This window comes from Rudaea cellulosilytica DSM 22992 (assembly GCF_000378125.1).
Taxonomy (GTDB): Bacteria; Pseudomonadota; Gammaproteobacteria; order Xanthomonadales; family Rhodanobacteraceae; genus Rudaea; species Rudaea cellulosilytica.
On record NZ_KB899242.1, the window covers coordinates 173015 to 403700 of the forward strand.

Here is a 230686-nt window from a genome sequence, read left to right on the forward strand (position 1 = left end):
CGGCATCGTGCTCAAGGCGATCGAGAACCTGAAGAAGCTTTCGCCCTCGCCGCTCGCGGACAAGTCACGCGCCGGCGCGATCGTGCCCGCCAACTACGGCAGTGATCTCGAACTGCTGCGCGGCTGCGACTTGATCATCGAGGCGATCGCCGAAAAGCTCGACTGGAAGCGCGATCTCTACGCGAAAATCGTGCCGTACGTCGGCGAGAATACGGTGCTTGCCAGCAATACTTCCGGTTTGAGTATCAATAGCTTAGCGGATGTTCTTAGTGAACACCTGCATGAACGTTTCTGCGGCGTGCACTTCTTCAATCCGCCACGCTACATGCATCTGGCGGAACTGATTCCTTCCGCCAAGACCACGCCCGAGGTGCTAAGCGGATTAGAAACGTTTCTGACCACCACGCTGGGCAAAGGCGTCGTTTACGCCAAGGACACGCCGAACTTCATCGGCAATCGCATCGGCGTGTTCTCGATCCTGTCGACGATCCACCATACCGACCAGTTCAAGCTCGGCTACGACGTGGTCGATGCGCTGACCGGCCCCGCGATCGGCCATCCGAAGAGCGCCACCTACCGCACCGCCGACGTGGTCGGCCTCGACACGATGGGCCACGTCATCGGCACGATGGACGGCACCCTGCCGAACGATCCGTGGCGCGACTACTTCAAGACACCGCCCGTGCTCGCCGCCCTCGTCGCCAAGGGCGCGCTCGGGCAGAAGAGCGGCGCGGGTTTTTTCCGCAAAGTCGGCAAGGATATTCTCGTGCTCGATCCGGCCAAGGCCGACTACGTGGCGCAGACCGGCAAGGTCAGCGACGAAGTCGCGGCGATCCTCAAACTCAAGAATCCGGCCGAGAAATTCGCCAAGCTGCGTGCATCGAGCGACCCACAGGCGCAGTTCCTCTGGGCTACGCATCGCGATCTGTTCCACTACTCCGCCTATCACCTCGCCGAGATCGCCGACACGGCGCGCGACATCGACTTCGCCATGCGCTGGGGCTACGGCTGGCAGCTCGGTCCGTTCGAGACCTGGCAGGCCGCTGGCTGGACGCAGGTCGCGCAGTGGATCGCCGAGGACATCGCCGCCGGCAAGACGATGAGCAGCGCACCGCTGCCGGCTTGGGTGCTCGATCCCCAACGCAAAGGCGTGCATCAGCCCGACGGCAGCTCCTACAGCGCCGTGCAGGACAAGTACCTGCCGCGTTCGACCGAACCGGTCTACGCGCGTCAACTGTTCCCGCAGACGACGATCGGCACCCAGGTCGATCGCGGCACGACCGTGTTCGAAACCGACGATGCGCGCCTGTGGACCCTCGGCGACGACGGCATCGCCGTCCTTTCGTTCAAGACCAAGATGCACACGCTCGGCGCCGGCGTGGTCGACGCGGTCAACCGCGCGATCGACGAAGCCGAGAAGAACTTCAAGGGCCTCGTGATCTGGCAGGATTCCGAGCCGTTCAGCGCCGGCGCCGATCTCGCCGGTGCGGTCGCGCTGCTGCAGTCGGGCCAGGTCGCCGAGTTCGAGGCGTTCGTCAACCGCTTCCAGCAGACAAGCATGCGCATCAGGCATTCGCTCGTGCCCGTGGTCGCGGCGATCCGCGGGCTCGCGCTCGGCGGCGGCTGCGAATTCCAGATGCACTGCGCGCGCACCGTGGCCGCGCTGGAAAGCTACATCGGACTCGTCGAAGCCGGCGTCGGCCTGCTGCCGGCCGGCGGTGGCCTCAAGGAACTCGCGCTGCGTGCGTCCGCGCGCGCGATCGAGGGCGACGTGTTCACGCAGTTGAAGAACGCGTTCCAGACCGTGGCGATGGCCAAGGTCTCGACCAGCGCGCTCGAAGCGAAGGAACTCGGCCTGCTGCGCCCGAGCGACGTCGTCGTCTTCCATGCCGACGAACTGCTCTATGTCGCCAAGAACGAAGCGTGCGCGCTGTACGAGTCGGGTTGGCGCCCGCCGCTCTACGATCGTCAGATCACCGCCGCCGGCGATGTCGGCAGCGCAACGTTCAAGGCCTCGCTGGTCAACATGCTCGAAGGCCGCTTTATCTCCGAGCACGACTTCGATGTCGCCAGCCGCATCGCGGATACCTTGTGCGGCGGCCAGATCGAGCGCGGCTCGCAGGTCGACGAACAATGGCTGCTCGACCTCGAGCGCAAACACTTCGTCGCGCTCGCGCAGACGCCGAAAACGCAGGAGCGCATCGTGCACACGCTCAAGACCGGCAAACCTTTGAGAAATTGAAAAGCATTTGAACGCGGATCAAAGCGGATCTAAAGAGCGATAAACGCGGATAGAGCAAAATCCCCAATCGAATTTTCGATCTGCTTGATCCGCTCTTATCCGCGTAAATCCGTGTTTATCCGCGTCAAAAAATTCTTTCGCTCTTCCTTGGAGAACCCGATGAGCAAGCAAATCCAGGACGCCTACATCGTCGCCGCGCAACGCACTCCGGTCGGCAAGGCCCCGCGCGGCGTGTTCCGCAACACGCGCCCGGACGACATGCTCGCCTTCGCGATCAACGCGACGCTGAGCAAATTCCCGCAGATCGACAAATCACGCATCGACGACGCGATCATCGGCTGCGCCATGCCCGAGGCCGAGCAAGGCATGAATGTCGCGCGCATCGCCGTGCTGCTCGCCGGGTTGCCGAACATCGTCTCCGCGGTCACCGTCAACCGCTTCTGCTCGTCCGGCCTGCAAGCGGTGGCGATGGCCGCCGACCGCATCCGTCTTGGCGAGGCTGACCTCATGCTCGCCGGCGGCACCGAGTCGATGAGCATGGTGCCGATGATGGGCTATCACCCCGTGTTCAATCCGGGCATTTTCTCCAATGAGCACATCGGCATCGCCTACGGCATGGGCATCACCGCCGAGAAAGTCGCCGAGCAGTGGAAGGTCACGCGCGAGGAGCAGGACACGTTCGCCGCCGCGAGCCACGCCAAAGCGCTCGCCGCGCAGGCCGCGGGCGAATTCAACGACGAGATCGTGCCGTACCTGCTCGCCGACCATTATCCGAATCTCGCCACGCGCGGCACGATCGACGATGCGCGCACGATCAAGCTCGATGAAGGCCCGCGCGCCGGCACGACCGTCGACGTGCTCGCCAAGCTCAAGACTGTGTTCCGCGCCAATGGCAGCGTGACCGCGGGCAACTCGTCGCAGATGTCCGACGGTGCCGGCGCCGTGCTGCTCGCCAGCGAGCAGGCGATCAAGGACTATGGGCTCACGCCGCTGGCCAAGTTCGTCGGTTTCTCCGTCGCCGGTGTACCCCCTGAAGTGATGGGGATCGGCCCGAAGGCCGCGATCCCGAAAGTGCTCAAGCAGGCCGGTATCAAGCAGGACGATCTCGACTGGATCGAACTCAACGAAGCGTTCGCCGCTCAAGCGCTTGCGGTCACGAAGGACCTCGGCCTCAACCCCGACAAGACCAACCCGCTCGGCGGCGCGATTGCGCTCGGCCATCCGCTCGGCGCCACCGGCGCGGTCCGCGTCGCCACCCTGCTCCACGGCCTCAAGCGGCGCAAGCAGAAATACGGCATGGTGACGATGTGCATCGGCACGGGCATGGGCGCTGCGGGGATATTTGAAGCAGTTTGAGTGTAGGTTTTTCAATTCAAGAAGCTGCGTGGAGTCCAGATGCCTGTTGATTCTCTCGAACCGGGCTTGCCTTTGCGCCGGCGCTTGCGCGAGAAGCTGCCCGAAATTCTGATCGAGGCGGCTTCGGTCGTTCTGGCGTTGCTTCTGGCCCTGGGCGCCAGCGCCTGGCATGAACGCAACCAGGATATCGAGCGTGCGCAAACGGCACGCGCGGCGATACTCGCCGAACTGCGCAACAATCGCACGGAACTGGGTAAGAACCGGGAAGCGACGACGCGCAATCTCGCCATCCTGAATGAAATGGCGAAAGACGAATCGTCTGCAAAAGGACAGAGCGCCCGTTTCGATGTACCGCTCGCCCTACTTTCCGAAGCGGCTTGGCGAACGGCACAGTCCTCACAGGCGCTGCGCAATGCGGATTACGCATGGACGATCGAAATCTCGAAGTGCTATGAGCTACAGGGGCTTTTCATGCAGATGCAATGGCTCGCCCTGGAACAGCTCGCCGATGTAGAGAAAGTCAAAATCGACACCAAAGCCGATATTGCGAAACAGCTGCAGGGGCGTTTCAACATCCTGAGCAATTTGAGCGCGAACCTCGAACAGGCTTACGTCGAACTGCTCGACACACCGAAGCCTCGCGGCGGCAAGTAGATGCCACTGAAGGTGGCCGAACAGCCGACTCTGTAGTTCGCCTGTGTCGAAAGCGCGCAGAGCTTCGCGAACAAAGTCGAATACCGCAGGCTACAATTCGCATCAAACGTGGCCCAGGAGAAGGAGATTCGCATGTCGCGCTATCGTGACCCGCTTGGCCACCGGATGATCGAAAACCTGATTCGCGATCAGGCCATCCTAGCCTTGCGCATGCAGAACGAGGCGCTGCCGAAGGACAAGGAAGGGCTCGAACTGCGCCGCATCGAAGTCGAACGCACCAAAGCAGAAAAGTGGAATGGGCAGTTGCCTGTGAACGTCTACGCCGGCGCAGCGATTCCGTTCTTCAATCCGCAGAAGGGCGCATGAATGCGGCTGACTGTCGCAGTGCTCACTGCTTGCCTGCTCACCGCGTGCTCGGCCACGACACCGCGTTCGGTGCAGAAGTTCGTCGCGACTGAATCTGATTTCGCCGACATCGCGGCGATGTCGCTCAAGTTCGTCGAACGTACGGCGCCGGTATCGACGATCGTGCTGCCGGCGAACGCCGATCCGCGCGTCCGCGCCGCGCTGAAACGTCTGCGGCCATTGACCTCGCCCGACAAGGTGCCGTCATCCGACGTCTATCAACTGCCGGCTGGATATTTCGTGTTGCAGACCTTCGAGATCGACGCCGACGGCATCGCCAGCTTCGAAGGCCAGCTCGGTCCGGTGCGCAAGGTGCCCGAGCCCCCGGCCACTGACGACTGCGGAATCCGTTTCTCGATTCCGTTCGCACTCGAAGGCAACGACTGGGCCAGCCACACACTGAAGAAATCCGTCTGCTGGCCGAAGCGCGAATGGTGGCCGGTCGACGAAGCCGCGCCGACGCCGTCTCGGTAGCGTCGCCCGCAATGAATTTGCAGCAATCGTCGGCGAAACTTGCCTGACGAGCGGCGATAGAAAAATCACGTGACGGTTGCCAGTGCTTCAATTCCCGAGCGGACGAATCGCGTGCTTGCGGGCGCTTTGCTCGCGATGCACTTCGCGGCGTTGATCGTCGTGCCCTTGTCGGGAATGCCGCCGATCCTAGCGGCTGCGTGTCTTACGGTGCTTGCGCTGGCTGGCCCGACCCAATGGGCGCTGATCCATGAAGCGATCCACGGCATGCTGCTGCCGCAACGCGGAGCGAACCATGTTCTCGGGCGTGTACTCGCTGACTGCTTCGGCGCGCCATTCCGCGCGCTGCGCTTCGCCCACCTGCGCCATCATCGCTACAACCGCACGCCGCAAGGGCGCGAGGAAATCTACGATCCCGAGACCTGCTCGCGCGGCGCGGCATTTATGCAGCACTATCTGCGCATCGGCATCGGGCTCTATGCCGGCGAGCTTGCGCTGAATTTTCTCTGCTGGTTGCCGCCGCGCTTGCTGCGCCCGCATTTGCGCAGACTCTGCCCGGATTTCGCCGACGGAACACCCGGCATGGCGCGTTTCGCAGAACGCGAACTGCTCGATCACGCCGCGCTGCGCGAAATGCGAGTCGACGCATTCCTCGTGCTCGGGCTCTACGCGATCGCTTTCGCGCTGTATGCGGAGCACTGGCCGCAGCTCCTCGCCTTTCTCGCGCTACGCGGCTTTCTCGCTTCGCAGTTCGACCATGCGCCGCACCACGCCACGCCGCTCGATCTGCGCGACTACGCGCTGAACATGCGCGCGCCACGTTGGCTCGGCGCTTGGCTGCTCAATTTCAACCTGCACCGCGCGCACCATCTGCATCCGAATCTGCCGTGGAACGGATTGCCACGGGTGGCTACCTTCGAATCCGGCGACATCGGCTTCGTGCGCGCCGTCCTGCGCCAATGGCGTGGACCGATCGCCGTTGGAAAAAATAGCGCAACGGTGCGATGAACCGCACCGGTTCCCATACGCGCGCCAAGCAAGAAGACGCGCCAGTGTCCGCATTGCGGAACTATCCGGCCCGCGCCGAGTCTGTCGGTCGACCTTCCGCGGAAAACCGCCCATGAAACTGCTCCGCCGCCTGCTCGACGAAGTCGTCGCGAACAAGTCGCTGCTCCTGTTCCTCGGGTTGATGCTGATGTTCCGCTCGGCAGTCGCGGACTGGATGCAGGTGCCAACCGGTTCGATGAACCCGACCATCGTCGAGGGCGACCGCATCCTCGTCGACAAGGCGGCCTATGGCTTGCGCGTCCCATTCACAAATGTGCGCCTCACCCATGGCGGCGACCCGCAACGCGGCGATATCGTCATTTTCCCCTCGCCGAAGGACGGCACGACCCTGGTCAAACGCGTCGTCGGCCTGCCGGGCGACACAATCACGCTGCGCGGCGAACGGCTCTACATCAACGGCGCGGCGCTCGACTACGCCTCGACCCAGAGCAGCGCCGACGCGCAGTTGCCGATCGCCACGCGCGGCGAACAGCGCGAATATTTCACCGAGACGCTCGGCGACGCCGCGCATGCCATCATGGTGCTACCGCGGCGCAACGCGATGCGCTCGTTCGCTCCGGTCACCGTGCCAGCGGGCCAATACTTCATGATGGGCGACAGCCGGGACAACAGCGAGGACTCGCGCTACTTCGGCTTCGTACCGCGCGAGACCATCGTCGGCCGCGCCTACCGGGTCGCGTATTCGCTCGATGCAGACCGATGGTACCGGCCGCGCACGGACCGTTTCTTCAGCCCGCTGAACTGATCGACCTGCCGCGCCGCGGCGGTACCGAAGCCATCCCATCGCGCACGGCCGCCGTGCGCAAACGGGAGTATGATCCGGGCACCCTCTCCATCTTCCTTCCAACGTGAGGAGGTGGCGCATGAAACGAATATTGTTGATTGCAGTTGCATCGGGCCTGTCGATCGCGGCGATCTCGCGTACCGCTGCTGCGGACGAGCCGGCCCATGTCATGTTCAACCCAGCCGACATCAAGTGGGGCGATGCACCGCCGGCGCTGCCGCCCGGAGCGAAGGCGGCCGTGCTGTACGGTGACCCGGGCAAACCGGGGCTCTTCGTCATCCGGCTGAAAATGCCGGCCGGTTACGTCGTCCCGGCGCATTGGCATTCGAACGATGAAATCGTCAGCGTCGTGAGCGGCTCGGCAGCGTTCGGTCTCGGCGACAAGTTCGATGCGAAGCTGCTACATCCGCTGAGCGCCGGTTCGCTGGTCGTTGCGCCCGCCAAGCACAATCACTTCGCGACGACCAAGACCGGTGCGATCCTGCAAATCTCGGCCACCGGCCCGTTCGATATGACCTACGTGAATCCGGCCGACGATCCGCGCAACAAGACGGGCGACAAGAAATAGGCCGACGATGATGGCTGCCGCGGCTCAAACCGACCGCGGCAGTCTTCCGCGCACACTCTCGACATCGAACGGCCCCGGCGCGGCAATCAGGTCGCGCGCCGGCTCGACCTGGCCCCAGACGTTCCACAGCAACACGCCGCGTACGCGGCCGCCATCGAGGTAATAGACCACGCCTTCGCGATATGGCTGCACCCACTGCTCGACGACATCGAGACGATCATCGAGCAGGCCGACCGCCTCGTAACCGAGATCGAACAGGTCGGAGTAGAAGAACGGCAGCGTCGTGTACGCGTCTGTGGCGCCGGCCATGTTGCGGCCCGCGTGGTGGCCCATTCCGATCGCCGCGTTCTCGTGCTCGACGCGCATGCGCGTGCCTAGCGGCGCACACGGGAAATTCGCGACATCGCCAGCGGCAAAGATGTCGACATCGTTCGTGCGCAGTTGCGCATCGACGATGATACCGTTATCGACCGCGAGACCCGCTGCCGAAGCAAGCTCGGTATTGGGTGTGACGCCGAGACCGGCGACGACCGCATCGAAGCGCGCGCTCGTACCGTCGGACAGCGCCAGCTCGACGCCATCGCCGAGATCGCGCCCGTCGACCACGCGCACGCCCGCGCGCAAGATCACGCCACGTTCGCGATAATAACCATCGAGAAAATTTGACAGGCTGCGCGGATAACGCCCCGCACCGATGCCGTCACCCGGAAACAGCATCGTCACCTTGCAGCCCTTGCCGGCGAGCGATGCGGCGATCTCGCTGCCGATAAAGCCCGCACCGACCACGGCGATCCGCGCATTCGGCAGCGCATAGCGACGCAGCGCGCGATAGTCGTCGAGCGTGCGGAACGCGATCACGCGTTCGCTGCCGAACGATAGCTTGCGTGGAGACGCACCTGTCGCGAGCAGCAGTTTTCGATAGCGATATGTGTCGCCACGATCGTCGGTCGCGATATGCGCCACACGGCCGACTGCGGCGATGTGTTTGCCGAGATGCAGAACGGCGCCGGCTCTCGCGGTACCGAGGTCGATCGATTCGACCGGTTTATCGTCCTTCCACAACGCCTTGGACAATGGCGGCCGCTCGTACGGCGCGTGTGTCTCGATGCCGACGATGCCGATGCGCGCCGGCGCATCGGACTCGCGTATCGCCTTGGCCGCGGCGTCCGCGGTCATGCCCGCGCCGACGATCAGGTAATCGTATTCGTATTGCATGCCACGCCTCTCGATTTGATTGGCGGGAAACGGGCCGCGTCACCTGACGCAGCCCGCCTGGGATCAGGCAATCGTGATCTTGACGTCGACGTTGCCACGCGTCGCATTCGAGTACGGGCAAACCTCGTTGTGCGCGCGTTCGACCAGCTTCTGCGCGACCGCGCGATCGACGCCCGGCATGGAAATCTTCAATTCGACCGCAATGCCGAAGCCCTTCGGGATCGGGCCGATGCTGACCGCGCTTTCGATCGTCGTGTCGGCCGGCACCTGCACCTTTTCCTGACCGGCGACGAACTTGACTGCGCCGATGAAGCACGCGGCATAGCCGACCGCAAACAACTGCTCCGGGTTGACGCCCTCGCCTGTGCCGCCCATCTCCTTCGGTGGCTTGAGCACGACATCGATGCGTCCGTCGGACGAACGGCCGCGGCCATCGCGTCCGCCGGTGGCGGTGGCGTGGGCGGTGTAGACGACTTTTTCGAGTTGCGTAGTCATGGGCATGGCTCCGTGGTTGTCGAGGGGTTGCCTATACGAGATGGCGGCAAGGCGGCGAGGTTCAAGCGAAGATGAAGCGAGCGTCGGGCTGCATCGATTCACTGCACCACATCGATGCGCAGTCGCCGCAAATCGGCACGGCCGCGATCGTCGACCGCACGCAGAGTGTACTCGCCCGCCGCGATCGGCTGCCAGAATAGGGACTCGCCCGGTTTCGCCGTGCCGACGAAATCCTCGTCGACGAACCAGTACAACTCGCGCGCGTTGGCGTCGACAGTCGCGTTGAACGCGACACGTTCCTCACCTTCGCGGCTCGCGCGTCGCGTGTAGGTGGCGCCACGCACGGGCGAGGTGATCTGCGGCGCCTGGCCGTCGTCGGCCGCGGCCGTGCAGTCGGGAATCGTCGGCGGCACGCGCCGCGGCACACCGGCCTGGCGGAACACCTTGGCCAGATCGGTCGGCCAGAACTCGAATACTTCGGCGCGTGTCGTTGCCGGATCGTAGGGCGGGCACGCCGCCTGCCCCGTTGCCGCGTCGATGACCACGGGCCGATGCACCGTGCTGACCCGGATCGGCGACTTGCCCGGGATGAACCAGGTCATGCCGCGCTGCGGGCACCAAGCGTTCGGCAGGTCGCCGCTGGCGAGACAAATTTCCACGCGCTTGAGATTCTTCGGCATCGCATGCGGCGGCTCGTGCATCTGTGCATCGCGCGCACGCAAGGCGTCGACGATGTGGAAGAACAACGGCGCCGCAGTCTCGACGCCGACGAAGGCCGGATTGCCGCTGCCGTCGAAATTGCCGACCCAGACGACAAGCACGTACGGCCCGACGATGCCCGCGGTCCACGCATCGCGGAAACCCCACGAGGTGCCGGTCTTCCAGTACACCGGCAGTCCACCGGGCTGCGAGATCAGCGTGTCGTCCGGGCGCGGATTCTGGCGCAGCATGTCGAGCACCATGAAGCTCGCCTCCTCGCTGAGCATGCGCACGCCTTGTGCGCGCGGTTCTTCGACGCGGCGACGCAGCGGCTGCAGCGAGCCGCGGTTGGCGAGCATCGCGTAGAGCCGCGCGAGCTCCTCCATCGTCACCTCGCCGCCGCCGAGCACCAGCGCGAGGCCGTAGAAATCCTCGTCGGCCATGCGACTGACGCCGGCATCCTTGAGGAACTGGTAGAAGTCGGGATTCTTCAGCTTCGATGCCACGTAGACTGCGGGGATATTGCGGCTGCGTACCAGCGCCTCGGTCGCGGTGACGGGGCCGAGGAAGCGCCCGTCGAAATTCTCCGGCGCGAACGGACCGAACGCGGTCGGCACGTCGCGTAGTACGGTCTGCGGGTGCAGCACGCCCTGGTCGAAACCGAGGCCGTAGATGAAGGGTTTGAGTGCCGAACCCGGCGAACGCTTGGCCAGCGCGCCATTGACCTGTCCCGCAATCGCCTTGTCGAAATAGTCGGCCGAGCCGACCAGGGCCTTGATGCCGAGATCGCGCGTGTCGACCAGCAGCGCGACCGCATTGCGCACGCCACGATCACCGAGATGCTCGACGTGATTCTTCAGTTGGCGTTCGAGCACGTGCTGCAAATCCAGATCGAGGGTCGTGTTCAATACCGGCGCGGTCGTGCCCGTGAGACGTGCATCGGCGAGTGCTTCCTCGACGAAATGCGGCGCGGCGAACGGCAGGTTTTCGGGCGAACGTAGGCGCAACGGCATTTGCATCAACGCCGCCGCGACCTTGTCTTGCGGATGCGCAGCCAGCCATCGCGCAAACAGACGTGCGCGCGCGGCGGCAAGGCGGGAGTTGATGAGGTCGTTGTCCGCGCCCCCGCCCGTCTCGGGCACCGTCGCGCGCCGGCTCGGATCCTGCGGTATCACCGCGAGGGTCAGCGCCTCAGGCAGTGACACCGTCGCCACCGGCTTGTCGAAATAGATCAGGCTCGCCGCGCCGGCACCTTCGATATTGCGTCCGTACGGCGCGTAATTGAGATAGGCCTCGAGGATCGAGTCCTTCGAATAGCACAGCTCCAGCTCGACTGCGCGCAGCACCTGGCGCAGCTTGCCGCCCGGCGTGCGCGTGTTGAGCCGGTAGACTAGGCGCGCGAGCTGCATCGTCAGCGTCGAACCGCCTTGGCGATTGCCGCCGCGCACATAGGTCGTCCATGCGCCGCGCATCAAGCTGACCGGATTGAAACCGGGATGCCAGCGGAACCAAGCGTCCTCGTGCAGCATCACGCCCTGCACGAGCGCCGGCGGCATCTGCGCGAGCGGCACCCACTGCCGATAGCGATCGTCGCTGGCCAGGGTCAGGCGCAGCAGGCGGCCGTGGTCGTCGTACACCGCCGTGGAACTCGGCGCGAGCTGCGACAATGGCGCGTGCGGCCAGAGGCGGACGCCGACCAGCACGAGCACGAGCAGCAGAGCGGCCATCAGCCAGTTCTGCCAACGCTTGATAAATGCGATCACGATGTTCACTGCTCGCAATTCCGGCAACGATTGCCGGAATGACGGCTTACTTTTTCTTCACTTCGATCTTCGTCCCCAGCGACCGCGCCTGCACCGTACGATCGTACATCGACTCGCCATACGCGGGCGGGACGACAAAGCTGCCGGCGTTGGTGGCGCGGATGCGGTAGATGAATTCGGAGACGCTGCGCGTGGCGGTACCGTAGATCACGACGCGATCGTCGCGCACGTCGGCATAGCTGAGGTTCCAGCTCGATCCGGGCAGGCCGATCGGCGAACGCCATGGCGGCGGCGGCCTGGGCGCATTGTTGGCGTTGTCTGCATTCGCGTCGTCAGCCGGCGCCGGCGGCGGTTGCTGCACGGCTTCGAAGCCGCCCGGCATCAAGTCGACGATGGCGACACTGCCGATGCTGTCGGCTTCGGTCGCGCGAATCTTGAGATGCACGTCGATTTCTTGGCCGAGCGTCGCAGAGCTGATCGCCTTGCCGTCGGTGTCGGTGAATTCGCGCACGATCTCGAGCCCGTTCTTCAATTCGCTGGTCGGTGGGGCGCGATCGAAGCCGGCCTGGGTCACCGCGTACCAGGCATGCAGATCGACGGCGTTGTCGACGCGCAGTGCGGTCGCGGCGGCGTCGAACGCGCCGCGCACGAGCACGCCGGCGCTCGCGTCGAGCGGCTTGGCCGTGCCGTCCTTAAGCACCTCGCTCAGGCTGAGCTTGCCGTCGCCAGTGCGCGCACCATAGGCGTCGAGCGCGAGAATGGTCTGCGCCGACGACAGCGTGTTGAACCAGCCACGCTGAATCGGCCGGACGAGGTTCGCCAGCGCCGACTGCGGCAACGCGCGCGCGCGCTCGGGGAAGTGTTTCGCCAGCAGGTACAGCGTGCTCGCGTCGCGGAACAGCGTGTCGTACCAGCGCTCGAAGCGGTAGGCGTTCTCGATCGTCGCGCGCGTCAGCCCGGTCTGCAGCGGCGCGATCAGGCGATCGGCTTCCTTGTCCTGCTTGAGCAACTTGAGCGAGGCGGCGAGATAGCCAGCGACCAGATTCTGATGCCAGTCGTTGCCCTCGAAGAACGCGTCCTTCGGCGTGTTGCGCGCGGCGCCGGCGGCTTGCGTGCCGTAGTTGTCGTCGAGGCGCTTGGTCACCGCGGCGATATAGTTCGTCGTCACCGTGCCCTGGCGCGTGAGCAGATAGATCGCGAAGGCGCGCTCGCGCAGGCCAGCGAGCGAGCCGTCGCTCTCGTCGGCGGCGAGCTGGGACAGATAGCGATTGCCGGCATCGATCAGATCGCCCGGCACGCGCTGGCCGCGTTCTTTCGCCTCGATCAGGAACTGCATCGCGTAGACCGAGACGAAGCGTTCGGACACCGGCGTCGATGCCCACAGGCCGAAGCCGCCTTCGCTGTTCTGGCGCGTGTGCAGCACGGCGTAGAGGCCCTGCAGCTTGTCCGCTCCCGCCTTGTCGTCGAGTTTCCTGCCCTTGTCCGCCTTGAGCGCACCGTATTCGGGATGCGCGGCGAACACCAGCGCCGGCACGCCCTGGCTGACGAGTTGCTCCGTGCAGCGGTGCTGGAAATCGTCCAGATACGCCGACAGGCCCTGGGCGAGCACAAGCGGTGTATACGATGCGGCAATTTCCCTTTTGGCAAAATTGTCGTAGATGTTGCGCAGCGGCTTGACCTCGGCCGTGCCCTTATCCATGTCGCCGACAGCCACGTCGGTGCGGTAAGCCGCCGCCGGGCGCACGGAAACCTCGCTGCCGATCTTGGCCGACTTGTCGGCGTAGCTCGCGCGGAAGTCGAGCTTGGCCGGGCCGAGCGCATCCTTCGCGCGCAGCTTGTAGACGACCACGCCTTCTTTCGTTTCGCCGAGGTTGATCGTTTGCTCCGCCGCACCGACGACTTCGATGCCTGCCGATGGCGCGAAGGCGAGCTTGACCGGAACTTCCTTGCCGCCGAGGCCGGTCAGATTGTTGGCGACACCGACGCTGACCTCGAACTCGTCGCCCGGCGCGACCATGTTCGGCAGGTTCGGCGACAGGACGAAGTCGCCGCGCACGGTCGTTGTGTTCTGCACGATGCCGATCTTGTCCGCGCGCACGGCCACCGCCATCACGCGCAGCTTGCCGTTGAAATCCTCGGGCACGGTCCAGGTGAATTCGCGGTTGTCCTTGATGTCGACGATGCCCGACCACCAGGCGACCGGCTCCTGGCGCTTCTTCTTGAACGGATTCAGATGGCGCGCGAGCAATTCGTCCGCGTCGCCGCCCGGTGCCGCCATGCCAACGAGCTTGGAAAACTCGGGCAATATCAAATCCAGGATCTGGCTGGTCTTCACGTCGAGCATGCGCTTGCGGAAGAAGAAATCGAGCGGATCGCCGAGCTTGTAGCGCGCGACCTGGAGAATGCCTTCGTCGACGGCGAACACGGCGATGCGCGCCGACTGCGCGACGCTGGCCTTCATGCGCAACGTGTCGCCCGGCTTGACCAGGCTCGGCACGTCGATCTTCGTTACATCGCGTCGCGCGTCGCGATTCACCGAAAACGGCACGACGCCATAGCTCAGCGGCGACATGAAGATCTCATCCGAAGACGGATCGCGCACGAACTGCACGTTGACGTAGCCGTTGCCTTCGAAATCCTTGGGCACGGTGATCTTCTGCACCGAACCCGAGGTCGCCGCCTTGAACCACTGGTGCGCGTAGACCTTGTCGCGCTCGATCGTGATCAAGCCGTTGCCCGCATACGGAGCACGGATCGCGATCTCGACTTCCTCGCCCGGCGCGTAGTCGTGCTTGCTCAGCGCGAGTTGCAGTTCGGCGTTGCGCTCGAGCGAACGCGTCAGGTTCGCCTCGCCGGCGACACTGTAGTCGACGCGGTTGAGTTCCTCGCCGCGCGCGTTGCGCACGACGAGAGCGAAGCTGCCCGGCTTGTCCGTCGGCAGGGCGAAATCGTTGCCGGTCGCTGCGATCGCGAGCGGCACTTCGGACACCGTGGTGTCCTTGGCCTTGGACTCGTATTTGTAGACGCCCGAATCCTGCTTGGTCAGGATCGAGACGTAGCGGCGCTCGATGATCGCGGCTTTGAGATCGCCGACGGCGATCTTCTTCGCGCTGGGGTCGATTGCAATCAGGTTGACGCTGCGCTTGGCATCGCGCGTGACGAAATCGAGCGCGCCATCGGTCTTGGCGCCGACCAGGTAGTCGAGCGCCGACACGAGCTGGCTGGCCTGCGCGGCGACGTTGCGCCCACCCTCGGCCTCGTAGCCCTTGGCGAAGAAACGCAGCATGTAGGTCGCATTCGCGTACTTGGAAAGATCGAGCGGGAACTCGGCCTCGCCCTTGTCGTCGGTGGTACGTTCGCCGAGCGGATCGGAATAGCCGTCCTTGGCGCGCTGCGGATCGAAGAAGCGGTGGTCGGGATAGGCGCGGAAGCTCGGGATCGACGGCGTCAGCGTCAGTGTCGCCTCGACGCGGCGGTTCTGCGCCGGCGTGCCGAACAGGTTCTGCAGCGAGAACAGCGCTTTCAGGCCGTCCGGCTTCACCCAGCCGTCGGGTGAGCTCGCCGACAAATGCGCCTCGGCCTTCATGCGGTCGGGCAGGAATTCCTTGATCTGCACGCCGACCGAGCCGATCTGCTTGTCGGCCTCGCCGTCCTTGGCGATGTAGACGTTCACGTTCCATGTGCCGGTAGGCGCGCTTTCCTGGGTCGTGTAGTCGACGCCGAGGAAACCGGCCGTCTCGACGCGCAGTTTGCGCGTGTCGACCACCGCGCCGCGCGCGTCCGTAATCTCGGCGATCAGCGGAATGCCGTCGAGCGGCTTGCTCCAATCGGCCGCGCGCACGATCACACCGACGTGGAACGTGTCGCCCGGGCGATAGATGCCGCGGTCGGAGAAAAGATAAGCGCTCAGCCGTCCTGCATTCTTCGCATTGCGTTCGCCGCCGATGTCGAAGCGCGAGAAATCGAGTGAGCGATCGCGCTCGCCGAGCGGCAGGAAAGAAAGATCGTCGCCCTTGCGCACGACGAACATCGCCGGCGTCTTCTCGCGCTTCATCGCGTCGAGCGGATCGAAGTGCACATGGCCGCCGGCATCGGTCGTATGCGTGACCAGCGTCTGCCCATTCTTGCCGACCACGTCGACGTTCGCGGCGGCCACCGCGGCTCCGTTCGCGATCGACTGCACGTAGACGTCGTAGCTGCCGTCGAGCGATTTCTTCGTGATCATGCCGAGGTCGGTGACCACGATCAGACGCGAGTCCTCCGGCATGTCGCCCTCGACCCGATCGGTGCCGGCAGCCTCGCCTTCCGCATAGCTCGCCTCGCCCTCGCCTTCCTGATCGGCACCCGCTTCGGGCTCGTCCGCATTCGCATCCGGCTCGGCCTTCTTCTCGTCCGGCTTCAGCACGCCGAGCTTGAGCAGGAACACGCCGTGCTTCGCGTTGGCGCCGCTGCCGAAATACTTGCCCAGATCGACGCCTTCGAAATGCGCCTTGGCCGGATCGCCTTCGCCGAACGGCAGCTTCTGCACGAAGCGCTCGGTGATCTGATCGGCATTGAGCGAATAGAGCTGCGGCTTGGCGTAGCTGCCCTGATTGAAACTCACCAGATGCTGCAGCTGATCCGGCAGAACGCGCCCCACCTCCAACTGCATTCCGGGCATATTGCGCGCGACCACGGCTACGCGCTTTTCCCCCGACAGGCTCAGCAGCGCGCCGTCGGCCATGAAGCGCAGCATGCGCGGATATTCGGGCACCGGCACGATGTTCGTCACCAGATTACCAAGCACGTAGCCGCCGAACGACTTCAGCCCTTTGTCCACTTTTACATAAATATACCGCCCCGGGTCGGCGCGATACTTGAAGCTTGCGAGCTCCGCGTAGTCGTGCTCGGTCGGAATCGGCGCCAGGTCCAGTTTCTGTGCGGCCTTGAGTACCTCTCCGCCGACTTCGTCCTGGCTCCACGCATATGCCGCCTCGCCGCGCTCGACCTCGGGCGTTTTCGGGTTGTACTTCGGCAACAGCCAGGCGTGGACCGCCTTGGCAACGTCGCGTTCGCTCACCGCCTGCGAGGCATTGACCACGAGTACTTGCTCGGGCTCGAACTTGGCGTTGTCGACCAGGGTCGCCTCGACCCCGTCGATCTGCAGGCTATACAAGCCAGGGACCGCGACCGTACCGCTCAGCGCCTTGTCCGTCGCCGGCCCGCCACGCGCGGCACGTACGCCGGCAGCGACCGTCCACGCCAGCGAGGCGTCATCGGTTGGAATCGTCAGCGGTTCGGAGTGGATGAAGGCGTTGACCTTGCGTTCGTCGTAGGTCACGCTGAATTTCTTCGGGGTCGATGACAGCTTCGCGCCGGACAGGGCCAACGCAACCGCCTTTTCGAAGCTCGCCGGATCGACCGGATGGCTGAAGCGCGCATGGATGACGGCCTTCTTCGCCGTTGCGTCCTGCGGATCCTGATAGAACTCGCCCTGGACGATGCTGGCCTTGAACGCTGCGCTGGAAAAATCCAGGCGGTCCTTGTCGACCTTGACGTGCTCGGCAAATGCGGTCCTGGGATCGAAGCTGACATCGAACTTCTGCCCGACCGGCCAGTCGTCCTTCGGCAGGAAATTGAGCTCGCGGTCGTTCAGCCAGGTCCATGCGCCGGGCAGTTCCGGCTGCATCGCGATGCCGGACGTCGGCGACTTGCCGACCAGGGCCAGCGGCGCGACCGACTTGTTGAAGACAACGTGCAACGGATGCACGATCAGCTTGCGCGCCTCGTCGTCATACCCGGTCAGTACCGGCGCCTGCACGCTGAACGTCGCCGGCACCTCGGCCACGGGCCGCGGCCGATCGCGCCAAGCGCGGTAGCCGAACAGTCCCCCCAGACCGAGCGCAACCAGCGCAACGAGAATGCCTGCCGACCGCGCTGGCCGCGTCCGCACGACGCCGCCGAGGCGGTCCCATCCCGACGCGATCGCGCGCGCCCATGGCGGTGCATCCCAGCCGATGTTGCCGAAGAAGAACGACAGCACTGCGCCAACCAGCCGCAGCAGCATCAGCGGCAAGTTCCAGATGAAATTCAACAGCCCCATGATCCCTTCGTCCTTTCGTGTCTCGTGCGCAAGCGCGCGGGATGCGTAGCGTCAAAATGGACGCAATTCCATCACAAAACAGATCAACCCAGACATGATTCTACGAGCTACTCCACCGCATCCATAGCATCGCCTGGGCGCATGGCAAATTGGTGGCGGCTTGTGGCCGCAATCGAACCTTTCCGCGACGATGCGATTGCAGTCACACGGTCGCCAGAGCCTGGCGCAAATCGGCGATCAGCACGGCGGGCTCTTCGAGTCCGATCGACAGGCGCACGTAGTTGAGCCCGGCGCCGCCGCCCGGTGGCGTCAGCGGCGCGTCGGCCGGATAGACCGCACAGACCGGAAATTGCAATGACTCGTAGCCGCCCCACGACACGGTCATCAAGAAATACTGTAACGCGTTGCAGAAACGTTCGACCCCGGCGACGTCCGCCGCGCGCAGCACGACGGTCAGCAACCCGCTCGCACCGCGCATCTGCGTCGTGGTCAGGGCGAACTGCGGATTCGTCGCAGCGTGCGGGTAGTACACTTTTTCAACCTTTTCGTGCGCCTGCAGGAACGCGAGCACTTCGCGCGTCGTCCGCGCAATGCGTTCCATGCGCACCGACAGCGTGCGCAGGCCGCGGATCATCAGCCAGGCGTCGTGCGGCGACATCACCGCGCCGCAAACCATGTAAGTCTTCTTGAACACCTCGCGGATGATCGCCTCGCTCGCGCACAGCGCGCCGGCGACGACGTCGCTGTGGCCGTTCAAGTACTTCGTCGCCGAATGCGCGACCATGTCGATGCCGAGCGCGAGTGGTGACTGGTTGAGCGGCGTCGCATAACTGTTGTCGCACAGCGTGCGGATGCCATGTGCCTTCGCGAGCTTCGCGACCGCGGCCAGGTCTTGCTGCTCGTAGGTCATCGAGTTCGGGCTTTCGAGTACGATCAGCTTCGTCTGCGGCGTGATCGCGGCGGCGAAATTCGCCGTATCGGTACCGTCGACGAAGCTCGTCGTCACGTCGAAACGGCCGAGCAGGTCGCGCAGCACGGCGCGCGTCCAAGAATACGGCCGCGCGACGCAGATCACATGATCGCCTGCGTTCACGCTCGCGATCGCGGCTGCCGAGATCGCACCCGCGCCGCTGGAAAACATCAGGCAATCCTCGGCGCCCTCGAGTGCGGCGACTTTCTTGCGCAGCACTTCGACCGTCGGGTTGTTGCCGCGCGTGTAGGTCGTGCGCCGGAACTCGTCGCGGAAACCCTCGCGGAATGCATCCACGGTCGGAAACGCGAAGATCGAACTCTGGTAGATCGGCGGCGACACGGCGCCGCGATGTGCCGCGCGGTCCTCACCGAGGTGGTTGAGGATATAGCTCAGGTCCATGGCTTCAAGCTTGCCTGCAAGGAAAGTTGCCGAAGCATAAGGCAAACTCCCGCAGCCGCGCGCCCACAGAGCGAGCGTGGCGACGATCACCGTCGCCACGCCGCCGGCCTGCACTCGACGATTCTGCGCCGGGCGACACGATGACGTCGCTGGACGCCACCGTACCGCCCGACGCAGCCCCTGCGTCGAGAACCGCGAGTGGACCCGGCACCGCGTCCCCTGTTCCACACGCCGTGCCGTGCCCGAAGCGGACCTTCAAATCCCCCTATCGCGCAAATGCCGTCCGCCACCGCATTCGCCGCGCCCCATACAGCAGACGAAATTCAGGCCACCGTTAGGCCATATAAGCCCGCTTTCCCCGCCGGATCGCCATGAAATTCCCCTGTTCACTTATAACAAGCGCAAAACTGCGGAGTCACCTATCACGCCGGAGAAAATATTTTTATGGGCCCGCCGAAGCCCGGGCGACAGCTGCCGGGGCGGTCTTTTTGCAATGCCCGTACGCTTCCCGCATCATCTCGGCAACAGAAATCAGGATCCGGCGCTTTGAATTCCGACATCACCGTGCGCCTCGCCGCCTGGCGCGGGGGCGACCTTGCCGCGCTGGAACCCGTCATGCCCGAACTGTACGACCTGCTGCGGCAGATCGCCGTGCAACGCCTGCGCGGCGAAGCAAGTTCGGTCACGCTCGATCCCACCGATCTCGTCCACGAGGCGATGACGCGCCTGCTCGGCGCGGGCAAGACGTTCGCCAACCGCGCCCATTTCCTCGCGGTCAGCGCGCTGTACATGCGCTCCATACTCGTCGATCGCGCGCGCGCGATCCTCGCCGGGCGGCGGCCCGAGGCGCACGCGACGATCACGCTAGGCAGCGCGGTCGAGGTCCCCGACGATCTCGGCGCCATGGATGTGGTCGTGCTCGACGAGGCGCTGCGCAAGCTCGAAGCGCTGGAACCGCGTGCAGCCGCGGCGATGGAGTTCGCCGCGTTCGCCGGCATGGAACGCGAGGAGATCGCGCAGACCCTCGGCGTCTCGGTGCCGACGATCGACCGCGATCTGCGCTTCGCCCGCGCCTTCGTCAACCGCGCGTTGGCATAGCCACCAGCCGACCCGGTAATGAGCGAACTGCGCCGTCTGTTCGACCTCGTCTGCGATCTGCCGGCTCCGCAGCGGCGTGATGCGCTGCACGCCGCGGGCGCCAATGCCGCGACGATCGCCGAAGTGCTCGCTTTGCTCGATGCCGACGCGGCCACGCGCACGCGCGGGCGCACCGGCGTGAGCGCGATGATCGCGCAATTCGGCACGACCGAACTGCATGCCGGCGACGTGCTCGGCGCCTGGCGCCTCGTACGCGAGATCGGCCACGGCGGCATGGGCGCGGTCTATCTCGCCGACCGCGCCGACGGACATTTCAACCAGCAGGCCGCGGTCAAGCTGATCCGCGGCTTAGGCGACGCCGACGCGGCCGCGCGTTTCGCGCGCGAGCGGCAATTGCTCGCCAGCCTGCAGCATCCGCAGATCGCGCGCCTGCTCGACGGTGGCGCCACGCCCGGAGGCGCGCCCTACCTGGTCATGGAGTATGTCGAGGGCCGTGCGCTTGACCAGTGGTGCGCCGAGGCGAAGCCGGGCCTCGATGCGCGCCTGCGCGTGTTCGTGTCGATCTGTCGAACGTTGCAATTCGCCCACCAGCGTCTGATCGTGCATTGCGATTTGAAGCCGTCGAACGTGCTCGTGCGCGAGGACGGCGTGCCGGTGTTGCTCGACTTCGGTATTGCTCGAGCGCTCGATCGCAGCGAGGAGAGCGCGGGCGCGCGCCAATTTCTCACCCCGCGTTATGCCAGCCCGGAACAAGTACGCGGCGAGGCGCCGACGATCGAGTCCGACGTGTACGCACTCGGTGCGTTACTGTACGAGCTGGCCAGCGGACAGGCGCCGCCGCGCCGTGAAGACGGCACGAACGCGACGACGCTGCCCGCGCCAAGTACGACAGCGGCACAGGACCTGCCGTGGCGCCGACGTCTCGGCGGCGACATCGACGCGATCGTCGCACGCGCATGCGCATTCGATTCGGCGCGGCGCTACGCCTCGGCGCTCGCGCTCGCCGAAGACGTCGAGCGCATCGCCACACATCGTCCGGTGCTGGCGCGCAAGCCGACCTTTGCCTATGTCGGCGCACGCTTCGCGCGACGGCACTGGCCGGCGTTCGCAGCAGGCGCACTCGTGCTCGCACTCGCCGCAGGCTTCACCTGGCGCACCGTCGTCGCGGAAAAGGAAGCACGCCGGCAGGCGACGATCGCGGAGCGCACGGCCGACTTCCTCGTTTCAGTCTTTGCAGCCTCGGATACCGGCCACAACGATTCCGCACGCCACGACCTGACCGCACGCGAGGTGCTGGACACGGGTGCCGAGCGCATCCGCGAGGAACTCGCGGACGATCCGGCCACGCGCGCACGCCTGCTTGAAGCGATCGGCAACGCCTATCGGCACATGAACCTCTACGACAAGGCCGCGCCGTTGCTGCGCGAAGCCGCCGGTATCAATCTCGACCCGACTGTGAACCAGCCGCTCGAAGCGGCGCGCAATCTCGAAGAGTTGACCAACACACTGACCAACGGCAATTTCCCGGCCGAGGATGCGCTGCGCACGGCGCGCGAATCGCTGCAACTGCGCCAGAAAACGTTCGCGCCGGAGTCGGAGGAAATCGCCAATTCGCTCATGGTGCTGTCGCTCGCACTCGACAAGGCGGGCCGCTTCGACGAAGCGATGGAGGTTGGCAAGGCGACGCTGGCGATCAACGAAAAACTCGATGCGCCGACCGCCAAAGTGAAGGAGGCGGTCTTCAATCTCGGCATGATCGCGAAGAACCGCGGCGACTACGCGCAAGCGTGGCAGTATTTCGAACGCAGGCTGGACATCGACAAGAAGCAGGGCCGCACGCATACCGCAGGCCATGCCAACCTGCTCAACAACTATGCCCAGGCCCTCGACCGCGGCGGCAAACCGGAGCCAGCGATCGAAATGATTAAGCAGGCGATCGCGGTCGACAGCGAAATCTTTTCGGCCGAAAGCAGTTCCGTCGCCAACGACCAGCGCGAACTTGCGCGCATGCTGATCGGCATGGGTCGCTACCCCGAAGCCATGGCACCGCTCGACAGTTCATTGGCGACGAACGCCAAGGTGCACGGCGCGAAGAGCACCGAATACGCCAGCATTCTGTTCCAGGTGAGCAATCTCAACAGCAGCATCGGACGCTATGCGGCCGCGATCGATGCAATGCGCACGGTCTACGATCTGCGCCGCGAGCGCATGGGCGCGGACGACCTGCGCACGACGCGGGCCGGCGACACATTGGGCGCGCTGATCGTCGAGAACGGAAACGCGAGCGAGGAAGCCCGCTCGCTGCTCGATGCCGCGATCGCGACTTACACGAAATCCAGCCCCGACAGCGTCGATTTGCCGTACCCGCGACTGGCGCTGGCGCACTGGCATTTTCTGCGCGGCGATACCGGCACGGCATCCGCCTTGCTCGATCAGGTCGAAGCGCCCAGCGCCAAGAGCAACTATTCGGTTCGCGCACACGCCGCGGAGCTGCGTGCGCAGATCGCGGCGAAGCAAGGCAAGATCGACGCAGCGGTACGCGAATACGAGCGCGCCTTTCACCTCATGCGCGACAAACTCGGCGCGAACAACCCCCAGTCCGCGCGCTACGGCCTGCTCTACGCGCGCAGCCTGCGTTCGCTCGGACGCAACGACGAGGCCGCTGCGCTCGAAAAGGAACTGCAACCGATCTTTGAGACCGCGTTTCCGGCCGACTCGGTGTTCCGCCGCGAAGCCCTTTCCGCGGATTCGCTCAACCGGCCAAGCCCGACTCGCGGATGAACTCCTTGGTCGCCGCGGCGAGCTTGGGATCCTGCATCGCCATGTGCAATGTCGCCTGCACAAGGCCAAGCTTGTTGCCGCAGTCGAAGCGCGTGCCTTCGAAGCGGTAGGCGAGCACGGAGCGCTCGCGGAGCAGCGCATCGATCGCATCGGTGAGCTGGATTTCGCCGCCAGCACCCGGCTCGGTTTTTTCAAGCAATTCGAAAATGCGCGGCGGCAGCACGTAGCGGCCGACGATGGCGAGGTTCGATGGCGCGACGTCGGGCTTTGGTTTCTCGACGACGAGATTGATTTTGGCGGCGCGCTCGTTGATCGCGGTCGCATCGACGATGCCGTACTTGTCGGTCTGGTCGCGCGGCACTTCCTCCACGGCGATCACGCCGGCGCCGTTCTCGCGCATCGACAGCTCGGACATCTGGCGCAGGCAACTCTTGCCGGCCGATCCATTTGAATACGTTGAGATCAGGTCGTCGGCGAGGATCACGCCGAACGGTTCATCGCCGACTACCTGCTTGGCGCAGAGCACCGCGTGGCCGAGGCCGAGCGCTTCGGGCTGAGTCACGAAAATGCAGCGTACGTTTTTCGGCAGCGTGCCCTGGACGAGCGCGAGCAGCTCCTTCTTGCCGGATTGGCTGAGCTTGGACTCGAGCTCGTAAGCCTTGTCGAAGTAGTCGGCAATCGCATGCTTGTAGCGGTTGGTGACGAAGATCAGCGTGTCCGCGCCGGCGTCGACCGCCTCGTCGACCGCATACTGGATCAGTGGCCGGTCGAGCACGGGCAGCATTTCCTTGGCGACCGTCTTCGTCGCGGGCAGGAAACGCGTGCCGAGGCCGGCCACGGGGAACACCACTTTGCGCATCGTTTTCGCCATTGTCACTCCTCAAGCAAAAGCATTGGCCACGGATCGCACGGATAAACACCTATCCGCGTCTCGATCAGATTTTATCCGCGTCCTCCGCGGTAAAGAAATTCTTCACGCTTGCCCGCGTGCGATCGGTACGACCTCAGCCTCGCCCACTTCGCGCCAGGCGAACTCGGGCAGCAGGCTGGTCAGGCAGCGGCGCAGGGTTTCCTCGTCATAGTCGCGCACGGCCTGCGCGGCACGCGCGAGCTGCGCATTGAGCAGGTCCCAGGACATGCTGCGCGGCTGGGCGAGGAAGATCTTCGCATGGCTCGTATCGACGTAGTTTTCCTGCGAATGGAACAATTCCTCGAACAGTTTCTCGCCGGGACGCAGGCCGGTGTAGACGATGTGCACGTCGCGACCGGGCATCTTGTTGGCGAGGCGAATCATCTGTTCGGCGAGATAGCTGATCTTGACCGGCTCGCCCATGTCGAGTGCGAAGATCTCGCCGCCCTGCCCGAGCACCGAGGCCTGCAGGATGAGCTGGCAGGCCTCGGGAATCGTCATGAAGTAGCGCGTGATTTCCGGATGCGTCACCGTGACCGGTCCACCGCCACGGATCTGTTCGCGGAACAACGGCACGACGCTGCCGGCCGAATCGAGCACATTGCCGAACCGTACCGTGATGAAACGCGTGCGCGAGCGCGCGGCCAGGTTCTGGCAGAAGATTTCCGCGGCGCGCTTGCACGCACCCATGACGCTGGTCGGATTGACTGCCTTGTCGGTCGAGATCAGCACGAAGCTGCCGACCCCGTACTTGTCTGCCGCCTGCGCGACGGTCTGCGTGCCGAGCACATTGTTGCGGAACGCCTCGCGCACCTGCGTCTGCAGCAGCGGCACATGCTTGAATGCGGCGGCATGGAACACGATCTGCGGCCGCACCTGTGCGAACACGCGCTCGCACACGATCGTATCGCCGCAGTCGCCGAGCACGGCATTGAAGACGAGATCGGGAAATTCCTGCTTGAGCTCCTGCTCGATGCGGTACAGGTTGAATTCGGACAGCTCGAGCACGGTCAGCGATTCGACGCCGAGGCGCGCGACCTGGCGGCACAACTCCGAGCCGATCGAGCCGCCGCCGCCGGTGACGAGCACGCGCGCGCCGGACAGGCCGGTGCGGATCGCGGTCCAGTCGAGCTGCACTGGATCGCGGCCGAGCAGATCTTCGATCGCGACTTCCTTCAATTCGTTGAACGCCATGCGCCCGGCGACCACATCCTGCAGGCGCGGCACGGTGCGGAACGCGATGCCGGTCGCCTCGCACAACTCGACGATGCGCTGCATCTGCACGTTGCTCGCCGAGGGCATCGCAATCAGCAGCATCTGCGCGGCGACTTCGCTCGCGATATCGGGCAGCTGCTCGATCATGCCGAGCACGGGCACGCCGTGCACCTTGGCACCGCGCAATTGCGTGTTGTCATCGAGGATGCCCACCGGGCGGTAGCGCCGCTCCTGCGACAACTCGCGAATCAAGGTCTCGCCGGCGCGCCCGGCGCCAAGCACGAGCACGCGCTTGGCCGGCACGCCGCGGGTGAAGTCCAGCCGACTGTCCTTCCAGTATCGATACGCGAGCCGCGGCAAGCCGAGAAATACCGCGAGCACGACCGGATAGACGACCAGCACCGCACGCGGGACGGTATCCAGGCGGTTGTAAAGAAACAAGGCGATAGCGATTCCCAGCGCGCCGAGCGCGCTGGCGCGCAGGATGTTCCACAGGTCGGGCAGGCTGGCAAAGCGCCACAGCCCCTTGTACAGCCCGGTCCACCAGAGCACGCCGCCCTGCACGGCGAGCACGATCGCGGTTTCGGGCGCCCACCACATGGACTGCAACGGCGCGTTCGGGGCCACGCTGTAGCGCAGGCCATGCGTCACCGTCCATGCGAGCCAGACCATCGCCAGGTCGTGCAGAACGACGGCAAGACGTGGATGGATCGCGGCGATCAGGTTGCGTGGTTTCATGCGACTGCGGATATCTCTCTAATGTCCTGATCCTGCTCCATGTCGGCGCCGAGCATGACGCAGGCACCAACGCTTGCCGCCGACCCATGCTACTGCGGCGAGCGCATACGCGGCGCCGAGTCCAATCCAGCCGTCCGTCGCTGTCGCGCCTGAGCGGTTAGCCAGATACAAGACCGGCACGACCACGGCGAAGTTCCAGCACAGATAGAGCACGACGACCGCAGCGTGGCTGAAGCCGCTGCGCACAAGCCACTGGTAGAGGTGCTCGCGATGCGCACTATACCAGCGCCGTCCGGCAAGCATGCGCGAGAGCAAGGTACAGGTGGCATCGGCGACGAAAACCGAGCCGGCGATCAGTCCGCTGGCCGGCGCCGTGTGCGTCGCCGTCATTTGCCAGAACATGCCGATGCCGATCATCAGGCCGAGCGTGCCGCTACCGACGTCGCCCATGAAAATGCGCGCGCGTGGAAAATTGAACGGCAGGAAGCCGAGCGCGGCAGCGGCCCAGGCAAACAGCAAGAGCGCGTGTGGCGCGCTCGCTGTCAGGCTCAGCATGCCAAGCGCAGCACAGACGAAGACGGCCTGCGTCGCGAGCAGGCCGTTGATGCCGTCCATGAAGTTGTGCAGGTTGATCGACCAAACCAGGAACGCGGACAGCAGCGCAAAAAACGCAGCCAGCCAAAGAACAGAATGGGGCGTCGCGGAGACTTGCGCTGATTGTCCAGGGTGAAACAAGTCCGAAAACATCGGCAGAAGCAGGATCAGTACGGCGACGATATGCCCGAGCAATCGCCACAGCGCGGCGAGTCCACGGTGATCGTCGATCCAGCCGACCGCCGCAACCGACGTCAAAGCGACAACGAGTCGCAAAGGGTCTTCGCCCACTTCGAGACGGAAATACACAAACAGGCAACTGGCGAGGGCCGCGCCCACGATGCCGATGCCACCGCCGCGCGGCGTCGGTACCGAATGCGAGCGACGCTGCCCGGGCAGGTCGAGCAGCGCACGCCGCCGCGCATAGTGAATCGAGAGCCATGAGAGCAGAGCCGAGAGAGCTGCGGTCGCCAGGACCAAGGAAATCGCGGTCGGCCACGGAATCATCGAGGCGGGCTCTTCTTCGTCCCGCGACTGCGGGAATCGTCGGCTGCCCTATTCACCCGCCACGCCGTGCAGCGGCCGCACCGAACCCCAGGTCTTGCAGCTCGGGCATTGCCAATGATGCGACTTGGCGCCGAAGCCGCAGCGCGTGCAGCGATACGCGGCCTGGCCTTCGAGCAGGCGCCGGGTCAGATCCTGCAGCACGAGCAGGTTGTCGCGTGCCGGACCTTCGGAACGATGCAGGTCGGTGACGATCAGCGTCATCAGGCCGCGGACCGAGGGACGCTGGCGCAATTGGCGAGTGAGAAATTCGATCGCGATCGCCTCGCCGCGCGTGCTCGCGAACAGCTTGGCCAGCGCGATCACCGGGGCGACGCCGTGCGAACGGTCGATGTTGTCGAGCAAGAATTTTTCCGCACGCTGCATCTGACCGAGGCGCGCGTAGCAATCGAGCAGTTGCGGAAGAATTTCCGGCACGAAGTCGACATCGAGCGTGGCAACGCGTTCGAACGCGGCAACCGCGGCCTTGACGTTGCCCTCTTGCAGCTCGAGGTGGCCGAGCACGATCTGTGCACGCACGCTTTCGGGCTGGCTGCGCAGCGCTTCGTCCAGCCATTTGCGTGCTTCGTCGAATTGCTTCGCGGCGCGCGCCTGTTCGGCGAGTTCGCAGTAGAACTGCGCAATCGTCGCACCCTGCGATTCGCCGGTGATCTTTTCCATGCGCCGCGCGTGCTCGATCGCCTTCTCCCAGTCCTTCTCGTGCTGGTAGATGCCGATCAGATGCTTGAGCGCGGACGGCGCCTGCGCGTCCATGGCAACGAGATCGGTGAACAGCGTCTCGGCGCGATCCAGAAGACCCGCGCGCATATAGTCTTCGCCGAGCTCGAGCAGAGCGATCGTCTTTTCTTCCTCCGACAGGTTCGGTCGCGCGATCAGATGCTGGTGCACGCGGATTGCCCGATCGACTTCGCCACGACGGCGGAACAGGTTACCGAGGGCGAGATGCGTCTCGACCGTATCGCGGTTGTACTCGGCGAGCTGGAGGAACACTTCGATCGCCTTGTCCGGTTGCTCGTTGAGCAGGTAATTCAGGCCGCGGAAGTAGCTCGAAGAAAGCTCGGATACACGCGCGTGGCGACGGCGTTCGCTGCTGCGCTTGCCGAAATACCAGCCGGAGACTGCAGCGACCGGCAGCAGCGCGGCGCAGACGAGGGCAAGGATTTGTACGCTCTGCATCAGTGGCGCCCGGGATCCATTGGCAGCTGTGCGGCCGCAATATCGGTCGCGACGGCGGTTTGTTCACTCATCGTCGGCTTGCGCATCTGCGCGCGCAGGCGACGGCGCAAGCGCAACACGAGCCCAAAGTAGACGACGGCTCCGCCGAGCAACCAACCGAGCAGGATCGCCGCGATCAGCATCGCTCCCTTGGGCGCCTTCAACGTGGCGAAATAAAAATCGTAGGCGACAGCTTCGCCGTTGAGCGCACCGAAGAGTGCGCCCACCGCGGCGAAAACGAATATCAACAGAATCCAGATCAAACGCATGCGTGAGCCGAAAGTCGCTACGCGGAGATTATCGCAGATCGAATGGACTCAGGGCTTATCGGCTGGAATGCCGTTCACGCGCTCGCGCAGTTCCTTGCCGGGTTTGAAATGCGGCACGTGCTTGCCGGGCAGCGCGACCGGTGTGCCGGTCTTCGGATTGCGGCCCATGCGCGGCGGGCGGAAATGCAGGGAGAAACTGCCGAAGCCGCGGATCTCGATGCGCTCGCCGTGGGCCAATGCCTGGCTCGCTTGGTCGAGGACGTTTCTTACCGCGAGTTCGACGTCGTTGAAGGCAAGATGATTTTGCCGCGAGGCCAAAGCCTCAATCAGCTCCGACTTGGTCATGATTTCTTTTTCCCCCGAAAAAGCAATTTAGCCACGGATTGCACGGATACACACGGATGAAGCAGAAATTCCCTGATCCGCGTCCATCCGTGCAATCCGGGGCCAATATTTCTTGTCGTCTACCCGGCGGCGAGGCCGGGTAGACCATTGGGCAAACTCAGCCCTTGTTGCCGAGCTGTTCCTTGAGCAGCGCACCGAGCTTGGTCGTGCCGCCGGCGGCCGACTGGTACTCCTCGAGCGCCGAGGCCAGTTCCGCCTCGTCCTTCGCCCGGATCGAAAGCTGCAGCATGCGGCCCTTGCGATCCATGCCGGTGTACTTGGCTTCGACCTTGTCGCCGACCTTGAGGTGCTGGGTCGCGTCGTCGATGCGCTCCTTGGCGATGTCGTTCGCGCGCAGGTAGCCCTCGACGCCGTCGCCGAGATCGATCGTCGCGCCCTTGGCGTCGACGGCGGTCACGGTGCCGTTGACGATGCTGCCGCGCGGATTCGCCGCCATGAACTGGCCGAACGGATCCTGCTCGAGCTGCTTGATGCCGAGCGAGATGCGCTCGCGCTCCGGATCGACCGCGAGCACGACTGCCTCGACCGTGTCGCCCTTCTTGAACTGGCGCACGAGGTCTTCGCCGGTGGCCTGCCAGGAAATGTCGGACAGGTGCACGAGACCGTCGATACCGCCATCCAGACCGATGAAGATGCCGAAGTCGGTGATCGACTTGATCTGACCGGAGACCTTGTCGTTCTTCTTGTGGATCGCGGCGAACGCTTCCCACGGATTCGACTGGGTCTGCTTCATGCCGAGCGAGATGCGGCGACGCTCCTCGTCGACGTCGAGCACCATGACTTCGACTTCGTCGCCGACCTGGACCAGCTTGGCCGGGTTGACGTTCTTGTTGGTCCAGTCCATTTCCGAAACGTGCACGAGACCTTCGACGCCCGGCTCCAGCTCCACGAAGCAGCCGTAGTCGGTGACGTTGGAGACCTTGCCGAACAGGCGCGTGCCAGTCGGATAACGACGGCTGATCGCGACCCACGGATCTTCGCCGAGCTGTTTGAGGCCGAGCGAGACGCGGTTGCGCTCGCGGTCGAAGCGCAGCACGCGCACTTCGAGCTCATCGCCGACGTTGACGACTTCGGACGGATGACGCACGCGCTTCCACGCCATGTCGGTGATGTGCAGCAGGCCGTCGATGCCGCCGAGGTCGACGAACGCACCGTAATCGGTGAGGTTCTTGACGACGCCCTTGACGACCGCGTTCTCCTGCAGGCGCTCGAGCATCTGCTCGCGCTCCTCGGAATGCTCGCTCTCGACGACCGCGCGACGCGACACGACCACGTTGTTGCGCTTGCGGTCGAGCTTGATGATCTTGAATTCCAGATCCTTGCCTTCGATGAAGACCGGATCGCGCACCGGACGCACGTCGACGAGCGAACCCGGCAGGAACGCGCGCACGTCCTTGATATCCACGGTGAAGCCGCCCTTGACCTTGCCCGACACGCGGCCGGTCACGGTGGCATTCGCCTTTTGCGCTTCTTCCAACTCGTCCCACACCATGGAACGCTTGGCTTTTTCGCGCGACAGGCGGGTTTCGCCGAAGCCGTCTTCGATCGCGTCGAGGGCTACCTTCACCTCGTCGCCGACGTGTACTTCCAGTTCACCCTGTTCGTTGTAGAACTGCTCGATCGGCACGATGCCTTCGGATTTCAGTCCCGCGTTGACGACGACAACGTCGTTGCGGATTTCTACCACGATGCCGGAAACGATGGTTCCGGGTTTCAATTTGGCCAGGGTCTGGCTCTGTTCAAACAGTTCGGCAAAACTTTCGGTCATGTTGATTCTCTAGTTGAAAAACAGATCGCCTGGGGTTGGCTATTCAGCGCGATCCACCTGTTGTGGCACGACGGCTCGAGGCATTCGTACCGTTGCAATTCCCCGCCGACACGACGAGGGCCCAAAGCAGACGCGGCCCGTCGGGCCGCATCCATTTGTTTTCTGGTCTTCCAAACGCTGCTGAAAGGACAGCGTCGATTCTCAATCAAGGTCGCACGAGCGCCAGAACTTTTGCGACCACCGCATCGATCGACATTCCGGTCGAATCGATCAGGATCGCATCCGTCGCCGGCTTGAGCGGCGCCACTGCGCGCTCGGCGTCGCGTACGTCGCGAGCTTCGATTTCGCGCAAAAGGGTTGTAAGTGTAACCCCCAAACCCTTTTCTTTCAACTGTTTATAGCGTCTTTTCGCCCGCTCCTCGGCGCTGGCGGTCAAAAACACCTTGTGCTGGGCGTCGGCGAAGATCACCGTGCCCATGTCGCGCCCGTCCGCGACCAGGCCCGGTGCCTTGCGGAATGAGCGCTGCTTGTCGAACAGCGCCGCACGCACCGAGGGAATCCCCGCAATCGCCGAAGCCGCCGCACCACAGGTTTCCGTGCGGATTTCGGCCGTGGCGTCGAGGCCGTTGACGATGACGCGCGTCTCGCCGCCGTCCTTGGGATCGCGGAAGGTAATCTTCGTCGTCTCCGCACAACGCGTGACCGCCTCGGCGTCGGACAGGTCGAGCCCGGCCAAGCTCGCGGCAAAGCCGACCGCGCGGTACAGCGCACCCGAATCGAGCAGACGCCAGCCGAGCGCATTGGCCACGCGCGCGCTGATCGTACCCTTGCCCGAGCCCGAGGGACCGTCGATCGTCAATACCGGCACGAGCTTTTCGGTTTGCGCTGCGGACATGGAATTCGACGGGAGCGAGGACGCGGCATTCTAGCCGAGCCGGATCGCGATGCCGAAGTGGATTGGCAAAAATTGCGCGTATGTTCCCGCACGTGCCGTTGCCGCAGGAGTTGTAAGGAAAATCACGCTGATCGGTCGAATACTGTGCACGCGCGGATCTCCGTTCCGCGCTTCCAGCGAAGGAAAAGCCGCCATGCATCCACGTCAACGCAATGATGTCCGCCCCAGCGAGATCACGCCGGAACGGGTCTATCGGCAGCGGCGCGAGTTGCTCAAGATGCTCGGCATCGGCAGCGTTGGGCTCGTCGCCGGTTGCGGATCGGAAAACGCGCCCAGCGCGGCAATCGCCGAGGATTCCAGCGCAACCGAAAAGCCGCTGACCATCGCGAAGAAAGGCGAATACACCCTGCCCGACCCGCAGACCAGCTTCAAGGACGCGACGCACTACAACAACTACTACGAATTCGGCACCGACAAGAGCGACCCGGCGCGCACCTCGGGCCGGTTCAAACCTACGCCATGGAGCGTGGAAATCGCCGGCCACGCCGAACTCACGGGCAAGTTCACCCTCGAGGACATCCTCAAGCCGCATGCGCTCGAGGAGCGCGTCTATCGCCATCGCTGCGTCGAAGGCTGGTCGATGGTGATTCCCTGGGACGGCATTTCGCTCGCCGATCTGCTCAAGCGCTTCAAGCCGACTGCACAGGCAAAATACGTCGCCTTCACCACGGTCAACCGGCCGTCCGAAATGTCGGGCATGCGATCGGCCGTGCTCGACTGGCCATACCGCGAGGGCCTGCGCATCGACGAAGCCATGCACCCGCTCGCCTTCCTCTCCACCGGACTGTACGGGCGCGAGCTGCCGAACCAGAACGGTGCGCCGCTGCGCCTGATCGTGCCGTGGAAGTACGGCTTCAAGGGCATCAAGTCGATCGTGAAGATCGAATTCACCGATTCGAGGCCGCGGACGACCTGGAATCTTGCCGGGCCCGGCGAATACGGCTTCTATTCCAACGTCAATCCGGACGTCGATCATCCGCGCTGGAGCCAGCGCACCGAGCGGCGCATCGCCGGCGATGGCTTCAACCTGTTCGGCAACCGCATCGAGACCAAGCCGTTCAACGGCTATGCCGACCAGGTCGCGAGCCTCTACGCGGGCATGGACCTGCGCAAAAATTTCTGACCATGCCGATGTTTAGAGACCGCATCGCCGCAAGCAAACCGCTGGTTTTCCTGCTCTGCCTAGTGCCACTCGCCGCGTTGGTGTGGGACACGATCCAGAACGAACTCGGCACTGACCCGGTCGCCCAGCTCGAACACCGCACCGGCCTGTGGGCATTGCGTCTGCTGCTCGCCACGCTCGCGATCACGCCGCTGCGTCGCGTCACTGACTGGAACAAGGCAGTGCGCTACCGGCGCATGCTCGGCCTGTTTGCGTTCTTCTACGTGAACGTGCATTTCGCCGTCTATCTGTTCATCGATCTCGGCGGCTATTCCGCTGACATCGTCGAGCAGATTGCGAAGAAACCGTACATCACCGTCGGCTTCACCGCGTGGCTGCTGCTGCTTCCACTCGCGTTCTCTTCGACGCAAAAGGCAATGCGTCGCCTCGGCCGACGCTGGGGGCAATTGCACAAGCTCGTCTACGCGATTGCCTTGCTCGCGCTTCTGCATTTCCTTTGGCTCGTGAAAGCCGACAAGCGCGAGCCGCTCGCCTACATCGCGGTGTTCGCGTTGCTCATGCTGTGGCGGCTGCCCTGGAAGAAGCTCAGTTCGCCGGACAGGCGCCCTTCCCCGCCGCCGCGTACCCACGCGCCGCAGACGCAATCCGACTAGCGATCGCGCTCAGCGCGCGGCGGTGGCCTTGCACGAGTTCGTCGTAGCCCGGGCCCACGCTTTCGCGCGCCTCGCTCGCGCACACCAGCACCTTGGCGTTCGGGTCGTTCGTGCTCAGGCTCCACACAGCATCGATCGCGGCGTAGGCCCCGGCTACCGAGTCGAAGCGGCGCAGGTCGACTTTGATCGTCACCACCTTCGCACCTCTGGGACGCGGCTGACCGGCGGCATCGGTCGTCGCCAACTCGCGCGAGAGCTCGGTCGACAGCGCCGTGCGCGCCTCGTCGGCAAGTGGCGCGATCCAGCGTTCCTGTTCGAGCGGAGTCATGCCGCCGCCGTCGCGCACGACGAGTTGCGGCCGGTCGACTTGCGCGGGAATGCCGACCGGTTGTACGTCGATCAGAAACGATGCCGGTGCCGACGAGGTCGCCCCTTCCGCGGCTGTGCCGAGCAGCGTGTGGTAGTGCGTCGGCAGCGTGCTCGCGCAGCCACCGAGCATCAGGAATCCGAGCGCGACCGAGGCGCGCAAAGCAATCGCAAAGCGGGGCTTCATGGCTTGTTTCCTTTCGCGTCCTGCTCGGTCGGATTGCGCAGCGCCGGATCGGCCGGCTTGCCGCGCAATAGCGTCTCCGGATGCACGCCGAGATAATCGGTCAACACGCGCACCGAACGCGCCGCGCGCTGCATTTCCGCCAGCGTCTGCGCCAGGTTCTGCTGCAACGGCGAATCGGCGTCGACCGCGCGCTGTGCGCTGCCGAGAGTGCCCTGCGCGCCCGTGAGCGTGGCGCTGAATTGCGGCAACGTCGATTCGTTGACCTGGCGTAGGGTTTTATCGAGCCGGGCGATCGTGCTGTCGAGATTCTTGCCGATCGATTCGAACGGAATCCTGTCGAGCTTCTCGACGATGCCGGTCATCTCTTCCTGCAGGCGGTCGAAGCTGCCCGGCACGGTCGGCAATTCCACCGAACGCGCGCTCGCATCGAACTCGACCTTGGGTGCTTTCGGCACGAAGTCGAGCGCGATATACAGCTGTCCGGTCAGCAAGTTGCCGACGCGCGCCTGCGCGCGCAGGCCGCGGGCGATCTGCGGCTTGATGAAATTCGCCAGACGGGTGTTCGTGTCGTTGTTGTCTTGTGCCAGTTGCGCGAATTTCTCCGCAGCGCGGCCAAAACGGTTGGGATAGATCACCACGCCGACGATCTGCAAGAAACTCTGCTTGTCGATGTCGTAGTCGAGATTGATCGAGACCACCCGGCCGACGATGATGCCGCGGAAATCGACCTGCGAGCCGACGCCCAACCCGCGCAGTGACTGCGGAAAGCGCATCTGCAGGTAATCCGGCTCTCCGTCGGGCGGTGCGAACGCCGTCTGCATGTCGTCGTACAGGGTGAACTGGGCACCTTCGGCGGCCAACGTCGCATCGCGCGGACCCGGCGGCGTCTGGAATGCGATGCCACCGGCAATCACGGTCGCCAGCGATTGCGTGTTGAGCTTGAGTCCGCTCGCGTCGAGGTTGAGGTCGACCCCGCTCGCGTTCCAGAAGCGCGAGGAAACGGTGACGAAGCCGTCGTAAGGTGCATCGACGAAGATGTCCACGCGCATCTGCCGGCCGTCCTTGTCGAGCTCGTAGGACGCGAGGCGACCGACCTGGATGCGCCGGTAGTACACGGGCGAACCGATGTCGAGCGAGCCGATGTCGTTCGCCGCCAGGGTGAAGCGCTTGCCCGGCGAACCGTGAATCACCGCGGGCGGACGTTCTAGGCCGACAAAACTCTTCTTCGCCTCGTGCGATTCGCCGTTGTCCGCACCGATGTAGGCGCCCGACAACAAAGTGCCGATGCCCGACACGCCACTCGTGCCGAAACGCGGGCGTACGACCCAATAGCGTGCATCGGCGGTGGCGAAACCGGCGGCGTCCTTGCTTAGGTTCACGCGCGCGACGACGTGCGTGTTGTCACGGGCGAGGCGGATCGAATCGACCAGGCCGATGACGACATCCTTGTATTTGACCTGGGTCTTGCCTGCTTCCAACCCCTCGGCGGTGATGAACGAAATCTCGATCACGGGCCCTTCGGATGCCCAGTTGTGAATCACCATGCCGATGCCGATCAGTGCAGCGATCGCCGGCACGATCCAGATCAGGCCGGCGCTCCAGCGTCGGCGCCGGGTCACGCTCACGCGCGGCAACGACGGTGGCGACGGCGCAGCGGAAACGTCCTCTTCACTCATCCTGATCTACTCTTCATCGCCATCCCAGATTAGGCGCGGATCGAAACTCATTGCAGCAAACATGGTCAGCACGACGACAAGGCCGAAGAACACGATGCCGGCGCGCGGCTCGGCCGTACCGAGCAGGTGGAACTGGACCAACGCGCAAACCAGCGCAACCACGACCACATCGAGCATCGACCAGTAGCCTATCAGCTCGATGAATCGGTACAAGCGTGCGCGCTGCAGCCGCGCCCACGAGCTTTGCCGGCGCGCACTCACCAGCAGCGTGGCCAATACAAGGAATTTTGTCGACGGCACGGCCACGCTGGCGATGAAGATCAGCAATGCGATGTCCCACGCCCCTGACTTCCAGAATTCGACCACACCGTGCACGATCGTACTCGTCTCGCCGCGGCCGAGCATGCTCGTGTACATGACCGGCAAAACGTTTGACGGGATGTAGAGGATCAGCGCAGCGACGAGGAAGGCCCAGCTGCGTGCGAGCGAATCGGGCTTGCGCGGGTGCAGCCGCGCGCCGCAGCGCGGGCACTGCGCCTGCCCGACCGCGCTGACCAGGCCGCAGGTATGGCAGCCGACCAAGCCCAATTGGGCTGCGCGCGGTGCGCTGGTCATTCGCCAAACTCCACGGTTTCGTCGGCCGGTAGCCGGTCCCACAGCGTGCGCACATCGCGCTTGGCGATCAGCGTGATCAGCCCGGTCAGGATCAGTGTCGCGTAGGTGCCTGGGCCGGCGATCACGCTGAGCATGCCGGACAGTTTCACGATCGCGACGAGCACGCCGAGCAGAAACACTTCGGTCATGCTCCACGGCCGGATCCGATGCAGCCAGCGCATGGCGAAGGCGAAGCCCGGCGCACGCCGGCGCGCGCGCGCGAACACCAGCACCCAGCCGAGCAGGACGATTTGCAGCAGCGGCACGACGAACAGCGTCGCCGCGGCGACCAAGCCGACAACCAAGCCCGAACCGTGCGACAACGCGGCGATCGACTGCAGCAGGTTCGCTTCGTTGTGCATGCCGGACACCGCTATGCGGATCACCGGCGCCACGTTGGCGATGACGAACACGATCGCCGCGGCAAGGGTCAGCGCCAGCAGATGATCGAGATCGAGCCGGCTGGCGCGATAGAGCACGGCGCGACAGCGTCCGCAGCGGGCGATCTCGTCATCACCCAATGCACTGCGGCGATATACCGAGTCGCAGTATTCACAGATGACGAGGCCTGGATGCGTCATCGTTCGGCGGGCACCATGCGCGTGAACCGGATCAAATGACCCCGAGGAATAGCAGGGCAAGGCCTCCGGCAATCACCGCTGCCGCGGAAATCAGCCACCAGATGTCGTTCTTGCCGCCATTGTCGCGTTCGGTCGCCGCGGAATCGGTGTTCGCCGCCGGCGCCTCGTCAGGCAACGAAATCGCCCGCATCGTCTGGGTGATTGTCGGGTCGGTGCTGGCAAGCCACGCCGGGCCGGCGCCGTACGCGGCGCGCTGCGGCAGGCCCGGCGCCTCGACGAGAAAACGAGCGCGGCCGAAGCAGATCTGGTCGCCCGCACACAGGATCGCGTCGCGCACGTCGACGCCGTTGACGCAGCTGGTGCCGCCCGCGCCGAGATCGCGCAGCACGATGGTTTCTTGCGCAAATTCGACCGCGGCGTGCCGAGCGGCGAAGCCGGGTTCGTCGAGATCAAGATCGGCCTGTGCGCCCTTGCCGGCGACGAGGCGGCCACGCACCGGAACAATCTTGCCGAAATACATCCCCGAGAGGCCGCGCAGCAACACGCGCGACGGGAGGCCGTCGACCGCAGCGGATGTCGCTGGCGGCGGAATGTCGTTGCGAATGTCGGCGTCGCGGTCGGGCTTGAGCACGATCGACACGCTGCCGAGACTGATGACATCGCCGAGCCGCAAAATCGCCTTCTCGCGCACCGGCCGCGTGTTCACGTGAGTGCGCGCCTGTGCGTCGAGCACGGCCAATTCGATGCCGCGCTCACTGAGCTTCAAGCGCAGGTGATGGGGGGCGACGCCACTGCCGCCGATAACGATGTTATTGTCGGCTGCCGCGCCGATTCGGGTCTCGCCGGTGCCGACCAAGGTGTCGTCCTGCTCCTTGCCCGGGAAGGAAATACGCATGCTCAATTGTGTCCGGCTCGTTTGTACACAATGTAGCATATGGCTCCGCGTATCGGCCCTGAATGAACGAGGATGAAACACCATGGCGAGCATCGACATCCGCCGCAGGCACCACCATTCGCTGAAGGAGGCGAAGGCGGCAGTGAAGAAGACCGCGGCGGCGATCGGCAAGAAATTCGGCATCGAGAGCGAATGGGACGGCGATACGCTGCTTTTCGAACGACCCGGCGCCCACGGCAGGATCCATGTGACCGAAAAGGAAGTGCGCGTCACCGCCGAACTCGGTTTCCTTCTCGGCGCATTGAAGCCGATGATCGAGAAAGAGATCGAGGGCCAACTCGACAAAGGGCTGGCGCGATGAAACGCGGGCTTCCGCGCGGCAGCGATAGTGTGAATATTCTAGGCTGCGTACCTAGATTGGCCCCATGACGACGCATCCGCGTCCTCGAATCGAACGGGAGGAAAACGATGGCTGGCAAACCGAAACTCAAATCCAAGACCAAGGCGGCGGCGAGCGATAGCGCGGCGAACAAGTCGATCATGGAATCTGCGCAGCAGATCTGGCTCGCTGGCCTCGGCGCGCTGACCAAGGCGCGCGAGGATGGCACCAAGCTGTTCGAAAACCTGGTCAAGGAAGGACTGAGCCTCGAAGCCGCCACGCGCAAGATCGCGACCGGCAAGGTCGACGACGTGCGCGGCGCGGTCGAATCAGGCGTCAGCCAAGTGCGCGAGCGCACCCAGGAAACCTGGGACCGCCTCGAGCAGGTCTTCGAATCGCGTGTGTCGCGCGCGCTGGGCAAGCTCGGCGTGCCCGGGCGCAAGGATCTCGACGAGTTGCTCAAGCGCATCGACGAGTTGAACAGCCAGGTCATCAAGCTCAATCCGGCGGCGAAAAAGGCTGGTCTCGCCGAGGCGTTGACGAACAAGGTCAAGCGTGCGCGCGACGACTTCGGCGACCTGGTCAAGGACATCGAGGACGCGCAACTCGCGGCGAAGCAGACCGTGCAGCGCCAAGTCGCGCGTCTGGCCGATGCGGTGACCCTGGCGGCCAAGCCGGCGCCGAAGGCCGCGGTGAAGAAAGCCGTGAAAAAAGTGGCGAAGAAGGTCACCAAGAAGAAATAAGCCCCTCGCCTCATCCGCGCTGATGAAGAACCCCCGGTCATGCCGGGGGTTCTTTTTTTGCGCGGCGGAAAACGCGTCCCGCCGCAACACGTCTGTCATATTAAATATACTTAATAGTATGTAATTGCCTTGACAATCATTGTCTAGGCAATATTATTGACGCATGCAAAAGACACCTCCCCTCTGCGGCATACGCGACGACTCCAGCTTCCCGATGCTGATCCGCCAGATTCGCGACGGCCTGCTGTATCAAATCGAACGCCAGCTCGTCGACAGCGGCTTGGCGATCAACTACAGCCAACACCTGGTCGTGAAGATCATCGCCAAGAACGGCCCGCAGATGCCGGGCGACCTCGCTCGCTACCTCGACCACAACGCCGGCGCGATGACGCGCCTGCTCGATCAGCTCGAAGACAAGGGCTATGTCCGGCGCAAGCCGCATGCGCAGGATCGCCGCGCGCTGACGATCGAGCTCACCCCGGCCGGCAACGAGCTGTGGCGCAAGATGAGCCAGTTCATCGAGCACGCCCAGGAGCTTGCCTTGCACGACCTTAAATCCACCGACCGCGCCAAGCTGTTCGACCTGCTCAAGCGCGTGCGCGACACCCTCGACAAAACCCCATGAAGTCCACCAGCGAAAAGGATCGCGCTATGCGTACCCTCGCCCTTTCTCCTCTTCTGCTCGCCGCGGCGATCACGTTGGCCGGCTGCGCCAGCACGGGCGGGCTGCACACCGATGGCACGCCGACCGACACCGCCGCGCTGCACGGCGAGCGCAGCTTCGCCAAGATCCAGACCACGCCGGCTGCGTGGCCCGCATCCGACTGGTGGACCAAACTCGGCGACGTGCAATTGGACGCGCTGATCACCGAAGCGCTCAAGAACAACCCCGACCTCGCCAGCGCCGACGCGCGCGCGAAAGAAGCGCAGAGTCAGGTCGCCGCGCAGAACGCCAAACGCTTGCCGACGGTCAACGCCGCGGGCAGTGTCGCGGGCGTGTATCTGCCGACGACGGCGGTGCCGGCGCCGATCGGCGGCTCGTTCGGCACGTATCCGGCGGTCTACGCAAGTTTCAGCTGGAGCCTCGACCTCTGGGGCGGCAAGCGCGCCGCGTGGGAAGCCGCGCTCGGCCAGGCGCGCGCCGCCGAGGTCGATGCGCACGCTGCACGCCTGACGCTGTCGGTCAATGTCGCGCGCGCTTACGTGCAGCTCGGCTATGCGTTCGCCGAGAAGGACGTCACCGACGCGCAGCTGAAACGCGCGAATGCTTCGCATGCGCTGGTCAAGCAGCGCGTCGCCGCCGGCATCGACAACCGCTTGCAGATCAAGCAGGCCGAAACCGAGGTCGCGAGTGCTGAACAGCAAGCCGCTGTTGCCGACGAAGCGATCGATGCCGCGCGCATCGCGCTCGCCGTGCTGCTCGGCAAGGGCCCGGACCGCGGCCTCGACATCGCGCGCCCGCAAGCGTTACAAGCAGCTGCCCTTGCACTGCCGCCGAATTTGACGGCCGATCTGATCGGCCGCCGCGCGGACCTGGTCGCCGCACGCTGGCGGGTCGAAGCGGCGACGAAGAGCATCGCTGCGGTGAAGACCGAATTCTTGCCGAACATCGGCTTGTCCGCGTTCGCCGGCCTGACCTCGTCTTCGTTCGACAACCTGCTTTCGCTGCCGGCGCGCTTCGCCCTGGTGCAGCCCGCGATCAGCCTGCCGATTTTCGACGGCGGCCGCCGCCGCTCCGACCTGAACAACGCCGACGCGGGCTACGACCTCGCCGTCGCCCACTACAACTCGACCCTCGTGGGCGCGATCAACGATGTCGCCGACAAGCTCGCCAACCTCGGCTCGCTGCAAACGCAGATCGCTGCGCAACAGCGCGCCGTCGATGCCGCACGCGGCGCCTACGAACTTTCACAGCAGCGCTACAAAGCCGGCATCGGCAGCTATCTCGACACGCTGAGCGTGCAACAGCAACTGCTCACTGCCGAACAGCGCGCGGCCGCACTTGCTGCGCAGCAGGTCGATACCTCGGTGCGCCTCGTACAGGCGCTCGGCGGCGGCTTCGATGCGGGCGGTGACGTGCCGCCGGTTGCCGCAGCCACGCCGTAATCCAACGAACAAACATCCCTATTCCCGAGACTCACCCATGAGCACCCCGAACCCCACCACCGAAACCGCAGCGCCGGCCAACGGCAAACGCAAACTCCTGCTGCGCCTCGTCCTCCTGATCGTGGTCGTCGCTGCGATCGGCTTCGGCATCTGGTACTACACGATCGGCCGCTGGTACGAAGGCACCGACGACGCCTACGTCAACGGCAATGTCGTGCAGATCACGCCGCAGGTCGCCGGCACCGTAATCAGGATCAATGCCGACGACGGCAACCTCGTGCACAAGGGCGACGTGCTCGTCGAGATCGACGGTTCCGATGCGCGCATCGCCCTGCAGCAAACCGAAGCCCAACTCGCGCGCAGCGTGCGCCAGGTGCGTGGTTTGTACAGTAATGTCGAAAGCGGCCAGGCCGTGGTCGCCGCGCAGAAGGTCTCGCTCGACCGCGCGCGCCAGGACTACGCACGGCGCCAGGGTCTCGTCGCCACAGGCGCGATCTCGGCCGAAGAGCTCGCTCATGCGCGCGACACGCTCGCCGCCGCCGAAAGCCAGCTCGCCTCGACCCAGCAGCAGTTGAGTACGACCAGAGCGCTCGTCGACGAGACCGTGATCGCCAAACATCCCGACGTGCTCGCCGCCGCCGCTGCGCTGCGCGTCGCCTATCTCAACGACGCGCGCTCGAAGATCTACGCGCCGGTCGACGGCTACGTGGCCAAGCGCACCGTGCAGGTCGGCCAGCGCCTGCAGCCCGGAGCGCCGCTGATGGCCGTAATCCCGCTCAATCAGGTCTGGGTAGATGCGAATTTCAAGGAAACCCAGCTTGCGCACATGCGCATCGGCCAGCAAGTGACGCTCAAATCCGATTTGTACGGTTCGAAGGTCGAGTTCAAGGGCAAGGTGCAGAGCCTCGGCGTCGGCACCGGCAGCGCGTTCTCATTGCTGCCTGCGCAGAACGCCACCGGCAACTGGATCAAGATCGTCCAGCGTGTGCCCGTGCGCATCGAACTCGATGCCAAGGAGCTAGACAAGAATCCGCTGCGCATCGGCCTGTCGATGGCCGTGGACGTGAATCTTCACGATCAGAGCGGTCCGGCGCTTGCCCAGCAGTCACCCAAGGAACCGGCATTCACAACCGACGTCTACCAAGGCCAGATGCAGGGTGCGCAGGCGGACATCGATCGCATCATCCACGAAAACGCCGCGCGCACCGGCAGCGACGTCGCGGCGAAATAAGAACACGGGACTTCTGCCACGGATGGCATGGGCCGCCTGAGCGAAAGCATCGGCGGGTCCGTACCCAGCCGCGCAGTCCGCGTCTAACTCAACTCATTTCAAGATGGCCACCCCGAATCCCATCCCTTTCCGCCCCGCGAATCCCGGCCTGACCACGCTCGGCCTGTCGCTCGCCGTGTTCATGCAGGTGCTCGACACGACGATCGCCAACGTCTCGCTGCCGACGATCGCCGGCAACCTCGGCGCGAGCGCGGACCAGGCGACCTGGGTCATCACCTCGTTCGCAGTCAGCAACGCGATCGCGCTGCCGCTGACCGGCTGGCTCACGCGCCGCTACGGTGAAGTGAAGCTGTTCATGGCCGCGACGCTGCTGTTCTGCCTCGCCTCCTTCCTCTGCGGCATCGCGCCGAGCATGACGATGCTGATCGTGTTCCGCGCGTTGCAAGGCGCAGTCGCCGGGCCGATGTATCCGGTCACCCAAAGCCTGCTGCTGTCGATCTATCCGCCCGAGAAACGCCCGCAGGCATTGGCGCTGCTGGTCATGGTCACGATCGTCGCGCCGATCGCCGGCCCCATCCTCGGCGGCTGGATCACCGACAGCTACTCCTGGCCGTGGATCTTCTTCGTCAACGTGCCGGTCGGCATCTTCGCTGCGCTGGTCGTCTACGCGCAGATGCGCGGACGCAGCGAGCAGACCTTCCGGCCGAAGATGGACTATGTCGGCCTCGCCGCGCTCATCGTCGGTGTCGGCGCGCTGCAGATCGTGCTCGACAAGGGCAACGACGAGGACTGGTTCCAGTCGAATTTCATCATCGTCACGGCGATCGTTTCGGCCATCTCGCTCGCGATCTTCCTGATCTGGGAGCTGACCGACCGCGAACCCATCGTCAACCTGCGCCTGTTTCGCCACCGCAACTTCGCCGCCGGCACGCTTGCGGTCACGCTCGGCTACGCCGCGTTCTTTTCGATCAACGTGCTCGTGCCGCAATGGCTGCAGCGCTATCTCGGCTACACCGCGACCTGGGCGGGCTTCGCCGCCGCACCGATCGGCCTCCTGCCGATCCTGCTGACCCCGTTCATCGGTCGCTACGTCAATCGCTTCGACCTGCGCTTCGTCGCCTCGCTCGCCTTCCTCATCATGGGCATGACGAGCTTCATCCGCTCCGGCTTCTATCTCGAAGTCGATTTCCACAACGTCGCGATGGCACAGTTCATCCAGGGCCTCGGCGTCGCGTTCTTCTTCATGCCGCTGACCCAGATCATGCTCTCCGACCTGAAGCCTAACGAGATCGCCGCCGGCACGGGCCTGGCCACGTTCGTGCGCACGCTAGGCGCAAGCTTCTCCGCCTCGATCACCAATTTCATGTGGCAGCACCGCGCGATCGTGCACCATGCCCAGCTCGCCGAGCACCTGACGCCGTTCGACAGCGACACGCAGCAGGCCGTCGCCACGCTCGGTCGCGGCAACGATCCGGTCGCGTACCGCATCCTCGAACGCATGCTCGACTCGCAGTCGTACCAGATCTCGTTCAACGAGCTGTTCCATCTGCTCGGCTTCCTGTTCCTCTCGCTGATCGTCGTGATCTGGCTGGCGCGGCCACCGTTTTCGGCCAAGAGCGGCGGCGCAGGTGCGCACTGAGGAATTCCGCTCGGTGGGAACGCTCCGACGCCCGCGCTAGACTTGCCTGATGAGAGCGCATGGCACGCTGGCCAAATGGAATGAAGAGAGGGGTTTTGGCTTCATTGCCTCGGGCGGAGCCGAGATATTCGTGCACATCTCCGCTTTTCCACGGGACGGAGTTCGCCCGCGCATCAGCGAGCTGATTTCCTTCGAGATCGAAACCCGCGCCGACGGGAAAAAACGTGCCGTACGGATCATGCGCCCGGCGGTTCGGGCCCTGCGGCCGACATCGCATGCCTCTTCGCGTTCGAAGACACCTCTCGTGGCGGCCATGGGACTCGTCGTGTTCGGAGCGCTGAGCATTTATGCATTCGTTTCGCTCAAGCATCAGCAGCGACCGAATGAACCCGTCGATCCGCCCGCGGCCGCCCGTGCTCTCATCCAGACGCCGGTTGAATCATTTTCCTGCGACGGGCGTACGCGTTGCTCACAAATGAGATCGTGCGAGGAAGCTCAATTCTTCCTTAAGAACTGTCCGAACACCCAGATGGATGGCGATCACGACGGCGTGCCGTGCGAGCAGCAGTGGTGCAGTTGAACGATAGCTTTCCCCGCGAACGCGATCAGTCTCCGGCAGCGTAAAGCAGTGTCTCCTGATCTTCCTTCGGCGGCAGGCGCAGCGACTTCTCGAAACGAAAGCTGAGCTTCTCGAGCAGCGCGATCGAACTTGCGTTGCCCGGTGAGACGATCGCCAAAACGCGCTGCATGTTGAGCGTCTCGCGCGCGTAGGTCATCACCGCCGATGCGGCCTCGAAGGCGTAACCGCCACCGCGTGCCTGCGGCAGGAAGGCATAGCCGAGATCGACATCAGGCAGCATGTCGCGCTTGATCAAACCGCACATGCCGATAGGTTCGCCGCTCGCCTTGGCTTCGACGCAATACAGGCCGTGGCCGTGCTGCGCGTACATGGCCATCGGCCCGTTGTGCAGGTAGGCGCGAGCATCGTCGAGCGTACGCACGCCCTTGTCGCCGATGAATTGCAACCACGCGGGGTCGTTGACCAGGGTGAAAACGAATTCGGCATCGCGCTCTTCGAGGCGACGCAGAACGAGGCGCGGGGTTTCAACGACGATCACCATGCAGGCTCCGCTATGGGGCGAAGCCACACTTTATCGGCTTCGCCCCTTGAGCGACAGCCCACATGCGATTGTCCACAGCGGGAATGCGTCAGCCGTTGAGCGCGCTCATCATCGCCGGCACGTAGCGCGCGCCCGTTGCGGCGTTCGGTGGGAAGATCGCTTCGATCTCGGCGAGTTCCGCCGCACTCAGGGTGACGTCGAGCGCGCCGATGTTTTCCTCGAGCGCCGCCATACGGCGCGTACCCGGGATCGGCACGACATGCGCGCCGCGCGTCAGCACCCAGGCCAGCGCGAGTTGCGCCGCGGTGCAGTGCTTGTCCTTCGCGAGGCCTTCTACCTTCGCCACGAGCGCGAGATTCTTGGCGAAGTTCTCGCCCTGGAAGCGCGGACTCGTGCGCCGGTAGTCGTCGGCATCGAAATCATCCGGGCTCTTGATCGCGCCGGTGAGGAAGCCGCGGCCGAGCGGGCTGTACGGCACGAAGCCGATGCCGAGCCGCCGGGTCACTTCGAGCGTACCCTGCTCTTCCGGATCGCGCGTCCACAACGAATATTCGGACTGCAGCGCGGTGATCGGATGGACTTTGCACGCACGCTCGACCGTCTGTGCCGACGCTTCCGACAATCCGAGATAGCGCACCTTGCCGGCATTGACCAGATCGGCCATCGCGCCGACGGTTTCCTCGATCGCCACATTCTTGTCCACGCGATGCAGGTAGTAGAGGTCGATATGGTCGACGCCGAGGCGCATCAGGCTCGCCTCGCAACTCTTGTGCACGTACTCGGGACGGCCGTTGAAGCCGCGCACGCTCGGATCAGCCGGGTCGCGCATGATGCCGAACTTGGTCGCGAGGAACACCTCGTTGCGACGTCCGGCAATCGCCTTGCCGACCAGCACCTCGTTCGTGTGCGGGCCATAGGCATCGGCCGTGTCGAGGAAGTTGAGGCCGAGATCGAGTGCGCGGTGGATCGTCGCGATCGACTGCGCGTCATCATGCGCGCCGTAGAAATCGCTCATGCCCATGCAGCCAAGGCCGAGCGCGGAAACTTGAGGGCCGTTCGGGCCCAATCGACGGTATTTCATCATCTTCTCCAGATAGTGATGCGGATGCGGATCGCCGCGCCTCAACGTTCCTGGTCGGTCGGTCGCATCAACACTTCGTTGATCGATACGTGCGGCGGACGCGTCACGCAGAACAGAATCGTTTCGGCGACGTCCTCGGCCTGCAATTGGCGCATGCCCTCGGCCCAGGCATTGATCGCCTTCTGCACTTGCGCATGGCCGATGTGTTCGCGCAATTCGGTGGCGACGGCACCAGGTTCGATCACGCTCACGCGCACGCCATCGGCATAGATCTCGCGGCGCAGCGCCTCGGAAAAAGCGACGACGCCGAACTTGGTCGCAGAATAGGCCGCGGCATTCGGATTGGCCACGCGGCCCGCAGTCGACGCGATGTTGACGATGTGCCCGTCCTTGCGCGCGCGCATGCCGGCGAGCGCCGCCTGAGTGGAGGCGATCAGGCTGAGCACGTTGAGTTCGAGCATGCGCCGCCAGCGGCCGAGATCGGCTTCGGCGACCGGCTCGAGATACATGACGCCGGCGTTGTTGACGAGGATGTCGAGCCGGCCGAAATGCTTTTCGGTGTCGGCAACGATGCGCTGCGCCGCATGCTCGTCGAGCAGGTCGGCTTCGAGCACCAATGGCTCGGCGCCGAGCGCGGCCAGCGATTTGGCCAGCTCGTCAAGGCGATCGCGCCGGCGTGCGGCGATCGCCACCTTCGCCCCGGCCTCGGCGAAGGCGAGTGCCGTCGCCGCACCGATGCCCGACGAGGCACCGGTAACCAAGGCGATACGGTCCTGCAAACGCTTTCCCATCTTCGCTTCCTCGCGGATTCTGTTCGTTTACGCCACCTTCTTGAGCGAGGCCATGTCGATCACGAAGCGGTACTTCACGTCGTTCTTGAGCAGCCGTTCGTAGGCCTCGTTGACCGACTGGATATCGATGACCTCGATGTCGCTGACGATGCCGTGCTCGGCGCAGAAGTCGAGCATCTCTTGCGTTTCGGCCATGCCGCCGATCGCGGAGCCGGCGATGCTCTTGCGCCCGCCGACCAGGCTGCCGCCGAACAGCGGTGGGGTCAGCTCCATCAGCGCGCCGACGAGGACCAGATGGCCGTCACGCTTGAGCAGCGCGGCATACGGGTTGAGATCGTGGCCGTTCGGAATCGTGTCGAGCAGGAAATCGAAACTCCTCGCGTGCTGTTTCATCTGTGCCTTGTCGGTCGACAGCAGCACCTCGTCGGCGCCGAGACGCATCGCGTCCCTCGCCTTGTTCGGCGATGTCGTGATCATGACCACGTGTGCACCGAGCGCCTTGGCGAACTTTATGCCCATGTGGCCGAGGCCGCCCAATCCGATCACGCCAACCTTCTGGCCTTTTGCGACATTCCAATGCCGCAGCGGCGACCAAGTCGTGATGCCGGCGCAGAGCAGCGGCGCGACCGCCTTCAAATCGAGCTTCGGCGATACCTTGACGACGAAATGCTCGTCGACGACGATCAGGTCGGAGTAGCCGCCGAACGCAAGTTCCTCGCTGTTGCGCAACTTGGAGTTGTAGGTCCAGGTCGCCACGTTCTCGCAGTACTGCTCCAATCCGTCCGCACAGGAGGAACACGTGCGGCACGAATCGACCATGCAGCCGACGCCGGCAAGGTCGCCGACCTTGAACTTGGTGACATCCGCGCCGACCGCGGTGACGCGGCCGACGATTTCGTGCCCGGGCACCATCGGATACAGCGAGTTGTGCCAGTCGTTGCGCGCCTGATGCAGGTCGGAGTGGCAGATGCCGCTGTAGAGGATCTCGATCTGCACGTCGCGCGGACCGGGCGAGCGGCGCTCGAACGTGAACGGCACGAGTGCGGAGTGGGCATCATGGGCGGCGTAACCTTGAGCTTTAGGCATGGGATTTCCTTGCGGACGGAGAATGGGATGCGGTGCAGTATGCGCGTTTGCCATTGCGCAGAAAAAGGCCGATTCTACGCATGCCCTTTTTAGCCACTCTAATCAATGCGCAACGACCATACTGTCGCATTGCGCGCATTCCGCGCGATCGCCACGCACGGCAGCTTCACCCAGGCCGCGCGCGAACTCGACGTGAGCGCTTCGGCCCTGAGCCAGACCCTGCGCGCGCTCGAAACCCGCCTCGGCGTGCGCCTGTTGCAGCGGACTACGCGCCGCGTCGGCCTGACCGAGGCCGGCAGCGAATTCCTCGCCCGCATCGCCCCAGCACTCGGCGCGATCGACGGCGCAATCGAGGAAATGCAGCAGCGCAGCGGTCGCCCGGCCGGATTGCTGCGCATCACCGTGCCGCCGGTCGCGGTGCCCGTGCTGATCGCGCCGAATCTGGCCGATTTCCTGCGCACCTACCCGGACATCCGCGTCGACGTGCGCACCGATTCCTCGCTCGCCGACCTCGTCGCCGAAGGGCTCGACGCCGGCATCCGCCTGTCCGAGAAACTGCAGCCGGGCATGGTCGCACTGCCGTTGGGCGGGCCACAGCGATCGCTCGTCGTCGGCTCGCCCGCTTACCTGAAGAAGCACGGCACGCCCAAACATCCGAACGAGCTCGACGGACACAACTGCATCCAGTTCCGCTTCGACTCGAACGGTCCGATCTATCGCTGGGAATTCGCCCATCCGAGCGGCCCGCAGCGCGGACGCTGGTTCGAGACCGACGTCTGCGGCAACCTGATCTGCAACGACGCCGGACTGATGATGCAGGCCCTGCTCGACGGTGTCGGGCTTTCGCACGTGATGCAATACACGGTGCGCGAACAGCTCGAGCGCGGCCGCCTCGTCAGCGTGCTGGACAAGTGGCTGCCGCCGTACGACGGTTTTTTCCTCTACTACCCGAGTCGCTACCAGGTACCGCCCAAGCTGCGCGTGTTCGCCGAATTCCTGCGCGCGCGACTGGCCAAGGCAGACTTATCAAGAAAGGAACTCGTCCTCAAAACGTAGCGGGTTCCCGTCTTCGTCCAGTCAAAAATCGCCTGTAACGTCGGCGTCATGAACATCCTGATGCTGTCCGACGTTTACTTTCCGCGCGTCAACGGCGTGTCGACCTCGATCCGCACGTTCGCCCGCGAACTTCGCCGGCTCGGCCACGGTGTGGCCATCGTCGCCCCGCACTATGACGATGCCGAAGAAATGGACGACGACATCGAAGTCCTGCGCCTGCCCGCGCGCAGGATCTTCTTCGATCCGGAGGATCGCCTGATCCGGCGCACGACATTACGCGCAGCCGCTGTGCAACTCGCACGCCGACATTGGGACGTGATCCACGTACACACGCCGTTCCGCGCACACCAGCTCGGCGTGATGCTGCGCAAGCTTGCGAGGCGCCCACTCGTCGAGACCTACCACACTTATTTCGAGCCCTACGCGAAGCACTATTTCCCGTGGCTGCCCGCGGCGCCGCTGCGCTATGTCGCGCGCCGCATTTCGCGCAAGCTCTGCGCCGAGGTCGATCATCTGATCGTGCCGACGCAGCAGATGGACGACGTGCTCAAGCAGTACGGCATCGCCACGCCGGCCACGATCATCCCGACCGGCATCGATCTCGACGAATTCCGCGGCGGCGACGGCGCGCTCTTCCGTCGCGCGCACGGCATCGGCGCGGAGCAACCGGTTCTGGTCACGGTCAGCCGCCTCGCGGCGGAGAAGAACATCGGCTTTCTGCTCGAAGTCACAACAATTTTGCTAGCCGAATTCCCCGATCTTGTCTTCATCGTCGCCGGCGAAGGTCCCGACGCGGAACCTCTGCGTGCGAAAGCACGCGCACTGGGCATCGACAAGCACCTGCGCTTTCCGGGCAATCTCGACCGGCGCGGTGCCCTGCTCGACTGCTATCGGGCCGGCGACATCTTCGTGTTCGCCTCACCGACGGAAACGCAGGGACTCGTGCTGATCGAGGCGATGGCGCTCGGAGTACCAGTCGTTTCGACCGCGGTGATGGGCACGGCGGCCGTGCTCGCCGGCGCGCGTGGCGCGCGCATCAGCAGCGAGGACGCAGACGTCTTCGCCGCGCAGGTCGCCGCGCTGCTGCGTTCGCCCGAACTGCGCACCCAGCTCGCCGCCGCCGGCCGTGACGACGCGCGTGCCTGGAGTGCCCCTGTTCTGATGGGCAAAACCGTGGCGTTGTACGAACATCTGGCGGGCGAATGCCAATCGCTTTCCCACTCTATGCAAGCGGGAAAAACATGACCTTCGCCACGTACGGCTTGCGTCGGCGCACCGCATAATCCGCGTTCGCTTCCATCCGGGAAATTCGATGAAACGCTTGCTCGCAATCATACCGATCGCGCTGTCGCTGCTCGCCGTCGATGAGCTCGCCGCCGAAACCACGAAATACACTGCCCTCGTCAACGGCGGCACGACCAAGGCCGGACACCAGACCGTCACGCGAGACGGCGACGGCACCACCAAGGTCGAGTTCCTGTTCAAGGACAACGGCCGGGGGCCGGAGCTCAAGGAGGAATACAAGCTCGACAAGGACGGCAACTACGCGAGCTATCACGTCGCCGGCACCTCGACCTTCGGCGCGATCATCGACGAGACTTTCGCCCGCCAAGGCGACAAGGCACAGTGGAAATCGACCTCCGACAAAGGCGAGCAGGAAGTTTTCGGCGGCGCACTGTATACGCCGCTCGGTGGCACACCGGACGCCTTCTCGGTCGCGATCGCCGCGCTGGCCAAGCGCAGCGACGGCAAGCTGCCGCTGATCCCGAGCGGCACGCTGACGATGCAGAAGCTCATCGATTCCGAAGTGACCCGCGGCTCCGAGAAGAAGAAGGTGCAACTGCTCGCGCTGACCGGGATAGGTTTTACTCCGAACTTCGTCTGGGCGACCACCGACGCGACCCCGCACATGTTCGCCTTCATCTTCCCGGGCTTCATCCAGCTCGTCGAAGACGGCTGGGAAAGCAACGGCGCCGAACTCGAAAAGCAGCAGAAAGCCGCCGAGAAGGACCTGCTGGTCAAGATGCAGCAGCGCCTCGCCCATCCGCTCGCCGGATCGACGCTGATCCGCAACGCGCGCGTGTTCGACAGCGAGCGCGCCACGCTCGGGCTGGCCAGCGACGTGCTCATCGAGAACGGTCGCGTCATCGATATCGCCGACACGGGCAAAGAAAAGCGCAAAGCCGATCGCACTATCGATGCAAACGGCCGCGTGCTCCTGCCCGGTCTATTCGACATGCACGCGCATACGAGCGCGTTCGAAGGCGGCCTGCACCTCGCCGCCGGCGTGACCAGCGTGCGCGACATGGGCAACGACAATGCCACGCTGCAGGACCTGATCGCGCGCGAACGCGACGGGACTCTGCTCGCGCCCCACATCGTTCCCGCCGGTTTCATCGAAGGCGAAAGCCCGATGTCGGCGCGCAACGGCTTCGTGATCAAGAACCTCGACGAAGCGAAGAAGGCGATCGACTGGTACGCCGAGCACGGCTATCCGCAGATCAAGGTGTACAACTCGTTCCCGAAGGCGATCTTGCCCGAGACGACGGCCTATGCGCACAGCAAGGGCCTGCGCGTCAGCGGCCACGTGCCGGTGTGGCTGCGCGCCCAAGAGGTGGTCGAGCAGGGCTACGACGAGATCCAGCACATCAATCAGGTGCTGCTCAACTTCCTCGTCACCGACAAGACCGACACGCGCACGCTCGACCGCTTCCAGCTGCCAGCGGACAAGGTCGCCGGACTCGATTTTGATTCGAAGCCGGTGCAGGACTTCATCGCCTTCCTCGTCAAGCACCACACCGCGATCGATCCGACCCTGACCACGTTCGACTTCATCCGCCAGAAGGACGGCGACATGTCGCAGGCGTACGCGATGGTTGCCGACCACATGCCGCCCGACGTCAAGCGCGGTTTCCTGCAGGGGCAGATGAAGATTCCCGACGAAAAAACCGCGCAGCTGCACGAGAAGTCTTACGCGAAGATGATCGAATTCGTCGGCCGCATGTACAAGGCCGGCGTGCCGATCGTCGCCGGCACCGACGCACTCGCCGGCTTCACCCTGCAGCGCGAACTGGAACTCTACGTGCAGGCCGGTATGACGCCCGCGCAGGCGCTGCAGGTCGCAACCTTGAACGGCGCGAAGTACTCGCGCGTGGAAGAAGACCGCGGCGTGATCAAACCCGGCTGGCGCGCCGACCTCATCCTCGTCGACGGCGACCCGACGAAGAACATCTCCGACATCCGCCAGGTCGCGCTCGTGGTCAAGGGCGACAAGGCCTATTACCCGAGCGAGGTCTACGAGGCCTTGGGCATCAAACCGTTCGCGAAAGCGGTGACTGTGCAGTAGGCCCCCGAGCGACGATCACCGCGCAGAGCGGCGATCGTCGCCTGCGGATCAGGCGCGGGTCGGGAACGGCTCGCGCCAGGCAGGTAGCTCATTCAGACGCGCGTACCAGCGCGCGATGTTTTCGTGGCCGTCGAGCGGAAGGCGCGCGGCTTCGTAACCGAGAAACATCGCCGCGTGGAAATCGGCAACGCTCAACCGATTCCCGGCGAGAAAGTCCCGCCGCGCGAGATGTGTATCGAGCACCGATGCGAACTGCACGAAAAATTTCGTCGCGCTGTCGATCGCCTGCTCATCGGGCTCGCCGAGACCGAGCGGGCGCTTGAGCGTGCGCTCGAACCAGATCGTCCCGGCATGGCGGTTGAAATGCGCCGTGCTCCAGTTGAACCAGCGCAGGATGTCGAGGCGCATGCGCTCGTCGGCCGGCCACAGGTCCGAGCCCGTCTTCGCGGCGATATGGCATATCACGGCCGGCACCTCCCACAACGTGACATCGCCATCGACCAATGCCGGTACCTTGCCGTTCGGGTCGATTGCGAGATAGTCGGCTTTACGGTGCTCACCGCGCGAAAGATCGACTCGAACATGTTCCACGTCGGCCCTGGTGTACTTCGCCACCGCGCAAGCCACGCGCGGATGCGGTGATTCGAAATAGTAGAGTTTCATGTGCATCGTCCGTCGTTGTCGCATCAAAGCGTGGTGAAGTAGGCAGCGAGATCGTCGAAGGATTCGCTCCAGCCCTGCTGATGACCATTGCGACTCGCAACCGATTCAAAGCCGGTCTGGCGGAAGATCATGCGCGTCTTGCCCGGGCCCGCGTCCTCGAACTCGACGCGCACCAACGTTTCCGGACCGCGGTTGCCGTCGTCGTCTTCCCAGGCGTGGGTAAACACGAGCCGCTCGTTCGGCACGATTTCGCGATAGGCGCCGCTCACCCAGTGTTCCGCGCCAGTCACGTGGCGCATGCCGACACGAATCTTGCCGCCGGGACGCGGTTCCGCCTCGGCACGGATGATTTTCATGCCATGCGGCGCCCATTTGGTGGCGTGCACGGGATCGGTCCAGGCGGCATAGACAAGACGACGCGGCGCGTTGAACACACGCACGATCTCAAGTGCGAGTTCTTCGCTTGCTGCGCTCGGTGTATTTTGCAGTCTTGCGGACATTTGCTTTCTCCTGTTGCAGTTCATCGAGATAGCGCTCGAGTCGGTCGAAGCGCTGCTCCCAGTAGAGGCGGTATTGCTCGACCCATTCCGCGACGTCGCGCAGCGGCTGCGCGGCGAGCCGGCACGGTCGCCACTGCGCCTCGCGTCCGCGCGTGATCAGGCCCGCCCGCTCCAGCACCTTCAAATGCTTGGTCACCGCCGGCAACGTCATCTCGAACGGCGCGGCGAGATCATTCACCGTCGTCTCGCCTGAAGCGAGGCGCGCGAGAATGGCGCGCCTCGTCGGATCGGCGAGGGCGGAAAACGTGGTGCTGAGACGGTCGGCGGACATGTATTATACCGAATGGTTAATTTACCATATAGTAAAATACAGACCCAATCGAGTCAACCCTTGCCGAATCGTCGCTTCTTGTCGTTATTCCGCCTGCGTTGCTTCGACCTGGATGCGCAGGTTCACTTCCATCTTGAAATTGTACTTCTTGCCGGCTTCCATGCCGAAATCAGCGCGGTTGAAACTCGCAAGCGCATCGGCACCACAGCGTTCGCGCGCTTTGTGCATCGCATCGGGAATGCACTTGAACGACGCGATCTTCAAAGTCAGCGGGCGGGTCACGCCGTGCAGGGTGAACTCGCCGATGACTTCGGTCGGTGCGCCATTGCGAAAACCGGCGAGCTTGCCCTTGTAGGTCGCCGTCGGGTACTTGGCGACGTCGAACAATTCCTCGCCTTTCGCCTTCTCGTTCATCTTGTCCAGGCCGTAGTCGACGCTAGCCGTATCGACCGTGACTTCGACCGTGCCGCTCTTCGCCGCTTTGTCGAGCACGATCTTGCCCGAGGTCTTGTCGAACTTTCCGCGCCAGACGGACAGTCCGCCCATATGGTCAGCTTCGAAGCTCGGATAGGTGTGCGCCGGATCGATTTCGTAGGTCACCGGTGCCGCGTTTGCGGCAGAGGCGAGACCGAGCAGCATGAATGGCAAGATAACGCGCTTGTACATGGAATTCCTCGTGGATGAGTTGCCGGATTGCACGACTACGACGATCCGATTGCAGTGAAATCGACAAAGCCGCAATCACTATCGCACGAGGCCATTCCGCACCGGTTAAATTTTCGCATGCGCAGTATTCCTATATTGTCCCGTCCTCGACACGGCGACAATCTCGCGTGGCGTATGTCGATTTCCTTCCGATCCATTCGTCGCACGGGTAACAAACCACATAGAGTGCTCACGATGACCGAAACGAATCCCGCTCCGACACACCACGCCGACAACCACAAATGGCTCGCACTGACCGTGCTCTGCCTCGGCGTGCTGATGGACGTGCTCGACACGACCATCGTCACCGTCGCCCTGCCCTCGATCAAGAACGACCTGCACTTCGACGACACGTCGCTGGCCTGGGTGATCAACGCCTATATGCTGACCTTCGGCGGCTTCCTGCTGCTCGGCGGCCGCCTCGGCGATCTCTACGGGCATCGCAAATGGTTTCTGATCGGCATCGCCGGCTTTGCCCTGACCTCGCTCGCCTGCGGGCTCGCGCAGTCGCAGGAAATGCTGATCGTCGCGCGCGCGGCGCAGGGCATCGCCGGCGCGGTGATTGCCGCGGTCGCGCTGTCGTTGATCATGGATCTGTTTCCCGAGCCGGTCGAACGAGCCAAGGCGATGGGTGTGTACAGCTTCGTCGCCTCGGCTGGCGGCAGCATCGGCACCATGCTCGGCGGTGTGCTGACGCACGCGCTGAACTGGCACTGGATCTTTCTCGTCAACCTGCCGGTCGGCGCCGCGGTGATCGCGTTCTCGCTCAAGCTGCTGCCCGACACGCACAACGAGAAGGCCGATCCGCGCCTGGATGTGTCCGGTGCAATCACCGTCACCGCGGGCATGCTGCTCGCTGTCTACGCGGTCATCAACGGCAACAGCGCGGGCTGGGCTTCGGCGCAGACGCTGGGCCTGCTCGGCGCCGCAGTCGTGCTGCTCGCGATCTTCCTCGCGATCGAAGCGCGCGTCGCCCATCCGCTGATGCCGCTCGGCATGTTCCGCCTGCGCAACGTCTCGACCGCGAACGCGATCGGCGTGCTCTGGGCCGCAGCGATGTTCGCCTGGTTCTTCCTCTCCGCGCTGTACATGCAGCAAGTGCTCGGCTACGACCCGCTGCAGGTCGGCCTCGCTTTCCTGCCGGCGAACCTGATCATGGCCGCATTCTCGCTCGGCCTGTCGGCGAAGGTCGTGCTGCGCTTCGGCATCCGCTGGCCGATCGTGGCCGGACTCGCGCTCGCCGCGCTCGGCCTGGCGCTGTTCGCGCGCGCGCCGGTCAACGGCGGATTCGCGCTCGACATCCTGCCGGGCATGCTCCTGCTCGGCCTCGGCGCGGGCTTGGCGTTCAACCCGGTGCTACTCGCGGCGATGAGCGATGTGAACCCGAGCGAATCGGGCGTCGCCTCGGGTCTGGTCAACACGAGCTTCATGATGGGCGGCGCGCTCGGCCTGGCCGTGCTCGCGAGTCTCGCCGCCGCGCAAACCGGCAACGCGCTTGCAGCGAACGTGGACAAAATCGTCGCGATCAACAGCGGCTACCACGCGGCGTTCTTCGTCGGCGCGGTCTTTGCGTTGCTCGCCGCGGCACTCGCCGCGGTGTTCATCCGCGCCGGCGCACCCGCGGGCGATGCGATGTCCGCGCATTGATACGTGCATCGGCATTGCGCCTGCAGCGCGCCACGCGTGTAAACTGACCGCGCCCATCCCGCAACCGGCCATCACGATGAGCGAAGAAGACAACTACGAAGAACAATGGTGGATCGCCTCGCTCGGCGATGCGCTGGTCTGGGCACGCATGCGCGTGCTCGAATCCGGGGTCGCCGAAGTGTTCAATGCCGAAGGCGAGACGCTGCGCTACGACGACGAGGATGCCGCGAACATGGCGTTGCTCGACGCCGAGTTCCGTGCCTTCGACGGCCTCGACGACGACGACGCGATGACGATGGGCTTCGAGCTCGATTCGATCGAACCGCCCAATGGCGAAAACGACGAGGAACTGCTGCCGCTGATGACCGAGAAGCTGTCAATGCGGCATTGACGGTCGCATCGACGCGATTTCGCGTCGGTGCGCGAACGCGGAGATGAAACCTCCGCAGCAAACGGACTAGCCATGGATCTCGATCTTTCCGGCAAACACGCGCTCGTCTGCGGCGGCTCGCAGGGCATCGGCCGCGCCGCGGCGATCGAGCTCGCGCGCCTCGGCGCCGACGTCACCTTGCTCGCGCGTTCGCGCGAAGGGCTCGAAGCCGCGCTCGCGGCAATGCCCGTCGTGCACGCAAATCAGCGCCACGCGAGCATCGCCGTCGACATGGGCGACCACGCGGCGCTGCGCAGCAAGGTCGAGGCGATGGTCGCCGCGCCGAATCCCGTACAGATTCTAGTCAACAACAGCGGCGGCCCGCCGGGCGGCCAGGCGCAGGGAGCGGGTGTCGAGGAATATCTCGCCGCGTTCCAGCAACACCTGATCGCGAACCAGGTCTTGCTGCAGGCGGTGCTGCCCGGCATGAAGGCCTCGGGCTGGGGACGCATCGTCAACGTGATCTCGACCTCGGTGAAGGAACCGATCCGCAACCTCGGCGTCTCCAACACGATCCGCGGCGCGGTGGCGAGCTGGGCGAAGACGCTCGCGGCCGAGCTCGGCCAATACGGCATCACGGTCAACAATGTGCTGCCCGGCTACACGAAGACGCAGCGGCTGGACCAGATCCTCGGCGAGCGCACCCGGACGACCGGCAAGAGCGAAGAGGAAATCGCCAAGACCATGCTCGCGAGCGTGCCGCTGGGCCGTTTCGCGGAGGCGTCGGAAATCGCCAACGTGATCGCGTTCCTCGCCTCGCCCGCCGCGGGCTACGTCAACGGCGTCAACGTCCCGGTCGACGGCGGGCGCACGCTGTCGCTGTGATGCGCACCGTCATCGCAGCGACGGGATTCGTCCTCGCTGCGGCGTCCTTGGCTGCCTGCACGCAGGTGGCGAAACCGCAGGTCTCCGCAGAAACGGGCAACGTGCCAGCCGAGCATGTCGGTCCCGGCACGTTCGCGCGGCTCAATGCGCTGCAGCGCGAAGCGAATTCGCTCAGCTCGCCGCTCGCCGTGCACGAGTTCTACCGCAGGCGCTACGACGAAAGCGAAGGCGGCCTGCGCAACCTGATCGCTCAGGTGCGCGCCGCGAACGACTCCGAACTCGGCGACTACGAAACTGCGGTGCGCCGCTTCCCGTTCGGCACTCCCGGCCTGCGCGGCACGCCCGCCGCGCTGCCCGAGCGCGAACGCTATCGCGCCGTCGACGCCGCCGACGGCATCGCCGAACGGGCGCTCGGACGCCGCATCGTCGTCGTCAACGAGGCGCACCACGTCGCGCAGACCCGCCTGCTGACGCTGCAATTGCTGCCGAAGCTGCGCGCGTCCGGCTACACCCATCTCGCTGTCGAAGGACTCGACGAGCGCGAACGCGAACTCGACGCGCGCGGCTATCCGATCCAGGCCAGCGGCACGTACGTGCGCGAACCACTGTACGGCGAGATCGTGCGCCAGGCACTCGCCCTGGGCTACGTCGTCGTACCCTACGAGTCCTCCCGCCCCGAGGCGGACGCGGAAACGCGTGAGGAAGACCAGGCACAGCACATTGTCGAGCGCGTGTTCCGCGCCGCGCCCGAGGCGAGGCTGCTCGTGCATGCCGGTTATGCGCATGCACATGAACGCGCCGGTTATCTCGACGCCGAGCCGATGGCGCTGCGCCTGAAGCGCAAGACCGGTTTCGATCCGCTCACGGTAGACCAGACCCTGCTACGCCCGGTCGACGCTGCGCGTGAGTATCCGGACTACCGCGAGCTGCTGCGCCGTTTCGCGATCAACGTACCGAGCATTCTCGTCGCCAGCCGCGACGGCGCAGCATGGAGTCTGGAGCCTGGCTACTACGACGTTAGCGTCGTCCTGCCGCCACCGGCAACGCTCATCATCGGCCGCCCCGACTGGCTCGCGCTCGGCGGCACGCGCACGCCCATCGCAATCGACATCGATCTGGGTACCGCACACCTGCCCTGCGTGATCGAAGCGCACTACAAAGCCGAGAGCGACAAGGCCGTACCCGCCGATCGCACCCTCGTCGAGCGCAGCGGCATGCAAGCGCTGCTGTTCCTGCGCCCGGGCCACTACCGTTTGTCCGCGGTCGACGCCTCGGGCAATACGTTCGAGCGGCGCACGCTGCGCGTCGATTGAGGCAAGCTGCTGCGGAGTCCTGCTAAGCTTCGCGCATGACGACATCGCAGCCGACGAAATCCCGCCTCGCCCATCTGCTTGAACGCAACCGTACCTGGTCGCTCGACCTGCGCCAGCGAGATCCGGACTTCTTCCGCCGTCTCGCCGACCAGCAGGCGCCGAAGTATCTGTGGATCGGCTGCTCGGATTCGCGCGTACCGGCAAACCAGATCATCGACATGGCCCCGGGCGAGGTGTTCGTGCATCGCAACGTCGCCAATGTGGTCGTGCATACCGACTTGAATTGTCTTTCGACCGTGCAATTCGCGGTCGACGTGCTCAAGGTCGAACATATCCTCGTCGTCGGTCACTATGGTTGCGGCGGCGTCCGCGCCGCGCTCGAGGGCGCGCGCCTCGGCCTGGTCGACAATTGGCTGCGCCACGTCGGCGACGTCGCGCAGAAGCACGCGGCGGCGCTGGACAGGATCGATCTCCTTGCGCCGCGGCATGCGCGCCTGTGCGAACTCAATGTGATCGAGCAGGTCGTCAACGTTGCGCAGACGACCGTGGTGATGGACGCCTGGGAGCGCGGCCAGAACCTGACCGTGCATGGCTGGTGTTACAGCCTCGAAAACGGCCTGGTCAACGACCTCGGCCTTGAAATCGCGCAACATTCGCAACTGCTCGATCGGTATCATCGCGCGCTGGCGCGGCTGCACGAAAATCTGCTGCGCACCGCCTGAGGGGTCGTCTAGATGAGGCTGCAAATCCTGCTGCTATGTCTGTCGCTTGCTGCGCCAGTAATCGCGTCCGCGCAAGGCGATCCGGTCACCGAAGCCGGCCGCCGTGGCCTGTTGCGCCGCGGCCAGGAGTCGCCGACGGAACATGAGATGACCCCGGCGGAATGGCGGCGTCTGCAACTCGCCGCCGCGGACAAATCCGAGGAAATCATGCGCCGCGCGCAGAAACAGCCCGGTCTGCTCGCGCAATATGTGACCATGCAACTCGCGTACGACGAGAACAACGAGCGCGCGTTCCGCTTGATTTTCGGCCAGTACCTGTCGTGGTTCCAGACCTGGATCGGCGACTACGACGGCGCCGCGCGTTCATTCTCGATCGCCCAACCGGCACAGGCCAACGATGCGCCCTCGCCGCTCACGGGCCCCTGGCACACGCGACCCGCGGACGAGGTGATCCTCGAACTGGCGAAGGATCGCAAAGCGGTGTTTTTCAACGAAGCGCATAGCGCGCCGCTCACGCGCACGCTCACGGTGCAGCTGCTCGCGCGCTTGCGCGCACAGGGCTACACGCATTTTGCCGCGGAAACGCTGTACCTCAAGGAAGCGGAGGGACTGCGCAAGCGCGGCTATCCCACATCCAAGGTCGGCTTCTACACCGAAGAGCCAATCTACGGCGAGATGGTGCGCACCGCGCTGCGGCTCGGTTTTACCGTCATCGCCTACGACGCCGAGGATGCCGGCACCGGCGACGCACGCGAGCGCGCCGGAGCACAATCGCTGTACGACCAGGTGTTCAAGCGCGATCCGAATGCGCGCCTCGTCGTCAACGCCGGCTTCGGTCACATCCAGAAATCCGGCGACTACCTGCGCGGTTCGAGCATGGCGAAGTTCTTCAAGAAGATTTCGAACATCGACCCGCTCTGCGTGGAACAGACCATGATGATCCCGCATGCGCGCACCGATCAGGACCATCCCTGGTACGCCGCGGTGATGCAGGCCGCGCACCCGGCGCAGCCGTTCGTCTACGTCGACGCCGGCAACAAACCGTGGACGCTGAAGCCCGAGCTGTACGACGTCAGCGTGTTCTTCCCGCACACGGCGCAAAACGAAAACCGTCCGAGCTGGGTCAGCCTCGGCGGTACGCGCCTGCCCTACCCGGTCGGCAGCGACCTCTGCCGCGACCAGTTCCCGTGCATGCTCGAGGCGCGCTACACGAATGAGGGCGACGATGCCGTCGCCGCTGATCGCGCCGTGCTCAACGTGATCGACCCGAACGCACCGATGTCGCAGCGCGTGCTTTCCAACCACGGCTCGGCGCAAAGCCGGCTGTACCTGTATCCCGGCAACTACCGGGTGAACGCGCTCGACGGTCGCGGACGGATCGTATCGTCACAACCGGTCACGATCGCGCCTGGCACAACGAAACCTTGAACTGAGAACGATACAGCCGCGATCGACTGTTGATCGATCGTGGCATGTTCTTCAACCGGCAGATGGCCGCGCAGTGCGGACGTCTTGAAGTGGCGCCTATTTCGCGTTGCCGGGCGTCACTGCGTAGCGCAGCAGGCCGGCTTTCGTATCTTTCGCACCGCCGACCGCCAGATACAGCTGGCCCACTTCCGGGACCAGATACGAGGTCTTCGCGCCTTTCTCCGAAGGCACGCGTGCGATCTCCTTGTAGTGATCCGCGTCTTCTTGCGCGAACACGCCGATATAGTCGTCGCCACTGGCGTAGATGCGGCGGTTGACCGCATCGAAGACCAGGCCGTTGGTGCGGCCGGGTGCATCGAAACTGGCGACCGATTGTCCGTCGTCGGTGTTAACGACAACGAACTTGAACGGTTTGCGCGTGATGATGAACAGGCGCTTGTTCTTCTCGTCGAGATCGATCGCCGAGTTGTTCTGTCCTTCCTTCACCGGCCAAGTAGCCAAGACCTTACCCGTCTTCTTGTCGAGCACCGCGATCTCGCTGCGACCGGCGACGTTGACGAACACGCGCGAGCCGTGCTGCTCGGCGACGATGCCCTCGGTGAAATCGGTATCGAACTGGGTTTCGCTGAGCGTCTTGCCGGTGTCGGCATCGACCTGGGCGACGGTGACCTTTGGCAGCTTCTTCGGCGCATTCTTGCCGCCGACGACGAACCAGAGGCGGTTGGCAGACGCGTCGTAACTCATGACGTCGGCGCCCGGAATCAGCTTGACCGTGCTGACGACGGCGTAGGTCTTGCCGTCGAGGATCTTGCTCAGGCTTTCGTCGGCGCTGCTGACGAAGATGCGGTCCTTCTTCGCGTCGTAATAGATCGCGTGCGGCTCGCCTATATTCTTGACGGTTTTCAGATGCGCACCGTTGTGCAGGTCGAAGACCTCGAGTGAACCGCCTTCCTCGCCGGCGAGGAACAAACGATTGCCCTTGACGTCGGCACCGAAATGGTCGAAGTCGCCCTCGTAGCCAGGCAGGTCGGTGCGGCCAAGCGGCTTGAGCGGCGCTGCGCCATCGGCGAGCGCGATCGTCGGCAGCGTGAATGCGAGTGCGGCGACGAGCGCACGGATTTGGATTTTCATGCCCTTCTTCTTCCTGATCATGTTCGTGACACCCGGTGGCGAGTCCGGCCTGCGCCACGGCAGCCGCCCGCGGCGCCATGCATCGCCGCGAACGGCCCCCTGGAAACGGGGATCGCCGTCGTCGTTTCTTACTTGGCTTCGTCGAACAGCGCGTTGTAGCTCGGGATCTTCTTCGCCAGCGCGTCGCGCAGATCGTTCGCCTTCTTCAGGTAGGCCAGTTCGTCGGCGCTGTTGTTCGCATTCGCGGGCGGGTTCTTCCATGCGTACACGACGAGGCCGATGTTGTCGCCCTTGACGTCGCGCATCGGCATGAGGATCACGAATTTCTTCGGATTGTCCTTGGTTCGGTTCCAGCGTGGATCGACGATGGTGATGCCCTTCTTGGAAACATCGATGTCATCGGGATCGTCCGGATTGCCTATGCGGTCCGGATAGGAACCGGCGAACATCGTGTAGGCATCCGTCTTGCCGGGCGGCACGCCGTGCAAGGTGATGCTGAGCAGTTCCGGATGCGCGGCCATTGTTTCGTCGGACAGCTTCTGGCCCAAGATCTTGTGCGCCGGCGGCGTCCAGTTCTTCTCGGCGGCCAGAGCGGAGGCACTGCCGAATACCGCCACACTCACCAAGGCTGCGGCAAGAGCCGATTTGAATCGCTTGTTCACGAAAACCTCCCTCTCTTTGATGGATTTGTCGCATCCGGACACTGGAAGCGTGGACGCAATGTAAGCGGTGACTCTGTACGCTTCCTGTCGCGATCCTAAAAAATTTTTCAGCCGGCGCGATGCATCCGTTCCGGCCCTGGCACGCGGGCCTGAAAGCGCATTAAGGGAGCTTTCACCTTGTCGACAGGTTGGCCGGCTAGCGTTTCGCGGCCGGCTTGGGCTTGTCGCGCAAGCGAGCTACGACGGACATCCACTGGCCTGCGACATCGCGCACGGAGAAGGAACATGACGAACTGCAGCAAACCGCGAGCGTTGCCGCGGCCGGTTTTCTTCGCGGCATTGCTTGTCGCATTCGCCGCAGAACCAGCGCAGGCGCAGGCGCCTATTCCAGTCAAGGTCTATGCGCAGGAGCTCGTCGAACGCGCACTCGCTGAGCATCCCGATCTGCGCGCGCTGACGATCTATGCGACGCCGCCGAAAGCATCCGCGAGTATCGTCGTCGCCTCGACGCTCGGCCGTATCGGCAAGGCCGCCGAGGCCGCCGATATCGAGGTCGTCTCCACGGGCAAGCCGCGCTTCATCGAACGTGCCGCGAACCAGCGTGCCGAAATCGAACTGCCATTGCACGATGTCGGCGGGCAGACGATAGGCGCGCTCGACTTGGTCTTCGCGACGCCGGCCGGAACCCATCGCGCCGCGCTTGAGAAGAATGCCGGAGCGCTCCGCGATGCGCTCGCACGACGCCTGCTCAACCTCGCCAATCTGACCGAGCCGTTCCCCTATGTCGCTTCGGCGACGACGCGCTCGCGCGCACAGACGCTGATCGAGGAAGCGTTGCGGCGCCATCCCGAGGTGACCGTGCTCGCGCTGCGCGCGAAAGGTCCGCCGCAGAATGAATTGATCCTGCTCGGCTCGACCTTCGGCCGCCACGGCAAAGCCGCCGACGACGACGACATGAAGGTGCTCGATGCACGCGCGCCGATCACCGGCCTGTATTCCAACGGCAAGCGTTTCGGCGCGGATCTGGCGCTGCGCGACCGCAGCGGCAGCGCAATCGGCACGATGAATGTCGGCTATGCCTACAGCGACGGCGATGACAAGAAAGTGTTGGAAACAAAGGCCGTCGCTTTGCGCGACGAGATCCAGGCGCGCATCAGCGATGCCTCCACGCTTGGGGAAATCGACCCGTGAGCATTCGCCATGAATCGCGTTTTCGTGTTTTTTTGGCGACGTTGGCGGTCTGGACCGGCGCTGTTCATGCTCCATCTGCAACGGCGGCATCCGATACAGTCGCGATAAACAGCATCGGCGCCGCCACGATGGGCCCGCTGATGGATGCCTGGATGCAGGCGCTGCACGCGCAGCATCCGGAAATAGCGCGCGGCGCGCGTTGGCAGCACGTCGGCGATGCCGCCGCGATCGGGGCGTTGATGTTCGAGCAGGCGGACCTCGCGCCGATCACGCGTTCGTTCGAGAAGGAAGAGATAGCGCCCTACGTGCACCAGTTCGCCGGCGACATGATGAAGGCGCCGCTGACCGTGCGCGTCGCCTCGCGCGACGGCAAGCCGGTGTTCCTCGCTTTCAACAAGCGCCCGGACACGCCTCCCGTGCCGGCCGTGACCGCATTCGTGCGCTTCGCGCTCAGTGCCGAAGGACAAAAAATCGTCGCCCGGACCCCCGGATTCGAATCGCTGGCAGCGGATGACATCAAGCAGGAACTGGCAAAGATCGCCGGCTATGTCGCCAAGCTCGATCCCGCACTGCCGGTCTACAAAGCGGGCACGCCGCTGCACCGCGATATCCGCAGCGTCGGCAGCGACGGCATGAAGTCGTTGATGGAGCGCTGGATGCACGATTTCCACGCGCTGCAGCCCGGCGTGCGCAAGGGCGATCCTTGGGAGCATCTGGGCACGCTCAACGGCTTCAACGCGCTCATGGTCGGCATGACCGATCTCGCGCCGATGGGCCGCGAGCTCTGGCCTGACGAAGCCGCCGCGTTCGCCGACTTGCATAAAGGAGAAAAGTTGCTCGAGATCCGTGTCGCGCGTGGTGGCTTCAACACGCTGCAGCGCACGACAGCGCAGGCGATCTTCGTCAACGCGAAGAATCCGCTCAAGCAGATCACGCTGGCGCAACTCAAGGCCGCGTTCGGCAAGAATCCGACGATCACACGCTGGGGCCAGCTCGGCCTCGCCGGTGAATGGGCCGACAGACCAATCACGCTCGACGCGCCGCCGCTGGTCGCGCCGAATGCGATGTCGATGCAGTTCATGGTGCTGCACGGCGGTGAGTGGAGCGAAGGCGTGCATCAGGCTTCGATTGCCGACACGGCGCAGGCGATTGCGACCGAACCCGGCGCGCTAGGCTTCGGCGGCCTCGAGGAAGGCGGCCCCGGCCTGCGCGCCGTGCCGGTCGCGCGCGATGCGAACGGCGCAGCGATCGAGATCAATGCCGAGACCACATCGAGCGGCCGCTATCCGTTGACGCGCTACATGTACATCCGCTTGCGCCATACACCGGACCAGCCTCTGCCCGCGCCGATCAGGGAATTCCTGCGCTACGTGCTGAGCCGGCAAGGCCAGTCGCCGATTCCGTATTCCGGCTACTTCCCGCTGAACGCGGGCGAAGTGCGGGAAGAACTCGCAAAGCTCGAATAAGCCGGCTCAGATCGGCACTTCGAAAATTGCCTTCACTGTCCAATTGTCTGCGGCTGGGCTGAGGCCGCGGCCGATGCCGATGTTGAACGGCAGCGGACCCTTGTCGACATCGGCGGTGACGTACAACGTGTGGTTCTGTTCGTTCCATGGACTGAAGTGCTTCACGCCGCCGAAGTCAGCGTAGTACTCACCGCCGAGCATCACGCCGTCGGCGACCTTGCGCCCGACTTTGATGCCGACGTCGAAGTTCGGATTGCCGCGATCGAAGCCGGGCGAGAGATCGAAGCCGAAGGTCGGGTTGACCGAGACGAGCCAGTCCTCGTTGCGCCAGCCGAAGATCGTGCGTACCTCGGCCGCCTGGCGCGACTGCGAATAGCGCTGCTGCAGGTTACCCCATTCGAAGTTCACACCGGCGAACGCGCCGCCGCCTTCCGGCGCCTTCAACGGCATCCACTTCAGACGAAGCTTGTAACCGGCCAGATCGCCATGACCGTTCGACTCGAAGTTCGTCGGCAGGTACAGCCCGGCCTCAAACGTGTCACTGAGGCCGTAGGAAAACTCCGCAGTCAGGCGCGTGCCATGCTCGGGCGTGACCTCGCCGGGATAATCGGCTTGCGAACGCCCGTCGGGCGTGGTGTTGACGTGCAGCTCCAGGCCGAACTGGCCGGGTTTGTTGATATCGTCGGTATACACCTGGATCTCGTCCTCGAGCTCGGCACGCGCACTCGCGGCGACGAGCGCGAGCGCGGCGCACAGACCGGCGCGCAGGCACGATACTTTTTTTGAACGGTACGGTGACTTCTTCATGTAGTTCACAGGTCCAGAACGAGAGTGGCGCTGCGCGCGCGCGAACAGCACGGCGTGAAGCGGTCGTTGCGCGCGCGCTCTTCCGCGGTGAGGATGCGATCGCGGTGGTCCGGTTCGCCGGCAAGCACCCCGGTGAGGCAAGTGCCGCAGACGCCCTGCTCGCAGGAGCGCGGCAGCACGATGCCATTCGCGGCGAGCACCTCGAGCACGCTCGCGTTCTTGCCGACCGAATAGCTCTTGCCCGAGCTTGCGAGCTTGACGACGAAGTCGGTGTCGTTCGCCGAGCGCAGCAGGTCGGCGGAAAAATATTCGCGATGAAGGTTCTGCTCTTTCCATCCGGCGCGGTTCGCGGCGAGCAGCGCTGCGTCCATGAAGCGTGTCGGCCCGCAGACGTACAAGTGCGTTCCTGCATCGGGCCGCGCAAGCACGTCATCCAGGTTGGTCCGCCGCTCCGGCACTCCTTGGCTGAAATGGAACTGCGCGCGATCGGCAAACGCCGATCGTTCGATTCGCCCAAGGAAAGCCGCGTGCTCGCGCGAACGTGCCCAGTAGTGCAAGCGGAAATCGGCCCCGGTATTGGCCAGGCGTTCGGCCATGCACAGGATCGGCGTGATGCCGATGCCCGCGGCGAGCAGCAGCGAGCGTTCCGCCCCGTGCGCGAGCGGAAAATGGTTGCGTGGCTCGCCGATGCGGATCAGATCGCCTTCATCGACTTCCTCGTGCATCGCGCGCGAGCCGCCACGCGAGTCGTTCGTGCGCAATACGCCGATCAGGTAGCGATGCGTTTCGCGTGGGTCGTTGCACAGCGAATACTGGCGCACGAGTCCGTCGCGCACCTGCACGTCGATGTGCGCGCCGGCGGAGAACGAAGGCAAGGCGGCGCCATCCGGATCGGCCAGCTCGAACGTGCAGATGTTCGCCGCCTCGACCGACTTGCGCACGATGCGCACCTGGCGCGGCAGCCGCGACGGATCGCGCTGCGCACGGCGCAACCAGCTGCGTATGCCGGTGTAACCGAGCACGGGCACGCAAAGCACGCCGAACAACAGCAGCGCCTGTCCGACCCAGCCGCCGACGTAACCGGTGTGGATCGACAGCGTCCAGAAATACAGACGATGGCCGAGGCTGCTCGCGGCGTAGGGCGTAAAGCTCAGGGTGTCGCCCGTGTAGGCGTCGAGCGCGATCAACGTGCGCGCGTTCGGGTGTGGCGCATCGAGGTCGATCGCGTAGATTTCGACCGGATCTTCGGCGCGCAGCGGAAAATGCAGCAGCACCTCGCGCGTCTGCGCATCGAGCGCCTGCACCTTTTGCCAGATCGCTTGCATCGGCAGCCGCTGCGTGCCTGGCGCGACTTCGTGCGAGGCCTGCGGATGTTCCGGCAGCGGCGAGCCGGTCAGCCGGTAGACCGCGTTGCGATACCAGTCGAAGGACTGCGGCAATCCGGTCAGCACGAGCAGAAGCACGATTGCGGCCGCGTACGGTCCGACCGTTTTATGCAATGCAATATGGCTCGCCGCTCCGCGCGCGCGTGGTGTGCGCAGCGCGAGAGCGCGTCGCGCACCGCGCCAAGTACCGGGCCACCAGAGCACGAGGCCGCCGATGACGAGCACGAGTCCGAACACGATCGCGCTGCTGCCGACGACGAGATTGCCGTTCGGCACGAAGCGGAAACGATGCAGCTGCTCGAGCATGCCGAACGGACCGCTATAGCGTCCGCGCTGGCCGAGCACTTCGCCGGTGCACGGGTTCAGATAGACGAACATCTGATCGGTGAAGCGGATCATCGCCGCCGGCATGCGCGCCTCACCGGGCTCGCCGGCAATCAGGCGGATGTAGTCGAGCTTGCCTTTCGGATACGTCTTGACCGCGTTCGCGGTCAGCGCATCGAGTGAAACGCGCGCGGCGCAGGTCGGCACGCTGAGCAGATCGCGGTCGAGCGGCGTTTCCAATTGCTTGCGCCACACGAGCATGCTGCCGGTGAGCGCCATCCACATGATCACGAAGCCGACGCTCAGGCCGACCCAGCGATGGACCGGACGCAATACACGGCGCAGTGCGATCATCGTATCGCCACCTTCAATGCTGCGCCTTGAGCGCCTTGTCGACGAAGACGTTGGTGTAGGTCTGCTTCACGTCGACCGCCTTGTACTTGGGATTAGCCTCGGCGAGCACGCGCCACTCGCCGACCGCGCCGTCTTCGGGCATGCGGCCGTCGTTGGCGAACATCGGGATCTGTTCCTTGAGCACCTTGAGGTAATCGTCGCCGTATTGCTTGCGCACGTCGGGCGGAATCTTCTCCATGATTTCCTCGGGTGTGTGCGTGTTGATGAACTTGAGCGTGCGCACGAAGGCGTTGGCAAGATGCTGTGCGATCTCGGGCTTCTCCTTCACCTTTGCGCTGGTCATGAAGATCGTGTTCGACGGGAACGGCGCGCCGAGCGCCTTGCGCGTGCCGTCGAGCGTGGTCAGGTCGGCGAACTGGGTGGCGGCGCCCTGCCCTTCGTAGAAGAATCCGTCCGGTGTCGGCGCGACGACGAGGTCGGCCTTGCCCTCGCGCAGCAACTGTGCGTTCGCGTCCTTGCCTTCGGTGCCGGTGCGCGTGTACTCGTCGAGCTTGTGGCCGCCGGCGAGCACGAGGTAATTCGCGATCGTCGTCTTCGCAGAACCGGCGCCGCCGGAAATGACGCGGCTGCCTTTAAGGTCGGCAGGCTTTTTGTACTTGTCGCGCGCCGAATTGGCGACGAGCACACGCATGCCCGGCGTCACGCCGAGCGTTACCACGGCCTCGATCTCCTTGCCTGCGGCGCGCTGCACGATGTTGTGGTGGTAGTAAGCCATGATCGCGTCGACACGGCCGTCCATGAGCATGTCCATGTACGGCTCTTCGTTGCGCACGTTCATCACGGTCACATCGACGCCCTCGTCGCGAAAATAGCCGAGGTGTTCCGCTATCAGCACCGGAAACGAGCGGATCTGCCGGACCTCGTCGACGAGCAGGACGATGCGCTCGCGCGGCGCCGACAAAGCGGGAGCAGCGGCTGCGACGTTGAATAGACAGAACAGGAGGGCGATCAGACCTTTCATGTCATCTCTCTGGATTGCGCCGCGAGTCTGGGGCACGAACCTGAAAGGGAGATTAAAAAAAGCGCACTGACAAGTACCTGACGCAAGACGCCGGGCGACTTCAGTCGAGCTGCAAAATTGCACGTCGCAGCGCCGCGACGAGCTGGTCGATGTGCTCCGGCTCGATGATCAGCGGCGGCGACAGCACGATGCCCTCGCCAGCCATGCGAATCGCGACGCCCTGCTCGAGACAGGCGCGATGGCAGGCGTAGGAACGTGCGCCCGGTTTGCCGGGAACCGGTTCGAAGTCGATCGCGGCCATCAGCCCGATGCAGCGAATATCGACGACGTGCGGCAGACCTTGCAGCGAATGCACCGCTTCAGCGAACGCCGGCGCGATGGCCGCCGCACGCTCGAACAGGCCTTCCTGAGCGTAAACGTCAAGCGTGGCCAACCCTGCAGCGCAGGCCAGCGGATGTCCGGAATAGGTGTAACCGTGCGGCAACTCGATCGCGGACACCGGCCCCTGCATCAGCGCCTCGTACACGCTGCCGCGCACGAGCACGGCACCCATCGGCACGCAACCGTTGGTCAGGCCTTTCGCGCAAGTGATCATGTCGGGCACGACGCCGAACTTGTCCGCGGCGAACGCGTGGCCAAGCCGGCCGAACGCGGTGATCACCTCGTCGAAGATCAGCAGGATGCCGTACCGGTCGCAGATCTCGCGCAACCGGCGTAGATAATCGAGCGGCGGAAGCAAGACGCCGGTCGAACCCGCCACGGGTTCGACGATCACCGCGGCGATCGTCGACGCGTCGTGGAGCTGCACGAGGCGAACGAGATCGTCGGCCAGATGCGCGCCCCACGAGGGCTGCCCTCGCGTGAACGCGGTCTCTGCCCGGTTGTACGTATGCGGCAGGTGATCCACGCTCGCGAGCAGGTTGCCGAACGGCTTGCGATGGCCGGCATGGCCGCCGACCGAGATGCCGCCGAAGCCGACGCCATGGTAACCGCGCTCGCGTCCGATCAAGCGCGTTCGCCCGGCGTGGCCTTTGGCATGGTGAAAGGCCAGCGCGATCTTCAGCGCGGTGTCGACCGCCTCCGAACCCGAATTGGTGAAAAACACCTGTTCGAACCCCTGCGGCGCAAGCGCGACGAGGCGCTCAGCGAGTTCGAATGCGCGCGGGTGGCCATACTGGAACGAGGGCGCGTAGTCGAGCTCGGCCGCCTGCTTCGCAATCGCCTGCGTGATGTGGGGATGCGCGTGGCCGGCATTGACGCACCAGAGACCCGCCATCGCATCGAGCATTTTCTCGCCCGACGGCGTGTAGTAGTACATGCCCTGCGCACGCTCGAACAGGATCGGATCGCTCTTGAAGCGGCGGTTGGACGTGAACGGCATCCAATAAGCCCGCGTGCCTGCGGGATCGACAGCTTTGTTCGCGGGGGAATTCATTGTGGAGTTCGCGAGCCGGGAAGGGTTGTGAGCCGCATGATTGCATTTTTTGACGGAAAATACAATTTATGGAGACAGACTCAAGCCCATACCGGCGACGCCAAAAGCGCGACCACGCGCCTGCCAGCCGGCAGGTAGGCACGCTGCAACCGCAGCACAGCAGGGGGAATCAGGAGGCCGGGAGTTCGGCGTCGCGCGCAATCGCGGCCGGCGCCTGGCGCCGGCCGATCGAAAGTGCGCAAGCAATCTTGAGATGATGCAGCATCAACGCTTCGGCGAAGATATTGTCACCGGCCTCGATCGCAGCGATGATCTGCAGCAGGCGCTTGCACGACTCGATCACGTTACGGTTCGGGCCGGAGTAGCTGGAAAACTCCTCGAAGCGGCGCAGCTGGTTCTGCTGCTGCATTGCCTGCAGGATGAAGCGGTTGCCGGAGAAGCGCATCAGCATCTCGTGGAACGCGGAATTCATCGCGAAGAACGCCGAAGAAGTTTGCGCGCGCGGGCTGCGCGCGAGGAAATCCTCGTAGCGGCGGCGCGCCGCGGCAAGTTCCTCAGGCACGACCTTGAACGTCGGCTCGCGCAGCGCGGCGCATTCGATGACCATGCGGAAACGATAAGCTTCGTACAGCGCTTCCTCGGAATCGAGCGCGGGCAGGAACTGCCAACCATGGCCGCGTCGGCGCCGGATCAGGCCTTCGCGCGTGAGCCGCAGCAGCGCGTGCATCAGCACGCTTTTCGGCGCGCCGTAGCGCGCCATCAGTTCGGTCTCGGACAGCGCCTTGGGCAGCTTGCCGCCGGCGCGCTCGGTGATGATAGCGTGGTACAGATCGTCGGCGGTCGGATTCGGGTTCTCCAGCGCGGTCATGCGCATGCGCGGCGCGCGCTTGGATACAAATACGCCGGCGTTCGCGCGGGCTTCGAGATAGCCGCGATCCTGCAGCATCTTCAACGCAGCGCGCACGGGCGAACGCGATACGCCGTAGCGCCTGGCCAACGCCGCTTCGGTAAGGTGATCGCCGGGACCGACGCTGCCGTTGCGGATCGTCTCCATTATCTGGTTGGCGATCTCGATCTGCAGCGAACTGGGTTGGGGAGCTGGCTCTTCCCGCATCCGGCGGCATCCTTCGGCTGGTCATGGACTGGCTGCGTGCGAGTATAACTTGCGCGCCGCACGGCACGTGCGCGGCGGCGCGCCGGCGCACGCGTCAGGCTGCCGCTGTGGAGCATTGTATTGCATTTTATTAGCATCTAATACAATATCGACCCATTCTGGAGTCGAGTGACTTTTTCACAGGCCCTAGGTCCGTCCAGCGAATCCGCCATGCACCCCTTGCCAACCCTGCTGTTCGCCTTGTGCTTGCTCGCCTCGATGCGCGCATCGGCACAGGATGTGAAGCCCGAAGGCACGATCGTCGTGGCGATGAACGCCGACATCCGCACGACCAACCCCGGCGTCAACCGCGACGCGAACACCGATTCGGTGATGATGCATATCGTCGAAGGGCTCGTCGGCTACCGCGAGGACGGGACGCCCGCCCCGCTGCTTGCGCAGAGCATCGACGTCTCCGCCGACGGCAGAACCTATACGTTCCGCCTGCGCGACGGCATCCGCTTTCACAATGGCGCCGTGCTCGCTGCCGACGATGTGGTCTGGAGCTGGCGCCGCTACCTCGACCCGAAGACGCTGTGGACTTGCCTGGCCGACTTCGACGGCAGCCGCGGACTGAAAATCGAATCGGTGCAAGCGGCAGACGCGCACAGCGTGGTGTTCAAGCTCAATCGCGCCGCGCCGCTGCTGCTGACGCAGATGGCTGCGCTGCCCTGCGGCGCAAGCGGCATCGTCCACCGCGACTCGGTCAACGCCGACGGATCGTGGAAAACGCCGATCGGCACCGGCCCCTACCAACTGGAAACTTGGCGGCGCGGCGAATACATCGAACTCGCCGCGTTCACCGGCTACGCCTCGCGCGGCGGCCCACCCGATGGCTACACGGGCGGCAAGACCGCCTACGCGCGGAAGGTGCGCTGGCTGTTCATCCGCGACGACGCCGCGCGCCGCGTCGCCCTGATCAAAGGCCAGATCGATGTGCTGCCGATCGTGCAGGTGTCCGAATTCGCGCAGATCCGCAAGCTGCCGCATGTCACGCTGAAGAGCGCGCCGCTGCTCACGGTCAATGCGCTGCTGATGCAGACGCGCGACCCCGCGCTCGCAGACCCTAAATTCCGCCGCGCGCTCGCGACTGCGCTCGACACCGGCGCGATCGCCGAGATCGCCTCCGGCGGCACGGGCGTCGCCAGCGCATCGATGGTACCGGTGACGAGCCCGTATTTCTCCGCCGCGCAGAAACGGGGCTACGACTACAACTTGGCACGCGCCAAACAACTGCTTGCCGAATCGAGCTATCACGGCGAGAAGATCAAGCTCGTCACCAACCGCCGCTATCCGGACATGTACGACCAGTCGATCATGATCCAATCGATGGCACGTGAGGCCGGCATCCGCCTCGAGCTCGAAGTCACCGAGTGGGCGACCCAGCTCGAACGCTACATGAGCGGCAACTATCAACTGATGTCGTACGGCTATTCCGCGCGCACCGACCCCTACCTCGGCTACGACGCGATGCTCGGTGACAAGAGCAAAAGCAAACGCAAGGTCTGGGACGATAGGCAGGCCATCGCCCTGCTCGCCGATGCCGGCGCGAGCGCCGATCGCGCCGAGCGCCAGGCGCTGTTCGACAAGATGCATGCGCTGATGCTCGAGGACACGCCGCTGGTCGTGCTGTTCTGCCCCGCCGACGTCGTCGCGATCAAGCGCGAACTCGACGGCTTCCGACCCTGGGGCATCGGCCGCGAACGCCTGTGGAACGTGCGCCGCATCGGCCGAACGTCGGCAGCTGCCGCGGCCGCGGCATTTTCAGGTTTCAGACAGGATTCGGTGTCAGGCTCGGCACCGGATTCCGCCACACGATCCGATTCGGGGAGGAAAACACGATGAAAACATTCCGATTTGCTGCCGCATGCTGCGCACTCGTCCTAGGTACCGCGTTGGCCTGCGGCCATGCCTGCGCCGCGGATGCCAAGGCAGCCGACAAGAAAACCGTCGAGAAGAAGGCGGCCAAAGAGGGCGACCTCGACAAGTTCATCAACCTCGATTCCGACGACATCGACACGAAAGTCGAAGTGATCACACAGACGCTGTACGAACAGGAACAACGCATCGTCACCCTGACCTTCATGCAGGAATTCGGCGATCGGGTGAAACTGAAACGCGTCGCCTACGCGAGTGCCGACGGCACGCTGATCCCTGGCTACGTGTTCACGCCGCTCAAGCCCGAAGCCGGGAAGAAATATCCCGCCATTGTCATGGTCCACGGCGGTTTCCACGAGCGCTTCGACTGGCGCTGGTTCCAACTCATCGACCTGGCCGTGACCAAGGGTTATGTCGTGATCTTCCCCGAATATCGCGGCAGCCGCGGCTACGGCGCCAACCACTACGTCAACGAATACGGCATTACCGATACGGCTGACGTGCTCGCCGCAGCGCATTATTTCTCCGGCCTCGACTACGTCGATCCGGCGCGCCTCGCCATCTTCGGCCAGAGTCGCGGCGGCATGGTCACGCTGCTCGCGATCGAGAAGGAGCCGGCGCTGTTCAAGGCTGCGATCGACATCGTCGGCCTCGCCGACTTCGTCGCCTACATGGCCTACAAGCCAGACTACCGCCGCAACGAAGTGGCCAAGGAAAGCGCCTACTTCAAGGGCAAGCTGCCGAACGAGAACCTGGGCGCCTACATGGACGTCTCGCCGATCAACCACGTCGACAAGATTCAGGCGCCGCTGCTCGTGCTCGCGACCAAGGGCGACAAGATCGCGCCGTACGACCTGCACACCGGCCGGCTGCTCGACGTGCTCAAATCCAAGGGCAAGGTGTTCGAGTCCAAGACTTACGACAACGCACCCGGCGGCCACATCTTCATGGACGGCGACACGCCCGAGCAGCGCGACGCGCTGCAGCGCAGTTTCGATTTCCTCGGCAAATACCTGAAGCCCTAAAGAAAGAGCATCTTCGGTGGCAAGCAAAGCTTGTCACCGGGGATTCGATTTGTCTTTGCCCTCACCTTTCTCATCTCGGAAAGAACCCATGAACTCCGCGTTCGCAAAAATATACTTTTTCACCACAGCCGTCCTGCTCCTGCTCCTCGCGCACAACCCCGCCCGCGCAGCCGATTCCGATCCGCGCACGAGCGGTCCGCGCAGCCTGCTGATCGCCTACCACACCACGCCGGCGAACCGTGAAAAGCTGCGCAACTACATGCTGAGCATCGGCCTCAAGGACTTCGCCCAGTGGAAGCGCGAGGGTGCGATCGCCGACTACCACGTCTATTTCAACCGCTACATCGACTCGGACAATTGGGACATGTTCGCCAATGTCACGCTTGCCGCCGAAAACGGCACCGCGCGCTGGGCGCGGATCGAGGCGAACCACCCGGCCGGCCTCGGCGAGGCGGCGGTCGCGCTGACCACGGCGGTGCACACCACGGTCGCCGACCTCATGCGCAGCAAGTCTACGCCGGCGAAGGGCGGCAAGCCGCCGGTCTACCTGATGATTCCCTACGATTATCTCGTTTCGGTGAGCGACTACATAAAATACGTTGACGCCTACGTGCTGCCGCAGGCCGACGGCTGGGCCGACGAGAAGGTGCTGTCGGGCTACGGCTTTTATCTCTCGCGCTATCCGGCCGGCCGGCCGTGGAGCGCGATGTTCGTGTTCGAGTATGCCGACGAGGACGGCCTCGGCTCGCGCGACGTGACCGTAGCCAAGGTGCGCGAGCGCCTGAAGCAGAATCCCGAATGGAAAGCGATTGCCGACAACAAGCACAACGTGCGCAACGAAAAGCAACCGGTCGTCGCCGACGAACTGATCGCGCGCTGATCGAAACGAAATCGCCGGGAAAAAAATCATGACGCAATCCAATGCCAGCAATCGCGACTGGATGCAGCGCCGCCGCGCCGCCGTCGCCAATGGGGTCAAGCAGACCCACGAGATCTTCGCCGCGCGGGCAGAGAACGCCGAACTGTGGGACATCGAAGGCCGCCGCTACATCGACTTCGCTGGCGGCATCGCCGTGCTCAACACGGGTCACTGCCATCCGCAGATAGTCGCCGCGGTGCAGGAGCAGCTCGCACGCTTCACCCATACCTGCTTCCAGATCGTCGCCCACGACAACTACGTCGAGGTCGCCGAAAAGCTCAACGCGCTCGCGCCAGGCGACTTCGCCAAGAAGTCGGTGCTGCTGACCACCGGTGCGGAAGCGGTGGAGAACGCGGTCAAGATCGCGCGCGCCGCGACCGGGCGTTCTGCGGTGATCACGTTCACCGGCGGCTACCACGGCCGCACACTGATGACACTGGCGATGACCGGCAAGGTCAACCCGTTCAAGCTCGGCTTCGGCCCGTTCCCGGGCGAAGTGTTCCACGCGCGCTTCCCGAATGCGCTGCACGGCGTGTCGATCGAGGATGCGAAAGCCTCGCTCGAAACGATTTTCCTCAACGACGTCGAACCTTCGCGCGTCGCCGCGATCGCGATCGAGCCGATCCAAGGTGAAGGCGGCTTCTACGTCGCGCCGTTCGAATTCCTGCGCTGGCTGCGCGCGCTATGCGACAAGCACGGCATCCTGCTGATCGCCGACGAGATCCAGACCGGCGCCGGACGCACGGGCAAATGGTTCGCGATCGAACACTCGGGTATCGCGCCTGACCTGATCACGACGGCGAAGTCACTCGCCGGCGGCATCCCCCTGTCCGCCGTGGTCGGACGCGCCGAGGTGATGGATGCGCCGCTGCCGGGCGGACTCGGCGGCACCTACGCGGGCAGTCCGCTCGCCTGTGCGGCGGCGCTCGCCGTGATCCGCGCGTTCGAGGAAGAGAGCCTGCTCGAACAGGCACGCACGCTCGGCGAACATCTGACGACGCGACTGCATGCGCTGCAGAAGCAATACTCCGCGATCGTCGACGTGCGCGGTCTCGGCGCGATGGTCGCGTTCGAGTTGTTCAGCGCCGACGGCAAACCAGACGCCGATCTGGCCGCGAAGTTGGTCAGGTATTCGCTGCAACATGGACTGATCCTGCTCGCCTGCGGCATGTTCGGCAACGTGATCCGCATCCTCGTGCCGCTGACCGCATCGACCGGGCTGGTCGATGAAGGCCTCGACATCATCGCCGGTGGCCTGCGCGAACTGACGCCCGCAATCGGCAAGGCTGCGTAACAACACTCGCCCGCGATCGGCCGCAGAGTCGGTCGCAGGCGGCTGGCGTGAGCTCAGGGCGTCACGGTCGGGCGCGTCGACGCTTCCCACACGTCGCTCGTCGTGGCGACCAACTCCTTCATGTTCGACCAGGTGCGGCGCCCTTCGATGGTCTTGCGGCCGAGCACCACGGCCTGCGCGTAGGCGATCATGCGCTCCTGCATGCGCTGCTGTTCTTGCTCGGGCCAGGTCTCGTACGGATGCGGGCCGCGCACGACGACGAGATCCTTCAGTCCCTTCACCCGGTTGTACGCATCGATCGTGCCCTCGAGCCCACTCGCGTAGCACCACAGACCACGCGCGAAGAACGCGTTCGGCCATTTCGCGATGCCGGCGAGCGGCGCCGAGCTCGGAAAGAACACGATGTTGTGCTCGACCTCGATGCCACCGATGAACAGGCCGCGATCGCGTCCCGGACCGCGGCCGTCGTCGACCGCCGTGGTCTGCGCGGGGACGTGGCCGGCGCCGGCCGAGAATTCGGCAACGAGGATCGCGCCCTTGATCGTGCGGTCGTCGACTGGCGCCCGGCATGCGATCTGCGCCAGGTCATAGCTGCAATCTTTGTCGAAATTCATCGTCATCGCCCACGAAGTCGCCATCGTGCCGCGTGAATTGCCGAGCAGCAGCACCGGCAAACCCGTATCGGGCGTTACGCCACGGATCGCCGTCGCCGCAAGTCGGCCTTGGATGGTTTCGCCGCGCGGCGACAGCGCGCGCAGACCCGCACCGGTACGCAGGCTGGCGACGATGTTCAACAGGTCGCGGCCCTGCTGCAGCGTATTCGTGTCACTGTAGCCGCCGGAGATGCCGATGCCGCGCCGATCGAATGCGAGCACATCGAAGCCGGCACGATGCAGGCTGTCCTGCACGCGGCGCCATGCAGCCTGCCCTTTCGCGCCCGTGGTCTGGTTCGGGAAACTGTTGAGGACGCTTTCGCCTGTCTTCGGATCGATCGAATACAAACTGTCGGAGGGGTCGTCGATCGCGGTGATGCGGTCGCCGCCGCCGCCGCTCATGACGACCAGCGCGCGCACCTTGCCGCGCTTGCCGTTGTCGATGCCGGCGCCGCGGATATACCAGCCGCGCAGCTTGATGTCGGCGGTCAGGTTCTTGTGCAGGCGCTCGTACGGTTCCGCCGGCGCGCTGAATTCGACGACCCAGGTTTGCTCATCGGCGCTGGCGATCGGCTCGTTGTAGGGCGCAGCGGCGAAGAATCCCGGGCGACGAACCGATTTCAGATCGGTGTCTGCGCCCTTCTCCTCGACCTTGCCGAGCAGGAAGCGATGCCGCGGGTCGCTGTCGTTGTATTCCCGATTCGGCGGATGGCGCGCCATGACCTGCTTGTAGACGCGGTCGTAGCAGGCCTTGTCGGCCTTGCATTGTTGCCAGCGCTCGCGCAGCTTGGCGTCGGTGAATTCGTCGACGTAGAAATCACCGCGATAGCCCGCTGGCGGCCGCGCCGCCGTGCTCGTGAACGGAATGCAGGTGCGCGGTCCAGCCGAGGTCGGCAGCAGGTAACCGGGCAAGATCAGATCGCGATCATAGCCAACGCGTGCTTCGCACTCGAACGGCGGCTCCTGCGCATTCGATGATGCGGGCGCTTCTGCTTTCGCCGAGTTCGCGGGCTTGTCCGCGGCCTCTGCAAAAGGAAATTGCAGCAGAAAGGTTCCGAGCAAACCGAACAAAAGGCGCGCGGAGCGATATTCCGTCATGACATGTCGACCTGGCTCAGAGATCATCTTCACGGATTCTAAATTGTATTAACTAGCTAAACAATGCAATTTAGATTGCATGCCAATACGCGCATCGACTTCAGCCGCGCAACGCGCGGGATATTCCGTCGAGGCCTGCCTCCAGTTCGGACGCCGTCGGCCAGCCGTAGCCGAGCCGGAAATAGATATCGGGCATCTCGAACCAGTGGCCCGGTCCGACGTAGGTGCCGTGCTCGTCGAGAAGACGCCGATAGAACGCCTCCGTTCCACCCGCAGGCGTCTCGCGCATACGCGGAAAACAGACCACGCCACCGCTTGGCGGCACCCATTCGAGCCGCTCTTCCTGCGCGATCCAGTCGCCGACGAGTTGGCGCCGACGGCGCATTTCGGCTAGCACGGGCTCGAGAATGGCGTTGCGATTCTCCATGATCTGCTCGCCGATCCATTCGTCGATGACGCTGCCGCAGATGCTGATCTGCTCCTTCGCGGCGAGGAATGTTTCCTGCAGCTTCGCGTTCGTCGTCGCGATCCAGCCGAGGCGAATGCCGGGCACGCCATAGGCCTTCGACAGCGATGCCACGCCGATCACATGATCGCCGAACGAAGCCGCCGGCGGCAGCGCGCCATCGAGCGCCAGGTCGCGATAAGTCTCGTCGACGAGCAGACAGCAACCGCTGCTGCGCGCAAGCTCGGCCAAGGCGCGCAGTTCCGCTTCGCTACACATGACGCCGGTCGGATTGTGCGGGCAGGTCACGCTGAGAATCTTCGTTGTCGGCGTGAAACTGGCCGCGATCCGCTCGAGGTCGATGCGAAAGCCGGTTTCGAAGTTAAGATCGATATGCGTCGTCGCGCAGCCGATGGCGCGCGGCGTTTCCAGGTTCGTCGCGTAGTTGGGACGGATCACGATCAAATGATCGCGCGGACCGAGCAAAGCGGTAGCAATGATGAACAACGCTCCGGCCGCGCCGGTCGTGATCAGCACGTCGTCGCGCCCTATCCCCTCGCCCTGTGCCGCGATCAACGAACGCAGGCGTTCGCGTCCGCGATGCTCGCCGTAGAGCAGGGTCAGATCGGGGATCGTCAGGCCAAGAGCGGATAGCTTGCGGTCGGCAACCGAGCTTTCCGACAGGTTGTAGCGGATGCGCGCGTAGCCGTATTCCTCCGGCGACTCGACTTCGATGGGCATGCGGACGTAGCGCAAGGAGCTCTCCTCAAGATCGATAGGCAGGGGGGCGGCAGGACATCCGTTCCCATGGATCGTGGCGCCGCAATGGGACGTCCGATCTGCAGTTGCATACAATTGCATTATAATAGACATTAGTACAATCTAGACGGATTGCAAACTGTCTTGCAGATCGATTCTCACTTACAACCGCTGCATGCCTGAGCTGCAAGCTGCTTTTTGGAGCAGCGACGCGCTTCAATCGAATCGCGCTGATGGAGTCACCCATGAAGTCACAAACGCGGATGCGTTGCCTCGCCATCGTATCGTTGCTACTGGCAAATATTGGGGCACTCGCCGCGACGCCAGCCGACCTCATCCTGTACAACGGCAAAGTGTGGACGGTCGAGGCGAAGCAGCCGGTGGCACAAGCCGTCGCGGTCGCCGGCAACCGAATCGTCAAGGTCGGCAGCGATGCCGAAGTGCTCGCGCTGCGCGGCGCGGACACGCGCGCGATCGACCTCAACGGCCGGCTCGTGTTGCCTGGTTTCAACGACGCGCACACGCATTTCGAGAACGCGGCGGACTGGTTCTTCCAGGTGCGCCTGATCGACGTGAACTCGCGCGAACTGCTGATGCAGCGCCTGGCCGAAGTCGTCGCACGCGTGCCGGTCGGCATCTGGATCACGGGTGGCGACTGGAGCGACTTTGCCGCGGGCGCGAAGGCGAAGAACGGCAGCGCTGCCGATTTCGCCTCGTTCGAACCCGATCTTGGCGCGGTCGACGCGCTGACTCCGGATCACCCGGTGCTGCTGCGCCGCTACGACCGCGCCTGGTTCGCCAACAGCGAGGCACTGCGGCTCGCACGCATCACGGCAAAGACGCCCGATCCGCGCAACGGCAAGTACGGCCGCGATGCGAAGACCGGCGCGCTCACCGGCATGCTCTACGGCAGCGCCGGCGAGGCGATGGAGAAACTCATGCCGCCGGCCACGCGCGAGCAGAAACTGATCGGCGCGCGTGGCGTCGAGGCACAGCTCAACGCGGTCGGCATCACCTCGATCGCCGACATCACCCGCGACGAGGACATCTCGCAGCGCCAGATCTATCCGACCTACGTCGAGCGCAGCTATTCGGACCGAATGATCTTCGAGGAACTGAAGAAGCGCAGCCAGCTCAGCCTGCGCGTCTATGCGTTTTTGCCGCTGGACTACTGGAACGAACTTGCCGGAGCCGGCATCCGCCCCGGTTCGGGCGATGCGTTCGTGCGCTACGGCGCGCTCAAGGCGTTCGGCGATGCCGGCCTCATGTTCGAGCCGCTCAAGGATACGATGGGGCTGCCGGGCGACTGGGCCTACCGCTTCATGGGCGAGAAGACGATCGCGAAGAAGATCATCGACGCCGATCGCGCCGGCTACGACGTCGGCACACATATCATCGGCGACAAGGCGATCCGCGAGCTGGTCGGCTGGTATGCCGATGCGGCGAAGGCAAACGGCGAACCGCGCCGCCCGCGCGAGCGGCGCCATCGCCTGATCCACGTCTGGTACCCGGCGCCGGCCGATCTCGAGCGCGCGGGCAAGCTGCATCTCGTCGCCGACATCACGCCCGACCACATGATGCGCGACCCGGACAGACTGGAGTCCATTCTCGGCACGGAGCGCGCCAAGTCCGCGTTCGCCTGGCGCACGATGATCGCCGACGGCCTGCGCCTCAACATCGTCTCCGACCTGCCCGGCCCATTCAACAAGGCCAGCCTCGCGACCTACGATCCGCTGCGCAACATCTACATGGCGGTGACGCGTCGTGAAGTGCCGCACGCAGGCGCCGCGCCCGGCAAGGATACCAAGGCCTTCCACCCGGAACAGGCGATCACGGTAGAGCAGGCGATTGCGGCATACACGATCAACCCGGCCTGGTCTTCGCACGAAGAAGACATCAAGGGCAGCATCGCCACCGGTAAGCTCGCCGACCTCGTCGTGCTCTCCGGCGACATTCTTTCCGGCTCGCCCGAAAAGCTCCTCGAAACCAGGGTCGACTACACCATCTTCGACGGCAAGGTGGTTTATACCAAGCCTTGAATTTGCCCAGGCTGCGAGACGCGATGATTCGCGCGCCTACTCCGCCGGATTCAGCCACTCGCGCATGACTTCATCACGATGCTCGCCAAGCAGCGGCGGCGGCCGGCGATAGGCGATCGGCGTTTCCGAGAAGCGGATCGGGTTGGCCACCAGCGGCAAAGCGCCCGCAAGCGCGTGATTCATGACCATGCGCATACCGCGCGCCTCGACCTGGGGATCCGCAAATACCTCGTCGATCGCGTTGATCGGTCCGCACGGAACACCGACCGCCTCGAACACGCCGATCCAGTCGCGCGTGCTGCGCGTGACGGTGATCGCGCGAATCTGCACGATCAATTCACCGCGATGCGCGACGCGTTGCTCGTTGGTCGCGTAGCGCGCGTCCGTGCTCCACTGCGGGCACGCGACGGCCTCGCAGAAGCGCGCGAACTGAGCATCGTTGCCGACGGCGACGATCATGTCGCCGTCGGCAGTCGGAAAGTCCTGGTACGGCACGATGCTCGGATGCGCATTGCCCATGCGCTTCGGCACGCCACCGCCGGCAAGGTAGTTCGATGCCTGGTTGGCAAGCGCGGCGACCTGCACGTCGAGCAGCGCGAGATCGATGTGCTGGCCCAGACCCGAGCGCATTCGTTCCGCGAGCGCCGCTTGGATCGCGATCGTCGCGTACAGGCCGGTCATCACATCGGTCAGCGCCACACCCACCTTCTGTGGTCCCGCGCCGGGCTCGCCGTCGGCGCGGCCGGTGATGCTCATCAGGCCGCCCATGCCCTGGATAAGGAAATCGTAGCCAGCGCGCTGCGCGTAGGGCCCGGTTTGCCCGAAGCCGGTGATCGAGCAGTACACCAGGCGCGGATTGCGCGCGCACAGACTCGCATAGTCCAGACCGTGGCGAGCGAGATCGCCACAACGGAAATTTTCCAGCACGACATCCGCGCGCTCGACCAAACGCAACAACAGCGCGAGATCATCCGGCTCAGTGAAGTCCAGACAGAGCGAGCGCTTGTTGCGGTTAGTGCAGGCGAAGTAGGCAGTCTCCGGCGTGTCGCAGCCCACGTCGTCTCTGACGAACGGCGGCCCCCAGGCGCGTGTCTCGTCTCCTGCTCCCGGCCGTTCGACCTTGACCACGTCGGCACCGAGGTCGGCGAGCATCTGCCCCGCCCACGGCCCGGCGAGCACGCGCGAGAGATCGAGAACCTTGATGCCTTGCAGCGGCGCGGTGCGCGGCGACTGCGTGGCCGGATCGGTCATGGTGCGGGAATCAGTAGCCGAGGCTCACCGATTTTGTCACGAGAAAGGCGTCGAGTCCCTCGATCGCGCCCTCGGAACCGTAGCCCGAAGATTTCACACCGCCGAACGGAGTTTCCGGATACGAAATCTTGCAAGTGTTGACGCCGATCATGCCGGCCTCGAGTCCTTCCGCCACCGCATGCGCGTTGCGCAGCGAACGCGTGAACGCATACGCCGCGAGGCCATAGGGCACGCGATTGGACCGCGTCACCGCCTCGTCCAATGTCTTGAACGGGGTCACGCCGATGATCGGGCCGAATGGCTCGTCACACATCAGCTTGGCTTCGTCGTCGAGGTCGGCGACGACGGTCGGCGCGAGGAAGGCACCCTTTGCATCACTCACCTGAGTGCCGGAGAGGATGCGCGCACCGCGCGCCTTGGCATCGTCGATGAAAGCCTGCACGTCGCCGATGCGACGCTGGCGTACCAGCGGCCCCATCGTGGTGTCCGCGGCGAGGCCATCACCGAGTTTCAAGGCGAACGCCGTCTGCGCAAACGCATCGATGAAAGATTTGTATACGCCTTCCTGGACGAAGAAGCGCGTCGGCGAAATACAGGTCTGACCGGCGTTGCGGAATTTCGAGGCGACCAGCAACGGGATCGCTGCGTCAAGGTCGGCGTCGTCGAACACAAGCACAGGCGCCTGGCCGCCGAGTTCGAGCGTGAGCTTCTTCGTATCCCTGGCAGCGAGCTCCGCGAGCAGACGGCCGACGCGCGTCGAGCCGGTCAGCGAAATCTTGCGGATCACTGCGCTCGCGATCAGATGTTCCGAGATCGCCGGTGCGTCGCCGTAGACGACATTGACGACACCCGGAGGCATGCCCGCATCGATCAAAGCCTGTGCGAGCAGCAGGCAGGTCAGCGGCGTCTCCTCGGCCGGCTTGACGATGAGCGGACAACCTGCGGCCAACGCCGCGGCAATCTTGTAGCCGGGATTGCGCGCCGGGAAATTCCACGCGGCGAACGCGGCGCTGACGCCGACCGGTTCGCGCAGCACCTGCTGCTGCAGATTCGGTCCGCGCGGCGGGATGATGCGGCCGTAGGCGCGCACGCCTTCCTCGGCGAACCAGTCGTACATGTCGGCAGTAATCTGCACTTCGCTGCGCGCTTCGGCGAGCGGCTTGCCCTCCTCCTGCGTGAGCACGCTCGCGATCGTTTCGATGCGTTCGCGCATCAAGGCTGCGGCGCGACGCAGCACCTGACCTCGCTCGAAAGCTGGTTTGGCACGCCAGAGCGGGAACGCCTTGCGTGCCGACTCGAGCGCATCGTCGAGATCGGCCTTCGCGGCGCCGGTATAGCGCGCGAGCACCGCGCCACTCGCCGGATTGACCAGTTCGGTGACCGCATCACCTTTTCCGGCGCGCCAGACGTTGTCGATCAGTTGTTTCGGTTGGTTGCAGAGTTCGGGAAGTTCGTTCATGACGATTCCTTGTTCGTTGGCGCCGCGCTCGCAGCGCAGGCGGCGTAATGATTTGGACCGACGGCAAGCATCACAGGTTCGCCTTCGCTCAAGGCCTGGTCAGGAATGCTGCCGTGATTGAAATAGACGTAGCCTGCCGGGGGCGGTTGCGCGCGGCTCGCGTGCTGCTCGAGGCGATAGCCCGCGCCGCCTTCGATGCGACGGATTCGCGGCGTCGCCTGCAGCAGGCGCAAGGTGTAGGGATGACGTGCATCGCCGAAGATCGCATCACGCGGTCCTATTTCGAGAATGCGTCCGCGGTAGATCACGGCGACGCGGTCGGCAATCTGTTCGACCACACCGAGATCGTGGGTGATGAAAAGGTAGGCAAAGCCGAACTTCTTCTGCAGGCCTTCGAGCAGTGCGAGCACCTGCTTCTGCACGGTCACGTCGAGCGCCGACACCGCCTCGTCGGCGACCAGAAAGCACGGCCCGGCAACGATCGCACGCGCAATGCAGACACGCTGACGCTGGCCACCCGACAGTTCATGCGGGAAGCGCTCGACGAAATCTCCCGGCAAACCCACCTCGGCGAGCATCGCGCTTGCGCGTGCACGGCGCGCCTGCTTCGACAAATCCGGCATGCGACGCAGACCTTCGGCGACGATGTCGACGAGACGCATACGCGGATCGAGCGAGGAATACGGATCCTGGAACACCATCTGCGACTTGAGCCGGTAAGCTTCGAGATCGCGTTTGCTGCAGGCGGTGATGTCGCGGCCTTCGAAGCGGATGCTGCCGCCGCTCTCGCGCACGAGGCGCACGAGCGCGCGCCCGATCGTGGTCTTGCCCGAACCCGATTCGCCGACGACAGCAAGAGTTTCGCCCACGTGCAGGTCGAGGTTCGCCCCACGCACGGCGCGGAACGTTTCACGTTTGCGCCAGAACGCGAGCAGCGACGAGGGCTTGCCGAAGTCGACGTCGAGGTCGCGGATTTCGACCAGCGCTGCGCCATCTGGTGCCGGACGTGCGCGCTCGACACGCGCGGGCAACGAAGCCAGCAACTTGCGCGTGTACTCGTGCTGCGGATCGGCGATCACGTGCCGCGTCTCGCCCGTCTCCATCGTCTCGCCGCGACAGAGCACGACGACGCGTTGTGCGTAACGCGCGACCATGCCCAGATCGTGGCTGACGAGCAGCACGGCCGTGCCCATCTCGCGCGTAAGCTGAGCCATGATGTCCATGACTTCTTTCCGCACGATCGCATCGAGCGCGGTCGTCGGCTCGTCGGCAATCAGCAGCTTCGGCTGCATCGCCAACGTCGAGGCGAGCATGATGCGTTGGCGCATGCCGCCGGAAAACTGGTGCGGATACGCATTCAGGCAGGCGACGGGATCGGCGATGCGCACGCGTTCGAGCAGGTCGAGGCAGCGCTTGCGCGCGTCGTCGTAGCGCAGGCCGCGATGCAGGCGCAGCGCCTCGGTCATCTGCACACCGATGCGCAAAGCCGGATTGAGCGAGACCATCGGCTCCTGGAACACCATGCCGATCGCGTTGCCGCGCAGCGCGCGCAGGCGCGCGGCGTCGAGATGCGCGAGGTCATCGCCGGCATAACGGATCGCGCCGTTCAGCACGCGGATATTTGGCGGCAACAGGCGCAGGATCGCGCGCGCGAGCATGGTCTTGCCGCTGCCCGACTCGCCAACGAGGGCGAGCGTCTCGCCGGGCGCGATCGAAAAATTGGCGTCGACGACGATGCGCTTGGTCTCGCCGTCGGCTGTGCGCAGGCCGATGTCGAGATGCTCGATCGCGAGCACGGCGTCGTTCACCGACTTCGACGATGACGCGGATGGGAGCGTGACTGCGGCCATCGTCGTTCAGACCAGATTCTTCATGTGCGGATCGAACTCGTCGCGCAGCGCGTCGCCGAACAGGTTGACGCCGAGCAGCGACAGCGAAATCGCCAGGCCCGGCGCGATCGCCAGCCACGGCGCCTGCTCTACATAGTTGCGGCTGTCGGCGAGCATGCCGCCCCAGCTCGACGCGGGCGGCGGCACACCGAGGCCGAGGAACGACAGTGCGCTCTCGGCGAGCAGCGCCCAGCCGAACAACGCGGTCGCGAGCACGATGATTGGTGCGACCGCGTTCGGCAGTGCATGGCGCAGCATCGTATACAACTCCGCATTGCCCATGACACGCGAGGCTTCGACATACTCTTTTTCGCGCAGGCTGAGCACGTTTGCGCGCACGACGCGTGCGACCGCGGGAATGTAGGTCAGGCTCAGCGCGATGATCACGCCCGTGCTCGACGCGCCGAAGACCGCGATCACGCCGAGCGCCATGATCAACGACGGAAAAGCAAGCAAGGCATCGATGAACAGCATCACGAAGCGCGACGGCCAACCGCTGAAGTAGCCCGTCAGCGCACCGACGAGCGCGCCGATCGCAACCGAAACGAGCACGGTGGAAAAACTGACGAACACGCTTACGCTGGCGCCGTTGAGCAGGCGGCTGAACACGTCGCGGCCCCATTCGTCGGTGCCGAGCCAGTGCTGGCCCGATGGCGCGACGAGACGCGCATGCAGGTTGTTGATGATCGGGTCGTACGGCGTATACATCACGCCGAATACGGCCGCGACCAGCATGACCGCGATCAGCACGGCGCCGATCTTCGCATTGGGACGACGCAATAACCGGCTCCTCACGACAGCCTCACGCGCGGATCGAACAACGGGTAAGACAGGTCGATCAGCAGGTTCACGCCGACATAGATCGCAGTAATGAACAACAGCGCGCCCTGCACGACCGGATAGTCGCGCGCGAAGATGCTGTCGACGAGCAGGCGACCGATGCCGGGAATCGTGAACACGGTTTCAGTGACGACCGCGCCGCCGAGCAGCGAGCCCAGGGTCAGACCGATCACGGTCCAGGTCGGCGCAAGCGTATTCTTCAGCGCGTGGCGCAACGCGATCGTCGGTTCCGACAAACCCTTGGCACGGGCATGCGTGATGTACTCCAAGCGCAGCACCTCGATCGTGCTCGCACGCGCCATGCGCACGATCACGCCGGTCTCGATCAGCGCGAGCGACATCACCGGCATGACGAGATAGCTGATGCCTTCACCGAAATTCTCGAACGGCGAGACATAGCCGACCACCGGAAACAGATCGAGCTTGAGACCGAAGAACATCAGGAACAGCAGGCCAAGCCAGAAACTGGGGATCGACAAAAACACGATTGCCAGCGTCATCAATCCCGCGTCGACCTTGGTGTTCTGCTTCCACGCCGCGAGCATGCCGAGCGGGATCGCGAGCAGCGCTGCGATCACGACGGCCGGCACGACGATCGAGGCGGTCACCGCAAAACTGCCGAGCAGCATTTCCAGCACCGGTCGCTGCTGCCCGATCGACGTGCCGAAGTCGCCTTGCAGCACGCGCCCTATCCACAGGAAGAACTGCACGGCCAGCGGGCGGTCGAGGCCGAGTTCGCTGCGCAGGCGTGCGAGCGCCTCTGGGCTGTCGACATCGCCCAGCATCAATTGCGCAGGATCGCCCGGGATCATGTGCAGCATCGCGAAGACTGCGATCGCGACGATCAGCAGCGTCGGGATCGCGAGCAGGATGCGCTTGGCAGCGTAGGTCAGCACGGCAGGTCGAGCTTACAACGTGTACTCGGCGAAGACGCGGCTCAGGTACGGCTGGCGTGCGATCCACATTTTGCGCGCGGCCGCGTCCATGATCGTCGTTGCCACGGTGGCGGAGATGCTTTCGAAGCTCACTGGTTTGGGCGAGCGCAGCACGCTGTCGGGCTTGCCGAACTCGTCGAACAGCGCGGCCTTGATGTCGTCGACGCCGATATCGCCGCGCTTGGCGCGCAACGCGGCTTCGACGCGGCGTTGGCGGTAGATCGAATCGGCGTTGTTGCGTATGCCGATATCGCGCAGCTTGACGCGCGCGATCGGGCTGATCCAGTGATTGGCGTGCACGAGCAGGCCGTCCTCGGGCGTGATCCAGAACACCTCGTCGGGCGCACATTCGAGATCGACCGCCTCGCCGTCCGCGTGGCTCAGCATGAGGTTGTTCGAGCACAGGCGCGACTTGCCGAACACCTGGGCCATCGCCCCGGCCAGATTGTGCGCCTCGAGCAGTTTGCGTCGGAGCAGCGCTAGCGGCGCTTCGCCGGGCTTTTGGTAGTCGCGCTCGCACATGAGGAAGTTGCCGGTGATCGCGACGCCGGCGCTGTTGAAGCCGTGGCGCGCCAGCGCCCCAGCCTCGGCGAAGACGAGGATGTCTGGCGCGTGCTCGTAGCGGATGCGCAGGACGACGCCGGTGTCGACGCATTCCTCGCGCCAGTCCCAGTTGTGCGCATGGATCAAGCGACCATCGCGCGCGGCCTCGGGCATGACGATGATGCCCGTACAACCGTCGTCAGGCTCGCGCTTGGCCTTCGGCTCGGCCTTGTCGAGCGTCTCGTAGCCGAACATCATCTCGGTGCGACAATTGATGATGACGATGTCCTCGAGCGCGACGCGCGCGCCTTCGGCGATACCGTGCATCTCCTCGAGGTAAGCCGGATCGTAGGCCTCGATCGTCGGCAAGAAACCGCGTGCCAGCCGGTACTGCTCGGCTTGGTCGAGGCCGCGACGCTGCATCTGGCCCCGGTACAGGGCGACGCTGCGTGCAACGCGTTCAGGCACGGCGGCGCCGTAGGCACGGCCGCGCGCATGCGGCGCGCCGGCGAGGTCGATCAGTGGAAACGATTCGGCGTTCATGCGGATCCTCAGGGTTTAATTTTGTATTGATGACACGGGTAGTACAATATTTTCCAAGCCAGATGACGCATAGAACTGCTTAGATGAAACGTCGAGGTGAAAATAATTGTTTTTTTTCACTTCAAAATACAATAGTATCCGATCCAGAGCATGACGTACAGATGACAGGAGGCCGCACCACTGGGTAGCGAGCCGGCCAGATCTTGGCGAGGGGACCGCCTACTTTCATTTCCATGATCGGGGAACTACATATGAATTCGACCAGCTTCAGACTGACCGCACTGCCGCTCTGCATCGCCCTCGCCCTTGCTTGCACGCAGGTACGCGCGGACGACGCGGCGGCGGATGCGCAAGCGCAGACCGCCGAGGCGGACAAGTCCGCAGCGACGAATGAACACAAGCTCGAAACGATCAGCGTCACCGCCGATGTCGGCAAGGGCTTCCAGACGAAGACCTCGCAGGTCGGCGCGTTCCGCGACCAGAACATGCTCGACGTGCCGCTGTCGATCAACGTAGTGCCGCGCGCCGTGATGGACACGCAGGCGGTCAGCAACCTGTTCGACGTGCTCAGGAACACGGCCGGCGTGAGCCAGGCGCAGGTCAACGACACCGTCTCGCAGAACCTTGCGATCCGCGGTATCTCGATCGACAACCGCACGAGCTACCGCCTCAACGGCTCGCTGCCGGTCAACAATCTCGTCGAAATGCCGATGGAGGACAAGGAGCGCGTCGAAGCGCTCAAGGGTTCCTCGGCGCTGTACTACGGCTTCACCAGTCCTGCCGGCATCATCAACATGGTGACCAAGCGCGCGCGCGACAAACCGGTCGACGAGTTCGACCTCTCCTACGACTCGAACGACCAGGTCGTCGGCCACGCCGACTTCGGCCGCCGCTTCGGCGACGACAACCGCTACGGCCTTCGCGTCAACCTCGTCAGTGGCAAGCTGCACGCCGCCGCCGACAATCAGGATGGCAGCCGCAGCCTGGTCAGCGCCGCGTTCGACGTGCGCCTGACCGATCGCCTGAGCCTCAAGCTCGACTACGAAAATTTCCACAAGCGTCTGGTCGAGAACTCGGCAGTCGCGTTGCTCGCCGCGGTCAACAACAAGATCGCGCTGCCGCGCATTCCCGATTCGAGCAAGCTGATCTCTGGCCCTTGGGCCAAGAGCAAGGCCGGCTCGGAGAACGCGCTCGGTCGCCTGGACTGGACGCTGTCCGACACCTGGGCCGCCGTGTTCGAATGGGGCCGCGCGGAAACCGACCGCGACGCGCGCGCGTTCACCGCGATGACCAAGTACAACATCGCCACCGGTGCCGGCACGCTGACCGAATCGATCGCGCGCGGACAGACATACGTCAACAACAATGCGCGCGCGGAGGTCGACGGGCGCGTGCAGACCGGCTTCCTCGACCATGAGCTGTCGTTCGGCGCGATGCAGAACCTGCGCAACCAGAACAATCCGACGCAGCAGACCTACAGCATCGCGCAGAACCTGTACGACCCGGTCGTGCTGCCGCCGGCGTACTACACGATCAAGCCGACCTATCGCCCGCAGGACATCACCGACCGCGGCGTCTACGTGTTCGACCGCATCCGTCTCGGCGAAGACTGGCAGATCCTCGCTGGTGCGCGCCGCACGAAGTATCGCAACGACTCGACCGGTTCGCCGGTGTACGAGGTCGAGAAGACCTCGCCCTCGGTCGGCGCGGTCTACAAGTTCCGCGAGGACACGAGCATCTATGCGAACTACATCGAGGGCCTCGAGGAAACCGGCACGGCGCCGCTGACCGCGGCCAACAGCGGCGTCGTGCTGCCGCCCGCGGTGAGCAAGCAGAAGGAACTCGGCGTGCGCAGCGAGGTGATCTCCGGCATCACGATGTCGGCCTCGCTGTTCGAGATCGAGCGCGGCTCGGCCTACCTCAACTCGGCGAATGTCTTCGTCCTCGACGGTCGCACCCACTATCAGGGCGTCGATCTCTCGGTCAACGGCGAGCTGACGCAGGAATGGTCGGTGTACGCCTCGGCGCTGTTCCTCGACGCCGAACTGCGCAAAGCGCAGAACACGGCTCTGATCGGCAAGACGCCCGAAAACACGCCTGACGTCACCGCGAGCCTGTTCGCCGACTACCATCCTGAGGCCCTGCCCGGCTGGAGCTTCAACGCCGGCGCGTACTACATGGCCGACCGTGCGGTGAACAATCTCAACCAGGCGAATATTCCGAGCTACGCACTGCTCAATGCGGGTGTGCGCTACACGACGACGCAATGGTTCGGCGCGAAAACCACACTGCAGCTCAACGTCGACAACCTCACCGACAAGAGCTACTGGAGTGCGGTCGGCTCGGGCTATCTCGGCTATGGCAAGCCGCGCACGCTGAAGTTCACCGGTCGAGTCGATTTCTAAGCTGAGCCTGGACAAGGACGAAGCAACCGAAGCATTCTGCACTCCGCCCTGAGCGGAGCGCAGTTCGGCCGCCCGATCCGCACCTCACGGCGGGTCGGGCGTTTTTTCATCGGTCGACGAACCGCGTCTGCGGCCAGGTCAGCACGACGCGCAACCCACCCAAGTCCTCGGCGCGGCCGAGCTCAATCTCGCCGGCCGTCGCCTCGACGAGGTCGCGCACGATCGACAGGCCGAGGCCGTGGTGCGCGGTACCGGATTCGTCGAGGCGACCGCCGCGCATGAGCGCGGTCTCGGCGCTGATGTCGAGGCCCTGGCCGTCATCCTCTACGACGAGCAAGAGGCCAGCATCGCGCGCACCCGTGACGCGCACGCGGCGGCGTGCGAAGCGCGCGGCGTTTTCGACCAGCGCGCCGAGGATTTCGGTGAGATCGTCTTCGGCGATCGGCGCACGCAGGGCTGCGTCGATGTCGACCTCGAACACGATGTGCGCACCGACATCGGTGCGCTCGATCACGCCGATCACGCGCTCGGCGATGAGCTGAGGTGAAGATTGCTGCGTGTTCGTCGCGTCGCGGATCGCGGCCGCGCGCGAACGCGCGAGTTCGGTTTCGACCACGGCGGAGGCGGCTGCGATTGCGCGGTCGAGGCCGTCGGCCGCTTCGGTCGCACCGGCCGCACGCGCGCGCCGGCTCTGCGCACTCAGCGCGGCGAGCGGCGTCTTCAGCGAATGAGCCAGATCGGAAGCGCGGCGGCGCGCGCGCGTGAGATCGCGTTCGCGCGCTTCGGCGAGATCGTTGATCTCCGCGGTCAGCGGCGCGATTTCCACCGGATGCACTTGGCTCAGGCGCGCAGACGGATCGCGGCGCAGCGCGGTGAGCTCTTCGCGCACACGCCGCAGCGGACGCAGGCCAAGCTGCACCTGCAGCCAGGCTGCGCCGAACAGCACCGCCCAGAGCAGAGCAAGGAACAGGGCCAGCTCGCGACCGAATTCGCGCCGAACATGTTCCAGCTGCGCTTCATCTACGGCAACTTGGACGAGCACGTTGTTGTCGCTGCGATCCGGGCGCACGCTGCGTTCGAGCAGGAATACGTGGCGACCGAACGGCCCCGGCGCGAATCGAGTCGTCCAGCCAGCCGACTCGGTCGCGCGCGCCGCGTCGAGGTCGACCACCGGCAGCGATTCGTCCCAGAGCGAGTGCGAGCGCAGCGCGCCTCGCTTCGTGGTCAATTGCCAGTAGTAACCGCTGTCCGGCTTCTCGTAGCGCGCGTCGTGCGGCGAGTCGTCGATGACGGGCACGCCGTCGTCGCCGAGCCGCAGGCGGGAGACAAGCTCCACCGCATCGTAGGTGAGCTCCTTCGCCGCACGCCGCTCGATGTGATGGGCGAACAGCACCATCATGATGACCCACGCGAGCAACATGGCGACGAACACCGCCGCCGCCGCGCCGATCAGTAGTCGCAGGCGCAGCGAACGCGCCATCAGCCGGGATCCGCCAGCAGGTAGCCGAAACCGCGCCGAGTCTGCACGACGTCGGCGCCGAACTTGCGCCGCAAGCGCATCACGAGCGCCTCGATCGCATTCGTGTCACCCGACTCGGCGGCGCCGTAGAGATGCTCGGCCAATTCGCCCGCGGACACGGCGCGGTCGGCGTTGTGGGCGAGATAGTCGAAGAAACGGAACTCCAGCGGCGACAACGGCACGGGCTTGCCGTCGAGCGTGGCCGACATGCGCCGCGTGTCGAGCTTGAGCCGCCCGCAGTCGAGCACGGACGAGGTGCGGCCGGCCGCGCGTCGCACCAGCGCGCGCACGCGCACGATCAGCTCGCCCATCTCGAACGGCTTGGCCAGATAATCGTCGGCGCCGGTTTCGATGCCCTGCACTTTCTCGGTCCAATCGCCGCGCGCGGACAGGATCAGTACGGGAAATTCGCGACCGCTGCTGCGCCAGCGGCGCAGCACGGAGAGGCCATCGAGACGCGGCAGGCCGAGATCGAGCACGGCGATCTCGTAGTCCTCGACATCGCCCTTGAACCAGGCCTCCTCACCGTTCGGGCACAGATCGACGACGAAGCCGGCCGCACGCAGCGCATCGGCTACGTCGGCGCCGACATCGGGATCGTCCTCGACCAGCAGGGCCCTCACTACTCGTCCTCGATCTTGATCAAGTTGCCGGTGCGCGCGTCGAGCACGACCTCGCGCAGGCGGCCGCTAGCGGTGAGCACCTTGACCTCGTAGATCGGACCGCCCTTGAACTCGACTTCGACGACGTCGCCGGGGACCTTGGCCAGCGCGATCGCGAGGATCTTGGTCAGCGGCAGGATCTCGCCGCGCCGCATCGCCGAGAACGCCTCCTGCTGCGCCTGCTTGCGGCGCGCCTTCTCGGCCTCCTTGTCCTGCGCGTGCACGTTCGCGGCGAAGACGAGCGTCGCGACGGACATGGGAAGCAATGTGAAAAACGTTCTGCGATTGGTCATCGGCGCACCCTGCCAGCAGCGCGCTGACATTTGCCTGACGTGGCTCGTCGGATTTGCGTCAGCTTCGCCCTTATAAGGTGGCGTCGCCGCGATCAGGCATCGGGAGTTTAGCCATGAACGGAAATTCCGGCCATCGCGGCGATTGGGCAAGCCCTCGAGTCGTCTTCGTCGCGCGCTAGTGCCACTGCGATGGCATTGCGTCCGTTCCATCCACCAACACTACCAGTCGCCATGAACAAACCGCTCCGCTTGATTCTCGGCCTCGCCCTGCTCGGCACGGTCATCGCGGGCGGCCTCGGCTGGAGGACGTGGGCGGCGACGGCAAAGCCGAAGTCTGCAGCCAAGCCGCCGCCGCTGGTCGGCGTGACCACCTCGCGCACACTCGACCTGCCGGTGCGCTTCGCCGCGCAAGGCCACATCGTACCGCTCAACCAGGTGGACATCCGGCCACAGGTAACCGGCGTGATCCGTAGCGTGAACTTCCGCGAAGGCGACGAGGTGAAGCCGGGGCAACTCCTGTTCGAACTCGACGCCAGCGACGTCGTCGCCCAGCTGCGCCGCGCCGAGGCGCAGGCAAATCAGATCCACGCCCAGCTCGACGATGCGACACGCGATCTCAACCGTACGCTGCAACTGGTCAAGTCCGGCTTCATGTCCGCGGCAGTTGTCGACACCGCGCGCAGCAAGGCCGAGTCGCTGCAGGCGCAGTTCAAGGCCGCGCAGGCCGACGTCGACAGCTCGCGCGTGCGCGTCGGCTACACTCGCATTTTCGCGCCGATCGCGGGCAAGACCGGCGCGGTCGTCGTGCATCCGGGCAGCCTCGCCCAGGTCGGCGATGCGGCGCCGCTCGTGAGCATCGTCCAGTTCGACCCGATCGCGGTCGAATTCACCCTGCCCGAGCGCGATCTCGCCGCGGTGCGCGATGCGCAGGCTGCCGGCGACACCCAGGTCGGCATCGACCTCGACGGGACGACGCGCAGCGGCGAGCTGAGCTTCATCGACAACCGCGTCAACACCGGCAACGGCACGATCAGCCTCAAGGCGAGCTTTGCCAATGCCGATCGCCATCTCTGGCCCGGCGCTTACGTGCGCGTCACGCTCAGCGCCGGCACGACGAAGAACGCGGTCGTGCTGCCGCCACAGGCCGTGCTCGAGGGGCCTGACGGCAATTTCATCTTCCAGGTCGACAGCGACAAGCAAGTCGTCTCGCGGCCCGTCACCCTGCTGCGTATCCAGGACCACAACGCCGTCGTCGACGGCCTGCGCAGCGGCGAGACCGTCGTCGTCGAAGGCGCACGCAGTCTGCGCAGCGGCATGACCGTGGCGATCGATAACGCCGCCGCTGCCAGCACAGCCGCCAACGGAGCGGCCCGGTGAACCTCGCCGCGCTGGCGCTGCAACGTCCCACTGCGACGACCATGCTATGGCTCGCCGTGCTCGTGGCGGGCCTGATCTGCTGGACCAACCTGCCGATTTCGGCCCTGCCCCAGGTCGAGTCGCCGGTGATCGAAGTCTCGGCCAAGCTGCCCGGCGGCAGCCCGGAGAACATGGCGATCTCGGTCGCCACCCCACTCGAAAAGGAATTCTCCTCGATCCCCGGCCTCGTCGGCACGATGTCGCAGAGCATCCAGGGCCAGACCAATATCCAACTCGAATTCGAACTCGGCCGCGACATCGATGCGGCCGCAGTCGACGTGCAGGCGGCGCTGTTCCGCGTCGGCCGTTCGCTGCCCGCCGAAATGCCGACGCCGCCGAGTTACAGCAAGATCAATCCGGGCGATGCACCGATCATCCTGATCGGCCTGGATTCGCCGACGATGCCGCTGACCGAGCTTGCCGCCTACGTCGACGTGCTCGTCGCCCCGACCCTGTCGACGATCGACGGCGTCGCCCAGATCGTCGTCGGCGGCGGGAAGCGTTTCGCGGTGCGCGCCGAACTCGACCCCGAGCGCCTGGCCGCGCTCGACCTCACCTTGATCGACGTCAACAATGCGCTGAAGACGGCGAACTCGATCACGCCGCTCGGCCAGCTCGACAATCCGCGCCAGATGCTTACCGTGCAGATGCCGAAGGGCCTGATGAAGGCGGCCGACTTCGCCGACGTCGCCGTCGCCGTGCGCAACGGTCAGACGATCCGCCTGTCCGACCTGGGCCGCGTCTACGACAGCATCGAGAACTCGCAAAACACGAGGGAGATCAACGGCCACAATTCCGTGTTGCTCCAAATTCAGCGCCAGCCCGGCGCGAACACGGTGAAGACCATCGACGCGATCCGGGCACTGCTGCCGCGCCTGCGAGCGCAGCTACCCGACTCGGTGCGCATCCGACTGCTCGGCGACCGCTCGCAGTCGATCCGCGACGCGATCCACGACGTCAACACGACGCTGCTGCTGACGATCGCCCTCGTCATCCTGGTAATCCTGCTGTTCCTGCGCCGCGCCAGTGCCGCGCTGATTCCGTCGATCAGTCTGCCGCTGTCGCTGTTCGCCACGTTCGGCCTGATGTACTGGGCCGGACTGAGTCTCGACAACATCTCGCTCATGGGTCTGACCGTGGCCGTCGGCCTCGTCGTCGACGACGCGATCGTCGTATTGGAGAACATCATGCGCTACATCGAGCAGGGCATGTCGCCGCGCGAAGCCGCGCTGCGTGGCTCGCGCGAAGTCGGCTTCACGGTGCTGTCGATCTCGATCTCGCTGGTCGCCGTGTTCATCCCGTTGTTCCTCACCCGGGAGCTGAGCGGCGCGTTGTTCCGCGAGTTCGCCATCGTCGTCTCGCTCGCCATCCTCGTTTCCGCCGCGGTGTCGCTGACCCTGATTCCGGTGCTCGTGCCGAGGTTGATCAAGGAAGTGCCGGTGCACGAGGACGCGCGCGGCTGGAATCGCGCCTTCGAGGCCGGCTTCGCGCGCCTGCTCGAACTTTATCGGCGCACGCTCGAACACGCGCTCGGCCATCGCGCCATCGTCTTGATCGTCGGCGCGGCGACGATCGTGCTGACGGCTGTGCTCTATGTTGCCGCACCCAAAGGTCTGTTTCCGCAGGAGGACACCGGGCAGATCGCGGTCAAGGTCCGCACCGCGGAAGACATGTCTTACGAAGGCCGCCTCGACGTACTGCGCAAGGTGCAGGCGGGACTGCTCGCAGACCCGGCGATCGCCACCGTCGCTTCCAAGGTCGACCACGACACGACCGCGATGAACATCGATCTGAAACCGCGCGGCCAGCGTCCGCCGATGCCCCAGGTGCTCGAACATCTGCGCGCACAGACCGCGCGCCTGCCCGGCATAAGCGTGAACTACAGTCCGGTGCAGAACCTGAAAGTCGGTGCAAGCACGTCGGACAGCGCGTTCCAGTACATCCTGCAGTCGGTGGGCAACGAAGAGCTCGACCAGTGGTCGAAGAAGCTGCTTGCCGAGCTGTCCAAGTCGCCGGTGTTCGCGCAGATCGATACCGACTACGAAACCAACGGCCTCGAAGCGAAACTCGATATCGACCGCGACAAGGCCGCGCAGCTTGGCGTCGACATGGCCAGCTTGCGCACGACGCTGCACGCCGCGTTCGGCACGCGCCAGGTATCGACGATCTACGCGCCGCAGGCGAGCTACCAGGTCATCATGGAACTGGCCGACGAAAGCCGCAGCGACGAAACCGACCTTTCCCGCCTTCGCGTGCGCGGCAGCAACGGCACGTTGATCCCGCTCGATGCCTTCGCCCGGGTCAAGCGCGGCAACGGCACGACGATGGTCGGACACAAGGCGCAGTTGCCCGCGATCACGTATTCGTTCGAACTCGCGCGCGGCAAATCACTGTCGGATGCGGCCGATGCGATCGCCGCCGCGCGCACCGCGATCGGCCTGCCGCAGACCATTTTTGGCAGCTTCGGCGGCCAGGCCGGCTTGTTCGAGAAGTCGCGCACGAGCCAGCTCTGGCTGATCGCGATCGCCATCGCGACGATCTATCTCGTGCTCGGCGTGCTCTACGAGAGCTGGATCCATCCACTGACGATCCTGCTCGGCCTGCCCTCGGCCGCGGTCGGCGGCCTGCTCGCGCTGCGCCTGCTCGGCATGGAACTGAGCTTCATCGCGATGATCGGCATGTTGTTGCTGATCGGCGTGGTCAAGAAGAACGCGATCATGATGATCGACTTCGCCCTCGACGCGCAGCGCACGCAGGGACTACCTCCAGAGCAGGCAATCCGCCAGGCCTGCCTGCTGCGCTTTCGCCCGATCACGATGACCACGCTGTGCGCTCTCGCCGGCGCATTGCCGATCGCGCTCGGTCTTGGTGCCGGCGCGGAGTTGCGCCAGCCGCTTGGCGTCGTGATCGTCGGCGGCTTGCTGTTCTCGCAATTCATCACGTTATTCATCACGCCGGTACTGTATCTGTGGTTCGACGCGATCTCATCGCAACGGCGCGCTGAGGTGGTGGTGCCAGCGGCCGCAGTTGTTCGTTGATCGGCGCTTCTCTGCTCTCGGTGGCCATTCCCGCGCAAGTGGGGATTCAGCGCCTTTGCTCTTGATTCCGCCCTGACCGCGTCCGTTCGATTTTCCGCGCGCGTCCAGCGCGCGGGTGACTTTCGGGTTACTTTCTCTTGGGCGAGCAAGGGAAAGTCACCCACTCGTCCGCAGAATGAGTGGAAGCCCTTGCTCTATAGACACGAGATCAAAGGAAAGAGCTGGATTCCCGCCCGTGCGGGAATGACGAACCAGCCCCACTCAGAACGTGACCAGCAACGCGAGGCGGAAGCGGTCCAGCCAGTCGCTCGGATCGATCGATCCCGCGTCGAGTGCACTGTACGGCTTGTAGTGCGCCCAGGTCGCATTGATCGACGTGCCCGGAGCAATCACGTAGTCGGCGCTGAGCAGGTGCTGACGATAGTTGGTCGCGATGCTCGTGTTGTCTTGCGAGAACGCGGCGAACACCGCGTCGGTCTGGGTGACCGCATAGCCATAGCCGACGCGCCAGTCGCCGGCCTTGCTTGCGCGGCCGAGCAACAGGTCGACACCATAGCCGGTATCCGCAGAGGTGGCGGCACCGAAGTTGTGCACGTAGTCGCCGACGAAACGCAGCGGCCAACGCTCGCCAAAACCGTTGTAGGTCGCGCCGACGATCAGGTCGCCAAGCTGGAACTGCGACAGGTAGGTGCCGTCCGGCTTGCGCAGGTTGGTGCGATAGTCGCCTGCATCGGCACCCGCGATGCTGCCGAGCGAGTAGTGGTAATAACCTGCAGCCGTGTCGAACTTCCAGTCGCCGAGCAGCGGCGATTCGTAGACGAGCTGGCCGCCGGCCATCGTGCTGTCGGGACCGCCGGCTTGTTCGTCGATGACGAAGTAGAGGCCGTTGGCCTTGATCGCGCCGCCGCCGGCCAGCGGCAGCTTGTAGTTTGCACTGATGCCCTGCGGCGTCACGTCGCCATCCCAGACCAGCTCCGTGCGCACGAACGGTTGCGGCAGCTTGCCACCATAGAACTGGACGTTGCCGAAATCGAGCTTGGCATAGGCGAGATCGAGACTCACCGCGAACTTGTTGTCGAAACCCGAAAGCTGCACGTCGGTGCTGTTCGGATCGTTGAAATCGCCGGTGACGAGGCGGCCGCCGACGCTGACGAGATCGGAGACCGCGTAGGTCGCACCGAGGCGACCGCGCACCTGCGCGCTGTAGCGGTCCGGGGCATGGCTGTTGGAACGATCGGCCTGAGCGCGCACGCGCATATCGCCGGCGACATTGAGCCGCGAGGCAAGTGCGCTCTGCGACGCCGCAACGGTGCCCGGCACCGGCGCCGCGTTTGCCGAACGTGCGATCGGATTCGCCTCCTGTACCGGGTCGGGACCGGGGCCGTTCGCAGGCGGACTGGCAATGCCGAGGGATGCCTCGAGGGTGCGAATGCTGGTCTCCGTTCGCATCTGCAATTCGGCGATGCGCGCCTGCTCCGCGCGCAGCGTTTCGATCTGTCTGCGCACTTCGGCAGCGTCGAGCTGCTGCGGTGCCTGCGCGAGAACGTTCGTGCTGGCGACGAGCGCGAGAACCGACGCCAGGCCCGCAGCGAGCGACTGTGGCGCAACATGGCTTGTGCGCCGGAAGCCCGCACCTCGTGCCCGTTGCGACGTAGCGAATCTGTACATTGCATTCTCTCCCTTCGTGTTGAATTGCGAGCGGCAAGCGAAGAAACGGCCGTGCAACGCTGACGCCGAATCCTGCGGGACAAAAATGCCAACGCAGCGCTGACACTGCCCTGACGCAACGCGATGCAGGTCGATTTGCTTCCTTAACGTTTTTTCAGAAACGCTTCAGGCTGGTGTCAGTTTGCGCGCCTACATTTCTTCGCGAACGGACGCTACGATCCGACGCAGAACGCGCAGACAAAAGCAAAACGACAAGGTCCCGTTCTCGGACCTACATTGGGAGGGTAAATGTTCGTCAGAACGAGTTTGGCGTCGGCCATCGCGGCCGGCTTATCGCTGTTCTTGTCCCAGGCCGTGTTCGCCAACGAAGCGAACGTGGATTCCGCATCGACCAGCGTCGCCGCCACCGGCGATACCGCGGCGGCAGATCAGAACGAAAAGAAGGACAACAACGCGAAGCCGGACGATAAAGAGGCACGTGAGCTGGAAGCCGTGCAGGTCTCGAGCAAGTTCATTTCCAAAGGCGCGCACAGCGCGATGAAGCAGGATCTCGACGTGCGCGACACGCCGTACTCGACCGCCGACTACTCGCAGGCGTTCATGAAGGCGATCCAGACGACCAACCTCACCGACCTCTATCAATACATGACCGGCATCTCGCGCGGCGGCGTCACCGGTTACGACATCTCGATCCGTGGCTTCAAGACCACACAGGCCGACCAGGGCGCGATCCTCGTCGACGGCCTGCCCGGCCTCGCCGGCCGCTTCGGCTCGCCGCCAACCGTGATGGCCGAGAGCATCGAAGTGGTCAAGGGCCCGGCCTCAGTGCTTTACGGTGAAGCGCAGCCGGGCGGCTTCGTCAACATCGTCACCAAGAAGCCGGACGAAAAGACCCAGGGCAGCCTGGACCTCACGACCAAGACCTACGACGGCTACGGCATCGGACTCGGCGATCACATGAGCTACGTCGGCGACCTCGACGTCACCGGGCCGATCGACAAGGATCACAACCTGCTCTATCGCGTCGTCGCCGAACTCTCCGACAACAACACCTTCCGCGACGACTGGGAGCATGCGCGCTACTTTGCGCCGAGCGTCCTCTGGCACCTCAACGAGAGCACCACGCTGCGTCTCGCGGGCGAATACCGCCGGCGCAACAACGCCTACGACAACTACCTGGTCGCGCCGAACAAGAATGTCAATCTGATCGCGCCGATCACGACGAAATACCAGGAGCCCGGCGACCTGCAGCAGGAAGGCGGACGTTCGGCGACGGCCGCGCTCGAACATGATTTCGAGAACGGCGGGGTATTCAACTTCTCCGTGCGCCACGTGCGCGGCTGGGATACGGCTGTGGGATATGACCAAAACTCCGTGCTGAACAACCTCGTCACCGTGCAACGTCGCGCGCGCGGTCAGAGCAATCACCGCGCCTACGACTATTTCGATACAAATTACACGCAGGCGTTCAAGACCGGAGCGATCGAGCACAAGGTCCTCGTCGGTCTCGGCGGCGGCACCAACCGCACCGACTTCCTGCGCCTGCAGTTCTTCAACGGGCCCACGTCGGGCCCGACCTCGATCCCGGGGCCGAAGTCGATCAACATCAGTGTCTACGATCCGATCTTCGGGGTGTCGCCGCCGCTGTCGTCGTTCCCGCCCGGCCCACTCAACGACCGCGTGACGACCGAGAGCAATGCCGGCGCCTACGTCTCCGACGTGATGACGCTGTCGGAACATTGGAAAGCAAGCGTCGGCCTGCGCTACACCAAGGATCATACGTATCAGACCGAACACGTCTATCCACCGTTCACGAGCAGCGCCAAATCCTCGGACGATGTGCTGCCGACCGCCGGCATCCTGTACCAGCCGAACGACAACTGGACCTACTACTACAGTTATTCGACATCGTTCATCGCGCCCTCGCCGACCGCGCAGGCCGCTGACGGCAGCAACCCGTTCCAGCCGACCACGTCCCATCAGAACGAAGCCGGCGTCAAGGCCAGCCTGTTCGACGGCCGCGTCACCTCGACCGTCGCCCTGTTCGACATCCAGAAGACCAATACCCTTGCCGTGGCCGCGTGCAACGCCGGCGTGCCTGGTACCTGTTCGGTGCAGGTCGGCGGCGAGCGCTCGAAAGGTTACGAATGGGAGATCGACGCGCAGCCGCTGGAGAACTGGCATGTCCTGTTCGGTCTAGCTCATGCCAACGCCAAGGTGGCCAAGTCGAACGGCAACTCGACCACGCCAATCGCCGATACGCGCCTGACCAATGCGCCGCTCAACAGTGCGCACATCTGGTCACGCTACGATTTCGCCGAAGGTCCGCTGAAGAACTTCGGCGTCGGCCTCGGCGTCACCTACGCCTCCGAAATCCGCGGCAGTCAGCCGACTCCCGCCGACCAGCGCGTGCTGGTCCTGCCGGGCCACGTCGTCACCGATCTGGCCTTCTACTACCTGGCGATGGACAAGTTCCCGGTCACGCTGAAATTCGGCAACCTGTTCGACAAGACCTATTACGAAGGCGTCAATTCGACCACGAACGAACTCGGCGTCGTGCCGGGGTCACCACGCTACGTTCAGCTCTCGGTGAAGGTGCCCTTCCTGTGAGCAACTTCTCTTGTCCGCTTTCGAGCCGCCTCGTCCGCTGCAGCCTCGCCGCGGCGCTGATTGCCTGCGGCATCGGCATGGCCTCGGCCGCCGACGCTCCCGCCGCTGTGGCGACGGTGGCAACGACGCCGACGCAATTCGTCGAATGGGTCGATCAGCCGCGCGCCACGACCAAGCCACAGACCGAGGAGGAGGCCGAGGCCGGCAAGAAGAACGGCCGCGCGCTGCCCGAACTCGAACTGCTGCAGCCGACGCTCGATGCGGCGCTGCCCGCGTACAAGCCGCGCCGTGACATAAAGCTCGCGGGCACGTTCAAGGGCGCCGCCTCCGACGTACTGCCCGGCCTCGCCAATGCCTGGTTCGCCGCATTCAAGAAAATCTATCCGAAAGTAAACCTCAGCGTCGCGCCGCCCTACGCGGGCAGCCTCGGCGCGAAGGAACTGGTCAAGCAGAACATCGACTTCGTCTTCGTTTCGCGCGAACTCAAGCCCGACGACATCACCGATTTCAAGGCGAAGTTCGGCTACGCGCCGACCAGCGTGCCGATCAGTGGCGGCAGCTACCGCCACTTCGGCTTCCTCGACGCGGTCGGCTTCTTCGTCAGCCGCGACAATCCGCTCGACCGGATCAGCTACGCCCAGCTCGATGCGATCTTCTCGAGCACGCACCATCGCGGCGCCAAGCCGATCACGACCTGGGGCCAGCTCGGCCTGACCGGCGACTGGGCCGACAAGCCGATCCACGCTTACGGCATCAAACCGTGGAATGGCTTCGAGGAATTCGTGCGCCAGCGCGTGCTCAGTGTCGACGGCAAACGCGGCGAATGGAGCGACAACGTCCATTACGACAAGCTCGTGTTCCCGATGGCCAAGCATGCGGTCGAGGATCGTTACGCGATCGGCTACACCGGCATCGCCTACGTCGACGCGCCGGTGAAGATGCTCGCGCTCGGCGAGAACGAGTCCGGTCCGTTCGTTGCGCCGAGCTACGAGAACGTCGCACGCGCCACCTACCCGCTGTCGCGCCTGATCTTCTTCAACGTCAACAAGGCGCCGGGCAAGACGCTCGATCCCGCGCTGACCGAATTCCTGCGTTTCGTGCTCAGCCGCGAAGGCCAGCAGATCGTGCGCGAGCAAGCCCTCTATCTGCCGCTGCGTGCCAACCAGGTCGAGAAAGCGCGCGCGCTGCTGGAACCGTAACGCCTCCGAAATCCCCGCCACTTTTTACTAGCCGAGATCCCATGAAAACGAAAATCGCCTCGCGCCGCGCCAAGGCACTCACTCTTGCCGCTGCCTGTGCCGCCGCGCTTGCCACCACTTTCGCGCCGTCAGCGTTTGCGCTCAAGTACGCCGCGGTCGAGCATCATCTCAAGGTCGATCCGGCTATCCCCGCGTGGAAGCCAGCGGAGGTGAAGAGCGAGCCCGAGGAAGAAATCGCCCTGGTCGGCGCCGACGTGATGGACGAGATCTGCCTGGGCTGGGCGAAGATCTTCCGCGAGGCCTATCCGCACCTGTCCGTGGTGCTCGACCTGCGCGCCTCGGGCGCCGGCGCCCCGGGCCTGATCGCCGGCGCGAAGGCCCCCAACTCGGTGATCGCGCCGGTCGGCCGCGAAATGTTGCCGGCCGAGGAGAAGGCCTTCGTCGAGAAGTTCGGCTATGAGCCGTTCCGCGTCAAAGTCGCCACCGGCAGCGTCGGCTCGCTCGGCAAGACCGCCACCTCGATCGTCATGGTCGACAAGGACAACCCGATCAAGGGTCTTTCGCTGGCTCAGCTCGATGCGATCTATTCGACCACGCGCAAGCGCGGCCATGCCGACGTGAAGACCTGGGGCGACCTCGGCCTTGGCGGCGAGTGGGCCACGCGCCCGGTGCACAAATACGGCCTCAAGGCGCCGAACGGCATCGAGTGGTTCTTCAAGATCAACGTGATGGACATGGGCGAATACAAGGACGACATCCAGTTCGTCAAAGGCAAGGGCTTCACCCACGCCTTCAACGTCGCCGCCGAGGACATGGCGAAGAATCCGGGCGGCATCACCTATGCCCTGCTCGCCAACGTGACGCCGAACGTCAAGGTCGTGCCATTGTCGGACAAGGACGGCGGCCCCTATCTCGCGCCGACGCTGGAGAACGTCTACTCGCACAAGTATCCGCTGAGCCGCTACGTCTACATCTACGTCAACCGCAAGCCGGGTACGCCGCTGGAGCCGAAGGTCAAGGAGTTCCTCAAGATGGTGCTCAGCAAGCAAGGCCAGGATGTGGTCGCGAAGGAAGGCGTGTACATCCCGCTGCAGCCTGCCGTAGTCAAAGAAGAGCTCGCCAAGCTCGACTAAGCTTGCCTCACGCGGCGCGGGACATACAGCAATGCAAGACACAGTCCGTGTCCCGCGCCGCGCCTTTCTGTTTGCCTGCGCGAGCGCGCTCGTCGCGCCGTACTTAAACGCAGGCTCGACCGCGTCCGCCCTGCCCGCCTATCTGCCGCAAGTGAAGGTGACAGGCCGGCTGCGCTTCAGCGGCGCCGACACGATGCACGATCTCGTCGCCGCGTGGGCGCGCGCCGTGAGCGGCTTGCAACCGCACATCGAGATCGACAACGCCGCCACGAAACTTTCCGCCGATGGTTTCGAAGCGTTGCTCGATGGACGCGCAGACGTCGTCACCTTCGTGCGCGAGCCGTTTCCCGCGGAGATCGACGCATTCACGCGCCGCTTCGGCTACGCGCCCACACTGATCAACGTCGCCGGCGGCAGCTACGCGACCAAGGGCGGCACGCATGCGCTCGCGATTTTCGTCAACGCGACCAATCCGATCACGCACATCAGCCTCGACGAGCTCGACGCGATCTATTCAAGAGACCATCGTCGCGGCGGCAAGGCAATCGCGACCTGGGGCCAGCTCGGCGTCGGCAATGACTGGGAGCCGCGCACTATCCATGCCTACGGCATGCTGCATCGGCGCGACAGCGGCAATCCGCCCGGCATCGTCAACTTCTTCCAGCAACGCGTGCTGCGCGGTGGAGAGTTTCGCGACGGCATCGAGGAACAGGTCGATCGCCCCGGCGAAACCGCGCTCGACGCGATCGTGCACCGCGTCGCCGACGACCCGCACGGAATCGGCTACAGCGGCTTCGCCTACTCCGCCCCGGGCACGAAGACCCTGGCAATCGCCGAAACGGAACACGCGCCGTACTACGCCGGCACACCCGCGGAGGTCGCGCACCGCGACTATCCGTTGTCGCGTCAGATCTATCTCGGTTTCAACCGCGCGCCAGGCCAGGCGCTGCCGCCTGCGCTGCGTGAATTCCTGCTTTTCGCCTTGAGCCGACAGGGGCAACTTGTCGTCGCCAACGACCGCCTGCGCTTCTTCCCGTTGACTGCGGAGCAGGCGCAAGCGTCGCGCCGTACGCTCGTCGACATCGGCGAATGACGACGCGCGCGATCCGACTCCGGCGCCGCAGCCTCGCGCTGGCAGCTGCGCTCGTCATGAGTGCGGGCGCGCGCTGCGCCGACGTCGATCCCGCGCTGCCGCGGTATGAACCCGCTATGGTCGAGGCGATCCGTGACGAAGCGTGGCTGGCGCCGGACGGGGCGATCCGCATCATCGGCTACAACGACATGCGCGAGATGTTCGACGGCTTCGTCGCACGCTACGCCGCCGCGCACCCAGGCAGCATGTTCCGGCTTGAACTGACCGGCACGCGCGCCGCGCCGCCCGCGCTTGCGGCCAACATTAGCGCGCTGGCGCCGATGGGCGCCGAATTCACGCAGCAACAGCTCGCCGAATATCGCCGCGCCACCCACGGACAGGATCCGATCGAATTCCGCATCGCCCACGCCTCGCTCGATCCGCATGCGCTGAGCGGTCCACTGGGCGTTTTTGTGCATGCCGACAACCCGCTGCGCTCGCTCACGCTCGCGCAACTCGCGCGAGCTTACGCGGGCAAGGCCACGCATTGGCGCGACCTTGGCGTGCAGGGTATCTGGGCCGATCGCCCGATCCATCTCTACGCGCTCGAACCCGACACGCCGCTGGCGTTGTCGTTCTACGGGCGCGTGCTCGGCAAGACGCCACCAGCACAGCCTCGCGCACAGTTTCATCAATCGACTGAAGTAATTGCCCATGTTGGCGCCGACCCGCTCGGCATCGGCTTCGCTGCAGCGATGCGTGCCACTGCTGGGGTGCGCGCGCTCGCGCTCGCTGCAATTTCAGCAGCGGCGCCGGTGGCGCCTGACGAGGCCGCCATCCGCGCCGGACTCTACCCGCTCGATCGCTATCTGCTTATCTACGCACGACCCCCACTAACCGCATTCGCACGCGAGTTTCTAACGCTTGTGCTCTCGCGCGAGGGCCAGAAGATCGTCGCCGGCACGTCGCAGCGCTACCAGCCTCTTTCCGCCGAGGAAGCCGCGCGCGAACGCGCCAAATTGCATTGACTACCAGCGGAATGCACCCGAGGACGCTCGGACCCTTGCATGGCCATCGCCGAATTGGACGACAAGGCCCTCGGCTTCAACCTGCGACCGCATAGACGCTGACAGCTTGGACGGCGACGAACGTGTATTGCTCACCGCTTTCATCGACCTCGATCGGTTCAAGGCGATCAACGATCGATACGGCCACGACATCGGCGACCACTTCCTCGCCGCAATCGGCGAACGCATGCGCGGCGTGTTGCGCGATGAAGATTTCGTCGCCCGCATCGGCGGCGATGAATTCGTTGCGCTGTCGAGCCCTCTGCGATCTGGCGTCAGGATCTTGCCGCCATGCTGCGCACGCGCCTTCAGGCCGCCATGACAGGCCACTTCCGCCTCGACGGGGTCACGATCGATTATGCCGGCCCCAGTATCGGCATCGTCTTCGCCGAGCCCGGCATGGAAGCCGACGAATTGCTCGCGCGAGCCGATGCCGCGATGTACGTCGACAAACGCTTGCGCGCGCAATCGATGCCGCCGACGCAATGACATCCAACGCGGCGGCGGCTGCCGCCGCTGGAGTTGCTCTCAGCGCAACAGCTGGAAACCCGCGTAATAGATGAACTTCTGCTGGTCGTCAGTCTTGTTGCCAAATTCGCGTCCCGCCGCGGCGAGGAAGATAAGGCTGTCGCTGATCTTGTAGTGAATACCGAAATTCAGCAGCGTCTGCGAATTATGCGGCACCCAGGTCTGGTGCACCTCGACCAGGCAGTCGAGCTTCTCCGATCCGCATTCATGCGAAGCAACGACGCCGGCCTCCCATTCGTCATCCTCGTTCTGCACGAAGTTGCGCCCCGCCTCGCCGGCGAATTCGAAGCCACCGGCGGCGGTGGCGAATTCGATCGGCAGGTAGAATTGCTTGTTCGCCGTCGCGATGCCCTTGCGCTTTGAAGACTCGGACCACGCCGAAAGAAACTGCGGATAGGTCGAGACGGCGAAACCGCCTTCGCTGTTCTCATCGCGGTCAACAAAACGCCACTTAACGCCGACATTCACGCTGCCGAGGCCGGAATTCCACGGACCACCGTCTTCATGCGCGTAGGTCCAGGGCACGTCGAGCTTGAGCTGGATATGATCACCGACACCGTAGTTGATGTCGGCATCGAGCGCATCGATGTCCCAACCATGCGAGGCCTTGCCGCCGAGCGATGCGAGGTTGATCTCCCATTTACCGTCGCCCGGCGTGCCGGGATCGTCGGTGACGAGCGGCGGGCCGCCCTGAGCCGCAGCCCATGCAGACACGAGCAACAAGACGAGCGCCACGAGGAGCCGCGGCAGACGGGCATGAGCAAACGAGGTCATGGCTTGATTTCGCATCGATGAAGCTTCCGAATCTGCGCCGCGGTCCGCCGCGGCAGTGGGTTCACTTTGACGGAATGCGGCTGACATCGGACTGACGTTCCGCCTGAAAAATTTTTCAGCCAGGGGCGCGTCGAAGCGGACTGCATCACTCAGATTTTGGTCGACCGACGAATGCCAGCGTGCGATACGACACACTGACTTGGCCGTCGCGCGCATGGCGGGCGTACAGCTGCGACAGCTTGTGCACGGCGCGTTCGCCCTGCGGCGTGTCGCGATCGGGCATCGCCGAGCGCGACAGCGCCAAACTGATCAGGCCGTCGCGGTCGAGCTGTTGCATGTTGGCGAATTCGAAGCGCGCGAACGAATCCGCGGAGAAGAACGGCGGCACGTACGACAGGTCCTGGCGACGATCCAGCGCGGCCTGCTTGGCGCCGCCGAACTCGACCAGCAGGTCGTCGAGTGCCTTCTGCAGCGGATCGGTGGCTGGCCGTGTGTTCCAGACGAGCACGACGCGGCCATCCGGTTTGAGCACGCGCAGCCATTCGCGGCGCACGGCCTCGGCGTCGAACCAGTGGAAGGCCTGCGCAGCGGTGATCAGGTCGACCGAGGCGTCGGCGAGTGTGGTTGCTTCGGCAGTGGCCGCAATGCTGCGATATTTTCGGTACTTGGCCAGTGTCGCATCGGCAACGGCGCGCATCGCCGCGTTCGGCTCGATCGCGGTGACGTTGTAGCCGCGATAGAGCAGTTGCCCGGTGAACAGGCCCGTGCCCGCGGCGATGTCGGCGATCTGCGCCGCCGGATACAGCGCGCGGTTCGCACGCAGGCGCTCGAACAGCGCAACCGGGTAGCGCGGCCGCGCGGCGGCGTAGTCCGCTGCCTTGCTCGAAAAGGCGCCGCCCACGCCGCCGCGTTCGGAGAACAGCGCCGGGAGCGAAGGCGCACCGGGCGCAGGTGATTCACTCATGCCCTGCGCCTCCACGCCGTGTCGTGCGTGCCGGCATCGCGTTCAACCGAACTGCTTGAGTGCGATCAGCGCCAGCGTCACCGTGATCGCGCCGCCGATGCGCGTGGCGATTTGCGCGAACGGCATCAGCACCATGCGGTTTGAGGCGGTGAGGATGGCGATGTCGCCGGTGCCGCCCTGACCGCTGTGGCAGGCATTCACGATCGCGGTTTCGATCGGATACATCTTGATCCAGCGCCCGACGTAGTAGCCGGTGGCCATCAGCGAGAGCACCGTGGCGACGATGGTGATCAGATTGGCGATGTGGAAGGCCGCCATGAGCTTGTCCCACGGCGTCATTGCAACGCCGACCGCAAACAGCAGCGGATAGGTCACGCCGACCGAGAAAAACTTGTAGACCGCATACGCGCCCTGGCGCAACGGCGGCGAAATCATGTGTGCGAGCTTGGCCGCGACCGCCACGAACAGCATCGTTACCGGCGCCGGAAAACCGAACAGCTTGTAGGCCATGAGGCCGATCATATAGAGCGAGATCGCGGTCAGCGCGGCGGCGGCGATGTGGGTCACGTCGACATGCTGGCCGACTTCCTCTTCGCTGGCCTCCATCTCGTCGTGTTCGCCCGGTTGCAGGCGACCTTCGCCGGTGAGATGCGGGTACTTCTTGCCAAGCGCGTTGAGCGCGCCCGAGGCCAGGATCGCGGTCAGACTACCGAGCATGACGATCGGCAGCACTTCGGCGAACAGATCGCCCTGCTTCTGCTGCAGGATGTCGGCGTACCCCATAGACAGCGGGATCGCGCCCTCGCCGACGCCGCCGGCCATGATCGGCACAACGATGAAAAAGAACGTGTGCTGCGCACCGAGGCCGAGCAGCGTGCCGACCAGCGTGCCGACCATCGCAGCGACGACCGATCCGGCCGCGAGCGGCACGAAGATCTTGAGGAAGCCCTTGACCAGCACGCCGCGGTCCATGCTCATGATGCTGCCGACAATGATCGCCGCAATGAACAGGTAGAGGAAGTTCGTCGACTTGGTGAAATCGGTGACGTTCTTGACCACGACGTCGGGAATGAGTTTGTAGAACACGAGTGCCGACGGGATGAACGTGGCGAAGATCGCGGCAGCGCCGATGTTCTTGATCACCGGTATGCGCTTGCCGATCTCGGCGCAGGCGAAACCGCCGACCGCGAGGATGGCGATGCTGACGTTGATCTCGGCCGGCAGGCCACCGAGATAGACGAATCCAGCGATCAGGGCAATAAGCACGACGAAGACAGGCACCGGAACGACGCCGATGCGAAGTTCCATGAGCCTCCACCAGGTGTTCGGCCAGAACGGCTCCGCGGAGCCGGCCTGCGGTTTGTTGATCGGCGATACGTTGGACATGTCTTTAGACTCTTTATTGAGACTTGGCGATGAGACGGCGCGGCGGCAGTTTCCCTCAAAGACTGCCATGGAGGGCAGGCAAGCAGCCACGCTTGTGGTGATGTCCGGCAAGGAATGATCAGCGGGTATAGGTCAGCACAGTGAACGTATTGTCGTAGTAGGTGTTCGGATAGAACGCAGTCACCGCTGTGTTGATCTTCTTCGACGGATCGGCCACGCCTTCCGCCGTTACCGTGTACACTTTCTTGGTCTTCGGATCCAGCGCCATCGTGCGCGCATACGGGCGTGTCGTCGCGGCCTCGACGAGCTTGTAGCTGTCGGGCGTTTGCTGCGAATAGATCACGATGTTGGCATCGACGCCGTTCGAGGTGTAGATCTGATGTGCCGCCGCGTCGAAGACGACGCCATCGACGCCGTGACCGATCGGCAGCGTGGTCACGACCTTGCCGCTGTCCGCGTCGAGGACCGCAAGCACGGGTTTTTCGCTGCGGCAGCCGACGAAGATGCGCTTGCTCGCCGGATCGTAGTCGAGGCCGGTCGGCTGCACGCAGCCGTCTGTGGGGTACTCGGCGAGCAGCTTGCGTTGCGCGACGTCGATCTTGATGATCTTGTTCTTGTCGCGCAGGGCGACGAACATATTGCCCTGCCCGTCCGCAGCCGAGCCGTCGAGCTTGCCGCTGTCTACCGGCAACGTGCCGGTGACGGCTCCGGTTTTCGCGTCCATGAACGCGAGCGCATGGCTGTCGCCCATCGTGAATACGAGCTGCTTGGATTTCGGATCGTAGAACACCGAATCGGAGTCCTTGCCGAACGGCACGCGCTTGAGCGTCTTCAGCGTCGACAGCTTGAACATCGTCGAACTGCCGTCTTCATTCGCGGTGTAGCCGAGGTCAAACTCGGGCACGATGCGGATCGCACCGGCTCCCTCGGATTGCTCGAGCGTCTTGATGATCTGCTTCTTGTTCAGATCGAACACCGCCGCGCCGGCGCCGCGTCGACCGATGAACAGGTATGCACGCGTCGCGTCGAGCGCCACATAGTCCCAGTCCGGCGACTTGCCTTGCAACGCCGTCGCCGATTCGAGATGGTAGAACGGCTGCGCTGGCGCAGCCGCGGCGAACAGCGCGAGCGGTGCCGACAGCGCAGCGAGGCCCAGGTGGCGGAGGACGCGGGCGGCGGGAAGAAGAATCATCGTCATGTGCTCCTGATTTTGCTCGTTGATTGAATACATTTCGATCAGAACCGTGTCTCGACCGAGGCGCAGGTCAGCCGGCCGGTCAGCGGAATGTGGACCGCGACAGCGTTGTTGTCGGTGAAGGCACGCAGCGCGTGGGGCTGCATGGATGTCATACCCGGCGCCGAGTTGCGCTTGGCGAGCAATGCTGCGTGCGGAACATCTTTCCTCCCGGCGCCGGCTTGAGCCGGCTTGTCTAGTGGTCGTACGCCGATCCGTCCCGCTCTCGATCGTCGAAAGCTCATCCCGCGGCGTATTCTGGGGCTGGACCTTAGCCGGGCAACCTTTCGCCGCCCTGAAGCGATTCTTAAAGGGAATTCAGACTGGTGTTGCAGCGCAGATCGCAATCGTGAATGCAGTCTGATTTATTGGGCACCTGCACCATCACGATGCGCTGGGCACATGAAAATCCTGATCGTCGAAGATCAACAACGTCTCGGCGAGTTCCTCAAGCAGGGACTGGCCGAACGCGCCTACACGGTGAACTGGGTCCGCACCTGCAAGGACGCGCGCGACGCGCTGTGCGAAACCAACTACGACGTGATCGTGCTCGATCTCGGCCTGCCCGACGGCGACGGCCTCAGCCTGCTGCGTGAATGGCGCAAGAGCGGCTTCGTAGAGCCCGTGCTGATTCTCAGCGCGCGCGACACGGTCGACGACCGCATCGCCGGCCTCGACCACGGCGCCGACGATTATCTGCAGAAGCCTTTCAGCTTCGAGGAACTGCTAGCGCGCGTACGCGCCCTGATCCGTCGTCAGGGTGCGGTCAAGCAGACCATGCTCGAACATCGCGGCATTCAACTCGACCTGCTCAGCCATACCGTTCGCATCAATGCCGATGCGGTTGAGCTGACCAGCCGCGAATTCGCTCTGCTCGAGATCTTCATGCACAACCCCGGCCGCACGCTCACGCGTACGCTGATCTCGGAGAAGATCTGGGCCTCGCACTACGACATCGACACGAACCTGCTCGACGTCTATATGAGCCGTCTGCGCGCCAAGCTCGAGCCGGGCTTCGACAAACCGTTGTTCAAGACGGTGCGCGGCGTCGGTTATCAGCTGGTCTGACCGCGACTCCGGCCAACCACCATGTTCCACTCCATTGGCATGCGGCTCGCCGGCTGGTACGCCATCGCCGCTACGGTCACGCTCGCCTGCCTGTTCGTGGTCGGCTATCAGCTGCTATACACGCGCATGATGCGTGGCCTGGACTTGCTCAACCATTCCGAAGCACAGCAGATCCGCGCCCATCTCGGCCCCGACTTCGCTCAGCTCGGTCTCGAAGAAATCGACCAGCGAATCCGCGAAACCACGGAATTCGCCTCGGCACTGTTCTACATCAACGTGCACAACCCCGCGAATGACATCATGTTCTATTCGCACAATCTCAATGGCGTGGCGATTCCCGACGTGAAGGGAGAACATCGCTTCAACGCGGAGATACCCGGCGTCGGACCGGTGCGCGTGGACGAGTATGTGCGCGATGGCATCGACATCGTCGTCGCCACGCCGTCGACCCAGGTCAATGCCGCACTGAGCGACTACATCGAAATCTGCGTAGCGCTGCTCGTTGCGATGCTGATCGTGAGCACCGCCGTCGGCTATGGCCTGAGCCGGGTGGCGTTGGGGCCGGTTCGATCGATCGCCGAAACCGCGCGCCGGATCGGTTCGGACAACCTGAGCGAACGCATGCCCGTGGCCGATGTGCGCGACGAGATTTCCGATCTCGCACGCCTGCTCAACGAAATGTTCGATCGCCTCGAAGTGTCGTTCAATCAAATCCGTCGCTTCACCGCCGAAGCCTCGCACGAACTGAAGACGCCGCTATCGCTCGTGCGCCTGCACGCGGAGAAATTGCTCGTCGAAGACAAGCTCCTGCCGAGCCAAGAAGAGGCTCTGCACATCCTGCTCGAGGAAATCGGCCACCTCGACGGCATCATCGACCAGCTACTGTTCCTGTCGCGTGTCGACGCCAAGGTGACGCGGCTCGATCTCGCAACACAGGACCCCGAGCCGTTTCTGCGCAGCTTCATACCCGATGCAAGCGTGCTCGCCGAGCACCGCGGATTGCGTTTCGAGTTCTCGCATACCGGCGCGAACGAGATTCGCTTCGATGCCAAATGGATCCGCCAGGTGCTGCTCAACCTGCTCAGCAACGCGATCAAGGCCTCGCCGGCTCGGGGCCTGATCCGCCTGGAGTCGCGAGTCGACGACGATGGTTGGCGCGTCGCCGTGGAAGACCACGGTCGCGGTCTGCCGCCGACCGAGCTCGAGCGCATCTTCGAGCGCTTCGTGCGCGTGCCCGGCACCGGCTACGACGACGGCAAGGGCAGCGGCTTGGGCCTGAGCATCTGCCGCAGCATCCTCGATTTGCACGGCGGTCGCATCCGCGCGGAAAACATCGTGCCCGATGGCGGCTTGCGGGTCATCTTCGAGATTCCCGCCTGAAAGTTGCACGGGACGAAATACCTAGCCGCGCGGCGTCGCACCGGTCTGCTCCAGCCACAGCCGGCGCAACTGACGCGCGGAGCCGAGTCCCGCCATCGTTGCCGCTGCCTCGACGCTGACTCCGGTCGCAAGCGCCTGTCTGGCCAACGCATAGCGCAGACGCGCGTGGTAGTCGCGCACCGACAAGCCCGTGGCGTCACGGAAATGCCGCGTCAGCGTGCGCACGCTGACGTGCGCGCGTGCGGCGAGGCGCGGCAACGGCCAATTCTCGTGCGCAGCTCGCGTGAGTGCATCCTGCGCGCGATGGATGCCGGCATCCATGTGATTGCGTCCGTCCAGCCACGGCGACAACGCGACGTCATCCGGCGCGCGGCGCAGATAGACGACCATGTGCCGCGCGACTTCGACCGAAAGCTGCGGGCTGGCGAGTTCGGCGATCAAGTGCAGGGCGAGATCGATACCGGCGGTGATGCCGGCACTCGTGTAGCAGCCGCGGTCCTCGACGAAGACGCGGCTGTCGAGTACCTGCGCGCTTGGCGCCTCGCGGCGCAGCGCTTCGATCTCGAGGTGATGCGAGGTGCAGCGCCGGCCATCGAGCAAGCCGGCACGCGCGGCGAACAGCGCACCCGCGCAGACGCAGGCGAAGCGTCGCGGCGTACCGCCGACATCACGCAGCCAGCGCACCAGCGCGCGCCCGGGCTTCGAGGCGAGCGCCGCCTCGTCGTTCGTGGAACCGCAGACGATCAGCAAGTCGTCGGCTTGCAGCGCCGCGGGCAATGTCTCGACGCGGCCGAGCGTCACGCCGAGCGACGTAGTCGCCGCGACTTCGGCAGCGGCGACGCGCACGCGGAACGCGCCGCCGCGCAGCGCGGCGATGCGGAACGCCTCGGCGGGCCCGGCGAAATCGAGCAGGACCAGATCGGGCGGCAGGACGAACCAGACGTCGATCGGTTTCACCCTGCATGCATCACTCGTGCGCAAGCGCATCCTCCACGCTCGCGATGCGCGCGAAGCGGCCGCGCAGCACGAGCTCGGTACGCTCGCGGATGTCCTGAGCGCTGAAGATCTTGCCGCTGCGCGGGTCGGTCATCGGAAAAGTCAGCGTCGCCGCGCCGACGAAATCGACTTCGTAACCGAGATCGGACGCGACGCGCGTCGTCGTTTCACAGCACTGCTCGGTGCGGATTCCGGCCACGACGACGCGACGGATTCCACGCGTGCGCAGCCAATGATCGAGTCCGGTGTCGGTGAACGCGTTGTGCACGTGTTTGACGAATTCGACCGCGTGCGTTTTCGGCATCCACTCCATCGGCTTCACCAAACCACTTTCGCGCGAGAACGGACCTTCGCCGTCTTCGTGCAGAATGCGCACGACCGGCCAACCCTTCGCCGCGGCGCCTTCGATCAGCTTGACGATGTTCGCGCGGAACGCCGGCACGTCTTCGTCGCGCCAATAGTCGCGCGCCGGGAATGATTGCTGCACGTCGATGCTCAGTACGGCGGTGTCGATTTTGCTCATGCTAGACTCCTGGTGGTTTCGAGGTGCCGCCATCTTGGATTCTTCGCTCGCCGCTTTCGAGCCGGTTTCGAGACCAGTATGGGACAATCCAGGCCAAATTTCCTCTGCGCCTAATTTACGACCGCAAACGATCACCCACGCCATGCTCACTCCGCCCATCGACCTGCAGAAATGGATCGTCGCCCATCGTGACGAGCTCAAGCCGCCAGTCGGCAACAAATGTATCGTCGACGGCGATTTCATCGTGATGATCGTCGGCGGCCCGAACGCGCGCAGCGACTACCACTGGGACGAAGGCCCCGAGTTTTTCTACCAGATCGAAGGCGAGATGGTGTTGAAGGTGCAGGACGACGGTCATGCGCGCGATATCCCGATCCGCGCAGGCGAGATGTTTTATCTGCCGCCGCGCGTGCCGCATTCGCCGCAGCGCATGGCCGGCGGCGTCGGCCTCGTCATCGAGCGCAAGCGGTTACCGCAGGAAAAGGACGGGCTGCTGTGGTTCTGCGCGAACTGCAACCACAAGCTGTACGAGGAATATTTCCACCTGCACAGCATCGAGCGGGATTTTCCGCCCGTGTTCGAGCGTTACTACCGCTCGCTCGATGCGCGCACGTGCAAGACTTGCGGCCACGTCGCCGACGTTCCGGCGAAGTACCGTCAGCAAACCGAGTTCTAAACGCGGATCAACGCGGACGGAATTTTTCCCGCCCGCGTTCTCTGCCTTCCACCTGGGTCAATTGCTCTTGACCCTCACGGCCCATTCGCGGGCCGCACCGGAATCGGCACGCTGCACACGTCGATGTGACCCAGCGGCACTTTGTAGAAATCGTCGATGCGGTTGCGCCGCGATTCGATCAGTGTGCTGAAGGCCGGCGTGTCGGTGCGCAAGATTTCGAGATTCGTCCGTTCGGCGGCCGGGACATCGGCGGCCACGCGCACGCGCTCGATCTTCATGCGCTGCTCGGGCTTGTCGTAAAAGCCCATGGCCGCGCTGCCACGCGGCAGGCTCGAAAGCAGTTCCATGCCCTGCACGACGCGTCCGACCGCGGTGATGTTGCGTTCGAGCCAGCGCGCCGGACCGATCACGGCATAGAGTTCGGTGCCGCCGCCCGAATCGGCATCGAGATCGCGGCCGACGCCGACCGTGCCATAACAATGCGTCAGCCAGGCTTGGCTGAGCTTCGGATCGCGCGCGCTTGGGAAGTCACCGCTGAACCCGGTCTGTGCCGCCCAGCCGTCGGGATCCGGCAGACGCACGAACGGCAGCTTGTCGCTCAGCGGCACCGAGAACTCCGCTTTCAGCTTGCGCTTGGCGGTCTTGATCTGGCGCGGCTGATTCGGCTCGCCGCTGCGCGCGTCGGCGTAGGGATCGCCCCATTGCGCGACGTAGTTGTCCTGCACGCGCAGGATCGCGAGGCCGTCGAAATATCCTTCCTTGACCAGCGCCTTGATGTTGGCGACATGGTTCGGTGCGAACTCGGGCGCCAGTTCGATGACGACGCGGCCGGATTTGAGATCCAGATACAACGTGTTCGCCGGATCGAGTGCATGCCAGTCGGAGGGTTTGGATTCCTTGATGACATCGGCCATCGTCGGTGGCTTCTTCGCCGCAGCGTCTGCGGCGAGCACTGCGCCGGCGCTCAGACAGGCCAATACGACGGCGGCGGCAACGCCAAGCCGGCGGAATTTCGTTTTCATTGCGCTCCCCTTCTTCGAAAAGTTATTTCTTCGCGTCGCGCGACTCGGTCGCAAGCATGCCGAGGCGCACCATGCGCTCGACCTGCACGCCATCGCGGCTGATCGTCAACGTCACGCGCTTACCCATGTTCGCGCGCAATTGATTCTGGAAATCGGCGCGGTCATGTACGTCCTTGCCGTTGAGCTTGAGCACGAAGTCCCCGGTGCGCAGATTTGCCTCCGCCGCCGGCGTGCCGCCGATCACCGAACCGATCTGGACGCCGCCGCCGACTCCGAGTTTCTTCGTCTCGTCCGCGGTCAGGTTGCGGAACTGTGCACCGAAAGGCAGCCTGTAGCGCACGTAGTAGGTGGCGACGAGCGCGGCGCGCGCAGTCCCCGATTCGTCAGTGCAGGCCGCCGTCATTTCCTCAGCGAGCTTCGCGCCCGCCTTGTCGTCCGCAGGCAGAACATAAATGAGGGTCTTATCCGCAGCCACGCGAATGCCCATGCGCTGCGCCCAGTCGCGTGCCGCCGCGTCGGCGTCCGGATAACAGCCCGTGCCGATGCGTACGAAACTCTTCGCGACGAGCTTGCGTTCGTCGGCACGAATGCCGACGCCGTCGACGATCTCCGGCGTCTGCGGTGCCGGCGCCGCACGCAATTCGGCAACGAGTTCGGCGCCGTGGCCGGGCATGACTATGTAATGGCCCGGCTCGGCGACAGCCGCCGAAGGCGGCACGCCGGGCTCCTGCCTCTCGGGTGTCCTGCGCAGCACTGCGCAACCGCCTAGCGACAGCAACGAGGCCGCGGCAACGATCAGGCCGCAAAATTTCACCATGGACAGAATCCGCATACGCGGCGATAGTAGCGCTTTGATCGTTAAGTTCCCATGTCGCCCGCCGTCCACGCCGATTCGAAGCACGCATTGCGCATTGCGCAATTCCAGATCCACTTCTGCGTGCTGCTGTGGGGCTTCACCGCTATCCTCGGCAAGCTGATCTCGCTGCCGGCGCTCGCGCTCGTGCGCTGGCGCATGCTAATCGTTGCGCTCGCGCTGCTGTTCGTGCCGAAGGTGTGGCGCGGGTTATGCGCGATCTCGCCACGCCTGCTGCTGGGCTATGCCCTAGTCGGCTTCTTCGTCGCGCTGCACTGGCTCGGATTCTACGCCTCGGTGAAACTCGCGAACGCCTCGGTCGCCGCGACCTGCATCGCGATCGCGCCGATATTCCTCGCCGTGATCGAACCGTGGGTGACGCGGCGGAAATTCCGCTGGCATGAACTGTGGATAGGCGTCGGCGTCGTCCCCGGCGTCGCGCTCGTGGTCGGCGGCATACCTGACGAGATGCGCCTGGGCGTGCTTGTCGGCGTAGTCTCGGCGTTCTTCTGCGCGCTGTTCGGCGCGTTGAACAAGCGTCTGGTCGATCATGCCGATCCGTTCACGGTCACTGCGATCGAACTCGGCACTGGTGCAGTCATTCTGTGGCTGATCGCCTCGATCATTCCGCACGAAGGCAGCGTCTTCGACTTGCCGAATCTACACGACGCGTTCTTCCTGGCCGTGCTGTCGATTGCCTGCACGCTGGTGCCGTTCACCTTGTCGCTCGTCGCACTGCGGCACCTGTCCGCGTTCGCGGTCGAGCTGGCGGTAAACCTCGAGCCGGTCTATGCGATTCTGCTCGCGATTCCATTGTTCGGCGAACAGCGCGATCTCGATGTTTCGTTCTACCTTGGTGTTGCGATCATCATCGGCGCCGTGCTCATCCATCCCGTGCTCGAGCGGCGGCGGCCGCATCGGGTCGAAACCAATGTCGCCGGGGCGGTTGACTAGGGGCGTTTCCACCACCAAATTCAATAGCAAGACCCGGAGTGCTTGCGATTATGCGCGTCTCTAAGCTGCGTCCATCCCCACGGAAACCCCAAGGAACGCAGATGAACGCTATGCTGAAAACCACCGCCTTCGCCAAGGTCGAAGCCGATCCGCGCTGGGCGGCCGTCGTATCCAAAGACGCGACCGCCGACGGCACCTTCTACTACTCGGTCAAGACCACCGGTGTTTACTGCCGCCCGTCCTGCGGCGCGCGCCTGGCGCGGCCGGAGAACATCGCTTTCCACGCCTCGCGTGCGGACGCGGAGAAAGCCGGCTATCGCCCATGCAAGCGCTGCAAGCCGGAGCAGCCCTCGCTGGCCGAGCAGCACGCGGCGACGATCACCGCAATCTGCCGCTGGATCGAGGATGCCGACGAGGCGCCGAGCCTGGGCACCCTCGCCGACCAAGCGGGCATGAGCCCGTATCATTTCCATCGCGTGTTCAAAGCCATCACCGGGGTGACACCGAAGGCCTACGCTACGGCGCATCGCGCGCAGCGCGTGCGCGACCAGCTCAGCCGCGGCACACGTGTTACCGATGCGATCTTCGATGCAGGCTACAACTCGAATGCGCGCTTCTACGAGCAGTCGAACGCCTTGCTTGGGATGACGCCGAGCGACTGGCGCCGCGGCGGCACCAACGCCGAAATCCGCTTCGCGATCGGCGAATGCTCGCTCGGCGACATCTTGGTTGCGAGCAGCGCGAAGGGCGTGTGCGCGATCCTGCTCGGCGACGATCCGGATCGGCTCGCACGCGACCTGCAGGATCAATTCCCGAACGCGCAACTGATCGGTGATGACGCGCAATTCGCCAAGCTCGTCGCCCGCGTCGTCGGCTTTGTCGAGGCGCCGCAACAAGGACTCGATCTGCCGCTCGACGTGCGCGGCACGGCGTTCCAGCAGCGCGTCTGGGAAGCGCTGCGCAAGATTCCCGCCGGCTCGACTGCGAGCTACAGCGAGATCGCCGAGCGCATCGGCGCGCCGAAGTCCGTGCGCGCCGTCGCGCAGGCCTGCGCGTCGAACAAGATCGCCGTGGCGATTCCCTGCCATCGCGTCGTGCGCAACGACGGTGCGCTGTCGGGTTATCGCTGGGGCGTCGAACGCAAGCGCGCGCTGCTTGAGCGCGAGGCGCACGCATGACGGCTCCGGCTTTCGGAGGCGTCGACGTCTCGCTGGACACCCGTATCGACCACCTGGACTGGCCGCGCATCGAGAGCGATCTCGATGCGCGCGGGAATGCGCTGGTGGAAGGGCTGATCGAGCCGGAACGCTGCGCCGAACTCGCCGCACTGTACGCCGACGACTCGCGTTTCCGCAGCCGCGTCGTGATGGCACGCCATGGCTATGGGCGCGGCGAATACCGCTATTTCTGTTACCCGCTCCCGAAAACAGTGGCGACGCTGCGCAGTGCGTTCTATCCGCACCTCGCGCCGATCGCGAACCGTTGGAATGCGGCGATGGAAATCTCCACGCAGTATCCGCTGGCGCACGAAGATTATCTCGCCCGCTGCCATGCCGCCGGACAGATTCGTCCGACACCGCTGCTGCTGCAGTACGGCGTCGACGACTACAACTGCCTGCATCAAGACCTGTACGGCGAGCACGTCTTTCCGCTGCAAGTCGCGATCCTGCTCTCCGAACCACAGCGCGATTTCGATGGTGGCGAATTCGTGCTGACCGAACAGCGGCCGCGCATGCAGTCGCGTCCGGAAGTCGTGCCGCTTCGCCAGGGCGACGGCGTGATCTTCGCCGTGCATCATCGCCCCGTACAGGGCGCGCGCGGCGTCTATCGGGTCAACTTACGCCACGGCGTCAGTCGCGTGCGCCGCGGCAGACGGCACACGCTGGGCGTGATCTTTCACGACGCAGGCTGAACCCGCGTCCCTCGAATCGGCTAGCCGACGGGCGGACGCGGCAAGATGGTGCGCTGCGCCGGTCCGCAGGTTGACGGCATATTATTACCGAGCCCTTCGTTGTCATGCGCGAACGTCACCGAGGTCTGATCGCCGTTGCGCGTCACGACCACGACATAGATGCTGTCGTAGTCATCACCGGGCCACACCGGCACGACGCTCGAGTCACCGCCGTAGTGCTTGACGATATTGGAGGTGAGCGTGACGAGCTCGTTGTGCTCCCAGGCAAGGAAGACGGTGACATTCTGATACTTCGACTTGGCCAGTTCGGATTCGACCTCGTCGATATCGCTCTTGCCGTACTTGAGATCGACAGTTACCCCAGCCGCGACAGCCGTCGGTTCGATCGTCGCCAACGCGCGCAGGTACCAATAGTCAACGCCGCTGTCGTCCTGTTTTTCCTTCGGCGCGACGGCGAACACGTAACCCGGTATTCCGTATTTCGAAATAAGGATATTCGGCAAGGCGGCAGCGCGATTCTGGCCTTGGCAAGTCAGCTGACCGTTATCTACATTCGCGGGCTTCTCGCCGTGGCGGACAAAAACAAGCGTCTCGACCGTCGGAGTCGCCGCCGACGTCACGCCAACGGCGGATGAAAGAAGAAGCATGGCGACGGCAGCACGCACGGAATAACGCGACATCTTCACCTCGCTGTGGAATGTCCCCCCGCGACTGCGGTATCGGACGGCCGTCGATACGGCCGTCACGATACTGTCATAGGTTTTCTTGCGGCGGCCTGACGAAACTCCTTCGGCCGGATGATTGCTCAGCCGCCATTCACCAACAAGGCATTGACGCGACGCACGTAAGCGGCGGGATCATCGAGCTGCGCGCCTTCGAGGATCTGCGCCTGTTCGAGCAGGAGCAGGCCGAGGTCGGCCGCACGCGCATCGTCGCTCTCGCTTTCAAGACGCTTGACCAACGCATGCATCGGATTGATCTCGAGCACGGGCTTGGCCTCGGGTATGTCGTGGCCGGCCTGCTTGAGCAGGCGCTGCATCGCCGGACTCATGTCGTGTTCGTCGAGCACGAGTACCGACGGTGAATCGGTCAGGCGTGCCGATACGCGCACGTCGCGCACGCGTTCGCCGAGCAGCGCCTTCAATTTTTTGACCACGCCTTCGGCGGCCTTTTCGGCCTCCTTGCGCTTCTCTTCGTTCGCACCGCCGAACTTAGACAGGTCGAGATCGCCCTTGGCGACGTTGCGCAGTTTCTTGCCGGCGTATTCGGTCAGGTAGTTCGACAGCCACTCGTCGATGCGATCGACCAGCAGCAGTACTTCGATGCCGTGTGCCTTCAACGCTTCGAGTTGCGGGCTGCCTTTGGCCGCGGCATAACCGTCGGCGGTGAGGAAGTAGATGTCGTCCTGGCCGGCCTTCATGCGACCGATGTAGTCGTCGAGCGAGACGGTCTGCGCAGCGCTGCCAGTATGGGTCGAAGCGAAGCGCAGCAGCTTGGCGATGCGCTCCTTGTTGGCGAAGTCTTCGGCCACGCCCTCCTTGACTACCTGACCGAACTCCTTCCAGAAAGTCGCGAACTTTTCCGGCTCGTCCTTCGCCAGCTTGTCGAGCAGGTCGAGCACGCGTTTGGTGCAAGCGGCCTTCAGCTTCTCGAGATTGCGATTCTGCTGCAGGATCTCGCGGCTGACGTTGAGCGGCAGGTCGTCGGAATCGACCACTCCGCGCACGAAGCGCAGATAGGCCGGCAGCAACTGCTCGGCCGCGTCCATGATGAAGACGCGCTTGACGTAAAGCTTCAGCCCCTTGCGCTCGTCCCGACCGCCGCCCATGAAATCGAACGGCGATTTCGCCGGAATGTAGAGCAGCGAGGTGAAATTCTGGTTGCCCTCGACGCGGTTGTGCGTCCACGCGAGCGCGTCGTTGAAGTCGTGCGAAATATGCTTGTAGAAATTCTGGTATTCCTCGTCGCTGAGCTCCGACTTTGGCCGCGTCCACAGCGCGGAAGCCTGGTTGATGACTTCCCACTCATCGGTCGGTTTGCCGTCCCGATTTTCATCAGCTCGGTCGACCGGCATGCGGATCGGGAAGCCGATGTGGTCCGAATAGCGCGCAACGAGGCTGCGCAATTGCCAGGCGTGCAGGAACTCGTCCTCGTCGGCCTTGAGGTGCAGCGTGACCAAAGTGCCACGCTCGGCGATGTCAAGTGTCTCCAGCGTGTATTCGCCCGTGCCGGCCGATTCCCAGCGCACGCCGGTGGCGGCATCCTCGCCGGCCTTGCGCGTAGTCAGCGTCACCTTGTCGGCAACGACGAAGGCGGAATAGAAACCCACGCCGAACTGACCGATCAGCTTCGCATCGGCCTTCTTCTCGGCCGACAATGCTTCGAGATACTTGCGCGTGCCCGAACTGGCGATCGTGCCGATGTTGGCGACGACTTCGTCGCGCGTCATGCCGATGCCGTTGTCGCGAATCGTCAGCGTGCGCGCGTCCTTGTCGACGCTGATATCGATGCGCAGTTCGCTGGCGCCGCTCAGCAGTTCGGGGTTGCCCAGCGCCTCGAAACGCAGCTTGTCGCAGGCGTCTGAGGCATTCGAAATCAGCTCGCGCAGAAAGATTTCCTTGTGCGAGTACAGCGAATGCGTGACCAGGTGCAGGACCTGGGCGACTTCGGCTTCGAATTTGTGCGTTTCAGCGGTTGCGGTCACGGATTGAACTTCCTTATCAATGAGTTGCGGGACGAATAGGGTCGGCGACCGCGCTTTTCAAGCAGCCTGTCATCAATCGGGAACAATAGCAAAACAAGATGGGCGTCCCGGCCTGAGGACATGCCACCGTGAGCACCGTTGCCGCCGATTTTATCGCTCCTGCTTCGCCACGCCCGGCCCTGGACCACAAACCGGGCTTCGCGACCATCGCCCTGTTTCTCGCCCTGCTGGTCCTCGGCCTGAGCTACACCGCCTGGAGCCTAGTCAACGACATCGGCGGCACGGGCGTACGCACCACGACCTGGCTGCCGTTCATTCTGCTCGGCATCGCGCTGCTGATCGCGCTCGGCTTCGAATTCGTCAACGGCTTTCACGACACCGCGAACGCCGTGGCGACGGTGATCTACACGCATTCGCTGCCGGCCAACGTCGCGGTGGTCTGGTCGGGAATGTTCAATTTCCTCGGCGTGCTGTTCTCCTCGGGCGCGGTCGCATTCGGGGTGATTTCGCTGCTGCCGGTCGAGTTGATTCTGCAGGTCGGCTCTGGCGCGGGCTTCGCGATGGTGTTTGCGCTGCTGATCGCGGCGATACTGTGGAATCTCGGCACGTGGTACCTCGGACTGCCCGCCTCGTCGTCGCACACGCTGATCGGCTCGATCATCGGCGTCGGCATCGCCAACGCGCTGATGCACGGACGCGACGGCACCAGTGGCGTCGATTGGGCGCAGGCGACGAAGATCGGCTGGTCGCTGCTCGTCTCCCCCCTCGTCGGCTTCATCTGCGCGGCGCTGCTGCTGCTCGTGCTCAAAGCTTTCATGAAGAACCGCGAGCTGTATCAGGAACCGAAGGGCAACACGCCGCCGCCGTGGTGGATCCGCGGCCTGCTCGTGCTCACCTGCACGGGCGTCTCGTTCGCGCACGGCTCGAACGACGGCCAGAAAGGCATGGGCCTGATCATGCTGATCCTGATCGGTACCGTGCCGATGGCCTACGCGCTCAATCGCGCCATGCCGGCAGATCAGATGACGCCGTTCGTGGCAATGGCGACGACGACGCAAACCTCGCTCGCGAAGTATGCGGTGGGTCCGGCACCGGCCGATTCGCGCAAGACTCTGTCCGAATACGTGCGCACGCGCGCCTGGAACGACCAAGTCGTGCCGGCACTCGGCGCGATCACCGGCGATATCGCCAGTCAGGTCAAGGCGAGCGGCACCTTCGCCCGGCTGCCGGCCGAAGCAGTGGCCAACGTGCGCAACGACATGTACCTCACCTCGGAAGCGATGCGCTTCCTCGACAAGGACACGCATTCGGCGATCTTCGACCCGGACACGAAAAAGAACCTCGTCGCATTCAAAAAGCAGATCGATGATGCGACCAAGTTCATCCCGCTCTGGGTGAAAGTCGCCGTGGCCATTGCCCTCGGCCTCGGCACGATGATCGGCTGGAAGCGCATCGTCGTGACGATCGGCGAGAAGATCGGCAAGACGCATCTGACCTACGCGCAGGGCGCCAGCGCCGAGCTCGTCGCGATGAGCACGATCGCCGCGGCCGACATGTACGGCTTGCCCGTGTCGACTACGCACGTATTGTCGTCGGGCGTCGCCGGCGCGATGGCGGCAAACAAATCTGGCCTGCAACTCGGCACGCTGCGCAACCTCGCCATGGCCTGGGTGCTCACGTTGCCGGCGGCGATCCTGCTGTCGGGGACGCTGTATTGGTTGTTTACGCGGATTTTCTGACCACTCGCCTTCGTTCGTCATTTCCAGGAGAAATGGAAGTCCGGTTTCATTCGGGCTTTAGATTTTCCGAGGCCGCGTCCCTTCCGTTTGCCGCGCGCGTCCCACGCGCGGGTCACTTTCTCTTGCTTGTGCAAGAGAAAGTAACCAAAGAGAACACACCCCGGATGCCGCGCTGCATACGGCAGTCCGCGAGGACAGGCCGGGGTTCGTTGATTGAACATCCCTGTCCAAGCAACGAACTCGCGCGCATCCTGCGCGCGACCTTTCAGGCATTTCCGTCCTGCCCTCGCCGCGGCAAACGGGGACCCAAGGTCAAGAGCAACGGCGTGCGGGGCTTTTTGCTTCTGCGCGCAGGTGCGCGCTGCTTCGGCTTTTCCGGGTCCCCATTGCATTGCGGCGGCAGCGGACGAAAAGGCCCGAAGGGGGCGCGCGAGGATCGCGCGCATTCCGCTATTGCACATGGACGTGCAATTAGCGGAACCCGGCCGCTGACGCGGACCTGTCGGGCCGGATGCCCGACAGGCGCAATGCTCTGGGGCGTGTCTCTTTGCTTACTTTCTCTGCACGAGCAGAGAAAGTAAGCCGCTCGTCCGCAGGACGAGTGGAAGCCCTTGCTCTTAAGCACAGGTACGCGGAAACGACGAGCAAACCAGAAAGCCAGCGCAGCGCCAACCCCAGAAAAGACAAAGCGGCCGCCATTTCTGGCGGCCGCTTTGGACGAGGAGCACAGACGCGACTCAATGCTCCAAGAGGTTATCCGGCGACCCCGCCGGAATGTTCGGAAATTACTCTGCGCCGGCCGCACCGTGCTTGGACAGGTCTTCCTGGATGCGCGCCGCCTTGCCTTCGAGACCGCGCAGGTAATACAGCTTGGCACCGCGAACCTTGCCGCGACGCTTGACGTTGACCGAGTCGATCGTCGGGCTGTGCGACTGGAACACGCGCTCGACGCCGAAACCGTGGGAAATCTTGCGCACCGTGAAGGCCGAGTTGAGGCCCGCGTTCTTCTTCGCGATGACTACGCCTTCGTAGGCCTGTACGCGCTCGCGGTTGCCTTCCTTGACCTTGACGTTGACGACGACCGTATCACCCGGGCTGAACTCGGGCAGTTTGCGGTTGATCTGAGAAGCTTCGAATTGTTGGAGGAGGTTCATGACACGGGTCACTCAAGTTGGATGGGATTATATGCCTAGATTTGGGCCGCTCTGACGACCCACTTCACTACTTTTTCGTATCTTTCTGAAATTCAAGCAAAAATAAATTTTCTTCCGGTTTGAGCATCGCCCTGGCCAGAAGCTCGGGGCGACGCTGCCAGGTACGTCCAAGTGCCTGTTTCCGCCGCCATTTCGCGATCGCCGCATGGTCGCCGGACAACAGCACCGCAGGCACCTCGCCGAGCTCGTGCGTGACCGGCCGCGTGTAGTGCGGGCAGTCGAGCAGGCCGTCCGAGAACGAATCCTGCTGCGCCGAGGCGGCGTCGTTGAGCGCGCCGTCCTGCAGCCGTCCGATCGCATCGATCAGCACCGCCGCGGCCAGCTCGCCACCCGAGAGCACGTAGTCGCCGATCGAAATCTCTTCGTCGACTTCGTGCTCGATCAGGCGCTCGTCCACCGCCTCGTAGCGCCCGCAGAGGAGGATCAACCGATCTTCCTTCGCGAGTTCACGCACCTTGTCCTGGGTAAGCCGCGTTCCCTGCGGACTCAGGAAAATCGTCCGAACCGGCCTCGGATCCGCCGCCCGCGCCGCGCGCAATGCGTCGCGCAACGGCTCGATCAGCATCACCATGCCAGGGCCGCCTCCGAACGGTCGCTCGTCCACGCGCCGATAAGCATCGGTCGCATAATCGCGCGGATTCCAGCCATGCACGTCGAGCAAACCACGATCCTGCGCCCGCCCGACCACGCCGACCCTGGCCGCCGCGTCGACGAACTCCGGGAACAGCGTGATGACATCCACCCGCACGGCTAGAACTCCGCATCCCAGTCGACGACGATCCTGCTGCCGTCGATGTCGACTTCCTTGACGAACTGCTCGGTGACAAACGGTACCAGCCTCTCGCGTTCGCCGTCCCTGACGACGAGAACATCGTTGGCGCCGGTCGAGAACAGGTGGCTGACCTTGCCAAACGCGATGCCTTCGAGGTTGAAGACATCGAGTCCTTCGAGATCGACCCAGTAGTACTCGCCCGGTTTCGGCTTCGACAGCGCAGAACGCGATATGCGGATCTCCGCGCCGATCAAGGCCGCCGCGGCATCGCGGCTGGCGACGCCGGGCAGATGGGCGACGATGCCCTTGCCCTGCGTCCTGCCCTTCACGTTCGCGTACTCGACCATCGCATCGGCGGAACCGACGAACCAGGGCGAGTATTTGAAGATCCGCGCACGGGGGTCGCTGTACGACTCGAGCTTGACCCAGCCTTCGACGCCGTACAGGCCGACGATCTTGCCGAGGACAAGCTTCTTTTCGTCTCGCGCGGCCATCGCAGCGGCCTGCGCGGCGATCAGGCCGCGGCCTTCGCCTGCTTGCCAGCTTCCTTGATGAGCGCGCGCACTTTCTCGCTCGGCTGGGCGCCTTTGGCGATCCAGTTGCTGACGCGATCGAGATCGAGCTGCAGGCGGACTTCCTTGCCGGCCGCGACCGGGTTGAAGAAGCCCACGCGCTCGATGTTGCGACCGTCGCGCGCCTTGCGCTCGTCGGCAACGATGACGTGGTAGAACGGACGGCCTTTGGCGCCGCCGCGGGAAAGACGAATCTTGACCATGTTTATTTCTCGAGAATTTATCGGGTACGTTTGTGTTCCCTTGCGCCGGCCGCGACACACGCGGCGCGCCCGCAGAGCGGGCAACGGCAGTTCGGGAACTGCGTATTTTAGCTAAATCTGGGAAAAAATAAAGGTTTTCAGCGACGTGGCCAGAACAAAGGCCGAATTCCGGAGTTTTCCGCCTGCCGCGTCAAGCCTTATCCCGCGTTTCAAACACGCATTGACAAGGCTGCGGGGCGTGAACACACTCGCACGTCCCGCGCGCCGGGCGCTCCGTATTGCATTTCGCTCCAGGAATCTGCCTTGACTGCCACGCCCGCCGCCTCCGACGTCCCCTTCATCGCCGCCGACGTCGGCGGCACCCACGCGCGCCTCGCCCTCGTCCGCTTCACCGCAGCCGGCAGCGTGTCCATCCTGCACTATTCCGAATACATCTGCGCCGAATACCCCGACCTTGCGACTATCCTGCGCACCTTCATCGAGACGCACGGCGACGCATCCACGGTCAGCGCCGCGATCGCGATTGCCGGCCTGCAGGTCGGCGACAGCCTGATCAATCCGAACCTGCCCTGGCACGTGTCGCTGTCGCAGACGCGCCAAGCCGCACATTTAAAAGAGTTGGCGCTGATCAACGATTATGAGGCGCTGGCCCATGCCGCGCCGCACATCGATCTTGCTTCTGCGGAGTTGCTGAGCGGCCAGCTGGTCGATCCGGCGACCGTGACCACGCTCGTGGTCGGCCCGGGCACGGGACTCGGCCAGGCCGTGCGCATCCCGCACAAGCCGCGCCCGGTCGTGATCACGAGCGAAGCCGGTCACGCCGCACTTGCGCCGGGAAACGAGCTCGAACTGAATATCCTGCGCGAGCTGTTCAAGCGCTGGCCGCACGTCGATCGCGAACGTGCCGTATCGGGTCCGGGCCTGCTCAATCTCTACGAATGCATCTGTACGCTGCATGGCGTGCCGGCGCTGCTGAAGACGCCCGCCGAAGTCACCGCGGCCGCGCTCGCCCACGCCAACCCGCAGGCAGTGACCGCGCTGAGCGTATTCTGCGGCCTGCTCGGCAGCCTGATCGGCGATCTCGTACTTGCCTACAATGCGCGCGCCGTGTTCCTCGCCGGCGGCATTCCCTCGCGCATCCGCTCGTTCCTGCCGACCAGCAACTTCGTCGCGCGCTATCACAACAAGGGTGCGCTCGGCGACGTGATCAAGCACGTGCCGATCTGGCTGATCGAGCACGGCCAGCTCGGCTTGATCGGCGCGGCAGCGTGGTATCAGGATCATCGCGCGGATGCGTGAACGCGGCCGCGCCGCGCCAAAGAAACAGCCACATGAAAATTCTCGTCACTGGCAGCAGCGGCCATCTCGGCGAAGCGCTGATGCGCAGCCTGCGCGACACGCAACATGACGTCGTCGGCATCGACATCCTGCCTTCCGCGTACACGGACAAAGTGGGCTCTATCGCCGATCGCGACTTCGTGCATGACTGCATGCGCGGTGTCGACGCGGTGCTGCACGCGGCGACGTTGCACAAGCCGCACGTCGCCACGCACGCACGCCAGGATTTCGTCGACACGAACGTCAGCGGCACGCTCAACCTGCTCGAAGAAGCCGTTGCCGCGAAAACGAAATCTTTCATCTTCACCAGCACGACGAGCGCATTCGGCGACGCACTGACTCCGCCCGCAGGCGCGCCGGCCGCGTGGATCACCGAGGATGTGACGCCGATCGCGAAGAACATCTACGGCGTCACCAAGCTCGCCGCCGAGAACCTGTGCCAGTTGTTCCGGCGCAAGTTCAGCCTGCCCTGTCTCGTACTGCGCACTTCGCGCTTCTTTCCCGAGGCGGACGATAGCCGCGAGATGCGCGAGAATTTTATCGACGCCAATATCAAAGCGAACGAGTTCCTCTATCGCCGCGTCGACGTCGCCGACATCGTCGACGCGCATCTGCGTGCGATCGACAAGGCGCCGACGATCGGTTTCGGCCGCTACATCATCAGCGCGACGACACCGTTTTCGCGCGACGACCTGCCTGCCTTGCGTAGCGATGCGCCATCTGTGTTGCGTCGCCTGTTCCCTTCCTACGCGGAAGAATACGCACGCCGCGGCTGGCGCATGTTCGACACCATCGATCGCGTCTACGTCAACGACCTCGCACGCCGCGAACTCGGCTGGCAACCACGCTACGACTTCGGCTATGTGCTCGAGCGCCTGCACGCAAGCGAGGATTTCCGCAGCCCGCTCGCACAAGCGATCGGGTCAAAGGGATATCACGAGGAAGTGTTCGAAGAAGGCCCGTTTCCGGTCGACTAAACCTCGCTGCCCGAAATGCGCTATGCGTATTCCTCAACGGAACCGCCGATCCAGGTCGCAGCGACTTTCAATTGATCGTCGAGTGCGACCAAATCTGCCGCGTAACCGGGCGCAATGCGGCCGTGCGTTGCGCCCAGGCCAATGAATTCCGCCGGATAAGTCGAGGCCATGCGCACCGCCTCGTCCAACGGCACATCGAGCCAAACGAACGTGTTACGCACCGCCTGCGCCATATCGAGCACCGAACCGGCGAGCGTGCCATCGGGCACGGTGAGCAGGCCGTCGCGCGCGGTCGCGACCTCGCCGTTGATGCGGAAGGAGGGATTGTTCGAGCCGACCGGCGGCATCGCGTCGGTGACGAGGATGATCTTGCCGCGTGGCTTGGCGTCGAGCGCGACGCGCAGCGAAGCCGCATGCACATGATGCCCGTCGACGATCACGCCGCACCAGCTCATGCGATCGTCGAGCGCGGCGCCGACGACGCCCGGCTCGCGCCCGTTGAGCGGCGTCATCGCATTGTAGAGATGGGTGAAACCACGCACGCCGAGATCGAGTGCGGCGCGTGTTTCATCGTAACTGGCCGCGGTATGACCGGCTGCGACGATCACGCCGCGCGCGACGAACTCGCGGATCACCTCGGCCGGCACGCGGTCGGGCGCCAGGGTCAGCAAGGTCTTGCCGTTGCGCAGCGACGCGGCCATCGCGATCTCGTCCGCGCCGGGAACACGGAACTTGCTCGCGTCATGCACGCCCTTGCGCGCCGGCGCGAGATAAGGGCCTTCGAGATGAATGCCGAGCACGCCCGGTACGTGTTGTTCGATCGCGGCGTCGACCGCGGCGATCGCGCGCCACATGACTTCGGCATCGTCGCTGATTAATGTCGGCAACATGCCGGTCGTGCCGAAGCGTCGATGCGCCTGCGCGATGCGGCGCACCGCATCGACGCTCGGCTCGTCGTTGAACAGCACGCCGCCGCCGCCGTTGACTTGCGTATCGATGAAGCCGGGAACGAGCTTGGCCCCGCGCAGGTCGTGCGCGTGTTGCGCACGTGCGCGTGCGAGGGATTCGTCGGCGATGTCGGTGATGCGCCCGTTTTCGATCAGCACCGCAAGCCCGTCGCGAAAACCCTCTTCGACAAGCACCTTGGCGTTTACCAGCGCGGTCGTTGTCATCTGGGCACCTCGAAAAATCTACTGTGCTCGATAATTTGCGCGCCGGCGGTGCTCGGAATCCTCACATACTCTACGTATGCTCCGGTTCCTGCGCGCCGGCGACTCACAAATTCTCTTCGCTCGCTACGCTTTTTCGAGTTGCCCATCACACGGTTCTCGTGACTTTATTCAGATGCGGCGGCACGTCGGGATTGTGCCCGCGCGCGATCGACAATGCATTCGCCGCCTTGTAGAAACCCTGCACCGCGATCAACGGCGCGCAGACCGGATGCGGCGCGGCGGCGACCGGCAACCGGTGTGCCTGCGCCGGATCGGACGAGGTGACCCACACCTTCGCGCCGCGCGTGGCGAATTCGTCGGCGACTTCGCGTATGCCGGCGATGGACTCGTCCTGCTGGGTCAGGAACAGGACCGGGAAATCGCGACCGACCAAAGCCATCGGCCCGTGTTTCACCTCGGCAGAACTGAACGCCTCGGCATGCAGGCCGCAGGTTTCCTTGAGCTTGAGCGCGGCTTCCTGGGCCGCGCCGAGGCCGAGGCCACGGCCGACGACGAAAAGATCGTTTGCGCCGACCAGCCCGTTCACGAGCGCCGACCAATCCATTGCCCAGGTCGCACGCATCGCTGCGGGTGTCGCCTGCAACGCCGAGTACAGCGCCTCGTCGCCCTTCCAACGCGAGGCTATATGCACCAGCGCGGACAAGGCGCAGAGATAGCTCTTCGTCGCTGCGACACTGAGTTCCGGTCCTGCACGCAACGGGACCACGGTGTCGGCGACCTTGGCCAGCGGCGAGTCCTCGACATTGACGAGCGCGACGACGTGCGCGCCGGCCTCACGCGCACCGCTCGCCGCGCGTACGAGATCGGGGCTGCCGCCCGACTGCGAAATCGCGATGTAGAGCGCGCCGTCCAACTGCTGCTTTGAGTGATAGATCGAACTGATCGAAGGCGATGCCGAGGCGGTCATCAGACCGACCTGCGTCTCGAACACGTACTTGCCGAACGTGGCCGCGTGATCCGAGCTGCCGCGCGCGCAGGTGACGATGAAGCGCGGCGGTGCGGCCTTGAGCTTGTCGACCAGCCCGGTAACGATGCCGTCGTTGGCAACAAGCTGGCGCGCGATCGCATCGGCGCTCTCGCCAGCCTCGTGGAACATCTTAGTCTCGTTCGGCTTCAGCATTGGCGTGACATCGTTGTCATTTGAGTTCGGCATGGTAGCGGGAATTCGGCTCGATGGGTACGCAAAGCCTCTACTCGCCGTGCAGTTCGGCGACGAAATCGTAGGCGTCGCCGCGATACAGCGAGGTGGTGAACTCGACCACGCGCCCGTCGTCGAGAAACGCACGGCGTTCGATCGCCAGCGCCGGACTGCCGGCATCGCAATCGAGCAACTTCGCTTCGTCGGCGCCGAGCGCGACCGCGCGCAGGCGCTGCAGCGCGCGTGTCGGCCGGCAACCAATCTGCGCAAGCGCATCGTAGAGCGACAGCTTGATCGCATTCGGATCGGCGATGACCGTGGCCGGCACCACCGTTGATTCGACCGCAAGCGGTTTGTCGTCGGCAAAACGCAGGCGGCGCAGACGGATCACGTCGGCACCCGGCGAAAGATTGAGTGCCATCGCCTCTTCCGGCGTGACTTCGCCGACGCCGCGTTCGAGGAATTTCACGCGCGGCTTGAGCCCACGCGCGCGCAGATCGTCGGTGAACCCGGTCAGCCGCGAAAACGATTTGACGATGCGCTCGGCAACGAAGGTACCGGCGCCGTGGCGCTGCGTCAGCAGGCCGTCTTCGACGAGCCCGCCGATCGCCTTGCGCACGGTCACGCGCGACAACGCGAGTTTCTTCGCCAGATCGCGCTCGCTCGGCAACGCCTGCCCCGGCGGAAACGCACCGGACTCGATCGTGTTCTGGATCGCGCGACGCAGGCGCAAGTACGCGAGCGAACGTTGCGCGTCGCTGCCGCCGCGGTCGAGTTTCCGGTATTCGCCGTACAAGGTTGCTTGCATGCCACAATCATACCAATAAAATACCACTTTGGCCAATGGCGCTTTGCTCTCGTTCGCTGCACTTCCGTATGCGCACTCAGCCATGTGCGAAGAATCCCGCAGCGTATGGCGCCTGTCGTCATTCCCACGAGGTGGGAATCCAGCTCTTTCTTTGATCTTGCGTCTATGGAGCAAGTGCTTCCACTCGCCCTTCGGGCGAGCGTTTCACTTTCTTTGCTTGCACAAAGAAAGTAAGCAAAGAAATGCACCCCAGAGCATTGCGCCCGGCGCGCGTCCCGCGCTCCGGGTCCGCATCAGCGGCCGGGTTCCGCTAATTGCACGTCCATGTGCAATAGCGGAATGCGCGCGGTCCTCGCGCGCCCCCTTCGGGCCTTTTCGTCCGCTGCCGCCGCAATGCAATGGGGACCCGGAGAAGCCAAGAGCAGCGCGCGTCCTGCGCGCAGAGCAGAGGCCAGAGCAAGGCGCCGCGCGCCGTTGCTCTTGATCCTGCTATTGATTTTCGGGTCCCCGTTTGCCGCGGCGAGGGCGGGACGGAAATGTCCGCAGGAGCGCGCGCACGACGCGCGCGAGTTCGTTGCTTGAACAGGGATGTTCAATCAACGAACCCCGGCCTGTCCTCGCGAACTGCCGTAGGCAGCGCGGCATCCGGGGTGCATTTCTTTTGGTTACTTTTCTTTGGGCAAGCAAAGAAAAGTAACCCGCGCGACGGACGCGCGCGGAAAAGCGGACGGACGCGACTTCGACAGCGCGTAGCCGTAGCATCAATGCAGTCTGGATTCCGTCATTCCCTGCCGGAATGACAGGCTGCAGCAAAGCGGGCGTCAGCGCTATTGGCAATCAGTGGTATGAAAGTGGTATCATCTAAAAATCCAATAGAATTTCAGCACAAAACTAAGGTCCCGGAGCACCCCAGTGGCAGAAATGAAAGTGGTCGATCTGTTTGATCTCGTGATCTTCGGTGGCACCGGCGATCTCGCCATGCGCAAGCTCCTGCCGGCGATGTACCGGCGCTATGCCGATGGCCAGATTCCGCCCGACAGCCGCATCATCGGCGTCGCCCGTACCAAGGACACCGACGAGTCGTATCGCACCAGCGTGCGCGCGGCGATCGCGCAGCACGTGAAGAACGCCGATGCGGAAACCGTCGACCACTTTCTCGCGATGGTGCACTACTTCGGCCTCGACGCGACCCAGGACGACGGCTGGAACGAATTCGAAACCGACCTCAAGTCGCGCAAGGGTCGCGTACGCGTGTTCTACCTGTCGACAAGCCCGAGCCTGTTCGTCGCGATCTGCGACCGCCTGCGCGCGCACGGCCTCAACGGCGACGACGCGCGCGTGGTGATCGAGAAGCCGATCGGCAGCGACCTCGCCAGCGCAACGGTAATCAACAACGATGTCGCCAGCGCGTTCGACGAAAAGCACGTGTTCCGCATCGATCACTATCTCGGCAAGGAGACGGTGCAGAACCTGCTCGCGCTGCGCTTCGGCAACGTGCTGTTCGAGCCGCTGTGGAACGCGCGGCGCATCGACCACGTGCAGATCACGGTCGCCGAGACGGTCGGCCTGGAGAAACGCGGCGCCTACTACGACAACGCCGGCGCGCTGCGCGACATGGTGCAGAACCACATTCTGCAGCTGCTCTGCATGGTCGCGATGGAAGCGCCCGCCTCGCTCGACGCCGACGCGGTGCGCGACGAGAAGCTCAAGGTGCTGCGCTCGCTCAAAGCCATCGACCAGAACAATGCGATCCTGCACACCGTGCGCGGCCAGTACCGCGCCGGCGCGAGCAACGGCGGCGCGGTGCCGGGCTATCTCGAAGACCTCGGCAAGCCGAGTTCGAACACCGACACCTTCGTCGCGATCAAGGCCGAGGTCGACAACTGGCGCTGGGCCGGCGTGCCGTTCTACCTGCGCACGGGCAAGCGCCTGCCGGCGCGCGTGTCGGAGATCGTCATCGAGTTCAAGGAGATTCCGCATTCGATCTTCCTGCCCTCGGCCGGCCCGATCGCGCCGAACAAACTCGTGTTGCGCCTGCAGCCTGATGAAGGTGTGAAGCTGTGGCTGATGATCAAGTCGCCAGGCCCCGGCGGGCTGCGCCTGCAGGAAGTGCCGCTCGACATGAGTTTCGCCGAAGCATTCGGCGTGTCGCAGCCCGACGCCTACGAGCGCCTGTTGCTCGACGTCGTGCGTGGCAACCTCACCTTGTTCATGCGTCGCGATGAAGTCGAGGCGGCATGGAGCTGGGTCGATCCGATTCTTGCTGCATGGAAGGCGAGTCCCGAAGCGCCCAAGCCCTACACCGCGGGCACCTGGGGACCGAGCGCGTCGGTCGCGCTGATCGAACGCGACGGCCGCACCTGGCACGACGCGGACACGAACGACGCATGAGTACGCTCGACTACCAGCGTTTCGCCGATGGCGCGCAACTCGCCGAGGCGCTTGCCGTCGCGGTCGCCGACAATCTTGCGCAAGGTATCGCCACCCGCGGTCGCGCCCTGCTCGCGGTGTCGGGCGGCAAGACGCCGCTGCGCTTCTTCCACGCCCTTTCGCAACGATCGCTCGACTGGAACAAGGTTGTTGTCACCCTGGTCGATGAACGCTGGGTGCCGGCCGACGATGCGCGCTCCAATGAAGCTTTCGTGCGCGCCAACCTGCTGCAAGGTGCCGCCGCCGCCGCGGGATTCGCGCCGCTTTACCAAGCCGGCATCGCGACGCCCGAGGAAGGTGTACACGCGGTCGCCGCACGCATCGCCATGCTCGACCTGCCGTTCGATGCACTCGTGCTCGGCATGGGCGAGGATGGACACACCGCGTCGTTCTTCCCCGGCGGCGACAAGCTCGCCGAGGCGACCGATCCGCACGGCGATGCGCTGGTTCTGCCGATGCGCGCTCCCGGCGCGGGCGAACCGCGCATCACGCTGACCCTGCCGGCGATCCTCGACAGCCGCGCGATCTATCTGCACATCGAAGGCGAACGCAAGCGTGAAGTGCTCGAAAGCGCGCGCTACGTCGCCGCCACGAACCGCGCCTATCCGATCAGCGCCGTGCTCGGCAACGCGCACGCGCCGGTTCGGGTGTATTGGTGCCCTTGAGTCCCGAGAAATCCCATGCCCGTGAATCCAGTCATCGCCAAAGTCACCGCACGCATCGCCGAGCGCAGCCGCGCGACGCGCGAGGCCTATCTCGACAAGATCGATCGCGCGAAGGGGCACGGTCCGCATCGCAAGCGTCTGTCCTGCGGCAACCTTGCGCATGGCTTCGCCGCCTGCGGCGCGGACGACAAGGCGACGATCCGCGCCAACGCGCGCGCGAACATCGGCATCGTCAGCGCGTACAACGACATGCTGTCCGCGCACCAGCCGTACGAAACCTATCCCGAACTGATCCGCCGCACTGCGCGCGCGATCGGCGCAACCGCGCAAGTCGCTGGCGGTGTACCGGCAATGTGCGACGGCGTGACCCAGGGTCAACCTGGCATGGAGATGAGCCTGTTCTCGCGCGATGTGATCGCGCTCGCCACGGCCGTATCGCTCTCGCACGACATGTTCGATGCGGCGTTGTACCTCGGCATCTGCGACAAGATCGTGCCGGGCCTGATGATCGGCGCGCTGACGTTCGGCCACCTGCCCGCGATCTTCGTGCCGGCGGGACCGATGCCGAGCGGTATCCCGAACGATGCAAAGTCGAAGGTGCGCCAGCTCTATGCCGAAGGCAAGGCCAGCCGCGAGGAGTTGCTCGAAGCCGAGGCCGCTTCGTACCACGCACCGGGCACCTGCACGTTCTACGGCACGGCCAATTCGAACCAGATGCTGATGGAGCTGATGGGCCTGCACCTGCCCGGCGCGAGCTTTGTCGCACCGAACTCGTCGCTGCGCGAGGCGCTCACCGTCGCCGCGGTCGAGCGCGTCGCCGCGATCACCGCACTCGGCCACGAGTACACGCCGATCGGCCGCATCGTCGACGAACGTGCGATCGTCAACGGCATCGCCGGTCTGCACGCGACCGGCGGCTCGACCAACTTGTTGCTGCACATCGTCGCGATCGCACGTGCTGCCGGAATCATCGTCACGCTCGAGGATTTCGACGCGATCGCGAGCGCGGTGCCGCTGCTCGCCCGCGTCTATCCGAATGGCAAGGCCGACGTGAACCAGTTCCATGCCGCGGGCGGACTGAATTTCCTCATCGCTCAGTTGCTCGATGCGGGACTCGCCCACGCCGACGTCAACACGGTAAATGGCACGGGCCTCGATGGTTATCGCAAGCATGCGCTGCTCGATGCGGAGAAGAAGCTGAGCTACGTGCCGGTCGCTGCGGCAAGCCATGACGAAACGGTATTGCGCCCCGCCTCCTGCCCATTCCGCCCCGACGGCGGCTTGAAGGCACTCGACGGCAATCTCGGCCGGGCAGTGATCAAGATTTCCGCAGTCGCACCTGAGCGTGCGGTAATCGAGGCACCGGCGATCGTGTTCGACGAACAAGATGACGTGAAGGCCGCATTCGAACGTGGCGAACTCGATCGCGATTTCATTGCCGTGGTGCGCTTCCAGGGCCCGCGTGCGAACGGCATGCCCGAACTGCACAAGCTGACACCGACGCTGGGCGTGCTGCAGGACCGCGGCTTCAAGGTCGCGCTCGTCACTGACGGGCGCATGTCCGGTGCGTCGGGCAAAGTGCCGGCGGCGATCCATCTGACGCCCGAGGCTGCCTCCGGCGGCGCGATCGCGAAGATCCGCAACGGCGACATCGTGCGTCTCGATGCGAACGCGGGCACACTCGAAGTGAAATTGGACGCGCACGAATTCAACTCGCGCGCACTGGCAAGCGCAACCAATCTCGCCTCGCACCACGTCGGCCTCGGCCGCGAATTGTTTTCTTTGTTCCGTGATACCGTCGGCGCCTCCGATGCCGGCGCCAGCGTGTTCGGAAATTGATCGACCGTTTTCTGGAGTTTGATTCGTGACCACCCCCATCGAAAAGAAACAAGCTGAAGTCGAAAAGACCCTGCGCCTCGCACCTGTCGTTGCCGTCGTCGTGATCGAGGACCTCGCCGCAGCCGTGCCGCTGGCGAAGGCACTCGTCGCCGGCGGCATTCCGGCGATCGAAATCACCTTGCGCACACCCGTGGCGCTCGATGCGATCCGCGCGATCGCAAGCGAAGTCGAAGGCGCCGTGGTCGGCTCGGGCACCGTGCTGACACCGAACGATCTGAAAGCCTCCGAACGCGCCGGTGCGCGTTTCGCGGTCTCGCCAGGCGCGACCAGAAATCTGCTCGACGCGGCCGACTCCAGCCTGCTGCCGTGGCTGCCGGCCGCGGCGACCGCGAGCGAAGCGATGGCGCTTTTCGAGCGCGGCTATCGTTTCCAGAAATTCTTTCCGGCGGTACCCACGGGTGGCGTTAACCTGCTCAAAGCCTGGGCCTCGCCTCTGCCCGGCATCACCTTCTGCCCGACCGGCGGCATCCGCGAAAACACCGCGCCCGATTTCCTCGCCAGCCCGAATGTCGCCTGCGTCGGCGGCACCTGGCTATCGCCCAACGATCTGCTCAAGGCCGGCGATTGGAAGAAGATCGAAGCGCTCGCGCGCGTCGCCGCGGCATTGAAGGCGGCAGGCTGATACTCGCAGCTTGCGCCTTTCTCGGCGCGTAGCCTCTACGGCTTGGTTTGCGCCATGCTCGGCCGCACCGGTCCGGTCGAACCGCGGATCACCAAGGTAGGACTGAAGCCGACGTTGGCTATGCTGTGCTCGGCATGCCGGCCGTGCTTGAGTTCGCCGATGAGACGTTCGGTGGCGCGGCGCGCGATGTCGCCGGTGGCCTGCGCCGCCGTGGTCAACGCTGGCCAGCACTGGCGCGAGAACGGGCTGTCTTCGAACCCGGCGATCGAAAGATCGTAGGGCACGCTCAAATTCGCTGCCTTCGCCGCGGCGAGCACGCCCGCGGCGATTTCGTCGTTCGAACCGAAGATCGCTGTCGGCGGATTCTTCAGCGCCAGCAATTTTCGCGCGCCGCGGAAGCCGTCGTCGAACGAATAGTCGCCCTCGACGATAAGCGCCTTGTCGATCGCGATGCCGTAGTGCTTGAGTGCATCCTCGTAGCCCTTGAAACGCTCCGGACTCGAGCGGTGCGCCTTGCCACCCCAGAGAAAGCCGATGCGCTGATGGCCGAGCTGGATCAGGTGTTCGGTAACCGCGTAAGCCGCATCGCGGTCGTCGACGAAGACGCAGGGAAAACCATCGCGCGGGTCTTCCGCGGCGGAAAGAATGCGCACGAATTTGATCTTGTTGGCCGCGAGGAACTGGATCAGTTCCATGCGCTCCGACATCGGCGGCGCGAGTACGAGGCCGGCCAGGCGCGAGCGCTGCACGAGCAGGCGCAACTCCTCGGCCAGGCCCGGCGAATTGGAATCGCAGGGATGGATGTTTAGATCAAACCCGGTTTCGCGGCACACCGAGAGCACGCCGTTCTGCATGCTGATCACGTAGTACGCGTTCGGGTTGTCGTAGACCATGCCGATCGTGTACGACTTCGCGCTGCGCAGGCTGCGCGCGGACTGATCCGGCTGATAGCTGAGTTCGGCGATCGCGTGCTCGACGCGCTTGCGCGTCGCTTCAAGCACGGAAGGCTCGTTGTTGACAACGCGGGACACCGTCTTCAGCGACACCTTCGCGCGCTTGGCAACGTCCTTGATCGTGGCGCTGCGCTTGGGTGTCGTGGTATCCGGTTTCATTTGTCTCATCTGGTATGCAGCCCGAATCTATTGTCGCGCGAAAAGCCGCCGGGCGGCCAATTGCGCTGGTCCGTCAATCTCACACTGCGCCGCCAAGCTCCATGGATGCTGCGGCGCGGCGCCCAGCACGTTTCCATTTTGATTACTGCAACTTAACCCATTAGAGCAGAATTTTTCTCAACGTTGTTATTCAAATTTGCTGCGATGCACCGCTCTGTACAAGGGTTTTCTTTGAATTAGGCCAAGAAGAAAAATTTTTGTCATCATATGTTGACAACGTTGTCATCATACCGGAAACTGCGCCGCGACCGGGGGAATTGGATCACCGTCGGCATCAATAGGGATTCCTGGCGACGTCCGGGAACGTTTCGACAACGAAGCGGGGAAACGCAAGTCAATGCAAGGCGCAAGTCCGCACATCGCCGGTCAGCCGTCGCAATACGCGCATGCGGGATCCGCGGCGCGTGCGCCGTTTCTCGCCGCCGACGTCGGTGGAACGCATGCCCGCGTCGGGCTCGTTCAACCCGGCAGCAATGACGGCGAACGACTGAGCCTTCTGCACTACCGCAAGTTCGTCTGCGCCGACTACAAGAATCTGCACGACATCCTGCGCGAATTCACCGATGCGACGGGCCACGCCGTCGCCAGCTACGCTTGTATCGCCTGTGCGGGCCTGGTCAGTGGCGATGATCTGATCAACGCCAATCTGCCCTGGCGCGTTTCGATTTCCCGCCTGCGCAGCGAACTGGGCCTGGACCGCGTCGTCCTCGTCAACGATTTCACCGCCCTCGCCTATGCCGCGCACTTCCAAGGCATCGCCGAGTCGACCCTGATCGCCGGCCAGGGGGGAGTCGACCCCACGCTGCCGCGGCTCGTCGTCGGTCCCGGTACGGGCCTCGGCGCCGCGGTGTTGATCCCGGGCAGCGATCGCCCCGGCATTCTCGCCACCGAAGGCGGCCACGCCGCGCTCGCAGCGCGCACGGAACTCGAACAGGAAGTTCTGCGCCGCCTCGGCAACGCTTCGGCGCACGTGCCAAACGAGCAAGTCTTTTCCGGTCCCGGCCTGTTCGCGCTCTATCGCACGCTGTGCGAGCTGCGCGCGGTGCACGCGCAATTCGAGTCGCCCGCGCAGGTCACCGCGGCGGCGCTCGCGCGAAGCGACGCGCTTGCGATGGAAACCGTCGAAGTGTTCTGTGCGTGGTTCGGCAGCCTGATCGGCGACCTTGTCATGCTGCTCGGCGCCTACGGCGGTGTCTACCTTGCCGGCGGCGTGCTGCCGCAGATCGCGCCACTGCTGCGCGCAAGCGGCTTTGCCACGCGCCTGGCCGACAAGGGCACGCTGCGCACGGTACTCGAACGCACTCCGGTGCACCTGATCGACCACGGCCAGCTCGGCGTGACCGGCGCGGCGCACTGGTTTCTCGACCACGAATCCGAGGGAAGAAAGGGCTGAAGCAGATTCAAGAAGAAGGTGAAGTACTTGGAATCAGGTATCGGTGCGGGATGCACGTCATATAAATAAAAAAGTATATAAGTGGAAAAATGCTGGAGATACGGCGAACGCCAAGTCTTCCTGACAATACACAAACCATTGAGAGGGCCACCGATGAAATACTCCAAGACAATGCTTGCGGCCAGCATCGCCGCCAGTCTCTACGCCAGTGCACTCGCCTACGCCGCGGATCCGGTCGTCAGCGACCCGCAGCAGACGCCGGCGTCGGCAGATGCGGATGCAAACAAGAAAAAACAGAATGCCGAAGAACTCGGCACCGTCGTCGTCACCGGCATCCGCGATACCGAAGCCAGGTCGCTGCAGCTCAAGCAGGCCTACGACTCGCACGTCGAGATCGTCACCGCCGAGGATATCGGCAAGCTGCCGGCGAAGAACGTCGCCGATACGCTTGAGCGCCTGCCCGGCGTCAACATCTCCTCCTCGAGCGCGAGCGAGGGCGGTTTTGACGAAAACGACCGAGTCAGCTTGCGCGGCACCAACCCGAGCCTGACCCAGACGCTGATCAACGGCCATACGGTCGGCACCGGCGACTGGTTCGTGCTGAGCCAGGTGCAGACGGTCGGCCGCAGTGTCAGCTACACCTTGCTGCCGTCGGAAATCGTCAGCGAAGTGGTCGTGCATAAGACTTCCGAAGCGAAGATCCTCGAAGGCGGCGCCGCGGGCTCGGTCGACATCATCACGCGCAAGCCGTTGCAGTACAGCAAGGATCTGACCGCCTCGGCGTCGATCGGCGGGGTCTACGCCGATCTGCCCGGAAAGACCGATCCGCAGTTCAACGGCCTGGTTAATTGGAAGGTGAACGACAGCTTCGGCGTGCTTGCCCAATTGTTCTACGAAGAACGCTCGCTCGAACGCCAAGGCCAGGAAGTCGTCGGCGGCTACAACCAGATCTCCGCGACCGATGCGATCGCCCAGGCCCACCCCGATCTCGCCGGCGTGTACTACCCGAATGAAATCGGCGCTGTGCTGTTCACGCAAAAGCGCAAGCGCGAAGGCGGCACGATCGATCTCGAATTCAAGCCGACCGACAACCTCACGCTCGACCTCGACGCCTTTTACTCCAAGCTCAAGGCCGACAACTACAACCGCAACTACATGATGTGGGGCAGCCAGTTCGTCAACAGCGGTGCGGGCTTCGGCTCCAACTACACGGTCAAGAACAACGTGCTGACCTCGGCCACGTTCGCACCGGTTGCCGGCAGCACCGCACCCTACGTCGTCTACGACCAGATTTCGCGCCCCGGCGCGGCCTCGAAGTCGGACTACGTGACCTTCGATGCCGATTGGCGTGCGACCGACAGGCTCACTTTCAAAGGCCAGGCCGGCATCACCAACGGCAGCGGCAAGAGCCCGACTCAGGACGTGATGGAACTCGGCGGCCAAGCCGGCGCCGGCGCGAGCTGGAATATGCACGGCATCAAATCGCCGATCGACTGGACGATGGGCGGCGACAACTCCTCGACGTCGGGCATCATGCCCTCGGCCGGCTGGATCTTCGGCGAGCAAGGCATCGACGTGAAGGACAAGGAACGGTGGGCGCAGGCCGACGGCGAGTTCGCGGTTGACAATGGCCCGCTCTCCACGATCGACTTCGGTGCGCGCTACGCCAAGCACACGCGCGAGAACCTGTTTGACGTCGCCCAAGGCCCAAATTTCGCCACCAACTGGACCGACCCGGCCGGCTATCCGACCTCGTCCTCCCACTATCCCGGCGACTTCGGCAGCAATGTCGGCGGCAGCTTCCCCAGCAACATCTGGTACTGGACTCCGGCCCAGCTCGCGGCGATCGATGCGAAGTTTGCCAACCGCAATCCGGTCACGCGTTTCTACTTCAACGACATCTACTCGGTGAAGGAAAAGGATTCGGCCGCCTACGTCCAGTTCAACTTTGCCGGCAATGGCTGGAGCGGCAATCTCGGCGTGCGCTACGTCGGCACCGATTCCGACATCAGCTACAGCTCCACGAGCCCGCAGGAAAAGATCGTCACCGGCCCGATCACCGGCTCGGCGTTCGGCGACTACTACTGGAATACGGCCAAGACCAGCAAGGACAATTTCCTGCCGAGCGGCAACATCAAGTTCGACATGCGCGACGACATGGTGCTGCGCGTGGCCGCCTCGCAGACGCTGACGCGTCCGGACTACTCCGCGCTCGCCGGCTTCGTCTCGCTCGACGACCTCACCCACACCGGCAGCGGCGGCAACCCGGGGCTCAAGCCGATCGTGTCGACCAACGTCGACGTGGCCTGGGAATGGTACTTCGCGCCGCGCGGCCTGCTTTCGGTCGGCGCCTACAACATGGACCTGTCGAACTACATCAACTTCGGCAATGAGACGCGCACCTACAAGGACATGCAGGCCAGCGAAACCTCGGGTCACGACGTATTCAACAGCTACCTCGTCAGCGTACCGCACAACGTCGACGGCCACGTCAAGGGCATCGAGCTCAACTACATCCAGCCGATCGGCGACAATTTCGGCGTTGCCGCGAACTATACCTACGCGGATGGCGGCACCGACAACGGCCAGCCGTTGCAGGGCAACTCGCGCAACACATTCAACGTGTCGGGCTACTTCGAGAACGCGCAGTTCAACGCGCGCCTGTCGTATACCTACCGTTCCACGTTCTACGCCGGCGTGAGCCGTACGGACTCGTTCTTCCAGCAGGGTGCGGGGACGCTGAACGCCTCGTTCGGCTATGCGGTCAATTCATGGGCGACGGTCACGCTCGATGCGATGAACCTCAACGATCCGAAGCTCAAGTACTACACCCAGAGCGCGGCCTACGGAAACCAGCCGTATGCGTTCTACGTGAACGGCCGCCAGTACTACGCGACGCTGCGTTTGAAGTTCTGAGGTTGCGACAAACCGCCCTGCTCCCGGCGCCCGGGAGCAGGCGGATTCGGCACCACCCTTTCAAGGCGTTCTCCAGCCGTTGCGGGCCTTGCATTATTGAAGGCCCGCTTTTTTTATTCTTCTCTTCGGCGACCGGTATGATCGAGCATCCTTTGATTGCACGCAGCTTCATGCCAAATGTATCGCGCCTTGCCTGCAGGGCTCTGGGCGCACTCGTACTGACGCTGGCGTTGATCAGCTGCCGCAGTCCGAGTCCTGTCGCGCCGAAACCGGACTCCGCTGTCACGACGGAGCCTACTGTCGCGGCAGATTCCGCTCCCGTCTCGCTGCTTCCCGCGCCGTATTCGCTGCAACGTAAGCCCGGATATTTCGAGTTGCGCGACGGCACCGTGCTCCGGGTACAGTCGTATCCGACCAATGTCGCTGCCGCCGAATGGCTGCGCGACATTGCGTTGCGCACACGCGGGCTGCGCCTGAAAGTCGAGTCGCTCGATCCGCACAAGCCGCACGCAGATTTCAGTGAGGGCGCGGGCATCGATATCTGGTCGCTGAAACCACTCCCCGACGATAATTTTGCCGACGAAGAGTACTATCTCGACGTTTCCGACAAAGGCATCGATATCGGCACATCGTCGGATCACGGTGCCTTCAATGCCATGACGACGCTGTGGCAGCTGCTGACGCTCGACGGCAAGACCTCCGGCTCCGCACGCATTCCCAACCTGCACATCGAAGATCATCCGCGCTTCGCCTGGCGCGGCCTGATGCTCGACTCCGCGCGGCATTTCCAGCCGCCCGAATACGTCAAGCAATTCATCGACTGGATGGCGCTGCACAAGTACAACGTGCTGCACTGGCACCTGACCGACGATCAGGGCTGGCGCATCGAGATCAAGAAGTATCCGAAGCTGACCGAAGTCGGCGCATGGCGCACGCCTGCCGGCAATCCCAAGGATGCCGACGGCAAGCCCATACGCGTCGGCGGCTACTACACCCAGGAACAGATCCGCGACATCGTCGCCTACGCACAGCAGCGTTACGTCACGATCGTGCCCGAGATCGAGATGCCAGGCCATGCCCAGGCTGCGATCGCCGCATATCCAAAACTCGGCGTCACTGGTGCGAACCCCGGCGTTTCGCACGACTGGGGTGTGCATACCTATCTCTACAATGTAGAAAATTCTACTTTTATCTTTTTGCAGAACGTACTGACCGAGACGATGGCTCTGTTTCCGTCGAAGTACATCCACATCGGCGGCGACGAAGCGGCCAAGGACCAGTGGCAGGCGTCGAAGCGGGTGCAGCAGCGCATGCGCGCACTCGGCGTGAACAACGAAGCGCAGATGCAGAGTTGGCTCATCAAACGTACCGAAACTTTTCTCGCCAAACACGGGCGCAAGCTGATCGGCTGGGACGAGATCCTCGAAGGCGGCCTGCCTCCGCAGGCGACGGTGATGTCCTGGCGCGGCACCAAAGGTGCCATTGACGCCGCAAAGCAGGGTCACGATGTCGTGCTCTCGCCCGACCCGGATCTTTACCTCAACCACCTCGCCACCGACTTGGCCGAGGAACCGGCCGGGCGCCCCGGCGCAGTCACGCTGCGCAGCGTCTACGACTTCGACCCGGTGCCGAAAGAACTCGACGCCGGCGAGACCAAGCACGTGCTCGGCGCGCAAGCCAACCTGTGGAGCGAATATCTCGCTACGCCGACCGACGTCACACGAGCAGCCTGGCCGCGCGCGGCCGCGTTGGCCGAAGTGCTGTGGTCGCCGGCATCCGCACACGACTGGCACGGTTTTCTTGATCGCCTTGCCGTCCAACTCGAGCGCTATCGCCTGCTCGGCCTCGATTATGGACAGACGCCGTTCGCCGTCGATATCCGCCGCAACTACGATGCGAAGGCGAGAAACGTCGCCATCGATCTCTCCAACCAGGTCGCGTTCGGCGAGATCCGCTATACCCTCGACGGCAGTGTGCCGACTGCGCAATCGACGCTGTACAAGTCGCCATTCGCGGCACCCGCACGCGGCGACATTCGCGCGACCGCGTTTGCGCGCGACATTGCGCTGGCGGATGCACGCGCGAGCAAACTCGATCCCGGAGCCCTGCTGCGCCGGACCTCCTCCGAGCTCTCCCCGTGCCGTCCCGGCAAGGGGTTGCAGTTGAAGCTGCCGGGCATGGCCACGGCGCAGGCACCGACGAAGGCCTACCTGGTCGACATCTTCGAACCCTGCTGGTTGTGGAAGCAGGCCGATCTCGACGGCATCGCCCGCATCGAAGTCGATGTGGCGAGCTTGCCGTATAACTTCCAGTTGTGGCACGACAGCGCGCAGGTTGTCGAACACCGCCCGGAAAAATTCCCGTCCGGTGAATTGCAAGTCCGCCTCGACGGCTGCACGGGCGAGCTGCTCGCCGTCGCACCGATCGTCCAGCCACAGGCGGCCAGGATCGATCTCGAATTCGCGCCACGTTCGGGCAAGCACGATCTCTGCCTGCGCTTTGCGACAGGTACGCACGATCCGCTGCACGTGATCGACTCGGTATCGCTGGTATCACGCCGATGACAACGGCTCCGCGCCGGCTGTTGTCGCTGGATGCGTTGCGCGGCTGCACGGTCGCTGCGATGCTGCTCGTGAATGATCCGGGCGACTGGGATCACGTCTATGGCCCGCTAGAGCACGCACCCTGGCACGGTTGCACGCCGACCGATTTGATCTTCCCGTTTTTCCTGTTCGTGATGGGCGTTTCCGCGGGCCTCGGCATCGTGCCACGCGTCGACCAAGGCGCCGACAAGGCCGCGCTGTTCCGCACCGCACTGCTGCGCGCGTTGCGCATCGTCGCGCTCGGCCTCGCGATCAATCTGCTCGCCGCCTGGTTGCTGCCCGGCGCGCATTGGCGCATTCCGGGCGTGCTGCAACGCATCGGGCTGTGCTTCGCCGCAACTGCGGCATGCGCGATCTGGCTGCGGCCGCGCACGTGGTGGCTCGCGATCGCAATTCTGCTCGGCGGCTATTCGGTGTTGTTGCTCGTCGGCGGCACGCTCGAGCCGTGGAACAACATCGTCAGCCGCGGGGACAGCGCCATCTTTGGCTCGACCGTGTACTCAATCGATGCAACAAGCGGCCGCGGCCACGACCCCGAGGGCCTGCTCGCCACCCTACCCTCGCTCGCGACGGGCCTGTTCGGCCTGTGCGCCTCGATCTGGCTGCGCCGCGGACAGCAAGGCAACCTGCTGATCGCCGGCATCGTCGCCGTACTGCTCGCCGCGCTGTGGTCGCACTGGCTGCCGTTCAACAAGAACCTATGGACGCCCTCGTTCGCACTTTGGTGTGCGGGTTGGGCCATGCTCGCATTGCTCGCGTTCCATATTGCGATCGATCTCTGTCGCTGGCCCGCGCTGGGGCGTCGCTTCGGCGTCAATGCGATCGCCGCCTACGCCGGATCCGAACTCATGCAGATCCTGCTGCCTGCGTTTGACTGGCAGCAGCCGATCTACGATCGCCTGTTCTCGGGCTGGATCACGCCGCTAGCGGGGCCTTATGTCGCATCGCTCGCGTATGCGATTGCGTTCGTTGCGTTGTGGTGGTTGATTGTCTATGCGATGGATCGGCGGCGCGTGTATATCAATCTCTGAGGTTTACTCGTCATTCCCGCGTGCGGGACTGCGCAGGCAGTTTGTACTTCAGTTCTCGCTCTTGACCCTGCCCTGACCGCGTCCCTTCGCTTTTCCGCGCGCGTCCGTCGCGCGGGTCACTTTCTCTTGCTTGTGCAAGAGAAAGTAACCAAAGAGAACACACCCCGGATGCCGCGCCCTCCGCGCTGCGCGCTACGGGTGCACGAGGGCATGCCGGGGTTCGTTGATTGAACTTCCCTGTCCAAGCAACGAACTCGCGCGCTTCCTGCGCGCGATCCTGCGGACGTTTCCGGCCTGACCTCGCCGCGGCAAACGGGGACCCGAAGATCACGAGCCAGATCAAGAGCAGCGGCATGCGAGGCTTTTCTGCTTCGGCGCGCAGGAGCGCGCTGCTTCGGCTTTTCCGGGCCCCATTGCATTGCGGCGGCAGCGGCCGGAAACGCCCGCGCCGATTCCGTTGTCTGGACAGGGATGTGCAGTCAACGGAACCCGGCCGCTGACGCGGACCCTTTGGGCAGGATGCCCAAAGGGCGCAATGCTTTGGGGCGTGTCTCTTTGCTTACTTTCTCTGCACGAGCAGAGAAAGTAAGACGCTCGCCCGCAGGGCGAGTGGAAGCTCCTGCTTTACTAGACGAACAACTAAAGACAGGCCATGCCGGATAAAAACATCCCGGCCTGCGCCGGGATGCTGTCGAGCGAATCAGACCGCGGCAGGCTCCCCGCTCAACCCTTGCGCCACCGGCTTCGCCGACTCGGCGTGATGATCAGCCGCGATCATCATGTAGAACGCGGGTACCACGAACAAGGTGAACAGCGTGCCGATCGAGAGGCCGGTCGAGATGACAAGGCCCATCGCAAAGCGGCCTGCCGCCCCCGCACCCGAGGCGATGACGAGCGGGATCACGCCGAGCACCATCGCCGCGGTGGTCATCAGGATCGGACGCAGGCGCACGCCGGCGGCATGCTGGATCGCTTCGAGCTTGGTCATGCCGGCGCGCTGCGATTCGTTCGCAAACTCGACGATCAGGATGCCGTGTTTCGACACTAGGCCCATCAACGTGACGAGGCCGACCTGGGTGTAGATGTTCAGCGACGAAATCAGATTGACGAAGATCAATGCGCCGAACAATGCCATCGGTACCGAAACGAGAATCACGATCGGATCGCGCAGCGAGTTGAACTGCGCAGCGAGCGCGAGGAAGACGATGATCACGGCGAACAACAACGTGGTCGCGAAGCTGCCCGACTCCTGCACGAACTGACGCGAGGGGCCGGCGTAGTCGACCGAATACCCGCTCGGCGCCACCTCGGCGAGCGCATCGCGGAAGAACTGCAGGGCCTCGCCCTGCGACATGCCGCTGGCGCCCTGGATCGTGGTCGAGTTGAGCTGCTGGAAGTGGTTGACCGATCGCGGCACGATCTCGTGCTTCACGCTGGCCACGGTCGACGCGGGAATAACCGAACCATCCGGCGCGCGCACGTAGTAGTCGAGCACCTGTTCGGGATTCAAACGGTCGACCTGCAGCACCTGCGGGATCACTTTGTACGAGCGCCCGGCAATCGAGAAGTAATTGACGTAGCCGCCGCCGAGCGCGGCGCCGAGCGAGCTGCCGACGTCCTGCTGGGTCAGCCCGAGCGAGGTGATCATGTCGCGATCCATCGTCACCGTGGACTGCGGCTTGTCGATCTTGAGGTCGGCGTCGACGAAATAGAACTTGCCCGAGTCCTGCGCTTTCCTCAGCACCTTCTGCACGACTTCATTGAGGTTCTGGAACGGTTCGGTAGTCTTGAACACGACCTGGATCGGCGCACCCTGCGGCCCGGGCAGCGGCGGGAACGAGAAGACGAAGACCTGGCCGCCGGCGATCTGCGCCCACAAACCCTGCAGTTCCTGCTGCAGCGTCTTCGCGGTCTTGCTGCGCTCCTCCCACGGCTTGAACACCATGCCGCCGAGGCTTCCCTGGGCGCCGCCGCCCGGCAACGTGATCTGGAACATCATCTCGTATTCGGGAACCTTGCTGCCGCTGTCGAACATCTGCTGCGTGTACTTGAGCATCTGCTCCGACGTCGCATTCGGCGGCCCGTTGAGCGCGTAGAAAAGGAAGCCCTGGTCTTCTTCCGGCGCGAGTTCCGATTGCGCGGTCATGCCGAGCAACATGGTTGCGCCGAACAGCATCACGCCCATCACCACGACCACGCTCCACGACACCAGCGCGCCGTGCAGCACGCGCTCGTAGCCCGCGCGCACGCGCTCGAACACACGGTCGATCGTCTGCACGAACTTGCCGCTTTCCTGATCGGCCCTGAAAAACTTCGCGCACATCATCGGCGACAGGGTCAGCGCGACGATCGCGGAGACGGTCACCGCGCCGGCGAGCGTGAATGCGAATTCGGTGAACAGTGCACCGGTCAATCCTTTCTGGAACCCGATCGGCACATAGACCGCGACCAGCACGACGGTCATCGCGAGAATCGGTCCGCCCAGTTCGCGCGCGGCCAACAGTGCGGCCTCGAATGGCGACTTGCCTTCTTCTTTCATGTGTCGGTCGACGTTCTCGACGACGATGATCGCGTCGTCGACGACCAGGCCGATCGCAAGCACCAATGCGAGCAACGTCAGCAGGTTCATCGAGTAGCCGAGCACGAGCATGATGAAGAACGTGCCGATCAGGGACAGCGGCATCGCGATCACCGGAATGATCACCGCGCGGAACGAACCCAGGAACAGGAAGATCACAATCGTGACGATGATCAGCGCCTCGATCAGCGTGTGCACGACCTCGTTGATCGAGGAGGTGATGAACATCGTCGAGTCCCACACGATCTCGCCGGAAAGGCCGGCCGGCAGCTGCGAGTGGATTTCGGGAAAGGCCTCGTGCACGCGTCGCGCGACGTCGAGCACGTTCGCCTCGGGCGCCGCCTTGATGCCGATGAACACCGCGAGCTTGCCGCTGAACGACACGTTGGAGTCGTATTCCTCGGCGCCGAGCACGACGTTGGCGACATCCGACAAACGCACGATCGCGCCATCCTTCTGCTTGATCGCGAGCTGCTTGAATTCTTCGACCGAATGCAGGTCGGTGGCCGCAGTGAGATCGACGCTGACCATCTGGCCCTTGGTCGTGCCGACCGCGGCGAGATAATTGTTCGCGCTCAGCGCCTGGAAGACGTCGCTCGCGGTGACGCCGTGTGCGGCCAGGCGTGTCGGATCGAGCCACGCACGCAACGCGAACTGACGGCCGCCGAGGATTTCCGCGGTCTGCACACCCTCGATAGCGTCGAGCTTGGGCTTGACCTCGCGCGCGAGGTAGTCGGTGACGCTATTGGACGGGAGCACGTCGCTGCGGAAGCCAAGATACATCGCGTCCAGCGATGCACCGGTCTGGACGTTGAGCACGGGCTGCTGCGCCTGCGGCGGCAACTGGTTGCGCACCGAGGTGACCTGAGTCTGGATCTGGGTCAGCGCGCTGTTCGCATCGTAGTTGAGGCGCAGCGTCGCAGTGATCGTCGAAACGCCGCTGACCGAGGTCGAGGTCAAGTAGTCGATCCCTTGCGCTTGGGCGATCGCCTGCTCGAGCGGTTGGGTGATGAAGCCGGCCACGGTCTGCGCGTCGGCACCGTAGTAGGCCGTCGTCACGGTCACCGTGGCGTTCTCGGTCTTCGGGAATTGGCGCACGCCCAGATCGAACACGGCCTTGATACCGAGCACGAGGATCAGTGCGCTGACCACGATCGCGAGGACCGGTTTCTTGATGAAGGTGTCGGTGAAATTCATTTGCAAAATCCTATGCGCGTCTTTGTTTGCACCGCGCTGGTCGTTTCTTACGCCGTCATTCCAGCAGGATTGCCGGGATGACAGCTCGCATCACTTCTCCTGCGGCGTCGGATTTGCCGCATCCGCCGGCAGCACCTTGTTGTCGATCGTCACCGGTGCGCCGTTCTTCAGCTTGATCTGACCGCTGGTCACGACTTCGGCACCCTCGTCCAGCCCCTTGGTGATCGACACCTGATCGCCGCGCGTGCCGTCCGTCGTCACGAAAGTCTGCGCGACCACCAGCGCATCGGGCGGAATCGGTGGACCGGCAGGCGCCGCAGCGGCCGGCTTGGCACCATTCTTCTTCGCCTCTTCCGCTTGCGCCTTGTCGAGCTCGGCCTTCTTCTTCACCACATATACGGTCTCGCCGTACGGGTTGTAGACGACTGCGGTCTGCGGCAGGGTCAGATAGCGCGCCTTGGTGCCGACATCGAGCGCGACATCGGCGAACATGCCCGGAGACAACAGCTTGTCGGGATTGCCGACTTTCGCTTCGATCTGCACGTTGCGCGTATCGCCGTCGACCTTCGGATTGATCGCCGACAACTCACCCTCGAAGGTCTTGCCCGGGAATGCATCGAGTTTGATTACCACCTTCTGCCCGACTTTGATGTCGGCGAGATTCTTCTGCGGCAGGTGGAAATCGACGAACACCGGATCGACCTGCTGCAGCGTGACGATGATCTTGCCGGCCTCGAGATATGTACCCGGCGTGATCGTGACGATACCCGCGCGGCCGGCGAACGGCGCACGCAACTGCTTGCGCTGCACGTTGACCTGTTGCTGGGCGACGGCTGCCTGCTTGGCCTTGAGGTCGGCCGCGGCCTGGTCGTAGTCGGCCTTGCTGATCGCCTGCACGGCGAGCTGCTGCTTGGCACGCCCGAAGGTGACCTCGGCCAGCGCGGCGGCGGCCTCGAGTTGATGCAACTGGGCCACGTCCTCGCTATCGCGCAGTTGCAGGAGCGCCTGCCCTTCCTTGACCTCGTCGCCGGACTGCAGGTTGACCTTGGTCACCAAACCGGCGAGATCGAGTGCAAGATCGGCACCACGCGCGGCGCGCACGCTGCCGACCGCGCGCAATTGCGGCTGCCATTCCTGGTACGCAGTCTTGGCCGTCGACACCACGGCCGGCGGCGGCGGCTTCATGCCGGCGATCATCTTCATCACCAGCATCACCTTGATGCCTGCGATCAACGCGATCAGCAGCAGCACCGCGATGATCATGATGATCATCTTCTTCGTGGTGCTCCACTTCTTCTTTTCCAAAGTAGCCATGTCGTTTTGACCTTTGTTTTTTGCGCTCATCCATGAGCGCGAGAATCACGAAGCGGGCTTCCTGCCCGCACTCTTCAATTAAAAAATTACTTCGCTTGGGGACTCGCGTTGGGTGCTGCGGCCGCGACGGGCTCGGAATCTTCCTTCCAGCCGCCGCCGAGCGCGGTGTAAAGCGCTGCCGTATCCGCGAGTCGCGCCGCGCGCGCCTGGACCAGGCCGAGCCGCGTCTGCTGGTACTGGCGCGTCGCGTCGAGTTCCTGCAGATAGCTGGCCGAGCCGTTGCGGTATTGGATGCGCACAAGCTCGAGGCTCTGCGCGGCGGATTGCTCCGCCTGCGCCTGTGCTCTGAGATTTTCCGCGTCGAGCTCGAGCGCACGCAACGCGTCGGCGACGTTCTGGAACGCACCGAGCACGGTCTGCTCGTAGTCCGCCGCGGCCTTGTCGAGGCCGGCTTCGGCCGCACGTTTCTGCGCGCGCAGCGAGCCACCGTGGAAAATCGGCTGCAGCAGATTGGCGCCGATGCTCCACGCCTTGGTGCCGCTGGAAAACAAGTCGCCGGAATGCAGCGCGGATGAACCGAGGCTGCCGCTCAGCGTGATCTGCGGGAATAGGTTGGCCGTGGCGACACCGACCTTCGCGGTCGCCTGATGCAGTGTCGCTTCCGCCGCGCGCACGTCGGGGCGCTGACGCGTCAACGTCGACGGCAGCGACACCGGCACGTCGTGCGGCAGGCCGAGCGCATCGAGATCGAGTGCGGCAAGTTGCGATTGTGAGGGGAATTCGCCGAGATAGACCGCGAGCTGCGTCTGTGTCTGTGCGAGTTGCTGGCGCAGCGGCGGCAGCGTTGCTGCGGCCGTTGCCACCTGGGTGCGAATGACGAGCACGTCGGCCAGTGATTTCGCGCCGATCTGATTCTGCGCCTCGGTGAGCTTCAACTCTTTGTTGTAGACATCGATGATCTCCTCGGTCGCGCGAATCTGGCCGCGCAGCGAGGCTTCGCGAAAACTCGTGGTCGCGACATTCGCCGCGAGCGTCTGGTAAGTGCCTTCGAGCTGGAAACGCTGGTAGTCGGCCACAGCGGTATCCGCCTCGACGCCTCGTCTGGTCGCGCCAAAGAGATCGAGGGTGTAGTTCACCTTCACGCCGGCGTTGTAGAGGCTGAATACCGATGGCGCTCCCGGTTCGCTCGCGCCGACACCCAGACTGTTGGCATTCGCGCGCTGCACTCCTGCATTCGCATCGACACTGGGAAACAACGCGCCGCGTGTCGCATTCGCGTTTTCCTGCGCTTGCCGCAACGCAGCCTGGGCCGAAGCGACGCTCGGGCTGTGAGCCAGCGCCTGCGTGATGCGGCGACTCAACTCGTCGTTCGCGAACGTCGTCCACCACTGCGCCGGAACGTCGACGCCGCTGACGAAGCGCTGTGCATCGCCGGTCGGCGCCTTCGTTTCGACGGTCGCGGCCGGCAGCGGATCCTTGCGGTAGGCATCGACCGCGGGAGCTGCAGGCGTGCGGAAATCCGGGCCTGCCGCGCAACCGCCCAGCGCGACCAACAATGCTCCGCTCAGCACGCCGCGGCGCGCTATTGCGTCTTTCGCAGTCATAACAAAATCCAAATATTTTGTACTGTATCGTTCAATAATAGACGAGGAACGATTGCAAGTTCAATCGATACCTATCGCTGGCGCTTCTCACTTTCCGCATCTGCCTCGAAATTTTTTGCCAGAACGCAACATTCACGGCAACGGCCGGAAGTCATTTCACCCCTAGACGAACGAGCGGAAACGAAATCGACACGACCGGTGAAAGATTCCATGGTCGATTCTCAAATCCTGCGAAACGCGACCCTGCACCCGCAACTTGCGATTGAACTCGACGCCGCACACGCGTGCTGCGTGCTGCGGCGATATCAGCCCGCCGGCTTGACCAGAAGGCTCTTGGCGAGCGCGCCCTGGAATTTCGCCAAGCCGCGCGCGAAATGCAGCAGGCCGAACAACAGCGCGATGCCGATGACGAAGGTCAGCGGATCGGCGATCTGCCACGGCACCAGCAGCGTGTCGTTGAAGCGGATGTGGTCGGCAATGTCGATGCGCACGAGGCCGAGCATCCAGCCGATGTGCGCAATCGGGGCGAAGATGCAGGCAAGCGAAGTCACGATGCCGGTCACGGCGACGGTGAAGTAGACGATGCCGAGCGGCAACATCAGCACGAAATACAACAGCGTCGACCAGGTACGCGGATCGGTGAACATTTCGCCCATGCGCTGCCAGATCGTCAGACCGGCGCGCGCGTAAACGGGCCGGCGCGGCATGCGCTCGCCGAGCATGGTCTCGATGATGCGCGATTCGACCAGCGCAAGTACGCGCGTCGTGGCGAAGAAGAACACCGCGAACACCACGCCAAAGATCAGCAACGATAGTCCCAGCGACAGGCTCAGGCCGACCACGGTCCAGGTGAAATAGAAGATGCCAGTCGCCAGCGAGAGCAGCATGTAGAACAGCCCTGCGTACGTGCGTGCATCGCTGCCGACGGCGAAGAACTTTCCCCACGCTGTCTTGCGCGGCCGCTGCGGCGGCGCGCGCAGGGCCTGCTGCACCTGAACTTCCTTGTCGACGTAGATGCTCGCGACTTCCTCCGGCGCGCCGTAGCTGCCGACGATCTTGGCGATCAATTCGGCTTCGGACTTGCCCGGATTCTCGTGCAGCTCTGCGCGCAGATGTTCCTCGGCATCGTAGAGCGCGTCCTGGATCAGCGCGGGATCGGCGCCCGCGCCCTGCAATGTGCTGCGCAACTGCTCGAGATATTCGGCGATGGTGCGCGGAGTCGTGCCGGTCATGTTCAATCCTCGGTAAGCTCATGCCGTCGTCCCCGACGGCGTAGGTCACGGAGCAGGCGTCCTGCCCGCACTATTCGACTAAAACGGAATCGACAAAATCACGCGTGTCGACCCAGGCCAGGCTCCACTCGCGCAACACCCGCCGCCCCAGCGGCGTGATGCGGTAGTAGCGCCGCGGCGGCCCGGTCACCGACGGCTCGACGATGCTTTCGAGCAGTTCCGCCGCGGCGAGGTTGCGCAACACGGGATAGAGTGCACTCTGCTTGCCGCTCAGAACGCCGCCGCCCGTCTGCTCCAACCTCTTCGCGATCTGGTAGCCATACATCGGCGTGCGTGCACGGGCCAGCACTCCGAGCAGCACCAATGACACGGTGCCGGAGGAAAGTTCCTTCTGGAATTTCCACAGATGGCTGTCGATATCGCTCATGTGCGCAACGTCGTCATAGTCACAGGTGGACTATAGTGTTCAGTTGATACTAGTGCATGCGCCAAAAGTCATGCCCGCCTCGCCGGCTTCGCTCGGGCAAGAATGTGTCAACGAACGTCAATCAAAACGCAGATCTTCGATTCACTCGAGCGGAGCCGCGCTACCTCTTGGCAGACGCCGAGAATGCTCCCCATGTGGGCAGCCAAAAATGCTCCGCGTCCGCCACGGCACTGAAGCTGCCGCTCTTAGCGGCAGCTTTTGAGCTGACTATGAAGTCCTGCGCAGTCGCACGAACACGACCGTGCCGAACAGTCCGCAGAGCATCAGCAGCGCCCAACGATCCAAAATTGGTGCGGGCACGGCAGGTACGCCGGGCACATTCACCATCACCGCGAGGACGGATGACACCGCCGGCGCGAAACCTGCGTCGCCGCTGTAGCTCGCAGTGATCGGATGCGCACCTGTCGCCGTGAATGTCGTCGTGCAGGTGGCTGTCGAACTCGTTGTACCAGCGACCAATGCCACAGGAGAGCAAGGCAGCGTTGTACCGTTGTCGCTGAAGCTTACCGTGCCCGTTGGCGGATCGCCCACTACCGTTGCGACGAGACTCACCGGGACACCAGGGTTCGCCGGATTCGGTGTTGCGGCGAGGGTGACCGTCGTCGCCTTCCTGTCCACGACGAGCGTGTAAGCCTGTGTGCCGGACGCACCGCCGGATCCCGCAGCTTGCACGGTGAACGAGAAGCTGCCGACGACCGTCGGCGTGCCCGACAGCAGGCCGCTCGCGCTCAAGGTCAACCCGGGCGGCAAACTGCCCGACGTCAGGGTAAACGTGTATGGCGCATGGTTCACGCTGTCGCTGCTGCTCGCGCTCAACTGCTGGCTGTATGAGAGGCTGAACGTACCCGCCGCCAGGGCTGCGGGCGCAATGGTCACCAGCACGGTTGTGCAGGTCACCTGTACGTTGGTCACGTTCGCCGAAAGATTGGTGCCGGTGCCGTTGGCGACAACGCAAGTCTGACCGGACGGTGGCGTCGTCACCGTGACATTCCAGTTCGAGCCGATGGGAAGCGGTGTCGGGAACGTGAACGCACCACTCGACGACAGCGATTGCGAGGTGCCATGCGTGCTGTCACTCAGAGTGAGTGCCGCAGGCGATGTCGCCCCGCTGACATTGCCGCCGACCGTGTAGGTCGTCGTCGTGATCGTGGTTACATCGCTCGCGTTGTCATTGCTCGTGTTGGTCTCGCCGCCGCCGGACACGGCCGCGCTGTTGGTCACCGAGGCCGCCGCGTTGTTCGCGACATTCACCGTCAGCGTGATCGCCGGATAGCTGCCGCCCGCGGCCAGTGCATCCGAACGCGTGCAGGTCGGCGCGCCCAGGGTGCAGGTCCAACCCGTACCGCTGATTGCTGTCGCGGTCAGTCCGGCAGGCAAGGTGTCCGTTACCGTGACCGTGCCGCTGGTCGGCGCAGAACCCGTGTTGCTGACCGTGAGGGTGTAGCTGGCGCCGGTCTGCCCTTGGGCGAAGGTTCCGACATGTGTCTTGGCGATCGTCAGATCGGGCAACTGCGTAATGGTGGTCGCGTCGCTCGCGCTGTCATTGCCGGTGTTGGTCTCGCCACCACCGGAGACAGCTGCGGTGTTGGTCACCAAGGCAGGAGCATTGTTGGCAACGTTCACCGTCAGCGTGATGGCCGGATAACTGCTGCCCGCGGCCAGCGCATCCGAACGCGTGCAGGTCAGCGTAGCGAGGACGCAACTCCAGCCCGTGCCGCTGATCGCGGTAGCGGTCAATCCCGCGGGCAACGTATCCATCACCGTGACCGTACCGCTGGTCGGCGTGCCGCCCACGTTGCTGGCCGTGAGTGTATAGGCCGCGCCGGTCTGGCCCTGGGTGAAGTTTCCGGCATGCGTCTTGGTAATCGACAGGTCAGGCAGCGCGGTAAGCGTATCGACGTCGGTGGCCGAATTGTTGCCCGGCGTCGGATCGGTGACGCCCGCCGGCGCCGCGACGGTCGCGATGTTGGTCAACGACCCGCTTGCCGAGGGCGAGATGCTGCAGCTTGCGGTGTAGGTGACGCTGCCGCCGGCGGGCAGGCTGACCGTGTTGTTGATGTTACCGCTGCCACTCGCTGCGCACGTGCCGCCACCGGCGCCCACGCAGGTCCAGGTACAGGTCAGTGCGGCTGGGAACGTGTCCGCAACCGTGGCACCCAGTGCATCGCTCGGGCCCGCGTTCGATGCCGTGATCGTGTACGTCACGCTGCCGCCCGGCGTCGCCGTGGTCACGCCGTCGTTGTTGGTGATCGACAAGTCGGCTGATGCGCCGAGCGCATCGATGTCGGTCGCTGAATTGTTGCCTGGCGTCGGATCGGTGACACCCGCTGGCGCCGCGACGGTCGCGATGTTAGTCAACGAACCACTCGCCGCTGCCGAGATATTGCAACTCGCGGTGTAGATGGTGCTGCCACCTGCCGGCAGGTTGATCGTATCGCTGATGTTGCCGCTGCCGCTTGCCGTGCACGTGCCACCGCCGGCTCCCACGCAGGTCCAGGTGCAGGTCAGTGCAGGTGGGAACGTGTCCACTACTGTGGCACCCGACGCGTTGCTCGGACCCGCATTCGATGCCGTGATCGTGTAAGTCACGCTGCCGCCCGGCGTCGCCGTGGTCACGCCATCGGTGTTGCTGATCGCAAGATCGGCCTGTGGCGTGAGCGTGTCGGTATCGGTCGCCGAATTGTTGCCCGGCGTTGGATCGGTGACGCCCGCCGGTGCCGCCACGGTCGCGGTGTTGGTCAAAGAACCCGTCGCCGCCGCCGAGATGGTGCAGCTCGCGGTGTAGATCGTGCTGCCACCCGCAGGCAGGTTGATCGTGTCGCTGATGTTGCCGCTGCCCGAAGCAGTGCAAGTGCCGCCGCCCGCGCCCACGCAGGTCCAGGTGCACGTCTCGGCTGCCGGGAACGTGTCCACCACCTTGGAGCCTGGCGCATTGCTCGGGCCCGCATTCGATGCCGTGATTGTGTAGGTCACGCTGCCGCCCGGCGTCGCCGTGGTCACGCCGTCGGTATTGGTGATCGCAAGATCGGCCTGTGGCGCAAGCGTGTCGGTATCGGTCGCCGAATTGTTGCCTGGCGTCGGATCGGTGACGCCCGCCGGCGCCGCCACGGTCGCGGTGTTGGTCAAAGAACCCGTCGCCGCTGCCGAGATGGTGCAGCTCGCGGTGTACGTGGTGCTGCCGCCGGCGGGCAGGTTGATCGTGTCGCTGATGTTGCCACTGCCGCTCGCCGTGCACGTGCCGCCACCCGCGCCGACGCAATTCCATGTGCACGTCTCGGCTGCCGGGAACGTGTCCACCACCTTGGAGCCTGGCGCATTGCTCGGGCCCGCGTTCGATGCCGTGATCGTGTAGGTCACGCTGCCCCCGGGCACGGCCGTGGTCACGCTGTCAGTCTTGGTAATCGCAAGATCCGCCTGTGGCGCGAGCGTGTCGGTATCGGTCGCCGAATTGTTGCCTGGCGTCGGGTCGGTGACGCCCGCCGGCGCCGCCACGGTCGCGGTGTTGCTCAAAGAACCCGTCGCCGCCGCCGAGATGGTGCAGCTCGCGGTGTATGTGATATTGCCGCCGGCGGGCAGATTGATCGTGTCGCTGATGTTGCCGCTGCCCGAAGCGGTGCACGTGCCGCCACTCGCACCCACACAGGTCCAGGTGCAGGTCAGTGCGGCCGGGAACGTGTCCGCAACCGTGGCACCCGGCGCATTGCTCGGGCCCGCATTCGATGCCGTGATCGTGTACGTCACGCTGCCACCCGGTATAGCCGTGGTGACGCCGTCGATCTTGGTGATCCCAAGGTTGGCCTGTGGCGTCAGCGTGTCCGTATCGGTCGCGGAATTGTTCGCCGCATTCGGGTCTCCGGCGATCGTCACCGTTGCCGTGTTGCTCAAGGTACCGGTCGCGGCAGCCGAAATCGTGCACGTCGGCGTGTAGGTGACACTGGCGCCGGGGGGCAGGTTCACGGTGTCGTTGATGTTGCCGGCACCGGACGCCGTGCAGGTGCCGCCACCCGCGCCCACGCAAGTCCAGGTGCAGGTCTCCGCAGCCGGGAACGTGTCGGCCACCGTGGCGCCGGTGGCGGGCGTCGCGCTTGGGTTCGACGCGGTGATCGTGTAAGTGACGCTGCCCCCCGGCACGGCCGTGGTCACGCCGTCGGTCTTGATGATCGCAAGGTCCGCGGCCAACGCACTCTGCACATTGATGCAGCCGTTCGCGGTGACGTTCTGCCCGTCGGGATTGGTCAGCGTGACGTTCTGCAGTCCCGTAGTGAGTGCGGTGATGTTGAGCGTGACCTGAGTCGGCGAGTTGTAGGTGACGCTGTTGACGATAGCATTGGTAACGGTCGCGCCCATGTGCGTGAACGGAAGCGCCGGCGCCGGTAGGTTCGCGCCCGGATCATAGAAGCCCGAACCGCCGCTGGACGTCGCATTGATCACCACATTGCCGCTCGGCCCGGCGAATGTGATCGGTGAACCCGAGCACGTCGGTGTGGCCGGCGGGGGAGCAGCGAGTCGCCCAGCGCGCACGGCGTAGCTGTTCAGGGCTTGGTTGTATTCCTGGATCGTCCACACCGTCATGTCGTCGAGCGGATCGAGACTGGTGAACGAGAAGTCGCCCCAGCGCCGCCCTCCGGCGCCGCCCGGATCCGAAGGCGGGTTGTAGTTCGCCGTGGTGGTCCCATAGGCGACGGCAGCGACCGTCGGCGGACCGGCCATCGTGCCGAGCGTGTCGCCGGCGAGGCGCCCGACGTATACCGGCGTCGCACCGACCGGCGTGCCGGCCATCGACATGCCGACGATCGAATGCCCCTGGCCAGTGACGATCGCGCTGGGTATCCAATACTGGCGTGCCGCTGCACGCGTGGCGGCATTGTCGAACACGGTGCCCGACTGCACGACGCTCGGAGTCGTGGTGAGATTCTGGAACTCGTACCAGCGCACCGCGTTGCGTGAAGCAGCCGCGGTGCTGGCGACACCGGCCGCGCTGACGGTGAAATTGTGCGCGGTCCACAGCCGTCCATTGCGGATCATCGCCGAGTAGAAGCGATCATCGAGGCTATCCAACAGCCCGTTGTTGCCGCCGGTGTTGCCGGCGTGCTGCACCAAGCGGACCGCCTGCGTGCCGGACAGCGTTGTTGTCGGCACCGTGACGGAAATATTCGCGGAAATCGTCGGCGTCGCCGAACCCGGATTGCTCACGCGGCGGAACATGATCGTGCTGAACGTCGCGTTGTCGGGACCGACGAAATAACCTTCGGTCGCGGTCGCGTCGTAGTTGTCCACGCCGCGCGGCGATTCCGGACCCGCGCCGGCGCCGGCGGCAAGATTCGCGAACATCGTCACCAGCGGCGGACCGGCGCCGAGGATCGAGGTCTTCTGTACCACGTAACCGTTCGTACCGATGAAAGCGCCGGCACTACTGAACATGTTGCAGCCGATGTAGAGCGCGTTGACGTCGACACCGAGGGACGGATAGTCGCAGAAGTTCGTGCCCGGATCGGCCTGGAACTGGAAGAACGTCCACACCGTCGAAGCGCTCAGCGTGCCGTTGCTGGCAGCGTCGCTGACCGCCATCAGCACGCGGTTGGCAGCCGTGGTCGTGCAGGTCGCGTTCGTGCACGGCACGTCGATGATGGTCAGGAACCAGCGCGCCGAGAAGCGGTCGTAGCGCACCTGCGGATCGGAGGTGAAGTCGAGCACGACGGAGCCGGCGACTGGCGTCCTCACCGAGGCGAAGAACACGTCGGGATCCGCATTCACCACGCCATCGGCCGCACCGGCCTTGGTGAACGAGCGGATCCGCCCGTTGACGAAGACCACGAACTGCGTCGGGCCGATCGTGCCCATGCTGTCCGGCGGAAACGCGCCGGTATCGGTCAGCGTGGCACCGTCGAATGAGTTAGCCGTGGTGTGGATATTCATCACCGGGCTACGGATATTCGTCGGCTGCTTCAAGTGCGTCGCGTCGACGCTGGGGCTCGGGTACTGCGCCACGGCCAGCGCGTCAGGATTCTCCCCTGCGGCGGATTTGTCCGGGTATTCGAGTTCGTGATCGGGATGCGGGACGCGCGTGCTGTTCGCCTGGCGTTCCTGGATCGACGACATGCTCTCGCGCACGCCAGCGGGCGTGGACAGACGCTGTCCCGGTTGATCCGCTATCGCCGTTCCCCACATCAATGCACTCAACAAGAGCACACCCCGACACGCGCGCAACCAGCCCCGTTCCGCCATGACTGCCTTCCCCAGAAATTTGTAACCAGGACAACCCGGTTTCCCCAGACTGGCTACTACCAGAATCCGGAGGGAAGCGTCAAGCGTCGTTGTTCTGCCACATCGGCATCACCAGCGCTGATCTGAGCACGAGTCACGTCGACAGACATTGGTTGCAACGACCTGCGTCGACGCGGCAAGCAGTTGGGCGACTTGGCGAGTTCGCAGGCACGCACCTAAGCGGAGTGCTTTGACCTGCAACCGCAAGTTGAGTTACCGGGGGATGACCATCAATGCGTTATCCCGCAAGCAGCTCGTAGTTTGCGATCAACTCGCAGATGCGCTTGACGTCCTGATCCATCGCGCGGTCACGCTGCATGAAGCCGATGCTTTCGCGGATTTTGGCAAACGCCGCGCGCACGGCCGAGCCCGCGTGGAATTCCTCGCTGCCCGCCAATACGGTCATCAACTTCTTCACCTCGTCGACGAACTGCGCGTGACTTTCGTGATCGGGTTTCGGCGCGCCTGAAACTTTCGCCGCAAGGCTTTGCCAATCGCCGCGCGCGGCGAGCATGCGCGCCGCGTTGAGCATGTCCTGCCGGTATTCGAGTGCCTGCGCGGCGGTGTACAGCTCGAGCGCGAGCACGTGGCCGAGATCTTCGACCATCTCGAGCACGTGGCGCGCCTCGTTCGTGCCCATAGACACGTGGTCTTCAGCATTCGCGCTGGTCGGCACCGAGTAGACGCTGGCCGGATGTGCGCGCGTGGCGAGGTCGTTGACCAACGCGGCCGCGGTGTACTGCACGATCATGAAGCCCGAATCGGTTGCGTCCTCGTTGCCGATCAGGAACGCCGGCAGGCCGTCGTTCGTCGCCGGATCGACGAGCTTGTTGAGACGGCGCTCGCTGATTGAGGCGAGCACCGGAATCGCCGCCTTGACGTAGCTCATCGCAAGCGCGAGCGGCATGCCGTGGAAATGGCCTGCCGAGATCACCTGATCCTCGATCACCGTCGCGTTTTCGGCATCGGGGAAGATCAGCGGATTGTCGGTAACCGAATTCAATTCGATATCGAACACGCGCTGCGCCTGCGCGAGCGCGTCACGCACGGCGCCATGCACCTGCGGGATGCAGCGCAAGCTGTAGGCATCCTGCGGCTGGTGCTTCTTGCCACCCTTGAACGGCATGAAGCGCGCGTAGAACGCCTCTTTGCCGTGGCGCTGCGACGGCGGCACGTAGTCCCAGCCGAGATCGAAACGATGCGCCTGATCAGCCGGATCGCTCCACGAATCCGCAAGCCAGGTCTTGAAGCGCGGCACGAGGTGATACGGAATGTCGACGAGCGTCGAGTCGCCAAGCAGCCGGCGCAGATTCGCTGCCGTCTGCAGCTGGCCTGGATGCGGGCGCAGGGCATGCACTTCCTGCTTGAATGCAGAACTGCGCCCAGCGAACGCATCAAGCGTCATCGCCGCGGCGAGATCGGCCGTCGCAAGCAGCTTTTCGAGCGCGTCGAGCGCGAGCGTGCCGCTCGCGAGCATCTGCGCGGTGCCGTTGTTGAGTGCCAGGCCTTCCTTGAACGACAGGCGCACGGGCTCTAGTCCCGCGCATCGGAGCGCTTCGCCGCCGGTCAGGCGCTCGCCTCGATAAAACGCCTCGCCCTCGCCGAGCAGCACGATCGCCAGATGCGACAGCGGCGCGAGGTCGCCGCTCGCGCCGACCGAGCCCTTCTCCGGAATGACCGGAATCACATCACGGTTAAGCAGTTCGGCGAGCGACTGCAGCGTCGCCGCGCGAATACCGGAATGGCCGCGCATCAGCGTGTTGACGCGGATCGCCAGCATCGCGCGCACGACTTCGACCGCGAGCGGCTTGCCGACGCAGACCGCGTGGGTGACGACGAGATTGTGCTGCAACTCTTGCAGCAGCGTGCCGTCCCGTTTTTCGGGATTGCCACCCGGCAGTTCGTCGCGCGCGCGATGCGCGCCGAGCAGCTTGTCGGCGTTGCTGCCGAAGCCGGTCGTCACACCGTAGATCGGCTCGCCGCGCTGCACCTGCTCGGCGAGGAAATCGGCGGTGCGCTGAACTTTGGCGAGCTGCGTTGCATCGAGCTCGATCTTTGCACCCTGCTTCGCGATCGCAACGAGCTCTGCGCGGGTCAAGCTCGAGCCATCAAGGCGAATCACTGTGCTCATATCTTCATCGCCTCGGCTTGCTCGAGTTCCACGCGCAAGGTGCGCACGAGCTCGGCGCGAGCGACTTCAAATTGGTCTTCCTTGCGCAGGTCCTTGACCGTCACCGTGCCCTTGGCGATTTCGTCCTCGCCGAGCACAACGACGAAGCGGATGCCGGCGCGGTCGGCGTACTTGAACTGCTTGGCGAGCTTGCCGCCGTCGAGCACGACCTCGGTCGGGATGCCGCCGTTGCGCAATTGCGTGGCAAGTTCGAGATAGACAGGCAATTGCGCCTCGTCCATCTGGGTGACGAGCACCTTGACCGTCGATTGCGCAGTGTCGATCAGCTTCGCCTCGCGCAGCTGCCAGAACAGGCGCGTCGCACCGATCGAAATGCCGACACCGGGCAGCTTCGACTTGGTGTAGTTGGACGCAAGATTCTCGTAGCGCCCGCCCGAGCAGATCGAGCCGATCTGCGGATGCTCATTGAGCGTGGTCTCGTAGACCGTGCCTGTGTAGTAGTCGAGGCCGCGCGCGATCGAGAAATTTATCGCATAGTGCGTTTGAGGCACACCCAAACCAAGAAGTAAGCCAGTAACTTCCCGAAGTTCTTTGATTCCTTCATCTAGAGCAATCGGCGGTTTCTCCGCGCCCGAGTATTCGCGAACCATCGTTAGAATGCGGACAAATGCATTCTCGCGTTCCGCATGGTCGTGGGCGCGAATCTGCACAAACTCCAAAATCTTTGCAACGACTTCCGTCGGGAGGTCAAAGCCCTCACCCGTCAGCGTGTCGCGCACATAATCAGCGCCGCGCTTGTCGAGCTTGTCGACCTCGCGCAGCGCGAGTGCCTGCTGCTCGGTGTCGGTGATGCCGAGGCCTTCGAAGAATCCGCGCATGATCTTGCGGTTGTTGAGCCAGATCGTGAACGGCCCGATCTTGAGGTCGCGGAACACGCTGTAGATGACCGCGGGGATTTCCGCGTCGTAACGGATCGATAGCGCGTCCTTGCCGATCACGTCGATGTCGCATTGGTAGAACTCGCGGAAACGACCGCGCTGCGCGCGCTCGCCGCGATAGACGCGCTGCATCTGGTAGCGACGGAACGGAAAGCTCAGGTCGTGCTCGTGCTCGGCGACGTAGCGCGCGAGCGGCACGGTCAGATCAAAGCGCAGCGCAAGTTCGGGCCGCTTGTCCTCGCCCTTCTCCAGCGCGCCGGTCGATTGCACGAAATAGACCTGGCGCTCGGTCTCGCCGCCCGACTTGGTCAGCAGCACGTCGGAGTATTCGATCACCGGCGTCTCGATCGGCAGGAAGCCGAAGCGTTCGTAATTCCGACGCACGGTGTCGAGCATCTCGGCGAACGCGATCTGATCGAGCGGCAGCAGCTCCATCACACCGGGCATGGTGCGGGCTTGGGTCAACGGCATGGATGTCCTTGCGCGAAACAGCGGCGGAACGCCGCGCAGGGCGCATTTTACCATGCCGCGACCAAGCGTCGGGGCAGCCTGGCGGCGTGGCGCGGACTACAAGGTCTTGCCGATCACGTCGTCCTTGAGCTTGAAACGCGAATCGAGGGACAAGCTGTCACCTTCGCGCAAACCCGACAGATCACTGTTCTCCGCGAGCTGCCCGTTGTGGACCCAGGTAGCGGGATGCATGGGACCCGGCACGTAGCCCTTCCAGACGCCGTCATCCGCATTGCGCGAGCCCATTTCGTGCACCGAGTACTCGATCGGAACGATCACCGTCGTACCGATCGGTTTGCCGTCGACCATCTCGGCCAGATCGAAATGCCATTGTTTTGCCGCGGCGACGCTGGACTTTTCGAACGCCCGACGCCATTGCTCGGCTTCGTGTTCGGAGCGCGTGCGTGCGCCAAGACTGGTCTGATACGGTTGCACATCGACGACATTGCCGTTGTCGTCCAGGTGCAGATACAGCAGTACTCTTGCTCCGAGATGCGCGCTTACGGCTTCTTGCGGATAACGCGGAGGCTTCATCGCACCGCTGCGCTGCGGTTCACCGAAGCGCACGTCGCCAATGCGCATCAGGTAGTTTCCTTTGTCGCCCGGCGCTGGCTCGGCCTTGAGGTGCAAGTGCATCGACGTTTTCGCGACGACTGCCTGGCCATCGATCAGAATCGGCACGAACGTCCAATTGCGCACGTCCTTGTCGACCAGTTTGGCCACCTCGTCCGGCAGCTTGCTCTTGAGCCGGTAATCGCTGACATGTCCATCCTTGGCGATTTGCACCTCGCCGACGGCGTCCATCGAATATATCGCCGCGGACTGATCCGCTTTCGCAACCGTCATGCCTGCCGCCATCAACATCGCAGCCAATACCGCGTCGCGGGGCGACATACGCATCTCCTTGAGCCATTGATGCCACGACTTTAGGCTCAACCTTTTCGCCGAGCAAGTTTGTCGAACCCGCGAACGTTCAATATCCTCCTTGCTTGCCGATCTTGTATTCGAGCGTCGCCCAGAGCGCGCGTTCGGCTGAACCAAACGTGTTGCGATGGTAGTTGGCGTAGTCGAGTTCGATGCTGAGATCCTTGCGCAGGGCGTAGCCGAGAAGCACATTGAGTTCCGAACCGTAGCGCTGGCTCGTGCGATCGGCGAAAAAGTTGTGCTGGGTGATGCTCCAGTTCCAACTGCCGGACTTGCCGAACAAACTGACGAAGCGATCCTCCAGCCCGTTCGCCGGAGTGTTCTTGAATTGGCTGGTCCAGCCATCGAAGCCGTGATTGGATCCATAGGGCGAGGAGAACGCATTCTTGCCATCGCCGCCCAGAAGTTCGTCGCCGAGCTTGATGCTGGCCCAGCTGAAGCCGTAGCTCAACTCGAGCATGTGATAGTCGGCCTGATAGTGCAGCGGGTTGTTGCGCCAGCTTTCTTGGCGCGCACCTTCGACCGTCCAGCCTAAACTCGTGCCCGTGTCGCCGAATGCGTACTTGCCGGTCCAGCGCAGTCCCGCGGTACGCCAGGAATACTTGGTATTCGTGTCATTCTCGACGAAATAGCCGTAGCCGGCCAGATTGCCGAGCGGCAGTTTCTGATCGATATGGATCAGGTTCGCATCGAGTTGCCACTCGCGCTGGGTCGGGTCGGGGTAGTCGTGGCCGACCGACCGTTGTGCTTCGTCGAGGTAGTAGTACTTGATCGTCGTGCCGGTGTCGAATTTGAGCGCCGCGGCGACGGCATCGAACGACTGCGGATTCTGGCGCCAAAGCCCCGGAGTGAAGAAGCGGTCGTTGTCGAGGCTGACGTATTGGCGTCCGAGCCGCGCCGACGCCGTGCCGTTGTCGTACGCCACCCAGGCGCTCGACACCTCGCTTGACGGCGGATCGCCTTCCGAGGGCCGGTGCGTGTTGCCGTTCGCACCCGAGTTGTAGTGCTCGCCAAACACCGCGAAGACGCGCGTGCCTTCGACGTAGGCGCTCCATTCAGGCGCAAATTTCCACAGATAGCCCAGCGTGAACCGCAGCGTATTCGCATTGGCAGGCTTGGTATAGCCCGCCTGATCGATGTGCGCCGAGCGATAGCGCAAGTCGACAACCAGCCCGTCGGGCGGATAGTCCAGCGCACTCGCCGTGCCCACCTGCGATGCGAGCGCTGCCAAGATCAGCATTCTCGTCGATACGCCGCCTGCCTTATTCCCCATTCGACTCCTCCGCAACTGAGATGGCAGCACCATAGTGTGCAGTGCACAACGCGCCAACTGACTGCTTCGCATGCGCTTATGCCGCGCGGCAGTAAGTCGGCAGTGCATGGCATCGACAGGTATGCGACTTTGGTATTAGCTCCTGTGACAGCCCGGCCGGAGCAAAACGTTTAAGCTCGCGGCGCGGGCATCGCACCCACGGGGTTTCGATCGCGTTGCCCGTCCGCCACTGTCTGTCCACTCACTTCCGAGAAGGTGATTCATGAGCTTTTTGATTTGCCTTGCCGCACTCGCTTTCCTCATGTTCGTGGCCTATCGCGGCTACAGCGTGATCCTGTTTGCGCCGATCGCCGCACTCGGTGCGGTGCTGCTGACCGATCCGTCCGCGGTCGCACCGATCTTTTCCGGCCTGTTCATGGACAAGATGGTCGGCTTCGTCAAGAACTACTTCCCGGTGTTCCTGCTCGGCGCGGTGTTCGGCAAGGTGATCGAACTCTCGGGCTTTTCGAAGTCGATCGTCTCCGCCGTGATCGGCCTGATCGGCAGCCAGCGCGCGATCATTGCGATCGTGCTGGTTTGCGCGCTCCTCACTTACGGAGGCGTGTCGCTGTTCGTGGTCGTCTTCGCCGTCTATCCGTTCGCGGTCGAAATGTTCAAGCAGAGCGACATCCCGAAGCGCCTGATCCCGGGCACGATCGCGCTCGGCGCGTTCACTTTCACGATGGACTCGCTGCCCGGCACGCCGCAGATCCAGAACATCATCCCGACCACGTTCTTCAAGACCGATGTCTACGCCGCGCCCTGGCTCGGCATCATCGGCGGCATATTCATCTTCGTCTGCGGCATCGCCTATCTGGAATGGCGTCGCCGCGTCGCGCTCGCCGCGGGCGAAGGTTACGGCACGGGACATATCAACGAGCCGGAACCGGTCGCAGGCTCGCTGGTCAATCCGTGGATCGCGATCCTGCCTTTGGTCGCAGTCGGCGTGGTCAACTATCTGTTGACGACTTTGATCAAGGCGAATTATGGCAAGACCTACGACGTCGCACTCGTCGCGGGTGCCAAGCCGCTCAGCGTCGACGTGACGCCGGTAGTCGCGATCTGGGCGGTCGAGGGTGCGCTGCTGGTCGGCATCCTGCTCGTGTTCGCATTCGGCTTCCAGCAGCTGAAGGCGAAGTTCGCCGAGGGCAGCAAGTCGGCAATCGCGGGCGCCCTGCTCGCTTCGATGAACACCGCCTCGGAATACGGCTTCGGCGCGGTAATCGCGGCGCTGCCCGGCTTCATCGTCATCCGCGACGCATTGAAGGCGATTCCGAATCCGCTGGTCAACGAGGCGATCTCGGTAACCACGCTCGCGGGCATCACCGGCTCGGCTTCCGGCGGCATGTCGATCGCGCTCGCGGCGATGGCCAACGATTTCCTCGCTGCAGCGAACGCCGCCGGCATTCCTCCCGAAGTGCTGCATCGCGTCGCGGCGATGGCCTCCGGCGGCATGGACACGCTGCCGCACAACGGCGCCGTGATCACCCTACTTGCCGTCTGCGGGCTGACCCACAAGCAATCGTACAAGGACGTGTTCGCGATCACTTGCCTGAAGACGCTCGCGGTGTTCGTCGTGATCGCCGTGTACTATCTGACCGGCATTCACTGATCGCGGTTCGTCGGAGCAAAAAAAGGCCGGGAGATCTCCCGGCCTTTTTCGTTTTGCGCGCTTTCCGGATCGTTCAGAACTGGAAGCGGAAACCCGCCATCACGTTGGTGTTGTTGTCGTGCAGGTAGCCGTTGGCCAGACCGTCGGCCACCTTCGAGTACATGAAGCCGGCATAGGTGTCGAAGCGCTTGGTGAAACGGTAGTCAACGACGAACGAGAACGCATCGAGATTGCCGCTGCATTGCGCGGCGCTGACATTGGAGCACGGAGCGCGCACGGCGACGCCGTTCTGCACCACCGAATGGAAGTCGTTCTGGTCGTAGTGGTAGTAGCCGCCGGTGAGGCTCCATTCCTTGGTCAGCTGCGCCTTGGCACCGACCCAGGAAACCTTCAACTTCTTGTCGAACGCGTAGGCATTGTTGTTCGTTACGCTGATCGTGTATCCGCCGAGGCCGTCGAAGCCGGCCGCGAGCGGGTTGGACGGGTTCGAATAGGTGATCTGCTCGTAGCCGCCGAACAGCTTCCACTGGTCGTTGACCTTGTAGTTCGCCGCCAGCGTCCACGACTCGTTGTCCGAAATCGTTGCGGCGAGAGAATCGTGCGCCAGTCCGCATGCCGGCGGCACCTTGGTGCCCGTGCACGGGGCGATCTGCGCGGCGCTGAGCGAACCGGCCGCGATCGAGGTGTTCTTGAACGCGTACACGCCGTCGACCGAAAGGCCGCCGAAATCCGCGCCGACCGAAATCTGGCCGCCATCACCTGGGCTGCCGTCGTTCTTGCCGAACTGCCACATCGCGGCAACGCGGAAGTTCTCGTACTTGTAGTTGTACTTGACGGAATTGTCGGCACGCACGTTCTCGGTGTTGCCGCCGCCGGCGGTGGCGCCCGAGTAGCCGATCACCGAAAACGCGTACGAGCCTCCCTGCGGATCGTCCTTGCCGATCACGTCCGTCAGCACCGTATTGTGGCGGCCGAGGGTCAGCGTGCCAAATTCCTTCGAACTGACACCAGCAAACGCCGGGCCGTTGAACACCTGTCCCGCACGGCTGCCGTCGGCACCGGTCTTTTGATCGGTAAGCGCTAGGCCGTTGTTGTGGACCAACGAAGCCGTCGCATCGGAAAGTCTGCCCGAGGTCGGGTTGAAACCCATCTCGAGGTTGAATACGAAGTCCAATCCGTCGGTAATCTTCTCCGTACCCTTCAGGCCGACCTTGGACTGGCTCAGGCCGTTCGGTGCTACCGACGTGGTGGATTTGTTGCCGTTCTTGCTCACCAAGTAGTCGAGACCGACATATTGATCCTGGCTCAGCGGGGCGCCATGGCTCTGGTAAGCCACGCCGATGTCGACGATACCGTACAAGGTGACTCCGTTCCAGGTCAGGGTGCCGTCATCGGCGGCGAGCGCGGTGGCGGACATGGCCAGGCCGGCCAGGACGGCGGTGCAAAGCAGGGATTTCTTCGCGGCCATGGCCGCAAGCTTGTTGTAGTGCTGCATTGGGACACCTCGGGTAGTAGAGTTGAAAAGACTGGAGTCTGTGTCGACCGCGTGCGCGTCTCTGCCACACGGGCCCCGCTCGTCTGCGCGCATGTTAGAAATTCATTGTTACAATTATTTGACACAATGGTTCCAGTCGCCACGCCGGCAACCAATTGGACTTAGGTACAAAGACCCAGCCGATTGATCGGCAAGGAAATTCTTGCAGATGAACGCAAGAGGACCGGCTGCTTACTGCGTCGGCCGTTGTTGCCGGCAAAGGATGCGAGCGCGTACCCCGCCCTCGCTAGCCTCGTCCAGCACGAAATCGAAACCGTGCAGGCGCACGATGGCGTCGACCAGGCTTAGGCCGAGACCGCTGCCCGGCACGTTGCGTGCCTCGTCGGCGCGATAAAAGCGTTGCAGGACGGATTTGCGCAGGTCCGATGGAATTCCCGGCCCCGAATCGGCGACCGAAATCACCGGTCCGGTTTCGTCGATATCGAGCTCGACGCGGATCACTCCGCCCGCAGGTGTGAACTTGATTGCGTTGTCGAGCAGGTTGCCGATCGCCTCGAACAGCAGCTCGCCGTCGCAGTCGACAATCGCATCCGCGCCGGCACCAAGCGTCAATCGCACCTCGCCCTGATTCGCGAGCGGCTCGTACAAGCCGACGAGCTTGCGCAGGATCGGTTGCAGCGGCGTCGGCGAAAATCCTGCGCGGCGGCGCTTGCTCTCGATCTCCGAGATGCGCGACAGCGCGCGGAAACGGGCCAGCAGCAGATCGGTCTGGGTCAACGCGTGGTTGAGCGCGGCATGATGCGGCGATGAATCCTCCAGCGACTGCTGGGTGCGATAAATCGACGCGCGCAATCGGGTCAGCGGCGTGCGCAGATCGTGGGCGATGTTGTCGCTCGCAGTCTTGACCTCGCCCATGAGACGCTCGGTTTCGTCGAGCATGGCATTGACGATCTGCGCAAGCACGTCGAGCTCGCGATTGCGCAAACCAAGCGGCAAGCGTTGGCTGTAGTCGCCATCGGCGATGCGCTGCGCCGCGCGATCGATTCCGCGGATATGGCGCACGGCCGGCAGGCTGTAGAACACGCCGCCGAGCACGCCGAGCAGCAGGATCACGGCGGCGATCAGAAAGCAGCCACGCAGCAGCGATTGGCGGATCTGTTCGAGCACGGCGACATCGCGCGCCACGACGAGGACATTGCCGTTGTCCAGCGTCTGCCCGAGCGCGCGAATTTCGAGCGCCTGCGCAAACAGGTCGGCATTGCGCTCGACCGGCAACGCCTGCGGTTTGCCGTTCAGCACGAGTTCGTGAGGCACACGTGCGAGATTGCCCGCGAGCGGCCGCCCGTCCGCTGCGAAGACGCCGAAGAAACTGATGTGCCGGATGTCTCGGGCGATCTCGTATGCAATGTCATCGTCGAGCTGATCCGATGTCGCGCTCGAAAAGACGTGAGCTTGGTTGCGCAGAATCTGATCTACCTGCTGGTTCTGATAGCGCGCGGTCTGCCAATAGATCAATGCGAACAGGCACACGACGGCCAGGGCGAACAAGCCGCCATAGAGCGCGGTCAGGCGAAAGCTGGTGATGCGCCAGAGCTCGGAGAACAGCGCCGCGGAACCCTCGGAAGGGCGTGCCGGACGGCTTGTCATGCCGGACCGAACTGGTAACCGGAACCGCGCACGGTCTGGATCAAGGGCGGGCACCCCGCCTGCTCCAGCTTCTTGCGCAGCCCGGCGATATGCACCTCGATCAGGTTCGTTCCGGGATCGAAGTGATAGCCCCACACGGCCTCGAAAATCATCGTGCGGGTCAAGGTCTGACCCGAATTGCGCATGAGGAATTCGAGCAGCTGGTATTCGGTCGGCTTCAGATCGAGGTCGAGGTCGCCGTAGAACGCATTGTGCGCCACACGATCGAGCAGCAGACCGCGCGCGCGCAGCTGCGTGGGCTCCGCGGCTTGGGCGTGGCGGCGCAGCAGCACCTCGACGCGCGCGGCCATTTCGTCCGAGGCGAACGGCTTGGTCAGGTAGTCGTCGCCGCCGGCGCGCAGGCCGCGCACGCGCTCGTCGACATCGGAAAGCGCGCTGATCATGAGTACCGGAGTCTGAATATTGCGCGCGCGCAAAGCGCCGACCACGTTGAGGCCGTCGATGTCCGGCAGCATGCGGTCGAGCGTGATCACGTCGTAGCCGCTGCTCAAGGCGAGCGCAAGCCCTTCGTTTCCCGTGCCGGCCCGATCGACCTGGAATGCATGGGAAGTCAGCTCGGCTACGATTTCCTCCGCGGTACTGTCGTCATCCTCGATGACGAGAATGCGACCGGAATAGGCGCTGGTCGTCGCGTTCATGGATGGCCGGGCGGGTTTGCGGATCATGCGGATTGCGGGATGCCGAGTAAGCCACGAAATGCAGCCGGAAAAACCAATATTAAAATCCTTTAACTAGCTACGCGCGCAACAAGTCATAGCATCGCCGGTCACAACGCGTCGAGTCCTTTCGCCCTGCACGCATGAACCGGTTAGTCCAAATCGCGCTCAGCCGACCCTACACGTTCATCGTGCTGGGCATCCTGATCCTCATCATCGGCCCCCTGTCGGTCCTGCGCACGCCGGTCGACATCTTTCCGAACATCAACCTGCCCGTGATCAGCGTGGTGTGGACCTATAACGGCCTCGCACCCGACGACGTATCCGACCGCATCGTCACCTACTTCGAACGGCAGATGACGACGACAGTGAACGACATCGAACACGTCGAGTCGCAGTCGCTACCCGGCGTCGGCGTGGTCAAGGTGTTCTTCCAGCCTAACGTCGACGTCAATGCGGCGATGGCGCAGGTGACCGCGATCGCGCAAGTCGTACTGAAACGTCTGCCGCCCGGCATCACGCCGCCGCAGATTCTTTCCTACAGCGCCTCGAGCGTGCCAGTGCTGCAGCTTGCGCTGACCAGCAAGACGCTGACCGATCAGCAATTGTTCGACCTCTCCAACAACTTCATCCGTCCACAGCTCGCGCAAGTCGAAGGCGCGGCGATTCCCTCGCCGTACGGCGGCAAGAACCGCCAGGTCGTCGTCGACCTCGATCCGAACGCGCTGCGCTCCAAGGGACTCTCGCCGTCCGATGTGACCACGGCCATCCTCGCGCAGAACCTGATCCTGCCGTCGGGGACGCAGAAGATCGGCACGTTCGAATACAACGTCACGCTCAACAGCAGCCCGAAGGAACTCGACGAACTCAACGAGTTGCCGATCAAAGCGGTCGGCGGCAGCGTGATCAAGCTCAGCGACGTGGCCCATGTGCGCGACGGTTATTCGCCGCAGCAGAATCTCGTGCTCGTCAACGGCCAGCGTTCGGTGCTGACGACGATCCAGAAGAACGGCAAGGCCTCCACGCTCGACATCGTCGCGCACGTGAAGTCGTTGCTGCCGACGATCCAGGCCGGTGCGCCGAAAGGCCTCGAAGTCGGCACCCTGCTCGACCAATCCATCTTCGTCAAAGCCGCCGTGTCCGGCGTGATCCGCGAAGGCGTCATGGCCGCAGCGCTGGCGAGCCTGATGATCCTGCTGTTCCTCGGCAGCTGGCGTTCCTCGCTGATCATCGCAGTGTCGATTCCGCTGTCGATCCTCTGCTCGATCGCCGCGCTGTCGGCGATCGGCGAGACGATCAACGTAATGACACTCGGCGGCCTTGCGCTCGCCGTCGGCATCCTCGTCGACAACGCCACGGTGACGATCGAGAGCATCAACTGGCATCTCGAACAGGGCAAGGAAGTGCCGGCCGCAATCGTCGCCGGTGCGGGCCAGATCGCGGTGCCGACACTGGTTTCGACGTTGGCGATCTGCATCGTCTTCGTGCCGATGCTCTTCCTCTCCGGCGTCGCGCGTTATCTGTTCGTGCCGATGGCCGAGGCCGTCGTGTTCGCGATGATCGCCTCGTACATTCTGTCGTTCACGCTCGCGCTGACGTTGTCGAAGTATCTGCTCAAGCCGCATGTCGATCCGCATCCGCCGACCGCAAACCCGATCAAGGATGCGATGCGCGAAGACGCGACCGAACATATGGCCGGCGGCTACGGCAACGTGCTGTCCCGTTTCCAGCGCCGCTTCGAGCGCGGCTTCGAGAACGTGCGCGAGAGCTACCGTGCATTGCTGGAACTCGCCCTCGAACGCCCGCGCGGATTCGCGCTCGGATTCCTCGGCGTCGTGCTTGCTTCATTGCTGCTGATTCCCTGGCTCGGCGAAAACTTCTTCCCGTCGGTCGATGCCGGCCAGATCAAGCTGCACATGCGCGCGCAGACCGGTACGCGCATCGAAGAAACCGCACGCCTCGCCAGCGAAGTCGAGAAGACCATACGCCGCGTGATTCCGGCTGACGAACTGAAAAGCGTGGTCGACAACATCGGCCTGCCGGTCAGCGGCATCAATATCACCTACTCCAATTCGGCGCCGATCGGGCCGGCCGATGCGGACATCCTGATCTCGCTCAACGAGGACCACGGGCCGAGCGAGGAATACATCGCCGCGCTGCGCGAAGCATTGCCGCGCGAATTCCCGAGCGCGACGTTCTCGTTCCTGCCGGCCGACATCGTCAGCCAGATCCTCAACTTCGGCCTGCCCGCGCCGATCGATCTGCAGATCGTCGGCTTCAAGCGCGAGGAGAATCGCGCCTATGCCGAAGAGTTGCTGCACCGGCTCAAGCGCATTCCCGGCATTGTCGACTTGCACATGCAACAGGCTTTCGACCAGCCCGAATTGCGCGTCAACGTCGATCGCGTGCGCGCGCAGGAAATGGGTTTCAGCCAGCGCGACGTGGCCAACGATCTGCTCGTCTCGCTGTCCGGCAGCGGCCAGGTCGCGCCGACGTTCTGGGTCAATCCGAGGAATCACGTTTCTTATCCGATCGTGGTACAGACGCCGCAATACAAGCTCGACACGCTGAGCAATCTCGACAACATCCCGATCACCGGCCCGGGTAGCAAGCAGCGCCAGATCTTGGCTGGCGTCGCCAGCATCACCCGCGGCCAGGGCGACGGCGTCGTCTCGCACTATGACGTGCAGCCGACACTGGATCTCTATGGTTCCGCGCAAGGGCGCGACCTCGGCGCGATCTCACGCGAGATCGAGGCGATCTTGCGCGACACGGCGAAAGACGTGCCGCCCGGCTCGACGGTCGCGCTGCGCGGGCAAGTGCAGACCATGGAGGAATCGTATTCGAGCCTGCTGTTCGGCCTCGCCGGCGCAATCGTGCTGATCTATCTGCTGATCGTCGTCAACTTCCAGTCCTGGCTCGATCCGTTCATCATCGTCACCGCCTTGCCCGCAGCGGTTGCCGGCATCGTCTGGATGCTGTTCCTCACCGGCACCACGCTGTCGGTTCCTGCGCTGACCGGCGCGATCATGTGCATGGGCGTGGCCACGGCGAACAGCGTGCTCGTCGTCAGCTTCGCGCGCGATCGCATGGCGCAGGGCGCTGACGCGCTGACCGCGGCGATCGATGCCGGTTACATCCGTTTCCGCCCGGTGCTGATGACCGCGCTGGCGATGCTGATCGGCATGCTGCCGATGGCCTTCGCGATGGGCGAAGGTGGCGAACAGAACGCGCCGCTCGGCCGCGCGGTGATCGGCGGCCTGATCTTCGCCACCTGCGCCACCTTGTTCTTCGTGCCCGCAGTGTTCGCGATCCTGCATGCGCGCGACAAGGCGATGCAGTCCGGCCCCGAAATGCCTGACTCCACGCCACTCGCCGCTCCGACACATTGACGATTCCAGCCTGCGATCTGCACACCATGTCCGATTCCACTCATCTGCAACGACCTTCACCGCGCCGCCTGCGCCTGCTCGGCATCCTCGCGCTTGCAATCGCGCTGGCGCTGGCGCTGACCGGCATCACCGCACGCACGCTGCGCGAGCATGCGCTCAAGCGGAAAATCGACACCGATTCCGTGCCGACCGTGAGCGTGATCGTCCCCGCGCAGGTTGACTCGAAACAGGAGCTCGTGCTGCCGAGCAATGTCCAGCCCTATTACGACGCGCCGATCTATGCGCGCGTGCCCGGCTATCTAAAGAAGTGGTATGTCGACATCGGCACCCAGGTGAAGGCCGGCGAAGTGTTGGCCGACATCGAAACCCCCGAGCTCGATCAACAGTTGCAGCAGGCACGCGCGGATCTCGCCACAGCTGTGGCGAAGGAGAAGTTCGCCGAGACGACGAACCAGCGCTGGCAGAAAATGCTGTCTGCCACCTCGGTGTCGAAACAGGAGGCCGAAGAGAAAAGCAGCGATTTCGATGCGCGCAAGGCCGAAGTCACCGCGCAGCGCGCCAATGTCGACCGCCTGCAGGCGATGGCCGGATTCAAGCGTGTCGTCGCCCCGTTCGACGGCGCCGTCACCGCGCGCAAGACCGACATCGGCGCGCTGATCAACGCCGGCAGCGGCAGCGGCCCGGAGCTGTTCCGCGTCGCCGACACGCACAAACTGCGCATCTATGTCGACGTGCCACAGGCGTATGCCGAACGCATCGCGATCGGCATGCAGGCGAAACTGCAATTACCGGAGCGGCCCGGCCGCAGCTATCCTGCCACCGTGGTGAGTACGGCGAATGCGATCGCCGAATCTTCGCGCACCCTGCTCGTCCAGCTCGAAGCCGACAATGCCGACGGCAAGCTGATCGCCGGCTCGTACGCCGATGTGCATTTCGATCTGCCCGCGTCCGCCGGTGCGCTGCAGTTGCCGGTGACCTCGCTGATCTTCCGCCAGAACGGTTTGCGCGTCGCGACTGTCGGCAAGGACGACAAGGTGGCGATGAAGAGTGTCGAGATCGGCCGCGACTACGGCACCAAGGTCGAGATCGTCGCCGGCCTCGACCCGAGCGACCGGGTCATCGACGGTCCGCCCGACTGGCTCGCCCAAGGCGACACGGTCCGTGCAGCGCAGCTGGAGAAAGCCGGCCCGACCATCGCCGCCACGCATGCGAGCGAAGGAAGCAAGCAGTGAATCGCACCGGGCTCGGGTTACGCGTGCTAACGCTCGCGATCGCGACCAGCGTTTTCGCCGGCTGTTCGTTCGCGCCGACCTACGAAACGCCGAAAACCGACGTCGCCGATACGTACAAGGAACTCGGCCCTTGGCGCAATGCCGCGCCATCCGATCAACTCGAACGCGGCGACTGGTGGCGCGACTATCACGACGCGACGCTCGATGATCTCGAAGCGAAAGTCGATGCCGCCAATCCGGACCTTGCCGTAGCCGTCGACCGCTACGACCAGGCGCGCGCCTATCTCGCGCAGACCGGCAGCGCCCAGTTTCCCGAAGTCAATTCCGGCGGCCTCGCCACACGCAACCGCCAATCCGATCATCGTGCATTGCGCTCCGCTTCGCAGCCGACGTACTACGGCGACAACATCGTCGGCGCCTCGCTCGGCTATGAACTCGACTTGTGGGGCCGCGTACGCAATACGATCGCCGCGGGCGAGGCGGCGACCCAGGCCGCCTCCGCCGATCTCGCCTCCGTGCGCCTGTCGCTGCATGCCGAACTCGCCGACGACTACATCATCCTGCGCGGCCTCGACGCCCAGGAAAAACTGCTCGTCGACACGGCGAGCGCCTACGCGCAGGCGCTAAAACTGACGCAAAATCGCTTCGAAGGCGGCGCCGCCTCGGGCCTCGACGTCGCCCGCGCACAGAATCAGCTCGACAACGCGCGCGCACAGACGACGGATATCCGCGCGCAACGCGCGCTGTACGAGCACGCGATCGCGAGTCTCGCTGGCGAGTCCGCATCGAAGTTTTCATTGCCGCCAAATGTAGTCGAACTCCCGCTGCCATCGACCCCGGTCGCGCTGCCGTCGACGTTGCTCGAACGCCGTCCCGACATCGCCGCAGCGGAGCGCCGCGCCGCAGCCGCGAACGCACTGATCGGCGTCGCCCGCGCCGCGTTCTTCCCGAGCATCAGCCTGACCGCGACTGGCGGTTACGAAAATACAGGCGGCGCCGGATGGCTCACCGCGCCGAACGGGTTCTGGTCGATCGGCCCACGCTTCTCGTTCGCGCTGTTCGACGCAGGCAAACGGCGTGCCGTCAGCGAACAGGCGCAGGCCGCATTCAACGAAGCCGCCGACCGTTACCGCAGCACGACGCTCGCCGCGTTCCGCCAGGTCGAAGACAATCTTTCCCAGCTTCAGCTGCTCGACGAGGAAGCCAGGCAAGAGGATGCCGCGGTCGCCTCCGCGCAGAACACGCTGCACCTTGCGCTGGATCGATATGAGAACGGCGCAGTGAATTACCTCGACGTCGTCGCCTCGCAGACGGCGGCGCTGCAGGCGCAGCGCACGCTGCTGGTCCTGCGCGACCGCCAGTTGCGCGCCAGTGTCGGGCTGATCCGCGCGGTCGGCGGAGGCTGGTCGACGAAGGACATGCCCGGCGCAGACGACGCCAAACTCGCGGTGAGTGAAACCGGAATCAAGAAGGATTGACCGCCGACCTCGCGGTTCAGAAGCGCAAGCGCATGCCGACCATCGGGCTGACGTTGGAATCATGCAGGTAGCCGGACGCTTGTCCGCCGGCTACCTTGGAATACATCACACCGCCGTAGACATCGAAACGCTTGCTCAACCGATAGTCCGCCATCGCGGAATAAGCGTTGTAGTTGCCGCTGCACGTCGCCGCGCTCGTGTCGGAGCAATGCTTCAGGCCGTAGCTGTTCTGGTCGTAGTGATAGATCGCAGCGGTGATGTCGAAGTCCGGCGTGATCAGGTATTTCAGCCCGCCCCACGAGGCCTGCAGCACTTTCGGCTTGGGAAACGCCGCGTTGTTGGTGAAGCTGACGAGGTAGCCACCGAGGCCAGAGAACCCGGCTTCGAGCGGGTTCGAGGGATTCTCGTATTTGATGTGCTCGTAACCGAGGCAAACCTTCCATGGACCGGCCTTGTAACTTCCGGCCAGCGTGTAGGAGGTATTGTCCGAAATTGTCCCGACAAGCGAATCGTGTGGCGCGGTCGCCGCCTGCGCCGCGCTCAGCGACGCCGCAGCGATCGCGTCGTCCTTGTGGCCATAAATGCCGTCGACCGAAAAACCTTCATATTCAAAGCCGACGTTGCCCTGCCAAGCCTTGCCGGGGCTGCTATCGGTCTTTCCCGGCTGATATAGGACGCCAGCGTGGAATCCTTCGGCTGAGTAGAGATATTTGAGTGAGCCGTCCAGGCGCGCGTCTTCGGTATCGCCCATGCCGGCGACGACGCCCGACAATCCGATCACCGAGAACGCGTAGGAGCCGCCCATCGGGTCGTACTTGAGGATGTTGTCGAGCAGCAGGGTGTTGTTGCGGCCGAGCGTGGCCGTTCCCCACATCGGCGAACTCAACCCGGCGACGGCCACGCCGTTGAACAACTGGCCGGCGCGCGAACTGTCGCCGGCTGACGTCTGATTCGCAAGCGGCTTGCCGTTGTTGTGCGTCAGCGATGCCAGCGCATCGGCGAGATTTCCCGATTGCGGATCAAAGCCCGCTTCCACGTCGAACACGAACGAGAGATCGTCGGTCAGTGCTTCTTTGCCGCGCAGGCCGATCTTGGATTGGCTCAGTCCGTTCGGTGCGACCGAGGTAACCGACTTGTCGCCCTTCTTGTCGATCAGATACTGCACGCCGACCATCCAGTCCTGACTGAGCGGCGCGCCGTGCGATTGATAGCTCACGCCGATGTCGAACGCTCCGTAAAGCGTGATCCCGTTCCAGGTCAGCGCGCTGTCCGCGGCGCTGATCGTTGCGATCGGCGCGCACGTCAGCAATGCGCCGATCCCGATCGGCAGCAGATTTCGCCGGGTTCCCGGTCGAAAGGGCGCTGCGCAGAGCGCCGACTGAAATGGGACGTTTCGCAGGCAAAGGCTCATCGGGGCAGACTCCAGCGTCGTGATCTTCGGGACGACGGACGGGCGCGCGAGGACGTCCCGAATCGTTTAGGGCGTTTCGGCATCGCTACGTTCGTTCCAGTTCTCCCCGCAGCCAGTTGACGATATCTCATCGATATAGTCAAGCAGACATATCGCTATTTCCTCATCGCGACGGGACACTTGGCCAGCGTTGCGACGAAACGTTGTTCATGCGCGGCGAACCGAACGCAGGACCTGTAAGGATTTTTCCCTTCTACGGTCTAATACTTCGACGCGGCGCAGCATTCACGGGTCTTGCCTGTGCCGGCGTTGGGACCTAACGTAGTGGGACGAAGAGGTGGAGTGCATCGCGAGTCAGGGAGTGGCATGTCCGCGATATAACCTTTTCTTCACATCGATATGTCTCGATGGAAACGCCATTCCCGGCGCCGCCGGGTCAGTAGAAATTTTTTTCACCCACATCACGGAGCACATTGTCATGTCGAACAAAATGATCAAACCCCTCACTCTGGCCATCGGCACTGGCATCGTCGGCGCCTTCTCGCTCGCCCAGATCGCGCAGGCCAACCCGACGTTCCACCTCAACAGCCTCGTCGCGGGCTACACCCAGTCTGCGGTCGGCAACGAAGGCAAGTGCGGCGAAGGCAAGTGCGGCGCGACCAAGGGCAAGAAGTGCACGGAAATGCCCGACAAGGCCGCCCAGGACAAATGCATGACCGAAGCGCACGCCGGCGACAAGGCGAAGGGCAAGGAAGGCTCGTGCAGCGCCGACAAGAAGGGCAAGGAAGGTTCTTGCTCGTCCGACAAGAAGGGCAAGGAAGGCTCCTGCAGCGGTCATTGAGCAGCATGCTTCGTCCAGCCGCACTTCACGGCGCCGGACTCGGCCTGCGGCGGTCCCTATTGGGGCCGCTGCAGGACTGGCGCGCAGCACACGAACGCAACGCGGACGACGCGCGTGCGATCGATTTCTTCGAAGTCGCGCCGGAGAACTGGATCAATGTCGGCGGCCGGCTGGGCAAGGCATTGCGCTCGTTCAGCGAACGCCATCCGTTTGTCTGCCATGGCCTGTCGCTCTCACTCGGCGGCCCTGCGCCGCTCGACGAAACCCTGCTGCACAAGATCCGCCGCTTGCTCGACGAGCACGCAGTCGCGATCTACAGCGAACACCTTTCCTATTGCTCGGACGATGGTCATCTCTACGACCTCTTGCCGATTCCGTACACCGAGGCCGCGGTCGACTACGTCGCGGAGCGCATCCGTCGCGCGCAGGACATCCTCGGCCGGCGCATTGCGATCGAAAATGTGTCGTGCTACGCCACGCCTGGCCGCGAGATGAGCGAGGCCGATTTCACCCGCGCCGTGCTCGAAGCCGCCGACTGCGAGCTGTTGCTCGACGTCAACAATGTCTACGTCAACAGCGTCAACCACCGCTATGACGCCAAGGCATTCATCGATGCGATGCCGCCGCAGCGCGTCGCCTATTTGCATATCGCCGGCCACTACGACGAAGCCCCGGGGCTGATCGTCGACAGTCACGCCGCACCCGTGATCGACCCGGTCTGGGACCTGCTCGACCACACCTACGCGCATTGCGGCGTGAAACCCACCCTGCTCGAACGCGACTTCCACATTCCTCCGCTCGCGGAACTGCTCGCAGAACTCGACCATATCCGTGCGATCCAGCAACCGCGCCTCGGGCGAATCCATGAACACAGCCGCCGAATCGCCTGACCTGCGCTCCACGCAGGACTTGCAATACCGTTTCACCGCACACCTGCGCGACCCCGCGGGTGCGCCCGTGCCGGCGGGCGTCGACGATCGCCGCATGCGCGTCTACCGCGAACTCGTGTACGCGAACATGGAGAGCTTCATCTCCTCGAACTTCCCGGTGATCCGCAGCCTGTACGACGATGCGCAATGGGAAAACCTCGCACGCGAATTCCTGCGCGAGCACCGCTGCCATACCCCGCTTTTCCCCGAGTTCGGCCGAGAGTTCCTGCGCTGGCTGGAAACGCGGCAGGAACAAGGTGGCGGCGACCCGCCGTGGCTGCTCGAACTGGCCCACTACGAATGGGCGGAGCTGGCATTGTCTCTGGACGAAGCGGACATCGATGCGCTGGCGCACGATCCGGACGGCGATCCGCAGCACGCCGTCCCGGTCATCTCGCCGCTCGCCTGCGTCCTCGCCTACCGTTTCCCGGTGCATCGCATTTCAGCGGATTTCCGCCCCGCCGAAGCGCCGGACGAGCCGACGCTGCTCTTGCTCGTGCGCGGGCGCGACGACACGGTGCGCTTCCACGAAATCAACGCGCTCAGCGCGCTTCTCGTCGAACGCCTGCAGCAGAACACCGAGGCCAGCGGCAGCGACTGCCTCGAAGCCCTGCTCGCCGACTACGATGCCGCCACTGCGGCCAATCTGCGCGCCGCCGGCGAAGCCATGCTGCAGGAATTGAAACAACGCGAGGCCATCCTCGGCACGACTTTGTAAGGATTTGCCGGCGCCCGCGTCCAATCGGCAACACAACAAACGGGGAATGCCGTGCAAAACCTGATCCCGCTCTGGGAATCGCTCGCCGCACGCCTGCGCGGCATCGGCCAGATCGTGCCGCCGCTGGTCCTGCGCCTGATCATGGCGTTCGAGTTCTGGCAGTCTGGACTGGAGAAATACTCCGGCGACAACTGGTTCGCCGACATCCAGGACAAGTTCCCGTTTCCGTTCTCGGCGATTCCGGCGAACCTGAGTTGGTTTCTCGCCACTTGGCTCGAAATCGGCGGCGCGCTATTGCTGCTCGTCGGCCTGTTCACGCGCTTCGCCGCGTACTCTTTGTTCGTGCTGACCTTCGTCGCCACCGCAGCCGTGCACTGGCCGGACATGATCACGATGTGGAGCGATCTCGCCAAGGGTTACGCGATCACCGACATGGGCCACGGCAACTTCAAGCTGCCGCTGCTGTTCGTCGTCATGCTGTTGCCGATCATCTTCCAGGGGCCGGGCAAGATCAGCCTGGATTATCTGCTCTGCCGCACGCTCAAGGCCGATCCAATGCCCGCCCCGATCGCCGATGCCTGGGCTTGGGGCTGGGCCGCGCTCGCCCTCGGCATTCCGTTCGCGATGCTGATTCCGGCGGTCGGCGCCGTGCTGATCTTGCTCGCACTGGCGCTGTTTGCGTTCGCACGCTTCGCCCGCGCATGAACGCGCAAGCGCCGCCGCCCGATCCGGTCGCGCCTTCGCGCGTGCTTTCCGCGGTGCGCCGCAACGCGGTCGCGCTGATCAGCCTGTCCGTGGCGCTGTTCTCGACGAGCTACAACACCTGGCGCAACCAGACCACCGAAGCGCACCGCAACGTGCGCGAAGCTTCGTTCAAGCTGCTCGAGGAATGCGGCGAGCTGCAGCAGCTCGCACAGCATCGCTATTACGGTGGCGACCATTCGCAGATGAACTGGATCGCCGGCTGGGGCCGTGCGACGCTGATCCGCGACATGGCACCGCTGGTGTCGAAGGACGTGCAGGCGCGCGCCGATGCGTTGTTCGATTCCTGGAAGGAAAACGCCAGCGAGCTCGAGAGTGGCCAGGGCGACTCGGCGCAACGCATCGAGGCCGCGATCGATGCGCTGACCGGCGAGGTGCGCAGCGAGTTGATCACGCTGCATTGACCGTAGCGGCGGGGCCAATCAAACGCCGCGAGCTGCTCGACTCAGTAGTTTTGATCCAGGTTCCCGTCAAGATTGTGGGAACCTGGTAGCACGGCTATCCTCGTTGCATGTCCACCCCCGCCGCCAACAACGCGCAATCGACGAAATACGCCGAACGTTTCCGCGGTTTCCTGCCGGTCGTCGTCGACGTCGAAACCGGCGGTTTCGACAACGAGCGCGATGCACTGCTAGAGATCGCGGCCAGCGTCGTGCGCATGGACGAAAACGGCAACGTCCATCCCGACACCGTCGTGTCGACGCACGTGGTGCCGTTTCCGGGCGCGAACATCGATCCGCGCGCGCTCGAAATCACCGGCATCGACCCGACCCATCCGTTTCGCGCCGCGGTCGAGGAGCGCGAGGCGCTCGACCTGATCTTCCGCCCAATCCGGCGCGCACTGCGCGAGTACGAATGCTCGCGCGCCGTGCTCGTCGGCCATAACGCCTCGTTCGATCTCGGCTTCCTCAACGCCGCGATCCGCCGCGTCGGCTACAAGCGCAGTCCGTTCCACCTGTTCAGCTGCTTCGACACGGCAACGCTCGGCGGCCTCGCCTATGGCCAGACCGTACTCAGCCGCGCAGTACAGGCGGCCGGCTTCGAATGGAACGAAGCCGAGGCGCACTCCGCCGTCTACGATGCCGAGCGCACGGCACTGCTGTTCTGCGCGATCGTCAACCGCTGGAAGGCCATGAGCGACGCCTTCCCGGCTCAATAGCTGCCGACGCGAAGTAGACACACGGCCCAAGCTGAACAAATTCCATGCCCTGCGCGTCGGCCGTGTCCGCGGGCTGCGGTTTGGCGCGTTGATGAACCTGCAGTTTCCAACCGATGGGAGAATTCCATGAACGCTGCAGCCTCCGCCCGCCGCTCTTCGCGCATCTGGCTCGCGCGCGCACTCTTCGCTGTCGCAGCAGCCGCCTCGCTGACCGCGGTCGCGCCAACCGCGCATGCGGGCGTGTTCGTCTCGGTGAATTTTGCGCCGCCGGCGCTGCCGGTCTACGTGCAGCCGGCGATTCCGGGACCGGGCTATATCTGGACGCCGGGTTACTGGGCTTACGATCCGGTCAGCGGCTATTACTGGGTGCCGGGCACCTGGGTGCTGCCGCCGTATACAGGCGCACTGTGGACGCCAGGCTACTGGGGCTGGGCCGACGGCGCCTATCTCTTCCACCCCGGCTACTGGGGCATGCACGTCGGCTACTACGGCGGCATCAACTACGGCTTCGGCTACGTCGGCGTCGGCTATGTCGGCGGCTACTGGGGACCGCGCGGGTTCTACTACAACCGCGAGGTCAACCACATCACCAATGTCAACATCACCAACGTCTACAACAGGACCGTGATCGTCAACAACAACATGACGCGCGTGAGCTACAACGGACCCGGCGGCGCCAGTGCGCGACCGAACGCAGAGGAAATGCGCTTCGCCGGCGAGCGCCACACGCCGGCCATCGCCGCACAGGTGCAGCACCAAACGTTGGCCAGCCGCAACGAAGCGATGCGCGCAACGGTCAACCACGGCGCTCCGGCGCTGGCGGCAACGGCACGTCCCGGCGCGTTTGCGGCACGCGCGGCCACTCCGACGGCAATGGCCAACACTCGCCCGGCCATGCGCTCGGCAAACTATGTTCCACACCAGGGTGGTCCTTCAGCGCAGGCGAACTTCGCCGCGCGCAGTGCACCATCGCATGTCTCGGGGATGCCGCAACCGAACCACGTAGCGAGGAGTTCGGTCGCGCCTGCACAGGCTATGAGCCTGCACTCCGCACCGCCGTCGCACGTCAACGCGGCGCCGCGAATGAACACCGCACATCCTGCACCGCACGCGCCCGCGACGCATGAGCGCGAAGGTCGATCGGAACATCGTTAAGCCAACCGCCCCGCGTCGGCACAAAGAGGCCGTCCCCGCGACCTCTTTGCGTGCGGGCTGCACCACCGAGCTTGAGTTCGGCAGCAAGCGGGCCCATCATCAACTTGGACCCATTTCGGATTTTCACCAACCGTTCATGCCGATCTACGAATACGCCGCCGTCGACAAGGGTTGTGCTCATTGCGATGCGCATTTCGACCTGCGCCAGAAGCTTGCCGATGCCGAATTGACCGCCTGCCCGCAATGCGGTGCACCGGTCAAACGCGTGATCAGCGCGCCGAACGTGGCGATCGGCAATGCGCACGTGCTCAAGGAAAGCAACGTCGCGGCGAAGGGATTTACCCAGTACCGCCGTGCCGGCAAAGGCGTGTACGAGAAGACCACCGGCAACGGGCCGAAGTACATCAGCGGGGATTAACGCGAAGTCCGTATCATTGCCGCATCGTTTTCTGGAAGTCGCACGATGCGCCCGTTTTCAACATTGCTGTTTGTCGCAGCATTGACTCTGTCCGCAACCGCCGCCGCAGTGGCACCGGACAGTCCCTTGGCAAAGAGGGACACGCAAATCGATGCCAACCACGACAGCGCGCCGCGACACTACGCCGAGCGCTGGTTTTACACGCGCAGTGGGGGCGTGCAAAACGAGACCGTGCTTTACGTTGCCGACTCGCTCGATGGCGCGCCGCGCACGTTGCTCGACACCAAGACATTGTCGAAGCGCGACACCTTCGCGCTCAAGCAGTGGGCGGTGAGCGATGACGGCAAGTACGTTGCTTACGGATTGGCTTCCGGCGGCTCCGATTGGGAAGAATGGCATGTGCTCGACGTTGACACCGGCAAGCCCACCGACGACGTGCTCAAATGGGTGAAACTTTCGACCACGAGCTGGCGGCGCGACGGCACGGGGTTCTTCTACAGCCGCTACGACGAGCACGACAAGGGCGGCGCCGACAAATTCCAGAAGCTGTACTTCCATCGCCTCGGCGAAAGCCAGGATGACGACCTGCTGATCTACGAGAACAAGGATCAGCCCGACTGGACCTTTGCCGCCGAAGTCAGCGACGGCGGCCGCTGGCTCATCATTCGCGTCACCCGCAACAATGCGCCGAACAACCTCGTGTTGTATCGCGACCTGGCCAAACCGTATCGGCAAAAAGGCGAAAAGAAACAGGCCTCGAAGGCAAAAGCACCTGGCCCTAACGTGCGCAATATGCAGGGCAAGAAGATCAAGACCGAATCGGTGATCACACCGGTCGAAACCCTGATCGGCGATTGGAGTGCTGGCTGGGAATTTCTCGGCGACACGAAAAATACGCTGTATTTTCTGACCGATGCAGATGCACCGCGCCGCCGCATCGTCGCGATCGACGTCGACAATCCAGCCAAAACGAACTGGAAGGAAGTCGTGCCGCAGGCGAAAGGTACGCTGCAAAGCGCGTGCATCGTCAACCGCAGCCTGGTCACGGTTTACATGCAGGATGCGCACAGTGTCGTGCGCACATTCGATCTCAAGGGCAAGACGCTCGGCGACATCGCGCTGCCAGGCCCCGGCACGGTGTCGGACCTCGAGGGACGCCCACGCGACCAAGCGGTTTTTTATACTTTTTCAACCACCGCCGCGCCGTCCGCGGTATATCGCTACGATCTGAGCCTGCAAAGCGGCGGAGTCTGGCGTGCGCCGGAACCCGCACAGGCAAAATGAGCCGACGCAGCCGACGCGAATCGACAAGAAACCGTTCCCTCCCCCATTTCTCACCTGCTCGTGATCCTGTCGCGCCAGCGCAGGATCGGTGATTCGAAGAAACGGTAGAGCAGCGCCGCGCAGGCGATCGAGAGGACAACGAACACGACGGCGCCGAACAGGCACTCCGCCGGCGTCGTTGCCTTCCACGGCAGCAGCGACATGCTGCGCATCAGCGCAAGCTGGCACAGATAAAGCGAATACGACCATAGCGCTATGCGGCGCGTCGCTGCTTGCACGAGTTGCGGCACAGCCGCCGCACGCCACTCGGCGGCAAGCGGCAGCATCGCGGCCAAACTTGCCGGTATCAGGTTGAACAAAAAAGTGCGCGCGAAGAAATCGTGGTCTCGCGGCAGCAGAAAAAACGCCGCGGCCACAACCGCCATGCCGCAAACCCCGGAAAGCGCCCAGCGGCGGCGGCTTTGCGTCGCCATACCGCGCAGATTACAAAACCACGCGGCAATGACGCCGTAAATAAATGCGTCGAGGCGAAGCAGTGCGATCTTGCGTACGCCCGAGTCCCACAGCGGATCGCGCCAAAGCACGTAGCCGATGCGGATCGCAGTCACGAGCGCGATTGCCGCGAGCAGCCAGCCCACCATGCTGCCGCGTCCCCCCACCAAACGGACCAAGGCCAACGTCGCCAGCGGCGCGATCAGGTAGAACAGTTCCTCGACCGACAAGCTCCAAGCTTCCGAGAACAGCGGCGGATGCGGCCAGGCGAAGTTTTGCAGGAATACGAGAAAGAGCCCGAACTGCGGCCATGCGCCGAACATCGCGCGGTAAAGGATGATGTTCACGCCGAGAAACAGAAAGTAGTTCGGCAGCGTGCGCAGCCAGCGCCGCGTCCAAAACTGACGCAGACGGAAGGAACCACTGCGGAATTCGCCGATCAGGATGCCGCCGATCAGGAACCCGCTGAGCACGAAGAACAGCTCGACTCCAAGGAACGCCAAGCTGTACCAGACATCCAGTTCGCGCGTCAGGGGGAGGAACCAGAAGCTCGCATGCCCGGCGAGGACCAGCAGAATGGCGAGCGAGCGCCAAGCATCCAGACCGAAGCGTCGGGCGCCGTCCATCAGACGCCGCCGCGGCGGGCGTTTACAGGAAATGCCGGGGCGCTCGGTGTCTGCTGGGACGTGGATCGCATGCTGCGTCTGGACTTGCCGGTGCGGGGCGGAACGCGCATTGTAGCGAACCGCAACGTCGGCGAGCCGCTCGTTCGCTTCGCCCGGGCTCGGCCGGTGCCGCGTGGAATAAGGTTATTTCTTTTCCGTCGGCCGAGCGCCATTCCTTCGGTTTATATCGTTTTATACTCGCCGCCTGTCCAGGAAACGGGGTCACGCCATGATCTACAACAGCATTCTCGACACCATCGGCCGCACGCCCATCGTACGCATCAACCGCCTGGCGCCGCCGGGCGTGGAAATGTACGTCAAGGTCGAGGCGTTCAACCCGGGAGGTTCGGTCAAGGACCGCCTCGCGCTCGCGATCATCGTCGATGCCGAGGCCAAGGGCACGCTCAAGCCCGGCCAGACCGTGGTCGAGGCAACGAGCGGCAATACCGGTGTCGCGCTCGCTATGGTGTGCGCAGCGAAGGGCTATCCGTTCGTCGCCTTCATGACCGAGACGTTCTCCGTGGAGCGGCGCAAGCTGATGCGCGCGTTCGGCGCGAAGGTCATCCTTACTCCCGCCGCGGCACGCGGCTCGGGCATGGTGCAGGCCGCGCGCGAGTACGCGGAGAAGACCGGCGCCTTCCTCGCCCGCCAGTTCGAGAACGAGGCGAACCCTTCGTTCCATCGCAATACGACCGGCGCCGAAATCATCCAGGATTTCGCCGGCAAGCGCCTCGACTGGTTCGTCACTGGCTGGGGTACCGGCGGCACCGCGACCGGCGCGGGCGAAGTCATCCGTCTCGCCCGTCCGGACACCAAGATCGTGCTGACCGAACCGGCCGGCGCCGCGCTCGTCTCGGGTAAGGAGTGGAAGCCGCACAAGATCCAGGGCTGGACGCCGGATTTCGTTCCGGCCGTGCTCAACAAGAACGTCGCCCACCAGATCCTGCCGGTCGACGAAGTCGTCGCGCGCGACACAGCGCGTGAACTCGCGAAGAAGGAAGGCATCTTCTGCGGCATCTCGTCGGGCGGCACCTTCGCCGCCGCGCTCGAGGTCGCCAAGCAGGCGAAACCGGGCGACGTGATTCTCGCCATGCTGCCCGACACGGGCGAGCGCTACTTGTCGACGTTCCTGTTTGAAGGCGTCAACGAGGGTACGGACGAAGCCTGATAGTTTGCGGAATGCGCGGTTCAAGTAGCCGCGCATTTCTTCACCGTATCCCAGGTGCGCGTCGTGATTTCGGCGCCGAACGTCTTCTCGATCAGGCGCATGAACGCCGGATTGCCTGGCTGCGGAACATAGGCCGTGAAGATCTCGCTGCCGTCGACGGCGAGAATGCGCGCGCCCTCGACTTCCGCCGGCAGCGTCGGCACCGGTTTGCGCGGCTCGCGCAGGAAGGTCACGATGCGTTTCGCATCCGCCGACAGACGGTACGCTTTGTACGGATCGGACTCGATCAACTCGCGCAGCGCATCTACTGAACGCACGATCGTATAGAAATTGCGGTCAAGATGTTTGTCCATTGCCGCCTCGATCCGGCGCGCAAGCGCAAGCTCGGATCCTGCGCGCGAGTCGAACACCACGTTGCCGCTGGCAAGGACGGTCTTGACGTTGCCGAAGCCCGCTTGCTCGAAGCAGCGCTTCAACTCCGGCATCTTTGCGTTCATCGGGCTGACGCCGCGCAGGAAGGCTACATATCGAGGCATCGCCAGTCACTCCATCTGGCGCATGCGCCAGCCGCGCAGCATGCCGTAGATGCTGATCGCCACCCACGCGGTCTCGACGATGAAGGCCGACAGGTTGAAGTTGTAGAACAGCGACAGGACCACGGCCGCGGCGCCGATCGCATTCATCGCCTGATAGATGAAGCGGGTGCCGTGCAGCTTGCCGGCCTGCAGTAGCAGGAATGCGGTCAGGGTGACGACCACGCCTACCATGCCTACCCAGTCGTGCCATGCCATATCGTCGCGTTCCTATGGCGCGCGCTGACGCAGCGCTTCGAACAAGGCCACACCGGTAGCGACCGAAACGTTGAGGCTTTCCACGCCGCCACGCATCGGAATCTTCGCGAGGAAATCGCAAGCCTCTCCGGTCAACCGGCGCATGCCCTCGCCTTCGCTGCCCATGACGATGCCGAGTGGACCTTTCAAGTCGAGCTTGTAGAAATCCTGCGCCGACTCGCCGGCGAGGCCGACCAGCCACACGCCGCTCTCCTTCAGCGCTTTCAACGTGCGTGCCAGATTGGTCACCGCGAAAAAAGCGACACGATCGGCCGCACCGCTCGATGCACGGCGCACGGTCGGCGTGATGCCCGCGGCCTTGTCCTTCGGCACGACGACCGCGGTGACGCCGGCCGCCTCCGCGCTGCGCAGGCAGGCGCCGAGGTTGTGCGGATCGGTCACACTATCGAGCACGAGGATCAATGCGTCCTTCCCCGCCTGCTCGACGAGTTCGTACAACTCCTTCTCGGTGCGCGGCGGCGGTGCGCGATAGCGCGCGACGGCACCCTGATGGCGGGCGCCACCGGTCATGCGGTCGAGTGCTTCGCGCGGGCGCGCGTGCGGCTTCAGCCCGAGTTCGCGCGCCTTTTCGGACAGTTCCTTGATACGCGCATTCTGGCTGTCGGACTCGAAATAGAGTTCGAGGATGTTTTTCGGATCGTTGCTCAACGCGGCATCGATGGAATGGATGCCGAACAGCAGTTCGCCGCTCATCTGCGCCCCTTTCCTTTCGCTGTTTTCGACTTCTCCCTGACGTTTGCTGCCGAAGACTTTGAGCCGCGTGCAGCGTCGGCGCCAATGGCATCAGTTGGCGCGGCGCCTGCCACGACAAGCCGGAAGTCAATCTTGCGATCTTCCATGCTCGCGCGCAGCACCTGCACGCGCACCGCGTCGCCGAGGCGGAACTGCAAGCCGCGCCGCTCGCCGCTGAGCAGATGGCGCACCGGATCGAAATGGTAGTAGTCGTTCGGCAACTGGGTGATGTGAACCAGGCCCGACACCTGCGACTCGATCAGCTCGACGAACAGACCGAACGAGGTGACGCCGGAGACGATGCCTTCGAACTCGCTGCCGACGTGCTTTTCCATCCACGCACACTTGTAGCGCTCGTCGACGTCGCGCTCGGCCTCGTCAGCGCGGCGCTCGTTGTGCGAGCAATGCGTGGCGAGTTGCGCCATGTCGCTGGCGCTGTAGGTGTAGTCCGACGGCTTGCCGCGCGACAGCGCAAAGCGGATCGCGCGATGCACGAGCAGGTCGGGATAGCGACGGATCGGCGAGGTGAAATGCGCGTAGTGCTCGAGAGCGAGGCCGAAATGTCCCGAATCCTGCGGGCTGTACACCGCGAGCGACTGCGACCTCAACAGCACCGACTGGATCAGGCTCGCATCGGGACGCTTCCTGATTTCCTTGAGCAGATTCGAGAAATCCTTTGGCTTCACCTCGGCGTGCGGCGGCATGCGCAGGCCGAATTCGAGCAGGAACTCCTGCAGATCCTCGTATTTCGACTCGGGCGGCGTAGCGTGCACGCGGAACAACGCGGGAATCTTCGCCTGGTCAAGGAACTTCGCCGCTTCGACGTTCGCCGCGATCATGCACTCTTCGATCAGTTTGTGCGCGTCGTTGCGCGGCTCGGCGCCCATCTGCACGACTTCGCCCGAGGCGGCCAGGCGAAACTTCACCTCCGTGCTCTCGAAATCGATCGCACCGCGGCGCTGCCGCGCCTTGGCAAGAATTTCGTAGAGCTGATGCAGCGTTTCAAGTTGCGGCAGCACATCGGCGAGTTCCTGGCGCGCATCGGCGTTTTTCTCGCCGAGTGCTTGCCACACGCGCGTGTAGGTCAGACGCGCGTGCGAACGCATCACCGCCGGATAGAACTTCGTCTTCGACACCTCGCCTGAATACGCCACGTGCATGTCGCAGACCATGCACAGGCGTTCGACTTTCGGATTGAGCGAACAGATGCCGTTCGACAGTGTCTCCGGCAGCATCGGCACGACGAAGCCGGGAAAGTACACCGAGGTGGAACGCTTTACCGCCTCATCGTCGAGCGCCGCGCCGGGGCGCACGTAATGCGACACGTCGGCGATCGCGACGATCAGACGGAATCCGCCAGCCGCTGTCTCGGCGAACACCGCATCGTCGAAATCGCGCGCGTCCTCGCCGTCGATCGTCACGAGCGGCAGCTTGCGCAAGTCGACGCGTCCCTTGATTTCCTCGCGTGTGACTTCCGGCTCGACCTGCGCCGCTTCGCGCAGCGTCTGCTCGGGGAATTCCTGCGGCAGGCCATGGCCGGCGATCGCCATCTCGACAATGATCGACGGCGTGAGGCGCTCGCCGAGCACGCTGATCACTTCGCCGATCGGCCCGCGTTGCGCGGTCGGCGGCTGGGTGATCTCGGCGACGACGATCTGGCCCGAACGCGCGCCGCGATCCTTGCCCGGCGGGATCAAAATATCCTGGTGCATGCGCCGGTCGTCCGGCGCGACCACGACGATGCCATTCTCGACGACGATGCGGCCGACCAGGCGCGACACGCGGCGCTCCAGCACCTCGCAGATCGCGCCCTGCTTGCGCCCGCGCCGGTCGACGCCGACGATGCTGATCAGCGCGCGATCGCCGTGCAGCACCTTGCGCATCTCGGCCGGGGAAAGGTAGACGTCGTCGCCACCCGCGTCGGGACGCAGGAAGCCGAAGCCCTCGGCGTTGGCGATGATCGCACCCGGAATCAGGTCGAGCTTGCTCGCAACGCCATAGGCGCCGCGGCGGTTCTGCAGCAACTGGCCGTCGCGCAACATCGCGGCAAGACGCTTAGTCAGCGCATCGACATCGCGCGCATGCGACAGGCCGAGGCCGCGGGCGAGATTCTCCGCGGTCAGCAACTGCCCGCTGTCGTTGAGAAAGGTGACGATCGCCTCACGGCTCGGTATCGGAAATTCGTAGCGCTGCGCCTCGCGCTCGGCCTGCGGATCGCCACTCGACACCGTCTTTCCCGCGGGCTTCGGGCCGGCGAACCTCGCCGGTGCAGGCTTGTGTGGCTTGGGCTTTGGCAGGTTTGGCGCCGAGCCGCCATGTCTTTGTGCCTTGGTGGGGGCGGACACCGGAGCTGCCGGAAGTTCCGGCAGAAAGCCAGGGCGTTTCGCCGCGGATTTCGCGCCGCGACCGCCGGATGGACCGGCATTCGCCACCTCGGGCAGCCAGCCCGGCAATTTGCTACTCGTTTTGCCGCGTTTGGCCGCGACCGGAGGTTTTTTCTTCAAGGGTTTCTCTTTTCCATTTGTTCTTCGAATCCGGTGCGCTGTCGCACCCACGGACCGCCGCGGCAGCGCCGCCAGACGACACGTATTATAGGCCGACATTGACACCCGCACCGCTCAGATGTATCTTGCGCGGCCCTCGCAGGGCAATCCGGCGAGCGGCACCTTGCCCAGGTGGCGGAATTGGTAGACGCACTAGTTTCAGGTACTAGCGGGTAAAACCGTGAAGGTTCGAGTCCTTTCCTGGGCACCATTACATAGTCCGGAGCCGCCCAGCGGAATCCGGAAGACTTCAAAAGCCGCGCTCAGCCGCGGTTTTTTTGTGCGCGACCGTCCAAGGGGTCCGACGACGGAGATAGCTTCGCTGGGCAAAGCCATGGCGTATTGGCCAACTATCAGCGAGCGCCGAAGGCACGAGTCCGCAACCCCATCTAAGGAATGCCAATCTCACTACGAGATTTCGGCAACGCCCTCGACACATGCAGAAGGAGAAGTTTTTGCTGCTCGATCAGAACACGATTCTGTTCTGATGCTTCCTTCATGGTCCGGTTGAGCTCCCGCAACTCGTTGACGATCTTGTCGAGGCGCGACTTGCTACCAAAAACAGCAAAGGGCAAAAGGAACCACAGGACCGCGAGCACGAACAAAAACGAGAATATGACCAGCCAGGTCGTGGCCCCAAGTCCGAGTAATCCGCTCATATCTTCTCACCGATTTTGAACTGGCAGCGGCAGAGTACCGCATAGTGAGTCTCGGCGGCTTTGCTCCTTGCGGGCGCGGGCGCGTTATCTGAAATCCCTCGAGCGCACATCGAGCCGGGCAAGCAGCGAGCTCAGGTCCAGCAGGTTTTCGGCAATCAGATGCTGCACGTTGTCGACTGACTCGAGCAAGCCATCGACGGCGAGCAGGCGCGACTCGAGGAACGCGTGGCGCTGACGCTCGGCCAGCGCGGGGCGGACGATGACGTTGACCGCACCGTCCTCGTCCTCGAGCGTGACGAAGGTAAGACCGCTCGCAGTCTGCGGACGCTGACGACCGATCACGAGGCCGGCGGCGCGCACCGGCCGGTTTCCCTTGAACCTGCGCAGACGGCTCGATCGGTAACAGCGATGCGCGTCGAGCTGCGAGCGCACGAGAGCGACCGGATGTGGGCCGAGAGTCAGCCTCGTGCTCGCGTAGTCGGCGAGCACATTTTCGCCGGCACTGGGCGGCAACAGTTCGACTCGTGCTTCTTCGGGACTCTCCCGGCCGAACAGCGGCAGGCCCGCCTCGACGCCGGCGATCGCCCAGTGCGCGCGGTGACGATGGCCGGCGAGACCGCGCAGCGCGCCAGCCTCAGCCAACAGGCCTTGCGCGCGTCGGTCGAGTTGCGCACGCGTGCACAGGTCGACGACCGAAGCGAATTCCTTTTGTGCACGCGCCGCTTCGATGCGCCGCGCCGTGCCTTCGTCGCAACCGCGAATCTGGCGCAGCCCCAGACGCAGTCCCGGTTGCGGGATTTCCGTCTCCTTCAGCCGACACGTGCCGTATTCTTCGAGCGAGCAATCCCAGTTGCTGTAGCGCACGTCGACCGGCAGCACCTCTGCGCCATGCCGACGCAGATCCTGCACGATCTGGCTCGCCGAGTAGAACCCCATCGGCTGCGAATTGAGCAGCGCGCAGGCGAACGCAGCGGGCTCGTGGCGCTTGAGCCAGCTCGATGCGTAGGCGAGCAGGGCGAAACTCGTCGCGTGCGATTCGGGGAAGCCGTAGTCACCGAAGCCTTTCATCTGCTCGAAGATGCGTTCGGCGAAATCGCGCGGATAATTGCGCTCGAGCATGCCACCGATCAGGCGCTCGCGCAGGTGTTCGAGACCTCCACGCCGTTTCCAAGCGGCCATCGAACGGCGTAACTCATCCGCCTCGCCCTGAGTGAAGCCGGCCGCGACCTCGGCGATCCGCATCACCTGTTCCTGGAACAACGGCACACCGAGCGTGCGTTCGAGTACTTCCTTGATTTCGGGCGAGGGATAGCTGACAGGCTCTTTCTTTTGCCGCCGGCGCAGATACGGATGCACCATATCGCCCTGGATCGGGCCCGGCCGCACGATTGCGACTTCGATGACGAGATCGTAGAACTCCTTTGGCTTCAATCGCGGCAGCATCGTCATCTGCGCGCGCGATTCGATCTGGAACACGCCGATCGTGTCGGCCTTTTGGATCATCGTATAGGTGGCTTCGTCCTCTTTCGGCAATGTCGCCAAGGTCCAGCGCTTGCCGCGCAGAGGTCGAATTAGATCGAAACATTTGCGCAGACAGGTCAGCATGCCGAGCGCGAGGCAGTCGACCTTGAGCAGGCCAATCGCATCGAGATCGTCCTTGTCCCATTGGATGATCGTGCGCTCCGGCATTGCCGCATTCTCGACCGGCACCAACGTGGAGAGAGGCGCATCGCAAATGACGAAACCGCCGACGTGCTGCGAGAGATGGCGCGGAAATCCGTGCAACTCGCGCGCAAGCGTGACTACGCGCCGCACTGTCGGCGCGCCGGGATCGAAGCCGGCTTCGGCCAGGCGCGCGGCAAGCGTCTCCTCGCCGTCGTGCACCGAGATCGATCGGCTAAGCTGATCGACCTGATCGACGGAGAATCCCAGTGTCCTGGCGACGTCGCGCAACGCGCTCTTGGTGCGATAACTGATCACGGTTGCCGCCAGCGCCGCCCGCTCGCGACCATACTTGTTGTAGACGTATTGGATCACCTCCTCGCGCCGCTCGTGCTCGAAATCGACGTCGATATCGGGGGGTTCGCCGCGCTCCTCCGACAGAAAGCGGCCGAAGACGAGCTTCGAGCGCGCCGGATCGACTTCGGTGATACCAAGACAGAAACACACGGCAGAGTTTGCCGCCGAGCCACGGCCCTGACAGAGGATGTCCCGACTGCGCGCGAAGTGCACGATGTCGTAAACCGTGAGGAAAAACGCTTCGCACTTCAGCTTGGCGATCAGCGCGAGTTCCATTTCGATCTGCGCGCGTACTTCGGACTTCTCACCGTCTGGCCAACGCCGACGAACACCGACCTCGACCAAATGGCGCAACCAAGTCGTCGGCGTGTGCTCTCGTGGCACGATTTCGTGCGGATACTCGTATTTCAGATCGCGCTTCAGGTCGAATGTGCAGCATTTGGCTATGTACAGGGTTTCTTCCAGCAATTCACGCGGATAGATTTCGGCGAGCATTTCACGCTTGCGCAAGTGACGCTCGCCGTTCGGAAACAGATAACCGCTGCCCGCACGCAGCGTCGTGCGATGGCGGATCGCGGTCAGTGTGTCCTGCAGCGCGCGGCGGCGGCGCACATGCATGTGCACATCGCCGGCGGCGACGGCCGGCAATCCCTGCTCCGCGGCGAAGGCAAGCAGCGCACACAAGCGTTCGGCATCGTCCGGCCCGCGATGCAGTTCGACCGCAAGCCAGGCGCGGTGTGGAAAATATTGCTTTATCCACTTTGCGTCATCGGGTGACGGATCGGCATCGGGAATCCACAGGGCGAGCAGGCCTTGCGCGCGTGCGGCCACGTCCGGACGGTGCAACAAGTATTCGCCCTTCTTCGCATCGCGCCGCCCTTTCGTGATCAGCGCGCACAGCGACTGATAAGCCGTAAGGTCCGGCGCGAGCAGCACGAGTTTGAGGCCGTCGTCGAGGCGAATCTCGCCACCGACGATCAACGCGACCCCGGTTTCCTTCGACGCCTCCCACGCGCGCACGATGCCGGCGAGACTGCACTCGTCGGTGATCGCGAGCGCACGATAGCCGAGTTTCTTCGCGCGTTCGAACAGCTCAAGCGCGGTCGAGGCACCGCGCTGGAACGAGAAGTTCGACAGGCAATGCAGCTCGGCGTAGTCGGGTACGACAGTCATGCGCGCAGACCCTCACGCGAACCACCCGTGCAACAGCCACGGCTCTTCGCCGCCGATGCCGCGGAACGCCCAGGCGCGCTGGCCCTCGCGCGTTTCGATCACGTAGTAGTCGCGGCGCAGGTCGCCGCCATCCCACCAGCCCGCTTCGATGCGCTCGGGGCCGGCAAGGATGCGCCGAGGCTCGCCACGTAGCGGCTGCGGTCGGCGCAACAGCCAACTGGGCCTCGGCCCGAGCTTGCGCGCGGATGCAGGATTTGACGCCGCCACGCGCTTGCGCCAGGCACGCTCGGGACGCGGATCGTCGGCGGTCTCGAGCGCATATACGGTTTCGCTGCCGAGCCGGCTGCGCAGACGGTCGGCCAACTGCGGCCAATCCAATTGCGCACCGCGTGGCTCGTCGAACAGGTCGCGCGCAAGCGGCACGAACGGCGGCAACTGTGCCGCCACGACGGCAAGCGCACGCACGGGCGCGGGGATCGTGCCGGCCTGCAAACGCAGCGCACAGAGATCGAGCAGCGTGCGCGCGTCGCGTTGCGGCGACTGCAGGCCGATCGCAATCCGCGTCGGCGCAAGCTGTTTGAACTGCAACGGATCGTGCTCGAACACGAGCTCGAGTTGCTGCACGCCGCCGTCGCGACTGGTGAGGAACGCGCATAAGTCGTCAATCAGGCGGCGCAGCGGGAAACGCAGCGCTTCACTCGATTCGATCTCATGGTCGAATTCCATGCGCGCATGGAAACGATCGGGCGGGCGATGCAGCGGCAACGGATCGGGCGCGGCGCCGCAGAGGCGATCGAGATGATCGGCGAGCGCGGCGCCGAAACGTCTGACCAGGCCTGCGCGAGGCAGCGCGCAGACTTCACGCAGGCGCGAGAGGCCCATGCCGCGCAGCGCTTCGGCGGCGAGCGCATCGATGCGTGCATGCGCGATCGGCAAGGCATCGAGCGCCTGGCGCAACGTCGCGGGATTGCCGACGAACACGCCGTCCTGCGCGCGCGCGAGCGCGAGCGCACCGAGTGCGGTCGGCGCGACGGCGAGACGATGGCTGATGCCGAGCGCGTTCAACTCCGCGCGCCAACGCTGTTCCATGCGCGGCCACGGACCGAACAGCTTGAGGCTGCCGCCGATCTCGACCAGGATCGCCTCCTCCTCGCGCAGACTCACGTGCGAGCTGTAGCCGTAAGCCCAGCCGGCAAGCAGTTCGCGCAGTTTCTGCTCCTGCGCGGGATCGTGCGGCAGCGTTTTCAATTGCGGACACAAGGCGTGCGCTGCGGCCAACGTGTGTCCGCGGCGCACGCCGGTGGCGCGTACGGCCGGCATCGCGTCGACGATGGTCGGGCGCGCCTGATCGCATGAGATCAAAGCGAGGTTTTGCAGATTCGCGCCCGCGTCGGGCGAGTTGCGCATGAGCGCATCGAGCCCGAGTTGCGGCAGCAGCAAGGCGGCCCAAAGCATAGTCATGGTTACCTGATGTACGCGACGACCGGTCGCAACGGAATCGAGCGTGCCGGCGGATTGGCGCCACGGCATTTGAGGATGCGCAGGCGTGTGCCCTCCTCCGCGCGAACCTCGACCCGCGTCGCTGCGGGGGATGGATTCGCCGCCGCTCGCGCTGCGCGAAACGCGAAGCCCAAGGCATTGCCGAACTCGGCAGCGACCTGCAACCGGCGCAGCGCCCGCTCGCTCGCCTGACGTGGCCAACACAGTACCGCCGAGCACACGCCCGAACGCAGGCATTGCTCGGCGGCCCACAGCGCCTCAATGTCGGAAGAAGTCTCGACGCAATGCAGATAGCCAAGGTCGATATCGCGTGCGGCCAGAGCCGGCGCATAAGGCAGGTAGGGCGGCGCGACGAGGACGACGTGCCGCTGCGCCTGGGTCAACCGCGCCAGCGCCGGCAGGACGAGATCGAGCTCGCCAATGCCGTCCACGCCGAACAGGATCTCGGTCATCGCACCCTGCGTCCAGCCGCGATGCGGCAGGGCCGCGTCGAGCCCGGCATGCCCCGAAGGCACGAACGCGACTTCGTGGTCGTTCGCCGACCCGCGCCAGATGCGCGGATCGCGCAACACCGCGTCGATCGAGGGATTCGTGATGACGGCGAGGACAGCCATGCTCGGCACTCAGGGCAGGCGGATCACGCCGACGTAGAGGCCTTCGATCGCGAAGTCGTCCGCGTGCGGATCAATTTCAATCGGAGCGAAATCGGGATTGGCCGGCAGCAGCGTGATGCTCGAGCGCGTGCGGCGAAATTCCTTGACCGTGATTTCGCCATCGATGCGCGCGACGACGATCTGGCCGTCATGCGCCTCGCCGGTCCGATGCACCGCGATCAGATCGCGATCGAGGATGCCAGCATCGCGCATGCTCATGCCCTCGACGCGCAGGAGGAAATCCGGTCGCGGCCGGAATAGATGGCGGTCAATCGCGATCTCTCGTTCGACGTGGGCATCGGCCCCGATCGGCTGGCCGGCAGCAACTCGGCCGATCAGCGGCAAGGTCAGGAACGACGCAGCGGCATCGTCATTGGCTGCGGGGAAAAGACGCGCCCGCTTTCCGGTCGCGCATTCATCGAGATAGGTGCGAATCGCAGCGACGCGGCTTTGCGGAACGCGTAGCGGAACCGTTGGCTCGCCGTAGCGGTTCGAGCCGGGTTTGCGCCCGGCGCCAGGGCGAATTCCACCATGGGATGGAGGGAGCTTCATCGCAATCTCGATTTCCGAACAGAAATCAAGACTACCACGTTTCGTCGCACCGTTTGCGACTCGCCGAATCAGCGGGACTTTTTCCCGACAAATCCGCCGCGCAGCGTCATCGAGGCCTGGAGCGGGAGGCAGGGAAGCCTAGATCAGCAACTCCTGCTCCTTCTTGCCGGCTTTCAGCGCCGCGCTGAACCAGTGCGGGCGCTTGCCGCGTCCGGACCACTTCTGCGAATGATCGGCAGGATTGCGATACTTGGGAGTCGCCGGACGGCGCGACTTGCGGCCCACTTTTCCGCTGAAGACTTCTTCTAGAGTAAAGCCCTCGGTCTGGGCCAGGGCCAATATCTGGTCACGCATCTTGGCGAGCTTTTCCCTCGCCAGTTCGTGCTTGCGCGACTCCGCGCGCTGAATCAAATCGTCGAGTTGCTGCTGGGTAAGCTTGCTGATATCCACCGCCATACAAATCTGCCTCTAAAGCAAGACAAAGTGTGAATCATGCCACAGAACATAAAGTGCGGATCATGCCACAAAATGTGTAAATTTTGAGATTCGCCAAATCGCAGATTTTGGGGAGCCTTTTCTAAAGATTCAGTAAAATACAAATAGATGCACGCAGACCCGACAGGGTCTTGCGCGGCCCTTGCAGGGCGGCTCTGGATCGTCCGAAGACGCGGATTCGGCAGGCACAACGGCCCGTCGTCATACCGCGAACAATACCGTTAGTCAGCGCTTTTCGTTCGACACACCGTGCGGCACGTGCCCGGTGGCGACATGGCGGCGCGCGGATTCGACGTTGTGCGCAGAGTCGTCGAAGAAGATGTCGGCGCCGAAGGTTTCCAGGAACGGGCCCTTGTCGCGGCCACCGAGGAACAGCGCCTCGTCGAGACGCACACCCCAGTGGCGCAGGGTCAGGATTACGCGCTTGTGCGCAGGCGCGGAACGCGCGGTGACTAGCGCGGTGCGGATCGGCGAATTTTCTTCGGGAAACGCCTCCTGCAGCCGGTGCAGTGCGGCGAGGAAGCCGCGGAACGGACCGCCCGAAAGCGGCTGGTCGACGCGCTCGACCTCGTGCCGGTGGAACGCCTCGATGCCCTGCTCCTGCGACACGCGCTCGCCTTCGTCGCCGAAGATGACCGCGTCGCCGTCGAAGGCGATGCGCAACTGGCTCGACGAGGCGGTTGCCGCCTTCGACGGCAGGATCGTCGCCGCGGCGATGCCGGCATCGAGCGAACTTTTCACGCTTTCCGGATTGGCCGACAGGAACAACTGTGCGCCGAACGAGCGCACGTAGGGCCAGACCGGCGCGCCCGAGGTGAACACGGCGCGCGCGATATCGAGGCCATAGTGCTCGATCGAGTTGAAAATGCGCAGGCCGGTGTCGGTCGAATTGCGCGAGACCAGGATTACCTCGACCCGCGGCTCGGCCCGATTTGACGAATTCGGGGCCGCATTGAGCCTGAGCAGCTTCTGCACGAGCGGAAATGCGATGCCCGGCGCAAGCGGATCGTTCTCGCGTTCGCGCTGGAATGCGTGGAACGCGTCGAGCCCGGCCTGTTCGAACAGCGTATGGCTTTCGGCCATGTCGAACAGCGCGCGCGAGGTGATCGCGACGATCAGACGCTGATCCCCCTTGCTTTCGTCAATTGCAGAGCTCACATGGAAGCCATTCAATACGCAAACTGCTCGTTGAGAATGCGATCCTCGAGATTGTGCTCGGGATCGAACATGAGCGAGACGGTCGTGTCGCGCGATTCGCGCACCGTCACCTCGACCACGTCGCGCACCTCGTTCGAATCGGCGGTCGCGCTGACCGGGCGTTTGTACGGATCGAGCACCTCGAGCTTGACCTCGGTGCCCGCGCGCAGGATCGCGCCGCGCCAGCGCCGCGGGCGGAACGGACTGATCGGGGTCAGCGCGAGCACATCGGCGCCGAGCGGCAGGATCGGCCCGTGCGCGGAAAGGTTGTAGGCGGTCGAGCCGGCCGTGGTCGAAACGAGGATGCCGTCGCACATCAACTCGTCGATCTTGACCGTGCCGTTGAGCGAAACACGGATATGCGCGGCCTGCTTGGTCTGGCGCAGCAGCGAGACTTCGTTGAACGCGAGCGAGGTCGCCGTGCCACCCGATTCGCCGACTGCCTCCATCACGAGCGGCTTGAGCACGGTCGACTGCGCGCGCGCGAGGCGCTCGCTCAGTCCGTCCATGCGGAACTGGTTCATCAGGAACCCGACCGTGCCGAGCTTCATGCCGTAGACGGGCTTTTTCAGCGCGAGATGCCGATGCAGCGTGCGCAGCATGAAGCCGTCGCCGCCGAGCGCGACGATGACGTCGGCCTCGGCCAGCGGCACCTGGGCGTATTGCGCGCTGATTTGTGCAAGCGCGGCCTGGGCCTCTTCGGTACGGCTGGCGACGAAGGCGATGGCTGGTCGGGTCACGGTGGCTCCGCGCAAGGGTTGTGGCGGATTCTAACCGCGAAGCCGACACGCGGCTAAACGACTTTGACGATCGAATGCAACGACCTCTGCACATTCTGCACAATCCAAGCGACAATAGGCCATGTACAACAGGGCGATCTACGCGGCCGCGGCCGCCTTTCCATGCTGATGCTCGATGCAAGGCAAATGCGCAAACTTGCGCGCGCCTGGCTGCGCGCGACTGCCGTCGCCTGCGCCGGCCTGTTCGCAGCGTGCGCGTCGTGGCATACGACCGTCCCCGATCTGCCTAAAGACACGCCAGCCGATTGGCAGGCGCGCAACGCCGCCGCCGGCCTCGCCCCCGATCTCGATCATTGGTGGCGCGCGTTCGGCGATCCGGTGCTGGACGACCTGATCGAGCGTGCGCAGCACGACAACCTCAACATCCAGATCGCCGGCGAACGCCTTCTGGCCGCGCGTGCGGTGCGCCACACCAAACGCGGTGAGTTCTGGCCGAATCTCAACTTCCGCACCTTCGTCGAGACGACGCCCAACGCGAGCACGGGCTTCCTCGAAGTTGGCCTCGATTCGACCTGGGAATTCGGCTTTTTCGGCCGTGCCACCGCCAGCAAGCGCATCAACCTCTCCGACGAAAACCTCGCGATCATCGACGAGGCCGCGATACGCGTTTCGGTCGTCGCCGAAGTGACGCGCAACTACATCGAGCTGCGCGCGGCGCAGGCACGGGCGCAGGTGCTCGACGACGTCGTCGCCGCACGCCGCAGGCAGGTCGAACTCGCACAGAAGCGCCTGACCACACGCATGGGCTCGCAACTCGAAGCCGATCACGCGCAAGCCGAACTGCTGCAGGCACAGGGCGAGGCGAGCGAGCCCGCATTGACCGTGACGCAGACCGCACAGGCGCTGGCCGTGCTGCTCGGCACGACCACGCCCGACCCGGTGCTGCGCGCCGCAGCCAAGCAACCGCAATTGCCGGCGATCGATTTCCGCCAGGCACCGGCCGATCTCGTGCGCACGCGCGCCGACATCCGCCGCGCCGAACAGAACGTCGTGCGTGCCGCCGGCGAACTCGGCATCGCGCGCGCCGACCTGTGGCCCAAATTCGGCCTCTACAGCACCTTCATTTCCTCGACTGCATTGACCTCCAGTCGCCTTAACGACGATTTCGTGTTCATCGCCGGCCCGACGATTTCGTTACCCATCGTCGACTGGGGCGCGCGCCGGCAAATCGTCAACGCGCGCGAAGCGGCGCTGCACGCCGCCGTGCTCGCCTATCGCGAAGCGGTGATCGAAGGCGTCGCCGAAGCACAGACCGCGCTTGTCCAGTTCGACACGAAAAGCGCGCTGGTGGAAAGTGCGCAAAAGACGCTGGCGCTGAACGAGCGCGGCGCGCAGTCCGCACAAACGATGCAGCGCATCGGTCTCGGCGACGGATTGGAAACCGTCGGCGCGAACCTTGCCGTCGCGCAGTCCCGACTGCAGCGCAACCTCGCCGCACGCGACCGCGCACTGGCCTACATCGCGCTGTACAAGGCCTTCGGCGGCACGATTCCGCCGCTGGCCAAGGACGCCAATCCGGAAGGCCCCCACTAGTGGTCGCTCTCGCGCGCAAAACCCTGATCTACGAGTGGCGCAAGTTTTTGCCGGCCGCGCTCGCCGTCGCGTTCTCGGGCCTGCTGCTGCTGATGATGACCGCGCTGATGTTCGGCATCTTCTCCAGTGCCGGTGTCTACGTCAGCCGCTCGGGCGGCGACATCTGGGCCGGCTATCCCGGCACGCAGACGGTGGAACTCGGCCGCCCGGTTCCGCGCGATACCGAGATGTGGCTGCGCATGGACCCGGCCGTCGTCCAGGTCGAGCCGTTCCAGTGGCTTGACGGCGACTGGCGCGGCCCGGCCGAACGCGGCAGCGTGTCGGTGTTCGTCTCCGGCATCGATCCGAACCCGAACGGACTGATGTTCTCGCACGTGCTCGGCCCCGCCGATCGCGCTCGACTTGACGAACCGGATGCGGTGATCGTCGACGAGGCCGATCTTCCGAAACTCGGCCTCGACATCGGCGACACCGCGTTCCTCAACGGCCATCGCGTCAAGATCGTCGCCGCGGCGAACGGCCTGCGCACGCTCGGCGGCGTCAACATCGTCACTTCGATCGCCACCGCGCGCACGCTCGTCTCTGATGCGGCCGAACGCGACAAGGTTGCCTATTACATCGCGCGCCTCGCTCCGGGCGCGAATCCTGACGCAGTGCGCGATCGCCTCGCACCGATTGCCGCAGGGCATCGCTTCGCCGTGTGGACGCACGACGAATTCGCCTACAACGCGGCGACCTATTGGATGTTCGAGACCGGCGCCGGGCTCGGCTTCATCTTCCTCTCCTTTGTCGTTTTCCTCGTCGGCGTCGTCATCACCAGCCAGACCCTGTTCGCCGCGGTGGCGAGTTCGGTGCGCGAATACGCGATGCTCAACGCGCTCGGCGCGGGCATCGGCGCGCTGCGCCGCGTGATCCTCGAGCAGGCGTTCTGGGTCGGCACGGTCGGCGTCATCGTCGGCAGTGTGGTCAGCATTTCCCTGGCCCTGCTCGCGCACGGACAGGACGTGCCGATCTCGTTCAACTACATCGCCACGATCGCCTGCGGTGCACTGGTCATGGCGATCGCGCTGATCTCCGGCTTCCTCGCGGTGGGCGCGATCAACCACCTGGAACCCGCGAACCTGCTGCGCTGACCATGACTGCACTCGTCGCCGACCAAATAACGAAAAGCTACACAAGCGGCCGTGTCGAGACGCCCGTGTTGCAGGGCATGTCGATCGCCCTCGACGAGCGCGAGCTGGCCTTGGTGCTCGGGCCGTCGGGCTCAGGCAAGAGCACGCTGCTGGCAATCCTCAGTGGATTGCTAAAACCGGATACCGGCAACGTCTCCGCGCTGGGCGAGGACCTGTGGAAGAAGTCGCGCGCGGATCTGGAAAAATTCCGCCTCGAGCATACCGGCTTCGTGTTCCAAGGCTTCAACCTGTTCCCCGCGCTGACCGCGCTCGAACAGGTGATGCTGCCGCTCGACTACCTCGGCCTGCCCAAGCACGCCGTGCGCAACATGGCGCTGGCCTCGCTCGAGGAAGTTGGCCTCGCTTCGCGCGCGCACCTGCGGCCGATCGAACTTTCCGGTGGTGAAAAGCAGCGCATCGCGATCGCGCGCGCGCTGGCGAAGAAACCGCAGTTCCTGTTCGCCGACGAACCGACCAGCGCGCTCGACTCGGTCAATGGCAAAAACGTCATCGACGCGCTGCATCGCGTCGCGCGCGTCTACGGCGCCACCGTCGTCTGCGTCAGCCACGACACGCGCCTCGCCGCCGATGCCGACCGCATCATCCACATGACCGACGGGCGTATCCTTTCCGACGTGAAGCAAATCAGCGCGTCGGCCCCTTCCAGATCCATTTCCGCGGAAGCGAACCCATGAGCAAGACCGTCCTCACTCCGCTCGTCCTCGCAACCGCCGGCGCTGTCGCGCTGATGCTCGGCGGCTGCGGCAAGACCACATCGACCACGCCACCCGCGGCAGCGCCGACGTCGAAGTTTGTCGCGATCGCGCGCGGCCGTGTCGACGTGCAGGGCGGCCTCGTCCATGTCGCCGCCTCGCGCGATGGCATCGTTGCCGAATTGCCGAAGGTAGCCGGCGACGACGTCAAGATCGGTGATGCGCTCGTCGTGCTCGATACGAAGCAGGCGCGGATTGCACTTGATGCAGCACGCGCCGAGCTCAATGCCGCGAGCGCACAAGGTTCGCTGCTCCGCGCCAAACAGCCGGCGTTGAAACTGCGCGCCGCGCGTGTGCTCGAAGCGGCCGTCGCCGGCGCCGCAACTGGCCAGTCGGCCGACGACGCCAAGCAGGCCATGGCAGAATTGAACGCCGAGATCGCGGTTTCCGACGCCACCATCGAGACGGCGAAGCAGAAGGTGCGCCAGGCGGAATACGAGATCGAGGCACGCACGCTGCGCGCGCCGGTCGCCGGACGCATCGTCGCGCGCGCGACGCATATCGGCGACGTTGTCTCGCCGTCGTCCGGCGAACTCGTCGAACTGCTGCCGGACGCGCCACGCATCGTGCGCGCCGAACTCAACGAAGGATTCGTCAACAAGGTCGGCGTCGGCATGAGCGCCGAGATCTCCAGCGAAACCGATCCGGGCAAGCCGCAGACCGCGCGGGTGACCCGCATCGGCGAGGTCTTCGGCCCGAGCAAGCTCAACGAAAGCGCGCAGGAAACCACCGACACGCGCGATGTCGAGTGCATCCTCGAACTGCCCAACAACGACCTCAAGGTCGGCCAGCGCGTGCAGGTACGTTTTCTGCCTCCGGGCAAGTAAGCCGCATCCCGCTGACGCAAGCGGAGCTGGGCGCGATGGATCGCGCCCTTGCTCCCGCTGCCTTTCTCAATGCGCCTGCGTGCCCGCCTGCACGAGTTGAGCGAGTCGGCGCACCGCGACCGAGACGATCGGGTAGTCGGTCACCACCTGCGAGCGCATGTCGGCGAACATCGCCAGGGTGAACTTCAGCGAGGGATCCTCGCGGTTGAGCCACGCCGCGACGAGCTCGCTGCCCTTCCCTCCCTTCTTGCCACCCTCGAGCACCTGCGCGGTGAGTGCACGGTGCTGCGCGTAGAGCTCGTCGCGCAGGCCGCCGCGCGCCTGCGCATGCCATTGCGATTCGACCGGCAAAGCCTCGATCTTCTGCATCAGCCAGTTGAGATTGAGCGCCTCGCCGAGGCCGAAATACACCTCGGCCGCCTCGCCGATCTTGAGCTTGTGGTCGCTGGCGACATGGATGATGTCGAGGCCCGAGCCCGGCGTGCGCAGGCCGGCCAGCTCGTTGCCGAGGGCATCGGGGAACCCCGCCTCTTTCCAGCGCCGCCGCTCGCTTTCGTAGATCGCGCGCTCGCTCGGCGTGACCACGTCGTAGAGCTGCTTGCGCAGTTCCTGCATGCCCTTGTGGTATTTCGCCACCGCAGCGGCGATGTCGAGTCCCTCGTCGGCGTGATTGAGCAGCCAACGCGTGGTGCCGCGCAGGCATTGCCAGACCACGAGCAGCGCGTCGATCTGCGCATTGCCATTGACCTTGCCGTCAAGCGCTTCGATCTGTGCCCACATATCGCGCGCATCGAATACTTCGCGCGCGATGTTGAACGCGCGCGCGACCTGCGCCGGCGTCTTGCCGGTGTCCTCGCCCATGCGCAACACGAAGGTCGCGCCCATGCGGTTGACCATCGAATTGGTCACCGCCGTGGCGATGATCTCGCGCTTGAGGCGATGGCGTTCCATGTGCTCGGCGTACTTCTCCTGCAGCGGCACCGGGAAGTAGCGGCGCAGTTCCTTCGACAGATACGGGTCTTCCGGCACGTCGGAGTCGAGCAACTGCTGGAACAGCACGATCTTCGAGTACGACAGCAGCACGGAAAGCTCGGGGCGAGTCAGGCCGAGGCCGCGCGCCTTGCGCTCGGCGAATTCCTGGTCGGTCGGCAGGTATTCGATCGCGCGGTCGAGCAGGCCCTGCGACTCGAGCGTGCGGATGAAATGCAGCTTGGAGCCGAGGCGCGACACCGACATGCGTTCCATCAGGCTGATCGCCTGATTCTGGCGGTAGTTGTCGGCCAACACGAGGCGTTCGACCTCGTCGGTCATCGCCGCGAGCAACGTATTGCGCCCTTCCATCGTCAACTCGTTACGCTGCACCGCGTCGCCGAGCAGGATCTTGATGTTTACCTCGTGGTCGGAGGTGTCGACGCCGGCCGAGTTGTCGATAAAGTCGGTATTCAACAACACACCATTGAGTGCCGCTTCGATGCGCCCGCGCTGAGTGAAGCCGAGATTACCGCCCTCGCCGATGAGCTTGCTGCGCAACTCCTTGCCATTGATGCGGATCGCGTTGTTGGCGCGGTCGCCGACGTCGGCGTTGGTTTCGACTTCGGCCTTGACGTAGGTGCCGATGCCGCCGTTCCAGAGCAGGTCGACCGGCGCCTTGAGGATCGCGCGCTTCAAGTCGTTCGGCGACAGAGCTTCGACGCCGTCGTCGATGCCGAGCGCGGCGCGCACTTCGGGCGAGACCGGAATCGACTTCGCCGTGAGCGGATAAATGCCGCCGCCCTTCGAAATCAACTTCGCGTCGTAGTCGGCCCACGACGAGCGCGGCAGCTTGAACATGCGCTCGCGTTCGGGGAAGGTCTTCGCCGCATCCGGATTCGGATCGAGGAACACGTGGCGGTGGTCGAACGCGGCGACGAGGCGGATGTGCTTCGACAGCAGCATGCCGTTGCCGAACACGTCGCCGGACATGTCGCCGATGCCGACGCAGGTAAAGTCCTGGGTCTGGCTATCGCGGCCGAGCGCGCGGAAGTGGCGCTTGACCGATTCCCATGCACCTTTCGCGGTGATGCCCATGGCCTTGTGGTCGTAGCCGACCGAGCCGCCCGAAGCGAATGCGTCGCCGAGCCAGAAATCGTGCTCGATCGAAATCGCGTTGGCGATGTCGGAGAACGTCGCCGTGCCCTTGTCCGCGGCGACGACGAGATAAGGATCGTCCTGATCGTGGCGCACGCAGTTTTGCGGATTGACCACCTTGCCATCGACGAGGTTGTCGGTGATGTCGAGCATCGCGTTCATGAACAGGCGATAGCAGGCGATGCCTTCGGCGAGTTGCGCATCGCGATCGCCACCGAGCGGCGGACGCTTGACGAAGAAGCCGCCCTTCGAACCGACCGGTACGATGACTGTGTTCTTCACCATCTGCGCCTTGACCAGGCCCAGCACTTCGGTGCGGAAATCCTCACGGCGATCCGACCAACGCAGGCCGCCGCGTGCCACCGGACCGAAGCGCAGATGCACGGCTTCAACGCGCGGTGCGTAGACGAAGATTTCGCGGTACGGCCGCGGCTTCGGCAGATCCGGCACCTTGGACGGATCGAATTTGAACGAAATGTACTCGCGATGCTTGCCTTCGGGCGTCTGGAAGAAGCTCGTGCGCAGCATCGCGCCGATCACGCCGAGGTAGGCGCGCAGGATGCGGTCCTCGTCGAGGCTGGCGACCTGGTCGAGCAGCGACTTGATCGCATCGACGATCGCCTTGTACTGCTCGTCGCGCGAACCCGCGCAGGCGGCGAGCGGCGCATCGACGATGACGGCGCGCTGTTCCTTCATCGACTCCGGCAGCAGCGTGTCGATTTCCTTGAGCAGGCGCTTCTTCTGCTGCTCGACGTCGGCCTTGGTCCACTTGTCGCGCGCCGGATCGAACTTGGTCTCGAACAGCAGGTACAGCAGCGCCGCGATCAGCGGGTAGCGGTTGAGCGTCTCCTCCATGTAGCTCTGCGAGAACGGCACGCCGGTCTGCAGCAAATACTTGCACAGGCCGCGCAGCATGGCGACCTGGCGCCAGTCGAGATTCGCGCCGAGGATCAGCTTGTTGAAACCGTCGCTCTCGGTCTGGCCGCGCCAGATGCGCTCGAAGCTCTGCTGGAACGTGTCGCGTACGGTATCGAGATCGAAGTCGAAGCGGCCCGCGGGCTGCACTTCGAAGTCCTGGATCACGATCGCGGTGTCGCCGACGTGCATCTCGTACGGATGCTCGGACAGCACCTTCATGCCCATGTTCTCGAGCATCGGCAGCACTTCGGTCAGCGTGATCGGCGTGCCGTAGCGGAACAGTTTGAAGCGCAGGTTGCTCTCGCCGCGCGAGCGGTAAAGATTCAAGCGGATGTCGTCGGCGTTCTTCAGACTCGCCGCAGCTTCGACGTCGGCCGCGGCGACCGCGGAAGAGACTTCCTCGATGTAGCCCGCCGGCAGCGCGCGCCCGTAGCGGTTGGCCAGGCGCGAACCCTTGTCTTCGCCGTGCTTTTTGACCAGCGTGTCGCGCAACTCGTCATGCCAGTTGCGCACGATCTGGCCGATCTTGGCTTCGAGTTCGGCGACGTCGTAAGTCGGCCTGTCGCCAGGCTTCGGCCGGATAACCAGATGCACGCGCGCCAGCGGCGATTCACCCATCTGCACCGAGGAATCGACGCGCTCGCCGTGGAAGGCGCGCTTGAGCAGCGCTTCGATGCGCTCGCGCACGTCGGTGTTGAAGCGTTCGCGCGGCACGAACACGAGACAGGAAAAGAAGCGCCCGTACTTGTCGCGGCGCACGAACAAGCGCGAGCGCGCGCGGCCTTGCAGGTGCATGATGCCGCTCGCGGTGTCGAACAGCTCGTTTTCGCTCGACTGGAACAACTCTTCGCGCGGCAGCGTTTCGAGGACATTGCGCAGGGTCTTGCCCGAATGCGAATCGCGCTTGTAACCCGAACGCTCCATCACCGCATCGTATTTCCGCCGCACCATGGGGATCTCCCACGGCCGGCGCGCGTACGCGCCCGAGGCGTACAGGCCGAGGAAACGGTGCTCCGCGGTAGGCATGCCCTTGCCGTCGAACTCGAGCACGCCGATATAATCCATGTAGCCGCCTCGATGCACGGTCGAGCGCGCGTTGGTCTTGGTCAGGATCACCGCGTCGCCCGTGCCCGACTTGCGCAGTTCGTGCGAAACCAGGGTCTTCAGCGAACGCGGCGCGACCTGCTTCTCACCGCCACGCAGGATGCCGAGGCCGGTCTTCGGCGAGGCCTCGAGCACTTCGTCATCGCCCTTCTTGACGACCTGGTATTCGCGGTAGCCGAGGAAGGTGAAATGATCCGTCGCCGCCCAGCGCAAGAACTCCTGCGCATCGGCCACACCGGTCGCGTCTAGCGGCAGCTTCCACTTGCCGACGTTGTCGGCCATTTCGAGCATCTTCGCCTTCATCGCGGGCCAGTCGGCCACGGCGGCGGCGACATCGTGCAACGCGAGCACCATCGCCTTCTGCAGGCGCTCCATCTCGGCCGGCTCGCTCAGGCGATCAACTTCGAGATACATCACCGACTCGGGCTTGCCCTTGTTCGAATCGTCGGTTGCGAGACTGAGCAGGTTGCCGCCCGGATCGCGCGCGATGAAGTAGACCGGATGGATCAAGCCGTGCAGCGACAGGCCTTGCTCGTGCGCGGCGATGCCGATCGAATCGACCAGGAACGGCATGTCGTTCGTCGCGATCTCCACGACCGTGTAGTTCGATTCCCAGCCGTCGTTCTCGAGGCTCGGGTTGAACACGCGCACGCTCGGTGCATTGGCGCCGCGCACGCGAATGAAATCCATCAATCCACGCAGCAACGCGGCCCAGGTCTTTGCGTCGCGCACGGCGACATCGTCTTCGGCAACGCGGCTGAAGAACTGATTGACGAAAGTGCGCGCCTGCTGGACTTGCGCCGCTGAGGACAGGTGCGGCTGCAGCTCAATGAAAATGGCGTCGATCGTGGCGTCGGCCGGTGCGAGTTTCGCGTTCATGGCGGATCGGAAGTCCCTGGATATGAATGGCTCCGGCCCGATGCCGGATCGAACATGAATTATAAGCCGCTTTGATTGCAGGCGATGGAGCCACTTCGCCGTCTCTGGCGGTCGGCGAGCCTCAGCAAGCATTCACGATCATTCGGAATTTTTCGCCGCATCGCAGCATCACGGTGAATCCGCGCTTCTTGTGGAAAAAGAAGGGCGCCAAGCGGCGCCCTCCTCTGCAACGCAAACAATGGACGAAACTATTTCGATGCCGGGGCAGCGACCGCGGTCTTGCTGGCTGCCTTGGCGAAATCGCCAGCCTGCGACCAGACCACGTCCGCAGGCTTGATCCACTTCCTGATCACCGCGTTGACCTGCTCGATGCCCAGGTCGGCGACGGCCTTGTGCAGCGTGGAGTAATAGTCGAACTTGCGATCAATGTGCTGCGAACTGTTGAGCAGCCAGGCCTCGAATCCGTCGCTGGCCCATGAGCTGGTCACACTCGATGCATAGGACTTCTTCGCGCTCGCAAGCTCGTCAGCGCTGATGCCATCGCGCACGAAGCGTTCAAGCTCTTCCTTGAAGTCGGTTTCAACCTTGGCGCGATTCTGTGGCGCGTAGATCGCGGAGAACACGATGCTGCCGGTCTTCTCGAATTCGCTGACGGACAGACGTGCACCGGCGCCGTAAGACAATCCATCCTTGACGCGCAGGCGCGCGATCAGGCGATTGTCGAAGCCATTGCTGCCGAGCACTTCGACCGCTGCGATCAGGGCCGGATAGTCCGGATCGTTGTCCTGCAGCGGCAGCGGCAAATTACCGACCGCAAACGCGTTGGCTTTGTCCGGCGTTTCAGCGGAGAGGCGGCTTGCTCTCGCCTGGCTCATCGGTGACGGCACGCGTGCGTAGCCGGCGGTCGACTTCCAGTCGCCGAACAGCTTGGTGATTTCCTCTTTCACCTTGACCGGATCGAAATCGCCTACGACCGCGAGCTCGGCATTGTTCGCGCCGTAATAGTCCTTGTAGAACTTCTTCACGTCGTCGAGCTTGAGCGCGTTGATATCTTTGATCTGCTCCTCGATTGCCGGCGTGTAGCGCACATCGTCAACCGGATACGGGTACAGGTAGCGATTGAGCGCGCGATTCGCGATCGGCTGCGGTTCCTTCGACGCGGATTCGAGTGCACCGATCTGCTGGTGCTTGAGTTGCTCGAATTCGTCGGCCGGAAACGAAGGCTCGCGCAGAATCTCCGTGGCGAGCTCGAGCGCATCGGCGAGGTGCTCGCGCTTGGTCTCGAACATCGCATAGCCGCTCGTCGCCCCACCGCCGACGTTCAGATGCGTCTTCAACGCGTCGGTCAAATCGGAAATCTGCGCGCGCGTATGTTTGCTCGTGCCGCGCGCGAGCATTTCGCCGGTGACGTTGCCGACGACGCGCTTGCCCTTCAGATTCGCCTCGCTGCCAAAGTGCGTCTGCAGGTTGACGTTGACGGTTTCGCCGCGTGTCTTCTTCGGCAGCAGTGCGACTTTGAGCCCGTTAGCCAGCGCGAAACGCTGCGTACGCGCGTCGATGTTCTCGGGTGTGGCCTTGAAGTCTTCGCCTGCGGCGACAGCAGCGCCACCCTTGAAGTCCTTCAGCAGCGCGGCGACATCGGCCTTGGCCGGCGCGGGCGCGCGGTCGGGCTTGTCGGTCGGGATGAATTTGCCGAGCGTTCGATTGGAAGGCTTCAGCCATGCGAGAGCGGCACGATTGACCTCATCGAGCTTCAAGTTCTTCATACGATCGCGCTCGAAGAAGAGGATGCGCCAGTCGCCTTGCGAAATCGCTCCCGAGATCGCGATCGCGAAGAACTGCGGGTTTTCCATTATTTTCTCGAACTGGTTCGCTTCCTGCTGCTGCGCACGCTTCAACTCTTCGGCCGTGACCGGCTCCTTGGCGAGGCCTTCGACCGTGTCGATGAGAATCTTCTTCGCCGCGGCGAGGTCGTCGCTCGGCCTCAGATTCGCTCCCGCATAAAAATAACCAGGCTCGGCGAGGCTCGCGCTGTAGGCGTATGCGGCCTTGGCCTTGCCGGTTTCGACGAGGCGCTTGTGCAAACGCCCGTTCGGTACGTCGCCAAGTGCGTTCGCAACCACGTCGAGTGCGGCAGCATCGGGCGCCGCAGCGGGTACGGTATGGTAGAGCGCTCCGACGAGTTGTTCGGCGCCGACGCGGCGCAGCGTCACTTCGCGCTCGCCATCCTGCACCGGATCGAGCGTCCACGATTTTTCGAGCACGCGCGTCGGCTTGGCCAGCGAAGAAAATTTTTGCGCGATCACCTCGAGCACATGCTGCGCATCGAAATGGCCGGCGACGATCAGGGTCGCATTGTCGGGTTGGTAGTACTTGCGATAGAACGCCTGCAGATGCGCGATGTTGACGTTCTCCACATCGGCGCGCGCACCGATCGTCGACTTGCCGTAGTTGTGCCAGTTGTAAGCGGCCGAGAGCATGCGCTGATTGAGGATGCGGCCCGGATTGTTCTCCCCGTTTTCCATCTCGTTGCGCACGACGGTCATCTCGGGATCGAGATCGGCCTTGGAAATATTCGCGCCGATCATGCGTTCGGCTTCCATGCCGAGTGCCCAGTCGATCGACGCCGGGTCGGTCGGAAAGGTCTCGAAATAATTCGTGCGGTCGACGTTGGTCGAGCCGTTGAACTGCATGCCGCGCTTGGACAGTTCCTGGCCGATGTTCGTGTACGAGGTGCTGCTCTTGAACATCAGATGCTCAAGCAGGTGCGCCATGCCGGTTTCGCCGTAGTCCTCCATGCGGCTGCCGACGTGGTAGGTGACATTGACCGTCACCGTCGGTTTGGAGTTGTCCGCAAACAGCAGCAACTGCAAACCGTTGGCGAGCCGGTACTCACTCACGCCTTCCACTTCGGTCACCTTCGCTACGCCCTTCGGCAACGCACTGTCGGCGAACGCGGGGGCGGCCACGACCAAGGCAAGCATCACGCCGGCCAGCGTCGCAAAAACTTGTTTCACACTCACGATCTGCTCCTTAGATGTCGAGGGATGCGTTGCAGGTTGCAGCGAGTGAGGTCAGCCGAGTCCGGTACGTGCAGAGCGAAACGCAGCGCCGCAATGGCGCTGCGTCCACATTCGTTCGGAAGAGCGCCGGCTTTGATTTCAGTCGCCGCAATTGATCGCGGATTCAAAGGCCAGACGAGTCAGCGGAAATTGACCGCTGCCGAACTCAGGCAGGCTCGACTGATAGGCGAACTGCGCCGCTGAACAACTCGTCACATCAATGTCTACCGTGCCCCACTCGCTCGGCTTGGCTCCGGTCGGCGCCCCGCCGGGCTGCAGCACGCCGCCGAGATTGCTATACATGAGCGCATGGACATGCCGATCGGATGTCAGCGTGCCGACGCCGAACAGCCATGCCTGATTGCCGTTTTGGTCGAATGTGTTCCAGAACACCATCACGTCCTTGTTGTCGTGGATGCGTTGCACGGAAACGTAATGGCCGTTGCTGATGCCGGGCACGTAGTACAGCCCGTTCATGCCGTTAGCCGTCACCAATCCCAAACCACCACCCGACTCGTATGCGCCTGCATCGCAGCTCATCGCGTTGCGCGTCACGCCGCGCGCATCGGTTGCTTCGCAATACTTCGCGATAGCCGTGCGATAGGCGGGATTTCCGTAGCCGATCTGCACGGTAGGCACGAGGCCACCATGATCAGATGCCGCGGGTAGAACAAGGCCACCAACAATCTTGTCGCCTGCATCGGCCGACAATCCGCAACTGGTATCGGTAGCGACATTCCCACCCAGAGATGTCACTGCCACATTGCCGTTTCCGCAAGCCGCACCGTCACTTCTTGCAAGGACCGAATTGGAAATAAGTACTCCCGGGTCGATCGAACTAGAATATGCCACAAAGTTCAGCCCGCCTCTGACGTTGTTCGAAAACGTCGAGTTGTATATCTCGGCCTTTCCGGCGCTTGTTATCAGACTCGCGTCGTTGTTGTCGGCGATGGTAGCGTTGCGTATCACCAGAGCGCCGTAGGACATGATGAATCCCGCATAGCCGCCATAGGCTCCCACATCGAGGTTGACCGGTCGTTCCACGCCGCGAATCGCAACACGTTCCAACGTCAAACTGCCAGCGTTCTGTATCGCAGGCATTGCTATGAACGAGCCACCAAAGCCGTCGACAACTGCGCCGCAATGAGCAGGAACGGGGTTATCACCGGCGGTGGTGATTATTGCGTTGCGCAGCATCACCGTAGCGTGCGCGCCGATGCCTGCGCACAAAAACTGAAAAGTCGATCCTTGTGCATCAATGTCGATGCTCCCACTCGTCGCATCGATCTCGCATACGGGATAGCGACCACCGCGGGCAAGCAGGATTGTGACATTCGTGCCAGAGTTAGATGCCGCCGTCACGGCTTTGCCGAGTCCACCGCAGTCACCGTCGGCAATCCGCACAACTTCGGCCGCGGCGGTTTCGTAAAAGCCAAAAGCAAGGGTCAGCAACAGGATAAAGCGCAGCATGGCGTCCCTCCTCCGTAAGTGATTTTGGCCTTGTTCTTTCAGATACCCGGCATTGCACCGGATATCGTTTTAAGGCTCGGCGCTAAAGACTGGTGAGGCCATCGAAAAGTTCAGAGTACATTAAGCTCAACGCAGCCCGGTTTCGTTGCGCGCGATCACCATGCGCTGGATTTCGCTCGTGCCTTCGTAGATCTCGGTGATCTTGGCATCACGGAAATAACGCTCCAGCGGCATTTCCTTGGAATAGCCCATGCCGCCGTGTACCTGGATCGCCTGATGCGTGATCCACATCGCCGATTCCGATGCAGTGAGCTTGGCGACCGCGGCCTCGGTCGAGAATTTGCCGCCGCTCTTTTCCGCCTGCTGCTTGGCCCAGGCCGCGCGCAGCACGAGCCAATAACTCGCATCGAGCTTGCACTTCATGTCGGCGATCTTCTGCTGAATCATCTGGAAGCTGCCGATCGACTGGCCGAACGCCTTGCGGTCGCGCGCGTAGACCAAGGTCGCCTCGTAGGCCGCGCGCGACAACCCGACGGCCTGTGAGGCGATGCCGATACGGCCCGCATCGAGCACGCTCATCGCGACCTTGAAGCCTTCACCCTCGACGCCGATCAAGTCTTCGGCCGGCACGCGGTAGTCAGTGAATTCGATTTCGCAAGTCGCCGAAGCGCGGATGCCGAGCTTGGGCTCGGTCTTGCCGCGATGGAAGCCGGCGCGCTCGGTGTCGATCATCAGCGCGCTGATGCCCTTCGCGCCCTTCGCCGGATCGGTCATCGCGAACAGCAGGATGTACTTGGCGAACGGGCCCGAGGTAATCCAGCTCTTCTTGCCGTTGACGATGAAACTGCCGTCGGCCTGCTTGACCGCGCGCAGCTTCATCGCCGTCGCATCGGAACCGGACTGCGGCTCAGTCAGCGCGAACGCGCCGATCGCCTTGCCCGAGGCAATCGGCTCGACGTATTTGAGCTTCTGTTCGTGCGTGCCGAACTTGAGCAGGCCGTTGCAGTAGAGCGTGTTGTTGACCGACATGATCGTCGACGTGGCGCAATCGGCCGCGGCAATTTCGATCATCGCGAGCACGTAGGAAATCGAATCCATGCCCGCGCCGCCGTATTCGACCGGCACCTCGATGCCCATCAGACCGAGCGCGCCCATCTCGCGGATGTTGTCGAGCGGGAACTCGCCCTTCGCATCGAACTCGGCCGCGACCGGGGCAATGCGCTTCTGCGCGAAGTCACGCGCGATGGCCTGGATGGAAAGCTGGTCTTCGCTGAAGTTGAAATCCATAACGGCTCCCAATTGATGTTTTTCTGGCGGGCATAAGCAGAACGGTCATTTTACTGCTTCGCCCTACCGCTTCGTGTAATCCGCGAAATCGCAGGGTTTGCCGCGCAGGCGTTGATTGAGCATCCAGCCGAGCAGGCCGGGCGTCGCATAGGCGCGATGCCAGATCACGTGTTCCTCTTGCGGATACTCGGTGTAGATCGGCCGCGCGCCCAGCGCGCGCAGCGCGCGTACGACCGCGCGCGAGCCGACCATCGCACCGCCGTAGCCAGTCTCGACGTCGGTGTCGTTGTCCTTGCCGCCGTGGAAAATCCATTGCGGCACAGACGCGATCGGTGCGAGGCCCGAGGTTTCGGTCATGCCCGACATCGGCACGCCAGCGGCGAAACAGGCGGGCCAGGCCTTGAGCGCGTCCCACACTCCCGTTCCGCCGTCGGAGATGCCGGTAAGGATCACGCGACGCCTGTCGATCGGAAAGCGCGCGAACGCATCGCGCACGACCGATGCGATGCGCGCCGCCGGCCAATAGGCATCGGTCGTTTCCGGCGCGATGTAGACGAACGGAACATCCGCCGAGATCGCCTGGTCGATCAACTGCATCGAGCCGTTGCCATATCCGCCGAGCTGCGATTCGTTGTCGGTGCCGTCCTGCCAGTCGCCGTGCAGGAAAATTACCAGCGGCAGCAGCTCGTTGTTTTGGCGTCCGGGGGTGACGATGGCGCGGTACGGCACGTGCAGCGCGTCTTCGGTCCAGTACTTGCCGAGCGCGCTTGCTTCCACGGCAAAGCACGGCGCGCTCAGCAACAAAATCAGCGCGATCAAAAACAGCTTGGCGAGGAATTTCATTGCATCCATTTCGTTCATTGCTTTTCGCATGAGCAACCGCCGCGTCCGCAAACATTGACGCTGCAGTCACACAAGTATAATCTCCGCATATATCTTTCAATCAAGATGAAAGGATAAATGGATCTCTCCTCGACCTCGGCCCTGTTGCGCCTGCTTTCGGACCCGACCCGGGTGCGGCTGCTCGCGCTGCTCGAACGCGAGGAGCTGACCGTGGCCGAACTCTCCGACGTGCTGCGCCTCGCCCAGCCGCGCGTTTCGACGCACCTGGCCAAGCTGAAGGAGGCCGACCTCGTGCGCGACCGCCGCGCAGGCGTGTCGGCCTATTATCGCTACAACTCCGAGCTCGACGCGAAATCGTCGGCTTTCCTGCACGCGTTGCGCGAAACGATCGACGACGCTGTGCTCCGGAACGATGCGCAACGCCTGCCGACCGTGCTCGCCGAACGCGCGCGCGCCGAAGGCTGGGCCGATACCGTCGCCGGCGACATGGAACGCCACTATTCGCCGGGGCGCACCTGGGAAGCGCTCGCGCGCGCGCTGGCCGGACTGATCGACCCGGGCGACGTGCTCGACGTCGCCTCGGGCGATGGCGCGCTGGCCGAGCTGCTCGCACCGCACGCGCACAGCATCGTCTGCGTCGATTCGAGCGAACGCGTGGTCAACGCGGCGCGCGCGCGACTCAAGGCATTTGCCAACGTCGAAGTCACGCTGGGCGACATGCACGCCCTTGACCTCGGTGTGCGGCGCTTCGACCTTGTCTTGTCGATGCACGCCCTCACCTACAGCGAAGCCCCGGTGCGAGCAATCGCGGAGGCCGCGCGCGTGCTCAAGCCGGGCGGGCGCCTGCTCGTGACCACGCTGGCCAAACACGCGCACCGCACCGCGGTCGCGCCGTTCGACCACCGCAACCTCGGCTTCAAGGATGCCGATCTGCGCGACTTCGCGCACAAGGCCGGCCTCAAGGTGCTCAGCTGCACGCGCCTGACGCGCGAGCGCAGGCCGCCGCATTTCGAAGTGCTCTCGCTGTTGGCGCGGAAGGTTTGACGAGAATTTTTTTAACGCGGATCAAGGCGGATTAGATACGGATGAAAATCTGATAGAGCAGAGTTGTTTATTTCAGATGGATTGAATCCGCTCTTATCCGTTCTGATCAGATTTTATCCGCGTTAGACGCTTTTCCCTGAGGACGCCCATATGAACAACAACCTGCCCTGGCTCAATCCGGAGCGCACGCAGCTACTACTCGACGCACTGGCCAAGCGCATCCTCGTCATCGACGGTGCGATGGGCACGATGCTGCAGTCGTACAAGCTCGAAGAGGACGGCTATCGCGGCCAGCGCTTCGCCGAAGGCAAGGACGCGCACGGCCAGCACGAGCATCACGGCCCTGGCTGCGATCTCAAGGGCAACAACGACCTGCTCTCATTGACCCAGCCCGAGATCATCAAGGCCGTGCACATGGCCTATCTCGATGCGGGCGCGGACCTGATCGAGACGAACACGTTCAACTCGACCACGATCAGCCAGGCCGACTATCACCTCGAACACCTCGCCTACGAGCTCAACCGTGAAGGCGCGCGCCTCGCACGCGAGTGCTGCGACGCAGCCGAGGCGAAGACTCCCGATCAGCCGCGCTTCGTCATCGGCGTGCTCGGGCCGACCAGCCGCACTGCTTCGATCTCGCCCGACGTGAACAATCCGGGCTTCCGCAACGTGACGTTCGAAGAACTCGACACGGCCTATCGTGACGCCACGCGCGGGCTGCTCGACGGCGGCGCCGACGTAGTCATGGTCGAGACGATCTTCGATACGCTCAACGCCAAGGCCGCGCTGTACGCGATCGGCCAGGAATTCGCGCGCCGCGGCGCGCGCGTACCGATCATGATCTCGGGCACGATCACCGACATGTCCGGCCGCACGCTGTCGGGCCAGACCGCCGAGGCGTTCTATTACTCGCTGCGCCACTCGCAACCGCTGTCGATCGGCCTCAACTGTGCACTCGGTGCGAGCGAACTACGCGCCTATGTCGACGCGCTGGCGCAGGTCTCCGAGTGCTACGTCTCGACGCATCCAAACGCGGGCCTGCCGAACGCGTTCGCCGAATACGACGAAACACCCGAACAGATGGCGGCGACGGTCGGCGAGTTCGCGACCAGCGGCCTTGTCAATCTCGTCGGCGGCTGCTGCGGCACGAGTCCGGCGCATATCCGCGCGATCGCGCAGGCGGTGCGCGGCGTCGCGCCGCGGGCGCTGCCGAAGGTTGAATCGCAGGCCGCATGAAACCCCCTGCTCGTCATTCCCGCGAAAACGGGAATGACGTCAAAAGAAGAAAGCACGAAAACATGACCGAACTCCCCCGCCACACCCGCCTTTCCGGCCTCGAGCCGTTTGTCATCACGCCGGACCTGCTCTTCGTCAACGTCGGCGAACGCACCAATGTCACCGGCTCGGCCGCGTTCAAGAAACTGATCAAAGAAGACCGCTACGACGAAGCCGTCGAAGTCGCGCGCCAGCAGGTCGAGAACGGTGCGCAGATCATCGACGTCAACATGGACGAGGGCCTGATCGACTCCGAAATGGCGATGGCGAAGTTCCTCAACCTGATCGCCGCCGAGCCAGATATCGCGCGCGTGCCGGTCATGGTCGACTCGTCGAAATGGACAGTGATCGAGTCCGGCCTGCGCTGCCTGCAGGGCAAAGGCGTGGTCAATTCGATCTCGCTCAAGGAAGGCGAGGAAATCTTCCTCGAACATGCGCGCAAGGTGCTCGCCTACGGCGCGGCCGTCGTCGTCATGGCGTTCGACGAAACCGGCCAGGCCGACACGAAGGCGCGCAAGGTCGAGATCTGCGCACGCGCCTACAAGATTCTCACCGAGCAGGTCGGCTTTCCGCCGGAAGACATCATCTTCGATCCGAACATCTTCGCGATCGCAACCGGCATCGAGGAGCACAACAACTACGCGGTCGACTTCATCGAAGCGACGCGCGAGATCAAGGCGACATTGCCGCATTGCCATGTCTCCGGCGGCGTGTCGAACGTGTCGTTCTCGTTCCGCGGCAACGAGACCGTGCGCGGGGCGATCCACAGCGTGTTCCTCTACCACGCGATCAAGGCCGGCATGGACATGGGCATCGTCAACGCCGGCGCACTGCCGATCTACGACGACCTCGATGCCGAACTGCGCGAGCGCGTCGAAGACGTCGTGCTCAACCGCCGCGCGGACGCCACCGAACGCCTGCTTGAGCTGTCCGAGAAATACAAGGGCAAGAAGGGCGCAGCCGAAGTCGAGACGCAGGCCTGGCGCGATCTGCCCGTGCGCGAACGCCTGAGCCACGCGCTCGTGCACGGCATCGACGCCTACGCCGAAGTCGACACCGAGGAAGCGCGCCTGCTCAGCACGCGCCCGCTCGACGTGATCGAAGGCCCGCTGATGGACGGCATGAACGTCGTCGGCGATCTGTTCGGCGCGGGCAAGATGTTCCTACCGCAGGTGGTGAAGTCGGCGCGCGTGATGAAGAAGGCGGTGGCCTACCTGCTGCCATTCATCGAAGCGGAGAAGGCGCGTACCGGCGACGTGGGCAAGTCGAACGGCAAGATCATCATGGCCACGGTCAAAGGTGACGTGCACGACATCGGCAAGAACATCGTCGGCGTCGTGCTCCGCTGCAACAACTTCGATGTGGTCGATCTCGGCGTGATGGTGCCGGCGCAGAAGATCCTCGATGCGGCCAAGGCCGAGAACGCCGACATGATCGGCTTGTCCGGCCTGATCACACCCTCGCTCGAGGAAATGAGCCACGTCGCCAAGGAAATGCAGCGTCAGAACTTCCACGTGCCACTGCTGATCGGCGGCGCGACGACCTCGCGCGCGCACACCGCGCTGAAGATCGAGCCGCACTACAAATCGCCGACGGTCTGGGTCAAGGATGCCTCGCGTGCGGTCGGCGTTGCCCAATCGCTGATCTCGAAGGATCTCGTCAACGAGTTCATGGCGAAGATCCGTGCGGAGTACGCCGACATCCGCGAGCGCCATAAGGACCGCGGTCCGGCCAAGCGACTCGTCTCGCTCGAGCACGCGCGCGGGCAGGCGTTCGACGGAAAATGGGAAACGTATACTCCATCCATGCCGAACCGGCCCGGGATCACCGTGCTCGACGACTACCCGCTCGCCGAACTGGTCGAACGCATCGACTGGTCGCCGTTCTTCAACACCTGGGAACTGGCCGGTCACTACCCGCAGATTCTCGACGACGCGATCGTCGGCAAACAGGCGCGTGAGTTGTTCGACGACGCGCAGAAGATGCTGAGAAAGATCGTCGCCGAGAAATGGCTCAAGGCCAGCGCGGTGATCGGTTTCTGGCCAGCGGCGCGCGTCGGCGACGATGTCGAACTCACGCTGGAGTCTGGCAAAAAGACGACGCTGCACTTCCTGCGCCAGCAGGCCGACAAACCGCCCGGCCGCCCCGACTTCTGCCTCGCTGACTTCGTCACGCCGAAAGACTCGGGCAAGCAGGATTGGGTCGGCGGCTTTGCCGTCACCTCCGGCATCGGCATCGAGGACAAGCTCGAAGAGTTCGGCAAGTCGTATGACGACTATTCCTCGATCCTGCTCAAGGCCTTGGCCGACCGTCTCGCTGAAGCGTTCGCCGAGCGCCTGCACGAGCGCGTGCGCAAGGAATTCTGGGGCTACGCGGCCGACGAGACCTTGGCCAATGATGAATTGATCGCGGAAAAATATCGCGGCGTCCGCCCTGCTCCCGGCTACCCCGCCTGCCCCGATCACACCGAGAAAGGCACGCTGTTCGCCCTGCTCGACGCAACCAGGAATACGGGCATCGAGCTCACCGAGAGCTTCGCGATGTACCCGACCGCGGCCGTGTCCGGCTGGTACTTCAGCCATCCGGATAGCCAGTACTTCGTGCTCGGTCGAGTCACCAAGGAACAGGTCGAAGACTACGCGAAACGCAAGGGCTGGACACTGGCCGAAGCCGAGCGCTGGCTCGCGCCGAACCTCGACTACGACCCCGAATAGCCATCGCCATCCTTTTGCGACGAGCGATTTTTCACGCGAGCGTAAAAGTGTAAGCTCGGCATATCGATCACGACTTGGGGAGAAGTCATGAACCCGATCCGCCGTCGCCTCGCCGCGACATTCGGCGCATGCGCGCTGTCCGCGTGCGCGTCCGCGCCGTCACAGAAATCCGAGCCACACACCGACCATGCCGAGCACGCCGGCATGGTCGCGCCCGCTTCGACGCTCGCACAATGGGCGCAGGGCGCGCAGCGCCTGGATGGCCTGGGCGCTTACGCGCGCAAGATCACGACCGACTCGCCCGAAGCGCAGGCCTATTTCAATCAAGGTCTGAATCTGATCTACGGCTTCAACCACGACGAAGCCGTGCGCGCCTTCGCCAAAGCCGTCGAACTCGATCCGGCCTGCGCGATCTGCTACTGGGGCGCGGCCGAAGCGCTCGGTCCGAACTACAACATGCCAGCGATGGAGCAGCGCTGGCAGGCGCTATGGGATGCCGTCCAAGCCGCGCACAAGCATGCTGCGCACGCGATGCCAGCCGAGCAGGCGTTGATCGGCGCACTCGGCAAGCGCTACGCCGGCCCGACTCCAATGCCGCCCGAGAAGATGCAGCCGTTCAACGACGCCTACGCGAGCGCGATGCGCGAGGTCGCGAAGCAGTATCCGGCCGATGACGACGTGCAGGTGTTCTTCGCCGAAGCGCTGATGACGGCCAATCCGTGGAAGTTGTGGAGCAACGACGGCAACGCCGCGCCGGGCACCGAGGAGATAGTCGCGACGCTTGAAGGTGTGCTCGCGCGCAGCCCGACGCATCCGGGCGCCAATCACTACTACATCCATGCGGTCGAAGCTTCGAGACATCCGGAAAAAGCACTGGCTGCCGCCGATCGCCTCGCTGCGCTCATGCCCGGCGCGGGCCACATCGTGCACATGCCGTCGCACATCTACCAGCGCATCGGTCGCTACGCCGATGCCAGCACGGCGAACCTCGACGGCGCGAAAGCCGATGCCGCCTACGTCGACAAAGCCAAGCCGCCCGGCTGGATGTATTACAGCGGCATGTATTTCACCCACAACTACCAGTTCCTCGGCTACTCGGAAGCGATGCGCGGTCGCTCGGCCGCGGCACTGCAGGCGATGCGCGAGATGACGTCGCAGCTCACCGACGAATCGCTGCACATGGGCACTGGTCTCGACTGGTATGCGGCCGAGCCCTTGTTCGTGATGGAGCGCTTCGGCCGCTGGCAGGACATCCTCGCCGTGCCGGCGCCGGACCCGAAGCTGCTCGGTCTATCAGCCGCGTACCGCTACGCGCGCAGTGCTGCCTTCGCCGCGACGAGCCGGGTCGATGCCGCGATGGCGGAGAAAAGCGAACTCGATGCCATCGCCAAAGCCACACCGGGCGACGCGCCGGCCGGCCTAAACAAGGCCAGCGATCTCATCGCCGTGGCATCAGCAATCGCCACGGCACGCATCGCCACCGCGCAGGGCAGGCGCAGCGAGGCCATTGCCGCGCTGCGCGACGCGGTCGCCAAAGAGGACAGGCTCGACTACGACGAACCGGCCGACTGGTTCGTCCCGGTGCGCCACCTGCTCGGCGCGGAACTGCTGCGCGAGCACAAGGCGAAGGAAGCCGAACAGGTCTATCGCGACGATCTGCTGCGCCATCCGGAAAACGGCTGGGCGCTGTATGGTCTCGCACAGTCGCTCAAGGCGCAGCGCAAGGTGAAGGAAGCTGCGGCGGTGGAGCAACGTTTCAGGCAGGCGTGGAAAGATGCCGACGTCGTCCTGGCCGCATCGGCGTATTAACTGCGTGGTTCCTCGTGCTCGCCCGTACTCAGGTCACGGTGGCGTATGTGCGCGTAGACGTTGTAGATCGACACGAACATCGGGAACGCGGTCTGGATGATGCCAACCGAGTCGTTCTTGCCCCAGATGAAATAGGCAAGCGTCAGCACGCTGCCGGTCACCGACAGATACCAGAACATCATCGGTACGGTGACGCGTTTCAGTTTCTTCGTCACATAGAACTGCACGAACCAGCGCGCGGTGAACAGCACCGTGCCGATAAAGCCGACGAGCTTCCAGCCGGTGACGGCGACCTTGAACAGGTGGAAGACATGCAGGTGGAACAGGACTTGGTCCATGAGGCTGGCCGGACGGCAAGGAAGGGGCGCGGATTTTAGCAAGCGCGGGTTCGAACCGCCTGAAGATCTTGTGCGTCGCCCCTTCGCGTCCCCGTGGTGCATCCCTGTGCGCCCCATCTGCCCACCCTTCCCCGGCACTACCTCGGGCGTAGCGCGGCTCAGGTTGCCATATCGCACATGAGCCGTTTTCGCCGGAACTGCGCTTTTCCCTGTTGAGGGCCGCAGCATCGCAGCGGGATCGTTCCTATCCGACCGTTGCGCGTCCCGTGAATTCAGGATCTTCCACGGAGAACGCTTCATGCAACCGCGCCCAATGCTTCACCACCTGCCGCTCGGCATCGCGGGCGTTCGCGCCGCATTCGCCGCGCTGATGCTCTTTATCGGCATCGCCCCCGTGCCGGCGCAGACGATCACGACCGTGGCCGGCGGCGCGATCTGCGACAACGCCAGCGCGCTGGCGATATCGGTGGCGCCAGGCGGCACCGCGGTCGACGCCGCCGGCAATATCTACGTGGCCGCGCTCACCTCGCACGCGGTGTGCAAGATCACCCCCGGCGGCGTGATCAGCCATGTCGCCGGCACCGGCACGGCGGGCTTCAGCGGCGATGGCGGTGCGGCCACGTCCGCACAATTGAACTACCCGAACCACATCGTCCTCGACGGTAACGGCAACCTGTACATCGCCGACAGCAGCAACCAGCGCATCCGCAAGGTGACACCCGCGGGAACCATCAGCACGTTTGCAGGCGGCGGCTTCGGCGGCGACGGCAGCGCGGCGACGGCGGCATCCCTGAACTTTCCCTCGGGACTCGCGTTCGACGGCAGCGGCAACCTGTACATCGCCGACACGACCAGTCATCGCATTCGCAAAGTCACTGCAGCGGACGGCAAGATCAACACCATCGCGGGCACCGGCACCGCAGGCTATTCGGGCGACGGCGCGGCAGCCGCGTCGGCGCAGCTCAACAGTCCGTACGGCATCGCGCTCGACGGTGCCGGCAATGTCTATGTCGCCGATCGCTTAAACCATCGCATCCGCAAGATCACGGCCGTGGACGGCAAGATTGCGACGATCGCCGGAAACGGCGTGCAGGGCTACTCGGGCGACGGCGGACCGGCCACGGCCGCACAGCTCTTCGTGCCGCACGCGGTCGCGGTCGATGCGGCCGGCAACAACATCTACATCGCCGACTGGCAGAACCATCGCCTGCGCAAGATCACGACCGCGGACGGCAAGATCACCACGATCGCCGGCAACGGCAGCGCGAACTACAGCGGCGAAAATGGGCCCGCGGCCGCAGCGCAGCTCAACTATCCGACTGCGCTGTCGCTCGATGCCGCGGGCAACCTGTTCGTCTCCGACTACAACAATTTCCGCGTACGCAAAATCGCCGCGGCCGATGCCAGCATCACCAGCGTGGCCGGCAACGGTACTCCGGGCTGGAGTGGCGACGGCGGCGCGGCAACGTCAGCGCAGCTGGGCACCTATCTGCACATTGCCGTCGATGCGACCGGCAACCTCTATATTGCGGACAACGAGAACCATCGCATCCGCAAGGTCGCGACCAACGGAACGATCAGCACGTTCGCCGGCAACGGCACGCAGGGCTTCAGTGGCGACGGCGGTGCAGCCACGAGCGCGCAACTGAATTCCCCCGGCGGCATCGCATTCGACGGCGCGGGCAACCTGTACATCGCCGAACAGCTCGGCCAGCGCGTGCGCAAGGTTGCCACCGATGGCACGATCAGCACATTTGCCGGCAACGGCGTCTCTGACTTCAGCGGCGACGGCGGCCCCGCCGCGGCAGCACGCCTCTCGTTTCCGATGGGCGTCGCCGCCGACTCCGCCGGCAACGTGTACATCGCGGATACTTCCAACAGTCGCATCCGCAAGGTCGGCAGCGACGGCAAGATCAACACCATCGTGGGCAACGGCACACAGGGTTATGCCGGCGACAATGGCGCGGCGATCAACGCGCAGTTGAGCGGCCCTTCCGCCATCAAGCTCGATCGCACCGGCAACCTGTAC

182 protein-coding genes and 1 tRNA gene (2 of these 183 cut by a window edge) are annotated in these 230686 nt (G+C 64.0%); 86 read left to right on the forward strand and 97 right to left on the reverse strand.

Features of this window, described 5'->3' with window-relative positions; translation table 11 throughout:
• The 8 genes from F455_RS0110625 to F455_RS0110660 form a co-directional block, all read left to right on the forward strand.
• Positions 1 to 2242: the 3' portion of a 3-hydroxyacyl-CoA dehydrogenase/enoyl-CoA hydratase family protein gene (locus F455_RS0110625; RefSeq protein WP_018973266.1), read on the forward strand. It extends 155 nt beyond the left edge of the window; only the last 2242 of its 2397 coding nucleotides appear in the window; the start codon falls outside the window, past its left edge; the stop codon is at positions 2240 to 2242.
• Positions 2243 to 2401: 159 nt separating this feature from the next.
• A complete protein-coding gene (locus F455_RS0110630) occupies positions 2402 to 3598 on the forward strand; it encodes an acetyl-CoA C-acyltransferase (RefSeq protein ID WP_018973267.1) in 1197 nt (398 codons plus the stop codon).
• An 84-nt stretch (positions 3599 to 3682) separates the two neighbouring features.
• Entirely contained in the window at positions 3683 to 4252 is a 570-nt protein-coding gene (locus F455_RS0110635) for a hypothetical protein (RefSeq protein ID WP_018973268.1), read from the forward strand.
• Positions 4253 to 4384: 132 nt separating this feature from the next.
• Positions 4385 to 4618 (forward strand): hypothetical protein, encoded by a 234-nt coding sequence (locus F455_RS0110640; RefSeq protein ID WP_157578725.1) that lies wholly within the window; start codon positions 4385 to 4387, stop codon positions 4616 to 4618.
• Complete coding sequence (locus F455_RS0110645; protein ID WP_018973270.1) at positions 4619 to 5131, forward strand: hypothetical protein; 513 nt, start codon at positions 4619 to 4621, stop codon at positions 5129 to 5131.
• Between the two features lie 111 nt (positions 5132 to 5242).
• The gene (locus tag F455_RS0110650) at positions 5243 to 6136 is read left to right on the forward strand and encodes a fatty acid desaturase family protein (RefSeq protein WP_018973271.1); all 894 of its coding nucleotides are present in this window, start codon (positions 5243 to 5245) and stop codon (positions 6134 to 6136) included.
• A gap of 112 nt (positions 6137 to 6248) precedes the next feature.
• The gene (gene lepB, locus F455_RS0110655) at positions 6249 to 6941 is read left to right on the forward strand and encodes a signal peptidase I (RefSeq protein ID WP_018973272.1); all 693 of its coding nucleotides are present in this window, start codon (positions 6249 to 6251) and stop codon (positions 6939 to 6941) included.
• A gap of 118 nt (positions 6942 to 7059) precedes the next feature.
• Positions 7060 to 7548, forward strand: a complete 489-nt coding sequence (locus F455_RS0110660) for a cupin domain-containing protein (RefSeq protein WP_026293279.1) — start codon at positions 7060 to 7062, stop codon at positions 7546 to 7548.
• 24 nt (positions 7549 to 7572) lie between these two features.
• Here F455_RS0110660 and F455_RS0110665 read toward each other — a convergent pair whose 3' ends face one another.
• The 5 genes from F455_RS0110665 to F455_RS0110685 all read right to left on the reverse strand — a co-directional run bounded on the left by F455_RS0110665 (position 7573) and on the right by F455_RS0110685 (position 19288).
• A complete protein-coding gene (locus F455_RS0110665) occupies positions 7573 to 8763 on the reverse strand; it encodes an NAD(P)/FAD-dependent oxidoreductase (RefSeq protein ID WP_018973274.1) in 1191 nt (396 codons plus the stop codon).
• Between the two features lie 63 nt (positions 8764 to 8826).
• Positions 8827 to 9258 (reverse strand): organic hydroperoxide resistance protein, encoded by a 432-nt coding sequence (locus F455_RS0110670; RefSeq protein ID WP_018973275.1) that lies wholly within the window; start codon positions 9256 to 9258, stop codon positions 8827 to 8829.
• A gap of 98 nt (positions 9259 to 9356) precedes the next feature.
• Complete coding sequence (pbpC, locus tag F455_RS0110675) at positions 9357 to 11729, reverse strand: penicillin-binding protein 1C (protein WP_018973276.1); 2373 nt, start codon at positions 11727 to 11729, stop codon at positions 9357 to 9359.
• 37 nt (positions 11730 to 11766) lie between these two features.
• On the reverse strand, positions 11767 to 17802 hold the full coding sequence (locus F455_RS0110680) for an MG2 domain-containing protein (protein WP_018973277.1): 6036 nt from the start codon (positions 17800 to 17802) through the stop codon (positions 11767 to 11769).
• 202 nt (positions 17803 to 18004) lie between these two features.
• The gene (locus tag F455_RS0110685; RefSeq protein ID WP_018973278.1) at positions 18005 to 19288 is read right to left on the reverse strand and encodes a trans-sulfuration enzyme family protein; all 1284 of its coding nucleotides are present in this window, start codon (positions 19286 to 19288) and stop codon (positions 18005 to 18007) included.
• Positions 19289 to 19720: 432 nt separating this feature from the next.
• Here F455_RS0110685 and F455_RS0110690 point away from each other — a divergent pair, with 432 nt between their 5' ends.
• The gene (locus tag F455_RS0110690) at positions 19721 to 20272 is read left to right on the forward strand and encodes an ECF-type sigma factor (RefSeq protein ID WP_018973279.1); all 552 of its coding nucleotides are present in this window, start codon (positions 19721 to 19723) and stop codon (positions 20270 to 20272) included.
• An 18-nt stretch (positions 20273 to 20290) separates the two neighbouring features.
• Positions 20291 to 23053, forward strand: a complete 2763-nt coding sequence (locus F455_RS0110695) for a serine/threonine-protein kinase (RefSeq protein WP_018973280.1) — start codon at positions 20291 to 20293, stop codon at positions 23051 to 23053.
• Here F455_RS0110695 and galU read toward each other — a convergent pair.
• From galU to cmk, 8 genes are all read right to left on the reverse strand, one after another.
• On the reverse strand, positions 23025 to 23924 hold the full coding sequence (gene galU, locus F455_RS0110700) for a UTP--glucose-1-phosphate uridylyltransferase GalU (RefSeq protein ID WP_018973281.1): 900 nt from the start codon (positions 23922 to 23924) through the stop codon (positions 23025 to 23027). The genes F455_RS0110695 and galU overlap by 29 nt on opposite strands.
• 102 nt (positions 23925 to 24026) lie before the next feature.
• Positions 24027 to 25916, reverse strand: coding sequence for a nucleoside-diphosphate sugar epimerase/dehydratase (locus F455_RS0110705; RefSeq protein WP_018973282.1), 1890 nt, complete (start codon positions 25914 to 25916; stop codon positions 24027 to 24029).
• 18 nt (positions 25917 to 25934) lie between these two features.
• Positions 25935 to 27017, reverse strand: coding sequence for an MraY family glycosyltransferase (locus F455_RS0110710; RefSeq protein ID WP_018973283.1), 1083 nt, complete (start codon positions 27015 to 27017; stop codon positions 25935 to 25937).
• 48 nt (positions 27018 to 27065) lie between these two features.
• Positions 27066 to 28250, reverse strand: coding sequence for a lipopolysaccharide assembly protein LapB (lapB, locus tag F455_RS0110715; RefSeq protein WP_018973284.1), 1185 nt, complete (start codon positions 28248 to 28250; stop codon positions 27066 to 27068).
• Positions 28250 to 28558 carry a LapA family protein gene (locus tag F455_RS20545; protein WP_018973285.1) on the reverse strand — a complete coding sequence of 103 codons (309 nt, stop codon included), beginning with the start codon at positions 28556 to 28558 and terminating at the stop codon, positions 28250 to 28252. Before F455_RS20545 ends, lapB begins: the two co-directional genes overlap by 1 nt.
• Before the next feature lie 48 nt (positions 28559 to 28606).
• Complete coding sequence (locus F455_RS0110725; RefSeq protein ID WP_018973286.1) at positions 28607 to 28903, reverse strand: integration host factor subunit beta; 297 nt, start codon at positions 28901 to 28903, stop codon at positions 28607 to 28609.
• Between the two features lie 157 nt (positions 28904 to 29060).
• Positions 29061 to 30731 (reverse strand): 30S ribosomal protein S1, encoded by a 1671-nt coding sequence (rpsA, locus tag F455_RS0110730; protein WP_018973287.1) that lies wholly within the window; start codon positions 30729 to 30731, stop codon positions 29061 to 29063.
• 205 nt (positions 30732 to 30936) lie between these two features.
• Positions 30937 to 31626, reverse strand: a complete 690-nt coding sequence (cmk, locus tag F455_RS0110735) for a (d)CMP kinase (protein WP_018973288.1) — start codon at positions 31624 to 31626, stop codon at positions 30937 to 30939.
• A 193-nt stretch (positions 31627 to 31819) separates the two neighbouring features.
• Between cmk and msrP the strand changes: the two genes are divergently transcribed.
• Positions 31820 to 32809 (forward strand): protein-methionine-sulfoxide reductase catalytic subunit MsrP, encoded by a 990-nt coding sequence (msrP, locus tag F455_RS0110740; protein WP_018973289.1) that lies wholly within the window; start codon positions 31820 to 31822, stop codon positions 32807 to 32809.
• Between the two features lie 2 nt (positions 32810 to 32811).
• Positions 32812 to 33462 carry a protein-methionine-sulfoxide reductase heme-binding subunit MsrQ gene (locus F455_RS0110745; protein ID WP_018973290.1) on the forward strand — a complete coding sequence of 217 codons (651 nt, stop codon included), beginning with the start codon at positions 32812 to 32814 and terminating at the stop codon, positions 33460 to 33462.
• Here the strand turns inward: F455_RS0110745 and F455_RS0110750 are convergent.
• From F455_RS0110750 to F455_RS0110770, 5 genes are read right to left on the reverse strand one after another with little or no spacing between them, the layout of a single operon-like run.
• Positions 33395 to 34015, reverse strand: a complete 621-nt coding sequence (locus tag F455_RS0110750) for a PqiC family protein (RefSeq protein WP_018973291.1) — start codon at positions 34013 to 34015, stop codon at positions 33395 to 33397. The two genes, F455_RS0110745 and F455_RS0110750, sit on opposite strands and share 68 nt — an antisense overlap.
• Positions 34012 to 35691, reverse strand: a complete 1680-nt coding sequence (locus F455_RS0110755) for a PqiB family protein (protein ID WP_018973292.1) — start codon at positions 35689 to 35691, stop codon at positions 34012 to 34014. Before F455_RS0110755 ends, F455_RS0110750 begins: the two co-directional genes overlap by 4 nt.
• 6 nt (positions 35692 to 35697) lie before the next feature.
• Complete coding sequence (locus F455_RS0110760; RefSeq protein WP_018973293.1) at positions 35698 to 36306, reverse strand: paraquat-inducible protein A; 609 nt, start codon at positions 36304 to 36306, stop codon at positions 35698 to 35700.
• Positions 36303 to 36926, reverse strand: a complete 624-nt coding sequence (locus F455_RS0110765) for a paraquat-inducible protein A (protein ID WP_018973294.1) — start codon at positions 36924 to 36926, stop codon at positions 36303 to 36305. Before F455_RS0110765 ends, F455_RS0110760 begins: the two co-directional genes overlap by 4 nt.
• Before the next feature lie 31 nt (positions 36927 to 36957).
• Positions 36958 to 37821: an FHA domain-containing protein gene (locus tag F455_RS0110770; protein ID WP_018973295.1), complete on the reverse strand. Its 864-nt coding sequence runs from the start codon at positions 37819 to 37821 to the stop codon at positions 36958 to 36960.
• 82 nt (positions 37822 to 37903) lie between these two features.
• On the opposite strand from F455_RS0110770, the gene F455_RS22945 reads away from it, so the two are divergent.
• From F455_RS22945 to F455_RS0110805, 7 genes are all read left to right on the forward strand, one after another.
• Positions 37904 to 38182, forward strand: a complete 279-nt coding sequence (locus F455_RS22945) for a polyhydroxyalkanoic acid system family protein (protein ID WP_018973296.1) — start codon at positions 37904 to 37906, stop codon at positions 38180 to 38182.
• A 107-nt stretch (positions 38183 to 38289) separates the two neighbouring features.
• On the forward strand, positions 38290 to 38943 hold the full coding sequence (locus F455_RS0110780) for a phasin family protein (RefSeq protein ID WP_018973297.1): 654 nt from the start codon (positions 38290 to 38292) through the stop codon (positions 38941 to 38943).
• Between the two features lie 163 nt (positions 38944 to 39106).
• On the forward strand, positions 39107 to 39568 hold the full coding sequence (locus tag F455_RS0110785; RefSeq protein WP_083918913.1) for a MarR family winged helix-turn-helix transcriptional regulator: 462 nt from the start codon (positions 39107 to 39109) through the stop codon (positions 39566 to 39568).
• 26 nt (positions 39569 to 39594) lie between these two features.
• The gene (locus F455_RS0110790; protein WP_033409890.1) at positions 39595 to 41049 is read left to right on the forward strand and encodes an efflux transporter outer membrane subunit; all 1455 of its coding nucleotides are present in this window, start codon (positions 39595 to 39597) and stop codon (positions 41047 to 41049) included.
• A 37-nt stretch (positions 41050 to 41086) separates the two neighbouring features.
• On the forward strand, positions 41087 to 42280 hold the full coding sequence (locus F455_RS0110795; RefSeq protein WP_018973300.1) for an HlyD/EmrA/EmrK family protein: 1194 nt from the start codon (positions 41087 to 41089) through the stop codon (positions 42278 to 42280).
• Positions 42281 to 42383: 103 nt separating this feature from the next.
• Positions 42384 to 43919, forward strand: a complete 1536-nt coding sequence (locus F455_RS0110800; RefSeq protein WP_018973301.1) for a DHA2 family efflux MFS transporter permease subunit — start codon at positions 42384 to 42386, stop codon at positions 43917 to 43919.
• A gap of 49 nt (positions 43920 to 43968) precedes the next feature.
• Positions 43969 to 44499, forward strand: coding sequence for an excalibur calcium-binding domain-containing protein (locus F455_RS0110805; protein WP_018973302.1), 531 nt, complete (start codon positions 43969 to 43971; stop codon positions 44497 to 44499).
• Positions 44500 to 44524: 25 nt separating this feature from the next.
• On the opposite strand, the gene F455_RS0110810 is transcribed toward F455_RS0110805, so the two are convergent.
• The 4 genes from F455_RS0110810 to F455_RS0110825 form a co-directional block, all read right to left on the reverse strand.
• Positions 44525 to 45040: a GNAT family N-acetyltransferase gene (locus tag F455_RS0110810; protein WP_018973303.1), complete on the reverse strand. Its 516-nt coding sequence runs from the start codon at positions 45038 to 45040 to the stop codon at positions 44525 to 44527.
• A gap of 88 nt (positions 45041 to 45128) precedes the next feature.
• Positions 45129 to 46121 (reverse strand): aldo/keto reductase, encoded by a 993-nt coding sequence (locus tag F455_RS0110815; protein WP_026293287.1) that lies wholly within the window; start codon positions 46119 to 46121, stop codon positions 45129 to 45131.
• Between the two features lie 41 nt (positions 46122 to 46162).
• Complete coding sequence (locus tag F455_RS0110820; protein ID WP_018973305.1) at positions 46163 to 46912, reverse strand: SDR family NAD(P)-dependent oxidoreductase; 750 nt, start codon at positions 46910 to 46912, stop codon at positions 46163 to 46165.
• 27 nt (positions 46913 to 46939) lie between these two features.
• Positions 46940 to 47998, reverse strand: coding sequence for an NAD(P)-dependent alcohol dehydrogenase (locus tag F455_RS0110825; RefSeq protein ID WP_018973306.1), 1059 nt, complete (start codon positions 47996 to 47998; stop codon positions 46940 to 46942).
• Positions 47999 to 48103: 105 nt separating this feature from the next.
• Between F455_RS0110825 and F455_RS0110830 the strand changes: the two genes are divergently transcribed.
• The 3 genes from F455_RS0110830 to F455_RS0110840 all read left to right on the forward strand — a co-directional run bounded on the left by F455_RS0110830 (position 48104) and on the right by F455_RS0110840 (position 52400).
• Positions 48104 to 49054 carry a LysR family transcriptional regulator gene (locus F455_RS0110830; RefSeq protein WP_018973307.1) on the forward strand — a complete coding sequence of 317 codons (951 nt, stop codon included), beginning with the start codon at positions 48104 to 48106 and terminating at the stop codon, positions 49052 to 49054.
• Positions 49055 to 49102: 48 nt separating this feature from the next.
• Positions 49103 to 50299, forward strand: coding sequence for a glycosyltransferase (locus F455_RS20550; protein WP_018973308.1), 1197 nt, complete (start codon positions 49103 to 49105; stop codon positions 50297 to 50299).
• Between the two features lie 67 nt (positions 50300 to 50366).
• On the forward strand, positions 50367 to 52400 hold the full coding sequence (locus F455_RS0110840) for an amidohydrolase family protein (RefSeq protein WP_018973309.1): 2034 nt from the start codon (positions 50367 to 50369) through the stop codon (positions 52398 to 52400).
• A 48-nt stretch (positions 52401 to 52448) separates the two neighbouring features.
• Here the strand turns inward: F455_RS0110840 and F455_RS0110845 are convergent, their stop codons facing one another.
• From F455_RS0110845 to F455_RS0110860, 4 genes are all read right to left on the reverse strand, one after another.
• Positions 52449 to 53063 carry a glutathione S-transferase family protein gene (locus F455_RS0110845; RefSeq protein ID WP_020684075.1) on the reverse strand — a complete coding sequence of 205 codons (615 nt, stop codon included), beginning with the start codon at positions 53061 to 53063 and terminating at the stop codon, positions 52449 to 52451.
• A gap of 23 nt (positions 53064 to 53086) precedes the next feature.
• Positions 53087 to 53563: an SRPBCC family protein gene (locus F455_RS0110850; RefSeq protein ID WP_033409786.1), complete on the reverse strand. Its 477-nt coding sequence runs from the start codon at positions 53561 to 53563 to the stop codon at positions 53087 to 53089.
• Entirely contained in the window at positions 53508 to 53894 is a 387-nt protein-coding gene (locus F455_RS0110855) for an ArsR/SmtB family transcription factor (protein WP_018973312.1), read from the reverse strand. The genes F455_RS0110850 and F455_RS0110855 overlap by 56 nt, the downstream gene beginning before the upstream one ends.
• 84 nt (positions 53895 to 53978) lie before the next feature.
• Complete coding sequence (locus F455_RS0110860; protein WP_018973313.1) at positions 53979 to 54560, reverse strand: YceI family protein; 582 nt, start codon at positions 54558 to 54560, stop codon at positions 53979 to 53981.
• Between the two features lie 234 nt (positions 54561 to 54794).
• On the opposite strand from F455_RS0110860, the gene F455_RS0110865 reads away from it, so the two are divergent.
• From F455_RS0110865 to F455_RS0110890, 6 genes are all read left to right on the forward strand, one after another.
• Entirely contained in the window at positions 54795 to 56246 is a 1452-nt protein-coding gene (locus F455_RS0110865; protein WP_033409894.1) for a DHA2 family efflux MFS transporter permease subunit, read from the forward strand.
• A gap of 76 nt (positions 56247 to 56322) precedes the next feature.
• The gene (locus tag F455_RS0110870) at positions 56323 to 56637 is read left to right on the forward strand and encodes a hypothetical protein (protein WP_018973315.1); all 315 of its coding nucleotides are present in this window, start codon (positions 56323 to 56325) and stop codon (positions 56635 to 56637) included.
• Positions 56638 to 56709: 72 nt separating this feature from the next.
• Positions 56710 to 57501, forward strand: coding sequence for an SDR family oxidoreductase (locus F455_RS0110875; RefSeq protein ID WP_018973316.1), 792 nt, complete (start codon positions 56710 to 56712; stop codon positions 57499 to 57501).
• The gene (locus F455_RS20555) at positions 57501 to 58814 is read left to right on the forward strand and encodes a hypothetical protein (RefSeq protein ID WP_018973317.1); all 1314 of its coding nucleotides are present in this window, start codon (positions 57501 to 57503) and stop codon (positions 58812 to 58814) included. The genes F455_RS0110875 and F455_RS20555 overlap by 1 nt, the downstream gene beginning before the upstream one ends.
• A gap of 35 nt (positions 58815 to 58849) precedes the next feature.
• Positions 58850 to 59536, forward strand: coding sequence for a carbonate dehydratase (can, locus tag F455_RS0110885; protein WP_018973318.1), 687 nt, complete (start codon positions 58850 to 58852; stop codon positions 59534 to 59536).
• 12 nt (positions 59537 to 59548) lie between these two features.
• Complete coding sequence (locus F455_RS0110890) at positions 59549 to 60964, forward strand: hypothetical protein (RefSeq protein ID WP_018973319.1); 1416 nt, start codon at positions 59549 to 59551, stop codon at positions 60962 to 60964.
• Positions 60965 to 61060: 96 nt separating this feature from the next.
• On the opposite strand, the gene F455_RS0110895 is transcribed toward F455_RS0110890, so the two are convergent.
• Positions 61061 to 62095 carry a YncE family protein gene (locus F455_RS0110895; RefSeq protein ID WP_033409900.1) on the reverse strand — a complete coding sequence of 345 codons (1035 nt, stop codon included), beginning with the start codon at positions 62093 to 62095 and terminating at the stop codon, positions 61061 to 61063.
• Positions 62096 to 62223: 128 nt separating this feature from the next.
• A complete protein-coding gene (locus tag F455_RS0110900; protein WP_018973321.1) occupies positions 62224 to 62757 on the reverse strand; it encodes a hypothetical protein in 534 nt (177 codons plus the stop codon).
• A 285-nt stretch (positions 62758 to 63042) separates the two neighbouring features.
• On the opposite strand from F455_RS0110900, the gene F455_RS0110905 reads away from it, so the two are divergent.
• Together F455_RS0110905 and F455_RS0110910 are read left to right on the forward strand one after the other, a co-directional pair.
• Positions 63043 to 63948 (forward strand): hypothetical protein, encoded by a 906-nt coding sequence (locus F455_RS0110905; protein WP_018973322.1) that lies wholly within the window; start codon positions 63043 to 63045, stop codon positions 63946 to 63948.
• A gap of 128 nt (positions 63949 to 64076) precedes the next feature.
• Positions 64077 to 65414, forward strand: a complete 1338-nt coding sequence (locus F455_RS0110910) for a PstS family phosphate ABC transporter substrate-binding protein (protein WP_018973323.1) — start codon at positions 64077 to 64079, stop codon at positions 65412 to 65414.
• A 6-nt stretch (positions 65415 to 65420) separates the two neighbouring features.
• Here the strand turns inward: F455_RS0110910 and F455_RS0110915 are convergent, their stop codons facing one another.
• The 5 genes from F455_RS0110915 to F455_RS20560 form a co-directional block, all read right to left on the reverse strand.
• On the reverse strand, positions 65421 to 66221 hold the full coding sequence (locus tag F455_RS0110915; RefSeq protein WP_051084195.1) for a hypothetical protein: 801 nt from the start codon (positions 66219 to 66221) through the stop codon (positions 65421 to 65423).
• A gap of 5 nt (positions 66222 to 66226) precedes the next feature.
• Positions 66227 to 68284, reverse strand: a complete 2058-nt coding sequence (locus F455_RS22480; protein ID WP_018973325.1) for a PepSY domain-containing protein — start codon at positions 68282 to 68284, stop codon at positions 66227 to 66229.
• Between the two features lie 13 nt (positions 68285 to 68297).
• The gene (locus F455_RS0110925; protein ID WP_018973326.1) at positions 68298 to 69305 is read right to left on the reverse strand and encodes an ABC transporter substrate-binding protein; all 1008 of its coding nucleotides are present in this window, start codon (positions 69303 to 69305) and stop codon (positions 68298 to 68300) included.
• 100 nt (positions 69306 to 69405) lie between these two features.
• Entirely contained in the window at positions 69406 to 70740 is a 1335-nt protein-coding gene (gene aptA / locus F455_RS0110930) for an omega-aminotransferase AptA (protein WP_018973327.1), read from the reverse strand.
• Between the two features lie 169 nt (positions 70741 to 70909).
• The gene (locus F455_RS20560) at positions 70910 to 71854 is read right to left on the reverse strand and encodes a GntR family transcriptional regulator (protein WP_083918914.1); all 945 of its coding nucleotides are present in this window, start codon (positions 71852 to 71854) and stop codon (positions 70910 to 70912) included.
• Between the two features lie 210 nt (positions 71855 to 72064).
• On the opposite strand from F455_RS20560, the gene F455_RS0110940 reads away from it, so the two are divergent.
• From F455_RS0110940 to gabT, 4 genes are all read left to right on the forward strand, one after another.
• Positions 72065 to 73738 carry an ABC transporter substrate-binding protein gene (locus tag F455_RS0110940; RefSeq protein ID WP_018973329.1) on the forward strand — a complete coding sequence of 558 codons (1674 nt, stop codon included), beginning with the start codon at positions 72065 to 72067 and terminating at the stop codon, positions 73736 to 73738.
• A complete protein-coding gene (locus F455_RS0110945) occupies positions 73735 to 74796 on the forward strand; it encodes an alpha/beta hydrolase family protein (RefSeq protein WP_018973330.1) in 1062 nt (353 codons plus the stop codon). Before F455_RS0110940 ends, F455_RS0110945 begins: the two co-directional genes overlap by 4 nt.
• Positions 74797 to 74884: 88 nt before the next feature.
• Positions 74885 to 75676: a hypothetical protein gene (locus F455_RS0110950; RefSeq protein ID WP_018973331.1), complete on the forward strand. Its 792-nt coding sequence runs from the start codon at positions 74885 to 74887 to the stop codon at positions 75674 to 75676.
• Between the two features lie 28 nt (positions 75677 to 75704).
• Complete coding sequence (gene gabT, locus F455_RS20565; RefSeq protein ID WP_018973332.1) at positions 75705 to 77009, forward strand: 4-aminobutyrate--2-oxoglutarate transaminase; 1305 nt, start codon at positions 75705 to 75707, stop codon at positions 77007 to 77009.
• Between the two features lie 53 nt (positions 77010 to 77062).
• Here the strand turns inward: gabT and F455_RS0110960 are convergent, their stop codons facing one another.
• Together F455_RS0110960 and F455_RS0110965 are read right to left on the reverse strand one after the other, a co-directional pair.
• Positions 77063 to 78760: an alpha/beta fold hydrolase gene (locus F455_RS0110960; RefSeq protein WP_018973333.1), complete on the reverse strand. Its 1698-nt coding sequence runs from the start codon at positions 78758 to 78760 to the stop codon at positions 77063 to 77065.
• 100 nt (positions 78761 to 78860) lie between these two features.
• On the reverse strand, positions 78861 to 79961 hold the full coding sequence (locus F455_RS0110965; protein ID WP_026293291.1) for an aminotransferase class I/II-fold pyridoxal phosphate-dependent enzyme: 1101 nt from the start codon (positions 79959 to 79961) through the stop codon (positions 78861 to 78863).
• Positions 79962 to 80209: 248 nt separating this feature from the next.
• Between F455_RS0110965 and F455_RS0110970 the strand changes: the two genes are divergently transcribed.
• Positions 80210 to 82003: an amidohydrolase gene (locus F455_RS0110970; protein ID WP_018973335.1), complete on the forward strand. Its 1794-nt coding sequence runs from the start codon at positions 80210 to 80212 to the stop codon at positions 82001 to 82003.
• 36 nt (positions 82004 to 82039) lie between these two features.
• Here the strand turns inward: F455_RS0110970 and F455_RS0110975 are convergent, their stop codons facing one another.
• Genes F455_RS0110975 through F455_RS0111000 form a run of 6 tightly spaced genes read right to left on the reverse strand, consistent with a single transcriptional unit; the run spans position 82040 to position 89463 of the window.
• Positions 82040 to 83254 carry a CaiB/BaiF CoA transferase family protein gene (locus tag F455_RS0110975; protein ID WP_018973336.1) on the reverse strand — a complete coding sequence of 405 codons (1215 nt, stop codon included), beginning with the start codon at positions 83252 to 83254 and terminating at the stop codon, positions 82040 to 82042.
• A 10-nt stretch (positions 83255 to 83264) separates the two neighbouring features.
• A complete protein-coding gene (locus F455_RS0110980) occupies positions 83265 to 84713 on the reverse strand; it encodes an NAD-dependent succinate-semialdehyde dehydrogenase (RefSeq protein WP_018973337.1) in 1449 nt (482 codons plus the stop codon).
• On the reverse strand, positions 84710 to 86563 hold the full coding sequence (locus F455_RS20570) for an ABC transporter ATP-binding protein (protein ID WP_018973338.1): 1854 nt from the start codon (positions 86561 to 86563) through the stop codon (positions 84710 to 84712). Before F455_RS20570 ends, F455_RS0110980 begins: the two co-directional genes overlap by 4 nt.
• A 6-nt stretch (positions 86564 to 86569) precedes the next feature.
• Positions 86570 to 87382, reverse strand: coding sequence for an ABC transporter permease (locus F455_RS0110990; protein ID WP_018973339.1), 813 nt, complete (start codon positions 87380 to 87382; stop codon positions 86570 to 86572).
• 11 nt (positions 87383 to 87393) lie between these two features.
• Positions 87394 to 88338, reverse strand: coding sequence for an ABC transporter permease (locus F455_RS0110995; RefSeq protein ID WP_018973340.1), 945 nt, complete (start codon positions 88336 to 88338; stop codon positions 87394 to 87396).
• 12 nt (positions 88339 to 88350) lie between these two features.
• Positions 88351 to 89463 carry a C45 family autoproteolytic acyltransferase/hydrolase gene (locus F455_RS0111000; RefSeq protein ID WP_018973341.1) on the reverse strand — a complete coding sequence of 371 codons (1113 nt, stop codon included), beginning with the start codon at positions 89461 to 89463 and terminating at the stop codon, positions 88351 to 88353.
• 251 nt (positions 89464 to 89714) lie between these two features.
• Between F455_RS0111000 and F455_RS0111005 the strand changes: the two genes are divergently transcribed.
• On the forward strand, positions 89715 to 91868 hold the full coding sequence (locus F455_RS0111005; protein WP_018973342.1) for a TonB-dependent siderophore receptor: 2154 nt from the start codon (positions 89715 to 89717) through the stop codon (positions 91866 to 91868).
• Between the two features lie 106 nt (positions 91869 to 91974).
• Here the strand turns inward: F455_RS0111005 and F455_RS0111010 are convergent, their stop codons facing one another.
• From F455_RS0111010 to F455_RS23215, 3 genes are read right to left on the reverse strand one after another with little or no spacing between them, the layout of a single operon-like run.
• Positions 91975 to 93348, reverse strand: a complete 1374-nt coding sequence (locus tag F455_RS0111010) for a sensor histidine kinase (RefSeq protein WP_018973343.1) — start codon at positions 93346 to 93348, stop codon at positions 91975 to 91977.
• Positions 93348 to 94010, reverse strand: a complete 663-nt coding sequence (locus tag F455_RS0111015) for a response regulator transcription factor (RefSeq protein ID WP_018973344.1) — start codon at positions 94008 to 94010, stop codon at positions 93348 to 93350. Before F455_RS0111015 ends, F455_RS0111010 begins: the two co-directional genes overlap by 1 nt.
• Complete coding sequence (locus F455_RS23215) at positions 94010 to 94306, reverse strand: PepSY domain-containing protein (RefSeq protein ID WP_033409913.1); 297 nt, start codon at positions 94304 to 94306, stop codon at positions 94010 to 94012. The genes F455_RS0111015 and F455_RS23215 overlap by 1 nt, the downstream gene beginning before the upstream one ends.
• A 267-nt stretch (positions 94307 to 94573) precedes the next feature.
• Between F455_RS23215 and F455_RS0111025 the strand changes: the two genes are divergently transcribed.
• A complete protein-coding gene (locus F455_RS0111025) occupies positions 94574 to 95719 on the forward strand; it encodes an efflux RND transporter periplasmic adaptor subunit (protein ID WP_018973346.1) in 1146 nt (381 codons plus the stop codon).
• Positions 95716 to 98796 (forward strand): efflux RND transporter permease subunit, encoded by a 3081-nt coding sequence (locus F455_RS0111030; protein ID WP_018973347.1) that lies wholly within the window; start codon positions 95716 to 95718, stop codon positions 98794 to 98796. Before F455_RS0111025 ends, F455_RS0111030 begins: the two co-directional genes overlap by 4 nt.
• A 261-nt stretch (positions 98797 to 99057) precedes the next feature.
• Here F455_RS0111030 and F455_RS0111035 read toward each other — a convergent pair whose 3' ends face one another.
• Entirely contained in the window at positions 99058 to 100464 is a 1407-nt protein-coding gene (locus tag F455_RS0111035) for a putative porin (RefSeq protein ID WP_157578729.1), read from the reverse strand.
• Between the two features lie 288 nt (positions 100465 to 100752).
• On the opposite strand from F455_RS0111035, the gene F455_RS0111040 reads away from it, so the two are divergent.
• Genes F455_RS0111040 through F455_RS0111060 form a run of 5 tightly spaced genes read left to right on the forward strand, consistent with a single transcriptional unit; the run spans position 100753 to position 107506 of the window.
• Positions 100753 to 103074: a TonB-dependent siderophore receptor gene (locus F455_RS0111040; RefSeq protein WP_018973349.1), complete on the forward strand. Its 2322-nt coding sequence runs from the start codon at positions 100753 to 100755 to the stop codon at positions 103072 to 103074.
• Complete coding sequence (locus F455_RS0111045) at positions 103071 to 104273, forward strand: PstS family phosphate ABC transporter substrate-binding protein (protein ID WP_018973350.1); 1203 nt, start codon at positions 103071 to 103073, stop codon at positions 104271 to 104273. The genes F455_RS0111040 and F455_RS0111045 overlap by 4 nt, the downstream gene beginning before the upstream one ends.
• A gap of 41 nt (positions 104274 to 104314) precedes the next feature.
• Positions 104315 to 105406, forward strand: a complete 1092-nt coding sequence (locus tag F455_RS0111050; RefSeq protein ID WP_018973351.1) for a PstS family phosphate ABC transporter substrate-binding protein — start codon at positions 104315 to 104317, stop codon at positions 105404 to 105406.
• Positions 105407 to 105437: 31 nt separating this feature from the next.
• Positions 105438 to 106499: a PstS family phosphate ABC transporter substrate-binding protein gene (locus F455_RS20575; protein WP_018973352.1), complete on the forward strand. Its 1062-nt coding sequence runs from the start codon at positions 105438 to 105440 to the stop codon at positions 106497 to 106499.
• Positions 106496 to 107506, forward strand: a complete 1011-nt coding sequence (locus F455_RS0111060; protein WP_018973353.1) for a PstS family phosphate ABC transporter substrate-binding protein — start codon at positions 106496 to 106498, stop codon at positions 107504 to 107506. The genes F455_RS20575 and F455_RS0111060 overlap by 4 nt, the downstream gene beginning before the upstream one ends.
• A 76-nt stretch (positions 107507 to 107582) precedes the next feature.
• Here F455_RS0111060 and F455_RS23555 read toward each other — a convergent pair whose 3' ends face one another.
• The gene (locus F455_RS23555; RefSeq protein ID WP_281167394.1) at positions 107583 to 107708 is read right to left on the reverse strand and encodes a hypothetical protein; all 126 of its coding nucleotides are present in this window, start codon (positions 107706 to 107708) and stop codon (positions 107583 to 107585) included.
• Here F455_RS23555 and F455_RS23560 point away from each other — a divergent pair.
• Together F455_RS23560 and F455_RS0111070 are read left to right on the forward strand one after the other, a co-directional pair.
• Complete coding sequence (locus tag F455_RS23560) at positions 107697 to 107867, forward strand: diguanylate cyclase domain-containing protein (protein ID WP_281167392.1); 171 nt, start codon at positions 107697 to 107699, stop codon at positions 107865 to 107867. The two genes, F455_RS23555 and F455_RS23560, sit on opposite strands and share 12 nt — an antisense overlap.
• Complete coding sequence (locus F455_RS0111070; RefSeq protein WP_018973355.1) at positions 107837 to 108034, forward strand: hypothetical protein; 198 nt, start codon at positions 107837 to 107839, stop codon at positions 108032 to 108034. Before F455_RS23560 ends, F455_RS0111070 begins: the two co-directional genes overlap by 31 nt.
• 39 nt (positions 108035 to 108073) lie before the next feature.
• Here F455_RS0111070 and F455_RS0111075 read toward each other — a convergent pair whose 3' ends face one another.
• The 4 genes from F455_RS0111075 to F455_RS0111095 form a co-directional block, all read right to left on the reverse strand.
• The gene (locus F455_RS0111075) at positions 108074 to 108847 is read right to left on the reverse strand and encodes a hypothetical protein (protein ID WP_018973356.1); all 774 of its coding nucleotides are present in this window, start codon (positions 108845 to 108847) and stop codon (positions 108074 to 108076) included.
• Between the two features lie 145 nt (positions 108848 to 108992).
• Complete coding sequence (locus F455_RS0111080; protein ID WP_157578731.1) at positions 108993 to 109811, reverse strand: class I SAM-dependent methyltransferase; 819 nt, start codon at positions 109809 to 109811, stop codon at positions 108993 to 108995.
• 42 nt (positions 109812 to 109853) lie between these two features.
• The gene (locus F455_RS0111085) at positions 109854 to 111197 is read right to left on the reverse strand and encodes a 2-hydroxycarboxylate transporter family protein (RefSeq protein WP_018973358.1); all 1344 of its coding nucleotides are present in this window, start codon (positions 111195 to 111197) and stop codon (positions 109854 to 109856) included.
• A gap of 118 nt (positions 111198 to 111315) precedes the next feature.
• Positions 111316 to 112389, reverse strand: coding sequence for a YncE family protein (locus tag F455_RS0111095; RefSeq protein WP_211212311.1), 1074 nt, complete (start codon positions 112387 to 112389; stop codon positions 111316 to 111318).
• Positions 112390 to 112833: 444 nt separating this feature from the next.
• Between F455_RS0111095 and F455_RS0111105 the strand changes: the two genes are divergently transcribed.
• A complete protein-coding gene (locus tag F455_RS0111105; RefSeq protein WP_018973362.1) occupies positions 112834 to 113499 on the forward strand; it encodes a response regulator in 666 nt (221 codons plus the stop codon).
• 21 nt (positions 113500 to 113520) lie between these two features.
• Entirely contained in the window at positions 113521 to 114879 is a 1359-nt protein-coding gene (locus tag F455_RS0111110; protein ID WP_157578733.1) for a HAMP domain-containing sensor histidine kinase, read from the forward strand.
• 21 nt (positions 114880 to 114900) lie between these two features.
• On the opposite strand, the gene F455_RS0111115 is transcribed toward F455_RS0111110, so the two are convergent.
• On the reverse strand, positions 114901 to 115836 hold the full coding sequence (locus F455_RS0111115; RefSeq protein WP_026293294.1) for a GlxA family transcriptional regulator: 936 nt from the start codon (positions 115834 to 115836) through the stop codon (positions 114901 to 114903).
• Positions 115837 to 115846: 10 nt separating this feature from the next.
• A complete protein-coding gene (locus tag F455_RS0111120; protein ID WP_018973365.1) occupies positions 115847 to 116398 on the reverse strand; it encodes an isochorismatase family protein in 552 nt (183 codons plus the stop codon).
• 142 nt (positions 116399 to 116540) lie between these two features.
• On the opposite strand from F455_RS0111120, the gene F455_RS0111125 reads away from it, so the two are divergent.
• On the forward strand, positions 116541 to 117074 hold the full coding sequence (locus F455_RS0111125) for a 3-hydroxyanthranilate 3,4-dioxygenase (RefSeq protein ID WP_018973366.1): 534 nt from the start codon (positions 116541 to 116543) through the stop codon (positions 117072 to 117074).
• A gap of 74 nt (positions 117075 to 117148) precedes the next feature.
• On the opposite strand, the gene F455_RS0111130 is transcribed toward F455_RS0111125, so the two are convergent.
• Together F455_RS0111130 and F455_RS0111135 are read right to left on the reverse strand one after the other, a co-directional pair.
• Positions 117149 to 118096: a peptidylprolyl isomerase gene (locus F455_RS0111130; protein ID WP_018973367.1), complete on the reverse strand. Its 948-nt coding sequence runs from the start codon at positions 118094 to 118096 to the stop codon at positions 117149 to 117151.
• A gap of 22 nt (positions 118097 to 118118) precedes the next feature.
• Positions 118119 to 118913, reverse strand: a complete 795-nt coding sequence (locus F455_RS0111135; RefSeq protein WP_018973368.1) for a PDZ domain-containing protein — start codon at positions 118911 to 118913, stop codon at positions 118119 to 118121.
• Positions 118914 to 118964: 51 nt separating this feature from the next.
• Between F455_RS0111135 and F455_RS20580 the strand changes: the two genes are divergently transcribed.
• The 3 genes from F455_RS20580 (at position 118965) to F455_RS0111150 (ending at position 121815) form a co-directional block, all read left to right on the forward strand.
• The gene (locus F455_RS20580; RefSeq protein ID WP_018973369.1) at positions 118965 to 119903 is read left to right on the forward strand and encodes a DMT family transporter; all 939 of its coding nucleotides are present in this window, start codon (positions 118965 to 118967) and stop codon (positions 119901 to 119903) included.
• 110 nt (positions 119904 to 120013) lie between these two features.
• Positions 120014 to 121081, forward strand: a complete 1068-nt coding sequence (gene ada, locus F455_RS0111145; RefSeq protein WP_018973370.1) for a bifunctional DNA-binding transcriptional regulator/O6-methylguanine-DNA methyltransferase Ada — start codon at positions 120014 to 120016, stop codon at positions 121079 to 121081.
• Complete coding sequence (locus F455_RS0111150; RefSeq protein WP_018973371.1) at positions 121078 to 121815, forward strand: 2OG-Fe(II) oxygenase; 738 nt, start codon at positions 121078 to 121080, stop codon at positions 121813 to 121815. Before ada ends, F455_RS0111150 begins: the two co-directional genes overlap by 4 nt.
• Before the next feature lie 20 nt (positions 121816 to 121835).
• Here the strand turns inward: F455_RS0111150 and F455_RS0111155 are convergent, their stop codons facing one another.
• A complete protein-coding gene (locus F455_RS0111155) occupies positions 121836 to 122495 on the reverse strand; it encodes a histidine phosphatase family protein (RefSeq protein WP_018973372.1) in 660 nt (219 codons plus the stop codon).
• Positions 122496 to 122620: 125 nt separating this feature from the next.
• Complete coding sequence (gene htpG / locus F455_RS0111160; RefSeq protein WP_018973373.1) at positions 122621 to 124519, reverse strand: molecular chaperone HtpG; 1899 nt, start codon at positions 124517 to 124519, stop codon at positions 122621 to 122623.
• A 128-nt stretch (positions 124520 to 124647) separates the two neighbouring features.
• Between htpG and F455_RS0111165 the strand changes: the two genes are divergently transcribed.
• The gene (locus F455_RS0111165; RefSeq protein ID WP_018973374.1) at positions 124648 to 126258 is read left to right on the forward strand and encodes an inorganic phosphate transporter; all 1611 of its coding nucleotides are present in this window, start codon (positions 124648 to 124650) and stop codon (positions 126256 to 126258) included.
• A gap of 785 nt (positions 126259 to 127043) precedes the next feature.
• On the opposite strand, the gene rplS is transcribed toward F455_RS0111165, so the two are convergent.
• The 4 genes from rplS to rpsP all read right to left on the reverse strand — a co-directional run bounded on the left by rplS (position 127044) and on the right by rpsP (position 129019).
• Positions 127044 to 127412 (reverse strand): 50S ribosomal protein L19, encoded by a 369-nt coding sequence (gene rplS, locus F455_RS0111170; RefSeq protein WP_018973375.1) that lies wholly within the window; start codon positions 127410 to 127412, stop codon positions 127044 to 127046.
• Between the two features lie 67 nt (positions 127413 to 127479).
• Positions 127480 to 128160 carry a tRNA (guanosine(37)-N1)-methyltransferase TrmD gene (gene trmD, locus F455_RS0111175; protein WP_245539993.1) on the reverse strand — a complete coding sequence of 227 codons (681 nt, stop codon included), beginning with the start codon at positions 128158 to 128160 and terminating at the stop codon, positions 127480 to 127482.
• A gap of 62 nt (positions 128161 to 128222) precedes the next feature.
• Positions 128223 to 128738 carry a ribosome maturation factor RimM gene (gene rimM / locus F455_RS0111180; RefSeq protein ID WP_018973377.1) on the reverse strand — a complete coding sequence of 172 codons (516 nt, stop codon included), beginning with the start codon at positions 128736 to 128738 and terminating at the stop codon, positions 128223 to 128225.
• A gap of 20 nt (positions 128739 to 128758) precedes the next feature.
• A complete protein-coding gene (rpsP, locus tag F455_RS0111185) occupies positions 128759 to 129019 on the reverse strand; it encodes a 30S ribosomal protein S16 (RefSeq protein ID WP_018973378.1) in 261 nt (86 codons plus the stop codon).
• Between the two features lie 303 nt (positions 129020 to 129322).
• On the opposite strand from rpsP, the gene F455_RS0111190 reads away from it, so the two are divergent.
• Positions 129323 to 130318 carry a glucokinase gene (locus F455_RS0111190; protein WP_018973379.1) on the forward strand — a complete coding sequence of 332 codons (996 nt, stop codon included), beginning with the start codon at positions 129323 to 129325 and terminating at the stop codon, positions 130316 to 130318.
• A 32-nt stretch (positions 130319 to 130350) separates the two neighbouring features.
• Positions 130351 to 131334, forward strand: a complete 984-nt coding sequence (locus F455_RS0111195) for an NAD-dependent epimerase/dehydratase family protein (protein WP_020684076.1) — start codon at positions 130351 to 130353, stop codon at positions 131332 to 131334.
• Between the two features lie 20 nt (positions 131335 to 131354).
• Here F455_RS0111195 and nagA read toward each other — a convergent pair whose 3' ends face one another.
• The 3 genes from nagA to F455_RS0111210 all read right to left on the reverse strand — a co-directional run bounded on the left by nagA (position 131355) and on the right by F455_RS0111210 (position 134512).
• Positions 131355 to 132506, reverse strand: a complete 1152-nt coding sequence (nagA, locus tag F455_RS0111200; protein WP_018973381.1) for an N-acetylglucosamine-6-phosphate deacetylase — start codon at positions 132504 to 132506, stop codon at positions 131355 to 131357.
• 145 nt (positions 132507 to 132651) lie between these two features.
• On the reverse strand, positions 132652 to 133686 hold the full coding sequence (locus F455_RS0111205; protein WP_026293297.1) for an SIS domain-containing protein: 1035 nt from the start codon (positions 133684 to 133686) through the stop codon (positions 132652 to 132654).
• 70 nt (positions 133687 to 133756) lie between these two features.
• Positions 133757 to 134512 (reverse strand): GntR family transcriptional regulator, encoded by a 756-nt coding sequence (locus tag F455_RS0111210; protein ID WP_018973383.1) that lies wholly within the window; start codon positions 134510 to 134512, stop codon positions 133757 to 133759.
• Positions 134513 to 135433: 921 nt separating this feature from the next.
• Here F455_RS0111210 and zwf point away from each other — a divergent pair.
• The 4 genes from zwf to eda are packed head-to-tail and all read left to right on the forward strand — an operon-like array spanning position 135434 to position 140128.
• Positions 135434 to 136903 carry a glucose-6-phosphate dehydrogenase gene (gene zwf / locus F455_RS0111215; protein ID WP_018973384.1) on the forward strand — a complete coding sequence of 490 codons (1470 nt, stop codon included), beginning with the start codon at positions 135434 to 135436 and terminating at the stop codon, positions 136901 to 136903.
• Positions 136900 to 137607, forward strand: a complete 708-nt coding sequence (pgl, locus tag F455_RS0111220) for a 6-phosphogluconolactonase (protein WP_018973385.1) — start codon at positions 136900 to 136902, stop codon at positions 137605 to 137607. Before zwf ends, pgl begins: the two co-directional genes overlap by 4 nt.
• Positions 137608 to 137622: 15 nt before the next feature.
• Complete coding sequence (gene edd, locus F455_RS0111225; protein ID WP_018973386.1) at positions 137623 to 139446, forward strand: phosphogluconate dehydratase; 1824 nt, start codon at positions 137623 to 137625, stop codon at positions 139444 to 139446.
• Between the two features lie 25 nt (positions 139447 to 139471).
• Positions 139472 to 140128: a bifunctional 4-hydroxy-2-oxoglutarate aldolase/2-dehydro-3-deoxy-phosphogluconate aldolase gene (gene eda / locus F455_RS0111230; protein WP_018973387.1), complete on the forward strand. Its 657-nt coding sequence runs from the start codon at positions 139472 to 139474 to the stop codon at positions 140126 to 140128.
• Between the two features lie 35 nt (positions 140129 to 140163).
• Here the strand turns inward: eda and F455_RS0111235 are convergent, their stop codons facing one another.
• The gene (locus tag F455_RS0111235) at positions 140164 to 141240 is read right to left on the reverse strand and encodes a LacI family DNA-binding transcriptional regulator (protein ID WP_018973388.1); all 1077 of its coding nucleotides are present in this window, start codon (positions 141238 to 141240) and stop codon (positions 140164 to 140166) included.
• A gap of 397 nt (positions 141241 to 141637) precedes the next feature.
• Here F455_RS0111235 and F455_RS20585 point away from each other — a divergent pair, with 397 nt between their 5' ends.
• The 4 genes from F455_RS20585 (at position 141638) to F455_RS0111255 (ending at position 149243) form a co-directional block, all read left to right on the forward strand.
• Positions 141638 to 142693 (forward strand): glucokinase, encoded by a 1056-nt coding sequence (locus F455_RS20585; protein WP_018973389.1) that lies wholly within the window; start codon positions 141638 to 141640, stop codon positions 142691 to 142693.
• 153 nt (positions 142694 to 142846) lie between these two features.
• Entirely contained in the window at positions 142847 to 145609 is a 2763-nt protein-coding gene (locus F455_RS0111245; protein WP_020684077.1) for a TonB-dependent receptor, read from the forward strand.
• A 137-nt stretch (positions 145610 to 145746) separates the two neighbouring features.
• Complete coding sequence (locus F455_RS20590) at positions 145747 to 148173, forward strand: family 20 glycosylhydrolase (protein ID WP_018973392.1); 2427 nt, start codon at positions 145747 to 145749, stop codon at positions 148171 to 148173.
• Complete coding sequence (locus F455_RS0111255; RefSeq protein WP_018973393.1) at positions 148170 to 149243, forward strand: acyltransferase family protein; 1074 nt, start codon at positions 148170 to 148172, stop codon at positions 149241 to 149243. The genes F455_RS20590 and F455_RS0111255 overlap by 4 nt, the downstream gene beginning before the upstream one ends.
• A 700-nt stretch (positions 149244 to 149943) precedes the next feature.
• Here F455_RS0111255 and F455_RS0111265 read toward each other — a convergent pair.
• The 10 genes from F455_RS0111265 to F455_RS0111310 all read right to left on the reverse strand — a co-directional run bounded on the left by F455_RS0111265 (position 149944) and on the right by F455_RS0111310 (position 169662).
• Entirely contained in the window at positions 149944 to 153018 is a 3075-nt protein-coding gene (locus F455_RS0111265) for an efflux RND transporter permease subunit (RefSeq protein ID WP_018973394.1), read from the reverse strand.
• A gap of 90 nt (positions 153019 to 153108) precedes the next feature.
• Positions 153109 to 154332, reverse strand: a complete 1224-nt coding sequence (locus F455_RS0111270; protein ID WP_033409926.1) for an efflux RND transporter periplasmic adaptor subunit — start codon at positions 154330 to 154332, stop codon at positions 153109 to 153111.
• An 86-nt stretch (positions 154333 to 154418) separates the two neighbouring features.
• Positions 154419 to 155936 carry an efflux transporter outer membrane subunit gene (locus F455_RS0111275; RefSeq protein WP_018973396.1) on the reverse strand — a complete coding sequence of 506 codons (1518 nt, stop codon included), beginning with the start codon at positions 155934 to 155936 and terminating at the stop codon, positions 154419 to 154421.
• 305 nt (positions 155937 to 156241) lie between these two features.
• Positions 156242 to 157168 (reverse strand): sensor domain-containing protein, encoded by a 927-nt coding sequence (locus F455_RS0111280; protein ID WP_018973397.1) that lies wholly within the window; start codon positions 157166 to 157168, stop codon positions 156242 to 156244.
• Positions 157169 to 157238: 70 nt separating this feature from the next.
• The gene (locus F455_RS0111285; RefSeq protein WP_018973398.1) at positions 157239 to 157595 is read right to left on the reverse strand and encodes a PadR family transcriptional regulator; all 357 of its coding nucleotides are present in this window, start codon (positions 157593 to 157595) and stop codon (positions 157239 to 157241) included.
• Between the two features lie 267 nt (positions 157596 to 157862).
• The gene (locus F455_RS22025; protein ID WP_169337330.1) at positions 157863 to 163754 is read right to left on the reverse strand and encodes an Ig-like domain repeat protein; all 5892 of its coding nucleotides are present in this window, start codon (positions 163752 to 163754) and stop codon (positions 157863 to 157865) included.
• Positions 163755 to 164157: 403 nt separating this feature from the next.
• Positions 164158 to 166050, reverse strand: coding sequence for an HAL/PAL/TAL family ammonia-lyase (locus F455_RS0111295; RefSeq protein ID WP_026293301.1), 1893 nt, complete (start codon positions 166048 to 166050; stop codon positions 164158 to 164160).
• Complete coding sequence (gene hisS / locus F455_RS0111300; protein WP_026293302.1) at positions 166047 to 167459, reverse strand: histidine--tRNA ligase; 1413 nt, start codon at positions 167457 to 167459, stop codon at positions 166047 to 166049. Before hisS ends, F455_RS0111295 begins: the two co-directional genes overlap by 4 nt.
• Before the next feature lie 96 nt (positions 167460 to 167555).
• Positions 167556 to 168392: an energy transducer TonB gene (locus tag F455_RS0111305; RefSeq protein ID WP_018973402.1), complete on the reverse strand. Its 837-nt coding sequence runs from the start codon at positions 168390 to 168392 to the stop codon at positions 167556 to 167558.
• A gap of 79 nt (positions 168393 to 168471) precedes the next feature.
• A complete protein-coding gene (locus tag F455_RS0111310; RefSeq protein WP_018973403.1) occupies positions 168472 to 169662 on the reverse strand; it encodes a hypothetical protein in 1191 nt (396 codons plus the stop codon).
• A 295-nt stretch (positions 169663 to 169957) separates the two neighbouring features.
• Between F455_RS0111310 and F455_RS0111315 the strand changes: the two genes are divergently transcribed.
• Positions 169958 to 171346: a GntP family permease gene (locus F455_RS0111315; RefSeq protein ID WP_018973404.1), complete on the forward strand. Its 1389-nt coding sequence runs from the start codon at positions 169958 to 169960 to the stop codon at positions 171344 to 171346.
• A 73-nt stretch (positions 171347 to 171419) separates the two neighbouring features.
• Here F455_RS0111315 and F455_RS0111320 read toward each other — a convergent pair whose 3' ends face one another.
• From F455_RS0111320 to F455_RS0111330, 3 genes are all read right to left on the reverse strand, one after another.
• Entirely contained in the window at positions 171420 to 172841 is a 1422-nt protein-coding gene (locus tag F455_RS0111320; RefSeq protein ID WP_018973405.1) for a porin, read from the reverse strand.
• Between the two features lie 231 nt (positions 172842 to 173072).
• Positions 173073 to 174488, reverse strand: a complete 1416-nt coding sequence (locus F455_RS0111325) for a sensor histidine kinase (protein ID WP_018973406.1) — start codon at positions 174486 to 174488, stop codon at positions 173073 to 173075.
• A complete protein-coding gene (locus tag F455_RS0111330; RefSeq protein ID WP_018973407.1) occupies positions 174485 to 175186 on the reverse strand; it encodes a response regulator transcription factor in 702 nt (233 codons plus the stop codon). The genes F455_RS0111325 and F455_RS0111330 overlap by 4 nt, the downstream gene beginning before the upstream one ends.
• 161 nt (positions 175187 to 175347) lie before the next feature.
• Here F455_RS0111330 and F455_RS0111335 point away from each other — a divergent pair, with 161 nt between their 5' ends.
• The 3 genes from F455_RS0111335 to F455_RS20600 are packed head-to-tail and all read left to right on the forward strand — an operon-like array spanning position 175348 to position 181306.
• Entirely contained in the window at positions 175348 to 178596 is a 3249-nt protein-coding gene (locus tag F455_RS0111335; RefSeq protein WP_018973408.1) for an efflux RND transporter permease subunit, read from the forward strand.
• 26 nt (positions 178597 to 178622) lie between these two features.
• The gene (locus F455_RS0111340) at positions 178623 to 179828 is read left to right on the forward strand and encodes an efflux RND transporter periplasmic adaptor subunit (protein ID WP_026293304.1); all 1206 of its coding nucleotides are present in this window, start codon (positions 178623 to 178625) and stop codon (positions 179826 to 179828) included.
• Positions 179825 to 181306, forward strand: coding sequence for an efflux transporter outer membrane subunit (locus F455_RS20600; protein WP_211212312.1), 1482 nt, complete (start codon positions 179825 to 179827; stop codon positions 181304 to 181306). The genes F455_RS0111340 and F455_RS20600 overlap by 4 nt, the downstream gene beginning before the upstream one ends.
• Before the next feature lie 16 nt (positions 181307 to 181322).
• On the opposite strand, the gene F455_RS0111350 is transcribed toward F455_RS20600, so the two are convergent.
• Entirely contained in the window at positions 181323 to 182615 is a 1293-nt protein-coding gene (locus tag F455_RS0111350) for a porin (RefSeq protein WP_018973411.1), read from the reverse strand.
• A 580-nt stretch (positions 182616 to 183195) separates the two neighbouring features.
• Here F455_RS0111350 and F455_RS0111355 point away from each other — a divergent pair.
• From F455_RS0111355 to F455_RS20620, 9 genes are all read left to right on the forward strand, one after another.
• Entirely contained in the window at positions 183196 to 183558 is a 363-nt protein-coding gene (locus tag F455_RS0111355; RefSeq protein ID WP_018973412.1) for a hypothetical protein, read from the forward strand.
• 5 nt (positions 183559 to 183563) lie between these two features.
• Positions 183564 to 184448 (forward strand): HvfB family MNIO-type RiPP peptide maturase, encoded by an 885-nt coding sequence (locus F455_RS20605; protein WP_033409791.1) that lies wholly within the window; start codon positions 183564 to 183566, stop codon positions 184446 to 184448.
• A complete protein-coding gene (locus tag F455_RS0111365; protein WP_018973414.1) occupies positions 184423 to 185205 on the forward strand; it encodes an HvfC family RiPP maturation protein in 783 nt (260 codons plus the stop codon). Before F455_RS20605 ends, F455_RS0111365 begins: the two co-directional genes overlap by 26 nt.
• A 51-nt stretch (positions 185206 to 185256) precedes the next feature.
• A complete protein-coding gene (locus F455_RS0111370; RefSeq protein ID WP_018973415.1) occupies positions 185257 to 185910 on the forward strand; it encodes an HvfX family Cu-binding RiPP maturation protein in 654 nt (217 codons plus the stop codon).
• A complete protein-coding gene (locus F455_RS20610) occupies positions 185907 to 186371 on the forward strand; it encodes a hypothetical protein (RefSeq protein ID WP_018973416.1) in 465 nt (154 codons plus the stop codon). Before F455_RS0111370 ends, F455_RS20610 begins: the two co-directional genes overlap by 4 nt.
• Positions 186372 to 186478: 107 nt before the next feature.
• Positions 186479 to 187126: a ribonuclease T gene (gene rnt / locus F455_RS0111380; RefSeq protein WP_018973417.1), complete on the forward strand. Its 648-nt coding sequence runs from the start codon at positions 186479 to 186481 to the stop codon at positions 187124 to 187126.
• A 126-nt stretch (positions 187127 to 187252) separates the two neighbouring features.
• A complete protein-coding gene (locus tag F455_RS22030; RefSeq protein WP_051084184.1) occupies positions 187253 to 188281 on the forward strand; it encodes a YXWGXW repeat-containing protein in 1029 nt (342 codons plus the stop codon).
• Positions 188250 to 188699 (forward strand): FmdB family zinc ribbon protein, encoded by a 450-nt coding sequence (locus F455_RS22490; protein ID WP_083918923.1) that lies wholly within the window; start codon positions 188250 to 188252, stop codon positions 188697 to 188699. Before F455_RS22030 ends, F455_RS22490 begins: the two co-directional genes overlap by 32 nt.
• A 126-nt stretch (positions 188700 to 188825) precedes the next feature.
• Positions 188826 to 189983, forward strand: a complete 1158-nt coding sequence (locus F455_RS20620; RefSeq protein ID WP_020684078.1) for a prolyl oligopeptidase family protein — start codon at positions 188826 to 188828, stop codon at positions 189981 to 189983.
• A 50-nt stretch (positions 189984 to 190033) separates the two neighbouring features.
• On the opposite strand, the gene F455_RS22035 is transcribed toward F455_RS20620, so the two are convergent.
• Positions 190034 to 191101: an acyltransferase family protein gene (locus tag F455_RS22035; protein WP_018973420.1), complete on the reverse strand. Its 1068-nt coding sequence runs from the start codon at positions 191099 to 191101 to the stop codon at positions 190034 to 190036.
• 268 nt (positions 191102 to 191369) lie between these two features.
• Between F455_RS22035 and cysK the strand changes: the two genes are divergently transcribed.
• Positions 191370 to 192308: a cysteine synthase A gene (gene cysK, locus F455_RS0111405; protein ID WP_018973421.1), complete on the forward strand. Its 939-nt coding sequence runs from the start codon at positions 191370 to 191372 to the stop codon at positions 192306 to 192308.
• A 20-nt stretch (positions 192309 to 192328) separates the two neighbouring features.
• Here the strand turns inward: cysK and F455_RS0111410 are convergent, their stop codons facing one another.
• The 4 genes from F455_RS0111410 to rnr are packed head-to-tail and all read right to left on the reverse strand — an operon-like array spanning position 192329 to position 196425.
• Positions 192329 to 192844: a DUF1697 domain-containing protein gene (locus tag F455_RS0111410; RefSeq protein WP_083918924.1), complete on the reverse strand. Its 516-nt coding sequence runs from the start codon at positions 192842 to 192844 to the stop codon at positions 192329 to 192331.
• Between the two features lie 6 nt (positions 192845 to 192850).
• Positions 192851 to 193099 (reverse strand): CBU_0592 family membrane protein, encoded by a 249-nt coding sequence (locus F455_RS0111415; protein WP_026293307.1) that lies wholly within the window; start codon positions 193097 to 193099, stop codon positions 192851 to 192853.
• A 12-nt stretch (positions 193100 to 193111) separates the two neighbouring features.
• Positions 193112 to 193852 (reverse strand): 23S rRNA (guanosine(2251)-2'-O)-methyltransferase RlmB, encoded by a 741-nt coding sequence (rlmB, locus tag F455_RS0111420; protein ID WP_018973424.1) that lies wholly within the window; start codon positions 193850 to 193852, stop codon positions 193112 to 193114.
• Entirely contained in the window at positions 193849 to 196425 is a 2577-nt protein-coding gene (rnr, locus tag F455_RS0111425) for a ribonuclease R (protein WP_425413744.1), read from the reverse strand. Before rnr ends, rlmB begins: the two co-directional genes overlap by 4 nt.
• Before the next feature lie 135 nt (positions 196426 to 196560).
• Here rnr and F455_RS0111430 point away from each other — a divergent pair.
• Positions 196561 to 196645 (forward strand) — tRNA-Leu (locus tag F455_RS0111430).
• A gap of 178 nt (positions 196646 to 196823) precedes the next feature.
• Here the strand turns inward: F455_RS0111430 and F455_RS0111435 are convergent.
• From F455_RS0111435 to F455_RS0111470, 8 genes are all read right to left on the reverse strand, one after another.
• Positions 196824 to 197093 (reverse strand): hypothetical protein, encoded by a 270-nt coding sequence (locus F455_RS0111435; protein WP_018973426.1) that lies wholly within the window; start codon positions 197091 to 197093, stop codon positions 196824 to 196826.
• Between the two features lie 84 nt (positions 197094 to 197177).
• On the reverse strand, positions 197178 to 200285 hold the full coding sequence (locus F455_RS0111440; RefSeq protein ID WP_018973427.1) for an error-prone DNA polymerase: 3108 nt from the start codon (positions 200283 to 200285) through the stop codon (positions 197178 to 197180).
• 12 nt (positions 200286 to 200297) lie between these two features.
• On the reverse strand, positions 200298 to 201746 hold the full coding sequence (locus F455_RS0111445) for a Y-family DNA polymerase (RefSeq protein ID WP_018973428.1): 1449 nt from the start codon (positions 201744 to 201746) through the stop codon (positions 200298 to 200300).
• A 2-nt stretch (positions 201747 to 201748) separates the two neighbouring features.
• Entirely contained in the window at positions 201749 to 202399 is a 651-nt protein-coding gene (gene imuA / locus F455_RS0111450) for a translesion DNA synthesis-associated protein ImuA (RefSeq protein ID WP_018973429.1), read from the reverse strand.
• 9 nt (positions 202400 to 202408) lie between these two features.
• Complete coding sequence (gene lexA, locus F455_RS22495) at positions 202409 to 202990, reverse strand: transcriptional repressor LexA (protein WP_083918926.1); 582 nt, start codon at positions 202988 to 202990, stop codon at positions 202409 to 202411.
• Positions 202991 to 203128: 138 nt separating this feature from the next.
• Complete coding sequence (locus F455_RS0111460) at positions 203129 to 203446, reverse strand: H-NS histone family protein (RefSeq protein ID WP_018973432.1); 318 nt, start codon at positions 203444 to 203446, stop codon at positions 203129 to 203131.
• A gap of 264 nt (positions 203447 to 203710) precedes the next feature.
• A complete protein-coding gene (locus F455_RS0111465) occupies positions 203711 to 204643 on the reverse strand; it encodes a 5'-nucleotidase (RefSeq protein WP_026293309.1) in 933 nt (310 codons plus the stop codon).
• An 11-nt stretch (positions 204644 to 204654) separates the two neighbouring features.
• Positions 204655 to 205422: an NAD kinase gene (locus F455_RS0111470; protein ID WP_157578735.1), complete on the reverse strand. Its 768-nt coding sequence runs from the start codon at positions 205420 to 205422 to the stop codon at positions 204655 to 204657.
• A 186-nt stretch (positions 205423 to 205608) separates the two neighbouring features.
• Between F455_RS0111470 and F455_RS20635 the strand changes: the two genes are divergently transcribed.
• The 4 genes from F455_RS20635 to F455_RS0111490 are packed head-to-tail and all read left to right on the forward strand — an operon-like array spanning position 205609 to position 209787.
• A complete protein-coding gene (locus tag F455_RS20635; protein WP_169337331.1) occupies positions 205609 to 207015 on the forward strand; it encodes a TolC family protein in 1407 nt (468 codons plus the stop codon).
• Positions 207015 to 208148, forward strand: a complete 1134-nt coding sequence (locus tag F455_RS0111480) for an ABC transporter permease (protein ID WP_018973436.1) — start codon at positions 207015 to 207017, stop codon at positions 208146 to 208148. Before F455_RS20635 ends, F455_RS0111480 begins: the two co-directional genes overlap by 1 nt.
• Before the next feature lie 2 nt (positions 208149 to 208150).
• Positions 208151 to 208882 carry an ABC transporter ATP-binding protein gene (locus tag F455_RS0111485; protein ID WP_018973437.1) on the forward strand — a complete coding sequence of 244 codons (732 nt, stop codon included), beginning with the start codon at positions 208151 to 208153 and terminating at the stop codon, positions 208880 to 208882.
• Complete coding sequence (locus F455_RS0111490) at positions 208879 to 209787, forward strand: efflux RND transporter periplasmic adaptor subunit (protein ID WP_018973438.1); 909 nt, start codon at positions 208879 to 208881, stop codon at positions 209785 to 209787. Before F455_RS0111485 ends, F455_RS0111490 begins: the two co-directional genes overlap by 4 nt.
• A gap of 66 nt (positions 209788 to 209853) precedes the next feature.
• On the opposite strand, the gene F455_RS0111495 is transcribed toward F455_RS0111490, so the two are convergent.
• From F455_RS0111495 to F455_RS22050, 5 genes are all read right to left on the reverse strand, one after another.
• Complete coding sequence (locus F455_RS0111495) at positions 209854 to 214815, reverse strand: NAD-glutamate dehydrogenase (RefSeq protein WP_018973439.1); 4962 nt, start codon at positions 214813 to 214815, stop codon at positions 209854 to 209856.
• Between the two features lie 248 nt (positions 214816 to 215063).
• Positions 215064 to 217838, reverse strand: a complete 2775-nt coding sequence (locus tag F455_RS20640) for a M16 family metallopeptidase (RefSeq protein WP_033409794.1) — start codon at positions 217836 to 217838, stop codon at positions 215064 to 215066.
• Between the two features lie 138 nt (positions 217839 to 217976).
• The gene (locus F455_RS22045; RefSeq protein ID WP_018973441.1) at positions 217977 to 219347 is read right to left on the reverse strand and encodes a choice-of-anchor Q domain-containing protein; all 1371 of its coding nucleotides are present in this window, start codon (positions 219345 to 219347) and stop codon (positions 217977 to 217979) included.
• A 126-nt stretch (positions 219348 to 219473) separates the two neighbouring features.
• Complete coding sequence (locus tag F455_RS0111510; protein ID WP_018973442.1) at positions 219474 to 220634, reverse strand: acyl-CoA dehydrogenase family protein; 1161 nt, start codon at positions 220632 to 220634, stop codon at positions 219474 to 219476.
• 63 nt (positions 220635 to 220697) lie between these two features.
• Positions 220698 to 221495 (reverse strand): carboxylesterase family protein, encoded by a 798-nt coding sequence (locus tag F455_RS22050; RefSeq protein WP_018973443.1) that lies wholly within the window; start codon positions 221493 to 221495, stop codon positions 220698 to 220700.
• Between the two features lie 99 nt (positions 221496 to 221594).
• On the opposite strand from F455_RS22050, the gene F455_RS0111520 reads away from it, so the two are divergent.
• From F455_RS0111520 to F455_RS0111535, 4 genes are all read left to right on the forward strand, one after another.
• Positions 221595 to 222521 carry an ArsR/SmtB family transcription factor gene (locus tag F455_RS0111520; RefSeq protein WP_018973444.1) on the forward strand — a complete coding sequence of 309 codons (927 nt, stop codon included), beginning with the start codon at positions 221595 to 221597 and terminating at the stop codon, positions 222519 to 222521.
• 150 nt (positions 222522 to 222671) lie between these two features.
• Entirely contained in the window at positions 222672 to 223757 is a 1086-nt protein-coding gene (locus F455_RS0111525; protein WP_018973445.1) for a homocysteine S-methyltransferase family protein, read from the forward strand.
• Positions 223754 to 226510, forward strand: coding sequence for a methionine synthase (gene metH / locus F455_RS0111530; protein ID WP_211212313.1), 2757 nt, complete (start codon positions 223754 to 223756; stop codon positions 226508 to 226510). Before F455_RS0111525 ends, metH begins: the two co-directional genes overlap by 4 nt.
• Before the next feature lie 87 nt (positions 226511 to 226597).
• Positions 226598 to 228319 (forward strand): tetratricopeptide repeat protein, encoded by a 1722-nt coding sequence (locus F455_RS0111535; protein ID WP_018973447.1) that lies wholly within the window; start codon positions 226598 to 226600, stop codon positions 228317 to 228319.
• Here the strand turns inward: F455_RS0111535 and F455_RS0111540 are convergent.
• Positions 228316 to 228657 carry a lipid-A-disaccharide synthase N-terminal domain-containing protein gene (locus tag F455_RS0111540; protein WP_018973448.1) on the reverse strand — a complete coding sequence of 114 codons (342 nt, stop codon included), beginning with the start codon at positions 228655 to 228657 and terminating at the stop codon, positions 228316 to 228318. The two genes, F455_RS0111535 and F455_RS0111540, sit on opposite strands and share 4 nt — an antisense overlap.
• Before the next feature lie 298 nt (positions 228658 to 228955).
• Between F455_RS0111540 and F455_RS22055 the strand changes: the two genes are divergently transcribed.
• Positions 228956 to 230686, forward strand: partial view of an NHL domain-containing protein gene (locus F455_RS22055; protein WP_018973449.1) — the start only. It continues 2010 nt past the right edge of the window; only the first 1731 of its 3741 coding nucleotides appear in the window; the start codon lies at positions 228956 to 228958; the stop codon falls past the right edge of the window.

Excerpts from the sequence above, each read along its gene's own strand:
- F455_RS0111095 (WP_211212311.1), bottom strand. The coding sequence starts at position 112,389 with ATGATTCTTCTTCCCGCCGCCCGCGTCCTCCGCCACCTGGGCCTCGCT.
- F455_RS0111495 (WP_018973439.1), bottom strand. The coding sequence starts at position 214,815 with ATGAACGCGAAACTCGCACCGGCCGACGCCACGATCGACGCCATTTTC.
- F455_RS0110870 (WP_018973315.1), top strand. The coding sequence starts at position 56,323 with ATGAGCGAAGAAGACAACTACGAAGAACAATGGTGGATCGCCTCGCTC.
- F455_RS0111005 (WP_018973342.1), top strand. The coding sequence starts at position 89,715 with ATGAATTCGACCAGCTTCAGACTGACCGCACTGCCGCTCTGCATCGCC.
- F455_RS0110825 (WP_018973306.1), bottom strand. The coding sequence starts at position 47,998 with ATGCCTAAAGCTCAAGGTTACGCCGCCCATGATGCCCACTCCGCACTC.
- F455_RS0111510 (WP_018973442.1), bottom strand. The coding sequence starts at position 220,634 with ATGGATTTCAACTTCAGCGAAGACCAGCTTTCCATCCAGGCCATCGCG.
- rlmB (WP_018973424.1), bottom strand. The coding sequence starts at position 193,852 with ATGAGCGGCGAACTGCTGTTCGGCATCCATTCCATCGATGCCGCGTTG.
- F455_RS20550 (WP_018973308.1), top strand. The coding sequence starts at position 49,103 with ATGAACATCCTGATGCTGTCCGACGTTTACTTTCCGCGCGTCAACGGC.
- F455_RS0111280 (WP_018973397.1), bottom strand. The coding sequence starts at position 157,168 with ATGACCGGCACGACTCCGCGCACCATCGCCGAATATCTCGAGCAGTTG.
- F455_RS0111315 (WP_018973404.1), top strand. The coding sequence starts at position 169,958 with ATGAGCTTTTTGATTTGCCTTGCCGCACTCGCTTTCCTCATGTTCGTG.
- F455_RS0110755 (WP_018973292.1), bottom strand. The coding sequence starts at position 35,691 with ATGAGTGAAGAGGACGTTTCCGCTGCGCCGTCGCCACCGTCGTTGCCG.
- metH (WP_211212313.1), top strand. The coding sequence starts at position 223,754 with ATGAAACCCCCTGCTCGTCATTCCCGCGAAAACGGGAATGACGTCAAA.
- F455_RS0111355 (WP_018973412.1), top strand. The coding sequence starts at position 183,196 with ATGTCGAACAAAATGATCAAACCCCTCACTCTGGCCATCGGCACTGGC.
- F455_RS0110710 (WP_018973283.1), bottom strand. The coding sequence starts at position 27,017 with ATGATTCCGTGGCCGACCGCGATTTCCTTGGTCCTGGCGACCGCAGCT.
- F455_RS0111155 (WP_018973372.1), bottom strand. The coding sequence starts at position 122,495 with ATGTCGCGTTATTCCGTGCGTGCTGCCGTCGCCATGCTTCTTCTTTCA.
- F455_RS0110705 (WP_018973282.1), bottom strand. The coding sequence starts at position 25,916 with ATGAAACCACGCAACCTGATCGCCGCGATCCATCCACGTCTTGCCGTC.
- F455_RS0110765 (WP_018973294.1), bottom strand. The coding sequence starts at position 36,926 with ATGACGCATCCAGGCCTCGTCATCTGTGAATACTGCGACTCGGTATAT.
- F455_RS0111435 (WP_018973426.1), bottom strand. The coding sequence starts at position 197,093 with ATGAGCGGATTACTCGGACTTGGGGCCACGACCTGGCTGGTCATATTC.
- F455_RS0110970 (WP_018973335.1), top strand. The coding sequence starts at position 80,210 with ATGAAGTCACAAACGCGGATGCGTTGCCTCGCCATCGTATCGTTGCTA.
- F455_RS20570 (WP_018973338.1), bottom strand. The coding sequence starts at position 86,563 with ATGGCCGCAGTCACGCTCCCATCCGCGTCATCGTCGAAGTCGGTGAAC.
- F455_RS0110665 (WP_018973274.1), bottom strand. The coding sequence starts at position 8,763 with ATGCAATACGAATACGATTACCTGATCGTCGGCGCGGGCATGACCGCG.
- F455_RS0110780 (WP_018973297.1), top strand. The coding sequence starts at position 38,290 with ATGGCTGGCAAACCGAAACTCAAATCCAAGACCAAGGCGGCGGCGAGC.
- F455_RS0111210 (WP_018973383.1), bottom strand. The coding sequence starts at position 134,512 with ATGCAAGCAACCTTGTACGGCGAATACCGGAAACTCGACCGCGGCGGC.
- F455_RS0110680 (WP_018973277.1), bottom strand. The coding sequence starts at position 17,802 with ATGGGGCTGTTGAATTTCATCTGGAACTTGCCGCTGATGCTGCTGCGG.
- rnt (WP_018973417.1), top strand. The coding sequence starts at position 186,479 with ATGTCCACCCCCGCCGCCAACAACGCGCAATCGACGAAATACGCCGAA.
- F455_RS0111310 (WP_018973403.1), bottom strand. The coding sequence starts at position 169,662 with ATGCTGATCTTGGCAGCGCTCGCATCGCAGGTGGGCACGGCGAGTGCG.
- lapB (WP_018973284.1), bottom strand. The coding sequence starts at position 28,250 with ATGCAGAGCGTACAAATCCTTGCCCTCGTCTGCGCCGCGCTGCTGCCG.
- F455_RS0111075 (WP_018973356.1), bottom strand. The coding sequence starts at position 108,847 with ATGACCTCGTTTGCTCATGCCCGTCTGCCGCGGCTCCTCGTGGCGCTC.
- F455_RS0111335 (WP_018973408.1), top strand. The coding sequence starts at position 175,348 with ATGAACCGGTTAGTCCAAATCGCGCTCAGCCGACCCTACACGTTCATC.
- F455_RS0110975 (WP_018973336.1), bottom strand. The coding sequence starts at position 83,254 with ATGACCGATCCGGCCACGCAGTCGCCGCGCACCGCGCCGCTGCAAGGC.
- F455_RS0111195 (WP_020684076.1), top strand. The coding sequence starts at position 130,351 with ATGAAAATTCTCGTCACTGGCAGCAGCGGCCATCTCGGCGAAGCGCTG.
- F455_RS0110855 (WP_018973312.1), bottom strand. The coding sequence starts at position 53,894 with ATGTCCGCCGACCGTCTCAGCACCACGTTTTCCGCCCTCGCCGATCCG.
- F455_RS0111445 (WP_018973428.1), bottom strand. The coding sequence starts at position 201,746 with ATGACTATGCTTTGGGCCGCCTTGCTGCTGCCGCAACTCGGGCTCGAT.
- F455_RS0110865 (WP_033409894.1), top strand. The coding sequence starts at position 54,795 with ATGACCGAAACGAATCCCGCTCCGACACACCACGCCGACAACCACAAA.
- F455_RS0110760 (WP_018973293.1), bottom strand. The coding sequence starts at position 36,306 with ATGACCAGCGCACCGCGCGCAGCCCAATTGGGCTTGGTCGGCTGCCAT.
- F455_RS0111485 (WP_018973437.1), top strand. The coding sequence starts at position 208,151 with ATGACTGCACTCGTCGCCGACCAAATAACGAAAAGCTACACAAGCGGC.
- gabT (WP_018973332.1), top strand. The coding sequence starts at position 75,705 with ATGACGCAATCCAATGCCAGCAATCGCGACTGGATGCAGCGCCGCCGC.
- nagA (WP_018973381.1), bottom strand. The coding sequence starts at position 132,506 with ATGACAACGACCGCGCTGGTAAACGCCAAGGTGCTTGTCGAAGAGGGT.
- F455_RS0111080 (WP_157578731.1), bottom strand. The coding sequence starts at position 109,811 with ATGAGTGAATCACCTGCGCCCGGTGCGCCTTCGCTCCCGGCGCTGTTC.
- rpsP (WP_018973378.1), bottom strand. The coding sequence starts at position 129,019 with ATGGTCAAGATTCGTCTTTCCCGCGGCGGCGCCAAAGGCCGTCCGTTC.
- F455_RS0111460 (WP_018973432.1), bottom strand. The coding sequence starts at position 203,446 with ATGGCGGTGGATATCAGCAAGCTTACCCAGCAGCAACTCGACGATTTG.
- F455_RS0110980 (WP_018973337.1), bottom strand. The coding sequence starts at position 84,713 with ATGAACGAACTTCCCGAACTCTGCAACCAACCGAAACAACTGATCGAC.
- F455_RS0110795 (WP_018973300.1), top strand. The coding sequence starts at position 41,087 with ATGAGCACCCCGAACCCCACCACCGAAACCGCAGCGCCGGCCAACGGC.
- F455_RS0111070 (WP_018973355.1), top strand. The coding sequence starts at position 107,837 with ATGCTGCGCACGCGCCTTCAGGCCGCCATGACAGGCCACTTCCGCCTC.
- F455_RS0111105 (WP_018973362.1), top strand. The coding sequence starts at position 112,834 with ATGAAAATCCTGATCGTCGAAGATCAACAACGTCTCGGCGAGTTCCTC.
- F455_RS0111295 (WP_026293301.1), bottom strand. The coding sequence starts at position 166,050 with ATGAGCACAGTGATTCGCCTTGATGGCTCGAGCTTGACCCGCGCAGAG.
- F455_RS0110745 (WP_018973290.1), top strand. The coding sequence starts at position 32,812 with ATGCCGATGTTTAGAGACCGCATCGCCGCAAGCAAACCGCTGGTTTTC.
- F455_RS0110845 (WP_020684075.1), bottom strand. The coding sequence starts at position 53,063 with ATGAAACTCTACTATTTCGAATCACCGCATCCGCGCGTGGCTTGCGCG.
- F455_RS0110645 (WP_018973270.1), top strand. The coding sequence starts at position 4,619 with ATGCGGCTGACTGTCGCAGTGCTCACTGCTTGCCTGCTCACCGCGTGC.
- lexA (WP_083918926.1), bottom strand. The coding sequence starts at position 202,990 with ATGAAGCTCCCTCCATCCCATGGTGGAATTCGCCCTGGCGCCGGGCGC.
- F455_RS0110770 (WP_018973295.1), bottom strand. The coding sequence starts at position 37,821 with ATGCGTATTTCCTTCCCGGGCAAGGAGCAGGACGACACCTTGGTCGGC.
- F455_RS0111130 (WP_018973367.1), bottom strand. The coding sequence starts at position 118,096 with ATGAAAACGAAATTCCGCCGGCTTGGCGTTGCCGCCGCCGTCGTATTG.
- F455_RS0110940 (WP_018973329.1), top strand. The coding sequence starts at position 72,065 with ATGCACCCCTTGCCAACCCTGCTGTTCGCCTTGTGCTTGCTCGCCTCG.
- F455_RS0110820 (WP_018973305.1), bottom strand. The coding sequence starts at position 46,912 with ATGGGAAAGCGTTTGCAGGACCGTATCGCCTTGGTTACCGGTGCCTCG.
- F455_RS0111040 (WP_018973349.1), top strand. The coding sequence starts at position 100,753 with ATGTTCGTCAGAACGAGTTTGGCGTCGGCCATCGCGGCCGGCTTATCG.
- F455_RS0111410 (WP_083918924.1), bottom strand. The coding sequence starts at position 192,844 with ATGCCTCGATATGTAGCCTTCCTGCGCGGCGTCAGCCCGATGAACGCA.
- galU (WP_018973281.1), bottom strand. The coding sequence starts at position 23,924 with ATGGCGAAAACGATGCGCAAAGTGGTGTTCCCCGTGGCCGGCCTCGGC.
- F455_RS0111490 (WP_018973438.1), top strand. The coding sequence starts at position 208,879 with ATGAGCAAGACCGTCCTCACTCCGCTCGTCCTCGCAACCGCCGGCGCT.
- F455_RS0111125 (WP_018973366.1), top strand. The coding sequence starts at position 116,541 with ATGCTCACTCCGCCCATCGACCTGCAGAAATGGATCGTCGCCCATCGT.
- pgl (WP_018973385.1), top strand. The coding sequence starts at position 136,900 with ATGAGTACGCTCGACTACCAGCGTTTCGCCGATGGCGCGCAACTCGCC.
- F455_RS0111235 (WP_018973388.1), bottom strand. The coding sequence starts at position 141,240 with ATGAAACCGGATACCACGACACCCAAGCGCAGCGCCACGATCAAGGAC.
- F455_RS0111320 (WP_018973405.1), bottom strand. The coding sequence starts at position 172,841 with ATGCAGCACTACAACAAGCTTGCGGCCATGGCCGCGAAGAAATCCCTG.
- edd (WP_018973386.1), top strand. The coding sequence starts at position 137,623 with ATGCCCGTGAATCCAGTCATCGCCAAAGTCACCGCACGCATCGCCGAG.
- F455_RS0110895 (WP_033409900.1), bottom strand. The coding sequence starts at position 62,095 with ATGAAAATCCAAATCCGTGCGCTCGTCGCCGCACTCGCATTCACGCTG.
- F455_RS22050 (WP_018973443.1), bottom strand. The coding sequence starts at position 221,495 with ATGAACGAAATGGATGCAATGAAATTCCTCGCCAAGCTGTTTTTGATC.
- msrP (WP_018973289.1), top strand. The coding sequence starts at position 31,820 with ATGCATCCACGTCAACGCAATGATGTCCGCCCCAGCGAGATCACGCCG.
- F455_RS0110640 (WP_157578725.1), top strand. The coding sequence starts at position 4,385 with ATGTCGCGCTATCGTGACCCGCTTGGCCACCGGATGATCGAAAACCTG.
- F455_RS0111330 (WP_018973407.1), bottom strand. The coding sequence starts at position 175,186 with ATGAACGCGACGACCAGCGCCTATTCCGGTCGCATTCTCGTCATCGAG.
- F455_RS0111535 (WP_018973447.1), top strand. The coding sequence starts at position 226,598 with ATGAACCCGATCCGCCGTCGCCTCGCCGCGACATTCGGCGCATGCGCG.
- F455_RS0111440 (WP_018973427.1), bottom strand. The coding sequence starts at position 200,285 with ATGACTGTCGTACCCGACTACGCCGAGCTGCATTGCCTGTCGAACTTC.
- F455_RS0111520 (WP_018973444.1), top strand. The coding sequence starts at position 221,595 with ATGGATCTCTCCTCGACCTCGGCCCTGTTGCGCCTGCTTTCGGACCCG.
- lepB (WP_018973272.1), top strand. The coding sequence starts at position 6,249 with ATGAAACTGCTCCGCCGCCTGCTCGACGAAGTCGTCGCGAACAAGTCG.
- F455_RS20580 (WP_018973369.1), top strand. The coding sequence starts at position 118,965 with ATGTCGCCCGCCGTCCACGCCGATTCGAAGCACGCATTGCGCATTGCG.
- F455_RS0110630 (WP_018973267.1), top strand. The coding sequence starts at position 2,402 with ATGAGCAAGCAAATCCAGGACGCCTACATCGTCGCCGCGCAACGCACT.
- F455_RS0110840 (WP_018973309.1), top strand. The coding sequence starts at position 50,367 with ATGAAACGCTTGCTCGCAATCATACCGATCGCGCTGTCGCTGCTCGCC.
- F455_RS20545 (WP_018973285.1), bottom strand. The coding sequence starts at position 28,558 with ATGCGTTTGATCTGGATTCTGTTGATATTCGTTTTCGCCGCGGTGGGC.
- F455_RS22490 (WP_083918923.1), top strand. The coding sequence starts at position 188,250 with ATGAGCGCGAAGGTCGATCGGAACATCGTTAAGCCAACCGCCCCGCGT.
- F455_RS0110960 (WP_018973333.1), bottom strand. The coding sequence starts at position 78,760 with ATGACGGAATATCGCTCCGCGCGCCTTTTGTTCGGTTTGCTCGGAACC.
- F455_RS22035 (WP_018973420.1), bottom strand. The coding sequence starts at position 191,101 with ATGGACGGCGCCCGACGCTTCGGTCTGGATGCTTGGCGCTCGCTCGCC.
- F455_RS0111275 (WP_018973396.1), bottom strand. The coding sequence starts at position 155,936 with ATGACTGCGAAAGACGCAATAGCGCGCCGCGGCGTGCTGAGCGGAGCA.
- F455_RS0110805 (WP_018973302.1), top strand. The coding sequence starts at position 43,969 with ATGAGAGCGCATGGCACGCTGGCCAAATGGAATGAAGAGAGGGGTTTT.
- F455_RS0110750 (WP_018973291.1), bottom strand. The coding sequence starts at position 34,015 with ATGAAGCCCCGCTTTGCGATTGCTTTGCGCGCCTCGGTCGCGCTCGGA.
- F455_RS0111060 (WP_018973353.1), top strand. The coding sequence starts at position 106,496 with ATGACGACGCGCGCGATCCGACTCCGGCGCCGCAGCCTCGCGCTGGCA.
- F455_RS0111000 (WP_018973341.1), bottom strand. The coding sequence starts at position 89,463 with ATGAACGCCGAATCGTTTCCACTGATCGACCTCGCCGGCGCGCCGCAT.
- F455_RS0111135 (WP_018973368.1), bottom strand. The coding sequence starts at position 118,913 with ATGGTGAAATTTTGCGGCCTGATCGTTGCCGCGGCCTCGTTGCTGTCG.
- F455_RS0111415 (WP_026293307.1), bottom strand. The coding sequence starts at position 193,099 with ATGGCATGGCACGACTGGGTAGGCATGGTAGGCGTGGTCGTCACCCTG.
- ada (WP_018973370.1), top strand. The coding sequence starts at position 120,014 with ATGCTGAAAACCACCGCCTTCGCCAAGGTCGAAGCCGATCCGCGCTGG.
- F455_RS0111085 (WP_018973358.1), bottom strand. The coding sequence starts at position 111,197 with ATGTCCAACGTATCGCCGATCAACAAACCGCAGGCCGGCTCCGCGGAG.
- F455_RS20605 (WP_033409791.1), top strand. The coding sequence starts at position 183,564 with ATGCTTCGTCCAGCCGCACTTCACGGCGCCGGACTCGGCCTGCGGCGG.
- F455_RS0111255 (WP_018973393.1), top strand. The coding sequence starts at position 148,170 with ATGACAACGGCTCCGCGCCGGCTGTTGTCGCTGGATGCGTTGCGCGGC.
- F455_RS22045 (WP_018973441.1), bottom strand. The coding sequence starts at position 219,347 with ATGCTGCGCTTTATCCTGTTGCTGACCCTTGCTTTTGGCTTTTACGAA.
- F455_RS0111285 (WP_018973398.1), bottom strand. The coding sequence starts at position 157,595 with ATGAGCGATATCGACAGCCATCTGTGGAAATTCCAGAAGGAACTTTCC.
- F455_RS0111305 (WP_018973402.1), bottom strand. The coding sequence starts at position 168,392 with ATGTCGCCCCGCGACGCGGTATTGGCTGCGATGTTGATGGCGGCAGGC.
- F455_RS22030 (WP_051084184.1), top strand. The coding sequence starts at position 187,253 with ATGAACGCTGCAGCCTCCGCCCGCCGCTCTTCGCGCATCTGGCTCGCG.
- F455_RS20575 (WP_018973352.1), top strand. The coding sequence starts at position 105,438 with ATGCAAGACACAGTCCGTGTCCCGCGCCGCGCCTTTCTGTTTGCCTGC.
- hisS (WP_026293302.1), bottom strand. The coding sequence starts at position 167,459 with ATGCCGTTGACCCAAGCCCGCACCATGCCCGGTGTGATGGAGCTGCTG.
- F455_RS20560 (WP_083918914.1), bottom strand. The coding sequence starts at position 71,854 with ATGCGGGAAGAGCCAGCTCCCCAACCCAGTTCGCTGCAGATCGAGATC.
- cysK (WP_018973421.1), top strand. The coding sequence starts at position 191,370 with ATGATCTACAACAGCATTCTCGACACCATCGGCCGCACGCCCATCGTA.
- F455_RS0110815 (WP_026293287.1), bottom strand. The coding sequence starts at position 46,121 with ATGAAATACCGTCGATTGGGCCCGAACGGCCCTCAAGTTTCCGCGCTC.
- F455_RS20585 (WP_018973389.1), top strand. The coding sequence starts at position 141,638 with ATGCAAGGCGCAAGTCCGCACATCGCCGGTCAGCCGTCGCAATACGCG.
- F455_RS0110850 (WP_033409786.1), bottom strand. The coding sequence starts at position 53,563 with ATGTCCGCAAGACTGCAAAATACACCGAGCGCAGCAAGCGAAGAACTC.
- F455_RS0110950 (WP_018973331.1), top strand. The coding sequence starts at position 74,885 with ATGAACTCCGCGTTCGCAAAAATATACTTTTTCACCACAGCCGTCCTG.
- F455_RS22945 (WP_018973296.1), top strand. The coding sequence starts at position 37,904 with ATGGCGAGCATCGACATCCGCCGCAGGCACCACCATTCGCTGAAGGAG.
- imuA (WP_018973429.1), bottom strand. The coding sequence starts at position 202,399 with ATGGCTGTCCTCGCCGTCATCACGAATCCCTCGATCGACGCGGTGTTG.
- F455_RS0111150 (WP_018973371.1), top strand. The coding sequence starts at position 121,078 with ATGACGGCTCCGGCTTTCGGAGGCGTCGACGTCTCGCTGGACACCCGT.
- F455_RS0110790 (WP_033409890.1), top strand. The coding sequence starts at position 39,595 with ATGCGTACCCTCGCCCTTTCTCCTCTTCTGCTCGCCGCGGCGATCACG.
- rimM (WP_018973377.1), bottom strand. The coding sequence starts at position 128,738 with ATGGCCGCGCGAGACGAAAAGAAGCTTGTCCTCGGCAAGATCGTCGGC.
- can (WP_018973318.1), top strand. The coding sequence starts at position 58,850 with ATGACGACATCGCAGCCGACGAAATCCCGCCTCGCCCATCTGCTTGAA.
- F455_RS0111365 (WP_018973414.1), top strand. The coding sequence starts at position 184,423 with ATGAACACAGCCGCCGAATCGCCTGACCTGCGCTCCACGCAGGACTTG.
- F455_RS0111010 (WP_018973343.1), bottom strand. The coding sequence starts at position 93,348 with ATGGCGCGTTCGCTGCGCCTGCGACTACTGATCGGCGCGGCGGCGGCG.
- F455_RS0111205 (WP_026293297.1), bottom strand. The coding sequence starts at position 133,686 with ATGCTGAAGCCGAACGAGACTAAGATGTTCCACGAGGCTGGCGAGAGC.
- F455_RS0111050 (WP_018973351.1), top strand. The coding sequence starts at position 104,315 with ATGAAAACGAAAATCGCCTCGCGCCGCGCCAAGGCACTCACTCTTGCC.
- F455_RS0110945 (WP_018973330.1), top strand. The coding sequence starts at position 73,735 with ATGAAAACATTCCGATTTGCTGCCGCATGCTGCGCACTCGTCCTAGGT.
- F455_RS22025 (WP_169337330.1), bottom strand. The coding sequence starts at position 163,754 with ATGTCGTCGATCCAGGAACGCCAGGCGAACAGCACGCGCGTCCCGCAT.
- F455_RS0111035 (WP_157578729.1), bottom strand. The coding sequence starts at position 100,464 with ATGTACAGATTCGCTACGTCGCAACGGGCACGAGGTGCGGGCTTCCGG.
- F455_RS0110830 (WP_018973307.1), top strand. The coding sequence starts at position 48,104 with ATGCGCAACGACCATACTGTCGCATTGCGCGCATTCCGCGCGATCGCC.
- F455_RS20635 (WP_169337331.1), top strand. The coding sequence starts at position 205,609 with ATGCGCAAACTTGCGCGCGCCTGGCTGCGCGCGACTGCCGTCGCCTGC.
- F455_RS0110925 (WP_018973326.1), bottom strand. The coding sequence starts at position 69,305 with ATGAAAGGTCTGATCGCCCTCCTGTTCTGTCTATTCAACGTCGCAGCC.
- F455_RS20590 (WP_018973392.1), top strand. The coding sequence starts at position 145,747 with ATGATCGAGCATCCTTTGATTGCACGCAGCTTCATGCCAAATGTATCG.
- F455_RS0111110 (WP_157578733.1), top strand. The coding sequence starts at position 113,521 with ATGTTCCACTCCATTGGCATGCGGCTCGCCGGCTGGTACGCCATCGCC.
- F455_RS0110890 (WP_018973319.1), top strand. The coding sequence starts at position 59,549 with ATGAGGCTGCAAATCCTGCTGCTATGTCTGTCGCTTGCTGCGCCAGTA.
- F455_RS0111265 (WP_018973394.1), bottom strand. The coding sequence starts at position 153,018 with ATGAATTTCACCGACACCTTCATCAAGAAACCGGTCCTCGCGATCGTG.
- F455_RS0111025 (WP_018973346.1), top strand. The coding sequence starts at position 94,574 with ATGAACAAACCGCTCCGCTTGATTCTCGGCCTCGCCCTGCTCGGCACG.
- F455_RS0111270 (WP_033409926.1), bottom strand. The coding sequence starts at position 154,332 with ATGGCTACTTTGGAAAAGAAGAAGTGGAGCACCACGAAGAAGATGATC.
- F455_RS0110915 (WP_051084195.1), bottom strand. The coding sequence starts at position 66,221 with ATGAAGAAGTCACCGTACCGTTCAAAAAAAGTATCGTGCCTGCGCGCC.
- F455_RS0110905 (WP_018973322.1), top strand. The coding sequence starts at position 63,043 with ATGACGAACTGCAGCAAACCGCGAGCGTTGCCGCGGCCGGTTTTCTTC.
- F455_RS0110725 (WP_018973286.1), bottom strand. The coding sequence starts at position 28,903 with ATGACCAAGTCGGAGCTGATTGAGGCTTTGGCCTCGCGGCAAAATCAT.
- F455_RS0110875 (WP_018973316.1), top strand. The coding sequence starts at position 56,710 with ATGGATCTCGATCTTTCCGGCAAACACGCGCTCGTCTGCGGCGGCTCG.
- rpsA (WP_018973287.1), bottom strand. The coding sequence starts at position 30,731 with ATGACCGAAAGTTTTGCCGAACTGTTTGAACAGAGCCAGACCCTGGCC.
- rplS (WP_018973375.1), bottom strand. The coding sequence starts at position 127,412 with ATGAACCTCCTCCAACAATTCGAAGCTTCTCAGATCAACCGCAAACTG.
- F455_RS0111325 (WP_018973406.1), bottom strand. The coding sequence starts at position 174,488 with ATGACAAGCCGTCCGGCACGCCCTTCCGAGGGTTCCGCGGCGCTGTTC.
- F455_RS22480 (WP_018973325.1), bottom strand. The coding sequence starts at position 68,284 with ATGATCGCACTGCGCCGTGTATTGCGTCCGGTCCATCGCTGGGTCGGC.
- F455_RS20555 (WP_018973317.1), top strand. The coding sequence starts at position 57,501 with ATGCGCACCGTCATCGCAGCGACGGGATTCGTCCTCGCTGCGGCGTCC.
- F455_RS0111540 (WP_018973448.1), bottom strand. The coding sequence starts at position 228,657 with ATGGACCAAGTCCTGTTCCACCTGCATGTCTTCCACCTGTTCAAGGTC.
- F455_RS0110660 (WP_026293279.1), top strand. The coding sequence starts at position 7,060 with ATGAAACGAATATTGTTGATTGCAGTTGCATCGGGCCTGTCGATCGCG.
- F455_RS0110785 (WP_083918913.1), top strand. The coding sequence starts at position 39,107 with ATGCAAAAGACACCTCCCCTCTGCGGCATACGCGACGACTCCAGCTTC.
- F455_RS0110910 (WP_018973323.1), top strand. The coding sequence starts at position 64,077 with ATGGGCCCGCTGATGGATGCCTGGATGCAGGCGCTGCACGCGCAGCAT.
- F455_RS0110695 (WP_018973280.1), top strand. The coding sequence starts at position 20,291 with ATGAGCGAACTGCGCCGTCTGTTCGACCTCGTCTGCGATCTGCCGGCT.
- cmk (WP_018973288.1), bottom strand. The coding sequence starts at position 31,626 with ATGTCCGCAGCGCAAACCGAAAAGCTCGTGCCGGTATTGACGATCGAC.
- F455_RS23215 (WP_033409913.1), bottom strand. The coding sequence starts at position 94,306 with ATGTCCGTCGCGACGCTCGTCTTCGCCGCGAACGTGCACGCGCAGGAC.
- F455_RS0110670 (WP_018973275.1), bottom strand. The coding sequence starts at position 9,258 with ATGACTACGCAACTCGAAAAAGTCGTCTACACCGCCCACGCCACCGCC.
- F455_RS0111245 (WP_020684077.1), top strand. The coding sequence starts at position 142,847 with ATGAAATACTCCAAGACAATGCTTGCGGCCAGCATCGCCGCCAGTCTC.
- F455_RS0110810 (WP_018973303.1), bottom strand. The coding sequence starts at position 45,040 with ATGGTGATCGTCGTTGAAACCCCGCGCCTCGTTCTGCGTCGCCTCGAA.
- F455_RS0111340 (WP_026293304.1), top strand. The coding sequence starts at position 178,623 with ATGTCCGATTCCACTCATCTGCAACGACCTTCACCGCGCCGCCTGCGC.
- F455_RS0110860 (WP_018973313.1), bottom strand. The coding sequence starts at position 54,560 with ATGTACAAGCGCGTTATCTTGCCATTCATGCTGCTCGGTCTCGCCTCT.
- aptA (WP_018973327.1), bottom strand. The coding sequence starts at position 70,740 with ATGAATTCCCCCGCGAACAAAGCTGTCGATCCCGCAGGCACGCGGGCT.
- F455_RS20610 (WP_018973416.1), top strand. The coding sequence starts at position 185,907 with ATGAACGCGCAAGCGCCGCCGCCCGATCCGGTCGCGCCTTCGCGCGTG.
- F455_RS0110800 (WP_018973301.1), top strand. The coding sequence starts at position 42,384 with ATGGCCACCCCGAATCCCATCCCTTTCCGCCCCGCGAATCCCGGCCTG.
- F455_RS0111120 (WP_018973365.1), bottom strand. The coding sequence starts at position 116,398 with ATGAGCAAAATCGACACCGCCGTACTGAGCATCGACGTGCAGCAATCA.
- F455_RS0111525 (WP_018973445.1), top strand. The coding sequence starts at position 222,672 with ATGAACAACAACCTGCCCTGGCTCAATCCGGAGCGCACGCAGCTACTA.
- zwf (WP_018973384.1), top strand. The coding sequence starts at position 135,434 with ATGAAAGTGGTCGATCTGTTTGATCTCGTGATCTTCGGTGGCACCGGC.